193 protein-coding genes and 3 pseudogenes (2 of these 196 cut by a window edge) are annotated in these 230,686 nt (G+C 48.2%); 99 read left to right on the top strand and 97 right to left on the bottom strand.

The features are described from left to right. Positions 1-942, bottom strand: the 5' portion of a protein-coding gene (locus EXT46_RS06935) for a sugar MFS transporter (RefSeq protein WP_022944806.1). 300 nt of this gene lie to the left of the window's left edge; only the first 942 of its 1,242 coding nucleotides appear in the window; the start codon lies at positions 940-942; the stop codon falls past the left edge of the window. A 153-nt stretch (positions 943-1,095) separates the two neighbouring features. On the opposite strand from EXT46_RS06935, the gene EXT46_RS06930 reads away from it, so the two are divergent. The 10 genes from EXT46_RS06930 (at position 1,096) to EXT46_RS06885 (ending at position 12,390) form a co-directional block, all read left to right on the top strand. Next, positions 1,096-2,430 carry a GH1 family beta-glucosidase gene (locus EXT46_RS06930; protein ID WP_130146211.1) on the top strand — a complete coding sequence of 445 codons (1,335 nt, stop codon included), beginning with the start codon at positions 1,096-1,098 and terminating at the stop codon, positions 2,428-2,430. Between the two features lie 51 nt (positions 2,431-2,481). Next, on the top strand, positions 2,482-3,486 hold the full coding sequence (locus tag EXT46_RS06925) for a LacI family DNA-binding transcriptional regulator (RefSeq protein ID WP_022944808.1): 1,005 nt from the start codon (positions 2,482-2,484) through the stop codon (positions 3,484-3,486). After that, the gene (locus EXT46_RS06920) at positions 3,483-5,048 is read left to right on the top strand and encodes a sugar porter family MFS transporter (protein ID WP_130146209.1); all 1,566 of its coding nucleotides are present in this window, start codon (positions 3,483-3,485) and stop codon (positions 5,046-5,048) included. The genes EXT46_RS06925 and EXT46_RS06920 overlap by 4 nt, the downstream gene beginning before the upstream one ends. A gap of 184 nt (positions 5,049-5,232) precedes the next feature. Next, a complete protein-coding gene (katG, locus tag EXT46_RS06915; protein WP_130146207.1) occupies positions 5,233-7,443 on the top strand; it encodes a catalase/peroxidase HPI in 2,211 nt (736 codons plus the stop codon). 183 nt (positions 7,444-7,626) lie between these two features. Continuing rightward, the gene (locus tag EXT46_RS06910; RefSeq protein WP_130146205.1) at positions 7,627-8,010 is read left to right on the top strand and encodes a hypothetical protein; all 384 of its coding nucleotides are present in this window, start codon (positions 7,627-7,629) and stop codon (positions 8,008-8,010) included. A 349-nt stretch (positions 8,011-8,359) separates the two neighbouring features. Continuing rightward, the gene (locus EXT46_RS06905; protein ID WP_130146203.1) at positions 8,360-8,626 is read left to right on the top strand and encodes a hypothetical protein; all 267 of its coding nucleotides are present in this window, start codon (positions 8,360-8,362) and stop codon (positions 8,624-8,626) included. Between the two features lie 434 nt (positions 8,627-9,060). Continuing rightward, the gene (locus EXT46_RS06900) at positions 9,061-9,549 is read left to right on the top strand and encodes a hypothetical protein (RefSeq protein ID WP_130146201.1); all 489 of its coding nucleotides are present in this window, start codon (positions 9,061-9,063) and stop codon (positions 9,547-9,549) included. 405 nt (positions 9,550-9,954) lie between these two features. Further along, a complete protein-coding gene (locus tag EXT46_RS06895; protein ID WP_130146199.1) occupies positions 9,955-10,914 on the top strand; it encodes a hypothetical protein in 960 nt (319 codons plus the stop codon). 314 nt (positions 10,915-11,228) lie between these two features. Further along, entirely contained in the window at positions 11,229-11,528 is a 300-nt protein-coding gene (locus EXT46_RS06890) for a hypothetical protein (protein WP_130146197.1), read from the top strand. Between the two features lie 289 nt (positions 11,529-11,817). Continuing rightward, complete coding sequence (locus tag EXT46_RS06885; protein ID WP_130146195.1) at positions 11,818-12,390, top strand: hypothetical protein; 573 nt, start codon at positions 11,818-11,820, stop codon at positions 12,388-12,390. 483 nt (positions 12,391-12,873) lie between these two features. On the opposite strand, the gene EXT46_RS18855 is transcribed toward EXT46_RS06885, so the two are convergent. Then, entirely contained in the window at positions 12,874-13,464 is a 591-nt protein-coding gene (locus EXT46_RS18855) for a hypothetical protein (RefSeq protein ID WP_165381074.1), read from the bottom strand. Between the two features lie 412 nt (positions 13,465-13,876). Between EXT46_RS18855 and EXT46_RS06875 the strand changes: the two genes are divergently transcribed. The 3 genes from EXT46_RS06875 to EXT46_RS06865 all read left to right on the top strand — a co-directional run bounded on the left by EXT46_RS06875 (position 13,877) and on the right by EXT46_RS06865 (position 15,098). Further along, the gene (locus EXT46_RS06875) at positions 13,877-14,167 is read left to right on the top strand and encodes a hypothetical protein (protein ID WP_130146193.1); all 291 of its coding nucleotides are present in this window, start codon (positions 13,877-13,879) and stop codon (positions 14,165-14,167) included. Positions 14,168-14,412: 245 nt separating this feature from the next. Continuing rightward, positions 14,413-14,721, top strand: a complete 309-nt coding sequence (locus tag EXT46_RS06870; RefSeq protein ID WP_130146191.1) for a hypothetical protein — start codon at positions 14,413-14,415, stop codon at positions 14,719-14,721. After that, the gene (locus EXT46_RS06865) at positions 14,721-15,098 is read left to right on the top strand and encodes a hypothetical protein (protein WP_053909517.1); all 378 of its coding nucleotides are present in this window, start codon (positions 14,721-14,723) and stop codon (positions 15,096-15,098) included. Before EXT46_RS06870 ends, EXT46_RS06865 begins: the two co-directional genes overlap by 1 nt. A 401-nt stretch (positions 15,099-15,499) precedes the next feature. Here the strand turns inward: EXT46_RS06865 and EXT46_RS06855 are convergent, their stop codons facing one another. Continuing rightward, positions 15,500-15,985: a hypothetical protein gene (locus tag EXT46_RS06855; RefSeq protein WP_130146189.1), complete on the bottom strand. Its 486-nt coding sequence runs from the start codon at positions 15,983-15,985 to the stop codon at positions 15,500-15,502. A 473-nt stretch (positions 15,986-16,458) separates the two neighbouring features. Between EXT46_RS06855 and EXT46_RS06850 the strand changes: the two genes are divergently transcribed. After that, a complete protein-coding gene (locus EXT46_RS06850) occupies positions 16,459-16,701 on the top strand; it encodes a DUF2306 domain-containing protein (protein WP_130146187.1) in 243 nt (80 codons plus the stop codon). Positions 16,702-16,976: 275 nt separating this feature from the next. Then, positions 16,977-17,231, top strand: coding sequence for a hypothetical protein (locus EXT46_RS06845; RefSeq protein WP_052698265.1), 255 nt, complete (start codon positions 16,977-16,979; stop codon positions 17,229-17,231). A 144-nt stretch (positions 17,232-17,375) separates the two neighbouring features. Here EXT46_RS06845 and EXT46_RS06840 read toward each other — a convergent pair whose 3' ends face one another. Both EXT46_RS06840 and EXT46_RS06835 read right to left on the bottom strand, forming a co-directional pair. Continuing rightward, positions 17,376-18,248, bottom strand: a complete 873-nt coding sequence (locus EXT46_RS06840) for a LysR family transcriptional regulator (protein WP_130146185.1) — start codon at positions 18,246-18,248, stop codon at positions 17,376-17,378. A 200-nt stretch (positions 18,249-18,448) separates the two neighbouring features. Beyond that, positions 18,449-19,921 (bottom strand): dipeptidase, encoded by a 1,473-nt coding sequence (locus tag EXT46_RS06835; RefSeq protein ID WP_240701108.1) that lies wholly within the window; start codon positions 19,919-19,921, stop codon positions 18,449-18,451. Positions 19,922-20,137: 216 nt separating this feature from the next. On the opposite strand from EXT46_RS06835, the gene EXT46_RS06830 reads away from it, so the two are divergent. Beyond that, a complete protein-coding gene (locus EXT46_RS06830; protein ID WP_130146181.1) occupies positions 20,138-20,839 on the top strand; it encodes a FadR/GntR family transcriptional regulator in 702 nt (233 codons plus the stop codon). Between the two features lie 3 nt (positions 20,840-20,842). Here the strand turns inward: EXT46_RS06830 and EXT46_RS06825 are convergent. The 6 genes and pseudogenes from EXT46_RS06825 to EXT46_RS06800 all read right to left on the bottom strand — a co-directional run bounded on the left by EXT46_RS06825 (position 20,843) and on the right by EXT46_RS06800 (position 27,361). Then, positions 20,843-22,062, bottom strand: a pseudogene (locus EXT46_RS06825) (MFS transporter). A gap of 201 nt (positions 22,063-22,263) precedes the next feature. Continuing rightward, complete coding sequence (locus EXT46_RS06820) at positions 22,264-23,121, bottom strand: D-amino acid aminotransferase (protein ID WP_130146179.1); 858 nt, start codon at positions 23,119-23,121, stop codon at positions 22,264-22,266. Beyond that, complete coding sequence (locus EXT46_RS06815) at positions 23,118-23,990, bottom strand: glutamate cyclase domain-containing protein (protein WP_053909524.1); 873 nt, start codon at positions 23,988-23,990, stop codon at positions 23,118-23,120. Before EXT46_RS06815 ends, EXT46_RS06820 begins: the two co-directional genes overlap by 4 nt. Beyond that, the gene (locus EXT46_RS06810) at positions 23,978-24,706 is read right to left on the bottom strand and encodes a 5-oxoprolinase subunit PxpA (protein ID WP_130146177.1); all 729 of its coding nucleotides are present in this window, start codon (positions 24,704-24,706) and stop codon (positions 23,978-23,980) included. Before EXT46_RS06810 ends, EXT46_RS06815 begins: the two co-directional genes overlap by 13 nt. A gap of 8 nt (positions 24,707-24,714) precedes the next feature. Further along, on the bottom strand, positions 24,715-25,509 hold the full coding sequence (locus EXT46_RS06805) for a putative hydro-lyase (protein WP_130146175.1): 795 nt from the start codon (positions 25,507-25,509) through the stop codon (positions 24,715-24,717). A 31-nt stretch (positions 25,510-25,540) separates the two neighbouring features. Continuing rightward, the gene (locus EXT46_RS06800; protein ID WP_130146173.1) at positions 25,541-27,361 is read right to left on the bottom strand and encodes a glycoside hydrolase family 3 protein; all 1,821 of its coding nucleotides are present in this window, start codon (positions 27,359-27,361) and stop codon (positions 25,541-25,543) included. A gap of 429 nt (positions 27,362-27,790) precedes the next feature. Between EXT46_RS06800 and EXT46_RS06795 the strand changes: the two genes are divergently transcribed. Further along, positions 27,791-28,174, top strand: a complete 384-nt coding sequence (locus tag EXT46_RS06795; RefSeq protein ID WP_130146171.1) for a hypothetical protein — start codon at positions 27,791-27,793, stop codon at positions 28,172-28,174. Between the two features lie 217 nt (positions 28,175-28,391). After that, positions 28,392-31,238 (top strand): FAD-binding and (Fe-S)-binding domain-containing protein, encoded by a 2,847-nt coding sequence (locus EXT46_RS06790; protein ID WP_240701094.1) that lies wholly within the window; start codon positions 28,392-28,394, stop codon positions 31,236-31,238. Here EXT46_RS06790 and EXT46_RS06785 read toward each other — a convergent pair. The 3 genes from EXT46_RS06785 to EXT46_RS06775 all read right to left on the bottom strand — a co-directional run bounded on the left by EXT46_RS06785 (position 31,235) and on the right by EXT46_RS06775 (position 33,555). Next, positions 31,235-31,573, bottom strand: a complete 339-nt coding sequence (locus EXT46_RS06785; RefSeq protein ID WP_130146169.1) for a DUF1232 domain-containing protein — start codon at positions 31,571-31,573, stop codon at positions 31,235-31,237. The genes EXT46_RS06790 and EXT46_RS06785 overlap by 4 nt on opposite strands. Positions 31,574-31,649: 76 nt before the next feature. Further along, positions 31,650-32,660 carry an AraC family transcriptional regulator gene (locus EXT46_RS06780; protein ID WP_165381073.1) on the bottom strand — a complete coding sequence of 337 codons (1,011 nt, stop codon included), beginning with the start codon at positions 32,658-32,660 and terminating at the stop codon, positions 31,650-31,652. Beyond that, the gene (locus tag EXT46_RS06775; RefSeq protein ID WP_130146165.1) at positions 32,629-33,555 is read right to left on the bottom strand and encodes a diguanylate cyclase; all 927 of its coding nucleotides are present in this window, start codon (positions 33,553-33,555) and stop codon (positions 32,629-32,631) included. Before EXT46_RS06775 ends, EXT46_RS06780 begins: the two co-directional genes overlap by 32 nt. A 285-nt stretch (positions 33,556-33,840) precedes the next feature. Here EXT46_RS06775 and EXT46_RS06770 point away from each other — a divergent pair, with 285 nt between their 5' ends. From EXT46_RS06770 to EXT46_RS06745, 6 genes are all read left to right on the top strand, one after another. Beyond that, a complete protein-coding gene (locus EXT46_RS06770) occupies positions 33,841-36,135 on the top strand; it encodes a TonB-dependent receptor (protein WP_130146163.1) in 2,295 nt (764 codons plus the stop codon). A 44-nt stretch (positions 36,136-36,179) separates the two neighbouring features. After that, positions 36,180-37,175, top strand: coding sequence for a metallophosphoesterase (locus tag EXT46_RS06765; protein ID WP_130146160.1), 996 nt, complete (start codon positions 36,180-36,182; stop codon positions 37,173-37,175). Further along, positions 37,165-39,102: a phytase gene (locus tag EXT46_RS06760; RefSeq protein WP_130146158.1), complete on the top strand. Its 1,938-nt coding sequence runs from the start codon at positions 37,165-37,167 to the stop codon at positions 39,100-39,102. Before EXT46_RS06765 ends, EXT46_RS06760 begins: the two co-directional genes overlap by 11 nt. A 127-nt stretch (positions 39,103-39,229) precedes the next feature. After that, positions 39,230-40,240 carry a hypothetical protein gene (locus tag EXT46_RS06755; RefSeq protein ID WP_130146156.1) on the top strand — a complete coding sequence of 337 codons (1,011 nt, stop codon included), beginning with the start codon at positions 39,230-39,232 and terminating at the stop codon, positions 40,238-40,240. 86 nt (positions 40,241-40,326) lie between these two features. Next, positions 40,327-40,995, top strand: coding sequence for a M15 family metallopeptidase (locus EXT46_RS06750; protein ID WP_130146154.1), 669 nt, complete (start codon positions 40,327-40,329; stop codon positions 40,993-40,995). A 41-nt stretch (positions 40,996-41,036) separates the two neighbouring features. Next, complete coding sequence (locus tag EXT46_RS06745) at positions 41,037-41,660, top strand: hypothetical protein (protein WP_130146152.1); 624 nt, start codon at positions 41,037-41,039, stop codon at positions 41,658-41,660. Positions 41,661-41,773: 113 nt separating this feature from the next. Here EXT46_RS06745 and EXT46_RS06740 read toward each other — a convergent pair whose 3' ends face one another. After that, positions 41,774-44,989 carry a S41 family peptidase gene (locus tag EXT46_RS06740; protein ID WP_130146150.1) on the bottom strand — a complete coding sequence of 1,072 codons (3,216 nt, stop codon included), beginning with the start codon at positions 44,987-44,989 and terminating at the stop codon, positions 41,774-41,776. A 346-nt stretch (positions 44,990-45,335) separates the two neighbouring features. Between EXT46_RS06740 and EXT46_RS06735 the strand changes: the two genes are divergently transcribed. The 4 genes from EXT46_RS06735 (at position 45,336) to EXT46_RS06725 (ending at position 48,079) form a co-directional block, all read left to right on the top strand. Next, complete coding sequence (locus tag EXT46_RS06735) at positions 45,336-45,548, top strand: cold-shock protein (protein WP_022946139.1); 213 nt, start codon at positions 45,336-45,338, stop codon at positions 45,546-45,548. A gap of 252 nt (positions 45,549-45,800) precedes the next feature. Beyond that, on the top strand, positions 45,801-46,868 hold the full coding sequence (locus EXT46_RS19095) for a sulfatase-like hydrolase/transferase (protein ID WP_276319717.1): 1,068 nt from the start codon (positions 45,801-45,803) through the stop codon (positions 46,866-46,868). Next, on the top strand, positions 46,865-47,665 hold the full coding sequence (locus EXT46_RS19090) for an LTA synthase family protein (protein ID WP_276319716.1): 801 nt from the start codon (positions 46,865-46,867) through the stop codon (positions 47,663-47,665). The genes EXT46_RS19095 and EXT46_RS19090 overlap by 4 nt, the downstream gene beginning before the upstream one ends. 39 nt (positions 47,666-47,704) lie before the next feature. Then, positions 47,705-48,079, top strand: a complete 375-nt coding sequence (locus EXT46_RS06725) for a diacylglycerol kinase (protein WP_130146148.1) — start codon at positions 47,705-47,707, stop codon at positions 48,077-48,079. On the opposite strand, the gene EXT46_RS06720 is transcribed toward EXT46_RS06725, so the two are convergent. The 3 genes from EXT46_RS06720 to EXT46_RS06710 form a co-directional block, all read right to left on the bottom strand. After that, entirely contained in the window at positions 48,069-48,665 is a 597-nt protein-coding gene (locus tag EXT46_RS06720) for an ACP phosphodiesterase (RefSeq protein ID WP_130146146.1), read from the bottom strand. The two genes, EXT46_RS06725 and EXT46_RS06720, sit on opposite strands and share 11 nt — an antisense overlap. A 241-nt stretch (positions 48,666-48,906) precedes the next feature. Then, positions 48,907-49,446, bottom strand: a complete 540-nt coding sequence (locus EXT46_RS06715; RefSeq protein ID WP_045980117.1) for a hypothetical protein — start codon at positions 49,444-49,446, stop codon at positions 48,907-48,909. A gap of 312 nt (positions 49,447-49,758) precedes the next feature. Beyond that, a complete protein-coding gene (locus EXT46_RS06710; RefSeq protein WP_130146144.1) occupies positions 49,759-50,661 on the bottom strand; it encodes a LysR family transcriptional regulator in 903 nt (300 codons plus the stop codon). A 10-nt stretch (positions 50,662-50,671) separates the two neighbouring features. Between EXT46_RS06710 and EXT46_RS06705 the strand changes: the two genes are divergently transcribed. Together EXT46_RS06705 and EXT46_RS06700 are read left to right on the top strand one after the other, a co-directional pair. Further along, complete coding sequence (locus tag EXT46_RS06705) at positions 50,672-51,238, top strand: DUF2938 family protein (RefSeq protein WP_130146142.1); 567 nt, start codon at positions 50,672-50,674, stop codon at positions 51,236-51,238. A 9-nt stretch (positions 51,239-51,247) separates the two neighbouring features. Further along, positions 51,248-51,889 carry a thiopurine S-methyltransferase gene (locus EXT46_RS06700; protein WP_130146140.1) on the top strand — a complete coding sequence of 214 codons (642 nt, stop codon included), beginning with the start codon at positions 51,248-51,250 and terminating at the stop codon, positions 51,887-51,889. A gap of 148 nt (positions 51,890-52,037) precedes the next feature. Here EXT46_RS06700 and EXT46_RS18850 read toward each other — a convergent pair whose 3' ends face one another. From EXT46_RS18850 to EXT46_RS06685, 4 genes are all read right to left on the bottom strand, one after another. Further along, the gene (locus tag EXT46_RS18850) at positions 52,038-52,205 is read right to left on the bottom strand and encodes a hypothetical protein (protein WP_157576217.1); all 168 of its coding nucleotides are present in this window, start codon (positions 52,203-52,205) and stop codon (positions 52,038-52,040) included. A 356-nt stretch (positions 52,206-52,561) separates the two neighbouring features. Then, a complete protein-coding gene (locus EXT46_RS06695) occupies positions 52,562-53,413 on the bottom strand; it encodes a universal stress protein (protein ID WP_130146138.1) in 852 nt (283 codons plus the stop codon). 9 nt (positions 53,414-53,422) lie between these two features. Further along, positions 53,423-54,913 (bottom strand): SulP family inorganic anion transporter, encoded by a 1,491-nt coding sequence (locus tag EXT46_RS06690; RefSeq protein ID WP_130146136.1) that lies wholly within the window; start codon positions 54,911-54,913, stop codon positions 53,423-53,425. A gap of 337 nt (positions 54,914-55,250) precedes the next feature. After that, a complete protein-coding gene (locus EXT46_RS06685; protein ID WP_130146134.1) occupies positions 55,251-55,667 on the bottom strand; it encodes a hypothetical protein in 417 nt (138 codons plus the stop codon). A gap of 77 nt (positions 55,668-55,744) precedes the next feature. On the opposite strand from EXT46_RS06685, the gene EXT46_RS06680 reads away from it, so the two are divergent. The 13 genes and pseudogenes from EXT46_RS06680 to EXT46_RS06625 all read left to right on the top strand — a co-directional run bounded on the left by EXT46_RS06680 (position 55,745) and on the right by EXT46_RS06625 (position 70,589). After that, a complete protein-coding gene (locus EXT46_RS06680) occupies positions 55,745-59,764 on the top strand; it encodes a rhombosortase-dependent M36 family metallopeptidase (RefSeq protein WP_130146132.1) in 4,020 nt (1,339 codons plus the stop codon). A gap of 322 nt (positions 59,765-60,086) precedes the next feature. Next, a complete protein-coding gene (locus EXT46_RS06675) occupies positions 60,087-61,427 on the top strand; it encodes a trypsin-like serine protease (protein ID WP_130146130.1) in 1,341 nt (446 codons plus the stop codon). Positions 61,428-61,543: 116 nt separating this feature from the next. Then, positions 61,544-62,233 carry a thermostable hemolysin gene (locus EXT46_RS06670; RefSeq protein ID WP_130146128.1) on the top strand — a complete coding sequence of 230 codons (690 nt, stop codon included), beginning with the start codon at positions 61,544-61,546 and terminating at the stop codon, positions 62,231-62,233. Continuing rightward, a pseudogene (locus EXT46_RS18995) lies at positions 62,230-63,195 on the top strand (AMP-binding protein); the annotation flags it as partial. The gene EXT46_RS06670 and the pseudogene EXT46_RS18995, both read left to right, overlap by 4 nt. A 465-nt stretch (positions 63,196-63,660) precedes the next feature. Beyond that, positions 63,661-64,350, top strand: a complete 690-nt coding sequence (locus EXT46_RS18990; RefSeq protein WP_239408479.1) for an iron-containing redox enzyme family protein — start codon at positions 63,661-63,663, stop codon at positions 64,348-64,350. After that, positions 64,347-65,132 carry an SDR family oxidoreductase gene (locus EXT46_RS06660; RefSeq protein WP_130146124.1) on the top strand — a complete coding sequence of 262 codons (786 nt, stop codon included), beginning with the start codon at positions 64,347-64,349 and terminating at the stop codon, positions 65,130-65,132. The genes EXT46_RS18990 and EXT46_RS06660 overlap by 4 nt, the downstream gene beginning before the upstream one ends. A 3-nt stretch (positions 65,133-65,135) precedes the next feature. After that, positions 65,136-65,783 (top strand): tetratricopeptide repeat protein, encoded by a 648-nt coding sequence (locus EXT46_RS06655; RefSeq protein WP_022944782.1) that lies wholly within the window; start codon positions 65,136-65,138, stop codon positions 65,781-65,783. Positions 65,784-65,798: 15 nt separating this feature from the next. Further along, complete coding sequence (locus EXT46_RS06650; RefSeq protein WP_130146122.1) at positions 65,799-66,464, top strand: response regulator; 666 nt, start codon at positions 65,799-65,801, stop codon at positions 66,462-66,464. A gap of 8 nt (positions 66,465-66,472) precedes the next feature. Continuing rightward, positions 66,473-67,762, top strand: coding sequence for an ATP-binding protein (locus tag EXT46_RS06645; RefSeq protein WP_130146120.1), 1,290 nt, complete (start codon positions 66,473-66,475; stop codon positions 67,760-67,762). Continuing rightward, positions 67,750-68,085: a cupredoxin domain-containing protein gene (locus EXT46_RS06640; protein ID WP_130146118.1), complete on the top strand. Its 336-nt coding sequence runs from the start codon at positions 67,750-67,752 to the stop codon at positions 68,083-68,085. Before EXT46_RS06645 ends, EXT46_RS06640 begins: the two co-directional genes overlap by 13 nt. Further along, entirely contained in the window at positions 68,082-68,810 is a 729-nt protein-coding gene (locus EXT46_RS06635) for a hypothetical protein (protein WP_130146116.1), read from the top strand. Before EXT46_RS06640 ends, EXT46_RS06635 begins: the two co-directional genes overlap by 4 nt. Further along, positions 68,797-69,486: a hypothetical protein gene (locus EXT46_RS06630; protein WP_130146114.1), complete on the top strand. Its 690-nt coding sequence runs from the start codon at positions 68,797-68,799 to the stop codon at positions 69,484-69,486. The genes EXT46_RS06635 and EXT46_RS06630 overlap by 14 nt, the downstream gene beginning before the upstream one ends. Positions 69,487-69,584: 98 nt before the next feature. Beyond that, positions 69,585-70,589 (top strand): NAD(P)-dependent alcohol dehydrogenase, encoded by a 1,005-nt coding sequence (locus EXT46_RS06625; protein WP_130146112.1) that lies wholly within the window; start codon positions 69,585-69,587, stop codon positions 70,587-70,589. Here EXT46_RS06625 and EXT46_RS06620 read toward each other — a convergent pair. The 3 genes from EXT46_RS06620 to udk all read right to left on the bottom strand — a co-directional run bounded on the left by EXT46_RS06620 (position 70,578) and on the right by udk (position 73,400). Beyond that, positions 70,578-71,330 carry a transporter substrate-binding domain-containing protein gene (locus tag EXT46_RS06620; RefSeq protein ID WP_130146109.1) on the bottom strand — a complete coding sequence of 251 codons (753 nt, stop codon included), beginning with the start codon at positions 71,328-71,330 and terminating at the stop codon, positions 70,578-70,580. The two genes, EXT46_RS06625 and EXT46_RS06620, sit on opposite strands and share 12 nt — an antisense overlap. 202 nt (positions 71,331-71,532) lie before the next feature. Beyond that, positions 71,533-72,756, bottom strand: a complete 1,224-nt coding sequence (locus EXT46_RS06615; RefSeq protein ID WP_022944790.1) for a NupC/NupG family nucleoside CNT transporter — start codon at positions 72,754-72,756, stop codon at positions 71,533-71,535. Between the two features lie 14 nt (positions 72,757-72,770). Further along, positions 72,771-73,400 carry a uridine kinase gene (gene udk, locus EXT46_RS06610; RefSeq protein WP_022944791.1) on the bottom strand — a complete coding sequence of 210 codons (630 nt, stop codon included), beginning with the start codon at positions 73,398-73,400 and terminating at the stop codon, positions 72,771-72,773. Between the two features lie 301 nt (positions 73,401-73,701). Here udk and EXT46_RS06605 point away from each other — a divergent pair, with 301 nt between their 5' ends. Both EXT46_RS06605 and deoD read left to right on the top strand, forming a co-directional pair. Then, complete coding sequence (locus EXT46_RS06605) at positions 73,702-74,913, top strand: phosphopentomutase (protein WP_130146107.1); 1,212 nt, start codon at positions 73,702-73,704, stop codon at positions 74,911-74,913. A 24-nt stretch (positions 74,914-74,937) separates the two neighbouring features. Beyond that, positions 74,938-75,639: a purine-nucleoside phosphorylase gene (gene deoD / locus EXT46_RS06600; protein ID WP_022944793.1), complete on the top strand. Its 702-nt coding sequence runs from the start codon at positions 74,938-74,940 to the stop codon at positions 75,637-75,639. Between the two features lie 483 nt (positions 75,640-76,122). On the opposite strand, the pseudogene EXT46_RS18985 reads toward deoD, so the two are convergent. The 4 genes and pseudogenes from EXT46_RS18985 to EXT46_RS06580 all read right to left on the bottom strand — a co-directional run. Next, positions 76,123-76,251, bottom strand: a pseudogene (locus EXT46_RS18985) (IS30 family transposase); the annotation flags it as partial. 424 nt (positions 76,252-76,675) lie between these two features. Then, positions 76,676-77,200, bottom strand: coding sequence for a hypothetical protein (locus EXT46_RS06590; RefSeq protein ID WP_130146105.1), 525 nt, complete (start codon positions 77,198-77,200; stop codon positions 76,676-76,678). A gap of 306 nt (positions 77,201-77,506) precedes the next feature. Next, positions 77,507-77,674 (bottom strand): hypothetical protein, encoded by a 168-nt coding sequence (locus EXT46_RS18845; RefSeq protein WP_165381072.1) that lies wholly within the window; start codon positions 77,672-77,674, stop codon positions 77,507-77,509. A 2-nt stretch (positions 77,675-77,676) separates the two neighbouring features. Further along, the gene (locus tag EXT46_RS06580; protein WP_130146101.1) at positions 77,677-77,898 is read right to left on the bottom strand and encodes a hypothetical protein; all 222 of its coding nucleotides are present in this window, start codon (positions 77,896-77,898) and stop codon (positions 77,677-77,679) included. 229 nt (positions 77,899-78,127) lie between these two features. Between EXT46_RS06580 and EXT46_RS06575 the strand changes: the two genes are divergently transcribed. Both EXT46_RS06575 and EXT46_RS06570 read left to right on the top strand, forming a co-directional pair. Further along, the gene (locus tag EXT46_RS06575) at positions 78,128-78,694 is read left to right on the top strand and encodes an N-acetylmuramidase (protein ID WP_240701093.1); all 567 of its coding nucleotides are present in this window, start codon (positions 78,128-78,130) and stop codon (positions 78,692-78,694) included. A 185-nt stretch (positions 78,695-78,879) separates the two neighbouring features. After that, complete coding sequence (locus EXT46_RS06570; protein WP_130146099.1) at positions 78,880-79,602, top strand: transposase; 723 nt, start codon at positions 78,880-78,882, stop codon at positions 79,600-79,602. Positions 79,603-79,741: 139 nt separating this feature from the next. Here the strand turns inward: EXT46_RS06570 and EXT46_RS06565 are convergent, their stop codons facing one another. Beyond that, positions 79,742-80,311, bottom strand: a complete 570-nt coding sequence (locus tag EXT46_RS06565) for an NAD(P)H-dependent oxidoreductase (RefSeq protein ID WP_130146097.1) — start codon at positions 80,309-80,311, stop codon at positions 79,742-79,744. Between the two features lie 63 nt (positions 80,312-80,374). After that, entirely contained in the window at positions 80,375-80,734 is a 360-nt protein-coding gene (locus EXT46_RS06560; protein ID WP_130146095.1) for a MerR family transcriptional regulator, read from the bottom strand. Between the two features lie 211 nt (positions 80,735-80,945). On the opposite strand from EXT46_RS06560, the gene EXT46_RS06555 reads away from it, so the two are divergent. Further along, positions 80,946-82,202, top strand: coding sequence for a diguanylate cyclase (locus tag EXT46_RS06555; RefSeq protein ID WP_205988227.1), 1,257 nt, complete (start codon positions 80,946-80,948; stop codon positions 82,200-82,202). 112 nt (positions 82,203-82,314) lie between these two features. On the opposite strand, the gene EXT46_RS06550 is transcribed toward EXT46_RS06555, so the two are convergent. The 3 genes from EXT46_RS06550 to EXT46_RS06540 all read right to left on the bottom strand — a co-directional run bounded on the left by EXT46_RS06550 (position 82,315) and on the right by EXT46_RS06540 (position 84,687). Beyond that, positions 82,315-83,034, bottom strand: coding sequence for a spondin domain-containing protein (locus EXT46_RS06550; RefSeq protein WP_130146091.1), 720 nt, complete (start codon positions 83,032-83,034; stop codon positions 82,315-82,317). A gap of 9 nt (positions 83,035-83,043) precedes the next feature. Continuing rightward, positions 83,044-83,748, bottom strand: coding sequence for a spondin domain-containing protein (locus EXT46_RS06545; protein ID WP_130146089.1), 705 nt, complete (start codon positions 83,746-83,748; stop codon positions 83,044-83,046). Positions 83,749-84,009: 261 nt separating this feature from the next. Further along, positions 84,010-84,687 carry a tellurite resistance TerB family protein gene (locus EXT46_RS06540; protein ID WP_130146087.1) on the bottom strand — a complete coding sequence of 226 codons (678 nt, stop codon included), beginning with the start codon at positions 84,685-84,687 and terminating at the stop codon, positions 84,010-84,012. 265 nt (positions 84,688-84,952) lie between these two features. Between EXT46_RS06540 and EXT46_RS06535 the strand changes: the two genes are divergently transcribed. Next, entirely contained in the window at positions 84,953-85,342 is a 390-nt protein-coding gene (locus tag EXT46_RS06535) for a biopolymer transporter ExbD (RefSeq protein WP_022944665.1), read from the top strand. A 52-nt stretch (positions 85,343-85,394) separates the two neighbouring features. Here EXT46_RS06535 and EXT46_RS06530 read toward each other — a convergent pair whose 3' ends face one another. Beyond that, the gene (locus tag EXT46_RS06530) at positions 85,395-86,093 is read right to left on the bottom strand and encodes a transporter substrate-binding domain-containing protein (RefSeq protein ID WP_165381071.1); all 699 of its coding nucleotides are present in this window, start codon (positions 86,091-86,093) and stop codon (positions 85,395-85,397) included. A 298-nt stretch (positions 86,094-86,391) separates the two neighbouring features. Between EXT46_RS06530 and EXT46_RS06525 the strand changes: the two genes are divergently transcribed. Beyond that, entirely contained in the window at positions 86,392-87,258 is an 867-nt protein-coding gene (locus tag EXT46_RS06525) for a tetratricopeptide repeat protein (protein ID WP_045980239.1), read from the top strand. A gap of 33 nt (positions 87,259-87,291) precedes the next feature. On the opposite strand, the gene EXT46_RS06520 is transcribed toward EXT46_RS06525, so the two are convergent. The 4 genes from EXT46_RS06520 to EXT46_RS06505 form a co-directional block, all read right to left on the bottom strand. Continuing rightward, the gene (locus tag EXT46_RS06520) at positions 87,292-87,615 is read right to left on the bottom strand and encodes a hypothetical protein (RefSeq protein WP_045980153.1); all 324 of its coding nucleotides are present in this window, start codon (positions 87,613-87,615) and stop codon (positions 87,292-87,294) included. A gap of 34 nt (positions 87,616-87,649) precedes the next feature. Then, the gene (locus tag EXT46_RS06515; protein ID WP_045980154.1) at positions 87,650-88,165 is read right to left on the bottom strand and encodes a nuclear transport factor 2 family protein; all 516 of its coding nucleotides are present in this window, start codon (positions 88,163-88,165) and stop codon (positions 87,650-87,652) included. Between the two features lie 14 nt (positions 88,166-88,179). Further along, complete coding sequence (locus EXT46_RS06510; protein ID WP_130146083.1) at positions 88,180-88,920, bottom strand: ferredoxin--NADP reductase; 741 nt, start codon at positions 88,918-88,920, stop codon at positions 88,180-88,182. Positions 88,921-89,104: 184 nt separating this feature from the next. Further along, entirely contained in the window at positions 89,105-89,971 is an 867-nt protein-coding gene (locus tag EXT46_RS06505) for an AraC family transcriptional regulator (RefSeq protein WP_130146081.1), read from the bottom strand. A gap of 267 nt (positions 89,972-90,238) precedes the next feature. Between EXT46_RS06505 and EXT46_RS06500 the strand changes: the two genes are divergently transcribed. From EXT46_RS06500 to EXT46_RS06475, 6 genes are all read left to right on the top strand, one after another. Then, positions 90,239-92,890, top strand: a complete 2,652-nt coding sequence (locus EXT46_RS06500) for a TonB-dependent receptor (protein WP_130146079.1) — start codon at positions 90,239-90,241, stop codon at positions 92,888-92,890. Positions 92,891-92,929: 39 nt separating this feature from the next. Next, complete coding sequence (locus EXT46_RS06495; protein ID WP_130146077.1) at positions 92,930-94,387, top strand: tryptophan halogenase family protein; 1,458 nt, start codon at positions 92,930-92,932, stop codon at positions 94,385-94,387. A 196-nt stretch (positions 94,388-94,583) separates the two neighbouring features. Then, a complete protein-coding gene (locus EXT46_RS06490) occupies positions 94,584-95,852 on the top strand; it encodes an MFS transporter (protein ID WP_130146075.1) in 1,269 nt (422 codons plus the stop codon). Further along, positions 95,849-96,715, top strand: a complete 867-nt coding sequence (locus EXT46_RS06485) for an ROK family protein (protein WP_130146073.1) — start codon at positions 95,849-95,851, stop codon at positions 96,713-96,715. The genes EXT46_RS06490 and EXT46_RS06485 overlap by 4 nt, the downstream gene beginning before the upstream one ends. Next, positions 96,708-99,257 (top strand): family 20 glycosylhydrolase, encoded by a 2,550-nt coding sequence (locus tag EXT46_RS06480; RefSeq protein ID WP_346428460.1) that lies wholly within the window; start codon positions 96,708-96,710, stop codon positions 99,255-99,257. The genes EXT46_RS06485 and EXT46_RS06480 overlap by 8 nt, the downstream gene beginning before the upstream one ends. Positions 99,258-99,386: 129 nt before the next feature. After that, positions 99,387-100,877 carry an OmpA family protein gene (locus tag EXT46_RS06475; RefSeq protein WP_165381070.1) on the top strand — a complete coding sequence of 497 codons (1,491 nt, stop codon included), beginning with the start codon at positions 99,387-99,389 and terminating at the stop codon, positions 100,875-100,877. 145 nt (positions 100,878-101,022) lie between these two features. Here the strand turns inward: EXT46_RS06475 and EXT46_RS06470 are convergent, their stop codons facing one another. Genes EXT46_RS06470 through EXT46_RS06450 form a run of 5 tightly spaced genes read right to left on the bottom strand, consistent with a single transcriptional unit; the run spans position 101,023 to position 104,269 of the window. Continuing rightward, on the bottom strand, positions 101,023-101,415 hold the full coding sequence (locus EXT46_RS06470) for a hypothetical protein (RefSeq protein WP_130146067.1): 393 nt from the start codon (positions 101,413-101,415) through the stop codon (positions 101,023-101,025). A gap of 59 nt (positions 101,416-101,474) precedes the next feature. After that, positions 101,475-101,867 carry a hypothetical protein gene (locus tag EXT46_RS06465; protein ID WP_130146065.1) on the bottom strand — a complete coding sequence of 131 codons (393 nt, stop codon included), beginning with the start codon at positions 101,865-101,867 and terminating at the stop codon, positions 101,475-101,477. A gap of 57 nt (positions 101,868-101,924) precedes the next feature. Beyond that, on the bottom strand, positions 101,925-102,317 hold the full coding sequence (locus tag EXT46_RS06460; RefSeq protein WP_130146063.1) for a hypothetical protein: 393 nt from the start codon (positions 102,315-102,317) through the stop codon (positions 101,925-101,927). A 28-nt stretch (positions 102,318-102,345) separates the two neighbouring features. Beyond that, positions 102,346-102,822: a hypothetical protein gene (locus EXT46_RS06455; RefSeq protein WP_130146061.1), complete on the bottom strand. Its 477-nt coding sequence runs from the start codon at positions 102,820-102,822 to the stop codon at positions 102,346-102,348. 4 nt (positions 102,823-102,826) lie between these two features. Further along, the gene (locus EXT46_RS06450) at positions 102,827-104,269 is read right to left on the bottom strand and encodes a hypothetical protein (protein ID WP_130146059.1); all 1,443 of its coding nucleotides are present in this window, start codon (positions 104,267-104,269) and stop codon (positions 102,827-102,829) included. Positions 104,270-104,701: 432 nt separating this feature from the next. Between EXT46_RS06450 and EXT46_RS06445 the strand changes: the two genes are divergently transcribed. The 6 genes from EXT46_RS06445 (at position 104,702) to cyoE (ending at position 110,226) form a co-directional block, all read left to right on the top strand. Further along, the gene (locus EXT46_RS06445; RefSeq protein ID WP_130146057.1) at positions 104,702-105,100 is read left to right on the top strand and encodes a hypothetical protein; all 399 of its coding nucleotides are present in this window, start codon (positions 104,702-104,704) and stop codon (positions 105,098-105,100) included. Between the two features lie 388 nt (positions 105,101-105,488). Then, complete coding sequence (gene cyoA / locus EXT46_RS06440) at positions 105,489-106,355, top strand: ubiquinol oxidase subunit II (RefSeq protein ID WP_130146530.1); 867 nt, start codon at positions 105,489-105,491, stop codon at positions 106,353-106,355. A gap of 2 nt (positions 106,356-106,357) precedes the next feature. Beyond that, positions 106,358-108,346 carry a cytochrome o ubiquinol oxidase subunit I gene (gene cyoB / locus EXT46_RS06435; RefSeq protein ID WP_130146055.1) on the top strand — a complete coding sequence of 663 codons (1,989 nt, stop codon included), beginning with the start codon at positions 106,358-106,360 and terminating at the stop codon, positions 108,344-108,346. Beyond that, positions 108,343-108,972 carry a cytochrome o ubiquinol oxidase subunit III gene (gene cyoC / locus EXT46_RS06430; protein ID WP_130146053.1) on the top strand — a complete coding sequence of 210 codons (630 nt, stop codon included), beginning with the start codon at positions 108,343-108,345 and terminating at the stop codon, positions 108,970-108,972. The genes cyoB and cyoC overlap by 4 nt, the downstream gene beginning before the upstream one ends. After that, positions 108,969-109,325: a cytochrome o ubiquinol oxidase subunit IV gene (gene cyoD / locus EXT46_RS06425; RefSeq protein WP_130146051.1), complete on the top strand. Its 357-nt coding sequence runs from the start codon at positions 108,969-108,971 to the stop codon at positions 109,323-109,325. The genes cyoC and cyoD overlap by 4 nt, the downstream gene beginning before the upstream one ends. 16 nt (positions 109,326-109,341) lie before the next feature. Beyond that, positions 109,342-110,226: a heme o synthase gene (gene cyoE, locus EXT46_RS06420; RefSeq protein WP_130146049.1), complete on the top strand. Its 885-nt coding sequence runs from the start codon at positions 109,342-109,344 to the stop codon at positions 110,224-110,226. Positions 110,227-110,282: 56 nt separating this feature from the next. On the opposite strand, the gene EXT46_RS06415 is transcribed toward cyoE, so the two are convergent. Then, positions 110,283-111,191: a histone deacetylase gene (locus EXT46_RS06415; protein WP_130146047.1), complete on the bottom strand. Its 909-nt coding sequence runs from the start codon at positions 111,189-111,191 to the stop codon at positions 110,283-110,285. A 129-nt stretch (positions 111,192-111,320) separates the two neighbouring features. On the opposite strand from EXT46_RS06415, the gene EXT46_RS06410 reads away from it, so the two are divergent. Further along, complete coding sequence (locus tag EXT46_RS06410; RefSeq protein WP_130146045.1) at positions 111,321-113,582, top strand: TonB-dependent receptor; 2,262 nt, start codon at positions 111,321-111,323, stop codon at positions 113,580-113,582. Between the two features lie 50 nt (positions 113,583-113,632). On the opposite strand, the gene EXT46_RS06405 is transcribed toward EXT46_RS06410, so the two are convergent. Then, the gene (locus EXT46_RS06405; protein WP_130146043.1) at positions 113,633-113,992 is read right to left on the bottom strand and encodes a MerC domain-containing protein; all 360 of its coding nucleotides are present in this window, start codon (positions 113,990-113,992) and stop codon (positions 113,633-113,635) included. A gap of 149 nt (positions 113,993-114,141) precedes the next feature. On the opposite strand from EXT46_RS06405, the gene EXT46_RS06400 reads away from it, so the two are divergent. After that, entirely contained in the window at positions 114,142-115,170 is a 1,029-nt protein-coding gene (locus EXT46_RS06400) for an NADP-dependent oxidoreductase (RefSeq protein WP_130146041.1), read from the top strand. Between the two features lie 40 nt (positions 115,171-115,210). On the opposite strand, the gene EXT46_RS06395 is transcribed toward EXT46_RS06400, so the two are convergent. The 7 genes from EXT46_RS06395 to EXT46_RS06365 all read right to left on the bottom strand — a co-directional run bounded on the left by EXT46_RS06395 (position 115,211) and on the right by EXT46_RS06365 (position 122,878). Then, entirely contained in the window at positions 115,211-117,115 is a 1,905-nt protein-coding gene (locus tag EXT46_RS06395) for a hypothetical protein (RefSeq protein WP_130146039.1), read from the bottom strand. 26 nt (positions 117,116-117,141) lie between these two features. After that, entirely contained in the window at positions 117,142-117,984 is an 843-nt protein-coding gene (locus EXT46_RS06390) for a hypothetical protein (RefSeq protein WP_130146037.1), read from the bottom strand. Beyond that, positions 117,977-118,657 carry an iron-containing redox enzyme family protein gene (locus tag EXT46_RS06385; protein WP_053909584.1) on the bottom strand — a complete coding sequence of 227 codons (681 nt, stop codon included), beginning with the start codon at positions 118,655-118,657 and terminating at the stop codon, positions 117,977-117,979. The genes EXT46_RS06390 and EXT46_RS06385 overlap by 8 nt, the downstream gene beginning before the upstream one ends. Positions 118,658-118,659: 2 nt before the next feature. Then, positions 118,660-119,760 (bottom strand): beta-ketoacyl-ACP synthase III, encoded by a 1,101-nt coding sequence (locus EXT46_RS06380; protein ID WP_130146035.1) that lies wholly within the window; start codon positions 119,758-119,760, stop codon positions 118,660-118,662. Between the two features lies 1 nt (position 119,761). Then, on the bottom strand, positions 119,762-120,319 hold the full coding sequence (locus EXT46_RS06375) for a hypothetical protein (protein ID WP_022946431.1): 558 nt from the start codon (positions 120,317-120,319) through the stop codon (positions 119,762-119,764). Between the two features lie 69 nt (positions 120,320-120,388). Next, positions 120,389-120,847 (bottom strand): dihydroneopterin triphosphate diphosphatase, encoded by a 459-nt coding sequence (gene nudB / locus EXT46_RS06370; RefSeq protein WP_130146033.1) that lies wholly within the window; start codon positions 120,845-120,847, stop codon positions 120,389-120,391. An 81-nt stretch (positions 120,848-120,928) separates the two neighbouring features. Next, positions 120,929-122,878, bottom strand: a complete 1,950-nt coding sequence (locus EXT46_RS06365) for a sensor domain-containing diguanylate cyclase (RefSeq protein ID WP_130146031.1) — start codon at positions 122,876-122,878, stop codon at positions 120,929-120,931. A gap of 249 nt (positions 122,879-123,127) precedes the next feature. On the opposite strand from EXT46_RS06365, the gene EXT46_RS06360 reads away from it, so the two are divergent. Both EXT46_RS06360 and EXT46_RS06355 read left to right on the top strand, forming a co-directional pair. Continuing rightward, entirely contained in the window at positions 123,128-123,490 is a 363-nt protein-coding gene (locus EXT46_RS06360) for a hypothetical protein (RefSeq protein WP_130146029.1), read from the top strand. 107 nt (positions 123,491-123,597) lie between these two features. Next, positions 123,598-125,334 (top strand): methyltransferase domain-containing protein, encoded by a 1,737-nt coding sequence (locus tag EXT46_RS06355; RefSeq protein WP_130146027.1) that lies wholly within the window; start codon positions 123,598-123,600, stop codon positions 125,332-125,334. A gap of 47 nt (positions 125,335-125,381) precedes the next feature. Here EXT46_RS06355 and dgt read toward each other — a convergent pair whose 3' ends face one another. The 4 genes from dgt to EXT46_RS06335 form a co-directional block, all read right to left on the bottom strand. Beyond that, positions 125,382-126,845 (bottom strand): dGTPase, encoded by a 1,464-nt coding sequence (dgt, locus tag EXT46_RS06350; RefSeq protein ID WP_130146025.1) that lies wholly within the window; start codon positions 126,843-126,845, stop codon positions 125,382-125,384. A gap of 100 nt (positions 126,846-126,945) precedes the next feature. Beyond that, positions 126,946-127,458 (bottom strand): GAF domain-containing protein, encoded by a 513-nt coding sequence (locus EXT46_RS06345; RefSeq protein WP_022946437.1) that lies wholly within the window; start codon positions 127,456-127,458, stop codon positions 126,946-126,948. Between the two features lie 195 nt (positions 127,459-127,653). Further along, entirely contained in the window at positions 127,654-129,792 is a 2,139-nt protein-coding gene (locus EXT46_RS18935) for a nuclease-related domain-containing protein (RefSeq protein WP_130146023.1), read from the bottom strand. Between the two features lie 128 nt (positions 129,793-129,920). Next, positions 129,921-130,316 (bottom strand): hypothetical protein, encoded by a 396-nt coding sequence (locus EXT46_RS06335; RefSeq protein WP_026111298.1) that lies wholly within the window; start codon positions 130,314-130,316, stop codon positions 129,921-129,923. Between the two features lie 198 nt (positions 130,317-130,514). Between EXT46_RS06335 and EXT46_RS06330 the strand changes: the two genes are divergently transcribed. Further along, on the top strand, positions 130,515-132,059 hold the full coding sequence (locus EXT46_RS06330) for a sensor domain-containing diguanylate cyclase (RefSeq protein WP_130146021.1): 1,545 nt from the start codon (positions 130,515-130,517) through the stop codon (positions 132,057-132,059). A gap of 2 nt (positions 132,060-132,061) precedes the next feature. Here EXT46_RS06330 and EXT46_RS06325 read toward each other — a convergent pair whose 3' ends face one another. Further along, on the bottom strand, positions 132,062-132,262 hold the full coding sequence (locus EXT46_RS06325) for a hypothetical protein (protein ID WP_130146019.1): 201 nt from the start codon (positions 132,260-132,262) through the stop codon (positions 132,062-132,064). 296 nt (positions 132,263-132,558) lie between these two features. Here EXT46_RS06325 and EXT46_RS06320 point away from each other — a divergent pair, with 296 nt between their 5' ends. Further along, complete coding sequence (locus EXT46_RS06320; RefSeq protein WP_130146017.1) at positions 132,559-134,721, top strand: EAL domain-containing protein; 2,163 nt, start codon at positions 132,559-132,561, stop codon at positions 134,719-134,721. A 125-nt stretch (positions 134,722-134,846) separates the two neighbouring features. Beyond that, positions 134,847-136,781, top strand: a complete 1,935-nt coding sequence (locus EXT46_RS06315) for a methyl-accepting chemotaxis protein (protein ID WP_130146015.1) — start codon at positions 134,847-134,849, stop codon at positions 136,779-136,781. Here the strand turns inward: EXT46_RS06315 and glsB are convergent. Continuing rightward, the gene (gene glsB, locus EXT46_RS06310) at positions 136,778-137,698 is read right to left on the bottom strand and encodes a glutaminase B (RefSeq protein WP_130146013.1); all 921 of its coding nucleotides are present in this window, start codon (positions 137,696-137,698) and stop codon (positions 136,778-136,780) included. The genes EXT46_RS06315 and glsB overlap by 4 nt on opposite strands. A gap of 191 nt (positions 137,699-137,889) precedes the next feature. On the opposite strand from glsB, the gene EXT46_RS06305 reads away from it, so the two are divergent. Then, positions 137,890-138,714 (top strand): endo alpha-1,4 polygalactosaminidase, encoded by an 825-nt coding sequence (locus EXT46_RS06305; RefSeq protein WP_130146011.1) that lies wholly within the window; start codon positions 137,890-137,892, stop codon positions 138,712-138,714. Between the two features lie 12 nt (positions 138,715-138,726). Here EXT46_RS06305 and pelG read toward each other — a convergent pair whose 3' ends face one another. Genes pelG through EXT46_RS06270 form a run of 7 tightly spaced genes read right to left on the bottom strand, consistent with a single transcriptional unit; the run spans position 138,727 to position 150,532 of the window. After that, positions 138,727-140,094 (bottom strand): exopolysaccharide Pel transporter PelG, encoded by a 1,368-nt coding sequence (gene pelG, locus EXT46_RS06300; protein ID WP_045980605.1) that lies wholly within the window; start codon positions 140,092-140,094, stop codon positions 138,727-138,729. After that, on the bottom strand, positions 140,082-141,587 hold the full coding sequence (gene pelF / locus EXT46_RS06295) for a GT4 family glycosyltransferase PelF (protein ID WP_130146009.1): 1,506 nt from the start codon (positions 141,585-141,587) through the stop codon (positions 140,082-140,084). The genes pelG and pelF overlap by 13 nt, the downstream gene beginning before the upstream one ends. Continuing rightward, entirely contained in the window at positions 141,574-142,554 is a 981-nt protein-coding gene (locus EXT46_RS06290) for a hypothetical protein (RefSeq protein ID WP_130146007.1), read from the bottom strand. Before EXT46_RS06290 ends, pelF begins: the two co-directional genes overlap by 14 nt. Then, on the bottom strand, positions 142,517-143,884 hold the full coding sequence (locus EXT46_RS06285) for a PelD GGDEF domain-containing protein (protein WP_022946961.1): 1,368 nt from the start codon (positions 143,882-143,884) through the stop codon (positions 142,517-142,519). Before EXT46_RS06285 ends, EXT46_RS06290 begins: the two co-directional genes overlap by 38 nt. A gap of 7 nt (positions 143,885-143,891) precedes the next feature. Beyond that, a complete protein-coding gene (locus EXT46_RS06280) occupies positions 143,892-144,404 on the bottom strand; it encodes a hypothetical protein (protein WP_130146005.1) in 513 nt (170 codons plus the stop codon). Positions 144,405-144,416: 12 nt separating this feature from the next. Next, the gene (locus EXT46_RS06275; RefSeq protein WP_130146003.1) at positions 144,417-147,911 is read right to left on the bottom strand and encodes a tetratricopeptide repeat protein; all 3,495 of its coding nucleotides are present in this window, start codon (positions 147,909-147,911) and stop codon (positions 144,417-144,419) included. A 2-nt stretch (positions 147,912-147,913) separates the two neighbouring features. Continuing rightward, on the bottom strand, positions 147,914-150,532 hold the full coding sequence (locus EXT46_RS06270) for an endo alpha-1,4 polygalactosaminidase (protein WP_165381069.1): 2,619 nt from the start codon (positions 150,530-150,532) through the stop codon (positions 147,914-147,916). 569 nt (positions 150,533-151,101) lie between these two features. Between EXT46_RS06270 and EXT46_RS06265 the strand changes: the two genes are divergently transcribed. The 5 genes from EXT46_RS06265 to EXT46_RS06245 all read left to right on the top strand — a co-directional run bounded on the left by EXT46_RS06265 (position 151,102) and on the right by EXT46_RS06245 (position 161,672). After that, positions 151,102-152,661: a PAS domain-containing methyl-accepting chemotaxis protein gene (locus tag EXT46_RS06265; RefSeq protein ID WP_022946957.1), complete on the top strand. Its 1,560-nt coding sequence runs from the start codon at positions 151,102-151,104 to the stop codon at positions 152,659-152,661. A gap of 569 nt (positions 152,662-153,230) precedes the next feature. Further along, positions 153,231-156,404, top strand: a complete 3,174-nt coding sequence (locus EXT46_RS06260) for a glycosyl hydrolase family 18 protein (RefSeq protein WP_130145999.1) — start codon at positions 153,231-153,233, stop codon at positions 156,402-156,404. An 82-nt stretch (positions 156,405-156,486) separates the two neighbouring features. Beyond that, positions 156,487-158,085 (top strand): lytic polysaccharide monooxygenase, encoded by a 1,599-nt coding sequence (locus tag EXT46_RS06255; protein WP_130145997.1) that lies wholly within the window; start codon positions 156,487-156,489, stop codon positions 158,083-158,085. Between the two features lie 111 nt (positions 158,086-158,196). Continuing rightward, entirely contained in the window at positions 158,197-160,812 is a 2,616-nt protein-coding gene (locus tag EXT46_RS06250) for a glycosyl hydrolase family 18 protein (RefSeq protein WP_130145995.1), read from the top strand. Between the two features lie 101 nt (positions 160,813-160,913). Continuing rightward, positions 160,914-161,672: a transporter substrate-binding domain-containing protein gene (locus tag EXT46_RS06245; protein ID WP_165381068.1), complete on the top strand. Its 759-nt coding sequence runs from the start codon at positions 160,914-160,916 to the stop codon at positions 161,670-161,672. Positions 161,673-161,682: 10 nt separating this feature from the next. On the opposite strand, the gene EXT46_RS06240 is transcribed toward EXT46_RS06245, so the two are convergent. Then, complete coding sequence (locus EXT46_RS06240) at positions 161,683-162,984, bottom strand: NAD(P)/FAD-dependent oxidoreductase (protein ID WP_045980615.1); 1,302 nt, start codon at positions 162,982-162,984, stop codon at positions 161,683-161,685. Positions 162,985-163,197: 213 nt separating this feature from the next. Here EXT46_RS06240 and EXT46_RS06235 point away from each other — a divergent pair, with 213 nt between their 5' ends. Then, entirely contained in the window at positions 163,198-164,400 is a 1,203-nt protein-coding gene (locus tag EXT46_RS06235) for an anhydro-N-acetylmuramic acid kinase (protein WP_130145991.1), read from the top strand. Here EXT46_RS06235 and EXT46_RS06230 read toward each other — a convergent pair. Continuing rightward, entirely contained in the window at positions 164,383-164,880 is a 498-nt protein-coding gene (locus EXT46_RS06230; protein ID WP_130145989.1) for a hypothetical protein, read from the bottom strand. The genes EXT46_RS06235 and EXT46_RS06230 overlap by 18 nt on opposite strands. Before the next feature lie 295 nt (positions 164,881-165,175). On the opposite strand from EXT46_RS06230, the gene EXT46_RS06225 reads away from it, so the two are divergent. The 7 genes from EXT46_RS06225 (at position 165,176) to EXT46_RS06200 (ending at position 171,784) form a co-directional block, all read left to right on the top strand. After that, a complete protein-coding gene (locus EXT46_RS06225) occupies positions 165,176-166,036 on the top strand; it encodes a hypothetical protein (RefSeq protein ID WP_130145987.1) in 861 nt (286 codons plus the stop codon). A gap of 144 nt (positions 166,037-166,180) precedes the next feature. After that, complete coding sequence (locus EXT46_RS06220) at positions 166,181-168,133, top strand: hypothetical protein (RefSeq protein WP_130145984.1); 1,953 nt, start codon at positions 166,181-166,183, stop codon at positions 168,131-168,133. A gap of 30 nt (positions 168,134-168,163) precedes the next feature. Beyond that, positions 168,164-168,325 carry a hypothetical protein gene (locus EXT46_RS18835; RefSeq protein WP_165381067.1) on the top strand — a complete coding sequence of 54 codons (162 nt, stop codon included), beginning with the start codon at positions 168,164-168,166 and terminating at the stop codon, positions 168,323-168,325. 718 nt (positions 168,326-169,043) lie between these two features. Further along, positions 169,044-170,426 carry a hypothetical protein gene (locus EXT46_RS06215; protein WP_130145982.1) on the top strand — a complete coding sequence of 461 codons (1,383 nt, stop codon included), beginning with the start codon at positions 169,044-169,046 and terminating at the stop codon, positions 170,424-170,426. Between the two features lie 59 nt (positions 170,427-170,485). Then, complete coding sequence (locus EXT46_RS06210; protein WP_130145980.1) at positions 170,486-170,941, top strand: hypothetical protein; 456 nt, start codon at positions 170,486-170,488, stop codon at positions 170,939-170,941. Positions 170,942-171,041: 100 nt separating this feature from the next. Continuing rightward, positions 171,042-171,329: a hypothetical protein gene (locus tag EXT46_RS06205; protein ID WP_130145978.1), complete on the top strand. Its 288-nt coding sequence runs from the start codon at positions 171,042-171,044 to the stop codon at positions 171,327-171,329. After that, the gene (locus tag EXT46_RS06200) at positions 171,329-171,784 is read left to right on the top strand and encodes a hypothetical protein (protein ID WP_130145976.1); all 456 of its coding nucleotides are present in this window, start codon (positions 171,329-171,331) and stop codon (positions 171,782-171,784) included. Before EXT46_RS06205 ends, EXT46_RS06200 begins: the two co-directional genes overlap by 1 nt. A 155-nt stretch (positions 171,785-171,939) precedes the next feature. Here the strand turns inward: EXT46_RS06200 and EXT46_RS06195 are convergent, their stop codons facing one another. Further along, on the bottom strand, positions 171,940-172,302 hold the full coding sequence (locus EXT46_RS06195) for a hypothetical protein (RefSeq protein ID WP_130145974.1): 363 nt from the start codon (positions 172,300-172,302) through the stop codon (positions 171,940-171,942). Positions 172,303-172,491: 189 nt separating this feature from the next. Next, positions 172,492-173,568 (bottom strand): TonB family protein, encoded by a 1,077-nt coding sequence (locus EXT46_RS06190; protein ID WP_130145972.1) that lies wholly within the window; start codon positions 173,566-173,568, stop codon positions 172,492-172,494. A 239-nt stretch (positions 173,569-173,807) separates the two neighbouring features. Here EXT46_RS06190 and EXT46_RS06185 point away from each other — a divergent pair, with 239 nt between their 5' ends. Beyond that, entirely contained in the window at positions 173,808-175,190 is a 1,383-nt protein-coding gene (locus EXT46_RS06185) for an NAD-dependent succinate-semialdehyde dehydrogenase (protein WP_130145970.1), read from the top strand. Positions 175,191-175,206: 16 nt separating this feature from the next. Here EXT46_RS06185 and EXT46_RS06180 read toward each other — a convergent pair whose 3' ends face one another. Continuing rightward, positions 175,207-176,253 (bottom strand): HDOD domain-containing protein, encoded by a 1,047-nt coding sequence (locus EXT46_RS06180; protein WP_130145968.1) that lies wholly within the window; start codon positions 176,251-176,253, stop codon positions 175,207-175,209. Between the two features lie 20 nt (positions 176,254-176,273). Next, positions 176,274-176,789 (bottom strand): hypothetical protein, encoded by a 516-nt coding sequence (locus tag EXT46_RS06175; protein ID WP_130145966.1) that lies wholly within the window; start codon positions 176,787-176,789, stop codon positions 176,274-176,276. A gap of 268 nt (positions 176,790-177,057) precedes the next feature. Here EXT46_RS06175 and EXT46_RS06170 point away from each other — a divergent pair, with 268 nt between their 5' ends. Beyond that, positions 177,058-178,860, top strand: coding sequence for a pre-peptidase C-terminal domain-containing protein (locus tag EXT46_RS06170; RefSeq protein WP_130145964.1), 1,803 nt, complete (start codon positions 177,058-177,060; stop codon positions 178,858-178,860). An 18-nt stretch (positions 178,861-178,878) separates the two neighbouring features. Here the strand turns inward: EXT46_RS06170 and EXT46_RS06165 are convergent, their stop codons facing one another. Beyond that, positions 178,879-179,631 (bottom strand): transporter substrate-binding domain-containing protein, encoded by a 753-nt coding sequence (locus EXT46_RS06165; protein ID WP_130145962.1) that lies wholly within the window; start codon positions 179,629-179,631, stop codon positions 178,879-178,881. A 127-nt stretch (positions 179,632-179,758) separates the two neighbouring features. Between EXT46_RS06165 and EXT46_RS06160 the strand changes: the two genes are divergently transcribed. Next, positions 179,759-180,142 carry a hypothetical protein gene (locus tag EXT46_RS06160; protein WP_130145960.1) on the top strand — a complete coding sequence of 128 codons (384 nt, stop codon included), beginning with the start codon at positions 179,759-179,761 and terminating at the stop codon, positions 180,140-180,142. A 62-nt stretch (positions 180,143-180,204) separates the two neighbouring features. On the opposite strand, the gene EXT46_RS06155 is transcribed toward EXT46_RS06160, so the two are convergent. The 4 genes from EXT46_RS06155 to soxR form a co-directional block, all read right to left on the bottom strand. Further along, positions 180,205-181,287 (bottom strand): rhomboid family intramembrane serine protease, encoded by a 1,083-nt coding sequence (locus tag EXT46_RS06155; protein WP_130145958.1) that lies wholly within the window; start codon positions 181,285-181,287, stop codon positions 180,205-180,207. After that, positions 181,280-181,888, bottom strand: a complete 609-nt coding sequence (locus EXT46_RS06150; RefSeq protein WP_165381066.1) for a hypothetical protein — start codon at positions 181,886-181,888, stop codon at positions 181,280-181,282. Before EXT46_RS06150 ends, EXT46_RS06155 begins: the two co-directional genes overlap by 8 nt. An 82-nt stretch (positions 181,889-181,970) precedes the next feature. After that, positions 181,971-183,167: an Nramp family divalent metal transporter gene (locus EXT46_RS06145; RefSeq protein ID WP_053909627.1), complete on the bottom strand. Its 1,197-nt coding sequence runs from the start codon at positions 183,165-183,167 to the stop codon at positions 181,971-181,973. Between the two features lie 210 nt (positions 183,168-183,377). Then, positions 183,378-183,833, bottom strand: coding sequence for a redox-sensitive transcriptional activator SoxR (gene soxR, locus EXT46_RS06140; protein ID WP_130145956.1), 456 nt, complete (start codon positions 183,831-183,833; stop codon positions 183,378-183,380). A 70-nt stretch (positions 183,834-183,903) separates the two neighbouring features. Here soxR and EXT46_RS06135 point away from each other — a divergent pair, with 70 nt between their 5' ends. Together EXT46_RS06135 and EXT46_RS06130 are read left to right on the top strand one after the other, a co-directional pair. After that, positions 183,904-184,446, top strand: a complete 543-nt coding sequence (locus EXT46_RS06135; protein ID WP_022945042.1) for an NAD(P)H-dependent oxidoreductase — start codon at positions 183,904-183,906, stop codon at positions 184,444-184,446. Between the two features lie 287 nt (positions 184,447-184,733). Then, positions 184,734-185,426 carry a response regulator transcription factor gene (locus EXT46_RS06130; RefSeq protein WP_130145954.1) on the top strand — a complete coding sequence of 231 codons (693 nt, stop codon included), beginning with the start codon at positions 184,734-184,736 and terminating at the stop codon, positions 185,424-185,426. Positions 185,427-185,517: 91 nt separating this feature from the next. On the opposite strand, the gene EXT46_RS06125 is transcribed toward EXT46_RS06130, so the two are convergent. From EXT46_RS06125 to EXT46_RS06110, 4 genes are read right to left on the bottom strand one after another with little or no spacing between them, the layout of a single operon-like run. After that, entirely contained in the window at positions 185,518-186,294 is a 777-nt protein-coding gene (locus EXT46_RS06125; protein ID WP_022945044.1) for a CsgG/HfaB family protein, read from the bottom strand. Next, complete coding sequence (locus tag EXT46_RS06120) at positions 186,294-186,716, bottom strand: curli assembly protein CsgF (RefSeq protein ID WP_022945045.1); 423 nt, start codon at positions 186,714-186,716, stop codon at positions 186,294-186,296. The genes EXT46_RS06125 and EXT46_RS06120 overlap by 1 nt, the downstream gene beginning before the upstream one ends. Further along, positions 186,710-187,096, bottom strand: a complete 387-nt coding sequence (locus EXT46_RS06115; protein WP_045978886.1) for a CsgE family curli-type amyloid fiber assembly protein — start codon at positions 187,094-187,096, stop codon at positions 186,710-186,712. Before EXT46_RS06115 ends, EXT46_RS06120 begins: the two co-directional genes overlap by 7 nt. Before the next feature lie 39 nt (positions 187,097-187,135). Beyond that, entirely contained in the window at positions 187,136-188,644 is a 1,509-nt protein-coding gene (locus tag EXT46_RS06110) for a curlin (RefSeq protein WP_130145952.1), read from the bottom strand. An 823-nt stretch (positions 188,645-189,467) separates the two neighbouring features. Here EXT46_RS06110 and EXT46_RS06105 point away from each other — a divergent pair. From EXT46_RS06105 to EXT46_RS06090, 4 genes are all read left to right on the top strand, one after another. After that, complete coding sequence (locus EXT46_RS06105; protein WP_130145950.1) at positions 189,468-191,972, top strand: S8 family serine peptidase; 2,505 nt, start codon at positions 189,468-189,470, stop codon at positions 191,970-191,972. A gap of 342 nt (positions 191,973-192,314) precedes the next feature. Continuing rightward, on the top strand, positions 192,315-195,491 hold the full coding sequence (locus tag EXT46_RS06100) for a TonB-dependent receptor (RefSeq protein WP_130145948.1): 3,177 nt from the start codon (positions 192,315-192,317) through the stop codon (positions 195,489-195,491). Between the two features lie 88 nt (positions 195,492-195,579). After that, complete coding sequence (locus tag EXT46_RS06095) at positions 195,580-197,484, top strand: prolyl oligopeptidase family serine peptidase (protein WP_130145946.1); 1,905 nt, start codon at positions 195,580-195,582, stop codon at positions 197,482-197,484. Positions 197,485-197,819: 335 nt separating this feature from the next. Then, a complete protein-coding gene (locus EXT46_RS06090; protein WP_130145944.1) occupies positions 197,820-200,702 on the top strand; it encodes a TonB-dependent receptor in 2,883 nt (960 codons plus the stop codon). Between the two features lie 41 nt (positions 200,703-200,743). On the opposite strand, the gene EXT46_RS06085 is transcribed toward EXT46_RS06090, so the two are convergent. From EXT46_RS06085 to EXT46_RS06055, 7 genes are all read right to left on the bottom strand, one after another. Continuing rightward, positions 200,744-201,487, bottom strand: coding sequence for a (2Fe-2S)-binding protein (locus tag EXT46_RS06085; protein ID WP_165381065.1), 744 nt, complete (start codon positions 201,485-201,487; stop codon positions 200,744-200,746). Beyond that, a complete protein-coding gene (locus tag EXT46_RS06080; protein ID WP_130145940.1) occupies positions 201,435-203,831 on the bottom strand; it encodes a GNAT family N-acetyltransferase in 2,397 nt (798 codons plus the stop codon). The genes EXT46_RS06085 and EXT46_RS06080 overlap by 53 nt, the downstream gene beginning before the upstream one ends. A gap of 31 nt (positions 203,832-203,862) precedes the next feature. Next, positions 203,863-204,951 carry a heparan-alpha-glucosaminide N-acetyltransferase domain-containing protein gene (locus EXT46_RS06075; RefSeq protein ID WP_165381064.1) on the bottom strand — a complete coding sequence of 363 codons (1,089 nt, stop codon included), beginning with the start codon at positions 204,949-204,951 and terminating at the stop codon, positions 203,863-203,865. A 13-nt stretch (positions 204,952-204,964) separates the two neighbouring features. Then, on the bottom strand, positions 204,965-206,170 hold the full coding sequence (locus tag EXT46_RS06070; protein WP_130145936.1) for an MFS transporter: 1,206 nt from the start codon (positions 206,168-206,170) through the stop codon (positions 204,965-204,967). After that, entirely contained in the window at positions 206,167-207,459 is a 1,293-nt protein-coding gene (locus EXT46_RS06065; protein WP_130145934.1) for a SidA/IucD/PvdA family monooxygenase, read from the bottom strand. The genes EXT46_RS06070 and EXT46_RS06065 overlap by 4 nt, the downstream gene beginning before the upstream one ends. Continuing rightward, on the bottom strand, positions 207,452-208,999 hold the full coding sequence (locus EXT46_RS06060; RefSeq protein ID WP_205988221.1) for an aspartate aminotransferase family protein: 1,548 nt from the start codon (positions 208,997-208,999) through the stop codon (positions 207,452-207,454). The genes EXT46_RS06065 and EXT46_RS06060 overlap by 8 nt, the downstream gene beginning before the upstream one ends. A 321-nt stretch (positions 209,000-209,320) precedes the next feature. Further along, a complete protein-coding gene (locus tag EXT46_RS06055; RefSeq protein WP_022945058.1) occupies positions 209,321-209,608 on the bottom strand; it encodes a hypothetical protein in 288 nt (95 codons plus the stop codon). Positions 209,609-209,864: 256 nt separating this feature from the next. Between EXT46_RS06055 and EXT46_RS06050 the strand changes: the two genes are divergently transcribed. Next, positions 209,865-210,590, top strand: a complete 726-nt coding sequence (locus tag EXT46_RS06050; protein ID WP_130145932.1) for a hypothetical protein — start codon at positions 209,865-209,867, stop codon at positions 210,588-210,590. Next, positions 210,580-211,047 (top strand): hypothetical protein, encoded by a 468-nt coding sequence (locus EXT46_RS06045; RefSeq protein ID WP_130145930.1) that lies wholly within the window; start codon positions 210,580-210,582, stop codon positions 211,045-211,047. Before EXT46_RS06050 ends, EXT46_RS06045 begins: the two co-directional genes overlap by 11 nt. Here the strand turns inward: EXT46_RS06045 and EXT46_RS18830 are convergent. From EXT46_RS18830 to EXT46_RS06035, 3 genes are all read right to left on the bottom strand, one after another. After that, complete coding sequence (locus EXT46_RS18830; RefSeq protein WP_165381063.1) at positions 211,035-211,211, bottom strand: hypothetical protein; 177 nt, start codon at positions 211,209-211,211, stop codon at positions 211,035-211,037. The two genes, EXT46_RS06045 and EXT46_RS18830, sit on opposite strands and share 13 nt — an antisense overlap. A 122-nt stretch (positions 211,212-211,333) precedes the next feature. After that, entirely contained in the window at positions 211,334-212,395 is a 1,062-nt protein-coding gene (locus EXT46_RS06040; RefSeq protein WP_240701092.1) for a hypothetical protein, read from the bottom strand. A gap of 38 nt (positions 212,396-212,433) precedes the next feature. Beyond that, entirely contained in the window at positions 212,434-213,237 is an 804-nt protein-coding gene (locus tag EXT46_RS06035; RefSeq protein ID WP_130145928.1) for a PhzF family phenazine biosynthesis protein, read from the bottom strand. Positions 213,238-213,527: 290 nt separating this feature from the next. Here EXT46_RS06035 and EXT46_RS06030 point away from each other — a divergent pair, with 290 nt between their 5' ends. Next, a complete protein-coding gene (locus EXT46_RS06030) occupies positions 213,528-213,737 on the top strand; it encodes a hypothetical protein (RefSeq protein ID WP_130145926.1) in 210 nt (69 codons plus the stop codon). Positions 213,738-213,850: 113 nt separating this feature from the next. Then, a complete protein-coding gene (locus tag EXT46_RS06025) occupies positions 213,851-214,273 on the top strand; it encodes a GNAT family N-acetyltransferase (protein ID WP_130145924.1) in 423 nt (140 codons plus the stop codon). A gap of 82 nt (positions 214,274-214,355) precedes the next feature. Here EXT46_RS06025 and EXT46_RS06020 read toward each other — a convergent pair whose 3' ends face one another. The 3 genes from EXT46_RS06020 to EXT46_RS06010 form a co-directional block, all read right to left on the bottom strand. Then, on the bottom strand, positions 214,356-214,781 hold the full coding sequence (locus tag EXT46_RS06020) for a hemerythrin domain-containing protein (RefSeq protein WP_130145922.1): 426 nt from the start codon (positions 214,779-214,781) through the stop codon (positions 214,356-214,358). Between the two features lie 240 nt (positions 214,782-215,021). Further along, complete coding sequence (locus tag EXT46_RS06015) at positions 215,022-217,085, bottom strand: S9 family peptidase (protein ID WP_130145920.1); 2,064 nt, start codon at positions 217,083-217,085, stop codon at positions 215,022-215,024. 275 nt (positions 217,086-217,360) lie between these two features. Next, positions 217,361-220,072, bottom strand: a complete 2,712-nt coding sequence (locus EXT46_RS06010) for a TonB-dependent receptor (protein ID WP_165381062.1) — start codon at positions 220,070-220,072, stop codon at positions 217,361-217,363. A gap of 128 nt (positions 220,073-220,200) precedes the next feature. Here EXT46_RS06010 and EXT46_RS06005 point away from each other — a divergent pair, with 128 nt between their 5' ends. Continuing rightward, the gene (locus EXT46_RS06005; protein ID WP_130145916.1) at positions 220,201-222,222 is read left to right on the top strand and encodes a transcriptional regulator; all 2,022 of its coding nucleotides are present in this window, start codon (positions 220,201-220,203) and stop codon (positions 222,220-222,222) included. Here the strand turns inward: EXT46_RS06005 and EXT46_RS06000 are convergent. Together EXT46_RS06000 and EXT46_RS05995 are read right to left on the bottom strand one after the other, a co-directional pair. Next, positions 222,219-223,547, bottom strand: a complete 1,329-nt coding sequence (locus EXT46_RS06000) for a TonB family protein (RefSeq protein ID WP_130145914.1) — start codon at positions 223,545-223,547, stop codon at positions 222,219-222,221. The two genes, EXT46_RS06005 and EXT46_RS06000, sit on opposite strands and share 4 nt — an antisense overlap. Before the next feature lie 269 nt (positions 223,548-223,816). Continuing rightward, on the bottom strand, positions 223,817-226,372 hold the full coding sequence (locus EXT46_RS05995; protein WP_130145912.1) for a TonB-dependent receptor: 2,556 nt from the start codon (positions 226,370-226,372) through the stop codon (positions 223,817-223,819). A 428-nt stretch (positions 226,373-226,800) separates the two neighbouring features. Here EXT46_RS05995 and EXT46_RS05990 point away from each other — a divergent pair, with 428 nt between their 5' ends. Then, on the top strand, positions 226,801-228,804 hold the full coding sequence (locus EXT46_RS05990) for an ATP-binding protein (RefSeq protein ID WP_130145910.1): 2,004 nt from the start codon (positions 226,801-226,803) through the stop codon (positions 228,802-228,804). Here EXT46_RS05990 and EXT46_RS05985 read toward each other — a convergent pair. Beyond that, positions 228,801-229,748: a LysR family transcriptional regulator gene (locus EXT46_RS05985; RefSeq protein WP_022943685.1), complete on the bottom strand. Its 948-nt coding sequence runs from the start codon at positions 229,746-229,748 to the stop codon at positions 228,801-228,803. The two genes, EXT46_RS05990 and EXT46_RS05985, sit on opposite strands and share 4 nt — an antisense overlap. Before the next feature lie 130 nt (positions 229,749-229,878). On the opposite strand from EXT46_RS05985, the gene EXT46_RS05980 reads away from it, so the two are divergent. Beyond that, a protein-coding gene (locus EXT46_RS05980; RefSeq protein ID WP_130145908.1) for an efflux RND transporter periplasmic adaptor subunit crosses the window boundary here: on the top strand, positions 229,879-230,686 show its 5' portion. Its footprint extends 377 nt past the window's final position; 808 of the gene's 1,185 nt are visible here — the first part of the coding sequence; its start codon is at positions 229,879-229,881; its stop codon lies off the right edge, out of view.

Below are 230,686 nucleotides of genomic sequence, written 5' to 3'. Positions count from 1 at the left end.
TGATATGAGCACCAAGGCAAAAGCACTGACGGCGTTAAAAGCAAGAACTGTGCGACCGGAGATTTTTTGCATCACTAAGGCGCCGATGAAGCGTCCTACCATGGCACCGCCCCAATAATAGGCAATGTATTTCGCCGCTTGTGCTTCATGCATATTGGCGATGTTTTCCTGGTTAAAAAAGTTCACTAAGGTACTGCCAATGGCCACTTCAGCGCCGACATAAACAAAGATGCCAAGTGCGCCTAAGGTCAGGTTACGATGACGCCATGCTGACCCGGATACGGCATCGACCCCCACTGTTTGGCCGCTTAGCTTGGGCAGCGTCAATTTGGCAAAAATACCTGCTAGTAACAGCAGTGCGCCGGCGAGCATAAGATAAGGGACCTGCGTTGCTGAAGCGTCTCCTTTTATGACTTCAGCGCCTTCTGTAAAGATAAGGATTGAGCCAAAAAACGGCGCCACTGTGGTGCCCAATGAGTTGAACGCTTGGGTCATGGTCAGTCTTGCCGGCGCAGTCTCTTGCGGCCCTAACGCGCTGACATAGGGGTTGGCCGCCACCTGTAACACCGTGACACCAGCAGCCAATACGAACAGCGCAATTAAAAATAGGGCATAAACGCCACTGCTTGCTGCCGGGTAAAACAACAAACAGCCAACGCAGGCAACAGCCAGGCCTAAGACAATGCCTTTTTGATAGCCGATGCGCCCCACTAAGTTCCCGGCGGGAAGCGAGACGATAAAATAGGCGCTAAAAAAGCAAAACTGCACCAGCATCGCTTGGGTGTAATTAAGCTCGAATGCCCCTTTGAGGTAAGGGATCAAAATATCGTTGAGGCAGGTAATGAACCCCCACATAAAAAACAGTGAGGTCAGTGCAACCAGCGCAAAACGGTAATTGCCGCCGCTGCTCGATGGCTGCGCCTGCGCAGATTCTTGCTGCATGGATAGGGCCACGGTGTTCTCCTATTGATCTTTTTAAGGAAAGCGCTTACATTTAGTTATGAAAGCGCTTACATTTTTATTTGATAATTACAGAAAGCGCGCATGAATTCAAATAAAAACCCAAAAGGGTTGCAAACGGACTGAGTAACACAGATGCCTAAATTGACCTTGCCTACCGAATCCAAGATGTTGCAACGCGACTTTATTTACGGCGTCGCGACGTCCTCGTTTCAAATAGAGGGGGCAAGAGCAGCGCGCTTACCTTGTATTTGGGATACCTTTTGTCGTCAGCCGGGTGCCATCGTTGACGGCAGTCATGGCGATGTCGCCTGTGAACATATCGCCCGTTGGCAACAAGATGTCGAGCTCATAGCCAATCTTGGCGTCGATGCGTATCGGCTCTCAATTGCTTGGGGCAGAGTAATGGATGAGCACGGGCAGCCCAACCAAGAGGGGATCCGTTTTTATCAGAATTTAGTGGCGGCACTCACGGCGCACGGCATCAAAGTCTTTGTCACCTTATACCACTGGGATCTGCCACAGTATTTAGAGGACCAAGGTGGGTGGCTCAACCGGCAAACGGCTTATGCCTTTGCTGAGTATGCCGATGTTATTTCTCAAGCGCTCGGTGAGCAGGTTTATTCTTACGCAACGTTAAATGAACCGTTTTGCTCTGCGTATCTTGGTTACGAGGTAGGCATTCATGCGCCCGGCAAAAAGGGTCAGCGCTGGGGTCGCCAAGCGGCGCACCACCTGCTGCTTGCTCATGGCTTAGCCATGCAGGTACTTAGACGCACGGTCCCAAGCAGTGAGTGCGGTATTGTGCTGAACTTTTCTACTGCCTACGGCGCAAGTAGCAGCGCTGCCGATACACATGCGGCGCAATTGGCTGACCAATATCATAATTTATGGTACTTACAACCGCTGCTTGAAGGCCGTTACCCTGACGTGCTGGCACTCTTGCCTGAAGATGTGCGCCCTGAAATTGGCGCCGATGACATGGCTATTATCAGCGCTAAAAACGATTTTATTGGTATCAACTATTACACTCGTGCGGTGTTTGCCAGTGATGGCAAAGGTTGGTTCGCTCAGTGTGAACCCACGAAAACGCCATTAACCGCCATGGGCTGGGAAGTGGTTCCAGAGGCATTTGAGAAATTACTGGTAGATTTACACCAACGTTTTTCATTGCCGCCACTGTATATTACCGAAAATGGTGCCGCCTTCGATGACCAGATAGTTGATGGCGCCATTTATGATAAGCCACGTATCGATTACTTTAATAGCCACCTTAACGCGGTGCACAATGCCATTGAACAAGGTGTCAATATTCGTGGTTACTTTGCATGGTCGTTAATGGACAACTTTGAATGGGCGCTTGGTTACAGTAAACGCTTCGGTATTGTTCATGTGGATTATCACACGCAGCAACGCACCTTGAAAGACAGTGCGCTGGCATATAAAGGCTTGCTTGAGAATAGACTCTAAGCGCGCTTTATATTAGCTTTAGGCCTCAAAGGACAATCTAAAAGAATAAACATGGCAACCATTTACGAAGTTTCAAAAGCAGCGGGCGTGTCTTTGGCCACCGTCTCCAGAGTGATGAACGGCAATGTCCGGGTCAGTGAACGCACCCGGGATAAAGTGCTTAAAGCCATGACCGAATTGGGCTACAAACCCAACGCCATTGCCCAGTCGCTGGCTTCTAATTGCAGCAACAGCGTTGGCTTATTGGTGTCAGCGCTGCATGGTTCGTTCTTCGGCGATATGATGAGTACGGTTGAGAATGTGTTGCGAAAAGCAGGCAAGCATGTGGTGATCACCGCCGGCCACAGTGATGAAGAAAAAGAAAAACAGGCCATTGAATTTTTACTCGACCGTCGCTGTGACGCCCTCATTTTACATGCCGAAGCGGTCAGTGATGAGTATTTGCTCGAGCTTGCTAAAGGTGATGCACAAATTATTCTTATTAACCGCAAAATTGATGCTATTAGCGAGCGTTGCTTTTACACCGACAATGAACTGGGCGGTTACCTGGCTACCAAAGCGGCATTGGATGCCGGACATAAGGATATTGCTTATATTAGCGGGCCATTATTCAAAGGCGACGCTAAAGAGCGCTTGGCGGGGCATCAGCGTGCTTTGGCTGAGGCCAATATTGCATTTAACGATGCGCTATTAGTTGAGGGCGGCTATCACGAAGCGGAGGGCGCACAAGGGCTGGAACAGCTCTACAGAGCAAAGCATAAATTCAGTGCATTGATTTGCGCCAATGATGAGATGGCCTCTGGGGCGATGACCGCAGCCCGTGAGCTTGGTATCGCGATCCCCGAGCAACTGTCGATTATTGGTTTCGATAACGTGTTGTTTGCCCGTTACTTGTATCCAAAATTAACCACTATAGACAACCCCATTCGGCTGATGGGTGAGGCGGCCGCGCACTGGGTCTTGGCACATGTGTACCAGCAGCGGGGGGTCGCCGAGCCTCGTAATCTGTTTGCGCCTTCTTTGGTTGCCCGCGACTCATTGGTGAGTGCACCATGATCAAAACCCTGCCTCCGGCGTTATTTTATACGCTTGTTGTTTCTTTGGGAGGCTTTATCTTCGGCTTCGACGCGTCGGTGATCTCCGGTGCGGTTGGCTTTATTGTTGACGATTTCCACTTAAGTAGTTGGGAGCAAGGGTTCGTTGTGAGCTCGCCAACGCTTGGCGGGCTATTAGCCACTTGCTTTGCCGGTGCCATTAGTGATGCCATCGGTCGGCGCAAAACCTTGATTGTAATTGCCGCATTGTATTTAGTGTCGGCGCTGGCTTCGGCCTTTGCACAAAGTTATTGGATGCTGATTGCGGCGCGCTTTATTGGCGGCATGGCATTTTGCTCATTGATGGTTGCGCCCATGTATATTGCTGAAATTAGCCTGCCCGAGCATCGCGGTAAGCTGGTGTCGATCAATCAATTGAATATCGTGTTGGGCTTTTCGGTTTCTTATTTTACCAATTACTATTTACTGAACTTAGCTCAATCCGAGGTTGGCTGGGCGCAAAGCCTGGCTATTAATGAGCATTTGTGGCGCTGGATGCTCGGGCTGGAAATCGCCCCAGCACTGTGCTGGTTGCTGTTGTTGTTTTTTATTCCCCGTAGCCCACGGTGGCTACTGATGCGTCAACAGCATGAAGAAGCGCAAAGCGTTGCCGCTCGCCTGTTCAGTGGGCAACGTATTGATGAGCAACTACGCAGTATGCGAGCCTCATTGCAGCATAAAGTAGCGCCGCTATCGCAACGTATTCGTTTGTTAGCCGGGCGGCGTGTGCGTTTTGTGTTATTGATTGGCCTGCTGGTGGCTGTGGCTCAGCAGATCACCGGCATCAATGTTATTTTCTTTTATGCCCCCACTATTTTTGAGCAAAGTGGCGTCGGCACCAATGCGGCCTTTGCCCAAGCACTCTGGATAGGCTTAGTGAATGTTGTGTTTACGGTGGTTGCCATGCTGTGCATCGACCGTTTTGGCCGACGTCCTCTACTGCTCTTGGGGTTGGGCGGCATTATCGTCAGCATGGCCTTGTGTAGTTGGGGTTTCAAACAAGCCAGCTACCATATTGACGATACCAAGCTGCGTGCACTACAACAGCAACTACCGGCCACTGTGGTCAGTCAGTTAAGTCCTATGCGGGCTCATATTTACAGCGATGATGTTACCTTTAAAGCGGCATTGACTCAGCATTTAGGCGTCCAAGATGCGCGCAAACATGAAAGTGTGATCCTCAGTGAAGCGATCACCATGAATGCCACCTTGGTACTGTTGGGGATCACCCTCTTTGTGGCGTCATTTGCGTTATCTCTTGGGCCGGTGATGTGGGTGATGTTTGCGGAGATTTTCCCGAATACTGTGCGGGCGATTGCCATATCTGCGGTCACTGTAGTGAATAACGCAGTGAGTTTTGCGGTGCAGCTTGTGTTCCCCTGGGAGCTTAGCCAATTCGGGGCAGCGGCGACTTTTGCCATTTACGGTATTTTTGCATTGATTGCATTAGCGCTGGTATGGCGTTATCTACCAGAGACCAAGGGCAAGTCGTTAGAGCAGTTAGAGCTGAGCTTGCGCAGCTAAGTGTACGACGCCACCACCTACACCCGCGTGGTAAAATTCAAAGCCGCGTTAGTGTAGAGCAATTTGGAACAAAACCCTTATCAAAATTATCGATTAATCTAATCTGTTTTTCTCGCTCCAATAGATTGGAAAACTGGTCTATATTTACCCTCGATTAACAACCCTCCCATTAGGAGCGAAGATTATGCGCAACAAAGCAATTCCTTTGGCGACTGCCATTGCCATGGCAGTGTCATCAGTCGTATCTATGCAGGCTTATGCCAGCGAGCCGAAATCAAACCAGTTTTGGTGGCCTGAGCAGCTTGATTTAAGCCCCCTTCGAGCTCATGGCGTGGAGTCACACCCTTATGGTGAAGAATTTGACTACGCTAAGGGCTTTGAAAGCCTCGACCTTGATGCCGTTAAAGCCGACATTCGTGCGGTACTAACAGACTCGCAAGATTGGTGGCCAGCAGATTATGGTCACTATGGACCTTTTTTCATTCGTATGGCCTGGCACGCAGCTGGAACCTATCGTGTATTTGATGGTCGCGGTGGCGCAGGTGGCGGGCAGCAGCGCTTTGACCCACTTAACAGCTGGCCAGATAACGCCAACTTGGATAAAGCGCGTCGCTTATTGTGGCCGATTAAACAAAAATACGGTCGCAATATCTCTTGGGCTGATTTAATGGCCCTGACCGGAAATGTTGCCCTAGAAGATATGGGCTTTAAAACCTTTGGTTATGCCGGTGGTCGTGAAGATGACTGGGAGCCAGATATGGTTTACTGGGGCCCAGAGGGCAAAATGCTGACCGACGAGCGCCGTGACAAAAAAGGTAAGCTCAAAGGCCCACTTGCTGCTGTTGAAATGGGGCTGATTTATGTCAACCCTGAAGGTCCGCATGGCAAACCCGATCCCTTGCTCGCAGCGCGCGATATTCGCATGTCCTTTGGTCGTATGGCGATGAACGATGAGGAAATTGTGGCGCTTATTGCCGGTGGTCACACCTTTGGTAAAGCTCACGGTGCGAAAAAACCTGATTGCGTGGGCGCAGAGCCAGCAGCGGCTGAGTTAGAAGACCAAGGTTTTGGTTGGAAAAACAAATGTGGCAAAGGTAACGCTGAAGACACTATCACCAGTGGCCTTGAGGGTGCGTGGACAGTGACCCCGACGCAGTGGAGCATGAACTACCTCGATAACTTATTTAATTTCGAGTGGAAGCAAACCAAGAGCCCGGCCGGTGCCACACAGTGGATCCCGACCAATGAGTCGGCGAAGAACTTAGTGCCAGATGCCCATGTTAAAGGTAAACGCCATGCGCCGATTATGTTTACTACCGACATCGCGCTGAAAAAAGACCCTGAGTTTCGCAAAATTGCTGAGCGTTTTCGCGCCAATCCAGATCAATACGAGCTGGCATTCGCAAAAGCTTGGTTTAAGCTAAATCACCGTGACTTAGGTCCGCGTGCTCGTTACCTGGGCGACGAAGTTCCTGAGGAAATCTTAATCTGGCAAGATTATATTCCAGAGGTTGACCATGAGCTGGTCACTGAGCAAGACATCAGTACACTCAAAGAACAGATCCTAGATTCAGGATTGACCGTGCCAGAGCTTGTTCGAGTGGCATGGGCATCAGCGTCTAGCTTCCGTGGCAGCGATATGCGCGGCGGAGCTAATGGTGCACGCCTACGTTTAGCGCCGCAGAAAGATTGGCCGGTGAACAACCCTGAAGAAGTGGCTAAAGTATTAAAGGTACTGGGCGACATTCAGCAAGACTTTAATCGCCAAGGCGGCGACAAACAGGTTTCATTAGCGGACCTTATCGTCTTAGGGGGCGCTGCGGCCATTGAAAAAGCAGCCAAAGACGCGGGCCATGACATTACGGTGCCGTTTAAACCAGGACGTATGGATGCTTCGCCAGAGTACACTGACGTTGAGTCGTTTGCGGTACTTGAGCCAACCGCTGATGCGTTCCGTAACTACTACGACAGTGGTTGGAAATCGCCTACCGGCATGCTCGTTGAGCGCGCTAATCTGTTGAACTTGAGTGTGCCGGAAATGACGGCGCTACTGGGCGGTATGCGTACCTTGGATGCCAACTATAAAGGCATGGATCATGGCGTGTTTACTGACCAACCTGGCACATTAAGCAATGACTTTTTCGTCAACTTGCTGGATATGTCAACGAAATGGAGCAAGTCAGATAAACAGCAAGGTATCTACCAAGGCCACGACCGCCAAAGCGGCGAGTTAAAGTGGACGGCGACACCGGTTGATTTGATCTTCGGCTCTAACTCAGAGCTACGTGCCATCGCTGAAGTGTATGCGTCTAAAGATGCCGAGAAAAAGTTTGTTGAAGACTTTGTGGCCGCTTGGACCAAGGTGATGACAGCGGATCGCTTTGACCTAAAATAAAATTGTGATGTTACCCACCAAGGCCACTGTTGAGTGGCCTTTTTTATGTTTCCCTATATTATGTCGGAAGCACACCAGCGAACTAAGTGTTGAGTACGGTGCAGCAAGAAAAGAAAGAAGATTATTTTTCGAATATTCAAGGTGTTTTTGAACAGCAACCAAGGAGATGGAGTTTTGAACAGTTTGGCGAATAAATATCTTTTTACGCTGACTTTATTGTTCAGCCAAGTGAGTTGTGCTGCGAACTCAACGGAGACGGTACAAAATTGCGTACAGCAAACTCTAGGTTTTGAGGTTGTTAGAACTGATCCAACCAATCATCGTTTTTTTGTTGTGTCTAATACCCAATTTACAGTCGAGTCATTGTCGAACTTAGCCCTAGATCAGTGCTTCGATGAAATGAGTTGGCAAGACGATTGGAGCATTAGTGTGTTTTCCAGTGCTAAATACGCAGGCTACAAAGACGAAAAAGACATCATTCCTTTGCATGCAGATAACAAGTGGATAAACGCATACTTGGCAGAAATAGACAGTAGCGGTGTTACCCTAACCCCTGTAAAGCCTTAACGTTCCCTATTAACGAGCTGCTTGCTCCAATGAGTGTAGTAGCCCATATCTGATCTTACAATTCGGTGGTTAAGTTTGGACCTCACCTGGTTGGCAGTTATGAGCGAAAGGCGGTCGTACAAATATTTTGAATAAGGTTCTTTTCGACATAATGCGCTTACATATTTATGAATACGACCCAATCGCTCCTTTTTATCGGATCACTACTTTAAGCAACCAGCTACATTATCCACGCTGGTAAGCCCCAAAAGAATTTGCTATCAATGGTTAAAGGGCAAACACGAGCAGCATTGTGATATAATAAAAGTGCGCGATGTGGTCTCTTAAACATGTTAAATGGACCTTGAGTATGATTGAAGTCGTAATTGTAATTTTCGTTGGTTTTATCTTAATAAAAGCGGTTCGTCATTCGCGAAAAGTTAATAAATTTTTCTCTCAACTTGATAAACAAAAAAAAGATGAATTGGTTGAGTTGATCAATTCTAATCCAAAAAGGTATTTTCTGTCAGGTGGTTCATTTACAAAATTGCCGCAGCCATTGGTAATCATCGGAAATATTCTGGCAATTTGTGTAATTTTGTTTTTTGTGGTCTTATTTATAGCAGCACTTTTATAGCGTTTTGGATTTAGACTCATATTAGAAGCTATTCAATAGTGAATAATAGAAAATAGAATTCAGTTGGCTGGTTTTACCCTATTTACATGTAAGCCAATCATTATCAGCCCTTCTAGGGCGCTGTATGAGAGGAGGGAGTCTTTGTACAACAAGGAAGGCTTGATACGTGTAGTTGTTGAAGTCCACGTGAAAATGCGCGCCCCTCTACTTTGCACAAATGGCCCTTGGCCCTCCCTAATCTGTTGAAAAGTTGCTGAGGATGTACTTTGACCTGGTTGCACGAACTTGGAGACATCCCGCTGAGAGGATTAGTGGCTGTTGTTTCTGGTCTAACTGGCCTACCTCTTTCAATGAATCAGGTACAACACTTGAAAAGCTGTAAGTGGTTTAAGCCCTTTTAAAAAAATTGTTTCTACGTTCTGTAAGGAATAAATATGAACGTTCAAGAAAGTTCAATTGAGCAAGTTGTTGATAACATTGTTAAAGCGATGGAGTCATCGCAATGTAAAATGATATCGGCCGCGATCATAGTCGGCAATGTTTGTAGTGGGTCTCAACACCTTTTATCTCTCAAGGATAAGGAAGTTGTACTTCAAAAAATCAACGACTCCATTGACAAATTTGGCTCAACCTTAAGTGTTGTAATCCAGACAAATTACTTTGTTTGGGCTGTCGATGAGGCAATTAGAACAGAGATATTTAAGAACGATGAGCTCTCAGTTAAGGGTATGATGCCAATCATTGCTGACGGTGGACTTGGCTGGTACATGCAGGAAAAGTCCTCCGATGACAAGGCTGATCTATCTGGCTTTTTTGCTTTTATAAAAAGCATTTTCCTCGAGTGCTCAAAAGGAAACCCTGAAAACCATGAGAGTTATGATGACATTATAGAGGTTCTTGATGGTATCATTGCCGTGATTTAAAGAGCTTAATAAGCGCCAGCAGCCAGTTCGGAGTTGTGGACTAAACTCATTGGCGTTCAATTTTAGCCGTTGTGGCGGGCATTGCGATCATCAGTAAATGGTACAAATCGGTTATCCCTTGGCAGATTTGATTCAACTTAAAAAAAATCAGATCTGGCAGATCAATTTAAGACCTATTAATATGACGCAGCTCGTCTTGCCAGCACCGCACCTAATCAAGAACGCAATCATTAGCGGTTAGCTACTGCAAAAAGTTATTCCTTCTTTGTTACAGCTGCTAACACCTCACAGCGCCACTCGCGCCGCAAAGCTAGCCTCATAGTAATGACACAGTAGCATCATGGCGACAGTAAGAGAGCACATGCCATGGTGGCTACCTCACCCTAACCAAAAGGAGTGTTTATTATGAGTACGATTAATCTTGCCGCCTATTGCAGTGGTGATTTTGGCCCAGGGATCACCAACGAATGCATTGGCGACGCGCAGCAAAGTGGTTTTACCACGCTTATTCTCTGGGCCATGCATATTGGCCGCGCGGGTGATTTAAATAACAGTAACTGCCAAGCCGTGCCCGGCCAATCCTGGGGGGAGTTGGTCTTCAATGATGGCAATATCCGCATCACCGATGGCGACACCTTTAACCCCAATAACGACGCTGACATAGCCGCTTGGCCTAGTAAGTTGGCGCAGCTAAAACAACATGGCTCTAAGGTAGAAAAAATCTTTATTTCTATCGGTGGTTGGGGAGTATGCGATTTTCAAGCTATTGAGTATATGTTGGAAAATGGCATGCGCGAGCAAATTAAAGCCAACTTTAAAACATTGCGAGAGGCCTTTACGGTCGATGGCGAGTGCCTAATTGATGGCGTTGATTTCGATAATGAAGAGATGGTGAAAGCAAACACCATTACTGAGTTTGCCGAAATCCTGTTTGATCTAGGTTATCAGGTTACCTTTTGTCCTTATCAACAACCCTCGTTGTGGCAGGGGTATATGCAAACCTTGTGGGATAAGGGCTACCGCGTTAGTTGGTGGAATCTACAATGTTATTCCGGTGGCCGCAGTAATCTCGAGCGCTTACAACCTTGGCTAGATGCGCTTTCGGCCGTTGTTGGTGAAGGGCAGGGCGGCGCTTATCTGGTCGCAGGTTTGGCGGTAAAAGGGGCCAGTGACTCCAACCCAGAGCTGTGTCCTGGCGCGTTCTGCCAATCCTTCGCGGCAGTGATTGAGCAGGGTCTTGCCGGTGGCTTTATATGGAAGTATGACGCTGTACTCAGCAATAAAAGCGCCTGTGATGGTGCCATTCCCACAGCTGCCAGTTATAGCAAAGCCATTACGCAAGGCCTGAGTAATGACTGCCCGTAGCTATGCGTAGTGACCCAGAAGATTAAAGTTTATATTGGCACACTGGCTGGCCTGAAGGTCAGCTGGGTGCCAATTCGGTCGTTCAACCACCTCATTTCTGGACAAGAACATGTAAGGTCGAAAATATAATACCTTCTGTGCAACAAGTAGATGGTGTGACGATAGTCGCTTGTTAGCTGCTAACAGTAGTATTTTGACCTTTGCTTGCCAAACGTCTAGTTTTCACACTCTAAGATATTAAGAGACAACATGCGATTACCCTCAACCTAGCCAACCTTCTGATCCATCACCTCTTAAGCTTGCTATTTATAATTATGGATTTAAAGCAAAACCTTATTATGACGGTCATTAAAATCCGACGGCTCAGAACGGTTAAAGAAAGGCTAAATCAAGATTATAATCACCTTCAACGTGAAAAAGGAAATATAGAGTTTGCAGCGGTTGATCAAAGTTATTTACAGCAGTACAGAAGTGATAATGAAAAATTAGATGTAGAACAGTTATTACAAGAGCCTCATCGCCCTATGGCTAAATTTTTTCTCAACCAACTATTGCTCATGAGGCTCACAATATTATCGCTGGTAAAGGGTGCTATCTTCAGACAAGTATGTTAGCAGTCAGATTAAATATGCTCTTAGCCGGCTTAGGTATTGCTGACTCTTTTAGCGGAACGTATTAATTAATTTTGAAGTAATGAAAATATCGATTGGGTTTCTCAAAATGCCTCTGCTCATAGAAAATTTCATTGGAAAATCATGAAGCATGGAACAGTAATAATTTTGGTGCAGAAAAGGGATATAGTAAAGCACAATTTATAACAAATCTTCGCGACATTAAACAAGCATATTAAGGTAGGAACGATACCTAGCTCTATTTTTCAACTAAGCAGTTATGGGAGGGACTATGAAATCCTATCGATTAGATTTACCTAAGGAAAGCAAGACAGCGTTGATTTTTGATTCATATATACTAGCCAAACAAATGGCTCAAAAATCTAAGCTCAGTGTCAATGAATTGTTAATTAAGTTGCAAAGGCTACCTTATGAAAACCAATCTTTTTCTTCCTTATGGGATGGCAATAATTTGAGTTTCATATTCAATCCTGAATCAAACGATGATTTTGATTTAAATATTGTAGGCACGTATATATTACTTAAAATGTCGGCGTACTCTGTTTTAAAAAACTTAATGGTTGACTTCGGCGAGTTTATAAAAGTTAATACAGATCGAGGTGAAATGATGCTATTCAATCTACTCACTTTCGCTAAGGAAGATTTAAGCCTGACAGAAAGAGCTTACTTGGATGGCTTTGAAGATGGTTTAAAATCTCTTGTATTTGATAAAAGTGATACAAGAAATAAAAACCTTTACAAATCAAAGCTTGAAGGTGGAAATTTTGTGTATTGCAATGAATTGTTTTTTAATGCAGTGGAAAATAACAACCTTACAGGGGTGACTTTTATAAGGGTGCATTAAGCACATTGCCAGAAAGTTGATTGCGCTCAATAACCCCTATGTAAAACGACAATGGGGGCAAATCTATTACAATTCTAACTGTCCGGTTATTGCCCATTTGAGTCATTGTGACCTTTCTCTTGAATTATTGACACTAATTCAGGGGAAAGGCCAGTTTTTCTACAACAATATTTCTCGTTTTTGTCCTTTATCTATTGATAACAAATTCTTGTAGGGCTTACCACTGTGGATAATGCGATAGGTTACTAATACAGTGACCCAACAAAAAAGAGCGATAGGATAGTTTTCCTGACCACTGGAGAAACTAAACGATCATGGATGTATACACCATGATTTCGGTGGAGGGATGACTGACTGCTTTTCGCTCGTTTGAGACTTATGCACTTTTAACTTCGCTCGTTTACTTCTCAAAAATGCCAGTAGCGGACGTTGACAGCTAACACCTTGCACGATGCAGGACCTGAGACCATTACTCCATTAATGCTATATGACTTTAATCTCATTAAATGATATTCCTTTTATGCCATGCTCTTTTACAATGGTGTATAGGCTATTTATCGAATTTGTTGTGAAATACCTAAGCCCTGCTCCACGTACTCTAAATAGTTCAGGGTTTTCAATAGCGTTTTTTGTCAATGCCATTTTTTTGAACCTTCTTATTCTACTGGGCTTTCCATTTTTGATATTACGAACGCTATGCTCTTCGTTAAGAGCTTCTTCAAAGCCTAATACATTAAATGCAAACCACTGTTCACCCTGTAAATTGCACTTTAGTAACTCAACATTTTTACCAAAACCACTTAAGAATAAATGTGAGAATTCAGGTGAAATAACAAAAGTTGAAGTTCCCAAGCTGGCTATATCAGGTTTTGCTAAATTTTGATTGGCAATACTAGGTTCTGTCAACCATTCAACGCCCAAAGTTCTCCAGTTAACTTCCATACTAGTGCCATCAAACAATAACAACTGACCCTCGGACAATTGAATTGTTTGCTCGAACCCGGTTTCGTTGAGTAATAGAAACTCATCAGGAACAGCGCTGACACTGTATATTTTGTTAAACTTTTCTGACATTACAAATTAGCCTGGATTAATGGTGTAGTAATAGTAAGTATACTATCGGATAGCGACTCGCCTTTTTCTTTAGGTGTTTACATAATACCCCCTCGCTATAGATTTTTTACTGTACTTTGGTTGTTTAAATATGAGACATAAAGACAGTAATTACCTGTGTAAACTTTCGAAAGACATAAAAAATGAAGGGATATTGCTTAGTTCAAGGTTTTTACCTCTAGTTAAGCGGCTTTAATTTTTAATAATAAGATAATAAATAGTGCTTAACTAGTAGCTAGCTCGAATTAAGTAAAAAATTAACTTAAGTCCATTTAAGAACGGTTGATAGTAAATGTTGTAAAGACTGCCTGGCTCATCCGTTAATAATGTGAAAATGCGACTTCCTTTCACTTTAAATAATGTAGCGCAAGCAATGTCTATTGCAGGGCTGTTTGTGATCCATGCGTTTCATTCACGGCCAACGTTGTTTCAAGCTCATCTCGCTTTTAGTCCGGCGCTGTGGTGGTCAACGAGAGCCACGGCTCAGCGAGCCGAACAATATGTGATTTCTGGAATAACCACCCCGAGCTTTTTATACCTCAACATCGGCAATGAGGCGGGGGAAATGAAAAGTGTGTATAGCGGCTTTACCAACACCATTGCTCGCAATCGCTCTGTTGATTTAATTTTGCAATTAGAAGAGTTTACAGACACCCCCCCATGATCTAACCATGACGGCGGGTTTGTATAATGCGCTCACCGGGCTCAATCAATACCAACAAGGGCAGAAAGTACACTAGTGCTTGCTCATCGCTGCTCTCCCGTGCGGTGGGGGCTCGCTCACTGAGCTGATGTCGAGGTAAACATTAAGCTGTGGCATAATACCCCACCTTATTTTATCCAAGGGCGCTGTGGTTGTTTTTTGTTGTTAAGTACCTTGCTTTTCTATCGGGCTGTTTAAGCTGCTTTATGTTACATAGCTATTGGGCTGTGCCGCTCGTTCCCGCTGCCGCTGCAACTGGGTTAATAGGCTCCGTTATTCCCTTTCCAAAACGCTTTGCAGGCCACCCTAATGCCGCTGTGTATGCTGGGAGCTTTGCGGGTATGTGTTCAGCTGAGCTCATTTCGGGTTACTGGCAACTAGCCGTTATCGCCTTTATTGGCACAACGTTGTACGCGTTGACGATGAATCTTTTTACTGGCTTCGGCGGTAAACTTGGAAGCGTGGCCTTTGTCAGTGTGGCGCTATTTATGTTGGTGCAAGGAGGGATAGGTTAATGGTGCTCACTATTGTTATTGCGGTGACTGCTGCGTTTGCCACCTATTTTCTTTCCAAGCTGCGTTACTTCAACGCGCTACGTGCCTCTAGTTTGTTGTCTCTTATTGCGTATGCGCTGTTTTCATTGATGAGCAACCATGCAGAGCTGTATTCAGTGGTTTTCTTTGGCGGCACCTTCGTGGGTATGAGTACCCCGGCGCGCTTTGGCTACTACACCTTAACCAGTGCGGCCGTGTTGTTTGCATTGCTATTTCATTACTTGGTGCCGCATTTACACGGTTATGGCGGCGCCCTCGGGGTCAGCGCGTTTCTCAGTGTGTGCTTATGTCAGCTGGCTATTGTGCTCGGCGCACCGCGCAGCCGTAAAAGTGGGTAGGCTACACGCTATGGTTTGCGTGAAGTTGTCCGCGAGTATTATTAGGGTCTGTTGATCTTTCAAGTTCGTTTTTGCAGCAGTTTGATTGGGTTTTATACAAGGCAGAGGCTGCATGGCATAGTTATTCTATGTGAGCCAGCCGATAACACAGTAGAAAAGCCAATCAAGCGCTGCCGAACGGTTTTTTTGAGCGCACTTTTCTCATTGTTGCTCGATATTCGCTTAGATTACTAGGCCACACATCGAGCGCCGCGATAAAAGCACGCTCAAACAGAACAAAAATAGAACAGCAAAGATCAACAGACCCTAGTATTTAGAGCGGGGCTGATAATATAAAAAGCGCCCAGATGGACGCTTTTGGGGGTTCCTTTGAGCAGGAACAACACACTATGAGAAGGGTCTTACGGTGCTACATGGCCTTGCAATTGCTTGAGGCTTGATTGCGCCGTTTTTAGATTTGCACGGGTAATGGTATTGCGCTTTGTTTTATATGCGGCGCTGAAATCGTCCAGCGCGGCCTGGTATTCGTTTTTCAAAGAGTGGGCGATGCCACGGTTGCCATAGGCGTAAGCAGTAAGCTCGCGACGCTTATTGGCATTTACATCTATCTCACTGATCAGTTCAATCGCGAGGCTACACATTGAAAGCGCTTCGTCTGCCTTACCTACTTGGATGTGCGCAGCACACTGGTTCACCGACCTCTCGAATGCAGCTTGCTGATCTAACTCATTGACATTACCTAAGTTAATTACCTGGTCGTATTGCCCTGCAAGTACTGCTTTTGATGTGTCATTGTCATCGATGACTGCTAATTTGTAGTCAGCGGCGTAACTGCTAGTTAAAAATGTGGCTGTCGTAATGGCTAGAGCTAATTTGAGCGTTTTCACGGTGCTATCCTCGGGTTGTGTGTTTGCTTCGGTATTAACTGTAGGTTTAAAGCTTTTACTCTACAAACGATATAAATCGCACCGTTAAATGAAAAAAATTTATCTATAGATGAATCCGCGAGTTCATTGTGCAGCTGGAGTTCTATGCGAAGCTAATAATATAAATACAATCAACTAATTAGCCCCTGACTAGGTTATCGCCGTTGTCTAGATGGTCGCGTCTGGACTTTATTGCCTGCTAAAAATGTTGAAAATAGCAATTATCAGCATGGTGGTTTTTACCTAAATTAAGGACTATGCTTTGACCCTAGCTTGACGCGGTATCTGTTAAGCGCTGACTTTTTGCAATTGAGGCAGATACAACCGTGAAAACTTTAAGCTGGTGGACGTTGTTACTTTGTTCATTAGGTGTAGCTGGTTATGCGTTATACGCTTACAGCTTTTAGCCTCTCGGCTCGTTGGTGCACCCTGATATGCAAGTGGTGTTTAACCAACATCAACTGGCTATTTATGTGCATGTGTTTGGCTCGCTAACGGCTTTAGCGCTGGGACCGTGGCAATTTTTGTCTACTCTGCGTTCGCGTTACCCGCAGCTGCACCGTTGGTTTGGCCGTGTTTATCTACTAGTCGGTGTGCTGCTAGGTGGGCTCGCTGGCTTGGCATTGGCACAAACTGCGTTTGGTGGTTTAGTGTCTATCGTTGGGTTTACTGGTTAAGCTGGGTCCCCAATCTTCTCATAGCGGATTGGCTATTCAATCGCCATCCTGCGCCCAGATAAAATCAAAAATTCTCAACCCTAATTGACCTATCCAAGGCATCAATCTCATCTTGTGTACAGCACAGACACACTTACAAAGTTTGTAACAACTCTGTCGTTGGAAGCATCACTCAGGTTTGGTAAAAGTAATAATATCAGGACAAAGCGAAAGGTTGTTGCTTTTAATGTAAGAGCGGCTTTGAGATAACAACAATAATAAGGAAGATGTAAACGATGAGTTATGCGCTATCAATGCCAGGATTTCAATCAAAATACAAAGCAGAGGATGCCTCGCAAGCCGGATTTTTATCTGGGCTGTGGCATGGTTTATTAATGCCTGTGTTTTTCATTGTCAGTTTATTTAAAGATGGTGTCAGCATCTACGAAACGAATAACAATGGCAACATGTATCACTTCGGCTACCTGTTGGGCGTGTGGGCCTTTGCTGGAAATACCATCAATATCACCATAGGCCATGCTGTTGTTTAATCTTATCAAGATAAATTGAAGTTTTAGGCGAGCTTGCTGACACAATATGCACCCGTTTTTTTAAGCGATGGCTTAACAGTGTTAGCTGCTCACTTATTGATATAACACGCCACTTTGGTTGTCGATACCAGAGGACTTATCGCGTTACTGTTTATAGGTATTGATCACCCACTGGGTAAAATCAGCCAGGGATGAGTCAGGTTCAGCCACTTCATGTTCAACTAAATAGTATTTATCCTTGGTCCATAAGGGCTTGTTGACCAATGGCCATAGTAATCCTTCATTAAACCAAGTGCGGCTAATCGGCATGGGGATTAACGCCACCCCCATTCCTTGCTGCGCTGCGCGGGCGACCCCAAACATACTATCAAGTTGAATGATCTGCTTGGGCGCGAAATCCCCTGCATAATGGTATTCAGCCCATTGATGCCAAGACCAAGGTCGCGACTGATGGACGATTAGTGGCAGCTCACTTAATGCCTGCTCGCTATTATGTTGCCACTGCTCGTAGGTAGTGCGGTTACAAGCGGGAATATATTCCAACGCAAATAATTCAGTGGCAATGCCACTGACCGGAGTGTCATGCGAGAGAACAATTGATAAATCGGTGCTGCGCACTTTTTGTGTGCGGGTGCGCAAAGTGTCGACCTCTAAATTGACATCGGGATGCTGTGAAGTCCATTCACTGAGCACTGGCATCAATAGCTCGCTGGCGAAAAACTCTGGCAAGGCAATGCTAATGGTGACGTTATTATCTTTGTGACTAAAGGTGCGAATGGTCTGCTCAAGATCAGTGATAATAGGCTCTATGGCATCGAAGAAGTTTTTACCTTCGTTGGTCAGTATTATTGCCCGGGTACGGCGCTGAAAAAGTGCGAAGCCAAGCTGCTGCTCGAGTTGTTTAATTTGGTGACTGACAGCCGAAGGGGTGAGGTAGAGTTGCTCAGCCGCTTGTTTGAAGCTCAAGCAGCGAGCTGCGAAACAGAATGCGCGAAGTCCTCTAATGGGTGTCTGCATAAGTATTTTTTTGAGTAAAATAGAGAAGAAGCAATTTATAAACCAACTATACACTTGTGTTTAAACTAGGGTATAGCGCACGCAGCCTTTGCTATTGCTTAATTAAAATGTGCTTGCTGCACTAACTCGGTGCAGCGCGAATCGTTATTGTGCACCTGGCATTCAAGCAGCCGTCATCCATAACGGCTGCCATTGAAGCACTACATATTACCTAAGGTCACCATCATGGCGGTGTACATTTTGAGGTTGAGACGTAGCTGCTCAGGGGTCATAAACTCATGCTCGGAGTGACCGGTATAGGCTTTGCCAGGCATGGAAGGGCCGAAGGACACGGCGTTATTAAACAGCTTGGCATTGGTGCCTCCGCCAATGGAGACAAATTCCGCCTGCTCATCGCCAGTGTAGTGCTTGAAAATATTTAGCAGGGCGTCGGCGTGCGGGGCATCATCTAATAGCATAGGGGTGCCAATTTCTATATCAACCGCTGCGAGCTCAACTTGATGGCGACGCTGCCATCTGTTCAAGGCGTTGTTAATTTCTGTACGCAGCTGCGACTCTGGCTTGCCCTCTGGCCGACGTAAGTTCACCGAGAGGGTGAGCGTGTCGTTTTGGCGCTCAATTAAGGTCGGTGCTACCGTCATTGGGCCCATAAAGTCATGGCTATAGGCAATGTCACCAAAGTGCTTACCATAGAGATCTAAGCCAATAAGCTCATTAATAAATAGTAAGGCTTGGCCATCGGCATTGGTTGCCAGCTCCAGACCATTAAACACCGCACCTAAGTGGGCAATGGCATTGACTCCAGACTCGGGCTCCGACGAATGCGCTGAAGTGCCTTTGACGCGCACTAACACTTCATTATCGCCCAGCTCTTCAATTTGAACCTCAACGTCACTGAGCTTTGCCGCGTTGGCACGCAGCGTAGCTATCGCTTCGGCACTGGCATTGTGCACGCGCACGCTGGCATCTTCAGGAATTTGGCTTACAAACGCGCCTCCTGTTAACTCACTGACATACATCTGTGAGCCCTGATAAGTACCGCTAAAAGTGGGGGCCACTAGGCTCCAGCCTTTTTCGGCTACCACCACAGGGTAACTGGCATCGATGGTCACCGCATATTTAGGTTGCTGATAGCTTTGCATAAAGGTGCGTAGCGGTTGCCAGTCGGACTCCTCGGCCAAATAAATCATCAGTTCAATGCGATTATCTAATTGTATGCCCTGGTCTTTAATGGCTTTCATGGCATACAACGCGGTGGCGATTGCGCCTTTGTCGTCCTCGGTACCTCGGGCGATTAGTTTGCCCGGCTCGCTCGTGCTATCAAGCACAAACGGGCTTTTGGCCCACTTTGTTGCATCGGCTGGTTGCACATCGCCATGGGTCACTATAGTCACCTTGTCCTGCTGCTCACCCATGCCAATAAGCACGGTGTAGCCTAAATCTTGGTAATCCAAGCCGAGCTGTGCAGCCTTCATTTTCAATAGGTGTTTGAAGCCAATAAACTCAGGGTTATCAGGTGTTTTATATGCACTTGTATTAACCGTAGCGAACGACACCATATTCGCGAGAGTGTGAATTTGTGCGTCTTGGTATTCATCGACAGCGTACTGTGCCAGTGCGTCGTGGTAAGTGGGGGTGGCGTGACTTAAACTCGCGTGGCTTAGCAGTGCCAATGCGGCAGCGAAAAGTGATGACTTCAAAGCAGATCCCGTTAAGATAAGGTTTTGAAGTATATGGTAACCTTTAGTGAAAATATGAACCAGTAATATACTGAGTTGAAGTTAAAAAACAAAAGGCGCAAAAGCAAGTACACTTAAACACTTAACACCTGTATCGTGGGTATATCTCACACACTCTTATTTAACTAGTTATAAGTAACATTTCAATTTATGGCACCACTAAGAAAGACCAGTTTGTCCATGCAATTAGCCGATGAACTGGGAAAAGCAATAATATCTGGACACTACAATAGCGCCCACGCTTTGCCTACTGAAGCTAAATTATGTGAGCAATACAATATTAGTCGTACAGCCGTACGTGAAGCAGTAAAAATGCTGGCGGCAAAAGGAATAATCTCTTCTCGTCCACGCCAAGGAATACGCATAGAAGACGCTGATAACTGGAATCTTTACGACCCGCAGGTTCTTACTTGGATGCTAGACAGCAACCCTTCGTTATCGATACTCAAGGAGTTCTTGGAAATGAGGCTCGCTATTGAGCCACAAGCTGCAGCTTTAGCGGCTCAGCGTGCTGATAGTGAGTCTATCGCTAAAATAGAACACGCTTGGAAAAACATGGCAGCCTCTGTGGATTGCGACAGTAACTTTCATCGCTACGATATAGATTTTCACCTAGAGTTACTTAACGCAAGTGGCAACCGCTTTCTTCGTCAGCTCAGAGACTTTACCAGTACCGCACTTAATGTCAGTGTTCGTTACACTACACCGATTAAGGGCGACACGCATATGGTTGTTGAGGCGCACAAAAACCTCTTCCTTGCCGTTGCAAATGGCGAAGTCGACAAGGCAAGGGCTTTATCGGTGAGTATGATTGAAGAGGCGATTGCATTAATTGAACAAGTTAACAGGTAACGTTTACAGGCGTCGAGTCGCATATTGTTGGTAATCTACAGGTGCCGCAGCTTTACGTCGCAGTAACACTACGCTCAGCGCCCACATCACCAAGCCACCGGCAAACAAACTTGCACTGATATAGCCTGTTTCGTTCATCTGTAGACCATAAGTAAGGGCCATGCCCCCAGCCCACGGACCGATTGCATTGGCAGTATTAAAGGCACATTGCACCAGCGCCCCAATCATGGCATGGCCTTGCGGCGAGACCTGCATAAGCAGCGACTGGATCACGGTGCCTAAACCAACACTAAAGCCAATAAAGAAGATCACCCCACACAGCAGATAAATATTTGTGGCTACATTAACATACAGCAACGCAAACAAGGTCGCGCCAAGCAGCGCTGCACCTGTGGTGATAAGCGCAGAGTGGTCGGCGGCTTTACCCAGTACATAATTGCCTAAGGTACAGCCTATACCGAACATCACCATGGCGATGGAAATGGTGACGGCAGCGCTTTGCGTAACCTGTAAAATGGTGTCGGCGATATAGGTATAAATACAAAAGACGCCACCAAAACCTATGATAATAATTCCGAGAATAGACCAAACAAGTGGATTCTTAAGCACCTCTAACTGATCGCCTAAATGAGTGTGCTCTTTGTTGGCTTGGTTTGGCACCAGCCATAACACCAGCACAAAAGCGATTAAGGCCAGTAGGGCCACCAGTGCTAAACAATAGCGCCATGAGAGTGATTGGCCTATTAAGGTAACGAGCGGCACACCGACAATAGTGGCGATGGTCAGCCCGATAAATACCTTAGCCATAAAGCTTGCGCGGCGATGAGCGGGGGCCAGCTGAGCCGCCAGCAACAGCGCAGTACCAAAATATGCGCCATGAGGGAGGCCGCTTAACAAACGAAATAGCACGAGCTGCTCCAGCGTTTGGGCCATTGCGCTGAGGCCATTGGCAACAAACATAATGGCAACGAATATGGCCAGCGCGTTTCGCTTATTCATGTTTGCGCACACGAGCATAAACACCGGTGCACCAATCACGACGCCGATGGCATAGGCGCTAATGGCATAGCCACTTTGCCGGGGGTTACCGCAAAGGTCTCACTGATCAAAGGTAACATGGGCATCATCGAAAATTCGGTCAGACCTAAAATAAAGGTCCCCAAGGCTAACACGAGTAAAATAACGCCAATAGGTTGGCGGCCCTGACTATCAAGGTGGTGCATAAGAACCCTTTTGTAGTAATTGGTTGTGATTATCGGCGCCAATGGAGACAGAAAAACAGGAGAGAGATTGAGTCTGAGACTGTACGACGCCTATTTGTATGATAATTTAAAGTGGCACCCTCAAGCAAGGATTGAGCTTAGGTTTGTACCCTGAATTCGAATGCAGCGCCAGCCTCACACCGACGCTATAAGGGGTCGTTGTTAGTAGTCGAATTTATGTTGGCTAAACAGGCTTTGTACCTGCTGCCATACCGGGCCGGGTTGGCCGCTGCCAATGACTTGATCGGCGACTTTAACCACCGGCCCGACTTCTTTGGTTGCCGAGGTGATCCATACTTCATCGGCGTTAAGTAATTCCGCTTTGCTGATCACGCGTTGTTGCACGGCAAAGTCGCTGTACTCGGCTAAAATGGTGAGGATCAGCCAGCGGGTGATCCCAGGCAGAATCTGGTGATCTAACGGCGGGGTGCTGATCACGCCATCTTTGACGATAAACACATTGCTGGAGCTTGCTTCGGTAATCTGCTCATCACTATTGAATAAGATGGTTTCTTTGTTACCTGCCGCCGCGCCGCTTTGATAATGCATCACATTGCCAAGCAGGGCGGTGGACTTAATATTACAGCGTTGCCAACGTTTATCTTGCTCGAGGGAAACATGGTAGCTGGTGGCTAACTCCGGATCGCAAACCGGCTCGCCGGGCAGCTCAAAACAAAAGGCGAAAACCGTGGGCGTGATACCTTGCGGGTAGGCGTGGTTGCGTTTGCTATCGGCCCCACGGCTAACATGCAGATAGATACCTTGGTTTGGGCCCGGGTTCTTGGCAATCAAGGTGTCACAGATTTGCCGCCATTGCTGCGCCGTGTAGTCAAGCTCGATATCAATGGCCGCTAACCCCGATTGCATGCGTTGGATATGGGCATCAAAACCGAGCATCTTACCGTGGTAGGCGGGCACCACCTCATAAATGCCGTCACCAAATAAAAAACCGCGATCCATCGGTGAGATTTTAGCCTGCTCTGGTGGCATGTAATCGCCATTTAAATACACAAGGCTCATGGGGTTTCCTCATTCTCTTGGGGCAAAAAGCCCGTTAACTGTCGTAATTGGTTGATGATGCCTTGGCCATGGCTGGCATCGAGACTGTCTTCGGTCAGCTCATTGCGTAAAGTGACGCCATCGACACTGCCGAGCTCGCTGCAGTAGCGCAATAACGCCGGGCTATCAATATCACCTAACAGGTCTTGCTGCTGCCACAACCCCAGAAAAGCAATTAAGCCATATGCGCCCCAGTTCGATACGTCGGCCACAACCAACTCATCACAACTGGTGACACTGGGGGTAATTGCGAGTTGTTCAAGGGCTTCGCTTACCTTACCCATGCCAATTTCATTGCCGCCATCGCCAATGGCCAAGGTTGGACACGGGGCCAATGTCATATAGGGGTCAAAGCTGGCGCAGCCGGAGCTAATATCTTCACCGCGCATATTGGTGTAGCGTCCTTGCGCGTTGAGCCCAGGACGCTCGATGGCGAGCACACAGCTGACGCGGTGATGGTGGTAGTAGGCCTGGGCTTGTTGATGAGCGCCTACGACATCATTTAAAGGCAGCGGCATACAGTTATAATCCTCGGCGATCTTCCTGTATAGCGGATCTGCGCAGATTAATTTAACTTCTTTGCCGAGTGTGGTTAGCGCCTGATATAGCGCCATTGCGCCGACCGGGCCATCGGTTTCAAAAGTCCCCGCTACGGGGAAGCCTGTAGCAATTAAAATTTGCTCTTGGGCCGCAAATAACTGCTTTGCGGCGCGATAGACATAGCCGGGTTGCAGCGCCTTTTGTACCTGCGCCATGCCGCGTAAATTCTGCGCCACCAGGCAGTCTTCAATGTCTCGACTGAGCTGTAGTTGCGGTGTTAGCGGGCACACAGCGCACGGATCTCTTTGATGGCATTGACGGCTTCGAGATTGTCGCCATGAACACACAAGGTATCGGCATTGAGCGCGAGGCTTTGGCCACTGTCGGTGATAACTTTGGCCTCGGCCACCAATAATTGAACTTGCTCAAGCATAGCTTGCTTATCCAACACACTGCCTGATTGTGAGCGTGGGGTAAGGGTGCCTTGATCGGTGTAGCGGCGGTCGGCAAAGGCTTCAAATAATAATGACAGGCCGTGCTGCTGCGCCATTAATTCATGTTGTTGGCGCTGCCCGGTGGCCAGTAACATCAGCTGCAACTCGCTCGGATAGTCGGCGATGGCCTGCATCACGGTGGCGAGAATAGCGTTATCACGCATCATGTCGTTGTATAAGGCGCCATGCGGCTTCACATAGCGCAGCGTTAACCCTTGCACCCTGGCCATGCCCTCTAAAGCGGCGATTTGATAATGTAAATCGCTACATAGTTCGTCGGCACTGAGCGCCATGGAGCGTCGTCCAAAGCCTTGGCGGTCAGGGTAGCTGGGGTGTGCGCCAATACTTACCTGATGGTGTTTGGCCAGTGCTAAGGTGCGGGCCATTACCTGAGGATCGCCGCCATGAAAGCCGCAGGCGATATTGGCTAAATCAATATGGGGCATGGCTAAGGCATCCTCACCCATACGCCAGTTGCCAAAGCTTTCACCTAAGTCGCAATTCAATAGCATAAACACTCCTAAAAGCTCGATAGTGCGGTGTTTTTAATATCTAAAATCAGCATATGCCCGGGGCTATGGGTGATGCAAAAATCCGGGCGAGCAGTGGCAATGGCCACCTGCGGCGTCACCCCACATGGCCAGAAAACCGGCACCTCGCCTGGCTTTATACTCACCGCATCACCAAAGTTGGGCCGCTTAATATCGTTAATGCCAATGGCCTGAGGATCGCCAAAATGCACCGGTGCGCCATGCACACTAGGAAAGCGGCTGCATATTTGAATGGCGCGAATGGCATCTTTAGGGGTCATGGGCCGCATACTCACCACCATATTGCCGCCAAACACGCCGCTGCGGTGACAGGCTTGATTAGTCACATACATGGGAACATTGCAGTTTTCGGTGATATTACGCACTTCAATGCCATCGGCCAATAACGCCTCTTCAAAAGAAAATGAGCAGCCGATCAGAAAGGTCACTAAGTCCTTGCGCCACAGCGAGGTAATTTCGGTTTGCTCACTGACCTTTTGTCCTAGCTCATACACCCGATATTTGGGAATGTCGGTGCGAATGTCCAGATCCTGCGCTAAACGCGGTAGCTCGGTGGCGCCGGCTTCAGTGTGACCGAGTAACGGACAGGCCCGTGGGTTATTTTGACAAAAGCCCAAAAAATCATAGGCATATTTTTTAGGTAAGATCACCACATTTGCTTGCACATAACCGGGGGCAAACCCTGAGGTATGCCCTGAATAATGACCATCGCGTATCAACCGGCGGATGTCCGCAGGTGTTTTTAAAGAGGCGTTTGCGTCCATAACAGTATCTTATATCGTGTTTATCCCCACCCTAGCGCAGAACCTTGGTCGGCGCTATAGTAACCGGCAGTTCTCCAGGGGCCTGCCGCAGTCCTAAGAGTACCTTGGCCAATGCAGTAAAGGCTGGGCCTTGTACGGTTTCGCCATCATCAACATCAATATTATACGCATAGGTTGCCAACACGGCCTGCGCGTAGGCGCCAAATTGAGTAATGTCATAAGGGGCTCGCAAGCTGACAAATATCACCGGGGTGTCGCTTTGCTGCGCGTGTTGTAATAACGATTCCAGCGCATCGGGTTGCTGCTGACGATTCAGCGCAAACTGCGCTAAGGCTGAAACATCGTCCATGCCGCCTATTTCGACGGCACTTTGTGGTGGGCTGGCATTCGCCGCGATAACTACATCGGCGTCATTGATATCCAGGTATGCTTGCTCAGGGTCGTGGCCTTGCAAACTAATGCAGTGAAACACTCTGTGCTGTTCGCTGAGGTGATCCAGAGCTTGCTGCAACGCCATACACTTGCGGGTATCGGGCATAATGAGCGCCACTTTGCGCGCTTGTTTAATTAAGGTGGTAGCCCGCTGTCCAGCTTTGATATCGGTGATAGCGGCGCTGGCCAGCTCGGCTTCAATGGCCCGATGACTGGCGTTGCCTAAGGTCATCGCCGCTAGCTCGGTTTGTAGCAGGTGATTGTCAAAGTGCGCTGGCAACAATTGATAGTCGGCTTTCAAAGCCATAACCCGCTGCGCTGATTGCGCAAATTCGCCGCGCTCTAACTCGCCGCGCTCAATGGCATGGGCTACGGCATCAATGAGCTTATTAAGCTCGGCAATATCTTGTTCATTGCGAATAGCAATGGGCATAAGCGCAATATCGACACCGGCCTTGAAGGTGTTAATGAGTGCGTCTTCGGGGGTAAAAAAATCACTGATACCTGCCATATCTAACGCATCGGTGATGGTGACACCCTGATAACCCAGCTCCTCACGCAGCAGTGAGGTCATAATGGCCCGCGACATGGTGGCCGGTTTAACCATTGTTTGCCCCTGTTTACTGACAAAGGTGCTGCTGTCGAGCGCCGGGTATTGAATGTGTGCGGTCATAATCATGCCCGGGGCATGGCCGGCCTCAATCACCGCCCTAAACGGGGCAATATCTTGGGCCATGACCTGCTCTTTGCTATGCATGACCTTGGGCAAACCGGTGTGGCTATCGACATTGGTATCGCCATGACCCGGAAAGTGCTTTAACGCGGCAATGACCTGTTGGCGTTGATAGGCGTCAACCTGAGCGCCGCCAAGCTCAGCGACTCGGGCCGGGTCTTCACCAAAGGAGCGCACATTGATCACCGGGTTGTTAGGATTCATATTGACATCTAAGGTGGGCGCGTAATTAACGTTAAAACCAACTGCCCGAAGCTCTTTAGCAATCACTTTGGCACTGGCGCTGGCATATTCACTGCCATGCTTTGCATAGGTTGCACCGATGGACATATTGCCCGTCATCGCCGTACCAAGATGACGGGGAATACGAGCAACGCGCCCCCCTTCTTGGTCCACACTAATAAACAAAGGGGCCGCTAATGAGGAGGCCAGCGCCGCTTGTTGTAAGTCGCGGTTCAGCGCGACAATTTGCTCGGTGTTGTCGATGTTCTCGGCAAATAAGATCACGCCACCAATGTGGTGCGTGCTAATGGCATCGGCAAGAGCTTGTGGCAGCTTGGTCATCGGGGTGCGACAGCGGTCACTGGCAGTGCTATCACCGCAATAATAGCGAAAGTCTAACATTAGCTTTTGGCCAATTTGCTGCTTTAAGGTGAGCTGGGTAGCGGCAAAACTTGGGGCACTCATAACGGCATATCCTACTATGGCAAGGCTTAGTGCCTTGGCTATCTGGCGAAAAAACACGGCTCGCTCCGAGACTGATTTTTGGAATAAACTATTCACGATTCTATAGTGTGCAGTGGTAAAAAAACAACCACTTTAGACGGACTGACCTTAACATGTACTGATCTCAGTTGCTTAGACGCAAAACTATCTACCTTAAGGGATTTAATAATATTTTATTCCAAGCTATGCTAAGGCACATCGCCCGCTATTAGTGACCGTCATTATGTCAGAGTACCGCGCCGCCTTGGAAGCCTTCATTGGGGCTGCCCGTGAAACTTTAATGGGGTATTATGACATTAGCAAAAGGCCACAAAGTGCATATCAAAGAGTCACAGACTCGGTCGCTGTTGAAATGGATATCAAACGACTAATATGGAGCTCTCAAATTACATGGGTAATATAAATATTTTTTTTAAATGTTCATTACTTGCTGCGGTTATTATTTTTGTTAATGGTTGTTCTAATGTTTACTGGGGTAGTATAAAAAACAACACGAGTGAAGTAATTCATGTAAAGCTTACTTTTTCTAATGAATATGGTACTCAGATCTTAGAGCTACAACCTATTAAATCGCAAGAAAATGAGCTTTGGCACTATGAGCAGTCATCATTAGTAATGACCAAAATAGACAAAGACTTATCTCAAGTTGAGGCGACAAATAGTAACGGATGTACAATTACCTTAAATCGTGATGCCATAGATAAAAAAGTTGAGAATCATGAACTAGAAGTTGTTATTGAGCCACAAGATTTTATTGATTCGTGCGGTAAATAATACACTCCCAGTTAAATTAGGCTAAATTTACCAGCACAGAATTGGTTCGATTCCCCGCTATTGCTTTTAATTGGCTAGCCACACCAAATACTTGGTCACAATAGTTAGCGACAGGGCACTGGTTGCTTAGGTGTAAAACTATCTACCTTAAGGGATTTAATAATATTTTATTCCAAGCTATGCTAAGGCACATCGCCCGCTATTAGTGACCGTCATTATGTCAGAGTACCGCGCCGCCATGGAAGCCTTCATTGAGGCTGCCCGTGAAACCTTACCCTACGAGCAGGTGATCACTGATTATGCTTTGCGTTATGCCCTGGGTACCGACGCCAGTTTTTATCGCCTCACCCCCGAGTGTGTGGTGCGTGTACACCACCGCGCGCAGGTGCAACAGTTAATTACCCTAGCCCAGCGCTTTGAGGTTGCGTTAACCTTTCGTGCTGCTGGCACCAGCCTCTCCGGGCAGGCGATTAGCGACAGTGTATTGGTGGTGCTCAGTGACCAATGGCAGGATTATGAAATCGGTAGCAACGGCGATTGGATAACGCTATCACCAGCGCTTATCGGTGCCAAGGTCAACCTGCTGCTGGCACCATTTGGGCGTAAAATAGGCCCTGATCCGGCTTCGATCAACAGCTGCAAGGTGGGCGGTATTGCCGCAAATAATGCCTCAGGCATGTGCTGTGGTGTTAAGCATAATAGCTACCACACGCTTAAAGACATGCACATTATATTGGCCGACGGCACTGAGCTAAATACCGCAGATGCACACTCTTGTGAGCAATTTCGCCGCAGTCACGGCGAGTTCGTACAGGCACTCGAGCACCTCGGCGAGCAAGTGCGGGCAAACCAGGCGCTGCGCACCCGCATTGAACATAAATACCGACTGAAAAACACCACAGGGTATGGCCTGAATGCGCTTGTCGATTACCAAGATGGCATCGATATTATCAAGCATTTGCTGATCGGCTCCGAAGGCACCCTTGGATTCATTGCCAATATTACCTACCACACCGTGCCTCATAGTGCGCATAAACACACTGGGCTGTTTACCTTTGCGACAATAGACAGTGCCTGCGATTTTATCGAGCAGCTTAGTTGCTACCCCGTAGAGGCGGTGGAAATGCTCGATAAACGCGCGCTGATGTCGGTGCGCGAACAGGCCATTATGCCCAACGAGGTTGTTGATTTTCCGGCGCAGGCCACCGCGCTGTTGATTGAAATTGCCGGCGCTGACGAGTCTGAATTACAGACCACCAGCGCCGCTGTCAGTGCCTTACTCGAGCGTTATCAAAGCGATATTATTCATCAATATGCTCTTAGCAGTGATAGCGAGCGGGCACAGGCGCTGTGGAACGTGCGTAAGGGCACCTTCCCAGCGGTGGGGGCGGTGCGGGAGATAGGCACCACAGTGATTATTGAAGATGTCGCCTTTGCGCTCAGCGATTTGGCACGCGGCATTAAGGCGTTGCATGCCTTGTTTGCCAAGCACGATTACCAAGAAGCCATTATTTTCGGTCATGCTTTGGCAGGTAACCTTCATTTTGTATTTACCCAGCGCTTTGATAACGATGAGCAGGTGGCGCGTTATGAGCAATTTATGGCCGAGGTGGCGCAGTTGGTGGCCGTTGAACTCAATGGTTCACTGAAAGCCGAGCATGGGACGGGACGAAACATGGCCCCCTTTGTGGCCCTAGAGTGGGGAGATGATGGCTATGGAGTCATGAAACAGATCAAACAGCTGTTTGATCCCAATGGGATTTTTAACCCTGGAGTGATCATCAACAGCGACCCGCGTGCACACCTGCAGCATGTTAAAGATCTGCCTGCGACCGATGACACTATTGATAGCTGTATCGAGTGCGGCTTTTGCGAACCTGTTTGTCCATCGCAAGGTTACACATTAACGCCGCGCCAACGTATTAGTTTGAGTCGTCATCAACAAGAGCTTCAGGCGCAATTAGCCAGTAGCACCAGCCCAAACCCTCGTTTACGGCAGCGTTTAGGGGCCGTTCAAAGCCGCTTTCAGCACTTAGTCGATAGCAGCTGCGCCGCGACCGGATTATGTGCAACGCGCTGCCCTGTTGGCATAGACACCGGTGCCTATGTGAAATCGTTACGCCAACAAGGGTTTGCGCAGTCGCGTTTGGCTAATCGCATTGCCCAATACAGTGCGCAGCATTTTCAGGGCAGTACGCAGCTTGCCCGTTTTGGCCTCAGTAGCATGAAAAAACTGGCCCATGTGGTGGGCGAAACGCAGCTGCAAAACAGCACCCAGTGGTTGCATCAGCGTTTTGGCACCCCTCTCTATTTCAGCGCCTGGCCGCAAGGGCAGGGGCAGCCAACCCCTACATCGAGCCAAAATAAGTCGGGGGAACGTAAGGTGGTGTACATTCCGAGTTGTGCAAATCGGGTTTTTGCTAATGATGGCGAGCACAGTGTGCAACATACACTGCAACAATTATGTGCCAAAGCAGGCTTTACGGTTATTGTGCCCAAACAACTAGGACAATTGTGTTGTGGTATGGCGTTTCACAGTCGAGGCGCGGTGCACCAAGCCCAGTATAAGCAGCAACAGCTTCAGCAGGTTATGGCCGAGCTCAGTGACAACGGGCGTTGGCCAGTGGTCATGGATGCCAGCCCCTGTGCCTTGCACAGCGCCAGTGACGGCGACATCGCGCCGCTTGATAGTATTACCTTTGCGCAGCAGTACCTGCTGCCACATCTGCACATTACCCCCAGTGCCGAGCCTATCTGGTTACATGTCACCTGTAGCTCGCAACACCTCGACGGAGGCAAGGCCATGTTGGCGCTGGCAAATGCATTAAGTGAGAAAGTCAGTACTACCGATATTAAGTGTTGTGGTTTTGCCGGGGATAAAGGGTTCACGCATCCTGAGCTCAACAGCCATGCTTTGCGTCACCTCACAGACTCGCAGCCCCCTGGCTGCAAAAGCGGTTACAGCAACAGTCGCACCTGTGAAATTGGTCTTAAAGCACACAGTGGTGTGGTGTTTACGTCGCTTTTGCTGCGCTTAAATGAGCAAGCGCAGGCACGCAGTTAACGCTTACCCTTGGGGACATAGACCATGGCCTGTGCTTTGCGTTTGGCTAGGCTTTTTACTCGGGCATCAATGCATGATGAAAACGTCATGATCGCTGCGCCCATAAAGGTGCCGTCGTCGGCGTAACCAAAACTTGTGGCCAAGTCATGGATTAAATCATAGGGAAAAAGCAGATACGCTAATGCGGCGATTAACGCTAATTTATACGTAGCGGTGCATTTTGGTGAATGCCATGCGAAATACAGGGTTAGCAGCTTTGCGAGCAAGGCGCGAATGCCGATGAGTAGCCAGCGTGGATAGGCACTTCGGTGATTTAAATTGGGTTTGCTGTGCATAAGTCACTCCTGTTGTTACTGACAGCATAATACCTGGGCGCAATAAAAGTATTACACGGCGTTACCCTATGCCTTTTTACAGGCTCATTGACTCTTTTAATTCGCTCGGAGTGAGGCCGGTCCAGCGCTTAAACGCGCGACGAAAGTTCGGGGTGTCGTAAAAGGCTAAGCGGTTGGCCACATAATCGTTGCCTTTATCACGAATGCTAAGTAAATAAACCGCTCTAAGCGTTTGCTGCTGTTGCTGTAATTGGGAAAAGCGCCAGCCATGCTCTTTGAGTTTGCGCTTAAAAGTGGCAGGGCTCATGGCCATATGTTGCGCGAGTACGGCTAAGCTAAGGTGCGGTTGGCGCGATAACAACTGGCACAGCGCATCGATGAAATACGGCGGCGACTCACACCGAGGTTGGCTTTGCAGACGTTGCCAGCGCAACATACTGGCATTGTCGTTAGTGCATCTGAGCATACTGGCAGCAAAGGACCATTTATACACGGGCTGGGCAAAGCGTAAACGCGTGCCGAGGTTGTGCTCAAACTCATACATATGGCGTGGGCGCTTGCAGGCAAAATCAAAGTGACAGTGTGCATAGCCTTGGCTTAGGCGCTTTAACAGCGCATAGAAAGCGCTGCTATAGGCCTGCATAAGTAATCCGGTTGCTTTGCTCTCTGGGGCCAGCGTTGGCGTAATAAACACATGCACTTGGCGCTGATAAAGGTGATAACGAACATGGACCAGTGGTGCAATGTGTTGGTAGAGGCGTTGCAGCATACGTAGGCTATCGCCAACAGTAGGCGCGCTTAGCAAGGCTTGCCCAACAGTGCCCAGTTCATTAAGTAGTTGCTGCCCTAATAAAAATCCCGCATCGGGGTGAGGAAATTGGCCTTGGTATTGTGCCAGTAAGCGCATTAGCTGATGATGACTAAAACGGCTGTGCGGGTCGAGTAAATCGTCACTAAAAATCCCCGTGCCTCGCAGTAGCTTGTGCAAATCAGCGCCACGAGCCAGAGCCAGCTCGGCGATGGCACTGATCAGCCCCTCACTGCTAATGACTTTTTTATCTTGAAGCGCAAAGCGTGGCATCGCCATGACCTGGTCGGTGTTTTTGTTGTTGTAATTGCTTTTGCAGCTGCCCCAATAGCTGCGGCAACGGCTCATCTTTTGCGGTTTCAATAACGGCGCTGTAGGTGTTTATGTAGTGGGCTTGCCCTTGGGGGTCAAGGCGAAAGGCGCAGTGGCGAATGGCGCTTTGTAACTGCGCGATAAGCTGCTGTGCTTGGTGATTCGCGGTGGCGGGCAAAAGCAGAATGAAGCTGTCACTGGCATAACGACTGAGCACATCGCCCATACGAATATTCATCACCATTAAATCGCTGAGCTCACGCAGTAATCGATCGCCGGTGGCAAGGCCGAAGCGGGCGTTGACGGCGGCAAAGTTCTCTACATCAATCATGGCAATACAGCATTTAGTCTCGCTCTCGCGGCTACTATCGAAGACTTTTTGCACATACTGAATACGATATAATCCGGTGACCGGGCACACTTTTTGGTGGTCGCGCATGTGTGCCTCACGGCGAGCCAGTTGGCGGTTTAGCACAAACTGCTCTTGATGCCACCAATACAGCCCGGCGCTGGTGAATAACATGCCTATGGGGGCAGGCAGAGACTCAATCCAACTTAACCAATAGCGACTGGGCTGGTGTAACCACTCATCAAGCAAGTCTAATGATGCAGAAAACATAAATAGCCCCAGCCCTAGCACCAACAAGGTTGTGACCTTCCCCGGTGGCCTAGACACCAGCAGCGCGACAATCCAGCTTAATGTCATGAGCACAATGCCGCCTTCGCCAAGGATATCGAGCCAGGCAATATCACCACTGTATTTGAGCTCCCCCAACTGATAGCTGAGTAGCGCGGCAAGTACCAACCAAGCGATGCTTATATGAGCCAGTAAGGGATGAGTGCGAAATGGGTTAAAGCGCATGAAAGACCTTGAGTTAATTAGTGTGTGGTTATGCTAGCGGGCCAACTTCACTATGGGCAGGGTCATATTGGCTCAATGATATGACAGCATCATGATCACGCCATGCGATAACACCGAGCAAGAGCCCGTTCTTTGCTCTGCGAGTAGGGTTTTTACAGCTCAAAAGCCGCCATAACGCGGCATATTTAGCTCGTATGGGCAGCGCGATAGCAGCGACTGTCACAGTGCTGTCATCTGCTGTTTTTAGCTTAGCGCCATACCAAGGACACGCAGGAGAAAATAGCAATGACAAGCTTTAAACTAAAAGCGCTGGTGGCGGCATTAGCGCTTACCAATATCAGCGCCTATGGCGCTCAAGAAAACGCCAACAAACCGGTGAAAGTATCTGAGGAACTGGTGGTGTACGGCGACATCGGTTATCGCAACCGCTCGCAGCAACTAGCACCCACTTTGGAATATGACCAAGATTACTTTCAGCGCTTTGAACCACTGACCGCTGGCGATGCCCTTAAACGGGTGCCGAGTGTGACTTTTTTATCTGATGTGTTGGAATCCGATGGCGCGCGTATGCGCGGTTTGAGTCCTGCCTATACTAAGGTGCTGATCAATGGCGAAGAAGTTCCTGGTGCTGGCGCCGACCGCTCATTCTTTGTTGATCGCATTCCCGCTGAGCTCATCGAACGAGTAGAGATCATCCGCTCGCCCAGTGCTAACCGCTCCGCTGATGCCATTGCCGGCACGCTGAATATCGTTTTGCGTGATGGCTATAGCCTAGACGGTGGCTACTTGCGCGCCGGCGGCCTGCGCTACGATGATGGTGAATTTAAAGAAAGCCTAGGCGGTGTCTATGGCACTGAACTTGGCGGCGGGCGCTTGTTGCTGGGAGCCAATTTACAAGGGCGCTACAACCCCAAGAAAAAGACCAGTTTTCGCTACGGTGATAGCCCGGAAAACAACCCCGACTACCGTGAACAAACTTTCGATAATCGCGAACATCAAGACGATACCCGTGATGGCGATGACACCTCACTGAACGCCAATTATGAATACACCTTCAACGATGGCGCCTATTTCGACATCAGCGGTATTTGGGTCGACACCGAGCGCAGCGAGGATGAGCGTTCATATGAGTATAACCACCCCAGTACGGCCAGTGGTGATGCGGCCAACGGCGGTAGTTTACTGACCGATAATGCCAATATTGCCGATATTGAGCAGACCAATTACAGCCTTAGCTCCAGCTATAACCAGCCACTTTTTGGCGGTAACAGTAAATTTAAGGTGGCTGTGGCGCGCTTTGAAGAGTCGGTATTTGAACAAGAGGTTGAACTCGATACCGCTGAATTGCCCATGGTATTGGAGCAGGAACAAGAGCGCAGCGACATTGATGATAAAGAGTGGACGCTACAATGGCAGCACAGTCAGCCCTACAGCGATAGCAAACAATGGCAAATCGGCGCGTTTTGGCAGCAAAAAGAGCGGGACACCGATATTTTCGCCTCTGAAAGTGAATTAGAAACCATGCAAGGCAGCTGGGATCAATTCGCGCAGTCGCCGCTGTCGCTGGCCACTTTTGATGCGCCTTTTGAGGCCGTTAGTGGCGGTGTGAACACAGTGCAAGAGCAGCGTTTTGATGTCTTTGCGTTGCTTAAACACGAGAGTCAGGAGTTTGCTTGGGAGCTGGGTGTACGTTGGGAGAGCACCGATTCGCAGGTGGATAACCATGTTGATGCGGTGCGCACCGACAACGATTACGACTTTATTTTGCCCTCCGCTCATATACGCGTGCAAGTGGCAGAAAACGGCCGCATCAACGCGTCGGTAGCGCGCAGCTTACGTCGTCCGGACTTTGACTATATTACCCCCGCGCTGCGTGAGGAGGAGTTGGCCGACAACGACTTATTGGGCAACCCGGCACTTGAGCCGGAGTCAGCGTGGGGCGTCGACCTAGGTTATGAGTATCGTCTCGGTCAGACCGGAGTGATGGGCGTGAATCTGTTTTATCGTGATGTCAGCGATTTAATTGAAATCGCCAATACCGGTATGCAAGGGGCCGAGGGCGAGGGCACCTTTGTGCTGCAACCCCGTAATACCGGCGATGGCACGGTGTATGGCGTCGAGCTCGATTTATCGACACCCCTAGGCGCATTGGGGCTACCCAATACCGGGGTGTTTGTGAATTACTCCTGGCTTGATAGCGAAGTCGAGGACTTTTTCGGTGAGCGTAAATTTAACGACCAATCAGATTACGTCTATAACCTCGGTTTTATTCATGACTTTCCTCAGCTAGGCGCGTCTTTCGGGGCTACCTATCGCAAGCAAGGTGATGCCCTTGGGCGTTTTGTCGGTGAAGAGGTAAGCACGCACTATGGCGCCGATCTTGAGCTGTTTATAGAAAAACGTTGGCAAAAGCTGACGCTACGGATGGTGGGCTCCAACTTACTGGATGCGAGTAAAGAGGAAGTATTCAACAAGTTCGATACCCTGGAGCAGCAAATCGAGCGGGACTTTGATGAATACGAATTGGAGTCGGAGCAGGCAGGGCCTGTGGTGCAATTGATGTTGCGCTACGCCTTTTAATTTTAGGCGTGGTGCGTTATGCACCACGCTAATGAGGAAAGAACATGATTAAGCAGTTAATAACTCTCATTGCCTTGCTCGTGGCGCCGCCATTATTGGCCCAGAGCGCGCCCATTTATAGTGATGCGCTCTATCAACAGCAGCGCATTGAAGGGTTGGCACCCTTGGCAGATAGCATCAACTTTGCCGTTATTGGTGATTGGGGCCACAACGGACACTTTTACCAGCGCCCCGTTGCCCACCAGTTAGAGATTGCCTTGTACCAACTAGATGGCGACTTTGTGATCTCCACCGGCGATAACTTTTATCCCGATGGCGTTGCCAGTACCCAGGATCCATTGTGGCAAAGTGCCTTTGAGCGGATATATCACGGCCCTCATAGTTTTGTGCCGTGGCACAGTGTGTTGGGCAACCATGACTACTTAGGCAATGCCCAAGCGCAAATTGATTACAGCAACGTCAGTGGCCGTTGGCAGATGCCGGCACGTTACTATAGCCGGCGCTTCACGTTGGCCAGCGGTGAGCCTGTGCTGGTGTTGTTTTTGGATACCAATACCCTAGTCAGTGACTATCGCACCCGCGCTAAGTATCGCGCCACCCAAGGGCAGCACCCAGGGCCGCAGCTCGCATGGCTAAAGCGGCAATTGGCGGGCAGTAACGCGGAATGGACCCTCGTTGTGGGCCATCACCCCATTTACACCAGTGGCAAACGCTATGGTCGCGATAACGGCTTGGTTGAGACGTTAGCACCGCTGCTGCAGCGCTATGGCGTTGATGCCTATATAGCTGGCCATGAACATGACTTACAACATAACCAAATTAAACACAGTGACCTGGCGCATTATGTTTCTGGCGGCGGCAGCGAGGCGCGCAGCGTCGAGCAACGAGAATTTACGCGCTACGCCGAAGCTACCCCAGGCTCTTTAACGTTTTCAATTAATGCCGATGCACTGCAGATGACGGCGGTTAATCACCGAGGCGAAGTGCGTTACCAACATAAACAACTGCGCCGTAATAAGGAGCAAAAACATGACCATTAAAAATAATAAGCTCGTTAATGTCAGTATGGCGGCAGCGCTAATGGCGCTAACCCTGTTTACTAAACATAGTTACAGCGAAAGCTTGGCGGTGACGGAGCTCGGTGAGCAACATAATATGCAGGGCTCACAGGCTCAGTGGTTGCACACCGGGCACTGGCTACTCGCCAGTGAAAGCCAAGGCTTATTGCTGCTCGAGCAACATCAACAACAAATCACCCCGTTGCTCGCTGGTAATTATGAAGGCCTGTCTTTACGCCAGCTAAGCCCACAGCGCTATGTGCTAACCAGTATTGATAATAGTGCCGATGCGGTGGTGGTATGGCAGTTAGATTATGATGGCGCTCAATGGCAGATTGATGAGCTGTCACGGCTAACACCGCCGCAAGCGCAGCCGGAAGCGGCCTGTTTATACCATGATGCGCAAACGCGCACGGTATCGGTATTTGTTGCCGATGTGCGCGGGCTTATTGCGCAAACGCTAGTGTATGATCTAGAGGCTGCGCAGCCGATGCAGCTGCCGATTCGCACTTTTGCTGGAGTCAGTGAAACGTCTGGCTGTGCCGTCAGCGACCAGGCTCAGCAGCTCTTTATCGGTGAGGCAGAGCTGGGTGTGTGGAAGATAAACGCCAACAGCGAATCGCGGGCCGATAAAACACCTGTCGCCTTGGTCTCACCCTTTGGGCAACTGGCACCGGAAATTGCGGCGCTCAGCAGCGACTCCGAAGGCTATATCTACTTTACCAGCAGTCAGCGTCAGCAGGTGTATCGCTACGACCCACTGCGTGAAGCACTGCAAAGTTGGCACCTTGAGGGTCCCGAGTTAGGCCTTGAGGCCATTGCTGTGGGCGTAAGCAGCCAAGGGCAACAACAAGCCGTATTGTTTGCCGATAAGCTCGATAGCTATATCAGCACCCAGCTACCCAGTGCTAAACAGGCGCCTGCGAGGCATGCAAAAAGATTGCAACAGGTGAGCGCAAGCGCTGAAACTACGCCGGTAGCCGCCTTTGGCGATGCGGCGGACGACCCCGCTATTTGGGTCCATCCGAGTAATGCGCAACACTCGCTGATTTTGGGCACAGATAAACGTCGTGGCTTAATGGTCTATGGGCTTGATGGTCAGTTACGGCAACAGTTCGCTGTAGGGCGGGTGAATAATGTCGATGTGCGCCAGCATCAAGGTATCAATAACGCCACCCACACGTTAATTGCAGCAAGTAACCGCAGCAACAATAGCATTAGTTTGTTTACCGTGAGCAGAAATGGGCAGGTACAGCAGCTCAGTGATATTGCCACTAACCTAACAGAAATTTATGGTCTGTGTATGTACAGCGCGCAAAGTGGTCATTATGTGTTTGTGAATGACAAAAATGGCACCTATCAACAGTACCGTATTAGCGTGCAAGACACCGAGGTTCACGGTCAACGTGTACGCCAGTTCTCATTACCAAGCCAACCCGAAGGCTGCAGCGCTGACGACCAATCCGGGCAACTATTTATGGGCGAGGAAGATGCGGGTATTTGGTTTATCGGCGCGGAGCCTGATGCTGGCACCAGGGCACAGCGTATACAGCAGCTAGATAGTCACCTTGTTGCCGATGTTGAGGGCATGGAGATTTATCATCGCGACGATGGCACACGATTGCTAGTGGTGTCCAGTCAAGGTGATAACAGCTATGTGCTTTATCGCATAGAGGGCACGCGTTCAGAGCCGACGCTAACGCGATTAGTGAAGTTTGCGGTAACGGCTAATATTGAAAAAGGCATAGATGGTGTATCGGAAACAGACGGACTAACGGTCACCGCCCATGCCTTACCAGGTTACCCTCAAGGCGTGCTGGTTGTTCAAGATGGTTATAACCGTATGCCGCAACAACCACAAAACTTTAAAATTATTGATTGGCGGCAGATAGATAAATTACTGCCTTAAGTAGCGCGCGATGTCTGGCTATGAGCCGGGGCATCGCGCAGCCAACGTGCGAATTGAATTATTGTCATAACTGAAATGGTAAAATCTTTCTATACTTTGACGGTGACGACAATAACAGAGTGCGTTTATGGCCGTAGTTCCCAGCTTAATAGTGTTAGCTGCAACGTTAACCTCCATGCAATTGAATGACGTGCTGGTGCGGGCCGAAAGCCATGCGCGTGAGCGCCCGCAGCAAACATTGGCTCTATATCAACAATATAACGATAGCTTCGGCTCTGTGCCGACGTCGGTGCGCTTTCGCTGGTATTTCGCGGCTGCTCAAGCGGCCATATTCAGTAATAACTTTAACCAGGCGCGCGATCTTATCGACAGTCTTTTAGCCCTTGGTGATAGCAAAACGCAGCAGCTGAGTCGTAGCTATAATTTATTGGGTATTTGGCTTAAGAAAAACCACCTATTAACCGATGCAGAGCATGCCTACCAATGTGCATTTACAACCGAATCACGACCTATTTATCGCGCTATCTATCTTAATAATATGTTGATTGTTGCCCGTCATCGGCAATCTTATCAGTTGGCGCAAAGTTATTACGACCGCGCAGCAGCCATTTTACAAGCCCATCCTAATGATGCTTTGAGCGCCAGCCTTGCCAATAATATGGGTATGTTAAGGTTAAGTTTGGGTGATATTAAAGGAGCTGTGGGGGATTTTCGTAAAGCCACTTTTTTAAAAGAGCAACATAATCTCGCGTTAAGTCAATTGAATGCAGCGATGAACTTGACCCTAGCGCTGTTGTTAAACGAGCAGAGCGAGCGCGGAGCACGATTACTTGCCGATATAGATGCGTTAGTTGCACAGTCTGCTGACCCTGACCGCCATACCTTGGCTGCATACCTGCACGCAATGCTCGATAAGCAACAACACCAACCAGTGCGCCACACTGAGCAGCAACTAAGAGTACGCTATACACACATAAAAGATGACAGCCTAGCCCAGTTAGTGCGCTACAGCGCCGACTATTTAAACTTGAGCTTACCCGCGCGAACTGTTCACCAAGGCGAAAGCGCCAGTGCGTCCATGCAGGCGGCACTGACGCGCTGTCAAAGCGCTAACCTCAACGAACATGTGCATCGCTGAGTCCCGCGTGAGCGGTGGTTTTCCTTTGCGATGGAATAGGGTATTGTTTCTTTTATCGCTTTGGGCAACAACAGGAATGAAAGGTTATGAAAGGGTGTGTCATCGGTGCCGCTGTGTTTGCCTGCGCTACTATCAACCCTGTGGCAGCAAAGCCGAGTGAATTTGTCGCCATTGCTGATATCGCGCCAAGTATTCAAAAAGATATCCGTTATTTTGGTCGGGATAACTTTGTTGGTACGACTATCGATGGTTACTTGGCACCTAAATGTCTGCTCCATCAACGTGCCGCTAAAGCGCTAGCCAAGGTACAAAAAAAGGCACTGCAACAGGGCATGACCCTGAAAGTGTTTGATTGTTATCGACCACAGCGCGCCGTTGATCATTTTGTCCGCTGGGTGAGCGATATCAGCGCACAAGATACCAAAGCACATTATTATCCGAATCTGGATAAGGGCGTGTTACTTGGTGATTACATTGCCGCAAAGTCGGGCCATAGCCGAGGCGCAACCGTTGATTTAACCTTAGTCGACATGGCTTCCGGTGAGGAGCTGGATATGGGCTCGGCGTTTGATATGTTTGACCCGATATCAAATACTGATGATCCGCGTATCAGTGCGCAACAGCGCAACAATCGCTATCTACTACGTGACCTCATGACTGCACAGGGCTTTGCCCCCTACGCGATGGAATGGTGGCACTTTTCCTTAAAACCCCAACCCTATCCAGATACCTATTTTGACTTTGTGGTGCGCTGATGTAAGTTGGTATGTTAAAACAACAATAAACAGGGAAGAACATGAAAAATATAGTGTTTATAGTTATTGGTCTGTTGCTGGGCTTTGGGGCGGCCAGCTTGTTCTTTGCCGGCAGTACGGACGATAGCAGTGAGAATACCACCAGCAGTTCAATAACCGCAGCACAAATAAAGACTAAGCCAGCCGAAATTTCATCATTAGGTGCTAACACCCAAGCATCCCAGCCAGCGTTAAGCCACGAATCCAGCCGGACTAAGGCGTTAGAGGAAACCGCCGTGAGCCAATCAAAAGATTTGCTCAAGGTGGCCGAAAGAGCCAACATTGATAACTTGACCGAGTTGCTCAGCACGATTAAATACAACAACAGCAAAGGAGCGCAAGCCTATGACCTCGAACACGAGATTGCCAATAAATTCACTGAGCTTGAACTTGAGGGCGTAGAGGTATCTGAGCAGCATCTGGCCTGTGATGATACTCACTGTATGGTGATGTTCTCCGCTGCAAGTCGTGAGCAGACAACTAAAGGGTTATATACCCTCTCAGAAAATGAAAATTTAGGTCGCTATATTAACGGTGGACTGCTTCGCACCGTAGAAGAAAAGGGGCGTTTTTACGGCGTAATTGCAGGGCCAAGTATCAGTGCAGTTAACAAGAAGGAGCATTAGTTGCAGCGATAAAACCACAGGGCTGTCTTTGCCATCAAAGCTAACAACTCGCCATGGGGATGATGCGCTAAGGCCGGTTATCTGACCCTAGCGCAATCATTGGTTAAGGTGAATTAAAACTCACTGGGCGCCGGCGGCACACTCAGTGGTTTTTTCGGATTCGCTTTCAGCTCCTTTAACAGCTCTTCAACCGCACGCTCAATCGATGGGTCTTGGCCTTTGTAAATAAGCTCTGGGCGATCAATCACCTTAATATCAGGGCTGACTCCCTCATTTTCGATAATCCAATTACCGTCGTTATCTAAAATACGGAAGGTCGCGGCAATCACTTGGCCGCCATCCACTAGGCTGGGATTACCTGAAATGCCAATGAGGCCGCCCCAGGTGCGGGTACCGATCAGTTTACCTAACCCTGCTTGACGGAAGTAATAGGGGAGGGCGTCACCGCCGGAGCTGGAATAGCCGTTGATCAGCATGGCTTTTGGTCCATCGTGCGCAAACTGCGGCGTTTTTGTCGGCTCGACGCCACGGCGCTTCCAATAGTTCAGGGGCTTGCGAGCCAACCAGGTGATCATATGCTCGGGAATAAACCCACCGCCATTATAACGATCATCAATGATCATGGCGTCTTTGGTGGTTTGCGGCATGTAATTTTTAAACATGGCGCGGTTACCTTCATAATGGGTATTCGGCAAATGCACATAACCAATACGCCCGTCAGAGAGCTTATCAACATAAGCGGCGCGGGTGTTGACCCAATGCAAATAACGTAGCCCTTGCTCGCTGGCTACCGGCTCGACACTGACTTGCCATGCCCCCTTGCTACTGGGTTTGTCGTTAAGCACCAGCTCAACTTGCTCACCCTGAGTGTTCTCCAACAGCTCATAAAAGTTCGCTACTGTTTTTACCGAGCGACCATTAACGGCGATGATAAAATCGCCTTTGCTGGCTTTCACACCGGTGGTACCAAGCGGAGAGCGGAAGTTTTCGTGCCAGTTCTCACCTTCGAAAATGTGCTCAATTTGCACATAGCCAGAGCGGTGGCTGGCTAGTTTGGCACCCAGTAGACCATGGTTTTTACGCTCGGCTTTGGGCATATCGCCGGATTGCACATAAATATGGCCGGCGTTAATTTCCCCGGCGATTTCACTGAGAACATAATCTAAATCAGCGCGGTGGGCCACGGCATTGGCCATGCCTTGGTACTTCTTAACAATGGCATCCCAGTCCTGACCGTGGTGATTTTCATCGTAAAACCAATCGCGCAGGGTGCGCCAGCCTTCCACATACATTTGTTGCCACTCAAGCTGAGGGTCGATTTTCAGCGTCATATTGGTTAAATCCAATTTTGTGGCGCTTAAATCTTGCTCTGGTTTAGGCGCAATAATGCTGTAGTCATCGCCAGCGCGCACCAACAGGTGTTCGCCATTTGCCGATACCGTATAGCTGCTAACGCCCTTGGCCACGGTTTTCAGCTCGCTATCGTGCTCGGTGCCAAGAAGTTGCAAGGCGCCGTTAGCCATCACCAACACGCCACTGTCAACGCCATGCAGTGAGCGATAATCGCCCGAGGGCGCGTTTAGCGCGGTCACGCGTTGCATAAAGCCCGTGCTTTGCAGTTGGTTGCCATTGTCGGCATCGCTTTGCGCATCGTCGTCACTCACTATGGTGGTTTCGTCACTTTGCAATGCAACCAACGGCGTTATATCAGTGTTCACCGCCGCAGCGTAGATGCGCGTGGCGCGGTTAAACATGTAATCGAACTCGTAGCTGCTGAAGGCTAAATTAAAGTCGCGCTCAGAGGTGAAATACAGGTAGTGGCCATCCGGTGAGAAAGTGGGGCTGTGCTCATTGGTCATCTCGTCGGTTAGGCGAGTTACGTCTTGCTCGTCGGTATTGTAGTGCCATAACGAGCCGTAGCGGTTTTCATTGTTCTTAACATAGACAATGTCTTCGCTATTAGGTGACCAAGTGTACTGACGAATGCCTTCTTCATCATAGATACTGGTATCAATTTTATGCTGCTTGCCTGATTGCGCATCCAGCCACCATAACGTGTGGTTTTTATCGGCAAAAAGCAGCTTAGAGCTGTCGGGCGACCAGATGGGGGTAAAGCGCCAAATGGTGCCATTACTGGTCAGTTGCTTAACGGCGTTATTATCCGCGCGGTCCTGCAAATAAATCTCATATTCACCGGATTCGTCGCTCATGTAGGCAATATAGCGGCCGTTGGGTGACCAACTGGCGTCTATTTCTCGGCCTTTAGGGGTGTAGGAAAGGTTACGAGTTGGGCCTTTTTGAGCGGGGACGCTAAATAGCTCGCCTCGGGCGGTAAACAAGGCCCGTTTGCCATCATGAGACAGCGACATAGAGTCGATAAAGTCGCTCACATTTTTGCTGAAAGGCATGGCATATTGGCGCACGCCAGCCACATTAATGGTGAGTTTATTGCTTTGCTCGGTTGTGGGGTCGAAGCGATACAAATAACCCCCATTTTCGTACACCACTGCGTTGGGGCCAGCTGATGGCCACAGCACATCGAAGTCCTCATGGGTGGTGAGCTTTTTAGGGGCTTCGCCTTCGCGGTATTGATACAGGTTTAAGGTGTAGTCGCGATCGGAGACAAAATAGATATTATCGCCCACCCAAGTTGGCTGCTGATCGGTGGCGCGATCCGTGGTCAGTTGCTTGGAGCTGTTTTGTTCTAAATCATACACCCATACATCTTGGGCACGACCGCCGCGCGAGCGTTTCCAGGTACGAAATTCACGATCAATCGGGGTGTATACATATTTGCTGCCATCAGGGCTTAGCATGCCACCCCCGGTTTCAGGAATAGCCAGAGGCTGCTCTAAGCCACCATCGGCAGGCACCATGTATGGGCGGCCCATGCGTTTACCCCAAGGAGTGCGGTTAGCACGAAATACCACATGTTTACCATCGGGTGTCCAATCAAGCACCCGGTAATCGAAACCGCCACGCGGTGGCATAGGGCCAACATCGTTGTAATAGGTAAGCTGTTTAAGGCCAGAACCATCACGGTTAATGACGTAGATTTGCCGGCTGCCATTGTATTCGGCGGCAAAGGCGATCCGTTGGCCATCAGGGGAGAATTTAGGGAAAGTTTCAAAGCCGACATGATCGGTCAGGCGCTGGCTGGCACCGGTTTCGGTGTTTGCTACATACACATCACCAGCGTAAATGAAGGTGACGTGTTCGTTATGAATATCAGGAAAGCGCAATAAGCGTGTGTCTTCAGTTTCATAGGCTGACACCCACGGGGCCAGCGTTGCGGCCATGGCGAGTGCCAAGGTGGTTATTTTTCTCATCTTTGGTAACCCTTTTTTTAGAAGCTGTTACATCATAACAAGGGTACTTACAATTGCGACAGCGCTGCGATAAAAGGCTGTTACAAAATATGTCAGGTACTGAGCTTGGCGCAGATAAATGAAATAAAATTAGGTAAACCCTAGTGCCTGTGTTAAGGTGCCCCTGTCTGATGAGTTCTACCCAGATTCGATATTTGCTTTTGTCCTTCAGTTCTTCGTGAGTCCTATCCAGTTAGTGTTCCACCCGAATTTAAGCACCAAGCCGTTCGTGTTAGCTAGTACTTAGTTTGGCATTACCGCGTCTGTTAACAGCGCACATTTATATTTAAAAGATTTTGGAGACACTATGTCTAATACAACTGGTACAGTTAAATGGTTCGACGAGAGCAAAGGTTTCGGTTTCATCACTCCTACTGATGGCGGCAAAGACGTATTCGTACATTTCCGCGCTATCGTTTCTGATGACGGCTACCGCACTTTGCAAGAAGGCCAAGAAGTTCAGTTCACTGTTGAACAAGGCGCTAAAGGCCCACAAGCTACACAAGTTACTGCTGTTTAATTACGGCGTTAATCTGTGATGCAATTGAGCGCATACGCTCACTTGCAATAAGAAATACCCGAGCTTGAGCTTGGGTATTTTTTTGTCTACCGCGTTCGCATTTCTACTGTTTTCTCATCCCATAAGCTTCACTTAAGTTTCACATTTTATGTTAGCCGCACGAATTCTCTTTAATGCGATGACATGCTCAAATTATACATACGGCAATTTGCCCCCTTTATTTTATTCGTAACTACTTTAGCAGTAATTTTTGTGGCTACTCGACTCGGTTTAATGCTCTGGCAACATGAGCGCTTGGAAGTAGGTCAGTGGGGGTTGGTATTACTAGGTGGTGTGCGTATTGACCTGAGCAGTATTGCTTATATAGCTCTGCCACTATTAATCATCAATGTGGTGTACTTGATGGCCCCACGCAAATTGAAATACGTTTTATTTATTTTATTAAAGGCTTATGCGGCACTTACTATTGCGACAATTGTGTTGGTCGAAGCCGCAACACCAGCATTTATCTTGCAGTATGACGTTCGACCAAATCGATTATTCATAGAATATGTGCAATACCCCAAAGAGGTTCTATCCATGCTTGCGAATGGGCACTTTCTCGCGGCAGCAATCTCACTCATTCTGGCCTTGATTTTCGCCATTGCTACAATCCGTTATATACCACGTCCTTATTGCCAACATCAGTCTCGTCGCTTCAGCGTATTCGCAGTCTTAGTCACGGTAGTTACGCTGGCGGTTTTAGCTCGAGGTACGTTTGCACATCGTCCTTTAAACCCTGCACTAGTTTATTTCTCTCAAGACGCTTTAGTGAATTCACTCATTTTGAACTCGTCATACAGTGTGGTTTTTGCAGCCAAAAATATGGCCTCGGAACGCAGCGCGCAGACCTTGTACGGGGCGATGGCTGAAGAGCAGGTTGTTCAGATAATGAAGTCATCCACTTTTCGTTCCTCAATGGGCGATGAGCATATCCCTACACTCACGGTTAATGCTCCTTATCACCAAGGTCAAAGTAAAAACGTGGTTATTATTTTAGAGGAAAGCCTGGGAGCGCGGTTTGTTGGCGCCTTGGGTGGTAAAGGATTAACCCCACAACTAGATAATTTATACGCTCAAGGATGGGGATTTCATAGCCTTTATGCAACGGGCACGCGCTCGGTGCGAGGCATTGAGGCGGTTATTAGTGGCTTTTTACCATCGCCTTCACGTTCAGTGGTGAAGCTATCAAAGTCCCAGAAGCAATTCTTTACCATTGCTCAGCTGCTTGCTAGGCACGGTTATATGACACAGTTCATTAGAGCCATTTCGATAATATGAAAAGCTTCTTTCTAGGGAATGGGTTTCAGGATATTGTCGATATGAATGATATTGCCGAGCCTCAGTTTACGTCCTCTTGGGGGGTCAGTGACGAAGATTTATTTATTCAAGCAGATAAAGAACTCTCTTATTTAGCGCAGCAGCAACGACCTTTTTTTAGTCTTATTTTTACTTCTAGTAATCATGACCCCTTTGATATTCCAGAGAATAAAGTCGTCCTCGATGCGGTCGGTACCAATGAACATGTTAAGCGAGATTTGGCGATAAAATATGCCGATATGGCGCTTGGTCAATTCATTGAGCGTGCAAAACACAGTGAATATTGGCAGGATACTGTGTTTCTTATCGTTGCAGATCATGATGTTAGGGTGTATGGGCGTGAGCCAGTGCCAATTAAATCCTTTCATATTCCCGGCGTTATTCTCAATTCTCCTTTTGACGGCATTCAAGATGATCGGCTTGTCAGTCAAATAGACTTGCCAGTGACTTTACTATCCTTAGCAGGTATTGAAGCAGCAACGCCTATGACTGGGTTTGATCGTACAAAGCATTATCCAGTGGAAAGAGCGCTGATGCAGTATTACGACAACTTTGCATACTTAGAGAATGATAAAGCGGTGGTATTAATGCCTGGTCAAAGGGCTAGTTATTGGTCTTATAACAAAGCATCAAAAACGCAAACATCGTTATCAACGGGCAATAAGTTGGTCACTTTGAAAAATAAAGCGTTGGCCCATGCCTTATATATCACGATGGCGTATCAAAAGCGCTTATATCAACTGCCACAACCTAAGTAATGAATTACCACACCATGATAAAACGAGAGAAGGTTGACTATGCGCTTTGACAACACCAAAAAGCCAAAAGGGTTCAAGCGAATTGTCTTCGCATTGCGACACTCGTTAAGAGCTCTTTCTTGGTTAATAAAAAACGAATCAGCATTTAAGCAAGAGGTGACATTACTACTCGTATCGTTAGTCGCGCTTGATGTGTTACAAGCCGGTATATATCAATGGATAGCTGTGATTGGGGCTACACTTTTTGTGATGTTTGCTGAAATATTAAATACCGCAATTGAAGTGATCGTCGATAGAGTAGGGTTAGATATTCATCCTTTATCTGGACGGGCAAAAGATTTAGGGTCGGCCGCTGTTCTCGTGGCATTAATCATCTATGCGCTCGTTTGGGTAGCTGTCATTACTACGTTTTAGAGCTGGCTTCGACGCTATGACGTTTGACGTGAGCGAGCAACAGCGGGAAAAAGTGTAAAAACACCGCCTCAAACTGCTCAATATGTTGCTCAATATCGTTAATGCTGCCAGCAAACTCATTGTTAAAGCGGATACGTTTGGCAATGTTATCCAGCGCCAAAGCCACCCCGTCTAAGTGGGCATAGGTGCTAAACCAGTCTTGGTCGCTCATACGCGCAACCACCTGTTGCATGGTTTGGGGCATATGCGACTGACGCCTTAGTAGCAGCGTGTAAGCGTGATTGCGAAAGTTAGCAAACTCCGTGCTACTGAAGCGCGACCAATGGCGAATAAGAAAGTGGTCGAACAACACATCTAATGCCACTCCGGCAAAGCGGCGGCGCTGAGGTGAGAACAACTGCTTGGCTTGCCTGACCTGCTCATTGTTATCGGTGAACTTATCCACTAATAAATGATTTTGTAATCCCAAATACACAGGCCGAGGTAATTGCTCAGTGCTAACACCACGGCGAAAGTCACCAAGCAGATTACCAAAGTGGGAATCCGCTGTGTTTTGGGCCAAAAATAAATGCGCGAGGTAATTCATGACGGCTAAGTGTTCACAGGTTACATGCATTCAGTGTAAAGCATGAGCAAGGCTTAGGTGAAGTAACTAGTGCCTACTTAGGCGAGGGTTAAAAGGCAATGAAGCGTATAGTGAAACAGCTGAATTTGCGCCGCGAGGTTCAGAAATAGCGTTTTAATAGACCTTAAATTGTTACCTTTAGTTGGTAAGAGGGCTCCCTTGAGCAATTATTGTAATCTCATCTTTACTTACATCCGTGTACTTACTGGCCATCAGCCTCGTCTCCTTTTTTATTAAACATTAATTTGATAAATACGCTCGAATTGCTATTTGTTCCAATGCCGAAATAGGTCTCAGGCTTGCTGTTGGGAACAAATGTAATGAAATGCTTGTACGGTGTGTCAATCGCACCAAGCTCATAATAAAAATTGCCAATATCCCTTTTTACAATGCCTGAGCTTTCAACTGTGGCAAGAAACTCGCGGCGCAGCTCTATATAGTCGTTTGTAATACTTGGCTCGGGTGATTGAGTTGCACTGTAAAGCTGATTGAAGGTCAGGCGCTCGCCGTCAACAGTCATCTCATCATCAAGCATCTCTTTGTTTGTATATGAGCTGATTTCAATATTGATGCCCTCACCGGTAAGGCGATAAGCATTGCCGGATGTTTTACACTCCAAAGGCATCAGAGGTTTGGCAATTTCATAAATAAGCTTATCTTTACCGATAAAGTCACACTTTTGCGCAGCCAGAGAAGCGCTACATGGAAAGATAAATGGTAAGACAAAAAGTATCTTCTTCATCAATTTCCCTATTAACGAGTGATTTTCCTATAAGTATGGCAATCTATGTTCAGGGAATAAACACTAAGCGCAATTTTTGCAAGGAAATGCTCACTGGAGCCTTAAATTGCGAGGTAACTAATTGTAGCTAAGTGTTAGTGGGCTATGTACATTAAGGGTAAAGCATGAGCTAGATATGGCGAACAACTTTTGAATGCATGAACTCATAGACAAAAACATGCAGTAATCTTCAAACTCACCTCCGTTTATTCACACTTTATACTCTGTACGAGTGAAACGAGCGTGACTGGATGCCTGCGTTGCAGCCAACGATCAGCCATTGTCGGATGGTAAATGCGTGGCAATAAACTCATTTAATTGCTGTTTTAATAGCTGGGCACGGCGGCTGAGTAATCGGCCACTGGGCCATAGTGCATAAATTGTGCGCGGCTCAGAGCGCCAATTTGGGGCGATGCATTTAAGTTCGTTACGCTGTAGCTCATTGATAATTTCAAAGCGGGGCAGCAGCGCTGCGCCTTGGCCATCACAAGCCAAATACTTTACAAAGCTGGTATCGTTAAATTGATGCATAAAACGGGGCACAAACTTATGGCGGCGTTTCGAGGGTAAGTGCGTTAATTGCCAGCTTTTACGCAGCGTAGTGCCAATTAAAGGCAATGTACGCAGCTGCTCTAAGGTGTTTACCTCCTCACTGTTTTGTCGTTGCATAAATTCAGGGCTGGCGACCAATAAGGTGTCACTTTCACCTAAGCGTTGTTGCATAAACGCGCTATCGTGTTGGGGGCCAATGCGTATTGCCATATCCGCTTGGGTGTTGACCATATCCTGCTTATCATTGCTGAGCTCCAACTGTAGAGCAATTTGTGGGTAGGTGCGGGTAAAATGCAGCCAAAACGGCTTTAAAAAACCGTGACTGAAGTTCATCGGCGCCAATACCTTTAGTTGCCCTGTTAGCGAGGCGTTGGCCTCGTTAAGACGGTGCTCAGTGTGCTCAAATTGCGCCACCAAATCGACATAGGCATGGTAGTAAACCTCGCCTTGTTGTGTCAGTTGGCAATGACGGGCACTGCGGTTTAGTAGTTTGCAATTAAGGTGCTGCTCTAAGCGTTGTAAACGCCGAGTGACGGTGGCTGGCGGCAGCGATAAAAGCTGAGCGGCGGCGCCTAATCCGCCTTGTTGGGCAATATGAATAAATACACGAATATCATCAAGCATGATTTCATAAATGGAATTTAAAGTTGTTTATTTCAGTGTATTGGTTATTAATGAAATTGAATATGCTATTGCCAATATCTTTTGGGAGTCGCATATGAATACAGACATGTTGTTATCGGCGCTTATTGTCGGAGTGATCGCCACCGCGTTACTTGATACCTGGGCGTGGCTATTAAAATCGACCCTGCAAGTGCCTTCATTGCGCTTGTGTGTGCTCGGGCGCTGGCTACTGCAAATGCCCGAGCAGGGCATGGTGCAATGCCATGTTGCACAACAACCAGGGCATCGTGGTGAATGTGCACTGGGTTGGAGCGTGCATTACGCTATTGGAATACTCTTTGCCTTAGGGTATTTTCTTATGTTGCAGTGGCTGCAGCGCCCACCCAGTCTAATGATTGCTATCGCCTACGCCTTAGCCACGGTGGTATTTGCATTTTTTGTAATGCAGCCGGGCATGGGCGCAGGCTTAGCCGCGCGCCACAGCCCCAAGCCCTGGCTGGCACGGGGTAAAAGCATGCTGAGCCATGGTATTTTTGGTGTCGGCCTACACATTGGCAGTCTAATTGTGAGTAATTGAGAGTGTATTATGAATCCTGAATATTGGTTACAACGTTGGCAGCAAGGGGATATTGGCTTTGATCAACAAGAGCCTAATAGCAACCTAGTGGCGTTTTTCCCCACCCTGGCACTGACTCCAGGCGCGCGTGTGTTTGTGCCATTGTGTGGTAAAAGTATTGATGTGCAGTGGCTGTTGCAACAAGGGCTCGCTGTGGTTGCGGTGGAGCTCAGTGAAGACGCCGTGCAGGCGTTGTTTCAAGCGCTTCAGCTCACCCCAGATATCTCTCAGCAGGGTGAACACCGGTGTTATCAGACGGGCAACCTCTGCGTGTATGTGGGTGATGTGTTTGCGCTTGAACGGGCACAATTAGAGGGAGTGACGGCTATCTATGATCGCGGCGCACTGGTTGCTTTAGATGCGCCCCTGCGCATGCGTTACAGCGCCAAATTAAAAGAGCTGTGCCCTCAGGCGCAGCAGCTTGTGGTCACTGTGGAGTACCCTCAACCCGAGCCGCAAAGCACACCGCAATCGGTTCCAGCAGATGAATTACAGCAACTCTATGGTGACCATTATCGCCTTGATTGTCTTAACCGAGCAGCCATGCCCGAGGGCATAAAAGGGTTTACCCCGGCGTTTAATAGTACCTGGCATCTCAGCATTGCAGGCTAGGCAGGGCGCGCCTGTATTTGCGGTAAGTGGTAGCCATACTCCTTAAATAACAGCTTTCAGTCGCCATGGCGCAGGCCATGAAAGGGGCTATAGTCACTATACTCGTTACACTTTTGAGGCGCGGCGCTTAGGTGCACCGCACACTTGATCACTGGCTTGTGAGCCAATGCATAAAACCTTGCATATCGGCTTTGTTGGCAAACTCAATGTAGCTTTTTCCTTGATGGTGGCGAATCGCCATCGCATGTTTGTTCACGGAAATAGCATGGATAGGTAGCGCAATATCAATACGCTGATTTTGATATAAATAGGACATAATAAAACTCTTTTTATTTGGGCGCCTTGGGCGCAATAAATAAGCCTTATTATCGTCTGGAAATGGCCGCGTTGTTCACACGGAGCAGGCTCTGACTTTTACTTGCAACAGATAAAGGCATTGAGCTTATAAATCTCTGGTCAGACTTTTAAGGCTTGTATTGTGGCGATGGAACTGACTGGATCAAGGAAAGGCATCACGATGACACTGTGGTGTCGGGTTTGCTTGGTGAGATAATGCAAACAAGCGGCCACTATAAGGCAGTTGATTGTGCAAAGCAAGTAAATAATCACTTACTTTGCAAATATTGAAGACAAAGCCCGCGTAGCAAAAAGCCTAGCGGGTTTGAGGTGTGTTTAACGTAACACTACCAGCGGGATATCTAAGGTTTCCAGCATCCGTAGGGTATTGCTACCAACAAAAAGTTGCCGCAGTTTCGAGTGCGCGAAGGCACCCATAACCATCAACTCGATATCATTGGCTTGTTTATAGGCCATCAGCGAGTCGTAAATAGGGCCTTCAAGCAGCTCAGCTTTGACATCAAACCCTTGCTCTTGCAAACGCTGCGTGGCTAGCTTCAGCTTTGGTGCTAAGTCACGTTCTTTATTTTTTACCGCCACTAAGTGGCAGGGGATGCCATGTAAAAGGCCCCCGTCGATAACCTTTTGCAGTGCCTTGTCGGCGGTGGCGCGGCCATCATAGGCAATCATAAATGACTTCGGTGCTGAGAACTGTTTCGGCACCAATAGCACCGGCGCGCTGGCCTGGCGCAGCAAGGTCTCAATGTGTGAGCCCAATGCTTTGAAGTTATCTTCGTGGTTTTCACCACAGCGGCCAATAACGATTAACCGTGACATGTCACTGAGGTCAATAATGGCCTCGACCACATCGCCATGGCGTTGACGCGTTTCTACTTGCTCAACGTTAGCCTGTTTGGCTTGTGTGGCTAGGTCTTCGAGTAGCTGCTGCCCCAACTCCAACGCCATTTTGCCGCGCTTTTCATCGAGCTCTGTCATCTCATTGAGTAACGATGAGCGAGCTCCGAGACCGATAGCGCCGCTAAGGTCGTCCGCGCCGTGTTGCTGTTGGCGCTCAATGGTGTGTAAAAAACACAGCGGGTGTTGCAGTTTATTTGCTGACCAGATAGCGGCGTCAGTGACCGCTTGGGTGGTTGCTGAGCCATCCACGCAGGTAATTATTTTCTTCATAGTATGCTCCTAATGTCCGCCCATGAGCTTATCCACTTCTTTGGGGTCGTTGTGAACGCCAAATTTGTCTACTACGGTTTCGGTGGCTTCGTTCATTCCGATAACACTGACCTCTGCGCCTTCACGGCGATATTTTATGACTACCTTATCTAACGCAGCCACGGCTGTCACATCCCAAAAGTGAGCATGAGTTAAATCAATAATCACTTTGGGGGCCGCTTCTTTAAAGTCAAAAGCAGCAATAAATTGCTCTGCCGAGGCAAAAAAGACTTGGCCTTTGACGGTGTAGGTTACGCTGTGCTGCTGTTCATTATGACTTGTTGTAACCGCCATAAAGCGACCAATGCGATTGGCGAAAAATAGCGTGGCGAGTAACACCCCAACGAGCACACCCAAGGCGAGGTTATGGGTGGCAACGACCACGATAACGGTGCTGATCATCACCACATTAGTCGATAATGGGTGGGTGCGTAAGTCGCGGATAGACGACCACGAGAAAGTACCAATCGACACCATTATCATCACTGCCACCAACGCCGCCATGGGGATTTGTTTTAGCCATTGATCGAGAAACACCACCATGATCAATAAAAAGCTGCCAGCAACAAAAGTAGAAAGTCGACCACGACCGCCGGATTTAACATTAATAATAGATTGCCCAATCATGGCACACCCGGCCATACCGCCGAACAAGCCAGCACCAATATTGGCTATACCTTGGCCTTTACATTCGCGGTTACGATCGCTTGGGGTGTCGGTCAAATCGTCGACGATAGTGGCGGTCATCATCGATTCCAGTAAGCCCACTACGGCAAGACCGACAGAGTAGGGAAAGATAATACTAAGGGTCTCAAGGTTCAAAGGCACATCCGGCCACAAAAATACCGGGAGGGTGTCTGGCAGCTCACCCATATCACCGACAGTGCGAATATCTAGGCCCAGAACCATGGCAACAATGGTCATCGATACGATGCATACCAGTGGCGAGGGGATCACTTTGCCGACCACAGGGACATAGGGGAATAAATAGATAATAGCTAAGCCCGCAGCGGTCATTGCATACACATGCCAGGTGACATTAGTGAGCTCCGGCAGTTGTGCCATAAATATCAATATCGCCAAGGCGTTGACGAAGCCGGTGACCACCGAACGAGAAACGAACCGCATTAGCTCACCGAGGCGCAGCATTCCGGCAATGATTTGCAGCACCCCAGTGAGTAAGGTCGCGGCCAGTAAGTACTCTAAGCCGTGCTCTTTAACGAGTGTGACCATCAGCAGCGCCATGGCACCGGTGGCTGCCGAAATCATCCCCGGACGACCACCAACAAAGGCGATTACCACGGCGATACAAAAAGAGGCGTATAACCCCACCTTAGGGTCGACCCCGGCGATAATGGAAAAAGCAATGGCTTCGGGCACCAGTGCAAGCGCCACCACGATTCCAGCGAGCACATCGCCGCGAATATTAGAAAACCAGTCTTGTTTTACGTGTTCAAACATAAAGATAACCTAACGCGTTACTAGTTGGCGCCCTCGGGTAAGCTAAAAACGCTGAAAAGATAAGCGTCACAGCCTCGATAACATGGCACGAACTATTTTTTGCCCCAATGGGCAATGATTGTGTTATTGAGTGTGTTCGCATACTGCGCGCACAATAAAGGTTGCGGCACTAAGTGTAGTGCACAAAAGGAAGGAAAAAGCCTAGGGCGGCGTAAATGTCACAATAACGCTCCAAATACTTCATTATTTTTTTAGGCTACACGGTTAGCGTATGAAAAACAATCGCCTAGCGATGATGTGCGGACAGTTTTTAGCTGTAATAAGTAGCAATAAATGACTATTTGATAGCCGCTTGGCTTGGTTTTGAATAATCCACTAATAGCTCAACAACGTCGATGGCTTCGTTTTGTTGCAGTTGCATCATCTCAGCGGCTAAATCAATTTTATTTATGGGGGTCAAGCGATAGTTATTCCCAGAGAGGCTGTTTATTTTATATCGAGCGCGCAGCATGTCAGCGGGTAAAGCTTGGCTGGTCACAACAATATCGCCCACTACCGTGCCATATTCACCTGTCGATACGTTGAATACCTTGTTTCCAGCTTGCAAGCGAGGTGTTTGCCAGCGAATCTTATCGCCGTTGTTGTTTAGCGTGTAAACAGCAGGCGTGCTTTTTTGTGCAGTGGCAGAAGTCGGCGTCTGAGGCATGCAACTGGTTAGCAATAGCGCGCTGAGTAGGAGATAAATTGATCGCATTATTACTCCGAATGTGTATTAGTAATATGGTCTACCTTTAAGGTAGCTCCGATATAACCGCGAACGCAAGGTGACTTATGGCTCAATCTCAACAATGCAGTAACTCTTTTAAATTAACGCGAACGGCTTCAAGCGTTGCAGTTACCGCTGCATTGAGCGCTGCTTTATTTGGTATGCCGCTAACGCTGCATAGCGCGCCACAACAGGCTGGCCAAGACCATTACCAAGCGGTGGCCAAGGCCGCAGCGCCGCTGGCCGTGGCGCAACGAAAGCTAGCACAGCAACCAACGGCCAGTGGCCATCAATCTCATTTTGATAACACCCTAAAGCGCGCTACCTTCGTGTGGGGTCAAGCTAAGGCGGCACCTGCCACTTCCCAAGTCACAGATTTAAAAACCCGTGCACACACTCATATGCAACGGCTCAGCGGCATCAGTGCGCTCAAATCATCTCAGGTGGATGTGCGCCTCAATGACTGGCATGACATAGGTACTGGCGCTATCGTGGCGCGTTATCAGCAATTTGTGCAAGGTATTGAAGTATTTAATCGCCGCTACAGCGTTATGCTCAACCGTCAAGGTAGCCTCGTTGCTGGCGCCGGATATTTTGCTGATGTACCGCAAAGCGCGCAGAACTTTACCGCCCTTGGCGCATTTTCGTCTGAGCAGGAGGCAGCGCTTAGGGCTATTGCCGAGCTCAGTGATGTGCCGGTACAACTCGATGCACGCCGTATTCGCCAAGGCTATAACCATTTTGAAGTACGCAGTGCCAGCGACCAGCAACAATTTGACAATGTGCGTGTGAAGGCGGTGTTTTATCCACTTGCCGATGAGTTGAAAGCAGCCCATTACGTTGAAGTGGAACGCAAACGCAGCGACTCACTGGAGAGTGACTACTTTGCTTATGTGATTGCCAGCGACACCGGTAAAGTGCTGTTTAAAAACAATTTGCACAGTCATGCCACTGAGTATAACTACCGAGTTTACGCTGATGTGCAAAGCGGCTACCCCTTAGAGGGGCCGCATGGTGATGTGATCCCCGCCGATGGACCGAACCAAACCGACGAAACCACTATTCTAGCTGCACCGCTTGTTACTCTTGCCTACTACTCGGCGATTTCAACCCAAGACCCATGGCTTGGCGAGAGTGCCACCCGCACCGAGGGTAACAACGTTTTTGCTTATGCAGATATCAATGCTCCCCAAGGTTTTACCTCCGGCGATGTGAGTGCCGAGACGACTTCGGCGTTCACCTTTGACTATCCTATTGATCCCGAATTAGCACCGACTGCTGAAGGCAACGTAAAAGCGGCGGTGGTGAACCTCTTTTACATGAATAACTTTTTGCATGACTTTTTTTACGACTACGGCTTTGATGAGACGGCTGGCGTCGCTCAGCAAAATAATTATGGTCGAGGCGGCGCTGCTGGTGACCCGATAGAGGCGCAGGCGCAAGATTACAGTGGTTTGAATAACGCCAATATGGCCACCCCTGCAGATGGCGCCAGCCCAAGAATGCAAATGTATTTGTATAACTCAAAAGACGCCCAAGTTGGCCAGGATTTTGGTGTTATCGGGCCGACAGGAATAGGCACTTTGAGCTCATCGCAGCGCTCGGCCTTTGGCCCTTTAGAATTTGATATCACTGGCGAGCTTGCGCGCTTTAACGATGGCAACGATGTTGATTCAGGCAGTGTGTTTGATGGATGCGAGGCCGCTGCCGACCCCAGCACCTTGGCGAATAAAATCGCTATTATCGAGCGTGGCAGTTGTAACTTCACGGTGAAGGTTAAAAACGCACAAGATGCTGGTGCATTAGGCGCTATTGTCACTAACAATGTCGATGATGGCACCCCAGCCCCCATGGGCGGTGAGGACGCCACCGTCACCATTGGCAATATGGGCCTTAGCTTCGATGACGGCCAACAGTTGTATAATGCCATGCTGTTGGGCTCGGTCACGGTGCGAATGTTTAATACCAACCCGCTCAAAGATGGCACCTTTGATAACGGTATAATCGCTCATGAATGGGGTCATTACATCAGCAACCGGTTGATTGGCAACGGCTCAGGGCTGGGTAACTTCCAAGGTCGTGCTATGGGTGAGGGCTGGGCAGATTTTCATTCACTCCTGTTTATTGCTAAAGCCAGTGATGCGCAAATTGCCGGTAATAGCGAATTTACCAAGCCTTATGCTACCGGCACCTTTGTAGAGGATTTTTACTTCGGTATTCGTCGTGTTCCTTATACGCCGAATCAAGATATCAACCCACTGAACTTTAGGCATATCACTGAAGGTGCAGGTGGTGACGTTGGTTTACCACCTACCAGTGTCGCCTCACCTCATGCGCCGGGTGAGCTATGGGCGTCTGTGCTGTGGGATAGCTACGTGGCGTTGATTAATGAACATGGCTTTAGCGAGGCCCAACAACGCATGGCGCGCTATCTCGTTGCCGGGTATAAAATGACCCCGGTCTCTCCGCTTTACACCGAAGCACGAGATGCTTTATTAGCGGCCATTGCCGCAGAGGACGTCGACGACTATCGCCTCGCACTGAATGCCTTTGCCAACCGTGGGATGGGGCTGGGTGCGCAATCGCCTGAGCGTTTCAGTACTACTTTAGATGGCGTGGTCGAGTCCTATGAAACACAAGCGTCAGCATTTAGTGCCGAGCAAATAACGCTCGACCCCGAAGGAGTGAGCTTCTGTAGCGCCGATGGTTATCTCGATATCGGTGAAACCGGTACGCTGACGGTGCAAATTAGTAATACCGGAAGTGAAACGCTTAATAACATTCCTGTGCAATTTAGCGTGCTATCGCAGCAAGATGTAACCCTAGGCAATGGCGGTGAGAGTGAAGTGGTGACCATTGAGCCCTTTGCCAGCGCTCAAAGCACGCCCATCAATGTGAGCTTAAATGATGCTGATATTGCCTCGCCTTTGCAGCTTCAGGTTAGCTTCCCCGACGATGGTCAGAGTGTGCAACGTCCCGAACCTATCACCCAGACGTTTACAGTAAATATTGCCTTTGCGGATGCGCCTCTCACCGATGCCAGTCAAAGTGACGACATGGAATTAGCGGCATTGAGTAAAGAGAACTTAGCGCTTTCTTTGCTCAAAGACACGGTGGGTTCTGAGCAAACATTAAGCTTTGATAATTCAGATATCATCGACACCTTTGAACAAGGAGGTGTGCAACTGGGCGAGCAGAGCTTATTTTTACGCAACAATAGCTTCGAGTCCGATGTGGCTCTGACTACGCGAGCGTTTACGGTTGCTGAAGAGCAAGACTTTAGCGTCTCTTTTTGGCACTTCTATGCCCTAGAAGAGTTTTGGGATGGCGCGGTCGTTGAAGTGAACATCAATGATCAAGGTTGGCAAGATGTCACCGAGGCGGGAGGGCAGTTCGCTGTCGGCTATAATGGACAACTCAACCAGAACCCGGCTCAGTCGCTGCAACAGCGTCCTGTGTTTACTGGGCGCAATAGCACCGACAGCGTGTTTGGCAATATGGAAACCATTGATTTTGGCCAGCAACTGGCAGGTGAGCAAGTGCAATTGCGTTTTCGTATCAGCTCCGATGGCAGCGTGCAAGATACCGGTTGGTGGATAGACAATGTCAGTATTGCGGGGATCAGCTCTGAGGTGTTTTATCAGGTTGTACCCGGCGACGTGGAAGGGTGTGATAATCGCCCTCCTGTTATTGCGCAGATACCAGCGCAAAGTGTTGATGAGGGAGAGCAGGTCAGTATCAGCGCTGATGCGCAAGATGCTGACGGTGATACCTTGAGCTATCAATGGCAACAAACTGCTGGGCCTGACGTGACTCTCAGCGCAGCTAACACGGCCACAGTCAGTTTTAATGCACCACAAGTCAGTGCGCAGCAAACCTTGGAATTTACCGTGACGGTGAGCGATGGCGAGCTGATTGCTCAGCAAGATGCGCAGGTGAGTGTCAATAATATCGCCGAGCCAGCTCCTGAACCCGAGCCTCAGCCCACGCCCTCAGACAGTGATGAAGGTGGCAGTGGCTCCATGGGTGGTTGGGCATTATTGCTGCTCGCTATGCTAGGGCTACGGCGACGGCGACAAAAATAAGGGCGCGATTAGCACTTATAAGGCCACCTCAGGGTGGCTTTTTTTGCTTATTCGCATAGAACTTCAGCCTATTTTCCCAACTCAGGGGACTGGTCTAAGCTGCGCTAAGTGTAAATTTTTAGATACGCACGCGTGTAGTAAAGGCTTGTTAGGCAAATAAAAGAATGACGAAAAGTTTTGATATAACGTAATAATCATATGAAATTTAAATGCAGCGTGAACAACAGGAGTGATACGCTTGAATAATATTCAATAACAAAAAATTTACATTGTTGTTTTCGTACCTATATTGATACTTCGAACTAACAAGGAGACCAAGGTAATGAAAACAACAACCCTCAACCCCGTTCAACGAGCTCTGGCCTGCGCTGGGGTGACCGTAGTTATGCTTACTAGTGCAGCAGTGCATGCTCAACAATACCTCGATGGGCCGGGACAAGTGAGCCCTCTTATTGTCGGCGGCAATCCTGCTAACACCGCAGATTGGCCCTTTTTCACTCAGTTATTATCACGTTATGGTAGCTCTCCCTTTTGCGGCGCGAGCTACATCGGAGATGGCTATGTATTAACGGCAGCGCACTGTGTTGATGGCAGCTCAGCTTCCTCGTTGAATGTAAAAGTAGCGGGGTTTAGCAGCGGCGGCAGTGATGGTGATCGTATTGGCGTGTCGCAAGTATACGTACATCCGAACTTCGCCTCAGTGTCAACGGGATACGATGTGGCGCTATTAAAGCTGGCACGTCTTCCAAATCAAGGCCAGGCGGTAACCATGGCACAGGGGTCGATAGGTCAGTACGCTAATAACGGTGACTTACTCACTGTTGCAGGTTTAGGACGCTTAAGTGAAGGTGGCTCGTCACCGAGTACCTTATATGAAGTAGATGTACCGTTGGTGTCCGATAGTGTGTGTCGCCAATCTGGGGGATCTTATAACAATGTCGGCGCAACCCAGTTTTGTGCTGGTTATTCGCAAGGACAAAAAGATGCCTGTCAGGGCGACAGCGGTGGCCCTATTGTGATTAATTCCGGTGGGCAAAGGGTGCAGCTTGGTATCGTAAGTTGGGGGATCGGGTGCGCCAGACCAAACAACTACGGGGTGTACGCTGATGTCGCTGACTTACGCAGTTGGATTGATGGGATAACCGGTGGCTCAGGCACACCGTCAGTGTCTTTATCGTATACAGAAAACGAATCCTTGGGTAATTTTACCTTGGGAGAGACACAACAGCACACTTTCACCATTACCAACACCGGCAGCAGCGCCGTCACTTTCAACACCGTGAGCCTATCAAGCGCTGGTGTGGCATCAACTGTTGTCAAAGCGCTAGATAGCTGCAGCGCTGCAGCATTGCCAGCGAATCAAAGTTGTAGCGTTGGTGTTGAGTTTGGTGCATCAGCTGCCGGGAGTTTGGGTGTAACGCTTGATTTCAGTGTCGAGCAGAGTCCACGCCAATATAGCGCGGCAATTTCGGCTAACGCAGTGGATGGCGGCAGCGTCTGTAAAGGTAATTGGGACGCTAATACCATTTACTATCGTCGCGATCAGGTCACGTACAATGGCTATCGCTATCAGGCACGCTGGTGGACACAAGGAGATGTCCCCTCAGAATCAGGTCCCTGGGGTGTGTGGCGCCGAATCGGCTCTGATCCCGCCTGCCAATAATACGCCCACCAAAAAGGCCATAATCATGGCCTTTTTATATTTTTAAGCACCCTTAAGGTTTACTTAAGATTGGCTCACTAACTTGATTCCATAGCATAAGTAAAACGAGATAGGTTATGGAGTCGATAGCGTTAAACCACCAACAGCGACATGCGCCAGAGTCGCTGAACACGTCAAAAAGACCTCCGTCCACCGGGTATTTTACGGCCACGTTAGAGCACCATCATTATAAGGTGTTATGTACGCGGATCCGTCAAGGCTTTGCCAAGCACTATGATGCGGATATCAACCAATTTATGCCGTTATTGGTGTGTTTGGTGACTACCAAAGAGCGCTATTGTTGTTTCGGCCTACGCAGTGCCAATGAGCCCTTGTTTATAGAGAACTATCTGCCTCGGCCTTTGTCGTCATATCTTAAACAGTGGCAGATAGCGCCGCAGCAATGTGTAGAAATGGGTAACTTAGTGTCGACACACAGCGAGACTACATTATCTCACTTTGTGATCCTTGCTAAGGCGTTGAAACAAGCACATAAAAAAAGCCTACTTTTTTGCGCCACGGCCCACATACGCGCTTTACTATCGCGGATCGGGGCACCGTTTGAGGTCGTGTGCGACGCTCAACCCGAGTGTTTAAGCGATCAGGGGCGATGTTGGGGAAGTTATTACTTTAACCGCCCTCAAGTATGTCGCGTCGATATAGATTCTGTGTGTAAGCACATAGATAACACGCCTAAGTTACAAACACTGGCCAACAGCCTAAGTGAGGAAGTGAACACCCTAGCTTGGCAGGGGAAAATGCTATGAACCACAAGTTATGGCCGTTGCCATCGGGCAGCCACATTAGTGACGAGCATACCACCTTGACAGCTAAACAGCTCGAACTCGCGGTATACCAGCTAGCACAACAGCTAAGCATAATGTCGGCGCGATGTATCGCATTAGAGCTAGATAATGGCGTACCGTGGATGGTATTGGATTTGGCCATGCAGCAAGCAGACGTTGTTGCGTTGCCGCTCCCTGCGTTTTTTACCCCACAACAGCGCCAGCATGCCCTAGATACTGCTCAGCCAGATTATGTGCTCAGCGATTCTTGTCATCAAGGTCAATCACTGTGGGTGGCAGGCACTGAATTGCGACTGACAAAGCTTGAGTATAAGCAGCAAGCTCAGGCCTTTCCTAAAAACACCCAGAAGATCACTTTTACATCGGGCTCTACGGGCAACCCAAAAGGGGTGTGTTTGAGCAACAAACAGCTCATTCAAGTTGCCAATTCGCTCGTACAACGCACGACCCTGACTCGAGCGAAACATTTGTGTTTACTTCCCCTCGCGGTATTGCTTGAAAATGTGGCTGGTATGTATGCACCCTTGTTGACGGGAGGGCAAGTGCATGCGCCAAGTTTAAGAACACTTGGATTCGATGGTATCGAGCTTGTACAACCACAGCGGCTGTTGACCTATATCAGCACCTTTGCACCGCACTCGTTGATCCTTGTTCCAGAATTGCTTAAGGGGTTAGTGCAAGGGGCTGAGAATGGCTGGCACGTGCCTACGTCATTGCAGTTTATCGCTGTGGGTGGGGCCAAAGTCAGTGCCAAACTCATCGCACGCGCAAGGCAATTGGGTCTGCCTGTTTATCAGGGGTATGGCCTTTCTGAGGCCGGCTCGGTGGTGAGCCTTGCAACTGAGGGCTGCAATAACTTACACAGTGTCGGCCGACCACTAGAGCATGTTGAATATCATATTGAAGATGGCGAGTTATGTCTTGTTGCACCTCATTTTTTGGGGTATCTCGGCGAGCCACACTCTACCCAGCAGCACTATCGAACTGGCGATCTCGTGCGCGTGGAAAAGGGTGAGTTATTTATTGTCGGTCGAAAAAGTAACCGCCTTATTTTAGCGAATGGCCGCAATGTTTCCCCTGAGTGGCCGGAGGCTGAACTGTTAAACCAAACTGCAGTTACTCAGGCCGTGGTATTTGGCGAGGCTCAAGCCCACCTTGTGGCGTTGTTGTGGGCGCCTGAAAATGTATCCGACCAGCAATTAAACAGCGCACTAGCGCGTGTCAATAAAGCACTGCCAAGTTATGCGCAAATCATGCGTTACCACCGCCTCGCAACTCCTTTATCTGTGGACGCTGGGCACCTAAGTGCTAACCATCGGCCAAAACGCGCCGCTATCGCGCACGCATTCAGCGATATTTTAAATGATTTATACCAGGAGCAACCCAAAATGACCTTCTTCGAACAGCTAGTGGCTAAAACCGAGGCGCAACGTCAATATTTATTGTCAGCGCCGATTATTAGTGAAGCATTGGCCGGTAAGGTGAGCTTAGATCAGTACGTCGCCTTTTTAACCCAAGCTTATCATCACGTAAAGCACACTGTGCCGTTACTTATGGCCTGTGGTGCACGCGTCCCTGAACACAAGGAGTGGCTACGAGACGCGCTTGCCGAATACATTGAGGAAGAGTTGGGGCACCAAGAATGGATACTCAATGATATTGCTGCTTGCGGCTTTGATAAAGAGCAAGCCCGGGCCAGTAAGCCAGCTATGGCGACAGAGCTGATGGTGAGTTATGCCTACGACACCATAGCGCGAAACAATCCGCTTGGATTTTTTGGCATGGTGCATGTACTGGAAGGAACCTCGATAGCACTTGCAGATTCTGCTGCAAGCGAAATAAAGACGTCATTGGCGCTGCCTCAAAAGGCGTTTACTTATCTCACCTCCCATGGCGCCTTAGACCAAGAACATGTGAAGTTTTTTCAGGGGCTTATGAATCGTATTACTGATACAGATGATCAACATGCGATCATCCATGCGGCGCAGCGCTTTTACCACCTTTATGGGAATATCTTTCACTCTTTGAGCGCCGAGCACGGTCTCGCCAAAATCCGTGACCAGCAGGTGAGCGCATGAGCCAAGCTATCGCCGTACTCAGCGGAGCCACTGGCGGCATCGGCCAAGCCATCGCCAAACGCTTAGCGCAACGTCACTATCGTTTGGTGCTGCTTGGGCGCCAGCAACAGCTGCTTGATTCTTTAATAAGCGAGTTGCCAAGTCCTCAATGTGGTCACCATATCGGGCTCAGTGTCGATTTGGCAATGACCAATGATATTAACCATGTTATTGATTTACTTAGTGGGATTGGTCGTTGTGACTTGCTCATTAACAATGCCGGTGTCAACAGTATGCAGCCCCTACAGACGCTCTCGACTACACAAATCGATAATATGTTGAGCGTCAATATTCGTGCGCCAATGCTGCTGAGTCAAGGGTTATTGGCGGCTTTGAGCCAAGCTCGGGGCACCATTATTAATGTTGGTTCGTCATTCGGCGCCATCGGTTACCCCCTGCAAAGCCATTACTGTGCGAGCAAATTTGCATTACGTGGTTTTAGCGAAGCATTAGCTAGAGAGCTCAGCGACAGCGCGATTACCGTCAAATACTTCGCCCCACGAGCAACACACACGGCGATCAACAGCGACAAAGTGGTGGCGCTTAACACGGCACTCGGTAACGCAATGGATACGCCTGATTATGTGGCCGATGAATTTATACGCTTACTCGACTCTACAGAGCGCCAACGCAGTGTTGGCAAGAAAGAATCATTCTTCGCCAAGGTAAATGCACTATGGCCAACCTTGGTTGATAACGCGCTAGCCAAGCAACTTCCTGTTATTAAAAAGCTAATGAGGTGAGCTATGAAAACATCATTTTTATCTTTGATCTTCACTGTGGCACTGTGCCACTCCCCAGCCTACGCAGATGAACCACCTATCAGTGTCGCTGAGCTGATGAGCCAGTGGGCACACGTTAATTATGAGCTACAAGATGATGACCAAGAGCAGGCTTTTGAAGCGCTGATGGGGACTGCCAAAGATTACACCCACAAGTTTCCACAAGATGCAGAGGGTCATATCTGGGCAGGTATTATTTATTCCAGTTTTGCTGGTGCGAAAGGGGGGCTAGGTGCCCTGGGTTTGGCAAAGCAAGCGAAGCAAGAGTTGGAGTACGCTATCCGTTTAGATGGCAGTGCTTTACAAGGCTCTGCTTACACTAGCCTGGGGACCTTGTATGCGCAAGTACCGGGTTGGCCTATCGGCTTCGGTGACGATGATAAAGCCAAAGAACTGCTACAGAAGTCGCTGCAAATCAACCCTGAAGGCATTGACGTTAATTACTTTTATGCTCAGTTCCTCTATGATGAAAGAGAATATAAAGAAGCCAAAACCTATCTGCTTAAGGCCCAAGCCGCACCACCTCGCTTGGCTCGCCCGCTTGCAGATAAGTATCGGCAGCAGGAAATTAGCACTTTATTAGCTAAAGTTGAGCGTAAATTACGCCGTTAATAGGAGAGAGTTGGGTTGCGGCTGTTGTTAGTTGAAGACGATGCGCTCTTGAATCAAGGGCTGACGCGAACATTAGGCAATGAGGGCTACGCGATGGAGTCGGTATCAGACCTAGCGTCAGCTCGCGCATATATCGCCAGCGACGATATTGACATGGTGATTTTAGATTTAGGCTTGCCCGACGGTGATGGACTCACCTTGATGAGCCAGATAAAAGGGCGCAAAAAGCCGCTGCCGGTGTTGATCTTAACGGCACGAGACAGCTTAGATGATAAGATTAAAGGCCTTGATTTAGGTGCTGATGATTACCTTGTGAAACCCTTTGAAGTGGATGAGCTGCTTGCTCGACTGCGGGTGTTGTCGCGGCGTATCAGTGGCGTCACCTCTAGTTTACTGCATTGTGCTGCACTGCGTCTTGATTTAGCTGCGCATCAAGCCTGGGTTCACGAGCAGCCGCTGTCCTTACCGCGTAAGGAGTATATGTTGCTGAAAGCATTGATGGAAAACCAAGGCCGAGTGTTATCAAAGGAGCAGCTAGAGCAAAAGTTATATCAATGGGGCGAAGAACTCGGCTCAAATGCCATTGAGGTCCATATTCACCATTTGCGTAAAAAGCTGCCAGCTAACATGATCAAAACATTGCGGGGCATTGGCTACGTCCTCGCACGTGAGCCTCAATAAGCGCAGCGATGATGAGTATTCGTGCGAAACTTTTGTTGTTATTGATATCAGTGATGGTTTTGACCTTATTTTTGGCTCTGGTTGAGGGCTACCAACGCAGTTTAGCCCGCGCCGAGACGTTATTTGATTCACATTTGCATACCCAGGCCGAGGTTCTTTTTCACAGTGGCGAGATAGCACCACAGAGTTTACCTAATGTCATTTGGCAACGTTGGCATCAGGGCGATATTGTCGCTGGCTCGACAACTTGGATGACGCAGCCTGAGCAATCAGGCATGAGTACCCTCAATGCACAAGGACAACGCCTGCGAGTGGCAACGTATTGTCAAAACCAACAATGTGTTGCCGTTGCTGAGCCCATCGCTGAGCGTTTTGCGCTCAGTGAGCAGCTGATCATGGCCATGGTGGTGCCTATGTTGTGGGGTATGGCCCTGCTGGCGCTGTTAATTAGTATCGTAGTGAAACGTGCATTGCGGCCTTTATCGCAGTTGTCACAGGAATTGAAAGGGCGGGCCGCTCACGATTTCACCTTGTTGCAGATGCAACCCAATGAGTCGGAAATTAAGCCGGTTGTGCAAACTCTTAATGAGCTTTTGCATCGCACCGAGCAAGCGTATTTGCGAGAACGTTATTTTGCCAGTGATGCCGCACATGAACTGCGCACACCGCTAAGCGCAATGAAAATTAACTTACATAACTTACAGCAGCGCTATGATGACGATGATGCGCAGGCGCTCGTGGAGAGTGTAGAGCGGCTAAACCATTTAGTTGAACAAATGCTCGCGCTGGGGCGCACCTCTTCACACCAGTGGCAGGATAAGCTCGGGCCGCAATCCTTGGCACAGTTATGCCAAGTCTGTATTGCCGAGTTGTATCCGCAAATTGAAAAGAAACAGTTGGATATCAGCTTAAATGGAGAGTGCCGTGACATTCAGGGTGAAACCTTTACCCTTTCAGTGATGATAAAAAACATTATTAGTAACGCCGTGAAGTACACACCTGAAGGGGGTAAAGTGGTGATAGAGCTGCAAGACCTCGGCGCTGAGGTGATACTGAGTGTCAGCGATTCAGGCCCAGGCATTGCTACTGATCTTCGAGAGCGTATTTTTGACCGCTTTTTCCGTGTCGGTGGGGATAGTCACCCAAGCCATATACCAGGAGCAGGGTTAGGGTTGGCTATCGTGCAGCATGTTGTCGGATTATATCAAGGTAAGCTGGCATTGATGAGCAGTCCCTGGGGCGGTCTGCAGGTACAGGTCACTTTGGCTAGGCAGCGAGATACCTTATGCAGCGACTGATTTGGATTGTGTTGCTATTGAGCTTACCCGCTAAGGCCGAGCTCAAAGAGTTTCATCTAACCCTAAAAAACCATTTATTTTATCCCTCACGCCTGGAAATTCCGGCGGGGGAGAAAGTACGGTTATTGGTCAGCAATCACGATGCTACCCCGGAGGAATTTGACAGCTTTGATTTAAATCGTGAAAAAGTGCTCTTCCCCGGACGTGTGAACGTTATTTTCATTGGCCCACTAGCGCCAGGCGAATATGTCTTTTTTGGTGAATTCTCACCGGATACAGCTAGGGGAGTCGTTATCGTCAAAGCGCCTCAGGAGGGACAATGATCAATAGTGTCATCGTGACCATTAACCAGCTGTTGCCGCTTGCTATTATCGGCGTTTTTGCAATTTACTTTGTCGATAAAAAAATTCAAGGCAAACAGTGGGGGGCGCTTGCTTTTTTCGTCACTGTGCCCGCCGCAGCTTATATCGCTGCACTTGAGCAATTGAGTCAAGGGTTTAACTATTTAGGCTTTGAATATTCACAAATATTGTTGATTGTGTTGTTGACCCTAAGTGCTGGCGGGCTGGCTTTTTTTCGTAACTTCATTGCAATGCTGGCGCTGTTTGCTTGCGCTACCTGTTTGTATTTAAGCCACTATGTACCTTGGTTAATGCAGCTGCAACTCAATACCAGTGTGTTGCTGGGGGTTGGCTTAGGGGTGGGCATTGTACTCAGTATGGCGGTGTTGCTCGTGTTTTTACTAGCCTGGTTAGCACAATGGCTAAATGGTTGGCTCTGTGTTGCGCTTTTTGCCTTGCATGTCAGTGGCCAGTTTATTACTTCGCTAGATATCGCCGCTGGCGCTGGGCTTATCACCTTGCCACAACCACTGTTTGATGGTCGTCAGTGGCTTGATGAGCATAGTCCAATAGGGCGACTTTTAAAGATTTTAATCGGGTACGAGGCGATGCCATCTATATTGTCTGTGTGTGTTTATCTTGGCGCTGGAGCTCTCTTGCTACTTGCCGCCTATTGGCAACGAAGGAGAAGTCATGCGTTACCTTAGTGGCTTATTGCTGTTCCTCAGCTTGCCCTGTTGGGCTGATGGTATGGTGGTTGATAAGGTGTATCATCCTTATGTTTTACCCTATGAAAAGGAACTCGAATGGCGTTTAGTGTCGCATCAAAGTGACGCTGGAAATGTGCTGGCGCAGCGCATTGGCGGCGGCGGCGCTATTAGCGAGACTCTCAGTGTGGAGCTTTATGCGGTGGGTGAGCGCGATGACAATGGTGATTTTGGTCTTGCTGCTTATGAAACTGAATTGCGCTGGCAAGTTGTGGAGCAAGGTCGTTATTGGGCTGATTTTGGAGCCCTGTTTGAAGTAGAAAAAAGCCATCGTCAAAATGCCTATGAATTTACCACCGGGCTATTATTTGAAAAAGAATTTGGATCGACCAGCTTAACGCTTAATGCATTTGCGGTTTATGAGTGGGGCGCGGATATAGATAGTGAATGGGAAAGTGAGTTTCGAGGTCAATATCGCTATCGCTGGCGTGCTGCATTTCAACCTGCAATAGAGCTATATAGCGGTGAAGATTTTATTGGCATCGGCCCTGGATTTATCGGTTTGCACCGTTTTGCAGGGCAGCGACAGCTAAAGTGGGAGGCAGGCTTTATTACCGAAGTAGGTCATGGCGGCAAAGACCACAGCGTTCGTTTAGCGCTAGAGTTTGAGTTTTAAATGTGCGACCCGATTATGATTTTGCATTAAGTTGATCGACATGCCATTGTTATCAGTACATTTTCACTCAGTACTGAGTTATTAAACGGGAGCAAAAAATGACAATTAACGCCTATGCTGCGATGGAAGCAGGTAAAGCGCTTGAGCCGTACCAATATGATCCGGGTGAGTTGGCCGCCGATGAAGTTGAAATCGCCGTCGATCACTGTGGTATTTGCCATTCTGATTTATCGATGATCGATAACGAGTGGGGGATGAGTGAATATCCGCTGGTGGGCGGACACGAAGTGATAGGACGCATTGAGAAAGTCGGCCGCGACGTCAATAACCTTGAAGTTGGACAAACGGTAGGCCTAGGTTGGCACAGCGGCTATTGCGGTCATTGCCCGAGCTGTGATGATGGCGACCAAAACCTGTGTGCCAGTGCGCAAGGGACTATTATTGCTCACCACGGTGGCTTTGCCGATAAAGTGCGCGCGCAAAGTAAAAGTGTGATCCCACTGCCTAAGGGGCTTGATGCCAAGGCGGCAGGCCCGTTGTTCTGTGGCGGTATCACTGTTTTCAACCCCTTGGTACAGTTCGATATCAAACCTACCGATAAGGTCGCGGTCATTGGTATTGGTGGTTTGGGCCACTTGGCGCTGCAGTTTTTGAACGCCTGGGGCTGCGAAGTCACCGCTTTTAGTTCCAGTGATAGCAAAGCTAAAGAAGCCAAAGAGTTGGGTGCGCATCACATTATTAACTCGCGTTCGGAGCAGGCCCTAGAAGAGGCCGCAGGGCAGTTCGACTTTATTATTTCCACCGTCAATGTGAAGCTTGACTGGAATGCGTACATCAATACCTTGAAACCCAAAGGCCGTTTGAATTTTGTTGGCGCTACGCTTGAGCCGTTAGACTTAAGCGTGTTTGGTTTGTTAATGGGCCAGCGCAGTGTATCTGCTTCCCCAGTGGGCAGCCCAGGAACCATTGCTAAAATGCTCGATTTTGCTGCGCAGCATAACATTGCTCCACAAATCGAAACCTTTAAGTTTGATGATATCAATGCCGCCCTTGACCATGTTCGCGAAGGCAAGGCGCGTTATCGCGTAGTGCTAACGCGTTAATACATCCTGATACGGATTATATAATTTTTGTTGATACCAAGCCGCTTTTTCGATAGCTGAGAAAGCGGCTTTTATATTGGCCACCAATTGTGGGTCGCTATCGACATGAGCGGCGAGATAGCCATATACACTTAATTGCTCGATATCTCTGACAAAGCGAAGCTCCTTGGCGGGGACATTAAACTGTTTGGCCATAGCACCCAGGTAATTGGGACCATCAATTACTAAATCGACTTTGCCCGAAAGCAGCAGTCGATAGGAATGTTTAATATCAGCGGTTTGTACGGTGCTAAACTGACGATCGGCAAAGAACTTGGCGCTGATATCGCCGCGCTGCACAGCGATACGATAAGGACGAGCGTCGTTCACTTGGCGTAAGTTAATCTCAGAACGTGAAGCCAAGGTAACAAAACCCAAGCGGAAATACGCCACTTTGCCTAACCATTGGAATTTATCGAGTCTGTCGGGGGTTTTGGCAACACTGTAAAGTAAGGTGTTAGGCTTTTTTTGCGCCAAGTGAAAAGCGCGTGCCCAAGGGTACATATTGATAGTGGCATCAACATTGGCTTTAGAGAGCACATGGCGGACTATATCGGTGCTGCTACCGCCAATTTGACCGTTGATCACTAATTGGTTGGGCGGGCTCAGCTCTGTGACCACTTCAATAGGCTGTGCAGCAATGCTCGTGGTCGATAGTAAAATCGTTACCCACAGTGTAAATCGAGCTAAAAACAAAGCCATAAAGCGATAAACCAAAGACACAACACTTGTTTTTAGAATAGATAAGTTCACAGTGAATTGCGATGATTTTTTGCCCTAAACGATAAAAGGGCCTTGCGGCCCTTTGGTGAAGTATCGTTCAAGTTAGCTATTGCCTTAACCCCTTAAAACAATAACCTAGGCCGAGGAGGCCCTGTTTTGCAACTGTGGCTTCTCTTTGTTTCTAAGCAATAGAGAGGAAAAACCCAGCAATTGCGGCGCTCATGAGGTTGGCCATAGATCCTGCCAACACTGCTCTGAGCCCTAGGCGTGCGATATCCTTTCGCCGGCTTGGCGCCATACCGCCAATCCCACCTAGTAAAATGGCTATCGAAGACAAGTTAGCAAAACCACACAGCGCAAAAGTAACAATGGCTTGAGTGTGTTCACTTAACTGGTCGCGATAATTTATAAAGTCTAAATAAGCTACAAACTCATTGACGACTAATTTCTGGCCGATAAAACTACCGGCAATAATGGCTTCGTCCCACGGTACACCTAATAACCAGGCCACCGGTGCGAAAACATACCCGAGAATTTCTTGTAGCGTGAGCTGTGGGTAATCAAACCAACCACCAAACCAACCCAATACGCCATTAAGCAATGCAATCAGGGCCACAAATGCAAGCAACATAGCGCCTACATTCAAAGCAAGCTGCATCCCGCTTGATGCACCTGATGCGGCCGCATCGATAACATTCACAGGCTGCTCGTGGTCACCGTCCAACTCGGCTAAATCTTCTTTCGGGGTTTCTGTCTCTGGCACAATCATTTTTGCCATAAGGAAACCACCTGGCGCCGCCATAAAGCTTGCAGCAATCAAATACTGTAAATCGACGCCAATTTTTACGTATCCGGCCATCACTGAGCCTGCTACCGTCGCCAATCCACCGACCATCACCGCAAACAACTCCGACTTAGTCATAGAGGCAATAAACGGCTTGACGATAAGCGGCGCTTCGGTTTGACCAACAAAGATGTTTGCCGTTGCCGAGAGCGACTCTGGGCGCGAGGTTTTTAATAACCGTTGCAGTGCCCCACCGAGAATTTTAATGACCCAGTCCATCACCCCGAGGTAGTACAATACCGCCACCAAGGAGGAGAAAAAGACAATGACCGGCAACACTTGAAAGGCAAACAAAAAGCCCAGTGTTTTTTCCGAGGCCAACGGCCCAAACAAAAACGTAATGCCGTCGGTGGCGTAGCTAATCACTTGCGCGACCGCCGCCGACATTTTAGCGAGTATGTTTTTGCCAAATTCAAAAAATAATACAAAGCCACCGATGATGACTTGTAATAAAAAGGCAATACCAACCGTACGCAGGTTTATTGCTTTACGGTTCGTTGAAGCGCCGAAAGCGATGGCGAGTAGGGCTAGCATACCCACCAAGCTCATTAATGTTGTCATGCCCGATGTTCCCGTTATTCTTGTAGTAGGTGTTTGATTTTACTTTTTATTATATCGATTGCTACACGGTTCTTACCGCCTCGGGTCACCACTAAATCGGCGCTGTGCTTCGAGGGCTCAATAAACTGGTAAAACATCGGTCGCACTGTTCGTTTGTATTGTTCAACCACCGATTGCAAACTACGGTCACGTTGTTCAATATCGCGCTGCATTCGGCGCATCAAGCAAATATCCAGTGGCGTATCGATAAACACCTTAATGTTAAATTCGTCGCGAAGTGCTGGGTCACTTAATAACAATATACCTTCGACAATGAGTATTTTTGCTGGCAACACTCGACGCGTTTCGGCGCTGCGAGTGTGTTCGCTATAATCATAAATTGGCACATCAACTGACTCTCCCGCACGCAGATTGCGTAGGTGAGTCACCATTAACTCATGCTCAAACGCATCGGGATGGTCATAATTGGTTTTAATACGATGCGCCATCGGTAAATGGGACTGATCACGGTAGTAGGCATCTTCCTCTATAATGGCGATGGCCCCCGGCTCTAGTTCATTTACCAACTCGTTATATATTGTTTGGCTAAAAAGCGACTTCCCTGATGCAGACGCACCAGCGATCGCGATAATCGTTTGTGTCACAGACAAGCACCCAGACTGATGTAAGATAAAGGATTACTTTAGCAAATTTGCTGCTATTAATCTCTGAAGATGTCGTCCTTTACTGCTGTCTAGCGCCTTAGTGACGCAAATCCTCACGTTATTCCGACAAATGTAGCTATTATTAAGTGGTCAAAATAAGGACTTATGTCCGCTGAATGTGAACAGCCATCGTCAGTTGCGGCTGCATTCATAGCAACACACAGAGCACGGACTTTTGTCCTGTGTCGCCTAGTAACAAGTCGTTAAAGTGGCTCCATAAAACCACAAAAGTGAGGTGAGTATGGCACGCGCAATTATCCTGATGGCTGATAGTTTAGGTATTGGTGCAGCTCCAGATGCTGATAAATTCGGTGATGTTGGCGCCAACACACTCGCTCATCTTTTGCAGGCATATGAGCAAGACAAGGGCCAGCCATTAGCATTGGCAAACTTGTCACGTTTAGGGTTAATCGATGCATGTGAGGCTGCATCGGGGGCGAGCATTACCGTTAATGAACGCCAACAACCTCAAGCAGCTTGGGGCTATGCGAAAGAACTTTCCAGTGGTAAAGATACGCCCTCAGGGCATTGGGAAATGGCCGGTGTGCCCGTGTTGTTTGATTGGGGCTACTTCCCCGTTGAGCAACCGTGTTTCCCGCAAGCATTTATTGATGAGCTGATTGAGCGTACAGGTATTCCTGGCATCTTAGGCAATTGCCATGCATCGGGGACCACTATTATCGCCGAGTTAGGTGAAGAGCATGTGCGCAGCGGTAAACCGATTTGTTACACCTCCAGTGACAGCGTGTTTCAGGTGGCCGCCCATGAGCAAAGTTTTGGCCTAGATAAACTCTATGAAGTATGTGAAGTTGCACGGACATTACTTGATGAGCATAACATTGGCCGCGTTATTGCCCGCCCCTTTGTGGGGGAGAGCAGCAACGACTTTGAGCGCACTGGCAACCGCCGTGATTACTCGGTGTTGCCGCCGGCGCCTACGGTGCTTGATAAACTCGCGCAAGCCGGTGGTGAGGTGATCAGTATTGGTAAGATTGCTGATATTTATGCGCACCAAGGCATCACCCAAAAACACAAAGCGCCGGGTCTTGAAAACTTGCTCGAGAAAACCGCGCAAGTAATGGCTGAAGCGCCGGATAACAGTCTGATTTTCACCAATTTGGTGGATTTTGACGAAAAATATGGTCATCGTCGCAACGCTATCGGTTATGCCGAAGCTTTGAAAACCTTTGATGACTTTTTGCCGCGTATTTTCGCGCAAATGAATGACGACGATTTGTTGTTAATCACTGCGGATCACGGCTGTGATCCCACAGCAGCTGGCAGCGATCATACCCGTGAGTATGTGCCAGTCATTGCCTATCGGCCGGGGATGACTCCGGTGGCGCTGGGCGAGCGTGAAACCTTTGCCGATATGGGGCAAACCTTAGCGCAGTGGTTTAACTTACCTGAGCTAGACTATGGTACAGGGTTTAAAGCGGCGCTAGAGCGCTAAGAACGAATAGCAAGAGGATAGAATATGAGCACGCCACACATCAGCGCAGCCCCAGGTGACTTTGCCGAAACGGTACTTATGCCAGGCGATCCACTTCGTGCGCAATACATCGCTGAGCACTTTTTGGATGATGCTAAACAAGTCACCAGTGTACGTAACATGTTTGGCTTTACTGGCACCTATAAAGGTAAGCCTGTGAGCATCATGGGCTCGGGAATGGGTATTCCCTCTATGTCTATCTATGCGCGTGAGCTGATTGTTAGCTTTGGCGTTAAAAACATTATTCGCATCGGCACCTGTGGTGGCATTGCCCAAGACACCAAAATTCGTGATGTTATCTTTGCCCAAGGCGCCAGTACCGATTCCAACGTGAATCGCGCCCGCATCAGTGGTTACGACTACGCCGCGATTGCCGATTTTGGCTTGCTAGAAAATGGTGTGCGTGCAGCTCGCGACTTAGGCATTGATGCCAAAGTAGGAAATGTATTCACCACCGATACCTTTTATCAGGCCGATGGCAGCTTTTATGAGCAGCTCAACAAACTGGGTGTGTTAGCGGTGGATATGGAAACCGCTGGTTTATACGGTGTAGCTGCTGAATATGGTGCCAAAGCTATGGCGTTGTTTACTGTGAGCGATCATGTGATCACCGGCGAAGCAACCCCAGCGGAAGAGCGCCAAAGCACGTTTAACGAAATGGTTAAAATCGCGCTTGAATCAATTTAAATAAATTTAGTTAACGCAAAGAAGCGTCTTTGCGGCGCACCATGCCATCTGCCCATGGCCAGTGCGCACAGAGTTCCTTGGTAATACGTAAATACGTTAACCCAAAGCCCCCACCTTTTAGGTGGGGCTTTTTTATGTCTGAAACAAATGACTACTTAGGCTTGTTTTTTAGTGTTACACAGGGCAAATTGCGTTACTGACCACAATGGGAAGGCACAGATTACGCTAACACCGGAAATTGGTGTTAGTAACAAAAAAATAGCCGCGAGTGCATTTGCTCGAGTAATAGCTGGCGGAGGAAATGCAACTGTAGATTGTTTGGATGGCACCGGATTGTCAGATTCAGTATCAGCCGGAAGAGAAGCTGTGTCAGATCTGGTCGGAACTAATTCAGATTATGAATGCTTTGAACTTAATACTTATCTTTTTAGTTGTTTTCCTGATTATGCGCGAATTCAACTCCGAAGTGCACCACTCGCTAAACTAGGCCGCATTGCGTAATTCATTGAACACAACGATAGGCTGCTTAAAGCCGAGACACTTTCTCGGTCTGGCGCTTAATGCTCGCTCGATATCCGTAATCTGCTTCTCGCTTACCGTGCGTAAATCGGATCAAGGGGTCGGATCAAGGGGTCAGAGTTGTTGAACTAAATTGCAAGCTTCCTTTAATGATGAGCAACTAGGCAACATTGCTGGCTTTTTCAAAGATGAAGATTATGGAGGTGCCTACGGCTATATTCTTGGAGAAACTCAGGGACTAGATGGTGTTGACGCTGAAGTTACCAAGTATTGGTTTGAGAAGGCGATTGAAATAAACCTCAACCAAGATACGCGATCGTCAAGGGGTCAGAGTTGTTGAAATTAAAGAATACATATTTCAGAAGTTGCAATGCCAGTGCAACACTTGAGCTTTGCGCTGGTTACCTAACTCAAAGATAACGTACAATTTAAATAGGAACTTTCAACAGGTTAAGAATGCCACTTACACAGATATTTTTACACTCTCGTTGATTTCTGAGGAACTTGTTTAGGGTTATTACTTTGGTATCATTTTTAAAGCATCGTCGCATAAACCTTGAGCCATATTTCGTAGGTACGAACTATTTTCAACCGCATGAGATGCTGCATTGCCCAAAGACTGTCTATCTAACCGCGATTTAGCCGCATAAGTCGGTTTTATTCGTTTATGCACATCAAACCACCACTTGTTGCTGTGCTTTTTAATAATTTTCTTTTTGATGCGATTAAATCTTATCTTACTGTCTTCTCCTTCAAGATTTACCAAAAAGCTTGCCCATACCATTTTGCAATGGGCGCTAAGAGGCTTAAAGTTACGAGACATAAGTTCAGCACGAGCATCTGGGTGAAGTAATAATGAACCATTTGATAGGTTCTTCTCTATCCACTTTGGTTCAGCAAGGCCATAAATTTTATTTTTATCATTCTTACTTAAACCTTGAGTAATCTCCGCCCATTCTTCTAGATCATACGTATTTATTAGCCTTTCTATTAAAAGTGGGTGTTCCCTAGATAGTTTCTCGACTGTATCGCGATATTTCATACTCTACTCCTTACATACGATAACTAACTTATATATTACCCATATCAAAAGCCACCTCTTGGGTGGCTCTACAAACTAATTGATTAGCTGTATATTCGGCCTCGATGACCTACATCTAAGATCCAGACAATCAGCTCACCGTCTTCTATTTCGAATACTATACGGTAGGTTCCTACTCTTGTTCGATAAGTATTAGCGTAGCCCTGAAGCTTTTTGGTATCTGTACCTCTAGGTGTTAGCCTCAAATAGTCCAGCTTTGTATCTATTCTACGACGAACTTCATTAGGTAATTTCCTGTATGCTTTTTCAGCCTTTTTGCTGAACTTTACTTCGTACGCCATCTTTGCGATCCTCCTTGATCAAGCCTTCACCTTTTTTCCACACAGCCATTTCTTCTCCTTGCTGTGCGCGCTCTCGTTTTTGACGCAAGATATCATGGATATATCTTGTGTCTTCATCCATTCCTTTTTGCATAACTACTCCTTGGTTCGATGAAATTCTTCAGCGGTTTCTCGGTCTATTCGATCTTCTTCTTCTTCAACTTTTTCAAGAAAAAAGCTGTAAGCTTTCTCTGAAATAACGACTCCCAACACATCGCCCTCTCCTGAATTGATAAAAATATCTTCATCAACTGGGTCCGGGTTTTCCAACATGTCTCGTAATTGAGTGCCTACAGAGTCAACACATACTTCCCTCATAAGTTCTCCTTAATTTAGTAGGGGTTATTGGGGTGTTTAAAGTGGTTACGAAATAATTACCTCTTCAGCCAACAGATTAACTCGTTCTACTAATAACGTTCAATAATAAAACGCGGTAGTTTGATAGAGAATTTTGTGTGGAACTTGGGTTATTAACCCAGTTTAAAATCCATCCCCTCAGTAGAGAGGCACTCTAGAGCAAACCTTAACAGATTTGCTGGAGTGCCTTTTGCAACATTCCTACTTTAAACAGCCCCCCGAAGTAAAAGATGCATTAGCGCCATACTCATATGCTTTCTCTTTGTGCATGCTTGAAATCCTGCATCTTGAAGGCGGTCTGCGTGACGATGGCGGCATTAACGATATAGCATCAGACAGAGGTGGACTCACTAAATTTGGTATCAGCCAGCGGGCCTTCCCCAATACGGATATTGCAAACTTAACACTAGAGCAAGCAATACGGCTCTATCATCTACATTATTGGCGACCTATCCACGGCGATGAACTTGCGCCAGGCATTAATCTAATGATGCTTGATGCGGCTGTTCAGCACGGTGTTGTCTCCGCCGCCGAAATGCTGCAGCGAAAGCTAGGCCCCCAGGCTGATGGCATCATTGGCCCCAACACCTTACGAGAGCTTCTAACTCTACCTAGCTCTACCGTCATTGCCCGTTTGAGCGTTGGCCGTGGCCGAAAGTATGCACGCATCTGCGTCAATGACCCATCACAAAAACCAAACCTAGAGGGCTGGTATAACCGCCTTGAGCATGTCCAGAGCGCTCATTCTCGGGGGTGAGTCATGGCTGATAACTGGGCTTGGTCTTATGATCGTGGTCGGTGGTCGCATTCAGCGACTGGAACAAGAGGTAAAGGCGCGCATGAGCAGCCACCCTTTTAACCCGAGCAAGGGGTCAGAGTTGTTGAAATTGCTGAGTTGCGCTAAGTTTTTAGTGCAATTGGCTATTTCAAGGAGGAAATGCCATGGCGCGTCGGCCGAGATTAAACTTACCCCATATTCCGCAACATGTTGTTCAGCGTGGAAATAACCGTCAGGTCACCTTCTTTTCGGAACAGGATTACACCGTATATCTGAACAAGGTGAAAGATTACAGTCGTCGCTTTGACGTCTCTGTTCACGCTTTTGTGTTGATGACTAATCACGTTCATTTATTGATGACACCTACTACAGCAACGGGCGTCAGCCAATTGATGCAATCGTTGGGACGCTACTATGTCCGCTACGTGAACAATACTTATAAGCGGACAGGAACACTTTGGGAAGGTCGTTTTAAGTCGTCATTGGTTGATAGCGACCGATATTTGCTTTTGGTCAGTCGGTATATTGAACTGAACCCGGTGCGAGCGAACATGGTTGTTCATCCGTCTGAATACCCCTGGTCCAGTTATCGCCATAATGCTTTGGACAAGCAAATAGAACTGATTACGGAGCATCCTGTCTATCAGGCTCTAGGTAAAGACAAATCAGCTAGAAAGCAGGCGTACCAAGCCTTGTTTAAATCGCAGATGCCAGATTATTCCGTCGCGCAGATCCGAGATGCCCTGCAAAGAACCTGGGTACTGGGGGATGAGCGTTTTAAGAAACAGATTGAGCAGCAGTTGGGGCATACCATTGAGTTACAAACGCATGGCGGAGACAGGAAGTCGGCATCATTTAACGCTCGGGATAAAAATCTACAACTCTGACCCTTTGAAATCACTTTGAAACAAAATCAACAACTCTGACCCTTTGAAACCACGGGATAAAAATCAACAACTCTGACCCTTTGAAACAAAGGCGTAAACCTGACCCTAGCACTGGAGAAGCTGCTCGAGTCAGTACAAGCTATTTCGCTGCTCGGCCTAATTGCTTTATTTCATTTACCCAAGCAGACTTCTCGGATTCAGAGGCCGCAACTACCGAGCCAAATAAACTCACTGCGCTGGGCTGAAACCCACTGAACTGTAAAGTGAAAATATCGAGTTGTGCAATAACCGATGCGGCTTGGTCTTGTAGGCTCTGCGGCGGTGCATCCATGGTTAAGACCATGCGAGAGGTTTTGTCGGTGAGCAAAGGCACGGGTGTATAGCCTTGGTACTTAAATGCGAACCCGGGCAGGAAACTTCTATCAAACAGGCCTTTAAATTTTGCCGGAAGGCTGCCCCACCAAATAGGTGAAACGATCACAACGTGATCTGCCCAAGCAACTTGTTGCTGAAATACCTGTAAATCAGGTTCTAAAGGTTGTTCATCATCATAGCCACAATCCAAGCTAGGATTGAACTGCAATGCCGACAGGTTAACTCTTTGGGTATTATTTTGCTCCCTCGCTTCACATTCATAGGTATCTGCTAAGTGTTGGCAAAAGCTTGAGCGTTTTGGGTTAGCGTTAATGATTAGGATATTTTTTGTCATCGGGCGTACTTCCGTAAGGTGAAAACTCGATGACTATCTTAAGCTCTGCCCCTAGGGGCAGAGTCAAGCGTGCTGAATATGGGGGCATGAATCGAGGGTGGATAAACAGCGCTCTACAGCGTTTATACGCTTTAAAATATCGGATTGCTGAGTGAGTAATTTGTTTTTAATTTCAGCTAAAAACCCGTGCACCTGTGACCAATCAAGCGTGCCGTTGTTGTAGATAAGCGCATCTTTTAATTCTGCCAAAGTCGCGCCTAAGGCTTTTGCCTCCACAATCAATAACAACACTTCTACATGGGACTTGTTATACACCCTGTAGCGCCCTTGCCTTGGTGGTGCGGTTATTAACCCTCGGGCTTCATACAAACGGATGGCTTTAACGGATAACCCCGTCCTTTTGGCAACTTCACCTATATACATGATGGTCCTTGTTTTCTTTTATACTTTATAGAAGTTAGGTTTGCGGTTCTAGGCAAACCTAAGCATGCAGGGCAGGTATCTTTTTAAGCCCTCTGTACGTCTTTTCTAAATAACAATATTTTTGCTTTAGATTCAAATGCAAAGATTGCTTTTAGCGCCAGTAGGGCTAACAATTGAGTTATCGATTGAGCACCAGTTGGAGCGCCGCATAGTGCTACGAAAAATCCTTATCGTAGAAGACACCCCTACTATCGCCCGGGTGCAAAAGCACATTTGTTTGCAAGCGGGCTATGAGGTTGATATCGCTGACTCTAAAGCGAAAGCCGAGGCGCTGATAGCAAAAAACAATTACTTTTGCGCTATTGTCGATTTTATACTGCCCGATGCGCCGCAGGGGGAGGCTATACCTTGTAGTACAAAGGCGAAAATTCCTACCATAGTGATGACCGGCAGCTTAGAGAGCAAAACCCGAGAAATTGTAGACCGCCATCCCATCATTGATTACATCACCAAAGAAAACAAGCAGGCCTATCAGTATCTAAAGCGTCAGCTCGAGCGCTTACCGCGCAATGAGAAGATAAAGATATTGGTGGTGGATGACTCAGCGACATCCCGAAACTATGTAAGTGGCCTGCTCAAGCGCCATAAATACCAGGTGTTAGAAGCGCGAGACGGCTTAGAAGCTTTGGCCATGCTGGAGCGATATAACGATATTTCCGTAATCGTAACTGACAGTGAAATGCCGAAAATGCGAGGTGAGGAGCTGTGCATCGAGATCCGTCGCATTTACACTGAAGAGGATATTGCCATTATCGGTATTTCTGGGGTGGAGTCGGCACATTTATCGGCGCGATTTTTAAAAAATGGTGCCAACGACTACCTGCGTAAACCTTTTAACCCGGAAGAGTTTTACTGTCGGGTAAGACAAAACGTTGAAATGCTCGAGCAAATTCGTACTATCCGTCGCCAGGCAAACTCGGATTACTTAACCGAGCTGCCGAATCGGCGTTATTTTTTTAGCCAAGTGAACAAATCTCTAAAGGCGGCTGCGCAGCAACAGCAACCAAGTATGATTGCCATGTTAGATGTTGATCATTTTAAAGCGGTGAACGATCGCTACGGCCATGATGGTGGCGATGAGGTGCTCAAGGCATTGAGTAAGGCATTATGTGAGCATTTTGATTATGAGCAAGTCGCACGTATGGGCGGTGAGGAATTTGCGGTGTATTTTGCCGCTGAAGAGCCACAGCACTGCTTGCAAAAACTGGAGGCTTTTCGCCACTTTGTGCACACTCAAGGTGCGGCATTAACCCCGCAGAGCATTGCATTTACTGTCTCTATCGGGGCTGCCTACGGCATCAGCGATAATATTGAAGCGTTGATAAAAGCCGCCGACGTGCAGCTTTATCATGCTAAAGACTCTGGCAGAAATACAATTGCCTATGCCCCGCTTAACACTGACTCGTAAGCATCAAGGTCACATAGCAGGTTTTCAGTGCCGTTGCAGTTTGGCGTAAAAAGCTGTGAGTTCACACCCAGCGGTTGTGCTCGTGGGTGTGACGCCTAGATATGAATGTGATTCACTCGGTGCGCGTGATCACCACTTTGATCACCGGGTTGTCAAAGCGATGTTGAGCGCCCAAAGCCGATTGCGCTAAGCCGTCATCGGCACTCACCACGCCAGGGTGCAAAGCCACAAAGTTAGTATCGTCTCTTATTGCGTTGAATCCTTCACCCATACCAGCAGGGCCTGGGATAAACTGCGCAAGTTCAGAGTTGGCCTCGGTGCCAGCATCATACCCATGACCATAGAGCGAGATGCTTTGCCCAGCAGCCAGCGGCGTTAAATCCACGGCGTTAACACCGGTAAACGCATCATTGGTATTGACCAACATGGTTGCCAAGGTCAACTTACTATCAGCAACATCCTCTACTGACAGGGTAAATTCATCGGTATGACCAGGGCTGATAGGCGCTTCTCCACCATAGTGTGCAATCACCTCTGTCTTTGCTAGCAGCGCCGAGTTATCGCCCCCTTCAGCAAGTGCTTCGAGAGCACCTGAAGCCGGCTCACCAATACGCCAAAATTGACCTTGTTGATGCAGTACGCCAGCGATAGGGCTCAATGGTTGTGCTTGCGTTAAGTTGGTCAGTGTCACCTGATAACGATATTGCACCGGCTCTGGCGTGTCCACGGCTGCTTCCGTGGGTTTTGTGTTATCAGAGCCGCAGGCACTTAAACCAAGCACCACAAGCGCACTTAAACCCAGTGCTCGAGGGAAATGTGTTTGCAAACGCATGCTCACCCCCTACTGCACAGTAATTGTTAGTTTAGCGACAGGGTTCAACCATCGCTGGACGCTGTTATTGATGTCGCTTTTTCCCGCTGATGCACTGTCATCGCCAAGGTTACCGGCGTGAATGTGCACCAGCGTATTGCTCAGTTCGTTGGTAACGCCGCTGCCCCCGCTGCCAATGAGTTCCTCTAAAGGCGGTGGAACTGGCATACCAGGCACACCTGGGGCGCCGCCGCCGCGTATTTCATCGTTGGCTTCAGTGCCGGCATCATAGGCGTTAAGGTATACATGGTAAGTTCCGGGTTCGCTCGGTACAGGCCAATTGCTAAGGCCAACGAAACCATCGTTGGTGGGTAGCATCATCGCCACCAGCGATAAATAGGTATTACTTTCACCGGTGGTGAGGGTGCCTTCGCCGCTGTGTCCAGGCGCAAGCAAGCCTTGCGCGGGGTTGGCAAGCACATCACCGCCAGCGACTTCTACTTGGTTAACAAGACCGTCGATGGCGCCGCCTTCGGCCATGGCTTGTAATTCACTGGAGGCGGCAGTGGCAACGCGAAACAATTCACTGTTGCTATCGTGGGCAGCCACCAGCAGTGGCGTGAAATACATACCCTGGGTTAGGTTTTGCACTCGCACATCAAGTCCAGCAGCGCCCGCAGTGTGGCAAAGTGTGAGTGCAAGAGCGCTCAGGGTCATTTTTGGCAACGATTTCATCTCGAATCCTCTGTTATTCATATGCCGATCACAGCGCGTTTTGCACTGGCAAAGGCAACCTAGTTATGGGAAGTTCGTGAATGCGAATCGGCCGTTTCATCACTCAGCTAAGACAGACCTTGTAGTTCTCAGTTAACTTTCAAATAACATCAATCTTTTTTATTTGTTGGCTCAAATGCCGTGAAAAACGAGGGGGGAGTGTGACCTGATAAGTAAGCAGAGAGTGACGCCGCGTGCGTCACTCTAGCGTGCATTCAACTGTTATTCACTGGCTAGGCGCGCTTGCTGAGTCAGTTGTTGATGCACATTGTTGACTAATTCCTGTGGGATACAGAGCTTATTTGCTAACGCATCAAGATATTGCCCAGAGATGGGTTGACTCAGGTCTATGGCGCTGGCACTGGCGGCATAGACTTCGATGCCTGTTTGCACATTTGGTACAGCATTAACCAGCTCCGACAAGCTCATGGGCTGGCGTAGCTCATCAAATAACATGGCTTTTTCATGGGTTTGCAAGTCCATGTTTTCTACTTGCGCAAAAATGCGTTGTCGCTCTTGCTCGTCTATATGACCATCGGCGTAGGCGGCTGCAATCATCGCGCGCATCAGCAGCAGTTGACCGCCTTCGTTGTCATCTTCCACAACGTGTTCAAAGCTTTGTTGTTGCATAGGAGTCGAGTGATAATTAAAGTTGCCTGAGCGTGGATGTGCTGTACTTGGTTCAGCAGCTGAACTTTTTTGTGCATACTGCTGGTATGCCTTCCAAGCAAGGCCACCAATGGCGGCAAGGGCACCATACTTCACCACTTTCTTAGATGTCTTTTTGCCACTTTTGCCGGTGGCTAAGCCACTTAGACCGCCGCCAGCGACACCGCCTAGGAAGCCGCTTAGTGCGCCTGATTTATTTAAACTCCCTACGAGTTTTTGTAAGTCTTTCATTGCCCTTTCCTTATATCCATATTTACTTGGCTACTGTGAGCATAAGCCATGGCTACGTAAATAAAAATAATCAGCTTGTTACAAAACAATACAAAAGTGCGTGAGACAAACGCAGCCAGAGGTATACACCGCACTATTTCTATTTTTGCATCGCTAAAAGCACAAAAAGATCATAAAAATAAAATGTTTATACGCTTTTAATGTAACAAAGCGTTTTCATTCGTAGTCTAGGGTGAATAAAGAGTCTAATAAAAAGGAACAAGCTATGAATAGAAAAAGACCGACCAACACCGAAGCGCAAGCTGATATGACCCCAATGCTTGATGTGGTTTTTATCCTGCTTATTTTCTTTGTGGTGACAACCTCATTCGTTCGCGAGCACAGTTTGAGCGTTACTCGCCCCGAGTCTAATTCAGCGGTGTCAGCAGAAAATAAAACCTTGATGATTCAAGTCACTCACAGTAACCATGTGGTGATGGCGGGAAGGAATATCGAGACCTCACAAATCGCCAGCAACATCGCTCGCATATCTGCCACAGAGCCATTCTCTTCGGTTGCCATTCGCGCGCATGAGCAAAGCCGTCATCAGCAAGTTGTGACGGTTATGAATGCTGTACGAGAAATGGGGCAGTGGCCTATCGCGTTAGTTGATTAACGGCCTGTATTGAACGCCAGTGTCATTAGCCAATATGACACTGGCGCTTTTCTCAAGGTTGGTGGAAGTTTGTTGCGCTCAACGTAGTGAACGAAGCCATTAATCGCTGCTTGATTTGTGGGTCTGATTGCTTATTAATTGCCAAGCATGCAGGGAGGTCGCGGCTGAAATTCTCCGGCAGGGCTGCGGTAATATTGTCTGTATCGTGCACTGAGGTGTTAATTAATAACACATAATCTAACCGGCCATTACGGAGGTTTTGCGTTAATACATCGATATCCGTCGTCACCATCAGGTTTTTGCCTTCGATAAACCCTTGATTGAGTAATAAAGAATGTGCAACCGAGCCACGACTTGCGCCCACTAAGCTCGATTTTGCGTCAGCCAGAGAGCTTGGGGCCAGGTCATGACGGTTTTTGAGTTTATATAGATAAACCTCCATAGGAGGAACCAAAGGGCATAACCAATCAAAACGCTCACTGCGAGCGGGGGTTTTTAATATGGTAAAAATAAGGGTATTGGCAGAGGATTCTGCTTGTTTGTAGGCGCGCTTCCATGGCAACACCTCAATGCTGTAATCAAGGCCGGCATGATGCATAAGTTGTTGTACGCGCTCGGTGGCATCTCCTCGCACCTGGCCCTGCTTATCTACATAGCTTAACGGCGGCAACTGCTCGGTGACCAAAAAAACCTTATTCTGGGCTATGCTCAAACAGCTCACAAGGGGTAATAATAACAGCCAATACTTCACATCAATCTACTCAATCCTTCGTCCCAAATAAGCCTAGGAGATAAACTAAGTTTTAGCAAAATCAATTAAGTATGGGTTCAGGGACATCTTGCTAAGTTACAATCTCACTCCTGTTAATGTTCCTTTGAACCTTTATTGTTGTTAAGCAGGTTAGCCAGTTACTTTTGTAGCTGGCTTTTTTTTGCCTGAAACACAGCAAACTGGCATCATAGGGGCTGAGAGAATTATAAAAAAGGAAATAGGCATGTCTAAGTTAGTTTGCTTTATATTCAGCGGCTTACTTTTTGTTTTTGGCACTATGGCCAGCAGTTATGCCAATACCCCCGAGTCGGCGCTGCCGGCGCAACAGGCGAAAGGGCTAACACCGAACCAAGAGCAACAAACACAGCAGGTGGTTAAGGATTTAAATGAGCCCATGTATCGCCCATTGATTGAGCGTTACATCCTCGATGAGCTCAAGGCGGTGCGCCAAGACCAACAGGCTTTGCGTGCCGAATACACCGAAAAGATTGCTCATGCACAGTTAGAAACCGCTGATCGCGCCATTGTCTACACCACAGACACCATTAACAATGTGTTTTTTATTATCACCGCGACGGCGTCAATTTTGGTGTTAGTTGGGTGGAACTCACTACGCGACGTAAAAAATAAGGTTGAAGACATTGTTAACTCTCGCGTCAGTGCCATTACCGACGAATATGAAGCGCGCCTAAAAGATTTAGAAGAGCAGCTTCGAGGTCGCTCAGAGGAAATCCTCAACAACCAGAAGAAGATCACCATCACCAACGAAATTCATTCATTGTGGATGCGTGCTAATTTAGAGAGCGACTTTGCTACCAAGGTTGAGATTTACGACGAGATCCTTAATCGTAAGCCTGAAGATGTTGAAGCTATCGCCTACAAGGCGGATGCCTTACTCGAGCTTGGGGATACCCAAGAGGCAATTAGTTTGTGTAATCAGGCACTAGAAATTGACTCAGATTATGGCTATGCCTACTGGCAGCGAGCTTGTGCATACGCACTCACACACGAGCACAGCGATGCCTTGGCGGATATTCGCATGGCCTTAGACTACTCGCCTAATCTGCGCAATGAGCTGTTGCACGAAAGCGCGTTTGCCAGCTTACATGATAACGATAGCTTTAATGAAATCGTTAATGGCTAAAGGAATTTGGGGGTTGTAGCCGCTGCTACGCCCCTAGCTGGGACGTAAAAATTGGTCGATGGCTTCGGCGAGTTGTTCGTCTAGATGTTCTTCAAAATCACTGCGTTGGCTGCCAAAGTGAGCAAGAAATTGCTCGGCCTGTTGCAGTGATAAGCGCTTATTACGCAGCGTGTAGCTGACTTCATCTTTGCTTTTATCGTAACGCGGCACAAAACGGTAAGTGGCAAATTCGGGAGCGCTGATATGCTGTTGTGCGTAGGCACAAAACCCCTCTATGTGATCTTTGCCATCCGGCCCCAAACATCCCGGTTCAACACGGTATAATAACTGTATCTGTGGTGGGGTGTTTGCTGCCATGGCTTTCCTCAATTACTTGCGTACACCTAGCAGTTTAGCTGGTAGTTTTAAAAAACAACACTTTTTGTACTTTGGCGTCTTTCACTTGATAACTGGTGACCACCTCAGAGCGTTTATCAATAACTTCAGGGTCTGTACTGCACGACTCTGAAAGCTCTTGGTCAATAACAAAGCTACCATGAACAATACGTTTGATAGGGGCGGTATTTACACACTGTAATTTTTTAAACATCAAGCCATAGCGGGCTATGAGTTGCTCCTTGCCAGTGAACATCAACTCGTTGGGAAACATATAAAACGCCACATCCTCAGCGAAGTAGCTAATGAAGGTGTCGATGTCTTTGTTGTTATAAGCATCCACTAAGGCATCCACGACTGCAACCGCTTGTTGTTGTTCTTTACTGAGCTTTTTAACCGCTTTCTTTTCGGCTTTTTTGATGGCTTGCTCAAGCGCTTGTTGCTGCGCTGGGTCTTTCTCAAGCGGCGTTTGTTCGCCGTAGGCATTGCTAATCAAGTTTAGGCATAGCAATGACACAATTAGGTATTTCATTTGTTGGTCCTTTTTTACCAATACTGCTCTACGGTGATCTGCCCTGGCGTGCGCCGTCGGTTGCGTGTATAGCCTAGTTCTTGAAGGCAGGCACTGGTGTCTTTTACCATCTCAGGGTTACCGCAGATCATAAACTGTGCCACATTTGGGCTGGCACTGAGCTGAACATGGTCAAAAAGTTTGCCACTTTTTATTAACCCGGGAATACGCTCACTCAACATGCCATCGACATTTTCGCGGGTGACCACGGGCACATAGTGTAGTTGTGGATACTGCTGTTGCAGCTGTTTAACCAATGCTTGATAGCTTAAATCTTGCTGCTCTCTTACGCAGTGTACCAACACCACGTGAGTAAATTTTTGCCATACATGGGGTTGTTGCAGTATTGATAAAAACGGGCCAATCGCGGTGCCGGTACTAAGCATGTACACTTGCTCGCTGCTAGGCACTTCATCAAGTGTGAAAAAGCCCGTGCTCTGCTCGGCGATGCGTACCTCATCACCGGGTTGTAAGTTGGCCAGCGCCTCAGATAGGGCACCATCGTCAACCTTAATTAAGTAAAACTCGAGGTCATCACTGCTAGGAGGATTAACAAATGAATAGGCCCGGGCCACACGCTCACCGTCTATCTCTAACGCAAGCTTAGTGTATTGCCCCGCAGTGAAAGGAGCGATGTCGGCGTGGACCACCAGCGAGAATAGTTTGTCATTCCACCACTTCACTTGGGTCACTTTTGCGCTCAGCCAATTAGCCATTTCGCCTCCAGTAATGTCTTTTTACTCAATAAGTTAACTGTGGCAACTGTGAGCTATAAAGTCAATGAGTTTTAATTTTTGGTACAGTTGCTAGAAAGCGCTAACAGTATCAGTATAGCGCTGTGCGGCTGCTCTGGCGTGGTTGCTGCGTAAAGCTCTAGCGCCGGGGAGAAGGTTCCGATGTTTAGATCAGTGCGCGCTGCTGAAGCCGCGCGCGAAACTGGCTCGGGGTGCAGTTCTTTATTGTTTGAAAGCGTCGATTAAAATTAGAAATGTTATTGAATCCACATTGATCGGAGATCACCGTAATCGGCGAAGAGGTATTAATGAGTAGCTTACACGCCTTGGCGATGCGTAGCTGATTAATAAACTCGGTCACGGTGCGCTCGGTGCGTTTCTTAAAAAAGCGATGGAAGTGGTTGGTGCTCATGTGAGCATGCTCGGCAAGCATATCTGCGCTGAGCTTTTCCGTGTAGTTGTCATAAATAAAGGAAATCACCCGGTCAAACTTGTCTTTGGCTGGGTCTTGGCGGTAATCAAAACGAAATCCGGCGCTGGAAAGGTAATCATACTGGGATTGTGCCATGCGCGTTAGCATATCCATTAACAGTACATAGCGCTGTAACGGGCTGGCTTGCTCCATGTTCTCGAACAAGGCTTGGCATTGCTTTGCTAATTGTTGCGAGAAACGCAGGCCTCGGCGAGCACCACTGAGTAACTCCTCAAGTTGTTGCAGCTCAGGGTGTTGAGCCACCATGCTTTCTAACCACGGTGCTGGTATTTGTGCCACATGGACAATTTGCTCAGATAAGTCAGTGTTGATTTTCGATTGCCAAGTATGGGGCAGTTCAGGGCCAAGCAACACCAAGTCGCAGTCACCATAGGGGGCAATATAGTCGCCGATATGGCACACGCCACGGCTATTGAGGGTTAAGCATATTTCGTACTCGGGGTGATAGTGCCAATTAAATGGGATTTCGGGCAAGCGATACAAGCAATAACGCCAAGAGCAGTTTGGTGAGGGGATCACCTTTTCACACATTGCACGCACGCGCTAACCTCCACTGTTATTGTCCTTGTTAATTGTTTTGCTATTTCAGCAACTCCCCAGCGCTTGTGTGCGCCTATTCTCTCACACTTCAATACTAACCTATCATTCGTTTACCGCTATAGTGCTTTGGTTTTACGCTTTTTTGACAGCTTAACCGCAACACTGCGAGAAAAGTATGATCAGTGCATAGAATCGTACCGCTTAAAAAACGCTCATGCCTTTACTCTGAATAGGCCAAAAATAGTAAGGAAGAAGATGAGCATAACAATGAAAACAACACCTAAACGCCGCTTTAAAATCAACCGAGTGGCTGCACTCGTGACCACAAGTTTACTCGCTAGCATGGCTATTACTCCCAGCGTCTATGCACAACAGCAGTTAGCGCAAGATGACCAGCAAATGGAAACCATTGAAGTGAGGGGTATTCGCCGCTCGTTGGAAGCTTCCATGAATACTAAGCGCTTTGCCAATGCGGTGGTTGATGCCATTACCTCTGAAGACATTGGTAAATTCCCTGACAAAAACATTGGTGATGCCTTACAGCGTATTTCTGGGGTTACCGTGGACCGCCAATACGGTGAAGTGAGCGGGGTGACCATTCGCGGTACAGCGCCTGAGCAATCAAGAGTGCTGTTAAATGGCCAATCAGTGGCCAGCACCTCATGGTACGACTTAGGCCCTGCAACGCGTACATTTAATATGGAATTACTCTCTGCTGAGCAAGTATCGGCGGTGGAAGTGTACAAAACACCCAAAGCTTCCATCGAGGAAGGGGCCTTAGGCGGCACCGTGGACTTGACCACGCGCCAGCCGTTAGACTTAGACACCAACACACTGATGGTATCCGCTGAGCTCGCGCGTGGGTCTCTGTACGATGAAACCGACGCGGGTGGCGCATTTTTAGCGAGCTGGAAAGATGAGCAAGAGCGCTTTGGTGTTCTCGCTTCTTACTCCATCGAGCAACTGACCTCCGGGCGCCATGTGCTGGAGTCTATCGGAAGTTACTATGAATACTTTGCAGCTAACCCAGGCACAGGGCAAGAATCGACAGTGGGCGCGTGGGCGATAGGCTCGCAGGCTTTTCGAGCTGAGCGCGAGCGCACCAGTGCGCAACTAACCGCGCAATTTGCGCCTACCGATAATACCGAGTTTGTGCTTGATTATTTCCGCTTCGAGCTGGATAACCCTCATGTAAACCACAACTTTTTGACCGTCGGCGGGCGCGGCAGCGGCTCTGAAAACGTGCAAAATAATGCCCTTGGCGGTACTGAGCAAGCGACCATTACGCCTGCCTACGCCTCGATTATTTATAATCCGGTGGTGCGCAATGCCGTTAATATGAAAGCCGATGTACTGAACTTATCGGCTAAGTATATCGGTGATACTTATGAAGTAAGTGCCGTGCTGGGTCAGTCTACCTCCGATGGCGGCACGCAGTTTGGCGCCTCCAGTTGGTGGATACCGGCGACTGACGAGGGCGATAAAATCGGCGACCCGGCATTTGCAAATGGTCAAAATAGCACCGATGGCGGTTTTACCTATGATGCGACCGGCCCCTATCAAGTATGGCTGAGCTCACTCGATGCCACCGATGCCAGTCAGTTTAAACATGCCCAAGAGGCCAACTTTCAAACTACCGTACAAGAGCATGATATCCGCTACGCTCAAGCAGATATCAAATGGTTGCTCAGCGGCGATTTGTTTACCAGTATTGAAGCAGGGGTGAAGGTCAATAGCAGTGAATTCTCACGCGTAGCGATTCATCGTAACCCGGCCGATGTGGTTGGCTTTGTTCCCAATGGCAATTTAAGCAATTGGAGTGATGGCGTGTTTACTGATCTTCACTCGCAAAGTAGCGGCCATATTCTTGATTCCTATGCCAAGCTTGATGAAGACCAGTGGTGGGATTTTATCAGTGGCAAATATGAAGCGGGAGAGCTGATTGAAACACCGGCTTTGGGCGATACCTTCGGCGTGGATGAAGATATGCTGGCGCTTTACGTGCAAAGTGATTTCAGCGGCGAATACTTCCGAGGAAACGTGGGCTTGCGCTATGTGGACACTGAACAAACCTCGTCTGGCTATGCCGATGGCCAAGCCTTTAAAGAAACGGTGGATTACGATAATTGGTTGCCAAGCATCAACATCGCCTTTGATGTCAGCAACGACGTTATTATGCGCGCCGCCGCATCCAGTGTGATGTCACGGGTGAATTACAGCGACCTTAAGCCCGGCTTAGCCATTCAAGAAAACTTTGGCTCTGCCAACGGCGGCAACCCCTATCTAAAACCTTATGAGGCCGACCAAGCTTACCTCGGGGTTGAATACTATTTTACCGAGGCATCGCTGTTTTCAGCAGCCGCTTTTGTGAAACAAATTGACAACGTTGTCTTTCTCACTGAAGAGGCCGAGTTTGTCGATGGTTGTGGCGCTCAACCGTCAGAATATGATAGCTGCCGAGTCACCCGACCTCGCAGTAATGGCGATGGTGATGTCACCGGCTTAGAGTTGCAATTGCAGCATACCTTTGCCAATGGTTTTGGCTTTGTCAGTAACTACACCTACGTTGATGGTGAAACAACCCGCCCCGATGGCGCCACAGAAATGGTTCCTGGGGTGTCGGAAAACTCATTTAATGGCTCGCTGTTCTACGAGAACGACCACATCAGTGCGCGTATCGCCTACAACTGGCGCAGTGAGTGGATAGGTGTGGGCGCCGCACAAGCGGTGCGCAATGATGACTATCAACAATGGGATGCATCCGTTGTTTGGCACGCCATGGAAAACCTTGATATCAGCTTAGAGGGGGTGAACCTTACCAATGAGGTCATTCAATCTTACGATACCAACTATGACTTAACGCAAAACACCATTGAGTTTGGCTCTCGCTACTACCTCAGTGCCAGCTATAAGTTCTAACTACCAAGGGCCCAGCCTCAGCGCTGGGCAAACAGGGCGATGAATAACATTAATACCATCACGATAGTGGGTGGAGGCACGGCCGGGTGGATGTGCGCCGCCTATCTGAGTAAGCACCACCGAGATAAAACGGTGCGGATGATAGAGTCTGCACACATTGGTCGTATTGGTGTTGGCGAGGGCTCCACGCCACATCTGCAACAGTTTATGGCCGACTTAGGGGTGACAGAAAGCAGTTGGATGCGTGCCTGCGACGCCACCTATAAGGCAGGGATCCGCTTTAGTCACTGGAATGGCGATGACAGTGAGTATTTTCACCCTTTCTTTAGTGAGTTAGATGAAAAAACGGCGGAGGTGTTTTTTGTTAACGCCAATGCCAGGCGTCGCGGTGCTGCTGTGCCCGCCCATCCTGATGGGTACTTTTTAGCGGCGCAGTTGGCGGCGCAAAATCGTGCTCCCAAAGCGCTCAGTGCATTAGCGCGGCCGCTGCACTATGGCTATCATTTTGATGCGCAAAAGCTGGCAGATTGGCTGCGCGCCTATGCCTGCGCTCGTGGTGTTGAGCACATCAGCGGAACAGTCTCGCAAGTACAAGGTCGCCAGCGTATTGAGCATGTCACCTTGGCGGATGGGCGCACACTACAGGGGGACTTTTACATTGATGCCAGTGGTTTTCAATCATTGCTGGTGGAAAAGGCGCTGCAAGAGCCCTTTATTAGTTTTAACGATGAGTTACTCAACGACCGCGCCGTGGCTTTTGCCACTGAGGCGCTGCCTAACCCGCCGGTGTACACCCATGCTCAAGCGATGCCGAGTGGTTGGCGCTGGCACATTCCACTGCAAAGCCGCTGTGGCAATGGCTATGTCTACAGCAGTCAATATCTAAGTGCGGAGCAGGCTGAACTGCAATTGCGCCAAGCCTTAGGTGAGTATCACAGCAGCGCTAAACATCTGCACATGCGAGTGGGGATGATGCGCCGCGCACTGGTCAGTAATGTCATGGCCGTTGGCCTAGCGCAGAGCTTTATCGAGCCTCTGGAGGCCACCGCGCTGATGATCACGGGCCACAGCATCACGCTACTGAGTCAATTTATTGAAGGCCTGGTCAGTGCGCAGCAGCTTAATGATGAATTACACACCTTAGTGCTCGGCGTGAAAGATTATATTCTCGGCCATTACGCCACCAGCCGTCGTGTCGATACACCCTATTGGTTAGCCAGTGCGGGAATAGCCGCACAAAGCCCGCGAATTGCGCCACTGTTACAGCGTTGGTGCAGCGGTGGAGATATCGACCAGTGGTTGCATCAGCATCGTCATCAGCAGGCTTATAACCGAGCCAGCTGGTATTGCCTGTTAGCGGGAATGGATTATCGCGACACGCACCTCACTCAGCCTTTTGAGTGCGCTCCGGCGCAAATCGACAGCGCCGCCAAGGCCTATGTAAAAACACTATGCGAGACTCATTTTGGCGTCCATGAGCAGGTTTTAAGGCTGTGAGAATAGTATTGGTAAGGCACTGAATTGTGCCGCCAGTAGTGGCAAAAGGCTGCGATACTGGCAGTGCATAAAAAGAGAATTAATAACCCGTTTGGGGTGATGGTCGTGGTTCCCCTTGAGCATTGTGTTTGTTTGCCCACAGGCCGGCTCGTATAAACCATCACCCCTTTTATTTTAAGGCACAGAGGGAAGAACAATGAAAACTAATATCCCTGTGGTCGTATTAGTACTCGCGACCTTTTTTATGATTTCGTTTATTACCAATATCCTCGGGCCGATATTTCCGGCGCTTATTGAGAGCTTTGATATTGGCTTAACGCTAGCGGGGTTTTTCCCGTTCGCATTTTTTATCGCCTACGGAGTCATGTCTATTCCGGCGGGGTTGTTAGTGCAATCTTGGGGCGAGAAAAACGTGATGTTGTTGGCGTTTTTGCTCGCTGCATTAGGCGCTGTGGCGTTTGTGCTTATGCCGGTATTTGCGGTTGCAATGACAGCGCTGTTCTTGCTCGGCTCAGCTATGGCACTACTGCAAGTGGCGGTTAACCCGTTATTGCGCGAAAGCGGCGGTAGCCAGCATTTTGCGCTGTTGTCAGTGTTGGCGCAGCTGATGTTTGGTGGCGCAGCAACGTTGTCCCCTTTGGTGTATTCACAATTACTTGAGCAAACGCAAACTGGGCAAGGTGTTGGAGCCATGATAGCGCCGAGTATTCCCGCGAATATGGGGTGGTTGAGTATGTATTGGCTGTTTGCGGCATTAAGTGTGGCCATGCTGGTATGGATAGCGCTAACGCCCATTAAAAGAGCCCAGCGCAACGCCGGTGAGCGGCTCAGCGCCAAGCAAAGCCTGCAATACTTTAAAAACCCAACGGCCATTAAGTTCTTCTTTGCAATCGCCGCTTATGTTGCCCTAGAGCAAGGCATTGCCAATTCTATGTCGGTGTTTTTACAGCAACAACATGGCTTAGAACCCAACACTGAGGGCGCAGCGGTGGTAAGTCATTTTTGGTTGAGTTTAACCCTGGGTTGTTTACTCGGATTAGTGCTACTTAAGTGTGTGGATGCGCAAAAGTTATTGATGTTCTTTAGCGTGGGTGCCGCGCTCTGCTTAGTTGTAGCGCTGTTTGGCAGCCAATCGCTGGCGGTGCTGGCATTTCCTGCCTGTGGGTTTTTCTTGTCCATCATGTGGTCGGTGATTTTCTCTCTGGCGCTCAACTCTTTTAAAGCCGGGCATGGCGCTGTGGCCGGGATCCTCTGCACTGGCATTATTGGCGGCGCCGTGGCCTCGCCAATCATTGGCGCAATCAGCCAAGGTATAGGGAGCTTACAAATCGCCATTCTAGTGCTGTTTATACCGCTGACTTATATCTTTAGCGTGGGTATTTGGGCGCGTCCACTGGTGCGCAATCACACCCTTAATCTGTTTAAAAAATCCGTTTCCAACGAAGAGTTAAAGAGTCCTTCATGAAAAATGTTGTATGCATCGACTTGGGAGGCACCAAAGCACTGGCAGCGCGTGTTGATGGCGTGAATCTCAGCGCCCCGATTCGTCGCGCGGTGCCCTACCAAGGGGAGAAAGAACAAATCAATGCATTTGTCCTAGAGTTAGTGCGCAGTACCATCGATGAGCACAGCCAAGGCATTGCCATTGGCGTTCCGAGCATGGTGGAAATGCAATCAGGTCGGGTGCTGGAAACCGTGAATATTCCCAGTTGGCACAACGTTGCTTTACAGCAATTGTTACAGACCCACTTTGAGTTACCGGTGGTGGTGCACAATGATGCCAACTGTTTTGCCATGGGCGAGTATTGTTATGGCGGCCATCAAGTGCAAAACCTCGTGGGCGTGTGCTTAGGCACCGGCCTTGGGGCGGGCATTGTCATCGATGGCACCTTGTATAGCGGCAAACATGCGGCGGCCGGCGAGTTTGGTAGCTTTCCCTATCGAGATGGCATCATTGAGCACTATACCAGCGGGCAATTCTTTAAGCGCCAAGGTTTAGAGGGGGGCGCGCAGGCACTGTTAGCGCAACAAGGCGATGCCCATGCCAAGGCGTTGTTTGCTGATTTAGGTACGCACATAGGTTATGCCTTGGCGCAGGTGATGCTGGCTTTTGACCCAGACAAAGTCGTGCTTGGCGGCTCCGTGGCACGCTCTTACTCACTGTTTGCTGAAACCATGGGGTACGCGCTCAGTAAGCAGGCTCACCCCATTTTAGTTGAAGCGTTGCAAATAAGCCCCGGGCAGTTGGAATATGCGCCGCTGCTGGGGGCATATGCGTTATTCGAACGTCACACCCATTTGCCACACAAGGAGGTTTATTGTGCGTAAGCTAATTTTATTGTTGCTTGTTTTCGCAGCCCACGCGCAAGCGATCACGGCGTCGCAGCTTGAGCGCTTGGCGCAGCAACTACAAGTGCATTACACCTTGATTGATGCCAACCCTGATAGTTGTCCTGAGCAAAAAGAGGCGTGTTACCTCAGTGAACTGACACTGTCGTTAGCCAACGCCGAGGATTTAGAGCCACTGAGCGATTGGGCCATCTATTTTAGCCAGCTGATGCCTATCTACGCGGTGCAGGGGGAGCAGCTTGCTATTGAGCATGTTAATGGTGATCTACACCGCATCCGTGCCACTTCGCAGTTTACCGGCTTTGGTGAGGCGGGCGTAAGCGTGCGTTTTTACACTGAACAATCGCAAATCACCCGCTCGGAGTTTATGCCCAACTACCTGATAAGCGATATTGATCACCGCCTTGAGCCACAGCTGATCGCCAGCACGCAAAGCGCTGTTGATGACACTACAGGCTTAGAGCGCCAACCCTATTTACAGGCTTTCACCGGTATCAAGCAATTACGAGTGAGTGATGATGATAAAACCCCTTGGATGGGGGCTGAATATTTATATCAGCATCAAGTACGTCCAAAGCCCCGTGATACAGTATTGGGCTTGGTGCCACAGCCACAGCACATTGCGCGTACGGCGCCGGGGCGGCTGTCGCTAAGCCAAGGTTTTACACTGCAATTAAAGGGAATAGAGCGAGGCCCCATCGAGGCGGCGTTAAAACGATTAGCAACCCTCGGCGTTCATGAGCGCCAAGCTGCGATGAGAATTGAAATTCATGTCAGCGAGCAAGCAGGCGCGCCGCCAGAGTCTTATAAACTCAATGTCCATGACGATGGCATTGTTATTCAAGCGCCCAGTGCCACCGGGGCCTTTTACGGGCTGCAAAGTGTGGCGGGGTTATTGAATAGTGACGATTTAAGCCTGGAGCGGGTCGCTATAGAAGATGCGCCGCATTATGGCTTTCGTGGTTTACACATTGATGTAGCACGTAATTTTCGAACTAAAGCGTTTATTCTTAATACCATTGAGCAAATGGCTGCGTATAAGCTTAACAAGCTGCATTTGCACTTGGCTGACGATGAAGGTTGGCGCCTTGCCATTGATGGTTTACCGGAGCTGACCGAGGTGGCGGCAACACGTTGTTTAGATTTAACAGAGCAGCGCTGCTTGTTGCCCCAGTTGGGCGCCGGCCACCTTAGTGACAGTGGGATAAATGGTTTTTATAGCGCGCAAGATTATATTGATATTTTGCGTTATGCCCAAGCCCATCATATTGAAGTGGTGCCTTCGCTGGATATGCCCGGGCACTCACGTGCCGCTATTAAAGCGATGGAGGCTCGTTATCAGCGTTTGCTGGCGCAAGGTGATAAACAGCGCGCCCGTCAGTACCGTTTAGTGGAGCCACAAGACGGTACGCAATACCGCTCTATTCAGCATTATAACGACAACACCTTAAATATTTGTTTGCCGTCAACCTATCGCTTTATCGATAAGGTACTGCTGGAAGTACAGCGTTTGCACCAGCGTGCGGGAGTGGCGTTGCACACTTATCATATTGGTGCCGATGAAACGGCCGGAGCTTGGTTGGCGTCACCGGCATGCCAACAGCTCAAAGAGAAGGTCGCGGACTTTAGCTCATTCAATGGTTATTTTATTGAAAAGATTAGCCAATCTTTGGCTAATAAAGGCATTAAAGTGGGTGGTTGGAGTGACGGCATGGGCGATGTGCGCTTAGCAAATATGCCAGCTCACGTGCAAAGTAACGCCTGGGCGACTTTGAGTGACAATGGCCATGAGGTTGCCCATCAGCATGCCAATCAAGGATGGGATGTGGTGATCTCCAGCCCAGATGTCACCTATTTTGATTTTCCATATCAATCGCACCCGCAAGAGCGTGGAAATCACTGGGCCAGTCGGGCTGTTGATACGCGCAAGGTGTTTGAGTTTATGCCTGATAATCTGCCCGCACATGCAGAGATATGGCGCAGTGTTAAAAATCAGCCGTACCACGCCGATGACAGTGAATCGTCTTTACAACCCGGTGTGCAGTTTGCCGGTGTGCAAGGACACCTTTGGTCGGAGATGCTGCGCACAGACCGCCAAGCCGAGTACATGCTGTATCCGCGCTTATTGGCGTTAGCAGAGCGTGCTTGGCACAAACCGCAGTGGGCACTGCCTTATGTGGCCGGTCGCAGTTACAGTGCCGACACCGAGTTTTTCGATGCGCAACGCCAACAGCAACGAGAGCAGGATTGGCAGCGTTTTGCTTATTTAGTTGGCGAACGGGAAATAGCTAAATTAGAAAAGTATGGGCGTTTTTATCGCATTCCCACAGTGGCGGCAAGCACCACTAAACAAGGTTATATCGATGCCTTTACTTTACTTCCCGGGTTCGCCATTGAAGTACAAACGTCGGATGGCCAGTGGCAACCGTTTAAAGGCAACAAGCACTATGGCCCGGTGCGGGCGATACGAGCACGATCGCCATTAACCGAGCGCCGAGGGAGGGCGTTGAGTTTGCAGTAAACCAAGATTTCACACCAGTAAGGCAGAGCAGGGCGGTGCCGCCGCCTTTTTGCTTTCGCTACTGAAACTAGTTGATTTAAATACGGTAATAAGTATTAATAAGGCTAGTTATATTTAAGGATGAAAATAATGGTTCGCTTGCTCTTTACCTTCGTTTTACTGTTACTTACCACTTCTAGTCTTGCGCAAAGTAATCTATTCGTCGACAAATACAAAAGCGGCCGCACCAAGGCCGACGCCCATTACAGCTATATGCCTGTATTAGTGCTAGGCAAAGGTGATCAACGTATAGAGTTAGCGGGGGAGTATCGCGCTTACATGCAGGAGATTGAGCCTAGCGCCAAGCTCGGCTTTTCACATCTACTTGCTGATGTTAAAGCCAAGCTGGAGGCCAAGGGTTTTAGCACACAGGTTTATTGCGTTCAGGAGTGTGATAAACGCACTTACGCCCGGCTAATTGATGATACCTTTCGCGATACAGTGTTGTATCGCTTAGGTTATTACAATGTGCAGGAAAACCGATTTGGCTATCTGTCAGCGATGAAAACAGTGAATGAGCAGCCACGTGCAGTTATGCTGTTTGCTAAACAAGAACGCAGCGGAGGACTTTCTTTAGGCTATGAACAAATTGCATCGTTGCCTATGCCAGATGCGGGTCTTAGCGTGCAACAAGACTTTGAGATTGATGCGTTAGATTTTAGTCAGCTAAAAGCCAAGGAAAAAGATGCAAAAGGCAGTGCTGATCACCCATTAATAGAGCGCTTCCCTGGCAGTTATATCAAAAGCAGCGGCGTGAGTGATTATGAACCCTACCCGTTAATTGTCGGTCAGTATAAAAAATCAATTCCGGTGCGCACCGTCGGCGGTAAAGTGACCACGCTAAATTACCGTATTGATAAAACGGTTGGACCTTATGCAGTCCATAAAAACTACATGAATGCACTGACCCAAGCTGGGTTCACCATTATTTATGAGTGCCAAGCACGTAGTTGTGGCAACTATATCTTGCGTGATAATTACCGCGATACCATTTTTGCTAAGCGTCATGATTCTGATATCTATAACATGACTGAAAAAAGCAACTTTTACTTGTTCACAGCTGAGAAAGACACACCTCATGGCAAGCTATACACATCGATGTACAGCCTACAACGTAGGGCCGAGGAGAATGTAGAGTTGGTGGTTGATATTATTGAAGAAAAAGGAGTTAGCCACGTAGCTTTAAATATCGACAGTGATAATCTTTTAAAAGAAATACAAAACACAGGCAGTGTTTCTTTGTATGGTATTGAGTTTGATTTTAATAAACACACCATTAAACCTAGCTCAAAAGCGCAATTGGATGAAATTGCAAAGTTCTTAACACAAAGGACTGATGTTTCTTTGTATGTGGTTGGTCACACCGATAACAAAGGTGCATTTGACTACAACCAAGACTTAGCGAGTCGACGCGCTCAAGAAGTGGTGAACACCCTAGTTCGTGATTACCAAATAACCCAACAGCGATTGCAAGCGGTGGGTGTCGGGCCGGTCGCTCCGTTGGCTGCAAACGATAATGACGATAATATGCAGCGCAACCGTCGCGTTGAATTGGTACTTAAAGCACCCATGTTCCTATAACCGAGCAGTTAGCCCTGCATCAGGTTGCAGGGCGCTATGGTTGATTATAAGTTGTTCTGCGGCCTTGTTTTACAAAAGCACTGGTCAGTTATACAAAAAGTGCTGGGCCAGAACCAAAGACTCAATAATATTGGCAGAGCGTAAATTAATCGAAATGAGGGCGCAGCTGTTCACGCATTTCCATCATATTGCCAGGGTGGATTTCCCAGCGGTTTTTATCTTCGAACTCAAAATCGATTTTAAAGCGCTCTGTTTCACCATCCATTTGAAACAGTAGTTTTATAAAACGCCAGTCGCATTGTTCATAAATTTCCTCACGAAATTCGAGCAAGGTATCTTCTAGCAACAGCATATCGTCTTCAATCCTGGCTGTAGCGAGCTCTACTTTATCGTTATTGTATAGGAAACCAGAATTAGCGATGTGTCCTTCGTTAAATTCAAAAACAAACGAAAACGCTGTCCATGGGTTTTGCTGTACTTTCTTGCAGCGTAGAAATAGCTCGGCAATGTATTGGAGTCGTTCCATTGGTATATTCATACGGTGTCCTCTTGTAGGCGTTTAATGCATAGAATCGACAACCAACGCCAAAATAGCGATTAATCGAAATGAGGGCGCAGCTCTTCTCGCATCTCCATCATATTACCTGGGTGGATTTCCCAGCGGCTTTTATCTTCAAACTCAAAATCGATTTTAAAGCGCCCTGTTTCGCTTTCCATTTGAAACAGCAGTTTTATAAAACGCCAGTCGCATTGCTCATAAACTTCCTCACGAAATTCGAGCAAAGTGTCGTCTAACAACAAAGGATCGTCTTCTATTTCGGCAGAGGCAGGGCGTACTGCCTCTGCGTTGTATATGAAACCAGAGTTGGCCATATGGCCCTCATTAAACTCGAAAACAAACGTAAACGCTGTCCATAGGTTTTCTGCTACGTCCTCACAACGCAGGAAGAGATCGGCAATATATTGGAGTCGTTCTGCTGGTATATTCATTTTGTCCTTTTGTAGTCGTTTGATGCATAAAATCGACAACCAACGCCAGAATAGCGATTAATCGAACTGAGGGCGCAACTGCTCACGCATTTCCATCATATTACCTGGGTGGATTTCCCAGCGGCTTTTATCTTCAAACTCAAAATCGATTTTAAAGCGCCCGGTTTCACTTTCCATTTGAAACAACATTTTGATAAAACGCCAGTCGCATTGTTTATAAATTTCTTCACGGAATTCACGGAGTGTATCGCTGAGCAATAGCATATCTTCTTCAATCCTTGCTGTAGCCGGACGAATAGCATCTCCGTTGTATAGAAAACCGGAGTTGGCCATATGGCCATCGTTAAACTCAAAGACAAAAGCAAGTTCTGTCCATGGGTTCTCTTTTACCTTTTTACAGAGTAAAAATAGATCAGCGATATACTGGAGTCTCTCTGCTGGTATATTCAAATATCTAAAGCCCTATTCATTGTGATGCTTAAGCGCATTCTTTAAAAGCTTGCAGAACACCTTCGTTTAAAAGCTCATCATCGGTTAACCAGAAGTCTTGAAAGTCCTCCTCATATTTTCGGCTGGGTCGGCTAAAGTTAGTGACCCTAAAGCCTTTTCTATGTGGCGCGCCAACATTCATTTCTCTGTAAATACTTATCTTTTCGCCATTTACAAAGATATCCGTTCGGTTTACTCCAGCAGGAAGACCTCCTTCAGAGGCGCTGCGCCAAAACTTCTCTTCTATTGTTTTCGCAATTTGGGAAAGAGCAGATTTTGGAAATTCTGTTTGGTCAACGTAAAAATCAGGGATGTCCGGCTTACCGAACTTTGGAGGAGAGAGGCTTATGAGCACATTTATGTCTTCGTTCGATATAATAAACAAATGCTCTTTAGAGTCTGGCGAGTATTTCTTAAATTTGATACTCATTTTTTTTGGTAAGTCAAAGGGGTTTAATAATTTCATAGTGTTACACTCTAGGAGCTTTGATAAGCTTCACTGCGTCTCCAAGTTGGTTGACTTTCAAGGGATCTCTTTCAAATGTAAAAGATTCAACTACACCATAGTCGCTGTTTACTTTCTTTCCCCAGTTCGATGACTTATCGACTTTGGTTAATCCATTCCCACTAAATAAGTGATTGGCGCCAAACTGGTTCATAATTCTAAATCTAGCCAATTTTTGGTTTTGGGCTTTTGCATTTGTAGCTATCAAAAACTGTTTGAAATGTTTTTCATTATGAACGTTTCCTCCGTTACTTTGATATTGCTCTAAAGCTTTTTTAAAGTCCTGCGCACCTTCGTCGCTGAGCACCTTATCGATTATTCCGTGGGGGATTTTCCGCTTTTTCAAGTCGTCTTTTAGCTCGCGTTTACTAAAGTCTTTCATTTTCTCGAACGTAGGGATAAAAGTTTCCCGTTCTGCTTTTGGTGGCATTGAATGTGAGTCGATGATGGCTAAAGTAAACTCTTGATCTGGGGATATCTCCTTATGATCAATACCGAATAAGGCGGCCAGTAGCGTTGGGTCTGTATCCGCATTTTCCATTTGATCGAAAGTAGTCGCCCAATATGGAGCTCTTTTTGAATCTGGTCTGGGGAAGCCAAGACTGGAGTTTTCCGCTTTACTTACATCACCGAAGATTAGCCTCACAAAGAAACGGTCGTTTAGTTCACCTTTTTCGGCTAATTCCGTAAGTTCACTCTGTGAATATTTAGGTTGATATTCGCCGGTCTCTTCTAGACGTTTACGCGCATCCGCCAAGCGCTGAACACACTCTTCCATGCTTTGCGGTGGGGCCTTTTTCGGTGCTGGCGCTTTTTTAGCGCTTGCTTCACTTGCTTGCGGTTCGCTTGCTTTGCTGGTATCCGCTTTTTTGCCTGCGCCGGTGACCACTGGCGCTGAGCTTGTGGAGCTGGGTGCGGGTGCCTTTTTCTCTGGGCTTGCCAAATCGGCGCCGCTGCTGCGTTTTGGTGCGCTTGAGCCAGCGGCATCGCTACTGCGTGTTTTATCTGATTTTTGCAGCTGTTGTTTTACTACATTAGGGTGCTCGGCAATATCCCACAATTCGAACATCACTAAGCGTTCATCCACCAAAGCTTCGGCCACCTCGTTAAGCTGTGAAGTAACTGGCTTATAACCTGAGCCGAAGCTGGTGATATGTAAATAGTCGAACAAGGTGCTAATAATAAACTGACTATTGCGCCATGGGTCGAGATCATGCAAAAACTGCTCGGCAAATACACGCCCGGACCGAAATGCATAGATGGGATGGGGGAGCATAGGATCATCGGGGATATGTTCAGGGCGACACACCAAATGAGGATGACCAAAACTGCAATACACAATGTAGCCGCGAGCGAATGCTGCAGGCGTTACTGGGTTGTAATCCTTGACGAGACTAGAGCTTTCCATAGCACACATAAATTGTTTTTAACTGGCGACAATATTACCCGATGTGCTGCCCAAAAAAAAGCACAATAAAAAGAAAGCGCCCAGTCAGGGCGCTTATTCTACGCTATGGTGAAGGGGGGCCAATTCCTATGCACACCCCCTGTTTGAATCCAGTTAGAGAGGAACAAAAGGTGGTTGCAATTGCAAACCCTTCGCACGCTTTTACGGAACTTTATAAATAGAGCGATCACTTTTATTTTAAAAAAATAACAATCGCGTCTATCTCGCGTCTATCTCGCGTCTAGAGAACTAACACCATACTTTAATGCGCGGACTTAGGTGATTTGTTAGTTGCAACCTAGCATGCCTTTGTTATACTCGGCACGAACTTTCAGTAAGTAGTGAAAGTTCCTAACCAATATTTCGTAATTAAACCCGAAGTGGATGTACACAGTGCTTTCAGCTAACACGAACAATTCAACCTTGCTAACGCAACCGCTGGTGTTGGGCGCGTGCTTTGGTCGTGGTGTTGTGCTTGCTTGTGTGCTCTTTGCGCTTAATACGGCGTTGTTGCTCAGCGGCTCCCTTGGAGATGCCATCGACCTTGAAGCGCTAATGGGCGAAGGTTTAAGCCAAGAGCCTTGGTCAGTGGCGGCGATGCAGTTTTTTGCCCAGCCGGTGCTTAGCGCCCAGTTGTTAATTGGTTTATGTTGGTTATTGTTTCACTTTTTTGCGCCTAAGCGCGCAGCCATTTCGCTGCGTAAAGCGGCGTTTGCCTTTGTCGCTCCCACCCGTTGCCAGAATCCTCAAGGCGCGCATGGGTGCCGCGCTCCTCCATCAGTTGCCGGTTGATTGTTTTAGTTGCTATCCCCTAGGAAATGCGTGTCCTCGGTAGCGATCTCAGTGCGTCTGCTTAATTTTTGTCACTGACCACAGTCAACCCACCGCAGTGTTATTCGCGGTGCCTCGGGCAGCAATGCTAATTTATCTCTGCACACTCTACATTAGTGAAGGTCAAGCTATACGCTGACTCAGTCGCCCATGTTGCGGCTGCAGAGAACCTTTGGCAAAGCAGCATTTTTGCATCTTGAAAATGCTCCCTTAACCGCGAATTTCGCCCTTTAAGCGCTGTATTTATGCGCTTGAAGTAGCTCAGGCCACTTTGTGGCGAGGTTTAACCTTTAGGTTGTAGGGTAGTGTTTTGTTAACTCGAAAACTCTTTTCATTCGCTTTCGCTCTTATGGTGTTGGCGCTCAGTGGCTGTAGTGACGGAGTGCTGGACCCCAAGGGGCAAATTGGCATTGATGAGAAAAATCTCATTATTATTGCCACCGTTCTGATGTTGGTTGTGGTGATCCCGGTGATCATCATGACTTTGTATTTTGCCTGGAAATATCGCGATGGTCGCGACCATGAGATCTATGCCCCGAAATGGGCGCACTCGAGCAAAATAGAAGCGGCGGTGTGGACCATTCCCATCGTTATCATCATTGTGCTTGGGGTGATCACTTGGCGCTCCACACAAGCACTTGACCCATACAAGCCGCTGGCTGGGAAAGGGGAACATTTAACCGTGCAGGTGGTGTCGCTAAATTGGAAGTGGCTATTTATCTACCCCGAGCAGGGTATTGCCACGGTCAATGAGCTGGTGTTTCCAGCCAATGTGCCGGTGGAATATAAAATCACCTCGCAAAGTACCATGAACTCCTTTTTTATTCCCCAGCTGGGGAGCCAAATTTACTCCATGGCGGGCATGGAAACCCAGCTACACCTGATTGCCAACGAGCCTGGTACATTCAAAGGCTTTTCAGCTAACTACAGTGGCGCCGGGTTTAGCGGTATGAAGTTTAATGCCATTGCCACCCCCACACAGGCCGACTTTGATACCTGGGTTGCCAATGTCAAAGCCAAAGGGACTAAGTTAGACCAACACAGCTACGAGACGTTAACCCAACCCAGTGAATATCATCCGGTGAGCTATTACAGCGAGGTGGAGCAGGGGCTGTTTCACAGCATTGTGATGAAGTACATGCAAGGTCACGGTGAAATGAATTACTACGCCAAGCCCGAGCATGCGGCGCATAACCAACATCGCGTCGAGGAGTGAAAATGAATCTATTTGGAAAACTATCAATTGAGGCCATTCCATACCACGAGCCCATTATTATGGTGACTTTGGCGGTTGTGGCTGTACTGGGGCTGCTGCTTGCAGCGGCGATGACAAAATATCAAAAATGGGGCGTGCTATGGCGAGATTGGATCACCTCCATTGACCATAAACGATTGGGCATGATGTACATAACCCTTGCCCTAATCATGTTATTCCGTGGTTTTGCTGACGCTATTATGATGCGTACTCAGCTGGCCATGGCGACCGGAGGGGCAGCCGGGTACTTGCCCCCTGAGCACTACGACCAAATCTTTACCGCACACGGCGTGATCATGATTATCTTTATGGCGATGCCGTTTATGATTGGGTTGATGAACATTGTGGTGCCACTGCAAATCGGTGCCCGCGATGTGGCCTTCCCATTTTTAAACAACCTGAGCTTTTGGCTTACGGCGGGCGGCGCAATACTGATTAATTTATCCCTAGGGCTTGGCGAATTTGCGAAGACTGGGTGGGTCGCCTATCCGCCGCTATCAGAGTTATCCTTTAGCCCCGGTGTAGGAGTCGATTATTATATTTGGGCATTGCAGATATCAGGCTTGGGTACTTTGCTAACGGCGGTAAACTTCTTGGTGACGGTATTTAAAATGCGTGCGCCGGGCATGAGTTTGATGAAAATGCCTATTTTTACTTGGGCATGCACCTGGGCGAATATTCTTATTGCCGCATCGTTCCCCATCTTAACAGCGGTTCTGGCCATGCTTACTCTAGATAGATACATGGATTTCCACTTCTTCACCAATGAAGCAGGTGGTAATGCCATGATGTATATCAACTTATTTTGGGCATGGGGTCACCCTGAGGTTTATATTCTGATTTTGCCAGCGTTTGGCATTTTTTCTGAAGTGATCTCGACTTTCACTGGCAAGCGTTTGTTTGGCTACAAGTCCATGGTTTATGCCAGTGGTGCAATTTCCATTTTGGGCTTTATCGTCTGGCTGCATCACTTTTTCACTATGGGCTCCAGTGCCAACGTAAATGCCTTCTTCGGGGTGATGACCATGGTCATTGCGGTGCCTACTGGGGTGAAGCTGTTTAACTGGCTATTTACCATGTACCGGGGGCGTCTGCGCATCACCGTGCCGGTGCTGTGGACCATTGGCTTTATGATCACCTTTACCGTGGGCGGTATGACCGGCGTGTTGCTGGCCATTCCTGGCGCAGACTACGTGCTTCATAACAGCCTGTTTCTGATTGCGCACTTTCACAACACCATTATTGGTGGCGCGGTGTTCGGCTACCTTGCCGGCTTTGCCTATTGGTTCCCTAAAGCCATGGGCTACAAGCTGGATGAGCGTTGGGGTAAAGCGTCATTCTGGTGTTGGCTGGTGGGCTTCTTTGTAGCCTTTATGCCGCTGTATGTACTGGGCTTTTTAGGTATGACGCGACGCCTAAACCACACCAACAACCCAGATTGGAACATCTGGCTGTACATTGCCTTTGTCGGTGCTGTGATCATTATGTTTGGCATCCTATTTCAGGTGATCCAACTGGTGGTGAGTTATAAAAACCGTGCGCAATTGCAAGATACCACCGGCGATCCTTGGAATGGCCATACCTTAGAGTGGTCTACGGCATCACCGCCCCAGTACTACAACTTCGCAAACACCCCGGTGGTACGTGATATTGACGCTTGGACCGACACCAAAGAGCAGGGGCAGGCTTATCAGCAAGGGCAACACTATGCGCCCATCCACATGCCGAAAAACACCTCAGCTGGCGTGCTTATGAGCGCTGCGCTTACGGCATTTTGCTTTGCCATGATTTGGCATATTTGGTGGCTTGCCATTGCCGGTCTTGGCGCCGCCATCACCGTGTTTATTAAGCGTTGTTACAGCAATGACGTTGACTACTATGTGCCGGTGGCCGAAATTGAAGCCATCGAGTCAGCCCATATCCACCATGCAACTGCGGAGGGTCGCTCATGAGTGCCACTACATCAACCGCTATTCACACCTTGAATGAGGCGCATCACCACGATTGTGCGCACCACGATACATCAAGCAATACCGTGTTTGGTTTTTGGTTATACCTGATGACCGATTGCCTGTTATTCGCGTCATTCTTTGCCACCTACGCGGTGCTGTACATGAACACCGCTGGCGGGGTTTCCGGCAAAGATATCTTTGAGCTTGACTTTGTTGCCCTAGAAACGGCGGCCTTGTTGCTCAGCAGTATTACCTTTGGTTTTGCCATGATAACCGCTAAGGCGCAAAAACAGGCGGCTACATTGAGCTGGTTGGCGGTTACTTTTGCCCTAGGGGCGGTGTTCATCGCTATGGAAGTGTATGAATTTCATCACTTAATTGCTGCTGGCAATGGTCCGCAACAAAGTGCGTTTTTAACCTCGTTTTTCTCCTTGGTAGGGCTGCATGGCTTACATGTGAGTGCGGGGTTAATTTGGATGAGCGTGATGATGATTGAAGTGCTGCGTCGTGGGCTTAAGGGGCAAACGGTGACACGATTGAGCTGTTTAAGCTTATTTTGGCACTTTTTGGATATTGTTTGGATTTGTGTATTTACCGTGGTGTATCTAATGGGGGTGATGTCATGAGTCACAGTGAAACTCACGTGATGGATAAACTCGAGGCAGTCGCAGAGCAAGGCTCGGTTAATCACGCTAAGGATTATGTCATTGGTTTTATACTCTCGGTTGTGCTCACCGGCGCACCGTTTTGGGCGGTGAGCAGTGGGGTGCTATCCACAACCAGTACCTTGGCCACTGTGGTGGTGGCAGCCATAGTGCAAATTTGCGTGCATTTAAAATACTTTTTGCACCTTAACTTTGTTACTGAAGAAGGCAAAGCGAATAGTATCTCCTTTATTTTTAGTGCTCTTATCATCGTTATGGTGGTTGGCTTATCGGTGTGGATCATTTATGAGTCCAACGCCATGATGATGTACTAACGTCGAGGTCGAGCTTATGTTTCGTCGTTATTTTTCGGTGACTAAACCAGGGATCATCTTCGGCAATCTTATCTCTGTGGCGGGAGGCTTCTTGCTGGCCGCACGCGGCGAGATAGACTGGCCACTTATGTTGGCTACGCTCACGGGGCTCTCGTTGGTGGTGGCCTCGGGATGCGTTGTGAACAATGTTATTGACCGTGACATTGATGCCAAAATGGCGCGCACCCAAGGCCGCGTCACCGTCACCGGCGAAATATCGGCGTCGGCGGCATTGCTCCACGCCCTGGTATTGGCGGTATGTGGTTTTGGCGCATTAATCTGCTACACCAATACCTTGGCGGTGTGCTTTGCTGCCTTTGGCTACATCATCTATGTGGGCGTATACAGCTTGTATATGAAACGTCACTCCGTGTATGGCACCCTGGTTGGCAGCCTCTCTGGGGCGGTGCCTCCGGTGGTGGGGTATGGCGCCGTCAGTGGCCAATTTGATGCTGGGGCAGCCATTTTGTTGCTGATGTTTTGCCTATGGCAGATGCCGCATTCCTATGCCATTGCGATTTTCCGTTATCAGGATTACCGCGACGCCAATATTCCGGTGCTCCCGGTGGCAAAGGGCTTAGCCCGGGCGCAGCGGCATATTGTTTTCTACATTGCTTTGTATGCCTTGGTGGTCATGCTATTGCCGCTCGGTGGCTACACCGGGCTCGCCTTTATGGCGGTGGCATGCACGACTAGTTTTTGGTGGTTGCTGATGGCCCTACGTGGCTATCGCCGCGATATTGATATGCATGGCTGGGCACGCCAAGTGTTTGCCTTTTCCATTGTTAATATCACTGTGTTGAGCATCACCATGGCTGTGGACTATCACGCTGCCAATCCACAGTTGCTGGTGCTTAATTAGCATCTTTTAGCAGCATTTTCCCAAAGTTAACCAAAGGCCCGTAAGGGCCTTTTTTCTTATAGTTGTGCCGCCTGCTCAACCACAATGGCATGGCGTGCTGCTAGGCGTTCATGGTCTTTATCGTAGCCGCCGCCAATTACCGTAGCAACTGGGGTATTGTGCTGTGCACAGCGTTTGAGCACTAAGCGATCACGTTGTGCGATCCCCTGCCAGCTGACATCCAGCTTACCTAGGCCGTCTTGCTGCCAGATATCAACGCCCGCGTCATACAAGACTAAGTCGGGGTTTAGGCTATTGAGCAAGTGCACTAGGGTGTCATCGACCACGCCGAGGTATTCGTCATCGCTTATGTGATTGGCAAGACCAATGTCTAAATCACTGGCAGATTTGCGAAATGGGAAGTTCTTCTCACAATGAATGGAGCAGGTAAAAGCATAGGGCTGATGTTGCAGCAGCGCAGCGGTGCCATCACCTTGGTGTACATCAAGGTCAAAAACCAACACATTGGTCACTTCGCCACTATTAATCAGCGTTTGCGCCGTGAACGCTAAATCATTAACCATGCAATAGCCAGATCCAAAGTCATAATGAGCATGGTGAGTGCCCCCTGCCAAATGGCAAGCCACTCCATGAGTAAGGGCAAGACGAGCTGTTTTCAGTGTCCCCAAAGGCGCGGTGAAGGTACGCGCCATTAAGTTGTGTGACCAAGGTAGGCCAATACGGCGCATCGCTTTGGCATCTAAGCGGTTATGCCATAGGTCATGCACATAGTTATCGCAGTGAATTAAGCTGAGATCATCCGGGGTCCCGAGCGGCGGTTGCTGAAGATTATCACCGACCAAGCCTAGGCCTTTTACATGATGGTACAGGCGCGCAAACTTACTCATCACAAAGCGATGATTGGGGTCAAAGCTAAACGAGTAATTGGGGTGATAAACCAATGGTAAATGCGGATTCAAGGCCATACAGCAAACAGACTTAGCGATAACGAGAAGTTAAGCGTAACGAAAGAACCTAGAGTTTGTCTAATTTCCTTGAAAAGGAACTATCATTGTGGTGATATGTTATGTTGTATCATAACTTTGTAGTAAATCATGAATCTTTCACTTTCTCTTATCTCCTTAGCGTTAGCCAGCAGCCACAATGTTAGTGGTGCCATTGAGCACATCGAAGTTAGCGGGCAGCATCAACTTCCTTCTGCAAGCAGCGAATTGATTGGCGCAAATATTGAACTCAATGGTGCCCAATTAAACGAGTTAAAAGCGCCTACACTCGGCGACACTCTTGATACACTGCCAGGTGTGAGCGCAAGCCACTTTGGCCCCTCTGCTAGTCGTCCACAACTCAGGGGGTTCGGCGCTCAACGTGTGGTCTTAGCGACCAATGCGATGGCTGTGCGTGATATGTCTTCTATCAGTGCGGATCAACTCGTGCCAATAGAACCTTTCTTTGCCGATAACATCCGTCTGATTAAAGGCGCCACTGCGGTGATCCCTTTTGGCGGTGAGGCGATGGCAGGTGTTGTCGATGTTGATGACAGCCGTATTCCTAAACAACTAAGTGCTTGGCAAGCGCAAGAAAAAGTCGAATTGCAAAGTGGCTACAATAGTGCCAGCTCATTGCTAGCGCAAACTCAAGGGCAGCAACAAGGCTTCGCCTTTAATGCCAATATTCTTATGCGTCAACGAGGTGATTACAAAGTGCCAGACAGCGCCAAGGCACCGGTGTGTGCAAGCTGGTCAGAGTTAGTGACCGATGTGCGCCTAGCCGACCACTGTCAGGTTAAATTAGCGTCGCCGCAGTGGCAGTTTAACGGTGAAAAATGGGTTGATATTACCCCCCTTGATGAGCAGATAATTAGTCACTATGGCCTCAATGACCAAGGGAAAGTTAGCAACTCTAGTAGCTATCAAACCTCTGGCTCAATTGGCGGAAGCCAGCTATTTTCAGAGCACCAAGAGCTCGGGTTTGCATACAGCTTTGGTAAAGCTAACCGAGGGATTCCTGGGTTTATGCATCTAGGGTCTGCGATGGCCCCAAAAGTAGGTCAAGCAGCGGATATCCGCATTTACTCTTCTTATCATCGTGTTGATGGCCGCTACAGTCAACACTTCAATACCCAAAGCTACCTAGACTACCTTGAAATTAATGGCTTTTATTCTCAACAAAGAGATGACGAGACGTTAGCTGGCACCTCCGTTAACCTGTTCGAAGTAGATGCTTTGCAGCTCAACCCACGAGTTGGCTTTACATGGCACGATCAAGCGCCGGCCTCAATAGGGTTACAGATAGAGCGCAGTGAACACCGAGGCGAGGGGAGCGATAACTATTTGCCTGAGATCGAGGGCAAACGAGAGGCGCTGTATTTACTTCAAAACCTGCACTTGCAAGCATTGCAACTTCAGTTTGGCGCAAGGTATGACCATATTCAATATAAGCCGAATCTTGAAGGGAGTTATGTGCCCGGGCGTGGCCAAGGAGCAAACGTGCAGGAACGTGAGTTTCACTTGCAAAACTACAGTGTAAGCATGAATTATCATCCCGTGCCTATGTGGTCCCTACATGCTAGCTACACTGATGCGCAGCGTGCACCTGCAATTAATGAGCTCTACGCAAGTAACCCCCATTTGGCTTTATTAATTGAAGAGCAAGGTAATACGCATTTAAATGTCGAACAAAACCGAGCGTTAGAATGGGGGACGCGCGTTACTTTGGGTGACCTACAATTGGCGGCGACATGGTTTGATAATGAATACACCGACTTCACTTATCTAGGAAATACTGGCGTAAACAGAGGGGGTGTGTATGTTCAAGAGTGGCGTCAGGCTGATACCGATAATCAAGGCTATGAAATTACTTTAGATTATTCATATACCTTTAAAGACTGGGGCGTAATAACGCTATCTGCTTTCACAGACAGTGTAAAAAATACGCCTCGCTATCAGTTTGATGGCAGCTACGATCCTTTTGAACTAGACAACTTCCTAAACCCAGATAAAGCACAAGAAGCTGAATATTGGCGGCGCACTATGGAAGGAGACAGCATACCTAAAACTCCAGCGAATAGAACGGGCCTAAAGCTAGGTTGGCAGTATGATGGCTTGCGATTCACTGTAAATTACACACATCATGACAAACAACAAAATGTCGGTAAGCATGAAAGGCCTTCATCAAGCTATGCCTTGTTAGGTTTCGATGCCAGTGTCGTGCAACCTTGGTTAGGAGATAGCGGGGAATTATTTGTCAATATCGATAACATCACTGATGAAGATGCCCGAGCGCACCAAAGTTACTTACGCTTTATTGCTCCATTGCCAGGTCGCAGCATAGCCCTTGGATTGCGAGCGCGCTTCTAACTCATCGCCGGGGGGCGTTTAAGCCCCTCGTACATACTGTCAGATAAGCACTATACACACAGTGGCTTGGCTTTTTTTAATAACCAAAAATTGCATAGATGCGCAGCCATCAGCAATAAACTGCCGACAACGGAGAAAAGCACCTCTAAGCTTGGCACAAATAGCGCGGTGCCAAGCAGCGACAAGCCAATCAACGCGAGCAGTAACGGCAGTGGTTGATGATGTTGACGCAACCCCTGAGGAAGAGCCCACAGCGCTAAGGCTGCAATGACGAGGAATAGTCCTTGATGAATGCGCTCTGAGAACAAAAACTGCCCTAAAATAGATGTCGATATCAAAAAGCCTGCGGGCAATACAATGCAATGGACTAGGCAAAAAGCACTGAAAAAAATAGCTAATTTATCTTTCATAGATCCTCCCTTAAATTTCAAATGTTATATTATAACATTTTGTGCTGTATTGATATCTTCGCATCTTCAAAATAAATCGACGCTCAGCTATTGAAATTCATCGGCGTGTCCCAATTTAAATTTGAACGGCTATTCAAAAAGGAGTGACTATGTCATTATCAAACCGCCAGATCGTATTGAACTCTCGCCCTGAAGGTGAGCCCGTCGCAGATAACTTCCGCCTGCAAGAGGTGGACGCCCCGAAAGCGAAGCAAGGGGAAATGCTGCTGCGCACGATTTATTTATCGCTTGACCCTTACATGCGCGGGCGCATGAGCGACGCCGAGTCTTATGCCGATCCTGTGGCTATTGATGAGGTGATGGTCGGTGGTACGGTCTCCCAGGTTGTTGAATCTCACATTGAAGGATTTAAAGCAGGGGACTGGGTACTATCGATGAATGGCTGGCAAGATTACGCCATCAGCAATGGTGAAGGCGTTATTAACCTAGGCTCCCAGCCACAAAACCCATCTTATGCTTTAGGTGTTTTGGGCATGCCAGGGTTTACTGCCTATATGGGGCTACTTGATATTGGTAAGCCACAAGCGGGAGAAACCGTCGTGGTTGCTGCGGCCAGTGGCGCGGTAGGTGCTAATGTCGGGCAAATCGCCAAGCTAAAAGGGGCAAAGGTCATTGGTATCGCCGGTGGCGCGCAAAAATGCAGTTATGTTAAAGATGAACTCGGCTTTGATGCCTGCATCGACCACAAGGCCGATGACTTTGCTGAGCAATTAGCCAAGGTTTGCGACAGTGGTATTGATGTGTATTACGAAAATGTCGGTGGCAAAGTGTTTGACGCCGTATTGCCGTTATTAAATACCGGTGCGCGTATTCCGGTGTGTGGCCTTGTTTCCCAATACAATGCCACCGAATTACCTCCGGGGCCTGATCGCTTATCATTGCTGATGGGGAAAATCCTTACTAAACGTATGACCATGAAAGGATTTATTATTTTTGATGATTACGCTCATCGCTATGAAGAGTTTGCCACCGACATGCAAAAATGGGTGCAAGAGGGAAAAATTAAGTATAAGGAGCACCTAATTGAAGGGTTAGAAAGTGCACCTGAAGGCCTCAATGACGTCCTAGCAGGGCGTAACTTTGGCAAAATGGTGGTTAAAATAAACAACCCTGAATAACGGAAAAGCGAGCCGAGGCGCTTGCCTCGGCGTTAAAACGCTAATGCTTTTTTAGTTGTCGAAGTGAAGTTACAGCGGTGTTGGAAACTGAGTCATATTCACTATTCGCCCAGCCACCATAGTATGATGAATAATTAAAAATGATACTCTCACCCTCTGTTGTCAGAGGTGCAAAACTTTGTATAAGAGTTAATTCATTATTGTTTAAGGCATTTTGTACGATGCCAAAACATGTAGTAAAGTCAGTCGCTTGAGGACAATTATCATACTTTATAAAAACGACGCGATTGTCGTAAACTCCCCAAAAGTGTGTTGTCTCTTCACTCAATTCAACTTCATCGAGAGGGCCATCGGCACGTAAATTGAAACCCAATGTGCCATTGTCGTGAAAAACTGAGTAATAGATATCGTCATTTTCATTTACCCAATCTAGGTGCTCATATAAACCGGCAAAGCTTTGCACTGAAAGCGGTTGCTGCTCTTCGGCCTTCTTAAACAAACTCATAGGTCTTTTTGTTGTATATACATGGCTTATATCTGGCGACACAAAAATATCGTCATCTTTGTGTTGGAAGAAACCTACCTTATATTCACTATCTGGGTTACCTACTAGCAAGTGGTCTGCTTTTATCTCGTAAGGAAACTTTAGTTCCAACGACCCTTCAGTGTGTGGAACAGTTAAAGGAAAGGTCAGCTCGCTGGCAGAATCAAAGGTAACCTCAACCACTCCTTTAAATTGTGTTTCACTGGCAAGATCATCGTGAACTGACGCTAATCGACCAATATATTTTTGTCCGAATTCTAAAGAGGGTGGAGCTACTTTGTGCAGGTGATAGGTGGCGCTTAAAGAAGCATAGTCAGCTAATAAAGGGGCTAAGCCAATAAAGTCATCTACTTCGTACCCATTTAATGAAGATAATACTTCGCCACTGTGCAGTGCATCATACACGACAAAGTTATCATCAACGTAAAGTGGCTCGATGTAATCGATGTTGCGACCTATCGTCACTTCTTCCCAACGAGGCGCACTGGCGTTTTCAAAGTCTTTAGAAAAACTAATCTCGGTTTCATTCACAGTGAAGTGCTCACCATCGAGTTTTCCAACTAGGCTAGCGTAATAAAAAGAGCGATCAGGTAACGAAACTTTCGCTTCTAAACGAGTTTCAGCGTTAGCGGTGAACTGCCCTAAAAATGTGAGTCTAGGGTCTATTGCTGTTGTAAAGTAGGCATCTTCGATTGTAGGAGCAGAGCGTTTGGCCATATTAAAAGTGTAGTTTTGCTCTAGTCCCTCTACATGGATACGCAGTTGCGAGTCAGACTCAGCGACGGCGCGCAGCGTTGCAGCTTGTTGCTCACGCTCGCAGTATGGGCCACACAAAGCGGGGTCAACAGCTAAGTTCACAGCGGTCGCACTATTGTTTAACTCATAGTCAAACTGCTTCATGGTGTCATCAATAATGAGCGCGCCGGCATCATAGCCATTAAATACGATATTAAAGTCATTAGCGCTGTTTGACCAAGCACCACGCAGTTCAGCGCGACTCAGACTGATATCATCACGCCACTGCTCGGGGTTGTCATCTACTTCAACGGTTAAAGAATAGGCTTGGCTAAGCTCACCGTCGGAAACGTTCAGTGCTAATTCGTGACTGCCAATATCAAAAAAATCCGGTGCCAACGTTAACGTGGCGGTATTCTCGCTAAGGTCCACAGTGACCCATTGTGGTTTGTCTTCAATGGTCAAGGTGAGCGCATCACTTTCATTGTCGCTCATCTCTAGCGTGACCGTGGTGCTTTGCAAAGCTTTAACCGTGTTATTGGCAACACCACTGAGCGATGGGGCTGTGTTTTGTGGCTGTGAAGGAGTATTTTCTGAATCAGAAGAGCTGCCACCGCAGCCAAAAAGAGACAGTGCAATAGCACTACAAAGAAGCGAATGTTTCATGTTTATTATGTAAATCCTTGTTGATATTAGCAAGATGAGTCGCGCAGCTGTTCCAAGCGTGCGTACATATACTCGGTAAAAAAGCCATGCATTAAAAATCGCTGGCTGAGGTTCCACGGCCCAACTAAATACAGTGGGTATTTGTTGTAAGCCATTTCGGTGAGATTTGGTTCGCCAATCATTTGGCCAATGCGAATGGCCATAGATTGGTCAAGGTTAAAGCCATTAATGGCGTCGCGGTATTCGTCGCGTTTGAGTAGCAAACAAAACAGGCACATAAACAGTGCATGGGCACTTTCAAAGTCTAAAAACTGGCTCCAGCGCTTTTCCACCTGAAAATCATCCATATTAACCATTTGCCAATGGCGCCAATCAAGCTCAGTTTTAGGCTTTGATAGCGGTTGCCAATGGCCGAGCTGAGCAAAGGCTTTAAACAAGCACTGATCATGTTCAACAAAACTGGCATGGCGCATATCATCAATGGTTTTTGGATACAGCGGCACTGGCTCAACATCGGCTTTATCACTATTGGCGATAATAAAATTCAAGATGTTAGACTCGGTGGCGTAGTGGCGCAAAATCAACAAATTAGCCTCCACACTTACAAAGTGGCGACAAAACCAGCAAATCAGCTTTTGTAGTAGTCCATGGGCACTAAATTGGGGCAGCGGTAAGCGTTTAAATAACCACACCAAATGCAGCAATATAGCGAAAAGCCCTTGAAAAAGCGGGCGCACTAACCAGCGCAGCGGGTTGTTTAAGTCTTTAAGCCATAAATCCACAGCCGCTTGCTCAATGGGGATGGAATTATCAACGGCCAGCGCTTGCAGCAGCGCTGAGTCGTTTTTATTGGCGCTATTATTAGCCATCGACTTCCTCCAATTGCAGGGCGTAAAGGCGGGCGACAACCTTGGCGGTGCGTAAAATAGCTTGCACTTGAGACTCGTTTTGACACACCCGGTCGATTAATTGATAAAGCTTTTCTAAGTGGGCATCGTCGTTTTCGCCGTGGTAGCGCATAAAGCGAGTGTACTCACCCTCTAACGCGACACATTGCTCTATTTGCTTTGCCCAATCGCTGGCCATCTTGTGACCTAGGCCTTCAATAATCCACATCGCGCCTATCATATCCACCGGGTTGGGCTGCGAGCCGCGATACATTAAAAACGCATGCAAGGCTTCGCTGCCGGCGTTGCGAGGGGCGCTGAGAATATCGTCAAGTTGGCCGCCGGTGGCAAGGTAATCTTGCTCTAACACCTCATAATCGCGGTGCTCTTCTTGGGCATGGCCAATGACCACGGCACGCACATCGGCATAGTCTCTATCAAAGCTTGAAGCGGTGCGGGTGATCCAACGGGCTCCCTCAACCACCTGCTGGCGCAGATTAAGGAGTAATTTTTGGTAGTCGTGCACAGTAAACTGACCACGCTGTAGGCGCGCAATAATGTCGACACGCCCAAGTTGGCGCTCAAAGTCGAACCAAATGCGCATTAGCCCTTGCAGGCACTGTTGGCCGTGCTCACTTAATACATAGTGTTCCATGTTTACTCCTGTACCACGGTTAATTTCATGTAGGCGTTATTAAAGCGGCCGCTTTCCGGCACCATACAGATAATGGTATCGCCTACGCTATACTGCTGAGTGCGGCGAAATTCATCGAGCATAATAAAAATAGAGGCGCAGCCGGTGTTGCCGCGTTCATACAAGTTGGTGTACCACTTATGCTCGGGAATATGGCAGCCAGCGCGCTTAAGCATGTCGAAGATGGGCTGGCGAAAATAGTCGGATGAGTAGTGACACAGCAAATGGTCTATCTCGTCAACCTGGACACGGCCTTGGTCTAATAACCGTAAAAAGCCATCCACGCCCAGTTTGACGATGTTATCGAGTAAGCGCACATCTTGGCGTAATAAAATAGCCCCTGCGGCCTCGGCATCGCGGTAGCTCGGGTAATCCTGCCATGGCTTAGTGCTTTTATCCGCCGTACCCACCGACATACACACAGGATAGGCATCGGCGTGCGAAAAGCTGCGGATCCACTCTATTTTAAAACAGGTGCCACGGGGTTGGCGCTCGAGCATGAGGGCGCCCGCGCCATCGGAGAGCATCCAGCGTAAAAACTCGGCGTTAAAATCTAGCTGCGCGTCTGCCGCCTCATAACGACTGGCTTTGAACAGCCGCGAGGTGAGCTCACTGGCGACCACCATGGCCGATTCGTGCTCGCCAGCCAACAGTTGTAAATAGGCATTCTTTAATGCCATTAAGCTGCTCGAGCAAATGCCGTGGCTGGTGTGGATTTCTACATCACTGAGTGCCAGTTCGGCTTGCACCATAGAGGCAAACCCGGGCAACACCAAATCACCTTGGCTGGTGGCAGCGCACAATAAGCCAAGTTGATGTTTATCAAGATAGCTTTGCGCAAGGCAGTCGGCACCGGCTTTAGCGGCCATTTCGGCGTTAGAAATCGTGGTGTTGTGATCGCTATCAATGGCGTAATGGCGTGTTTTAATACCATTAGATTGTAAAATGCGCTTTTTTAGGCGGCTTGCTTTGCCGTGCACATAGCCCAGAAGCGGCTCAATTTGCTCATTATTAATGGCCGGGCCCGGCAAGTGATAACCCGTGCTGGTGATATAAACGCTCACGTTAAAGTCCTTTCAAACTGCTGCGCAAGCAGCGAATATTTTCTTCTAAATAAGGGAACACACACAGCACCGCCATAAAGGTTAAGTAAGCGGGTAAGAACCAAGAGCCACCATGAGGGTATTCCATTGGGGTAAGCTGCATTTGGCCTTGCCAATTGAGGGTGACTAAATCGACCACCACCGGCCAATTAACCACAGCGATGAGCGCCAACATATAAAGCGGCAAGGTCGCCAGGTAACTGTGTGCATGCATCTCCCATATACTGATGTGGCGCTTACCGGTCGCGTACGAGACATCCCAATGGGCCACCACCTCGTGCAGCAGCCAAGCGGCAAAACATATCAGCAGCACCAAGACATTTACGCGATATAGCAAACACATCAGGATAGGGATACCCACTTGGATGCCCATGACCGAGTGCATTAATGACTCTTTTAACCCAGAGGTGTGTTCGATATCGGTTGCGCGGTGACAACACCAGTCAATGAAGCCGGCAATGCCCCACAGCGGCAAAAAAACGAAGAGTAAGAGGTTGATCAGTATCTGTGCAGTATCCATAGCGTTCACACTTCCATGTTAGGAAGCAAAGATTACCACAGCAGATAAAGGCGGAACAAATATTCGTGTTTAACGGCTGTTATGGGCAAGCTTTAACGCGAGTGTACGGATTTCTTGCGCGTTACTGGCAGACCAGGCTTTGTCGCAGGCTTGATTGGCATCAAGCCACAGGTAACTAAGGTGCTCGTCGGCGGCCAGTTGGATTGGATAACGTTTGGGCAAGCACAATGAGAATACATACTCGGTATTCACCGTTGCCCCCGGTTGATAGCGATAGCGCCATTGTTCGCGGATAGCGTACCGGTGGCAGCGCTGTTCATCCACCAGCCTGAGTTGCTGCTGGCTAATATCAATGCCGGTTTCTTCGAACACTTCGCGAGCTGCGGTAGCACAGGGGAGCTCACCCTCATCAATACCGCCGGTAACCGATTGCCAAAAGTCAGGGTCGTCAGCGCGCTGTAGTAACAGGAATTCGCCCTCGAGGGTGTAGATAACCACGAGTACAGAGTAAGGTTGGCGTAGGCTCATATTCGTTGATAACTGCAATTAAAAGCACAGGGTGCATTAAGATTTAAGTATTGTCCATGGTGCTGATACGTAGGCCAACGCCTAGTCGCTCACAACGCAATTACGACCCTGATGCTTGCCCTGATACAAACAATTGTCTGCTTGCTTTAAAAGTGCCCCGGGGTGAGCGGTGGTTTGCTCAGTAGAAGCAACACCTATCGTGGTGGTCACCGAAATGCTGTGTTCGTGCGCTTGAATGTGGCAATGCTCCACCTGGCGGCGTACTTTTTCTGCCACATGGCGTGCTTGTGCCAAGGATGTATTGGGTAAGATAACACTGAATTCTTCACCGCCAATGCGAGCAAAAATATCGTACTTACGTAAAATGGCGCTGATCTGCATGGTGGCTTCTTTGAGCACAATGTCACCGGCATGGTGGCCATATTGGTCATTAATCTGTTTGAATAAATCAAAGTCGATGATCATCAGCGATACATGGGTACCATCTCGCTCTGCGCGAGCTAGTTGCTGCTGCAATTGTTCATTGAAATGACGGCGATTATACAGTCCGGTGAGTGGGTCAGTTGTTGACTCGCGCAGTAAGGTGAGCTCCAAGCTTTTACGATCGGTAATATCAATCACCATGCCAGACCATAACACTGTGCCATCGAGCTGGCGCTTGGGAATAGCATGAGCGAATAACCATTTTTCTTCATTGTCTTCAAGCTCCACTTTAAATTCGCACTCCCAGTCATCTAGGCTTTGCGCGGAATTTAAAATAGAACGCACCACCCGCTGCCGATCGTCGTGGGCAATTTTGGTAAGCAACGAGGCGGGGTCCTGTTGCACTGCTTCGGGTGCGACTTCAAAGATGCGCGTGCATCCCTCGCTTATGTAAGGGAAGTGCCAAGAGCGCTCAGCCGTTAGCGCAAATTGATAAATCATTCCCGGAAGCACTTGTGCAAACGCATCCAGTCGATTGGAGAGGCTGACATTTTCGCTTTTATCGGTGAGCGAGCCCACTAAATAATCTTGGCCATTATTCGTCGTGGTTTGCATGCGTTGGCTGTAGTTGGTAAGCCAAATATAATGGCCGTCTTTGTGGCGAAACCGAAAGTCGGATTTAAACACCCCTTGTGCCCCTTCTTTGCGCCAGTGGCGGGTTTGTGTGTCCTGTGCATCTAAATCCTCAGGGTGAATATGTTCGCGCCACCAGTGCGGGCTTTGTACGAACTTTATGCGGTTATAGCCGGTAATATGGCTTATCTGCGAAGAAATAAAACTAAAACAACAAGGCTCATCAAAGGGGGCTTTATAAATAGCGGCAGGGACACTGTCGATAATGGTTTTAAGCTCGTTTCTTACTTGCGTGAGCTGCTCCAAGTCATGCACGCGTTGGGTAATATCGATATGGGTGCCAGAGATCCACTCGGGCTTGTCATCTGCGGTGCGGGTCACCACTTTGCCGCAATCTCGAACCCAAACCCAATGACCCTGCTTGTGCTTCATGCGCACATCACATTGATAAACGGGGTCTTCACCGCTGAAATGGCGGTCAAAGGCAGCATCCGATGCGTGTAAGTCCTCAGGGTGGGCGTAGAGCAGCCAGGTATCAATTGAAATGGGTGAGAGTTCATCCAACGTATAGCCAATAATATTGGCCCAGCGCTCATTTAACACAACCTCGCCAGTTTGAATATTCCACTCCCACGTACCGGCTTGAGTGCCCTCGATTAAGGCCTCCAAACGCTCAGCATTGGAGCGCTGTCGGTAACCCTCAAAATGTTCGCTTAATGAGACCACCAAACTACTCTGATTACCCTGACACCACTGCGCTGTAGCAATAAAAGTACGTTGTTCAAGTTCAACTTGCAGGGTAATGTAAGGAGCTTGCTTGCAAAACGTAGTGAACACACACAAATCTTGTTTGTTAAAAAATGAAAAATCATCAAAATGCAGACCTACATAGCGCTCAAGCTGCGCAGGGTGCGCAGCGCTGCAAACTCCTTGCGAGTCGAAAATAAGCAGTGATGTGTGCGACTGTGTCTGCAAAGCGCCTCCTTCCCTAGCCAAATCAATGACCTATTTTAGGTACCGATACTTTAGAGTGTATTTATTTTGATAGCTCATACAAAAGTATAGGCTAATTATTAAAAGCTATTTATTTTTAGTGCGTTACTAGAATAAAAAATGAGAAAACCGCAATATTTTTGCCCTCAATACGTTTAGCTTGGGTTCATTGGCGCACATTTACAGTAAAGTTATTGCGAAATGGTCAACAGACCAATTAAGGAGGTTGCTATGCGACTGACAGCTTTATGCTTAACTACGTTACTGGCCGGCGCTCTTCCTATGAGTGAGGCAATGGCTAAGCCTGAACACTTCACGCCCCCAGGCCATGCGAAGAAAATGCACCACGGCAAAAAACATAAGCACAAACACAAAGAGCGCTATGAGCGCCATCATCACTGTGATCATTACAGCCATAGATACAACGATGACTACTGGCGTATAGGCCGACATATTGATTATGACGTATACCGTCACGGCAAGGTCCTGAGGCGCGACCGCCATGGCCACGTAATTGTGGATATGCACGGCGATGTGTTTCGGCTATTAGAGAACAGCCTAGAAATAGTCGAGATTATCAGCCGGAGACATTAACTTTTAAAAACGCCTCAGTGAGGCGTTTTTTATGTGCAAAGCACCTCATTACTTTTTGTTCGTTGTATGATAGTTTTTAACTAACTTTATAAATAACAAAGCTTTTTGTGAGTAGCGACTTTTACAACATCCATGCCGAGCGCTTAGCAGAACAGTATCTAAGTACTGACTTTGAGCAGGTACATGAGCAGTGTATGCCATATATTGTACCGGTGCTGAACAAGGCTCGCGCTCGGGTCCTTGATATTGGTGCTGGGGCAGGTCGTGACGCGCGCTATTTTGCTGAACAAGGTAACCAAACTCAAGTCTATGCTGTGGAGCCAGCGGAACTGTTAGCTCAGCTCGGTGAACAGCATACGCAAGGCTTACCTGTAACTTGGCTAGAGGATTCCTTACCAGCACTTCACGCCGTGACAAGATTAGAAGTTAGTTTCGATCTTATTTTACTCAGCGCCGTTTGGATGCACATTCCGGAGTCTCAGCGCGAGCGCTCGTTGCGTAAACTGACCAACTTACTTAAACCAGGTGGACAAATTGTTATTTCCCTGCGTTATGGTCAAGGTGAGTATGAGCGTAACGAGCGAGCTATGTATCAAGTTTGCGCTGACTCGCTTAAAGCGATGGCTCGCAATTTGGGCCTTAGTTGCACTCTATGTACTGAACGTGAGGGCGATAAGCTAAAACGTGAACAAGTAAGCTGGCAAACGCTGGTTTTTCGTTTACCAGATGATGGTTCCGGTGCATTTCCGCTGATCCGCCATGTGGCGTTAAATGATGGTAAGTCAGCGACACATAAGCTCGCCTTGATGCGAGTGCTACTGCGTATTGCTGATGGTCATCCCGGTGCTGTAATACGGCGCGAGGATAATCGCGTGATATTACCAGCTGGCTTAGTCGCTCTTTATTGGTGCCATCAATATAAAACCTTAATTGATCACTATGGCCTTTATCAAACGCCCAATAAAAGCCCTAATATGGGTTTTATGAAGGAAAATGGTTGGCACAAATTAGGCCACCTCACCGCCTCAGATCTGAAAGTCGGGAATGGCTTTAAAGGAGAAGAGGCTAAATCTGTGTGTCGCACGTTGTCGCATGCGGTGAGTAACATTCGTGATATGCCTTGTCGTTACATTACTTTCCCTAATACGCAGCAATGCGTGTTTGAACTCAGCAGTTCGGTAGTGCGAGCTACTGAGTTACTATTTCTTGATTTTCAAACGTTATGCAAATGGGGCGAGTTCTCTTTGCCTGAGCACACCTGGACAGCGCTTAATCGCTATGCCTGCTGGATTGAGCCTGTTTTAGTCAATGAATGGGCTAAAACCATGCAATCCTATCAGGGCAACGATCAGTACCAGTGCCCCACTAAGCGTCATATTTTTATGGAAGCATTGAGTTGGTTAGAGCCGAAAAGAACGACAACCGAGGTACGCCAGCGCTTTGACCAACTGCGCCATGCAGGTGAGAGCTTATCTTGTGTCTGGACAACCCGTAAGCTGCAACGTGAGTATGACATTGATCATTGCATGCCCTTTGCGCGATGGCCCAATAATGACCTGTGGAATTTGCTTCCCGCATCAGCTCAAGCCAACAACGAAAAGCGCGACCGCTTGCCAAGTGTACAGCGCCTAGAAGCACAAGAAGGTTTAATAAAGCACTGGTGGCGTAGTGCTTGGCTTGATACTGGCAATGCAGCGAATCGACAAAAGCAACGGTTTTTTGCAGAGGCCAATTTGGCTCTGCCGAATTTAGATATTAATAATACCTCAGTCGATGATCTTTTCGACGCCTTAGTGTTGCAGCGTGATCGTTTACGGGAAATGCAACAGCTTCAAGAATGGTGATGTCTTACCTTTAGACTGTATAGAGCTCACGGCTTTATCACCATTACTTAATCCACCACCTTTAAGGTACGGTACTCGTCGTAGGCGAATTGGTCGGTCATGCCGCTGATGTGGTCTTGAATCAATCGACAGCGGTGGTAAAACTCGTACAGGTGAAAGTGTTCGGCGTTTTTATCCAGTTTGGCAACGGCTTTTTCATAAACGTTGAGGTATTTTCCGGAGAGTTTCTTCACCATGCGTGTGGCAATTAAAAAGTCTTTGTGGTGACTCAGCACTTGGGTGAATTGCTCATACTCTAAATCGAGTAGCACTTGGTATTCATCGAGCAAACCGGAGATGATTTTATAGCCTTGTAGCTCGAGCTTTTCAACTTCGGGATGACAAAATACGCGTTCACGAGCGACTGTTTTCAAAGCATCGGTAATGGCTTGGTGGTGGCTGCCATCTTCGATTAATGAGGCGTTGAGGGTGCCGGCGTACACCTGCTCTATGTTGTCTTTAAAGCGCGTAGCCGCATGCTCAACCAACGGGTGTAAGAGTTTTACACGCAGATATATGAAAAAGGTGTTGTTGTAGTTGAACTCGGCCTCATCTGCTTTTTGTCGGGCAAACTCGCAGGCTTTGGCCACCAGGTCGCTGTAACTTTGTTCTGCGGTATTCAGTGCCCCCAGTCTTTGCCGATAAGCGTCATCTAAGTAGCGCACCAATTTTTCCACCGAGAGTATGCCTTTTTCTACCGCGTCTTCCATATCGGCTAAGCAATAGGCAATGTCGTCGGCGGCCTCCATAATGTAGCTGGCGGGGTGACGACAGCCATTATCCATTTCTAAGGCATCACTCAATTGAGCGATGAACGCAGCCTCGCTGTGGTAAAAGCCGACTTTTTTCATAAGGTAGCTTTTATCTTCAGGCCGCGCGTCTTTCGCCATAGTGCCGGGGCGAGTGTATTTAAGAATGGCCGCTATTTGGCTGTAACTTAAGTTCAGCGCTAACAGCGAGTGAACTGCGCGGATCGCTTGAGCGTTGCCTTCGAAGCTTTGTAAATCAAGCAGTAGCTCGTGTTTTAGCGAGTGTGTTTGCGCAAGCGTCGGCAACGGGCCAAAGCGTTGCTGCAGGTAGCGGCTAAACCAGTGGTTGATGGCGGCCTCACCAAAATGGCCAAAGGCCGGGTTACCTATATCGTGCATCAAACACGCCATTTCCACCAAGGTCTCAAAGGGCCGCTCCATGTCGGTGAGGCCATAGTGTGCTCGCTCTTGTGCATTGAGCTTAGAAAACAGTTTTTGCACAATAAAACGGCCGTTTTGCTGTACCTCAAGGGAGTGGGTGAGGCGTGAGCGCACGGCAGCATTGCGCTCTAATGGAAATACCTGAGTCTTTTGCTGCAATCGGCGTATGCCGGAGGAGTTGATGATGCGGCCGCGATCGCTCTCTAAGCTGGTATGCAAAGTTTTCAGCGGGTTCACTTGGCGTGCGGTGTTTATTTTTGTAGTAAAATCGATGTGCGCCATCATCACTCCTAGATAATTGACCAGCGTCTAAATTAGCAGCTTTGGTTCACAAATCAATGTGTTATTTCGGTGTGAGTGATAGCACTTATCAGTAAATAACCTAGCCCACGGCACGTTGGTAGGTGGGCAAATCGAAGAACAGCGAGCTCATATTGGCAATACGCTTCAATGCTGCTTTTTCTTGGTCCTGCCATTGCGGCACTTGCGTGCGGCTTTCACAGCAAAGCACCCCTCTTGGCTCGAAGTTATCGTGCAGCACGTAATCAAGCAAAGAGTAAAAGCCACATGGCTCAAAGTAGCCTGCGACCATGTGTTTGGTAAACGGGTGGTGACGCACATCTTCAATGGCAAGGAAATCATGGCTGAATAGCGCAGAAAAATAAGCCTGGGCTGTATCTTGGCCAATAACCCCGCCGTCAGAATAGGCGCCGGTGTGTTTATCAAATTTAGCGATGCACACAATACTTGAGGTGTTCTCATTGGCCACCCACAGGCTTACGACATCGGCTTGGGGAACATGCTCTGCTGCAGTGTGAACTATCTTTTGCAGCTTTTCTATGTGGCTTAAACCTGGGTTAGTTAAAGCCAAGTTAAGTTGAAATAAATCAACCATTTGCCACTCTCCTCACAACAAAAACGTTGTGACTATGCCCAATCTTGCTCCGCACGCTAGATACGTAACTGGAACTTTACTGCGCCAGTGTGAGCCACTGACAATTATTTAGTATAGGCACCACACGGCGTTGTAGCCTGACTATTTTTGCACATTCGCTCGATGCCACGCACACCAGTAAATAATACGCAGGCACTAACGTTTTGGTTTCTCGTCATCGAGCGGGCCGGCGCCAATATCTACTTTTTCTTCGCTTGGCTTAAAGTCAGGGTCTAGCGAAAGATTAGCAAAAGGGTTCGACTTTTTGTCTTTGTCTTTGTTCTCGTCTTCGTCTTCAGCACTGGTTTTTTCTGGCTCCGAGTCATCAGAGCGAGCTTCTTCACTTTGCTGGTCTTGCTCTGGAGAAAGCGCAGATTCTAACTCCGCAAGCGCGTCATCAAGGCTTTGACTGTTACCATCGTCAATATCTAGCGCCAACTCTTCATCGCTTGATGATGTTTGCCCTTGTGTGGCTGTGCTTTGGGGCTCAATAATTGGTGGCTCAGGCTCAGGCTCAGGCTCAGGCTCAGGCTCAGGCTCAGGCTCAGGCTCAGGCTCAGGCTCAGGCTCAGGGGTCTCTAACAAGGGTTGTGACGGATCAAAGTCGTCAAATGGGTCATCCCCTTGGCTCTGCGGCGAGCTTGATGCAGGCGACTCTATGGCAGAAGTAGATGATGCTTGCTCATCGGAACTTGGGTCGGACTCGCCACCTGCACGTTTATTGGCGGCCTCTAAAAACGCCATAAACTCCTCATCACTCATATTCGACCAGTCTTTGCTACTGCTGTCACTGCTGGGCAGAGGAGTTTGCTCTTGTTGCTCCGTTGCAGGTGTCGGTTTGGGAGTCGGCGCGGGTGCTGAGTCCTTAATAGCGTGCGCTGTATCGTCCGAGTTGGGTGCGTCGTCTTTGCGTTTGAACGGGTGAATTTCCGCGCTCTTGCTTGCTCCTTGCGGATCGCTGGAGCGAGGCTCTGCGGCAGGTTTGGGCATCGGCGCAACGTTCTCTGCGGGCACCTCTGGGCGAGGTGTCTCTTCTTGTGCAGCGCTTGGTTGAGGCGTAGGCTCAGTGCGCGGCTCCGACTTTGGTGGCTGCACGGGCGTCTCGATTAACGGCTTGGTTGAAGACGCGCCCAGCGCGGCGTTGCTTCCTTGCGCAAGCAATTGCTTCACCTTATCGACTAAGTTAGAACATTGTTGGGCGTCAAAGCTTTCAACACTGTAGCTAAGAATGTAGTCAACCAAGTCTTCACGCTGCATCACCAGCGCAGGCAAATCAGATTTGAATAAAGCGTTGTTACTAAACAGGACCAGCAAGTTAATCTGTTGCTCTTGTATGTCCAGTACTTTGGCTAGCGCACCAGCCTGGGCCTTGAGCTCGGTGATGGGGTTATCAAACTTGATTTCTTCATCGCCGTTTCGGGCGGTCCACTCTTGAGCGTGCTCGCCGCCAAAAATGTCGCCTTCTTGGTTTGGTCGCGCCACGATAAACACGCCGTACGGGCTAATGTATAACTGCTCGATGGCTGAGGGCTTGGCTTTTGGACCCACCAGTACAGGAACCGAAGAAAAGCGTTTATAAACTTGTGGGTCGAGCGTGTCAGGCTGTTTACCGGTGACCTTTTGCCACATCTTTTTGTAATTAACCTGTTTTTTAGGCAGCTTCGGCACAGGAATAGCTTTGATAGCCGCTGTCTTTTTCGGCTTCACCGCTTTACCCTGGCTGCTGCGGTTGCTGCGAATAAAAATCAGTAACGTAATTAGCATGGCAATAAGCACCAAGGCTATTAATGCAGGGAAAATCAAGCCAACGAAAGGTGAACTGGGCTCTGAGGATTGGCTTTGTACAGGGGCCGGAGCCACCTTTTTCGCTGTCACCGGAGCTGTTTTTGGCGCCGTAGTTTGCGTTTTTTCTGCCTTCGCTTGTTTTGCAGCCTCTTCGGCGGCACGCTGCTCGACAATAGTGAGCTGCGGTTCAGAGGTGGTTACTGTTGGTTCGGCCTCAGGTCTTTGCTCTTTTAGTACCTTTTTAGGTTTGCTGGCTACTTCCTGAGGCTGAGATTGGTCATTTTCTGGCTTTGAGGTCGCTTTCGCTTGCGGTGTGCGCTTTTCTATATTCTTACAATTGGCATCGTAATCTCGTTTGGCACTGCGATAACTTGGGTGCGTGCGAGAATGATCAAACTGCGCCATTTGCTGCTTCAAAAGAATACACATGGCACTGTTATACTCGCGGGCACTGCTTTGAGTGCTCGCAAGGCTCAAGGTTAGGAATAAGACGAAATACGCGAATCTCATTTTATAAACATGGGTAAACAAGGTGTTATCTACACGTAGTCTAAAGCTTGTGGCCACATTTAGCTATAGCCAAAAAGCGCGATTCGCAATCATACTGAATAGTTGATGAATTTTTCGCCTTTTTTAGGTCAGTGAATAGGGGATTCCAACCAATGCTGAATGATGGTTGGATTGTTTTGATACTTCTCTGGGTGCTGAATGATGGACTCCAATAGCGCCAGCTCTTTGGCATAATGCGTTTCTACATCGGGCACTTTTGATAACAGGCAAAATAGATAATCCGCAAACCCAGGCTTTGCCGGGCGCTGCTCTGTGGCCATTCCTTTGTGCATAAGTTGCCTGTAAACATCCTCTCGCCAACGCTGCGCCATGGTTTGCGGCGATAAAAAAGCGCTGCCAAGCATGGGTTGTAATTGTGCCAAAACCTGTTCTTTGCTTTTGTCTGCATGCAGGCAAAGCCATAAGGTAAACAGTTCCAGCTCAGTGAGTTCGGCTAAATCTAAATGTGCGCTTGGTTGATTCATAGTTACAGCCGTGTCAGCAATAGCATTGTTGTTCGACAACCGTAGTTAAACGATTGCACCTAGGGTGATACATAGTTCTCTACCGAGCAGTACGGGGCATCGCAGTAGGAAGATCATTTGATGTAGCACAAGCTTGATGATTAGTGCTATTGTTATACTCATAAAGTAGTAGGTAGTGCTTGTAGTTGGGCTGTGTATATGAAGTTTTCCCGTTTTGGTGTGATTGACTTACGCCAAGTTATTCTCGGGTTTGCAGTGTTGTGCGTGATGGTTACCCTGGGTAATCAGTTCATTATTAACTATCGAGTACACAGCCAGCAAATGGTGGCCCATACCCTGGCATCCAATCAGGCTTATGCCAGTAAGCTCTCTGATATTACCGAACAATTCCTCAACTCTTTACAAATGCAGTTGCGCTATAGCGCTGCGCAATTAGCCGATAACAACACCCCAAAGTCACAGCAGCAAGAAACGCTGCGCTTATTAGAGCAAACCGCGTCTTTTAATTCCGTGGTGGTGGTGAACGAGCAAGGCGTGATCACCAGCACTGCGCCGTTAACCTTAGGTGTTAAAGGTGTGAGATTACAAAGCGACAGTGCCAAACAATCTTTGCGCGCACAAGCACCCACTATTCCTCAACCGTTTGTATCGCCGGCTAGTAATTTAATTGTGAGCCCCTCACACCCCATTTTTAGCGCCGATGAGCAATATCAAGGCTATATTGCTGGCACCATTTATTTGCATGGCGACAATATTCTCTCGCGGCTACTTGGGCAGCACTTTCACAACGATAAAGCCAATATTATAGTGCTCAGTGAAAATGGCAGTGTTATTTATCATTCTCAACGCCAGCGCGTGGGCGCTAAAATAACACCCGCTTCGCCGTTGTGGCCTGCGTTTGCCAACGCGCAAATGCAAAGTGGCAGCGAAGGTGTTGGCGGTATGTTAGTGGGCTATGCACCTGTGCGCACAGCGAATTGGGTGGTGCTAGTGGGGACTGAGCGCAATCAAGTCGTTGAGAGTGTCGGCAACACCATAATGAATGTGCTTGCCAAAGCTGCACCGGTGACCGTGATCACCTTGTTGGTGATTTGGTATTTGGCGAATTTAATCAGTGCTCCGCTGCGACAGCTAGCGCAACGCGTGGCCGATTCAAGTAAAGAATATGGTGATGTGCCAACGTGGTTTTTTGAAGCGAAAACACTACGCAACGCACTGAGAACTTACAGTAATGAACAGCACCAGCGTATTAACGACCTGAATAAAGCAAGCTTAACCGATCCGCTTACCGGCATTGGCAACCGCCGTTATATGGAAGTGTTTATTCAATCTATGGTTGCTGATGAACAAGCCTTTACGGTGATCACCTTGGATATTGACCACTTTAAGCGTGTCAATGATAACTATGGCCACGATGTGGGTGATGACGTTATACAAGGGTTAGGGCAGCTATTGCAGAGCAGTTGTCGAGAATACGATGGCGTGTGTCGCAGTGGCGGCGAAGAGTTCCTACTTATTCTCCCTGGCATAGGTAAAGACATTGCGTTAGAGCTGGCAGAGCGCTTGCGAGTGACTATCCAGGCTCATGATTTTACACCAGTACCGCAAGTGACGGTGTCTCTAGGCGTGAGTTTATGGCAGCCTGGTTGCTCGGTGGATGCGGTACTCAAAGCCGCTGATAATGCGCTGTATCGGGCGAAACAACGAGGCCGCAACCGCTGTGAAGTGGAGTTGCTGGGTTAGGGTTATTTGCGTGGCTGCTGTTTATCCCAAAGCGACAATAGGCGCTGCGCAATGCCCCATACTAACAGCAAAATCATCAGCAGTGTGATCACCAGTAGTAGCGCCGAATCATTAATAAATAACCAGCTTAGGCTCAGCACAATGCAGCAAAACACACAAATGCTCAGTAAAGTATTTTTGCGTTTATTCGCCAGTTTAGTCATGCACACCTACCGTTTTAGAAACTGCCGATAGTATATCAACTTCTGGGCGCTGATCATCCTTCACTTTGTAACTTAGCAACGTAATTCAAGATGCGATGAGCAAAATTTCACCACCGGCTAGCTGGCGCGCCGATCACAGCTGTTAAACTGTTGGAAAGTAACAATTAAACTCTTGTAATTTATTGATTTGAATCATACATTTGCCAGCTAACCAATAACCAGAATTTCCCTCAAAGCCTGTTCCTGATACTGTGCTAAGCTTCTTATGAAATGGTATACAAAATTACAAGAATCATATGACATCGTCTTTTAACGCGCTTTACCAATGTAGCTGCAGCGAGCAAGCCTATGAGCTGGCACTGAGTATGATTGATGAAGCTTTTGGCGCAGCCCATTGCTTTGTTGGTAAGTTATGCGCCAACGCGACAGAAGTACAGACTGTGGCCTACCATCAAGACGGTGCCGTACGCGCAAATTTCCAATACCCTTTGGCTGGTTCTCCATGCGCCGATGCATTACAAAGCGTCGATGTGTGCGCTTTTGGCGATGATGTGGCTGATTTATTCCCCGACGATACCATGCTTGCGGAGCTGGGGATTGCAGCTTACATCGGCGTGACGCTGCGCGATGTATCGCGCCAGCCCATTGGTATTTTGGTGGCGCTATTTGAACAACAGCGAGCGTTTGACCAAGTCGATGAGCAGTGGTTCAAGGACTTGGCGTTTATCGTTGCTGCTCAAGCCCGTCATGATGCTGACTTGGCACGAAAGGACGAGCTGTTATCCGAGCTGTCACTGCGTAACATCGTGTTTGAGCAAAGCAAAGAAGCCATCATGATCACCGATAGCAATAATCGCATCCTACGGGTGAACCCCGCCTTTGAGTTATACACCGGCTATCGCGAGAATGAACTTAAAGGGCGTTCACCCGCAGTGCTTTCCTCAGGCCAGCATAGCCCAGAGTTTTACAATCAGATGTGGCGTCAGCTCGAGCAGATGGGCCATTGGCGAGGTGAGATTAATAATCGTCGTAAAAGTGGTGAAATTTACCCAGAAGAGCTGTCGATCACCGTTAACCGCGACGCAAACGGGCAAATCACCCATTATATTGGCTTGTTTCGTGATATTAGCGAATGGAAAGAAAGTGAGCGCCAACTACGGTTTTACGCCAGTCAAGAACCCTTAACTGGGCTTTTAAATCGTCGCAGTTTCTTAGAGAAAGTGGAGCAACATATTTCGTTGTTTCGCGCTCGGGAGCAGCACGCGTCAGTACTGTTTTTAAACCTCGATCGCTTTAAAGATATCAACGACTTATATGGCCCAGAAATTGGCGATAAGGTACTGATTGCGGTGGCGCTGCGGCTGCAAAATTGTGTGCGTAACCATGATGTGATCAGCCGCTATGGCGGTGACGAATTCACTATTTTGATTGCCGATGCCAAACCTGGGCACGCGCATCGCTGCGCCGAGAAAGTGCTGGAGCGAATTCACCAGCCCATACGTTTGGGGGATTTAAGCATTGAACTAAGTTGCAGTATTGGCATTGCCCACATGCACGGTGATACCGATAGCGCCACGGTGCTCGTTCGCAACGCCAATCATGCCATGTTGAGTGTTAAACGCGCTCAGTCTCACAGTATTGCCGTACACAGCCAAGAGATTGAAGCCATTTATCTGCGTAAACTTAAACTGCGCGACAAACTCCATAAGCTACTGCGCTTTGACGGCCTAGATGTGGCTTACCAACCGGTTATCGATAACCAAAGCGGGCGTATTGTAAAGTTTGAAGCCCTAGCACGCTGGCGCGATGAAGAACTTGGGGTGATCCGTCCCGATGAGTTTATTGCCATCGCTGAGGAGTTCGGCCTTGTGGCGATTTTGGGCCAGTTTGTGCTGCGCAAAGCGCTGGCCGATTTGGCATGGATCCATAGTCAAGGCTACAACGACATCAGCATGGCAGTGAATCGTTCAGCCTCAGAATTTAACCATGTATTGCATCCCGTTGATACGGTGCTCGATACCTTGGCTGACTATAATTTAAAGCCCAGCTGTTTGACCATTGAGGTGACCGAATCGGTGGCCATTCATGCCCGAAAGCAAGCCGAAGGGGTGCTTAATGAATTACGCAGCAAAGGAGTTATGGTGGCCTTGGATGATTTTTGTACCGGGTATTCATCATTAAGCCACCTCATCGACCTACATGCTGATTATATCAAAATCGATAAGAGCTTTACCCAGCAAATGCTCAGCGAACACAAGCACCAAGTGGTGATTGCCAGCGTTATTCGTATCGCTTCAGAACTCGATATGGAAGTGATTGCCGAAGGCGTGGAAACACAGCAGCAACAGCAGCAATTGCGTGAGTATGGTTGTCACTTTAGCCAAGGTTATTATTACTCCCCTGCAGTTCCTTTAAAAGAGGCGATGGTGCTGTTAGCCAAGCATAATGGGAATGAATAGCGACCCAATTAATTTTCCAATATAGGTTCAAAAAGTGTTTAAAATTAATCGATTAGCAGCGTTTTAATCGCAATTTAACAATCTTGTGCCATAGTGAATAAGACCGATGTTTTAGGAGCTACACCATGCAGAACCTCACCCTCAAAACCATTTTCATTGGTTTTGTGTTTGTCGCCCTGTTTGTGGTTACGTTAGTCACCGCACTCATTAATACTGGGCAGTTTTCCAGCCTTTATTATCGGCAAACTGAAACGCAGTTATTACCAGATACTGTTGGGCGAGTAGCGAATGAAATTAGAGCCGAGCTAATGTATCCCATTACGGTTTCAAAAACGCTGTCGCAAAACGCGATGTTGCATCAATGGGTGCGCGATGGCGAGCAAGGGAGTGCTCAGCATGGACTGGTGCTTGATTACTTTCGCGACTTACAGCAAAAATCCGGTGCCACATCGGTATTTTGGGTAAGCCGAGAAAGCCTGAATTATTACACCGAGGGCGGGCTGTTTAAGCAGGTATCGCGCAGTGAATCACGGGATAGCTGGTTCTTTGATTTCATTTCCAGCAGTGCGCAGCAGCAGTTGGCGCTGGATGCCAGTGAACAAGGTGGGCAACTGACTTTATACGTTAATACCTTAGTGAGTATTGATGGCCAGCGCGCAGGGGTTGCGGGACTGGGTTATGATGTGTCGAAAATTGCCAATATGGTGACCTCTCGTAAAGTCGGCGAGCAAGGGTATCTGTTTTTGGTCGATGACACCCAGCGCATTATTGCTCATGAAAACAGCCGCTTTATTGGCAAAACGGTGGCCGATGTTAACCAGTTAGCACCAATGAGCTCGGCTCTTACTAGCAATGGCGGCGGTTTTGTACTCAATGAAACTGAGCTCGATGGCGAAGCTGTCTATGGTGCGGTGATGCCCATTGAAGGCACCGAGTTGAAGCTGGTCGCGGTGTTGCCAGAGCATGAGATCTCCGGTGCGATTAACTCGGTTATTTGGACTTCGGTGCTTGCCAGTGTGGTACTTGCAGCGGTGTTCTTGGTGCTAACCATGTATTTTGCCAACTGGCTAAGCAGCCGCATTCGCACCGTGGGTGATGACCTCCTTGCCATGTCTGGGCAAGGAGGTGATTTAAGTACCCGCCTTGATGATAGCGTTGATAATGAGTTGGGGCATCTGGCCAAGGGCTTTAACGCCATTATTACCAAAGTCGCAGAGCTGGTGGATGAAATCAGTGTCACCGAACAAGCGATGCGCGAGGGCATTGCTGAGCTGGCTGATTTTTCCGATAAAACCTTCAGCGCCACAGAAAGCCAGCGCTCACAGACGGATCAGGTCGCGACAGCGATCACTGAAATGGGGCAAACGATTACCGAGGTATCCGATATTGCCCACCGTACCGCCAGTGATACAGAAGAAGCGGTGCGTGAAACGACCACCACCAACGACAATATGACGCTCACCGCGCAAACCATGCAAGAACTCAACGATATTCTCAATAATGTGGATAGCAGCGTGGGTGAGTTTGCTAATCAGGCGGCAGAAATTAACTCGGTGGTGGAAGTGATCAATGCCATTTCCGAACAAACGAATTTATTAGCCCTGAACGCCGCTATCGAAGCTGCTCGCGCCGGTGAGCAAGGGCGTGGTTTTGCTGTGGTTGCAGATGAGGTGCGTTCACTGGCGCAGCGTACGCAAAAGTCTACCTCGGAGATCCGCGATCAAGTGGCGCGCTTGCAAAGCACTTCGACGCAATCACAAGAGGCCATCGCACGAGGCACAGAAAGTAGCCGCCAAGTCACTGAACACACGCAAACGGCGGTGGCGTCGCTGCGCGCGATTCAGCAAAAGTTTGAGGAAATCAGTCAGGGCAATCATCAGGTTGCCGCCGCCACCGAAGAGCAGGGCACCGTGGTTGAGCACATCAACCAGTCGGCCCATGAAATATCAGACAGTGCTGGCAGTATTCACTCTTATGCCGAGCAGCAGCAAAGCGCAACGCAAAGCTTATTAGCGCGGGCGCAGCATCTGCGTGACTTAGTGAGTCAATTTAAGGTTTAGAACAGGTGCAGCGAAAGTCTGTCGGCGAATTGCTCCAGCGCATAAAGACCCGCGCTGGAGTTGCCAAAGGCATTGAGTTTGGGTGACCAAACCGAGACCGCAAACTGCCCTGGAACAACGGCAACAATGGCGCCGCCTACTCCGGATTTACCGGGCATGCCGACGCGATAGGCAAAATCGCCAGCGGCGTCATAAAGACCACTGGTAAAGAGCAGCGAGTTCAATTGCGAGTTTTGTTTGCTGGTCAGAATGCGCTCGCCTGAGGCGATGTCGACACCACGATTAGCGAGATAGCCAAAGGTGCGCGCCAATTCTTGGCAGTTCATTTCGATGGCGCAAAAGCCAAAATAAACCTTGAGCACTTCTTCCACATCATTTTCAAAATTGCCAAACGAGGTCATTAGATGCGCCATGGCAGCGTTACGATGGCGGTGTTGAAACTCTGAGCGGGATACTGTTTGGTTGATACACACCCGAGGATTAACGCTGAGCCAACGCACCGTTTCTAACATATGATGAGTGGGCGCGCTTAAGCGGGAGTAAAGTGCATCGCAGGTAACAATCGCGCCGGCGTTAATAAACGGGTTGCGCGGAATGCCTTGTTCAAATTCAAGCTGGGTAAGCGAGTTAAACGCAGTGCCTGAAGGCTCTTTGCCCACGCGGTGCCACAACGAGTTGCCATAGCGTTGCAATGCTAAAGTGAGAGTGAGTACTTTGGAGACCGATTGAATGGTAAAAGGCACTTCCACATCGCCGGTACTGAAGGTTTGCCCATCCACGGTATGCACCGCCATTGCAAACTGCTCACTGTCGACCTCAGCCAAAGCCGGAATATAACTGGCCACCGCGCCCTCGAACTGCGACAATCGTGAACGTACATCGGCGTTAATGTCGTCAATAACCTGTTGAATATTCATCCGCTTCTTTCACTTGACTAAAACCCAATGATACGGAATATAACACCTATACGAAAGCGCAGCATCGCCCCAAATGATGGCCGCTTTTAGATAACCAAGTGCTTTGGCCTCGGGGTATGGGCTCATGAGGCACACAATTAATAAACAATACCAGCGCAAGGGACTGCTAAGCAGAGAAAAGAGAGTCATCAATGATAAGACGGTTAAGTAGTGCATTGCTGCTAAGTATGAGTATGTTGGTGGGCTGCGGTGGGTCAAACTCCGACTCACAAGCGCCTGAAGGGCCGCCGCCGTATCCACCGCAAGGTAGTACATGGCAATGGCAATTATTGGGGGCGCTCAATAGCGAGTACGATGTATTCGCTTACGACATTGATTTGTTTAATACCGCTGCCGAGACCATTGCCAGCCTCCAACAGCAAGGGCGCTTCGTCATCTGTTATTTTTCAGCCGGAAGTTATGAATCTTACCGTGAGGATGCCGGCGAGTTTTTAGACTCCGAGCTTGGCAATACCTTGGCGAACTTTGCTAACGAGCGTTGGTTGGACACGCGCAGTAGCAATGTCCGCGCTATCATGCGCGCGCGCATGGATTTGGCCGCTGCCAAAGGGTGTGATGCGGTGGAGCCGGATAATGTTGATGGTCACATTAATAACACCGGCTTTGCACTCACTCGTGAGAACAGCATTAATTACAGCCAGTTTATCGCTGAATATGCGCGCTCGGTTGGCTTGTATGTGGGTCTTAAAAACAATGTTGGCCTGGCGCAAACCTTGGAGCCTTACTTTGATTTTGCGGTTAATGAATCGTGCTTTCGCTTTAATGAGTGTGCACGCCTAGCCCCTTTTGTTGATGCTAAAAAGGCGGTTTTTCATGTGGAATATTTGTCGGTGGTCGAGGTCGGCAGCGGTGAGCTACAACGAGTCTGTGCACAAACTGAGCCGCTAGGCTTTTCCACCTTGGTGCTGCCCACGGCATTGAATGACGCGTATCGCTTTAGCTGTCGCGAGCAATGAGCCCTTTACTTGTTAGCGTTGCAGCATAAAGGTCTCATATTCGAGGCGGTTAAACTGACGATTTAGCATCACTAACCCCAAGACGGTGCTGATCAGCATGGCTAAAGCAAAACCATAGCCATAGACCTCAGGCCCAAGCTGAATGGAGAGCTCGGTGAGCATCAAGTTAGCGAGGGTCATCACCGTCACTAGGGCCGTGGCCTGATAACGTTTATCTAAATAAAACATAACGTTGAGTATGGCCATTAGAATAACTTGCAAAGACACGCCGACTAAATCGACATACAGCAAGTGTAGATACGCGAGGTCTATTTTCAGCAGTGTGAGAATTTCTTCACTCCACAACAGCAGCAATGCGAGGGTGATCCCTTGCACTTTAAAAATTTGATATAAGCTGTCTTTGCAGTGCAATACCATTTGGTCTTTAAGTAAGTACACCGACTCCAAGGTGCCGCCTTCGCGCACCGTTTGGTAAAACCGCTCGTTTGATGCGGCAAAGTCGGTTTCCATGTGCAGCATAAACACCGCCATGCCAGGAATAATGGCGAGGTACGCGATAAAGATTGGCAAATCATAGATATATGAGGCGCGGAACATATCGATAACGGCAAAAGACACCTCGGGGTGTAGCCAAAATACGAATTTATCTACCCACACTCCCAAGTTATAAAGCAACCCACATAATGCGAGCGAGTAAAAAGCTTGCTTGCGGTTTAAAAACTGAAAGGCGATAAGCGAACCGGCGCTGTAATTGCGTAAAATGAAAAAGAGTAAAACAAAGGTGATCAGCCCCTGACACGCGGCAAAGATCATCAATAGCCCCAAAATACCGTAAGGTGGCAGTAACCAAGAAGCCAACACCATCAGCGTATAGCCAATCGCTAAGGTAGCAACAATCCGATAATACTGCTTCATACCGCTTAGGAATACGATGATTAACCACAGGTTGCACAGCACCACAAAGCCGCATAACAACGCCATTTTTACTGCTGCATCTAACGATGTATTGGCGAGCACGGCAATACCAATGGCTGTGCCAAGCACCGAAACAAGTAACATGCAGCCCAATAAATTTGGCGTTACCTTGTGATCTTTGCCTTCAAATAGCCGGTCGGAGATAAACCGTGTTAGTAGCAGTTGGAACATACCACTGAGGATCAGTGAGCCAGCCATCATGTATGTGACTAGCACTAGGTACTGTATAATCAGAGTGTTGGGGAACACTCGACCGATGCTTATCATACCTATGATCATCAGCGCTAAAATGGATAGCACCCAGGGCCCTGAGCCCACAACTGCCGCCAAGCCGTATGCTTCGAGGTAAGAGAGCAGGGTGTTTTTCTTTAATATTCGGCGTAGCTCAAAGCCTATTCCTGCCATGTTAAATGCTCCTCATACAGCGTTTGGTAGCGCTCATACATCGTATGTTCTTGATAATATGCTTGCACTCGGCGGTAGCCGTTATCACCCATTTGTCGCCAGCGCTGGTCATCTTCCAATAGCGCCAGCAAGGCCTCACTCGCTTGGTTGGGGTCGGCTATATTTGTTACATAGCCACAGCGTCCAAGTTGTTGGTCGTGTTCGTTCATACCTTCAAGAATTTCGCGGCATGAGCCAACTTCTGAAGCCACACAGGGGATACCCGCGGCCATGGCCTCAAGCAGTACCAGAGGTTGCGCCTCACTGATGGAGGTGAGCATACACACGCCAAGTTTGGGAAGAATTTCGGCAACATTTTGCATGCCCAAGAACAGCACATTGTCTTGCAGCCCCAAGCTATTAACCAGCAGTTCGCACTCGCGAACATAGCTTGGATCTTCCTCGGTGGGACCAATGATCCACCCTTGCAGTTCTGGTTCGCTATTAAGGGCCACACGAATAGCACGAATAAACGTTTTAATATCTTTAATGGGCACCACGCGCCCAATTAACCCCGCAACTTTAGGCGCCTGTTGCGGTCGCTTGGCGTAGGCCTCACTGAAGCGCTCCATACTGATACCGTTGACAATCACCCCGGTTTTATCTGCCGGTGCGCCGTCTTTTATTTGCCGCTGTCTATTGCCTTCATACAAAGCGATGATGCTATCTGCTTGGTCGTAGGCGGTACGCCCTAATTGCTCAAAAAAATCTATCCAGGTTTGCCGTGTTTGCTCCATTTTTTTATGGATACTGGTGTCCAGCGCACTGTGGCGGTCTTTGATCCAGCTTGCTTGAGTGAGATCGATTTTGCGCTCTTTGGTATAAATGCCGTGTTCGGTTAATAAATAAGGCACCTGCTGTTTTTGTTTTGCCAAGGCGCCGAGAAACCCCGCATAACCGGTCGAAATACTGTGAAATAGCCGCGCAGGGGGCAGGTTTTCAGCCACTTTGACTAAGGTGAATAGGGGGCTGTAAATGTTGCGAAAGGTCCAAAAGTAATCCACAAACGATTGGTTTTGCGCGTGTTGGAAATACAAATCAACAATCACATCCCAAGAGCGCTCGCTGTATAAAAAGTCATCATAACTTAGACCATGTTTTTTACCCAAGTTAGCCAACAAACCTTGTAAATGCTCACCATCTAAGGTTTGCTCCGGGTTTTTAAAGCGTGAGATGACATTTTGCCAAAGGCTGAAGGCGGATTTTTTCCCGCGTCGAGCGCGCGGTGCCAGCAAGCCGTCTTTATCCATCAAGTAATGGGTCTCCATGCCGACCACATTGTCAGGCAAGGTGTAATGTTGCTGTTGATAAAAAGAGCGGCTTCCGCCTATAAATACAAGGTAAAAGTTAAGGTGGCTAAGGCCACTGATCAGCTGATGCACCCAGCTTGATACACCGCCGCGCACATAAGGGTACGTGCCCTCTAACAATAAACACACATCAATACGCTTCACGGCGCCAAAACTCCCTTAATTCATTTAGCGCGTCACCGGGTTCAGTGGGCAGGTGACTGACTAATAAAGCGGCATGATCGTAATCGCCCTGAGCAAAAGCGGCCTCGGCTAAATAGGGCGCCACTTGTTTTAATAACAGGCCACGATGACGCGCTTTTTCTAGATACTGCGTGGCTAAATCATATTCTTGTAATTCCAGCAGCACCCGGCCGAGTTGTAACTCACTGCGCGGTGAAGGGGTGAGGGCTTCGGCTTGCAGTAGGTAACTTTTCGCTTGCTCTAAGTAGTGATTGCGCAGCGGCCCTTCAGCGATGCCAAGGTAGCATAGCTCCCAATACAGCTCAGCAATTTGAAAGTGCAATGAGGCTTGTGCGCCTTCTCTTAGTTTGTTTTTCAATGCGTCAATGTTGCGGTTGATACCAAATTCTATTTTTTCGATGGCGGCGTAGGCAAGTAAACGCACGTCATCGACCTTATCAGTCAGCGCTAACTTAAGCAGTGGCACCGCCACGCGCTCTGGTAAAAAGCGACAGGCATTGACCGCAATCAGGCGACGCTCATCGGAGGGATTAAACAACAAAATATCTTTCAGTGCGGCGGCACCAAATTGGCTTTGTTCTAATTGCTCTGGGTGCAGAGGTAATTCCAAGCTTTCGGAGCGCTCCCATAGTGCTGGCTGCTTTTTCTTCGGGAAATACAAGGCGACGATAAAAATCGTCGCCAACCCCAGCATACCGACCATGGGCATACTAAACGCAATGACAAAAATAAAGGTAATAGCACCGATAACGGGTTGTTTATAACGTCGTGGCAGCGCCAGCCAACACACTAAGGTGAAGGTTCCCGCAGCGGCGCCGTGGCTGGCAGCATAACTTAACCAGCCGAGCAGGCTAAGGTCTTGCTCGCCGAGTAGGTAAAGGCTTGCCGACTCAAAGAGAATCGTTTGAAGAATCAGCCAAATCTTCATCGAACGCTCCTAAGTCTTCGAGCAAGGTATTTACTTGCTGGTATTGCTCAAATACCAACAGCGGACCAAATACGTCTAAATCGCCTTCGGCAATGGGGGCATTATTGGCGAGGATGCTGCGGATCCGCTGCACAAATTGCTCTGCTTCCATCACTGTGGTCATCGGTAACAGCACGCACAATGCTTGGCGGCCATCTTCACGCTCGCAAGACCAGTAAATATCGGCACCACGGCGAAAATCGGTAACATGTTCTAAATCGAGGTGTTGCGCTTCACTGTTGTCGTAAAACACCACCATGGCGCTATCTGCACCGTAATGGCGCTTATACCACAGTTGGTTTTCCAAATACTGGCGGAACAACTGGCGTTGTTCGGGTTTGAGAATGGGTGCGAACAACTGGTGCGACATAAAGTTGGCAATATAACCGGCCAGTAAAGCAATCAGGGCAATATTACTTTGCGTGAGGGACACAAACTTGACCTTCTCTGCAAGCACCACCCCTTGCAGCTCGCCGCTGACATCAACGAGGGGGATCACCAACTGATAATTGAGATTATACTCATCGCTGTCGATAAAGTTCGCCGGAGAGAGTACAGCCTTAGAGGTGTACACATCTTGTAGCATTAAATCATCAGCGATAAGGGCATGCTCACTGCCAATGGTGGCCAGTGCGCCGGGCACCAGCTTGCCGTCACGTATTTCGTACAAACCTGCTTGATACATGGTAATCACATCAGCAAATACTTGTAGGCTCTTTTGGGCCAGGTTGGCAAGACGGTTTTCCGCATGGCCGGAGGCCGCTTGTTGGAGTAGTTGAATGCCAGTGCGTAGGCTCATTTGTTTGCCAGCCGCGCGCTGCTCAAGCTGGTCGTGGGATATCTTCAATAAATGGTAATTTTGCGTAAAGCTTTTTAGCTTTTGTTCCATATAGCGGTGGTTTAGCTCAAAGCGCTGATTGATATCATGCCAGTGATCGCGAAATTCGCCCACCAACATGGTCACCACTGCTGTGCCCACAGACACAGATAGGCTAATCGATACTTCGGTGGCGATAAAATTATCGACCACACCGACACTCACAAGTAACAGCACGAAGCTCATCATTCCGCGACCAAACCCGTAGCGCAGGGCGATGACAAGGGGTCCCAACATCGGCCAATAGAAGTAATCAGTGGCGTGTTCATGAGCGAGGCTGGCTTGATACACCCAGATGCTCAGGGCAATAAAGGTGATAAAAACCAGTTCAAACCAGGCGATAGGCTGGTGGTCACTGCCAAAAAGCAGGCGCCTGATAACGGCATTAAGGCCACGACGTTTACTGTGAGGCATAGCGCGACTAATCCCAGTCTAGTTCATCAATCAGGGTATCGATGGCCTCAAGTGCGACCTGCGAGAGCGACTCTCGGCCCCATCCTGTTTTTGATGTGGAACCACGCCAAAGCTCATTGCCACTGCTGTCTGCAAGGGTCAGTGTCAGCCCCACAGCCGGCTCACCATCCAAGCCATACTTGTATTGCCACTCTTGTACTGAACCAGATACCACATAGCCCGGCTGTTGTTCACTCAGCCACCGCTGCGCCTCTTGATTACGCTGGGCAGGCTCAAGGCTCGCCTGTAAATCACCCACTTGTTGCTTGGGGTAGAGTGTTACCTTCAACCCTTGCTCAGCTAGTGCAGATGCCAGCAGTTGCTCAGCCTGAGCCTGCGCCATAGGCATATTTGACTGATTGGCCAAGGGCATAATATAAACCTGTTGATTGGCGCTGAGCGTCGGGCTTTCACCGGCATAGTGCGTTGCACAACCACTGAGTATGAAGGCCAAAGCCAATGCCATTATTGTTTTCATCATTTTATCCTCACATCAAAAGTCGATAAAGTATCCCACGTTGAGTGTTAAGCTCTCACGGCCATTTTGGTCGGCACTTTGCCACACACCCTTTATGAAAAATTCATCATTGCCAAATGCTTGCACACCCAGCCCTACGTTAGCCGAATAATCGACGCGTTGCTCAATAAAGTTATAACCCACGGCAGTATCAAGCCAATAGCGCATACCTGGGGTGTTTCGTCCAGGCTGTGAGACTTCACCACGCAGCAACGATTGGCCCAACGCTAAACGTCGGTATTTAGGGGTTAGAAAATCCACAGCTCTAACTAGCTCTGGGCGCTGCAAGTGTGCTGTTAATCGCTGTAATGGCCGCTCGTCCAAGGTATTCTCCTGGTGGTCATATTGCGCATACACCTGCCAACTTGGAGTAAAGTTGAATTGCTCACTCAGACGCACGCTGCTTTGCCATTGTTGACCGATAGGCTCACCAAAGTCGGAATGAAACAGCGCCCGCGAAATATTTATATTTACTTGCTCGTAGCGCGTTGGCTGCCAACTCAGTTGATAGGCGAGCCTATCCTCATTGCCGAACATGTAGAGATTTTCACTTTGCTGCGAGGGCATGCTGTGACGCACACTCAAGGTGTGGCTTAGACGTCTATCTGATTGCCACGTTGCGCTTGCGTGCTGACCAAATACCGTGTTGGTATCGCGCTCGCTAATGGCAATGCCAAAGTGCAGGCCTTGCCAACGCGGTCGAGCGCGTATCCGCCAATCTAGATTCACACTCTGGTCTTGGTAATGATCGATTAGGGTTGAGGCGGGGTCGCCACTATCATATTGATAAGAGAGCGCCATATGACCATCGCCTAAAGGACGATAATAGCTAAGCTGCTCTGTGCTTAGCTGCCACGTATCAAGCAGGCTGTGTTCAAAACGCACACCATGAGCATGGCGGTCGTGTTGGGCAGCTAAAAAGCGTTGCAATGGTGCTAAATCTTGTTTGGCGACACCACTATTGAGGGCTTGTTGGCCCAATTGCCATGCGGCAAAATTATCACCTAATTGCGAGAGTGCTGTGGCCCGCTCAGTGGCGGTCAGTGCTGTTGATTGGTAAGCCAAAGTACGCGCTTGCGAGTGGTTGTTCTGTGCCAGCGCTAAAGACAATAAAATGCTGTCATTGAACTGCTCGGAAGCGATGACTTGATGGGCTTGTAACAAGGCTATCTTTTGCAAGGCTCCAAGCGTTGGGTCGCTAAACAAGGCATTGATATCAGCGCCACCGTTGCCTTGGTGCAGATGCCAATTGAGCTGTGCGCTGGCATAGGCGGGCGATACTAAAGTGCGTAGCAATGATACGTAGCTAATTTCGCCATCCTGGAGGGCGCGAAGCTCAGCACTTAATTGTGTGAGCACTTGCACGCGCAAGCGTTGAGCCTGCGCTAAAGCACCTTGATTTTGCAACTGCGATGCCCAGGCTAATTTATCAGCGGCGGTGCTTAACTTGGCGTTATCTAACTTGCGATACCAGCTATCAGCATGAGTATATTCGCCCAGTTGCTGCGCCGCATAAGCTAACGCTTGATACATGGACGCAGTTTGCTGGTTGTGTGGTGCTAAATACCAGTACAGCTCACGCAGCCAAGGGGTGTCTTGACTGTCTATCGCCAGCCACAATGCACTTTGTTGCACGTTCGGGTTATGCGGGTACTGGGTGAGTAATGTACTTAGCAGCTCTTTGGCGCGAGTATGGTGTTTTTTATACATGGCTAAACGCACGCGCAATAGCTGCACGGATAAGCGTTTGTCGCCACTGTGATCGGCTGTTAACGCGTCGCTGGCACGTTTTATCAGTGCTGCATTTTGCTCGCTGAGGCCGTATTCTAGGAGATGATTGAGCACCACAATGCTTTTTGTTTGCGCATAATAAAGCCACAAGGTATCCAAGCTTTGTTGGTCTAGCTTATTGTGGGTGGCAATCAGTAAGTAGGGGTCCAAACTGGTATCGCCTCGATGCACACGAGCACGCTGAAAGCGCTGTTGCAATGGCCTGTTTGCGATATAGGTCGCCAGCTCTTGTAAGTTGGTAAGCTGCTCTACATCTAAGGCTTCTTCATCGCTGTATCGATAAAGTAGCATCAGCGCCTTATATACGTCGCCAATCGCGACAAAGCTTTGCGCAAAGTAATTCAAGTTGATGTAATCGTATGTCGGCTCAAGCGGCAAAGTTGCCCACAAGGCCGTGGCTTGCTTTGGTGCGCCGACAAAATTATAAAAACGCGCGAGTTGGAACCAATAAAACTCTCGTTCTGGAAAGCGCTGATGCAGCGTTTGCAAATGCGTGAGGGTCGTTTGTGCGCCTAAGGCTTTGTCACTGAAGTCGACCCATTGTTTTAGGGTGCTATCATCAAGCTCGTCTTTGAGTGCTAGCTGATAGTAAAAGTCGCTCAAAGCAAATAGGTCACTCTCTGCTAAAGCTTCACTGACACCTTGCCACAGAAGGGCTTTGTCAGGTTGCGTGGCAATAATTTGCTTTGCAAGTACCAGCGCACTGGCGGTATCGCCCAGCCAAAGATAGTAATCATGAAGTTGGCGCTTATCTGCCAAAGTAGGTGCAACACTCAAAACTTTAGCAAGCCACACTGCGGCTTGTTCAATATCACCCACCTCAGCAAAGCGTTCACTGGCTTGGCGCCAATCAGCGGGATCAGTACTTTGTTTGGCCTTACTCGCACTTAATTGGGCTGCTAACGTTGGCTTGTTGGCGGCCCGTAAAAAATTAATACTCAACTGCAAACAGGTGTTGTCACACTGATGCTGATGGCGGCGAATAAGCGCCTCACCTTGTTGCCAGTGTTGTTGGGCGCTATATAACCCAAGTAACTGCTCAAAGTGCGCATCTGAGGGTTGTTGCTCGTACAAGGCTTGGCTGTGAAAAATAGCCCGCTCTTTAAGCCCCGCCTGCAACGCTAAAGACAATAAAGCCTGATGTTCACCTTGTTGCTGACTTAACAACTGATAAGCAAGGCGAGGCTCGCCTATTTGCAAGGCATAGCTGGCAAAGTGTTGACGTTGTGATGAGTTGAGCTCTGGCACTAGGGCGTTTAAATAATCGATTAATTGTCTGCGCGCCGTTGGGTCTTGGCGCTGTATCAGTCGCAGTAGGCTGTCGGCGTAGAGCGTTTGCGCTTGTGTAAGTAACGCGGAGTCGGCAAATTTAGTCAGCGGTGTTAGCTGGGCCAAGCTTTGATGATATTGATCGAGCTTGAAGTGTTGCTTTGCGAGGGTTAAATCCAGTTTTAAACTCGGTACTTGGTTGCTTTTAAGTACGTTCAAGAAGGCGATGGCCACAGTGGGGTCTTGCGCGTCTTCAAGCATATCAATCAGCAGAGCGCGATTGGGTTGCAGTATCCACAACAGCGCCAACGTTACCGTTGCAAGGGTGATCAGCGCACGACGACTCATCAACACGATACGCTTGTCGCCGCGAGGGTCGCCCTTGGTGTGAATACGCGCTGGCGGGTTCATCGTTATTGACCCTGCCCCGGGCAATGGAGCTCAACATGGTAGCGTCCACGCTGAGTGCTGCGAATTGTCCATTGATTAGCTGCTTTATCAAGCGTAAGCGCGGGATCGCTGAGCTTGATTACTTGGCATGAAGCGACATTATCTAACGTTAGTTGCAAATCACGATGAGCCAGCACCGTAAAGCGTAACTTCGCTCCTTGCCACTGCCAGTGTTCAATCACCGCGTTGGCTTTAGCTAAATAGGCACGGTTAGAAAACGCTGCCGCATCGCCTTGGCTAAGCGATAAAGTTGAGCGTGGCTGTACTAAGGTAATGTAGTTACCATCCGGGCCTGGGGTGAACCCTGCGATGCCTTCACTGTCACCATCTGGCAGTTGATTGCTGGCGACACGCAACGATTTCACGCCGGTACTGGTAATATGCCAATTATCATCATCAATGGCGCGAGCCACCCCAGTTTCATAAAGCGTGCGCGCACGGTGGGCGTATTCGCTTAAGTACAGTGGTGTTAATTCGCGCTTCTCTACCCAACCATAGAGGTGATCTAATGCGCCTAAAGAAGCAGGATAAACCCCGGAATACATATGGTAATAAATGCTCACAGGCTTTAAGCGTCGTGGCGCACCGAGTAATTCAAAGGTTTCGCTGGCACGGGCAAAGCCTCGGTAGTTTTCAGTCCACAGCTCTGTGTAGAGGTTTTCGTTCATCACCGCAGCGTAGACTTGAATGCCGTCTTTATACCAGTTTAGGTGTGGGTATACTTGGGCAATAGAGTAGTTGTCGTTGAGTACATAGGTGTTGCCGCCATTGACGTTGTATAAATCGAGTTGCCTGGTTTTAGAAATGACATCAGCGGTTGGGTCAGCCATGCCAGACCACAAGAACACCTCTACTTGCTTATGTTTAGGGGCTAGATGCTCGTTGATATAACGCACACTGCCAAACACTTCACGGTCATAATCAAGGGTGTAATTGGGGACCGGTAAGGAATCGCCGTAGAGCTTTTCTTTCGCATCAATACGGTCGTCCCAAAAGAAAGGGTGGCTATAGGTGTGCGAAGCTATTTCAACGTTATCAAGTGCGAAGGTTTGCCGCGCTATTTCCTCTAGTTCATTGGCAATGTCAGGGTATAAGCCATGAGGAGCAACTTCCGCTTCAACCACTGAAACCGTATGGGGGAGGGGCGATTTTTTCAGCACATTATTGAGTATTGATGCGCCAGCATAGGGGCGTCCAGGAAGCCAAGCGACTGAGGGGAAACCATCGCCATCGATGTGCGCGGTAACGATGCGCAGCCCGGATTCTGTGGTGACATCGGGCACCGGAATAGCAGCAAGAGAAAACAGTGGCATTAGGTGCGCAAATGGCTCTAGTGGCCAACGGTTGCGATCGCCTATTAACTCTTGGACCGTCAGAGGTTCAAGAAACAGCCCACCCCAGGGCATACGCGCTACGCCCACGCCCGTATTGCCTTGGCTATCATTAATGCTCACTAACGCCGGTGTGCGTGAATCAGTTAACTGATATCGAGGAAATTGTTTGGGCGCAGCATGGGGCATGGGGTAGGTGAGCTTGGCTCCGCTACTTTCAAGCGCGCCGATGTAACTGCCGTTTTCACGTATCCCTAAACGCGCTAGCAAGGCTTCATCATCGGGAAGCTCACCGATAATGACTGTTGGCCGCTGAGAAATACTGCGCAGTAGCAGCTGTTGTGCATCTAAATGCTGATAACTGGCTTGGGGGAGCCAAAACGCGACGCCGGCGAACCGATTCAAGTCAAGTTGTGCAAGGCGACCATCACGAATATCAACGCATTGGGGAACATAGCCTTGATACTCGATTAAGGTGGCTAAATACTTATGACACGCAGATTGTTTTTTTAGCACTACGCTCGAGTCATAGACCCCCAGTACTCGCCGACGAACAGGGTAGTGCAAAGAAACCCCAAACTGCTGCAATAAGCCGTCGCTGACATAGGGGGTGAAGCCTAAAGCAGCGATTTCTTTTGCTGCCGCGACTCTGGCTTCTACACCCGCTGGCAGGTAATCAATCACAATGGCCTCAATGCCCAAGCCCTCAATGTGCTCAAGCTTGGTGCGAAGCCACTGGATATCGCTATCGCTTTGGCGAGTATAGTCATTCTTGGTTATATCGAAGCCGTACATCAGTGATTCGGCGACCACCGCTTGCGGCGGCTGGGCCAGCTTGTCGACCAATTCAAAGCCGCGATTGAGCATCACCGGCAGTGATGTGGCGATATTATCGATGAGCGAGACAAGCGCCTGTTGTTGCGAGGCATGTTGTTCGCGAGGCAGTGCAAGTTGATAACTATCTAAGGTATCGAGAAATACACCGCTGAATCCTTGGCGCTGATAGCGCTCAGTTTGCTGTTGCAGATGTTGACGCCACACAAGCGATGCCGCATCCATAATTTCGGCTTGCCAGGCGCTGTTACGGCCCATGCTTGCGGCGTCTAAAAGCCGGGTATCTGCGCCTAGGTATTCCCCCACACTGAGATATGCATACACTTGCGTATTGGCATTTTTTAATTGCTGTAACTGGCGTTTTGACAGCTGCTCCGGTGACACCACAACCCGCTGATAGCTTATAAGCTCGCGCACGGAGTCAACTTCGCCGTAATAAAAAGCGATTGACTGTTCGTAGTGGGTGGATGCAACTGCTCTTGTAGGCTGTGCTATTAAACCCGAGACAACCAGAGCAACAACCACAGTGAAAACAAATTTACATTTAGTCAATAGTAATACTGCCAATTAACTTAAACCAAGTGACGATGTGCGGCTGGGTAAGCCCTTTAATAGCTTGCTACAGAATGTTGCTGTTAAAACTAATTCTTTAGGGTGAGTTTGCCGATATTATGTCACATTCCTGGGCAATGCGTCTACGCAATAATTTACCTAGGGTGAACAAAGGTAAACAACTTACCGATAAGATGTATTGTTTATGCAAAACTGATCGACAACGGCTCTGTACCCAGCGAATTCTTTGCAATTTCGTGCAGAGCTTAACTAGACTGAACTAAGTAAATTACAGCAGCTTACAACACCATCACTGTTAGTATGGCAGCTGCTATTTTTTTGCCAAGCAAATGCTATCTATGAAGTATAAGTTTTTGTTAATATAGAGTTTTATACGTGCAGCATGGCACGGGCGTCGTAACAGGGAATCATTAATGAGAAATAACCAACCCATCACCGCTAGTGAAAAGCGTTTTCCTCCCGAGCAAAAGCTCATTTCCGTCACTGATTTAAACGGCACTATCCTTGATTGTAACCAAGCGTTTGTCGATATCAGTGGCTTTAGCCGCGACGAACTGGTTGGCCAACCTCACAATATCGTCCGCCATCCTGATATGCCACCTGCGGCGTTTAAAACAATGTGGGGTTATCTAAAGCAAGGTAAAGCGTGGATGGGGCTAGTAAAAAACCGCTGTAAGAATGGTGACTACTACTGGGTTGATGCCCATGTCTCGCCGATTACCGAACAAGGTAAAGTGGTAGGGTATGAATCGGTACGCACCAGCCCACGACGTGAGGATGTTGCCCGCGCAGAGGCACTTTACGCGCGCATCAGAGACAACAAAAGCACGTTCACGCTGCCTAACAATACTGAATTTTATGCCTTGGGCCTTGCCCTCGCAGTCGCTTTTATTATCTTCCTAAGTGGCAATACTGTCGCCGCCGAGGCGGTGGCCCTAGTGAGTGTATTAGTGTTTGCCGGATTTAATACCTTTTCCCGGGTGCGTTTGAAAAAACGCTTAGACACACTCATAGGCGATCGCTTCTGCGACCCACTTGCGGTGCAAAGCTACTGCGATCATGGTGGCCCTTTGGGGCGTTTAAGCGTAGCGGTGAAATCAGACAGGGCGCATTTAAATACCATCTTAACGCGTATCGACAATGCCGCGAACCGTGTTGCTGCAGATGCCAGCAGCAGCTATTCCATGTCGGTCGATGCGAGGGAGAAAATAGACGCTCAGCATCAGCAAACCGAGCAAGTAGCCACGGCAATGAACGAAATGACGGCCACCATTGGCGAAGTATCACAAAATGTACAGCTGACCTCTGAGCAAGCCAGCGAGGCCAATGATTTGGCCTCAGAAGGTGCCGCAGTGGCAGATAAGACTCGTCAATCTATTGAAACCTTAGGGCACACGGTGCAACAAATCGGTGACTCGGTACAAGGGGTCTCAGAGCAGTCAGCCTTGATTGCGCAAGCGGCGCAAATGATTGAACAAATTGCTGAGCAAACCAACCTATTGGCACTCAATGCGGCGATTGAAGCGGCGCGTGCTGGTGAGCAAGGCCGAGGCTTTGCGGTGGTAGCTGATGAGGTAAGGCAACTTGCACAACGCACACAGAAATCGACCGGGGAGATCCAAGGGATCATTAGCGAGCTCAATAGCCGCAGTGAGCAGGCGGTCACTATTGCTGAGCAAGGGCGTAAAGAGTCGCAACAAGGCCTTGATGAAGTGCAACTAAGCACCGAAAAACTCAGTGGTATTGCTCAGGCGGTGGCCAACATTAATGACATGGCGAATCAAATGGCTGCGGCTGTTGAAGAGCAGGCTCATGTGGCTGAGGATATTAACCAGCAAGTGGTCAGTATTGCCGGCCTGGCTGATGATAGCCAGCAAAGCTCGGATCAAGCGCAACAAGCTATTACTCGCTTAACAACTGTATCAGATGAGCTCTGTGAGCTGGTGGTGCGTTTCTCTCGCTCACATGATTAATACCTAAACTGTCAGCGCGCTAGCGTGCTGACTAGGCCTATCACCGCCTGAGTAACGCTTATGGCGGTGAACCTGCTAGCACACGTGTCACTCTTAACTCCCCCGTCAACCCTTTGCCCAGTGCTTGTGAACGGCAAGTAAAAACCACCAACGTGTGCAGAAGCATTAACGTTGACGTTCATGTCATATTTCTAAATAGCATAACTCTTTGCATTTTCTATCATCAAAGCTATTAAAAAACTGTTTTGGTTATAAACTAGACGAAATAAATATGTACCCAATATAACTCTAATTGTTTACCAAAGGTTAATCTTTTGTTCATTTTGTGATTGCTAGACTCCACGCGGCTTTGAGGTACAAACTTACAAAAAACTGAATGAATAAAGTGGCATGCTTACCCCAGTTTTTAGCAATTTATTCGAATAAACAAACGGTTCTTCTAGAACTAAAACGTCTAAAAAGTGGTCGACTATTGCTTGAAGAGCCGGATAGGTGTGATAAGTTTTAAAAGCATTGTAAATATATTGTTATAAAAATAACACAACAAACCTTACGTCGTGGAGAACAAAATGAGTAAACAAAGTATGCGCGAAAGCGGCTTTAAACGCAGCGCCCTGGCGATGTGTTTTGCCAGCTTAGGTATGAGCAGCGCCAGTGCTTTTGCTGTTGATTGCAGCAATTTAGCCCAGTGGCAAAGTGGTGACGCTTACGTTGGCGGAAGCCAAGTCCAGGCCCAAAACAGTGCCTATGAGGCGAACTGGTGGACGCAAACGAATCCTGTGGAGAATTCTGGACAATGGCAAGACTGGACTCTTTTGGGTGCTTGTGACAGCGCTGTCAACCAGGCGCCAGAGGTCACCTCGTTGAGCCCCGCTGCAGGCAGTCAATTTGCTGAAAATGACAGCGTTATCATCGAGGCGTCAGCCAGTGATAGTGATGGTCAAGTTAGCCAGGTAGAATTCTTCGTTAATAATCAATCTATCGCGGTTGATGCCACCGCGCCCTTTAGCACTACGTGGCAAGCTGTAGCCGGCGACGCGACCATAAGCGCTGTGGCTACAGACGATCAGGGCGCGCTATCTACAGCTCTTGCTAATGCTGTTAGCGTAAGCGGCGGCACCCCCGTGAATGAAGCGCCAAGCGCAAGCATTCAAATTGCTAATCTGCCCACGCAAGTGATGGTGGGAGATAGCTTGAACTTTACCCTCAGCGGCACAGACAGCGATGGCCAAGTCACCGCGCTGACATTCAGTGAGAATGGCACCCAAGTGCTGAGTTCAGCAAACGCCAGTGAAGCTTACACTTGGCAGGCTCCAGCAACGGGGCAATTTGAATTCGTACTCAATGTGACTGACGATCAAGGGGCCACGGGGACGGCCACTCAAGTGATCAACGTGGTAGATGTGTCTGAGCCAGGAACTGGCGTTGACGCTTGTCGCCCAGCAGGTTTATACCAAACGCCGGGAGTGAACACGCCATATTGTACTATTTATGATCAAGACGGCCGTGAGCTAATGGGCCCAGATCACCCTCGTCGTATCATCGGTTACTTTACCAGTTGGCGTAACGGCGCCAATGAGCAACCTAGTTATTTAGTTGACGATATTCCATGGGATAAAATTACCCATATTAACTATGCCTTCGCACACGTTGATGCCAACAATAAGTTGTCCATTGGTAACCCCAGTGCCCCAGGCAATCCAGCAACGAACATGGAATGGCCAGGTGAACCAGGCGCCGAAATGGACCCAAGCCTGCCGTACAAAGGTCACTTCAACCTACTTAACAAGTACAAGAAACAATACCCAGACGTGAAGACGCTGATCTCTGTTGGTGGCTGGGCTGAAACTGGCGGTTATTTTGACGAAAATGGCAATCGCGTCAATAGCGGTGGCTTCTACACCATGACCACCAATGCTGATGGCTCAATTAATCACGCAGGTATTGCCGCGTTCGCACAAAGTGCGGTTGAATTTATTCGTACCTACGATTTCGATGGTGTGGATATTGACTACGAATACCCATCGTCAATGAAGGACTCTGGTCACCCAGATGACTTTGCTATCTCCAACCCTTTGCGCGCTAGTCTCAATGCATCTTACAAAGAATTGATGAAGGTGCTACGTGAAGAGCTTGATAAAGCGGGTGAACAAGATGGTCAGCACTATATGCTCACGATTGCTTCACCGTCATCGGGTTACCTACTGCGGGGTATGGAGACCTTTCAGGTCACTAAATACTTAGACTACGTCAACATCATGTCTTACGACTTGCACGGCGCGTGGAACTCTCATGTCGGGCACAATGCGGCATTGTACGACACCGGTGAAGACTCGGAGTTGGCGCAATGGAATGTATACAGCACCAAGGAGTTCGAAGGCATTGGCTATTTGAACACCGATTGGGCGGTACGCTATTTCCGTGGCGCGCTAGCGGCAGGACGTATCAATATTGGTATTCCTTATTACACCCGTGGTTTTAAAGACGTACAAGGTGGCACCAATGGATTGTGGGGCCAGGCGGCGCTGCCGAACCAAAGCGAGTGTCCAGCAGGCACGGGCGTTGGCGAGCAAAACAAATGCGGTAACGGTGCCATTGGCATTGATAACCTTTGGCACGATAAAGATGCCAATGGCGAAGAAATGCCAGCAGGCTCTAACCCTCTTTGGCATGCCAAGAACTTAGAAAACGGCATTTACCCAAGCTATGGCGCAACTTACGGTTTAACGCCACAAACCGATCCAGATGATCAGCTGATTGGCACCTACACGCGTCATTATGACAACGTGGCCGTTGCGCCATGGTTATGGAATGCCGATAAGAATGTGTTCTTGTCTATGGAAGACGAGGAATCAATGGCCACTAAAGTGCAATACGTTATCGACCAAGGCATTGGTGGCATTATGTTCTGGGAATTGGCGGGTGACTACGATTATGACCAGGCCAAGGGCGAATACTTCATGGGCTCAACGCTCACTACCCTTGCTTATAATCAGTTTAATCAAAGCGGCGTGCCGTACAGCATTGACCAAGGCAATACTAATTTTGTAGTGCCAACAGAAGCGGTTGATGTGAGCTTTGAAGCCAAGGACTTTCCAGTCGGTGATGACAACTACCCGATTGCTCCAACCTTTGCTTTCACTAACAACTCAAACATTGATTTAAGTGGTGCCAAGATTTCTTTCGATGTGCCAGTGGCGACCTCCGCCATTTTCAAGTCTAACTGGAACGCACAAGAGAAATTGGGCATGGCGGTCGACGTCAATGGCTCGAATGCAGCAGGTAACAATATCGGTGGTTTTGAGAATGAGTTCCACCGTTTCTCAATCACGTTGACCAACGAATGGGGCGGACAAGAGAAAGCCTTTGCTCCAGGTGACACGGTGAATGCGCAGGTAATGTATTACATGCCTATTACCGGTCCTGCAAACTTTACCATCGAGAAAAATGGCAAAACCTATGCCTTTAAATCGCAATACCCGCACCTTCCTGATGCTCAGCCTGGAACAGGCGGCGGCGACACTGGCGGTGGCAATGGCAGCGGCGATGGTACCTGTGAAGGCACCGCGATTGCCGATATCCCCGTTTATCCTAACTGGCCACAAAGTGACTACGCCGGCAACCCTAGCCATGCTGCGGGTGGCGACTTAATGGTCAACGGTAATGCTGTCTATAAGGCGAAGTGGTGGACTTCTGCTGAGCCGGGTAGCAGCGCTGATTGGGATCAGGTCTGTAGCCTGTAACTCGCCATCTTAGACTTGAGGCGGCCCCATGCCCTCCCTGTAAGGGCTGCCTCGGGTCTCTTTTGTCAACGAGGACATTGATATGAGAACACCACAAGCGAAATTATTATCACTGGCTGTGTCATCGCTAGCCGTTGGTGCTGCGCTCAGCGCCAGCCAAGCTTATGCCCATGGTTACATGGATAGCCCGAAGGCTCGCCAAGCTATTTGTCAGGCTCAGGGCGGTTATTGGTGGCCAGAAGATGGTTCCAACATTCCTAACTTGGCGTGTCGCGCAGCCTATTTGGAATCAGGGCACTTTCAGTTTATTCAAGAACATGAATTTGCCGTTAACACCGCTGATTACTACAACCAAGCAGCGGTTGAGGCCAGCGTTCCCGATGGCACCTTGTGCGCCGCTGGAGACACCAACAAGCGCGGTATGAATTTACCTTCAGCGCATTGGCAACGCAGTGACGTGACCCCCAATGCTAATGGCGAGATTAAGGTGCGCTTTCGTGCGACCACTCCACATAACCCCAGCTTTTGGAAGTTTTACCTAAGCAAACCCGGGTTTGATGGCGCCACGCAAACACTTGCCTGGAGCGATCTAGAGCTGGTGCAAGAAGTGGGCAATATCGACTTTATCAAGGACGCAGAGGGCCATCGCTACTATGAAATGAATGTCGCTATTCCCGCTGAGCGCCAAGGTGATGCCATCTTGTACACACGCTGGCAGCGTGATGACGCAGCTGGAGAGGGGTTTTACAACTGTAGTGACATCACCATAGTGCGTGATGGCGGGCCTAGTGATCCCAGCCAGTGGCAAAGCATTGGTTACTACTTGCAACAAGGTCAAACGCCGGCGGTGGGTGATTCTATTTGGGTGCGGCTATTTGACGAGAGTGGTCAAGAGCTAGTTAACCAAATGTTTGCCGTCAGCGCCGATAACCAAGCAAGCTGGCAGCAAGACCTCGCGGCTATGCTTAATCTCGACTACAGCCAATATATGCAAATTGGTTTGCAAGACCAGCAAGGTCAAGTGGTCTACCAAAGCGGCGACCCGCTGGTAAATCAGGTATACACCACCAATGCCAACTACAGCTATAGCTTAAGTGTGCAACAGGCACCAGGCAATAGTGCGCCCACTGTGGTTAAGCCTGATGATATTACCTTGGCTGAAGGACAATCCAGTGTCGTTCATGTGCATGCTTTTGACGATGAGCAAAGTACTCTGAACTATAGCTGGGATGTGCCAGCACCACTGACTATGAGCAGTGAGGGTGCCAACCTAACGATCACCGCTGCCAATGTCGATACCGATACCCCGTACACCATTACAGTCACTGTCTCAGATGGTGAACTCAGTACCAGCCAAAGCTTTGTCGTCACCGTTACCGATACCAGCACTAACCCTGCTCCAAGTTACCCTGCGTGGCAGGCCAGTGCTACTTATGTAGCGGGCGACAAGGTGAGCTACAACGCCAGCGACTATGAGGCGAAGTGGTGGAATCAAGGTGAACAACCCGATCAATCCTCGGCATGGCAAACGCTGAGCAAAGATGCTGGCAGCGCACAATGGGATAGTCAGCGCGCTTATGAAAGTGGCGCGACGGTGCTCTATCAAGGGCAACAATACCAAGCCAAGTGGTGGACTCAAGGGGATACCCCGGGTCAGGCCTCCGTTTGGCAAGCACTTTAAGCAGTAAACAATGGCGATGATGGACACACGGAGGCGCCTAAATCGCCGCTAGTCGGGCAAGTACCTATGCGTCGTGCTTAGCCTTTAATAAGACAACAAGAAGAGAAAGATATGAAATTAACTCAATTAACCGCAGCCATTACGCTGGCTATGGCATCGGGTGTCGCCGTTGCCGCGCCTTCGACACCGAGCTTAAACTGGGAGCCGCAAGAGTACTCCTTTGTTGAAGTAGATTTAGAAGGCACTGGTGGCTATAAATCCTTGGTACGTCGCCAAGACCAAGTCAACATCAACATCGAGTGGAATGCCTGGAGTGGTGATGGCGGTGACAACTATAAAGTCTATTTTGATGACCAAGTTGTGAACTCTGGTGCACTGCCTGCGGGCACTAAAAGTGGCGTGATCACTTTCCCGTATGATAAGGCTGGCCGTCATACCTTGTATGTTGAATTGTGTGAAGGCACCGTGTGCGCGCGCAGTGATGGCAAGCCCATCGTCATTGCCGATACCGACGGCGCGCATCTAGCACCGTTACCGATGGATTATGATCCTAACAACAAAGACTATGGCTTAAAGCAAGGCATGGTTACGGGGGCCTACTTTGTTGAGTGGGGCATTTATGGTCGTGACTATGATGTCACTAACATGCCAGCACAAAACCTTAGCCACATTTTATACGGCTTTATTCCGATTTGTGGCCCGAATGACTCACTGACTGGCGGGCCAAAGCGTGCGCTTGATACCGCTTGTCAGGGTTCACAAGACTTTGAAGTAGTTATTCACGATCCGTGGGCGGCAGTGCAAAAAGCCCTACCGGGTGTCAGTGCAGACGACCCTATTCGTGGTACTTATGCACAGTTAATGGCGCTGAAGCAGCGTTATCCAGATCTGAAAATCGTGCCTTCAGTGGGGGGGTGGACACTCTCTGATCCGTTCTACTATTTCACCGATAAAGCCAACCGCGATACCTTCGTGGCGTCGATGAAAGAGTTCCTTAAAACGTGGAAGTTTTATGACGGTGTTGATATTGATTGGGAATTCCCAGGGGGCGATGGTGCTAACCCGAACCTTGGCGACCCAACCACCGATGGCGCTACTTACATTGCGTTGATGCGTGAGTTACGCGTCATGCTCGATGAGCTGGAAGCGGAAACAGGCCGCCAGTATGAGCTGACGTCAGCCATCGGTGCGGGTTACGATAAGATTGAAGATGTTGACTATGCTACCGCAGCGCAGTACATGGATTACATCTTCGCCATGACCTATGACTTCTATGGTGCTTGGAGCAATGTGACCGGACACCAAACAGCCGTTTATTGTGGCGAACACTTCCGCCCGGGTCAATGTGACGGCTCCGGCACCGATGAAAATGGCCAGCCTTATAAAGGCCCGGCTTACACCATGGATAACGCCATTCAGCTGTTGCTAGCGCAAAACGTGCCATCGCAAAAAATAGTGGCGGGTGTGGCTATGTACGGTCGTGGTTGGGAAGGTGTGTATCCTGAAAACGCGAGTACCGCAGGCAACCCGATGACCGCATCTGGTAATGGACCGCTTAAAGGCACCACAGCACAAGGTGTATGGGAAGATGGAGTCATTGATTATAAAGGCGTAAAAGCCAATATGCTCGGTGCTAACTTCCAAGGTATTAACGGTTTTGAAGCGGGTTATGATGCGCAAGCACAAGCGGCTTATGTGTGGAACCGCAGCAGCGGTAAGCTGATCACTTTAGACACCCCACAAACAGTAATGGCCAAGGGTCAATACGTGCAACAACATAACCTCGGTGGTTTGTTCGCATGGGAAATTGATGCCGATAATGGCGATATTCTTAATGCTATGCATGAAGGTTTAGGTGATGTACCGCCGGCCAACCAACGCCCTGTGCTCAGTGTAGACAGCAGTGTCACGGTGCAAAGCGGTGGCTCGGTGTCAGTTACTGCCTCGGCCACTGATGGTGATAATGACCCGCTCAGCTTTAGCTGGCAGGCGGATAGCGCGCTAAGCGTGAGCGGTGCAAACTCAGCGACTTTAGTGATCAATGCGCCGCAAGTAAGCCAAGACACTCAGTACAGTGCGACGGTTTCGGTTTCTGATGGCAAAGACACGGTCAGTAAAGTGGTGAGTGTTAATGTTGTAGCGGATGGCAGCGGCAGCAACACGGCACCTGTGGTTGATGCTATCGCTGATGCCAGTATCGAAGAGGGCGCAAGCCTAGCCGTTAACGTGGTTGCCAGCGATGCTGACAATGACGCTTTGACTTACAGCTGGGACGTACCAGCTGGGTTGACGCTCTCTGGTAGCGGTGCCAGTGCGACGCTGAGTGCGGACCCTGTGGATGCGGATACAAGTTATACCGTCACGGTTACTGTCAGTGATGGTCAAGCCAGCAGCAGCCAGAGCTTTGTCGTTACGGTGACCGATTCAGGCGCCACCACACCGGGTGACACTTGGGATGCACAAGCTGTGTATACCGGTGGTGATACGGTGATCTATGGCGGTGTTGAGTATCGTGCTAAATGGTGGACTCAAGGCGACCAACCTGACTTGGGTGGTCCTTGGGAGCCAGTATCAGCACCCACAGACGGTAACGGCGACCTAGTTTGGAGTGCATCGGCTATCTACAACACCGGTGATGTTGTGTCTTATAACGGCGCACGTTTTGAAGCTAAATGGTGGACAAAAGGTGAAGAACCTGGCGTTGCCGCTGTGTGGAACCAGCTATAAATAAGATTCCTACTTGAGAGACCAAGGGCAACGAAAGTTGCCCTTTTTCATGTTCGCCACCATACTCATGGATACTTAAGGTTGTTTCCACAGAGATGTGCGTGGGCAAATTTCTGCTTATTATTTTACTTTTCTCTAGCACCGCGTTTGGCCAGTGCACAAACCCTATTCGAGTTGGCGTAAACAGCGAGTGGCCGCCTTATATTTCGATTGAGAATGACCATATCGGCGGCTTAGACATGGCCATTATTACTTTATTACTAGAGAGTATGGGCCGTTGTTTTAACTACGTGCGTTTGCCCAGTGCCGGACGGTCTATGAATGAACTGCGCGCTGGGAGAATTGACTTGCTCAGTGGGGTGAGTTTCGCCGCTTATCGCCAAGATATCGGCCAATTTAGCGCACCTTATCGGCAAGAAATTGTGCGTTTGGTTGTCAGCGAGCGAGTGCAAGCATCTGCTTTAGCCGATTTACAGGCGATGCTGCAAAGTGGCCTAACGCTGGTGTACACCCCAGGCGCTTATTATGGTGAAGAAGTGGAAACGCTGGTGCAACAAAGCCGTTATCAACAGCAGATTCAAACCGTGAGTGAGCCGGTGAAGCGTTACTTAATGCTCAAAGCGGGCCGTGCTGATGTCACCATAGAAGACGAGCAGGTCGCCAGGCATTTATTGAGCGAGTATGGCGGCGCGCAACTGATGCTGCACCCCAAGGTAGTCTCGGCACAACCTATTCATTTTCTTATTAGCCATCAGCTAAGTAACACAGGCTTTATGCGCGAGCTCAATCTAGCCATTGAAGCGCAGCAACAGGCTATCACGGCGTTATTGCAAAACCAGCTGGGTGCTGCGCATCCCTAAACTTGATGCCTCAGTGCAGTTTCATCTTTGGACGTACCACCCGCGTTATTTTTTCACTTATCCATAAGGCCATCATTTTTAATGTGCCATGCACGGCTTGTTGATGCATGCGATACAAGCTCATGTACATCCATCTCGCCAGTTTACCTTCGATAAACACATTGCTATTTAAATTACCCATGAGGTTCCCGACCGCGCTAAAGCGCGCTAAATTGACCAGCGAACCATGGTCTTTATAGTGAAATGGACGCAGCGCCTGGCCTTTATATTGACGTTTAATATTAGCAAGTACATTACTGGCCATTTGGTGCGCAGACTGTGCTCGCGGCGGCACAAAACTGCCATCTGGCTGCTCAAAAGCACAGCTATCGCCAATCACAAAAAGTGTGTCATCGCCGCGCACTTGTAAGTATTGATTAACCAAAATTTGGTTGTTTTTATTAAGCTCAAACGTATTTAAGTCGCGTAAGAAGTCGGGCGCTTTTACACCGGCGGCCCATACCTTTATATCGCAATCCAAACGTTCATCGCCGACATCAATACCGTGTTCGTCGATGCCTTTTACCATTTGTCCAAGGTGCAATTGTACGCCAATTTTTTGCAGCTCTTTGCTGGCTTTGATTGCGATTTTATCTGGCAGAGCCGGTAAGATGCGTGGGCTTGCTTCCAGTAAATGAATTTTTAAACGCTCTTTGGAGACTTTGTTAAGGCCATAGGCTTTGAGCAAATTGGTAACATGGTAAAGCTCGGCGGAGAGCTCCACACCGGTCGCGCCAGCGCCGATAATCGCCACATTAAGCGCACTTTTATCGCTTTCGCCTTGCTGCAAACGGGTAAAACTGTCTAATAAGGTATGCTGAAAGTGCTCCGCTCCTTTGACCGAGTCTAAAAAGAAGCAATGCTCTTGCGCCCCAGGGGTATTAAAATCGTTACTGACACTGCCAATGGCAATTACTAGCTTGTCGTAGCTGAGAGTACGCTCGGGAAGAATAGCGTTACCGCGTTCGTCGCGAAGCGGGGCTAAGGTAATGTGTTTACTGTCGCGGTCTAGGCCGCAGAAGGTGCCAAGTTGGAATTGAAAATGATGCTTAGCGGCATGGGCCGAGTACACCACGCCATCTAAACTGGCGTCAAGAGAGCCCGTCGCGACTTCGTGCAGCAGCGGCTTCCATATATGGGTGCGATTTCTATCAATGAGTACAATTTCAGCGCGGCCTTTTTTGCCTAGAGACTTTCCTAGACCGGTTGCCAGCTCGAGTCCGCCAGCACCACCGCCAATAACAATTATACGCTCCACAGAGTCTTGGTTCATGGTTTATTCCTCAAAAATTGCATACCCAAATGCACGCCCAGTACCGCTTAAATGCACTTGGGTATCATTAACCCAGGGGCTAACTGCTTGTTTTTGAGGATTTCCGACTCCTAGCTTACGCCTATCGCGCGGCAATGTCATCCGCAGCGTAAAGATTGAATGATGATAATAAACAGGCTATTTTGTTGTCATAAATTATTCCATGGAGCCCTTATGCATCCTCATATTCATGCCCTATATGAGCTCAGTGCCAAGCCGCAGCGCACGATTATCGGCCTGATGAGCGGCACATCAATGGATGGGTTGGATGTGGCAATGTGCCGGGTCAGCGGTACGGGTCGTGATACCCGTATTGAGGTTGAGCACTTCACCACCTGTGCCTACCCGAAGGAGTATTCGCAACGACTGCGTCAAGTGTTCGCCAAGCGCGATATCGATTTACAACATCTCACCTTATTAAATGCGTGGGTGGGGCGCTTGCATGGCCAGTTGGTCAAGCAATGTTTAGCACAGTGGCAGGTCAATGCGGATGAGGTCGATGCCATTGCCAGTCACGGGCAAACCGTGTACCACTGCCCTAAAGCTCAGCATGGATTGGATGATTACCCTAATGCCACCTTACAAATTGGCGATGGCTGCCATGTTGCCTGCACCAGCGGTATTTTGACTATCAGTGATTTTCGCCAAAAGCATATCGCCGCAGGCGGTGAAGGTGCGCCTCTGGCCGCGTATGGCGATTACCTCTATTTTGCTAGCGCCCACGAGCACCGGGTGTTGTTAAACTTAGGGGGCATTGCCAATATAACCTTGCTGCCCAAGGCCGGGGAGCTGAGCGATACGCTATGTGCTGATCTTGGCCCTAGCAATACCATGCTCGATGCCTATGTGCAGCGCTATTTTGCACCACGACAATTCGACGAAAATAGCACCCTGGCGCAGCAGGGGCAGGTGCATGAGCCTCTTTTGGCTAAGCTCTCGCAGCATCCCTTTTTGCACGCCGCCATGCCCAAAACCACGGGGCCGGAAGTGTTTAATCTTGCCTATTTAGCACAGTGCCAAGCTGCACTCGGGGAAACGTACCTGGCTCATGAAGATGTGCTGGCAACCTTATGTGAGTTTGCGGCTTATCAAGTAGGAACGCAGTTAGCACGGTTGGCGAAATTCCACGGCCCGCTGCATGTCTATGCCAGTGGCGGCGGTGTGCACAACCCTTTGCTAATGGCGCGCATTGCCTATTTCAGCGGTGAGCAGGTGCAGCTAGATTCACTGACGCAGCTGGGCATGAACCCTGACGCCAAAGAGGCGGTGTTGTTTGCCTTACTCGCCAATGAAACCCTTGCCGGTCAGCCAGCGAAAGCAGCGGACACAGAGGGAATGCCGCAAATCTCTATGGGTAAATTAAGCTTTCCCGACTGACGCCGTACTGCGCCACAGGCGTTGACAATACTGGCCGAGGCGTTGGCGCAGGCCGGTGCAATTCATCATTTGTGGCGAGCTTAACTGCGCTTGCGGATGAATATGCACGGTGTATTGCGCGCTTTCTTTTACGGTGTTGTGCAGGCCATGTAGCGTAAGTTGCAATTGTGCATGTTCATACTCACACTCACCCTTCATCGTGCTATGCGCGCAGAGGGTCAAAGCCACCATACCGCTGTCGATATCTTTGTAATGCAATGGCTGATGTGCCAAAAGTTGGGCATCACGTTGCTGTGCAAAGGTGATACTGGCCTGCAGCGCATCGCCTTGCTGCGCACTGCTGGGCAACCGACACAGCAATTGTACAGGCACACCTGCACCGCCCAGAGTGGTTGGCCGGGCAGCCAAAGTTTCAAAGTCTGATAATAATCCTTCGCTTCGCAATGCGAACACAGCGAGAGGGGAGCGATACTGCGCCATATCCTGCTTAATATTGATAATTTGCGCACAATTATGCCGCAGTTAAATGACAGTTTTATGACTTAACGGAAAGTGATGGCGATTTTTTCTACACCGCTTGATAAGAGCTGGCTCTTTGTTTTTATTGCTCTTTGCGATATGTTTATCGCGTATTAACATGCAAAGGGAAGACAGCTAAGTGAGCTGTCACTCAATGGAATGAACTCTTCTCAGCCAGCAATATGTGCTCGGTCAATGACTTACGCTCGATCCATTGTTATTTCCGCAAAAATATAATTAAAAAACAAGGAAGATTATGAGTTGGTACCCAGACGATAAAATATGGCTAAAAGCACGCAAAGCACAGTGGAAAGAAGTGAAAGAGTCGCTAAAGGAAATGCGTTTTTATACTCCACAGGACGTTAAATTAATAAAAGAGTATTTCCTGTACGGCCCGGATAAGGAGCCACTGAGAACGGTGAATAATTACGGTGAAGTGCGTTGTAAAGTGCTTCACGTTGGTATGATAACCGTTTGGCTTCATCCCTCTTTTGAGCGCTCGTATATTGTTGAGGAACTTGATAAATATGAAGCGGGTACACGAAACTCAAATGACAGAGTTAAAGACTACTACAACGGCGGAGAGCGCTTGTTACAGCTTTGTGATCTAGATTATGCAACTCATAAAAGTGCGACAGATGAGGGGGAAACTAGCTTTTTTCAGGGTAAAGAGCAGTTACTGGCCGAATTATTATTACCTGCTTCGGTAGAGGAGGAGTCTTGGTATAAGTCTTGTGTAAAACATGAAGATTTGGAGAGGCTTAGTGAGGCATGCAGTGAAAAATTTGCTCTAGCTATTAATAGGCTGACGTTATTTTTCGATAAATATATGGCTGCTCCAAACCCAAACTATATTTATAGGTATCGCCTTTCTTATTGTATTAGTGCGCTAAAATATATAAAGCATTCAGAATTTAAGTCAAAACTGATGAAGAGGAATTTAGTGAGCCTGTTTACTTATCTTGATAAGTTCACTGATTGTCCGGACAAATATCCGAAATGTGTTGTGGAAACAGCGCAAGAGTTTACCCGTTTATTCAATGAAGCAGACTTGCCTGATCCAGTGCATGCTTTACTCGCCCCTTATATTAAAGCCGCCAAGGAGGGTACAGCCTAATGGAAAATGTCGTAGTGGTTGTCGCAACCTTCGCCAATGAAGCGGACTTACCGGAGTTTGTGTAAATCTTATTTATTGAAAAAGGTTGAAGAAGAAATGCTATTTGAGGTGATTTCCTTTGAGAATTTGGTACGGGAGCTATAAATGAAACTTTTTTTCAGCGATAGTCTAGGCTACTTGCACTCCGAAGGCGGAAAAGTAAAAGCTAGTCTTCTTGAAATAATATTATTTAAAAAAATAGATGGCAAGTGGGTTTTAGATAATTCATATAAAGGAACAAAATTCAAACAGTGTGTTGGAATAAATGGTGATAATGTCCCGGTTTATAAGCTCGAATCTGGCACTTTCTTATACGATCAAGTAAAGCCTGAAAGTTGGTTGGGAAAAGAGCTTTCAAATATAGATCCAAGCTACTTAATAGCGTTCGAGGATGATTTTATTTTACATTACAACCAGGATGAGTCCCATGGAGGTATTGTTTCTAACTGTAAAGAAGGCTCTTACGTCTTCACTGAAAAAACAAAAGGGGTAAGATTTAGGGGTGGTTTTATATATATTCAGGGGGAAAGGAAAAAAAGTTGTTTTCAAAAAAGAGATAAGAAGTTTGATTTGATTTGGGACTATAAGCTTCCTAGATATGAACCTTGGGCCCTTCCCCCATTACTTTTTGATGATTCAGTATTATTTATTTCACCTAGTGACGAAAAAGAAGAAAGAAAGACGAAAATTAGAGTGCTTATGCAGGTTGATGGTGCAGAAAAGTGGACTAAAGAGTACGACTTTAAGGCTAAAGAGTGTTTTATATATAAAGAAGCCTTAGTAGTTTCGTCCCTTGATGGTGTTTACTTTTTATCCCCTATCAACGGTGATGTGCTAGATGTTGTCGACGTTAGTAACTATAAGCAAAGGGAAAGAGGCTTAGTATTAGAGAGTGCATCGACCTATATTGATGGTGATAGCCTATTTTATTCTAGTTACCTTATAGGTAGTTTGTTTATATATAACCTTAGTGATTTAACGTTAAAAAAAGAGATCTCTTTACCTCAGGGTATTCATATCAAGCGTTTTATGGGTAAAGATGAAGCTAGTGGTTTGTATTACTTCTATGCCAGTCAGCCAAGAAAAGAAGTAGGTAATACCTTTTTGCTTGAACTTGATCCAAATAATTTGGATGCGCCAATAGAGTTTGAACCCACTCCTGATATTTCCTCACGCTTTGTTGCGGCTGAAGGCACGCCGGAGCAATGTGAGCTACATATAGATATCACCACAGAATCGCTTGATGATGCTATTCGTTTTGGTGAAATTACGGTACGTAAGCTGGCCATGCAGCACAGCCTGAGCTTATTACGCAGCGGCCCTTGTTTAGCTGAGCAAGGTTTAAAACCGGATGAGCGTTTTAATGGCACTATTCGCTTAGTGTTGCACGATGTGCAAGGTGATACAGCTAAAATTGATGAGTATCTCGCCACACTCAAACAGCGCGTGGATGAATGGGCGGCAGGCTTTGATACCTTAGTTGGCTGGTTTAAAAACCCCGATACGGGAGGCTATATTCGCACTCAGGTATTCCCTCGACGTGCGGGGCAGCCCGAGCAAGTGCGTATTCTTCCAAAAGGAAACCCCTTTGCAGAGCATGAGCTTGATGACTTTGTTTCCGATTTAGAAAGTGACACGCTGAAACTGGATAACAAACATTACGTTGCACGTCTGACCGAGCTAACAGAGGCGATAACTAGCGAGCAAAGTAGTCCTCAAGACATGGCAACGGCCAGCTATTTTCAGGGAGCACTGGCTTACATGAACAATGATGAGCAAGCCGCGTTGGAACACTATTTCACAGCCGCTCAGCAAGGGTGCTTTACAGGGGTACTAAGTTACATGGACTTAGGGGGCATTCCACAGCCAGGGCAACCGCTATTCACCTTGGTAGCTGCTTACAACCTAATAGGTCAGGACGCGTGGAGCGCACAAGAGGACATAGATGCGCGTATAAAGCGCTTAACGGATAGCGAACGACACGAGCTGGATAACGCTGCACAAGCGATTGTTGATGACTGGCAACGTAATGACGTTAAGAGTTTTAACTTGGTATAACACGTGAGGCGCTCTCATCGGATAGTATGTTTGAGAAAACAACTACCTAATATGGGGGGGGAGGCTAAAAACCAACTAATCCCAAGCACATCAAGAGGTGGTTTATCGATGAAAGAGGGTAAAGACGGCGAGCCAGAAAGTGTAGGTCAGTTGTTAGATGAGCTGGGTGATTTAATAATAATGCTTTGTTAACAGGGTGGTTTGGCGATAAAGTAGTGGTTTACTCAATGGTTTAATGTTGATTCTAATTAAAATATGCAAGAGCGGTGAGGTGGCTTTTATTTCAAAGTGAGGTGATTTATATATTTAAAAGTGAAGTTTTTATTCATGATATTTTTAAAAGATCATAAGGGGTGAATGGTTGAAAGTTTATTATAGTGATCAGCTTTATTTTAACTCTCTAGGTAGTCCGGGTTTTAATCTGTCCTTGTTGGAGAACTCGTATTTCTCTCTAGTTAAAGGGAGGTGGGTGATTGAAAGTTACTCTTGTGACGAGGCTTTTAATAATTCGGAGGTTGAAGAGAAAGCTAAAAATCTTGTTGAAAAAGCTAATTTAAACGCGAAAGAGAATTTAGAGGCCATTCTAAGTAGAGTTGAACCGTCCAAGATAATTTGCGTCCATGATGAATTTGTTATTTATCATGGCGCGAGTTGCGGGAGGAATGAGGAGTTAATTTCCGAGTCCTCTGGCAGTAGATTTTTATATGAGGGGCAATTTCTAGGTGTTTATCCATTTAATGAGTATTTATACTTTCAAGGCGTCAGAGGTAACAGTAGCTTTCAAAAGCGAAACTTGAGGCTTGAGCCTGTTTGGGAATATAAACTTGACAGGCGTGAGTATATATCTTTGGATTTTTTGTTTTTTGAAGATAGTGTTGTTTTTATTTTGCCAGGTGAATTTGATGGTGGGATGCGCACAAAAGTTATATCAATAAATGATAGTTGTGGTAGCGAAAATTGGGTTGATTTCTACACTTTTAAGGTTCAGAACTATATTCTTTATAAAGGGCTTTTGTTGATAGCCGCTTTAGAGGGTTTTTATGTTTTAGATATCAACAAAAATGAGATTTTGTATGGCTTTGAGTTTGGTTATGAAGGGGGTGGGGTGAATGCTCTAGACTCACATAATGCCAATATATATCATGATGAGCGTAGGATATATGTTTGTCATTCACCGCTAGGCAAGTTGTATGTATTCGATTTGTATGATTATTCAATAGTTAAAGAGGTTTCTTTGCCTCAGGGGATTCATATTGATAGCTTCATGGGTATAGGTAAAACCAGTGGTTTGTATTACTTTTACGCCAGTCAGCCAAGAAAAGAAGTAGGTAATACCTTTTTGCTTGAACTTGACCCAAATAACTTGGATGCGCCAATAGAGTTTGAACCCACTCCTGATATTTCCTCGCGCTTTGTTGCGACCGAAGACACGCCGGAGCAATGTGAACTACATATAGATATCACCACAGAATCGCTTGATGATGCCATTCGTTTTGGAGAAATTACGGTACGTAAGCTGGCCATGCAACACAGCCTGAGCTTATTACGCAGCGGCCCCTGTTTAGTTGAGCAAGGTCTAAAACCGGATGAGCGTTTTAATGGCACTATTCGCTTAGTACTGCACGATGTGCAAGGTGATATAGCTCAAATTGACGAGTATCTCGCCACACTCAAACAGCGCGTGGATGAATGGGCGGCAGGCTTTGATACCTTAGTTGGCTGGTTTAAAAACCCCGACACGGGAGGCTATATTCGCACTCAGGTATTCCCTCGACGTGCCGGGCAGCCCGAGCAAGTGCGTATTCTTCCAGAAGGAAACCCCTTTGCAAAATATGAGCTTGATGACTTTGTTTCTGATTTAGAAAGTAGCACGTTGAAATTGGACAACAAACATTACGTAGCACGGCTAACTGAGCTAACAGAGACGATAACTAGCGAGCAAAGTAGCCCCCAAGACATGGCAACGGCCAGCTATTTTCAGGGAACACTGGCTTATATTAACAATGATGAGCAAGCCGCGTTGGAACACTATTTCACAGCCGCTCAGCAAGGGTGCTTTACTGGGGTACTAAGTTATATGGACTTAGGGGGCACTCCACAGCCAGGGCAACCGTTATTCACTTTAGTAGCTGCTTACAACCTAATAGGTCAGGACGCGTGGAGCGCACAAGAGGACATTGATGCGAGTATAAAGCGCTTAACGGATAGCGAACGACACGAGTTGGATAACGCTGCGCAAGCGATTGTTGATGACTGGCAACGTAATGACGTTAAGAGTTTTAACTTGGTATAAGGCTATAAGAAATAGCCTTAGCATTAACTAAAAAAAGACAATAAAAAACAAGGAAGACAATGAGTTGGTACCCAGACGATAAAACATGGCTAAAAGCACGTAAAGCACAGTGGAAAGAAGTGAAAGAGTCGCTTAAAGAAATGTATGTATATGAGCCAAAAGACGTTAAATTAATAAAAGAATACTTTCTTTATGGCCCGGATAAAGAACCTATGAGAACGGTGAATAACGATGGGGGGATTAAACGAAAAATATCCTATATGGGCATGGTTGCTATATGGCTATACCCATCATTCAATAAAGAGTCTATTATTGAAGAATTACATAAATTTAGGTCAACCGTCCAATATCAAGATGGTTCCATTATGCAATATGACACTGGGGCTAACCGTGTATTAGAGTTTTGTGAGGATGACTTTGAAGCTCATAAAAGCGCCACAGACGACAGGGACACTAGCTTTTTTCAGGGCAAAGAGCAATTATTGGCCGAGTTATTATTACCTGCTTCGGTATAAAAATAGCTTAAAAGATGGAGATGATGATAGGATTAACGAAAAGTGTGAGAGAAAAATCAGGAAGGTAATTAATGTGCTTTCATTATATCTTAGCAGGCATATGGAAAACCCGAATCCAAACTATATTTATCGCTATCGCCTCTCTTACTGTATTAGTGCACTCAAAAACTTTAAAGGAAGTGAATTTAGGGCGAAAATATTAAAAGAAAACCTAGTAACCTTTTTTACTGCTCTCGAAAAAATTACTGCTTCCCCAGACGATTACCCGCAGTGCTTTGTGGAAACGGCGCAAGAGTTTACTCGTTTATTCAATGAAGCAGACTTGCCTGATTCAGTACATACTTTACTCGCCCCCTATATTAAAGCCGCCAAGGAGGGTACAGCCTAATGGAAAATGTCGTAGTGGTAGTTGCAAGCTTCGCTAATGAAGCGGACCTAGCACGGTTTTGTTTTTATATCGACTTTGAAACACGCCCTGATTTTGAGGACGAGGTGCCAGAACACGAGCAGCCATTATTTGCATTGTGTGAAGAGTTATCAATGCCGTACGAAAAAATATCTCAGGGTCTGCAAATTCAGTATGATTTTTTAAACATGCCTGAACCTAATGAGCAGCTAGTAGCCATGGGCGCTCTTGCCACAGCGCTGAATGCTAAAGCGTTTGCGTGCACCTGGCGAGATGAATATGACGTCGGTGCCGGGATATTAAAGGCAGGAGCATACGAGCCTGTAGCCGGTGAGCCAACCGATAATCAGGACAAAAACATTGCCAAGCGCTTAAAAAGACAAAGTCTGGATGAGGTGGCTGCTTACCTAATAGAGCAACAGCTAAAAACCAGCTAATCCCAAGCACATCATTATAAACGCAGTGGGTGTCGACTGGCTGCGTTTTTGTTGTGTGAGCCATAAAAAAAAGCCGAACGAGTCGGCTTTTGCACATTCACGAAGTGTCCATTCAATGAACGAGGTACCTGCAACCGCGTGGCGGTTGCTGTTAACTATCGGCCGTCTTCAAATGACGCCGTAGCTGAAACTTTGCTCCACGAGCCATTACTGTAAAGAATGGTTGCTTCGGCTTTATATGGGCGGAAAGCACGAATTTCAAAAGAGCACGACGTGCCCGAGGTGCCGCACGATGAGGCCGCATTAGACCAAATAACACTGTCGATTTGTGAGCCGTTCCCTACCACGCGAAAAACGGCGGTGCTTGATGTCGCACCATAAACCAGTGCGAAACAACGGTTAGGTGTAAATTGATCGTATGCCTGAGTATCGACATAACATTCCATGCTGTCGGCGCTTGCTTGGGCGCTAAATAGTCCACCAATCAGTAGAGCGGCTGATGCAATAAGTGTTTTCATTGTTCTCTCCATTTGAATCATTCCACGGGCTCTACAACTGCTTATACTCCTGTAAGCCATCGATATTGCCTTTGATTAAGACAGTGGAATTACCCTATAAGAGAAAAAACAAAAAATAAACACTAAATTAACATTTGTTTCTAAAATAAGTAAAAAGTAGGAGGCCCTGATGTTCCAAGGGCCGAGTGATTAGCCTATTTTGAAATCAAGCTGGACCGAGGTTTTTGCTTTAACAGCTTGATTATTTTCAAACTTTGGTGCGTATCGCCACTGCTTAACAGCATTAACAGCCGCTCTTTCAAACGCCGCACTGCCGTCGGAGTCCAGTACGCTGACATCTTCAACGAAGCCGCTCTCGTTCACGGTGAACTCCATTTGTACCCAGCCTTCTCGGCGTTGGCGCACGGCGATAGCGGGGTAGCGCGGAGGAGTGCGATACAATGGGGTTTGCTCTTGATTCTTCGCCCACGGACGCATCTTTGCGATGGCAACACAATGCTTAGTGGCTTGCTCGGATTCACCTTCTTGCTCATACAGCGCGACGAGCTGCGAGTGAGCTTGCAGCTCAGCAGGGTGGTCAAAACTAAAGTTATCATCAAAAATATTGACCACTTTGTTAAAACGTTCAATGGCTGTATGTCGACGCCCTCGGGCTTTGTCTACCGCACCTAACAGCATGGTGACATTAATCATTTCGACCGTGTCATCGGCGATATGCGCTTGATAGTATGCTTCGGCTTCATTGAGGTAGACTACTGCCGCACGGCCTTTATCAAAGTCCAAGCGGCGAAAATAAATTTCGGCACCGTCTACTTTTAAATCGGCGACCAATTTAGCTTTTTGTTGCTGCTTTGCAATATCTATTGCACGTTCGATGGCCTTCTCAACGGTGTGTGCCTTATCCGCGCTTTTGGCAATGCCCATTAACGGGTCGATAAGGCTTAGTGGGTCTGGGTTAGGCTGCTGCTCTAAAATCGTCAACGCCTGTTTATAAAGGGTCGCGCGTCGCTGCGCATTCGTGGGTGAAGGAGCCATCGCGTTGGCGTAGTTAATGGCTAACTTAGCAACAGCTGGCGATGTTTCACCAAAGGTGCTCAGGCCTACCTCATAGGCGGTTTGTGCATGCTGCTGCACATTCTCGCCAGTGTGCAGTGCTTGCTCAAAGGCGTCATAGGCGGCATCGAAATCAGGTGTCGGTGCGGCGGCACTTATCCAAGGTGAGCCTAGTAAAGCCAATAGGCCGATATTGAGAGACTTTTTTAACATCTTACACTCCTTTGTTTTGCGGCTATTTTATCTGACCCTATTTTTAGTGCAACAAAAGATAGGCTCAGCATTGCTCAAGCGCGCTTTTGAAAAATCTTCACTGAGTGTGTGTAGTGCTTGCTGGTACAGAGCCATTTATTTTCACTGTTTAATCTTAATTTATTGATTTTTAAAGGTTTAAATAGTTGGTGCTGTTTTTGCTCCCATAAGCTCGACGATTAAATTTAAAGGAGAAGGTTATGGCAAAGACGGTAACAACCGTAAATCCAAGTAATGGTAATCCATTAGCTGAGTACACCTTATTATCACAGTTTCAAGCAGAGCAGGCAGTCGATGCTGCCCATGACGCGTTTGGCCAATGGCGCAAAACGTCTTTTTCAGAGCGCGCTGAGAAACTGAACAAACTCGCCGACCTGATCGAACAAAATGAGAGCGCTTTGGTGACCTTAATGACCGAGGAAATGGGTAAAGTCACCGACCAAGGTAAACAAGAAGTGGCGTTGTGCGCGCAAATTTGCCGCTACACCGCCAAGCATGGCGCCAAAGAATTAGAAGATGAACACCGTTTCTTTGAAGATGGGCACGCCTTGGTGACCTATCAGCCCATAGGTGTGATTTTAGGGATCCAGCCTTGGAATTTCCCACTGTATCAAGTGATCCGTTATAGCGTCTCTAATATTATGGCGGGCAATACCACGGTGTTGAAGCATGCCAGCAATGTGTTTGGTATGTCGAAAAAAATTGAAGCGCTGTTTCTTGAAGCTGGGTTCCCTGAGGGCTGTTATCAATCACTGCTTATCGATGGCGCTACCGCCAGTAAACTTATTGCGCACGATAAGGTACGCGGTGTGACCTTCACGGGCAGTGATGAAACCGGTAAGAAAGTGGCGGAGCAGGCCGCGTCGGTATCGAAAAAGTCGGTACTAGAGCTTGGCAGTAACGACGCATTTGTGGTGCTCAGCGATGCTGATATTGCGCATGCGGTGTCATGTTGTATTCAAGGCCGTGTGGTCAATAACGGTGAAACTTGTGTTGCCGCCAAACGCTTTATTATCGCTGATGCGGTGTACGATGAATTTCGCGATGCTTTTGTTAAAGCGGCCAAAGAGCTGAAAATGGGCGACCCAAAAGAGTCCAGCACCGATCTTGGGCCGATGGCGCGAGATGACTTGCGCGACCAATTGCACCAGCAAGTGCAGCAATCCATTGAAGCCGGTGCAAAGTGTATTCTCGGTGGTGATGTGCCCCAAGGTGAAGGGTTCTTCTACCCGATCACCGTATTGGAAGACGTTAAATCGGGCATGCCCGCCTACGATGATGAGTTATTTGGCCCGGTGGCGTCGTTCATTCGTGCCAATGACGATGAACATGCCATGCAACTGGCCAACGACTCGCGTTATGGCTTAGGTGGCGGTATTTTCAGTGAGGACACAGAAAAAGCCGTGGCATTGGCAAAAACCGAGTTCGATACCGGTATGGTCAACATTAACGGCTATTCGTTAGCACAGCCTAACCTGCCTTTTGGCGGCGTTAAAGACAGCGGTTATGGTCGCGAGCACGGTGGCTTTGGCATGCGTGAATTCGTTAATGTTAAATCGATAATGATAGCGCAGCCCAACTAAGTGTTTGTTGCCCAGTTCAAACACCCGATAAATGGGTGTCGACTCGCTGTTTAAGTACAGGGTGGGTGAGGTGGCCGCTGAGCTGCCTCGCCTGCTGCTGGTTTTGTAAGCAACACAGTTTACTGGCTATGTCCGCTTGCTCACACAATTGCGCTAAAGGCGAGAGTTGAGCCCGACTGCGCTCCAACCTAATGCGGTGCAACCTACTGTGGTGCAACCCTTTTACAATCAGTTGCGGTAACTGCCAATAATTTGCCAAGGTTAAGGTTAAATCGTGACTGTATTCTCTAATTAGGCGCTTAAAGGCTGCGCTGCTAGGAGTGACGTCGGGGTCAACAACATTAAAGGCCTCTATCATAAGCTCAAAAATAATCATGGTGCCGAGGTTGTAAAGCAGTGCGGTAAAATATGCGGCGCCAGGGTCGGTTTCGCTATCGGCAGCTGCTAACTTGGCAAAGTCAGCCGTTTGCAACGCGTGCTGCCATATTTTTTCGCCAAACTGGCGGTAATAAATACTCGGGCGCGGCGTAAAGCGCTTAATATAAGATTGCACCACGCCCTCAAGCAGGCCATTGGCCCCCATACTCATAAAAGCGGCTTTAAGCTCGGTGATTTCTTGTTCGCGGCGGCGGTAACGAGGGCTGTTCGCTAGCTTGATAAGATCCGCTGCCATCGCAGGCTCCCGCTCTACCACAGCGAGTAATCGCTGCACGTCGAAATTAGGGTTATCCAGCTCTTTGAGCACCTGACTGATGGAGGCCGGCATAACGGGTAGATGTGACAGCAACTGCTCAGGCTCATGCATTAACAGGCTCAGTTGATGGTAAATGAAGTGACTGAGGCTGTCGCTCTGCTGCATTGGTCGAGCATCACAGCCAAATAAGTAATCGAGATAGGCGCCCTCTAAGTCGTTTTCGTAAGACATTGCTTGGTCGTCGACAGGGGCTTTATCGGCGAACGGTAAGGGCTCATTTTCCGGGGTTTTATCAAAAAACGCATAATTAGCGTCAACCTCAGCGGGCACAAACGATGGCAACAAAGCTCTTAGCAGCTTACGAAACATGAATACCTCTTTGTGAAAATCTACTTAAAAACGACCGCTTTATCTGAGCGAGTGTAGGTGCGGATTTGCGGTGATGTCCATTGCTCGTTTTGTAAGTATTGTGTACTGACTACTATTTTGCCATCCACGAATTGGCTCGTGGATTTTACTTGGGTGATCCCTTGAGCACTGCCGGTTACTTCCTCATATGCGGTGAAGCTGCCGTCATCGCCCACTTCAAGCCAGCCTTGAGTGTAAAAAGAGGCGGTAGTGAAATAATAAAACACCAGTTTTTGTTTACTTTGGTCCCAAAATATCAGTGATTCGCCACCATAATCGCCGTCATTGATGCTGTGTAAGGTGCGAATAGCAGTGCCATTGAGGGCACGCTGCCATTGGCTTACATCTGTGACCTGCTCTTGAGCGGGAGCGGGTTGAAACTGTGCCTGCCAAGTGCCTAAGTAGGGTTCGAAAACACTCAGTTGAGGTGACAATGAGCTCTTCGCAAGCGCGAGAGTCGGTAATAGCAGCAGGAGCGCTGCTAACAAAGGTTTCATAGTAATTCCTTAATGGTGGAGTATGGCTTTAGGTAAGCTTGAGACACAGCCTCGATAAGCTCAAGAAAAAAGAACAAAGAGATCATTTTTGCTAATTATTAACCTTGGGTTAATAGTTGGTTCTTTTTGTTTGTTGCTTTTGATTCTTTAATATCTCATATTTACAAGCGTTTACAAATTTTTGGTGGTTTAAATGTAAAATAATTGAAAACAGATTGGTGTTGTTTTATTTTGCTGTTCCTCATAAAAGAAACAACCAGGATATCCCATGTTTAAACCCACTTTTATCGCCAGCGCACTGCTTAGCAGTACCGCTGTATTTGCTCAAGGTCCACTGTTTGAAGTGTCATCGCAGCAAATGGCAAACAGCGTTAACGCTGCACAAGCAAATATGTCACAGCTCAGTGGCGCGCAGTTCCAATTAACCAGCAATACTGCCTCCTTGTCTTTGCCTGTTGATGGTGCGCAGGTACACTTTACTCGCAAAAACGCTAGCCTTAGCGCCAGCGGTAACCTTATTTGGCAAGGTGAAAATGACAATGGTGACTCGGTCACATTAGTGCAAACTGCAAAAGGCATCTCTGGTACGGTTAAAACCAACGGTGACGTGCTAAAGCTTAAGCCTGTTGGCGCCCATGGTCATCAGCTGCGTACACTCAAGCCTGAGCAAATGCCACCAGAGCACCAACCAGGACACGTTATGCCAGAAGGCCCACTCGCAAAGCAGGTTAGCGTCAATAATAGCCCTAGCATTTTCGCGCAGCCGCAGGCTGTTGCCGATACGCAAATCGACCTACTGGTGGTTTACACTGCCAAGGCCGCTCAGCTCTCTGGCGACATTGATGCCTTGATAGACCTTGCAATCAATGAGACCAATCAGGGTTATCAAAATTCAGGTGTGAATGCCACCGTCAGTCTTGCCCACAAAGCACAGGTCAACTACACCGAAGCGAGTAGCTCAGGCACCGATTTAAACCGTTTGGCCGGGACCAATGATGGCTACATGGATGAGGTGCATGGTTTGCGTGACCAGTATGGTGCCGATGTGGTGGTATTAGTGAATGATGTTAACGGCTATTGTGGTCAAGCTGATGCCATTGGTGCCAGCGCCAGCAGTGCTTTTGCCATGGTTGATTATGATTGTGCTACCGGCTATTACTCTTTCGGTCATGAAATTGGCCACCTTCAAGCGGCGCGTCACAACCCTGAAAACGACCCCACTAATTCGCCTTATGCCTACGGTCACGGCTACCAAGACCCAAGCTCGCAATGGCGTACGGTGATGGCGTATAACTGCAACAGTGGTTGTACTCGTATCAATTATTGGTCAAACCCAAACAAGAGCTACAATGGCACGGCGATGGGCACAACCACGCGCAGCGACAACACACGTGTTTTGAATATTACCAGTCCAACAATTGCTAATTTCCGCAGTGGCGGCACGCCACCACCGCCTCCAAATGAGCTTGAAAGTGGTCAGCCTATTAGCATCAGCGGTGCTAATGGCAGTGAAACGCTATACACCTTTGAAGTACCAGCCGGTGCCAGCAATATCAGCATTACCAGCTCAGGTGGCTCAGGTGACTTAGACTTGTATGTAAAATACGGCGCAACGGCATCGCAGAGTAACTATGATTGCCGCCCTTATGAAAACGGGAATAACGAGAGCTGTACAGATACGCGCGCAGGCACTTACTCAATTATGGTGCATGGTTACAACGCCTATAGTGGCGCAACCTTAGTGGCAAGCTATGAGCAAAGTGGCAGCGATTTACCGGTTGAGATCACTGAGTCAAACCTCTCGGGTAGCCAAGGTCAGTGGCAATACTTTACTGTTGATGTGCCTGCGGGCGCGAGCACGGTTGATGTAAGCACCTCCGGTGGCAGCGGTGATGTCGATTTGTATGTTCGTCAAGGCGCGCAGCCAACGACCTCTAGCTATGATTGTCGCCCGTATCGTTCAGGCAATAACGAGTCGTGTTCAGAGGCCGCAGCAGCTGGCACTTGGCATGTAGGCCTTCGTGCTTACAGCAATTACTCCGGTGCAACCTTGAATATTTCTGTGCAATAACAGGCTAATAAAACCAGCCTAAAGTTGCTGATAGCGGCGTTCAATCTCTTTTTTAACGCTCTCAGGAATAGATGACAAAAGGTGTTGCAAGCGCAACGCCTTTTTTTCGTTATTAGGATGGTAGCCGATGTATTGAGGCTCAATATGCAGGTTGTGTAAAAGCGCAACGGGCAAATCGAAATCATGAATAATTTTCGCGGCCCAGGTTCTATCCACCACAATGGCATCGACGCGACTATCGCTCAGCGTCGAGAAAAATGATTTAGCTTGCGCGTCTGTTGATTCGTAGTAAGAGCGAGTAACAATATCAGCATTGAGTGCTTCTAGTGCGTTATAGACTTCATCAGGGTAAGGGAACTCCTCAGCAATGAGAATAATGGGGGAGCGCTGCACAGCCTGCTCGTAAAAACTCTCTTGGCGATTGATGGCCACCGCTAACGTCAGCTCCCAGTTCACGAACGACTGGTCGAGCATTGCCAAGCCATCGGTTTCATCCACGTGCAAGGTGAAATCAAGCTTACCTTGGCTAACGGCTTCAACACAGCGTTTGTAGGGCAGCTCAGTAAAGATGACGTCAGTGCCTGAGTGTGACAGTGCATAGCGAATTAAATCGACTTCAATGCCTTTTGCTTGCATCGATTCGTCGACATAGCTGTAGGGCCACCACCTTTCAAAGCAAATTCGCAGTGGTGCCTGTGAGCCCCAGCTTGATGATGACCATAACTGCATCATGAGCAGTACAATGGCGCTTACAGCATATAATGTGTGCATAGCTTTAAGCGTAAACCACCGCCGCCAAGGTGCAAAAAATAAAAGGGTACACTTTCTTACAGTTTGCGTTAATGTTTAACGTTAAAGTGATAGAACGAGCATACGAAGGCATGAAAGGATACGCAGCATGCTTAAATTATTTATCGCGCTGGCCGCGCTGAGTATTTTAAATGGTTGTACGGTGGTGGGCATTTTAGTCGATGGCTATGCGCAGCCAAATATGCAGCAGCGCGCAGAAAAGCACTATACTGCCAGCACCCAAGGCGACCCGGGTAAATCCAGTTACACGCCAATAGATAATGATGGTTTTAGCTTCGCTAAACTTGGTTTGGCGATTGACTCGGCGGTCCTCGGTGCATTGCAAAAGCCAACGCCGAGCAAAAGCAATAAAGAGTGTAAGAAACTGTCTGACACTATTACTGAGTGTGATTTAGTTGCGCCCATGCAATCAAGTGCGCCTAGCGAACCGCAAAGCGAATTAGAGGCCATCGAGCGCCGCCATCATGAATAAGGGGTAGGTGATGGTGAGCAGCATGGCATATATGCACGCTACTCACCCGATGAAACCCGGTATTAGCGTTTAAGCTGGGCGGCTGGCTTATTTAGTAGTGCAATCATAGGCCTGTCGCTCATTACTTTGGTTTTAAGCGCATAGCCAATGAGTAGACCGACGATAAAACCGCCGATATGAGCGCCATAATCAACGCCATCGGGCAGGCTAAATAACCCGAATAAGTTAATACCCAGCCAAATAATGAAGAACCACATGGCGGAGAGCTTCTTCTGGTAAATAATGAACATAAAGGTCAAGCTGGCGTAGCGGAACCACATTAAATACATGCCAAATAAACCAGCAATGGCACCACTGGCACCGACACTGGGGATTGCACCATTACTTGAGAGCATGAGGCTGGCAACGGAGGCGAGCACCCCGCAAAGCAGGTAGTAGCCTAAGAAGCGCCAGTGGCCAAGTGCATCTTCGAGGTTATCGCCAATGATGTATAAAAAGTACATATTGCCTACCAGGTGCATAATAGAGCCGTGTAAAAACACACAGGTGAGCAAGGTCCAAGGCTCTTCCCCGGCGAGCACATCCACCGGGCGCATGGCAAAATATTCAAGTACAAACTCAAAATGGCTGGGAACAAAAAAGTAAGCGGCAAATATCAACACGTTCAACGCCACCAAAGCGCGAGTTACCCACGGGGTACGATGTGGTTTGATGTTGTACTCTACTGGCATTTGCGTTAGAAATTGAAATAAGTAGGTTTTCCATGACACCTTCTGGTTGAGCTCGCCAAGTGCCGCTTTTAGCTGTGGACTATTTTCGACACTTTCTAACTGCTCTTTTTCGATCCAGCTGCCATCGCAATGACGGCATACATCGATTTCGCTGTGGTAGTGCTCTAATAAGTGGTAGCGCTCCATTAATGTTGAGCAATCGGGGCAGTCACGCTCAGATATACCTACATGTTCACCAAAATTGTGTTCATATTTCTCACCCACAGGACCGTCGTTGACCTCGTTCAACATGCGATTGACTTCATTTTTTTCAAACCAAAGGCCACCACATTCTAAACACACATCAATTTCTTCACCTTGATACTCGGTCACTTCTAGGTATTCATCAACACAATGGGGACAGCGTTTATTCATGCTCTAACTCCTTGAGACTGCCAATTTGCACGTCGTTATCAGCTAATTCTTGTTTCAGTGCCTGGGCACTGCGCTTTAAATAGGGGAGCGTATTTTGCTCTAGGTCGGTTGCAAGTTTGCCTAGCTTTTCACTGGCGTGACGCGCTGACACCTTGCGCTTTAGCGCGCGTTCAATATAAAACTCACTTTGACTATAAAAACGCCGCGCAGCGGAGAGAATGGCACTTGGGGTTTCCAAAGTCGTGGGTGAGTATTGCATGGTGTGCCACACATATTTATCTAAAGTGGGTTTATTGAACTCAAGCTCAGATGTAGGCGGGCTCTTAGCCAGTAGCTCGGCATACGCTTGAATTTTTTGTTGGTTGTCGAGCAACTCATCGTACAGAGACGTACGCAGATAGTAGTTATCTTCCATTTTAGAGTAGGTATCGAATTTAATTGCCTGCTCTAAACCGCTTTGTGCGGCGAGGTAGACACCAAAAATGGTGGATAGCACCAAAAATACTTGGTTGAGCCAAAAACCGGTACTGCGTAGCTCTTTGTTGTCGACTTGTTGCAGCACTTTGGGGATTTTTTTGTCCTGTGATGGGGATGTTGCCATAACCGACTCCTTGGTAAAATGAGCCGAGATGGTAGGGGAAAGTGAGCACAGAGGCAAGCGCCTTGCGCTCACTTAATAGGCATTATATGAGCGTAAGCAGTTTGTATCCGCTCAACGTAATGATCAGTATCAGCAGCGGCATCGCCAGCACATTAATCAGCAGTGAGTTTTTAAATCTGCCCATGACCTTATTTTGATTCATTAGCCACAGCAGGTAAATGCAGATAATGGGTAATAACAGTGCATTGGTGGCTTGCGCGAAAATAATTACCGCCACTGGGTCTAAACCAAGACTGGCCACAACAGCACCAAACACTAATATCACCAACGCCACTTGCTTGAAGCGAGGGCTGTTGGTATCTCCTTGTAACCCGAGCATGCCACACACCGCGTAGGCACCCGCCAGAGGCGCCGTTATGGCGCTGGTTAACCCAGCGGCGAACAGTCCGAGTGCAAAAAAGTAATGAGCGCTGTCACCCAGTAAAGGCGTTAATTGCGAGGCCAGGTTGGCGGCACTGAGCTGACTATTGCCCTGACCAAAAAAGGCCACGCTCGCGGTGGACACGATAGCTAAGGTGATCAATCCCCCAAGACCAATTGATAAACCGGTATCCCAGTTGCTACTGCGAATGGCCTGTTGTTTATCTTGCTCACCTTGGCTGGCCCGTGCGACCACCCCAGAGTGAAGAAATAAGTTATACGGTACGATGGTGGTGCCAATTAACGCCAATACGGTGGTCAGTGATCCTTCAGGGAAGCTAGGCTTAAAACCTGCAAACATGGCACTGAGATCGGGGCTGGCGATGACCAGAGTCGCTAAAAAAACTAAACTCATCAGCAACACTAAAAAGATCAGTGCGCCCTCTATCAGCTTATATTTGCCGCTGTATAACAGTGCGGCGCTGATAATAGCAATCAAGGGTGTCCACAGCTGCGCTGAAGCGGAGGGAAATAACCCTTGTAAACCGAGACTGGCACCGCTGAGGTTACCTGCCTCATAGGCGGCACTGCCAATGCCAATGGCACTGATCACCAAAAATGCGGCAAGCCAACGAAACACAGGGGTTTCAATATGCGCGCGCAGTGCTTGGGCTAAATCTAGGCCGGTGACCACACCTAAACGCGCGGCCAGTGATTGCAATAAAATGGTTGCCAGCACTGAGAATACCAAGGCCCATAGCAAAGCAAAGCCAAAGTTTGCACCGGCTACGCTGGCGGTGGTAATGGTGCCTGGGCCAATAAAGGCGGCGGCAACCAGTAGTCCAGGTCCTAACTTCATATATTACCTGTCGAGGTTAAAAAAAGGCGCGTACGCTACCAGTTCATATCCAAATTTGAAAGAGTAAGACGTTACTCTATGCAATAAACAAGTGAATTTATACATTTAACCACAGAAATTTAACATCTGTGGCGGCCCAAAGTGACTCCCCTCATAGCTCACTGAGTGATTGTCTGCGTTCGATAATAAACAACCTGTGTCTTGTTGGCGCTAGTCTCCCAGCTCAGGGTGATCTAATAACACGGCTCCACCATCGACATTGGCGAGCTTATCTTCAGGGTTATAAATAGGGCAGCGTTGCATTGACAGGCAGCCGCATCCAATACAGCCATCAACATAGGCGCGTACTCGTTGCATGTAGGCAATTTTTTCATCGAGTTGGTGCTGCCATTGGCGTGACATGTTGGCCCAGTCTTCTTTATTCGGGGTGCGTTTTTCGGGCAGGGTACTGAGTGTTTCTTTTACCTCCTCTAGGGTGATCCCCATTTTTTGTGCGGCCTTGATAACCGCAATGCGCCTTAGTACATCTCGCTTGTAGCGGCGTTGATTTCCTTGGTTTCGCCAACTGCGAATAAGTCCTTTTTTCTCGTAAAAATGCAGCGCCGATACGGCGACCCCAGCACGTTTGGCGACAGTACCAACAGATAAATTTGCTTCCAATGTCATTTTGTTGTTGACCTAAACTTAACTTGAGCTTTTAGCCTTAGGTTAAACATACAAATGCAGGAAAGCAATTATGAACCAACATGTTATTATTTTTTCAAGTGCTAGAAGCCAAGGTAACACCCGCCAAGCTGCCGACACTCTCGCCCGACACCTAGATGCGCAATTCATTGATTTAGACGCCTATCAGATTAACCCATATCGGTATGATATTCGCGAACAAAGCGATGATTTCCGCGCGTTAATCACGCGATTACTGGAGTTTGACCATTGGGTATTTGCATCGCCCGTCTATTGGTATAACACCACACCGCAGATGAAGGCGTTTTTTGATAGACTCACGGAATACATGGATCAGCCCCAATTGCGTAGCCAGTTACGACAACTGCGCACTAAGCAAGCATCCTTGCTCTCCACTAGTTATACCGAGCGGGCGCCGCAAGCGTTTGTGGACCCTTTCATCCATACTGCCACCTACCTAGGGATGCAATTTGTCACTCACTATCATGCTGGCGCTGCAGACCCTGAATCTGTAGCCGTGCAATACCCTAAAAGACAAATGTGGTGGCGCAAGTTGTATGCCTTGTTGAACACTCAAGCAGGCCTTATTAGATAAATTGGTGATTATTTTGCAATAATTCGTTCAAGCGCAAAATTAGCTGAATGTAAAATGAATGTCTGCGAGTGGTTACTATCTCTAGACGCCATTAAATTTATTAGTTCACAGAGTGCATTTTTGCACTCTTATGATGCAATAAAGGCGTTGTTAGAGGTTTAGCTCTATTGTTGTTATGTAAACAAGATGTTTATTTTGTGCGTGGTTAGTCTTGATAGTAAAGCTTAAATAGGTACACTCAATGCTCCCCCTCCCCCTAGTGTTTGGATGCTTCAGAGGAAGAAGTAATGAATTACAAGCAGTTATTTGTCTTAACAAAAGATAATGCAAATACTCAAAGCGACGATTTCTTGTTGTTACTCAAAGTATTGGAAACGCTCGCAACAACCGTTAAGGTCGATTCCCGCCTGCCAGAGGTGGGTGAGCGCGAACACATTGCACTATTTTTAGTGGATGCTGCGTATTGTGATTGCCAAGAAATGCTCAGCGAGGAGATCATTCAGTTGGCGCGCCAGCACAGTGTTGCGGTGTTTAATGCTCAGCGCCACGCGCTGAACGAACGCACAGCGCTGCTGGCGAATCTTAAAGGCGCGCTTTATAACGATGACAGTCCTGAGCATATGTTTAAAGGCGTGCGCCGCGTCCTCGGCGGCGAGCTATGGTTTTGCCGCAAGGCCATCTCCAATGCCTTTGGCGATCTAATTCAACAGCTTCCCGCCACCGATGCGCTATCGGCGCAACGCCACAGCGACATCGACTTAAGTGTGCTAACCGCACGGGAAAAGTCGGTGATTTCATTGTTGGCTAAGGGGGCTAAAAATGATGATATCGCCTGCGCTCTGAACATCAGTAATCACACAGTGAAAACGCATATATACAGTGCTTTTCGTAAGACCAACTCGCGTAATCGTATTGAATTGGCCAATTGGGCACAGCGCTATATTCCGGTGGCATCTCGCGTCATGGAACAGCGTCAATAACCTGCTCAGCGTGCTATTGAGCGCGAGGTTACCATTGAGCAAAAATAAAGGCGCCAAACGAGGCGCCTTTATTGTGTCAGTGCCGAGGTGATCAACTGGTTCGCGCCGACCATACCCCTTTGTTAATGCCGTCTTTTATGAGTAACGTCAGTGCTTTTTCAATCGCTTGCGTGACACAAATATGCATGGGTTCGTTATCACTGAAGCCTGCTTCGGCTTCCAACAAGCGCTTGTAACTCACATAGCGGAAAAAGCCAGCACGCATCTCTTGTGAGAGTACTTTTTTGCTGGTAGCAACCGACAGCAATACCTGCCCGGTGCGCACATCGACCGCACGCATATAAATAGAGATAACATCCTCACGGTACAGCTCTGAGGCGCCAATGCCAAAATATTCTGCACCTAAGCCTCCGGTTTTTACGTTACTGTCGTAACTGATGATCCCGCCCTCAAGAATGATTTTGGCGGTGGTTAATGGCGGCAGCTCTGGGGCATTGTCGCCCTTATCACTCATCGCCGCTCGCACGATTTTTCGCTCTGTAAGCAAATTTTGTAATCCTTCACGCTCCACGGGCACAAACCAGTCGGTTTCATGCAGCGCTTGCATCAGAATAGAGTTCGCACCTTGGGTTACGGCGGTAGAAAACGAGCTGACGTTTTCTTGCGGCTTATATTGCCCCGTTTGGTCGCGAAATGAATAAACTGAGACGGGAATTGCGCCTCTGGGATTAGGTAGCGCTTTTAGTTCGGCAAAGGTTTCTGTGAGCGCCAATTGCTCAGCAATTTGCTCATCTGGGGGCACAGTCGAGGTGATAGCCGAACAGCCGCTAAGCAAAGCCAATAGTAAAAATGCACATATACGTTTCATTAGCCAAACCTCGGTACTTCGATTACGGTGACAGTGCCATCCAGGGTATTGGTTATTTGCACGGTGATACTATCAGGGGTGCTGGTGATAATCTGGATTTGATAGTCGCCACTCATAAAGATGGAGTCTTGGTTAAAAATACTGTCTTCAACATCGTCACCGAAGGCGATATCGGTAATTTCACGAACCATGCGGTTGAGGTAAGTACGCTCCAACGATTCTTGAAACTTTTCACCATAGGTTTTTTCACTGATAGGGGCCCGGTGCTTATTTTGGGCTTGTGCTTTAGAGAGCAACATATTGGCATTTAACGGGTTTCCGCCAAATGATGGGTTAATAGGTTTGTATACAAGCTCAGTGGCCATCAGTGGCAGTGACGCACAAAGCAAAAGTGCATAAATTATTGTTTTCATTTTTACCATCCACTTGCTGCTAGATCAGGGGAGTGTTGTTTAAATCTGGCGCGCGCCATGGCGTCCATAATCGCGAACATCGCGCTTTCGACGCGCTCTTTGAGTGGCCCACCACGTCGGCCCATAAAAGTGACGTATACCAATTCATTATTCATGAGTACTTCAAGGCGGGTGCCAGCACGAGGGAGCACCGTTTCTTTGATCACCACGTTGGTGCCGCTGGTATCAGGTAGATCGCGCCATAACTGTGAGAAATTAAAGTAAAATTGGTGGCCAAAGCGGCTAATACTGCGATCGAGTACGAGGCCGTCAATTTCCACTTCTTGTGCTTTGCTTGACGTGTGAGTCAGGGCAAGGAGCACAATCAGGGTGCTGAGAAAATACTTCATCATCGGCTGAAAGGGAGGGTTATCCCTCCCATTAGAGCTTTACTGTTGTACAACAGTTGCAGAGTTATAGTCACCGACTTGAGTGACAGCAACGGTGTTACCAGTGCCCATAACCGAGCCTTCAACCAAGTTACCCTCACCAAGTTGACTGATAGACACAGTATTACCTTCACCTGCGACTGCGAACGCACCTTGTCCCATGCCGGCAACCATGTTCATGCCGCCTTCTTGGGCGATATCAATGCTGTGGCCACTGCCTTCTACCATGAGGTCGATAGCATTGAGCTCACCACTTTGTACCAAGTCGACTTGGTTGCTTGAGCTTTCCATCACTGAGCCCATGGTCAATACAGCTTCATTGCCCATGCCACTTTGAGTAATAGCGATATCATTATCGTTGCTGGCAATGCTTGGATCTGGGTAAGATGATTCAATAACAGCGGTGTTCATGTCACCAGATTGGGCAACTGCTACGTCGTTGTCATTACCGTTGAAGTTAACAACATGCGTGGCGTTGTCGTTGCCGATTTGCATGGCATCAAACTCATTGTTGTTACCTAGCACGCCAAGATATACTTCGTTGCCACTGCCATTTTGGGTTGCGCTGAAATCGTTCTCATCGCCTAATACCTCAGCTGATGCTGCGTTATTATCACCCATTTGCATAACGTTTAGCTCGTTTCCATCACCAGAGAATAGAGCCGACTCAAAAGTATTCGCGCTGCCTTCTTGATCAATTGACAGAGCATTTTCATTGCCCTCGATAGAGACGATATCAGTGCTGTTATTCGCGCCTTCCTGCTCAACAGCGAGTTCGTTCTCATCTCCGAAAATATCGCCAATGCTGATGACGTTGGTATCGCCTAGCTGTTCACTGGCAAATTCGTTCATGCTGCCATTAATAGAAGTGACGGATAGTTGGTTCCAAAAACCATCCTGCTCTACGCTCAGTTCGTTGGCGTCACCTTGAACCGACGTAAATTGCGCTTCGTTCCATAATCCAGCTTGCTGTGCATTAACCACGTTGGCATTGCCCTGCATATCCAGGTTGTAGAACCAGTGCCCGCCGTCGCCCTGAACAACATTAATTTGGTTTGCATCGCCGCCAATCACGTTGATGGCCTCATTGTTGATGCCTAAGAAACCAGTGCCGTTTTGCTCAACCGCGATTTGGTTGTCACTGCCAGTCACTTCGCTTAATGCGCCATTCGCTTCGCCATCTTGGTTGTAAGATTGCTGGTTGTTGTCGCCTTGTGTGGTCACCAACACCACATTGCCGTTACCTATTTGCATGGCATCTGTTTGGTTACCATCACCTACCGTGGTGATCTCAGTAAGGTTGGCGTCGCCTTGTTGCAAAGAGCTGGCGCTGTTACCTAAACCCTGTACAGACGTTTGTGAAATTGTGAGCTCATTACCAACGGCGGCTGCACGCTCTACGTTAGCAAGTGCAGATGTTGACCCAGGTTTGTCTTCGCTTTGTGCGTAAGCACCTGTTGATAGGGCCATCGCGATGGCGCAGGTTAAAATAGATTTAGAAAGCTTCACGCTTATCTCCTTGTTGTTTGTTATTACTGCGACGACGTTACAAATGAAAAGGCTCATCTCAGGGTTGCCGACCTGAGCTGGGTTAATCAAAAAAGCGTGTGAACGAGCGCAGCGTTGTTGTCCTAAAAGGTGTTGGCAGTAGTAAAAGCCAACGGTCACTGGTGCGTATGGCGTCATTCCTTTGCCTTAGCGGTAAATAAGTAGCCGGGCGCTGGAATACGGAGAAGCCTAAGAGTTCGGTAAGCGTTGGGAGAGAAATAAAACTCGTCACTAAGTTGCAATTACGCGCATGCATGGGAAAAACTTGCTTCCAATGCTTTGTTGAGTAATTGCAACGAGCCATATTCCCTCCTGGGTCACTGATAGTTGCATGCACAGTGCATGGATTGGTGCTGCAAGGTATCAATATTAGTAATACTCATTTTCCTACCGAGGTATTCACTCTAAGTTCACTTTGAAAGCAGATAAATTAGCAATTTTTATGGTTGGTTATTTGTTTATTAAAATCAGTGTTTTGTGTTTGTTTTTGTAGATTTTAATGGTGGAGATTAGCGGCTGCTACCAAAAAAGCATGAGAAAAAATGAGTTGAAATTGCTCGAAGTGGGATCAAAAAAAAGCATGAGAGCCTCAACCTTTATGGATTAAATTTAACAAAAAAGAGTGGTTTTTAACTTTCTATTCATTTTTGTTTTGCGTGTTCCTAAAACAGTCGCTACAACAAAGAGGTTGCCACACATTGACTGCGTATGTGCTCTTTTGGAGAAGAGATACTTACTTCTGTGTACCTTCGGGCCACACAGACAACTTCTATGGAATAGATCTATGAAAACCAAACTATCTGCGCTGACTTTAGCGCTCGTTCCGGTACTTTCATTAAGCGCTCACGCGGGCGTTCACATTAAAGATACAGCTGCCACTGACAATGACGACAGCATCCTTGTGGTATTCAAACAAGGCACTTCTGCCGCAGTGCGTGCTCAAGCACGGTCTTTAGTCAAAGCAAAAATCAGCGATTTGAATGCTGATGAAGTTGATGATCGCTACAAGCATGTGCTTGGTGGTCGTCTTGCCAATTTTAAACTCGATGGCGTCAGCGCCAAACAAGCCTTGGCGGCTCTTAATAAGCACCCTGGTGTGGAATATGCCGAGCCAGATTACCAAGTAAAAGCATTAGGCGTGCCTGATGACAGCCGTTTTGACGAGTTATGGGGCCTTCATAACCTTGGGCAAACAGGTGGTACAGAGGATGCAGATATTGATGCTGTTGAAGCATGGGATATTACCACCGGCTCCGCAGATGTAATTGTCGGTGTTATCGATACTGGTGTTGATTACTCACACCCCGATCTTGCTATGAACATGTGGGTGAACCCAGGTGAAGTTGCTGGTGACGGTGTGGATAACGATGGCAACGGCTATATCGATGATGTTCACGGTATTAATGCCATCACTGGTGATGGCGACCCTATGGATGACCAAGGTCATGGCTCGCACGTCTCTGGCACCATCGGCGCATCCGGTAATAATGCTGAGGGCGTTGTCGGTGTAAATCACGAAGTATCCATCGCTGGTTGTAAGTTCCTCAGTGCTACAGGCTCGGGTTCAACATCGGATGCGATTGAGTGTATCGATTATTTCGTGGCCCTGAAAAATGACGGTCACAACATTCGTGTTACCAACAACAGTTGGGGTGGCGGCGGCTTTAGCCAAGCGCTTGCGGATGCCATTACGGCGAGCGAGAATGCCGACATTCTTTTCGTTGCCGCCGCAGGTAATGACGCGGTTGATAACGATGTTAACCCTCACTACCCATCGAGCTATGAGCATGAATCAGTGCTTTCTATTGCCAGTACAACGCACACCGATGCGATGTCAGGGTTCTCACAATGGGGCTTAACAAGTGTTGATATGGGTGCTCCAGGCAGCGCTATCCTCTCTACTGTGCCGGGGGGCGGTTATGCGTCCTACTCTGGCACCTCAATGGCCACGCCTCATGTTGCAGGCGCTGCAGCGTTAGTGCTGTCGGTGAATCCGAGCTTGAGTGCAGTAGAAGTGAAGCAATTGCTAATGAGCAGTGGCGATGCGAATGCTGACTTAGATGGAATGACCGTTGCGGGTACACGTTTAAATGTGAACCAGGCGGTGGTTGATGCTGACCCTGAGCCAGGCTTTAGAATGACGGCTGCGCCCCGTAACCAAGAGATTGTTGCCGGTGACACTGCGACTTATGAGCTGAGCTTTAGTTCGGTGGCCGAGTGGCAAGGAACAATCGACCTTGCGCTCGTTGCAGGCATTGATGGCGCGAGCTTGTCGAGCAATACTGCACAGCCAGGTGATGTGGTAACGCTGAGCGTGCCAACAACAGCGCAAACCCAATGGGGTGAGTATAGCTTTACCATTGATGCAACCTCGGGTGATTTAGCACAGCAAAAGTCAGTTGAGCTATACGTATTACCTCAGGGGTTAACTGAGTTTAGCTATGAAAACACCACAACTGTGGACATTCCTGATAATGACGCAACAGGTATTACGTCAGTGATCACTGTTGCAGATGACGTCACGGTGTTTGATACCAATACCTTGGTAGATATCAGCCACACTTGGATTGGCGATTTGATTGTCACGCTTACTTCGCCATCCGGCACGGTAGCTACGCTCCATAATCGCAGTGGCGGTAGTGCGGATGACATTAACGAAACCTTCAACTCAGAGGCCTTTAATGGTGAAGTGGCCACCGGTGATTGGACGCTAACGGTGTCTGATAATGTAGGTGCTGACACGGGGACATTAAACGCTTGGACCCTTAACCTTACAGGCATTGGCGAAGTAACGGCGCAGCCGCCGCAGGCAGGTTTTAGCTATGACGTTAATGACCTAAGCGTGCAGTTTACAGATGCTAGTTCTGATGTGAACGGCGATATTGTTAGCTGGATGTGGGACTTTGGTGACGGTGCCAGCAGCTCTGATGCTAGCCCTATGTATACCTACGCGGATTATGGCACGTACAGTGTAAGCCTGACTGTGACCGACAGTGAAGGTAACAGTGATACCTTAACTCAAGAAGTCACTTTAAGCGCAGATGATGTGCAACTCGAAGTGGTACGTGCTAATAAAACACGCTTAGGCTTTATGCGCGTTGAACTGGCATGGCAGGGAAGCAGCGCTGAGCAAGTGGATGTGTACCGTAATGGCGAGTTTTTAGAAAGCACTGCCAATACCGGTGGCTATCGTGACTTTGAACGCCGCGCAGACCAAACTTCTTACACCTATCAAATTTGCCAAGAGGGCGATATTTGTTCGAATGAAGTGACAGTGACTTTCGAGTAGATAAGAATAAACTCTGCTGTTAAATGAATATGACCGCGCTAATTTTAGTGCGGTCATATTATTTTTACCCCTAAACCTCCTATTTCAGTAGGTGTTTTTCGTCCATTTCCTACCAAGATAAATACCGCAAAGTTATACAAGTACTGGATACGTGTTAGATGAATTTTTGTACCATTAAGCTAACAACCCAACAAAAGTAACTAAATGTTTACAAGGTTGCTGTGTTTTTTAGTACTTTTTATCGATTTTTGTTGTTAATTTACCGTCAATTGTGTACATAATTGTGACCAATGTAAGTAGATGTTACATTGAATTAAAATAATAATGTCAGGGGTAATAACAATGTTTAAAAAAACGGTACTATCAAAAGCCGTGCAATACTCTCTTATGCTAGGGTCTGCAGCATTTGTTTCTGGGGCTTATGCAGCTGAGGAACAGGATGAAACGGTCATTGAAGAAGAAGCACCAGAGCGCATCGAGGTGACTGGTTCACGTATTCGCCGAGCAGAATTTTCTAACGCCTCGCCAATTCAGGTTATCAGTGGTGATTTTTCTCGTGAAATGGGTCTTTTCGATGCTGGCGAAATGCTTCAAGGTACGAACCAAGCATCGGGCTCGCAAATTGACAATACCTTTGGTGGCTATGTTTTAGATAATGGTCCGGGCGCAGCAACAATCGGCTTCCGAGGTCTAGGTGCTGAACGTACTCTTGTACTTATTAATGGTCGACGCATGGCACCTGCAGGGGTCGGTGGTGCACCAACTTCACCTGACTTAAACCTTGTGCCAGGGGTTATGATCCAACGCGTAGAAAACCTGTTTGATGGTGCTTCAACCGTTTATGGTTCCGACGCTGTTGCGGGTGTTGCCAACATCATTCTCCGTAAAGATGTAGAAGGCTTTGAGGTGCAAGGCTCATATAAACAACCTGATGGTGATGGTGGTGAAGAATCATCGTTATCAGCAATGTGGGGTAAAACCTTTGATAATGGCTTTGTAACTATTGGTGCAGAGTACACCGACCGCCAAGCTCAGTCATATGCTGGAAACCCTTTTACAAAAGGCTGTGAAGAGCGTATCTGGGAAACAGAAGAGGGTGACATCATTACTCGTTACAGCGGTGATGGCCCACTTGCCCGTGGCGACGATACTTGTGATATCTTTCCTTTAACAAACCGTGTGTCAGTCCCGTTTTGGGGTAGCCTATACTACACAGGCGGTAGCTCTAACGTCGGTGTTCCAAACTTTAGCGAAACAACGGATCCGACAGGGGGTCAGCTAGGCCCAGATTTCGGTGTACCTGGATGGGTCTTCGGTGACTCAGATGGTGATGGTGTCAATGACGTATGGTTCCCTGATGGCAACGGTGACGGTTATCGTGACGTAGATTTCCAAGACCCGCTATACGCGTTACAACAGTCAGACTATTATCGCAGTGGTGATTACCGCAGTCGTAACAAACGTTATTCCGTTATGCTCAACGGTGAATACTCTTTTGATGACGACAATGGCACCTTGTTCTACTACGAAGGTATTTATGCTAAGCGTGAATCGCCTATTTTTAACCCTGGTGCCCAGCTGTTTGAAGACGTGCCAGCTTCAAACCCGTATAACCCATGTGGTGTAAATGGTACCGATTGTCGCGCAGGAATTGGCTTTCCGTACGGTCCACAAGATGTGTTACCGATTATCAATATTCGCGGTGACCGTGATCGCTTCGATGTCGAGGTTGAGCAATATCGTGCAGTCGCGGGCTTTACCGCTGACCTACCGGCTCTAGAGGCGATCGGTTTAGAAAATTGGTACTATGATGCGTATGTATCTTACAGCGCCTCGAAGGGTACTGATAGCCGTCAAGGTATTTCAGAAGCACGACTTTTTAAGTCACTTAACGAAGCGGTGCTTAACGATGACGGTACAGTAACCTGTGGCGCAGACTGTGTTCCGGTTAACCTATTTAGCGAAAATATTTATCAGCCAGGCGGTGGTACGTTAACGGACGCCGAAGCGAACTACTTGTTTGTTGACCGCACCATTGAGACAAAAGTTAACCAATTGGTGGTGAATGGCTTTATTGGCGGTGACCTGTTTGATATCGCTTGGAATGGTGAGCCTGTCAGTGCGGTGTTTGGTGCTGAGTTCCGTCGCGACGAGATCGAGTCAAATCCAAATGATGTGGCTGCAAAAGGTTTGCTTTGGGGTTATTTCTCTGACCAAGGGGCTGACGGATCTCGAAACCTCAAAGAGGTTTTCACCGAGATGGAATTCCCACTTATTCGTGGCGAGCAATGGGCTGAAGAGTTGACCTTTACAGCGTCAGGTCGTATCTCAGAAGAAAGCTTCTATGATGCAGAAAGCACCTACAGCTTAAAGGCTGTATATCGTCCAGTTGATTGGTTCACGCTTCGTGCAACCAAAGGTACTTCGTACCGTGCTCCTAACTTACGTGAGCGCTTCTTAAACGGTACTTCAGGCTATAACACCGTAATTGACCCTTGTGTGGTTCCGGATGATGCTCGAATCGAAGATCCGTTGAATGACGATGTGCCAGCTACCTACAATCCAGCGGAAGATAACCGTACACAAAGCGTATTGGATGCGTGTGCTGCTTCTGGTGTAGATCCGACTGCACTTGGTCTGGGCCAAAACGGTGAGGAAGAGTTCACTAACTCGACTAGCATTGAGATTGTTACTGGTGGTACACAAGACCTGACGCCAGAGACATCAATCGCAAAAACTTATGGTTTCGTATTCGAACAACCATTTAGTGATGACTTTGACCTAACAGTGTCATTAACGCGCTTTGATATTGAAGTAACCAACTCGATTGCTGAGCCAAGTGCACCTTACAGTATCGATCAGTGTTACTCAGCCGATGGTAACGATGCATTCTGTAGCCGAATTACTCGTGACGAAAATCAACAAATCGGCCTAGTTGATGCTAGCTTCATTAACATCGGTTTGATTACGTCAAAGGGTTACGACTACAACATCTACTATAAACAGGATTTCGTTGTATTTGAGGAGAACTTAGGCGTCACCGTCGATTTGCAAGCAACGAAGATGACTGAGTCGCTGTATGATGTTCTTGGAACCGTTGATGACAACTTAGGCGAGCCTGAATATCCTGAATGGCGTGGTACTGCTCGTTTGAAACTTGAGTACAACGACCTCGCATTTAACTGGGAAACGCGTTATATCAGTGAAGGCACTGAAGATGCGGATGACCTTGGCGATTTCGAAGAAGGTACCGATGGTTGTACTGGCCTGACTAATAATGCCGGTGAGCCGTTGAAGTGTCGCCCACTAGGTTACACTGATGATTACTATGTCCATAACATTAGTTTCCGTTATGAATTTGATAGCTTCAGTATCAATGCCGGTGTTCGAAATGTATTTAATGAAGAGCCACCAAAAGTAGACCCTGATGGTTCATTCTCAAGCTCTAACATCCCTCTAGGTGTTGGATATGATACAGATGGTCGTACACCATTTATTAACTTCCAAGCACAGTTTTAAGCTAAAGAAGTAAATTTGGTAAAAAGGCTTCTGCTTGCAGGAGCCTTTTTTTTGGACAATTAGGTTCAATTATTATGAGGACATAAAAATGTTAAAAACCTCAATTTTTAGTTTAGCAATGCTAATGATGGTCGCTCCAGGGGCTAATGCTGAGCCCCAATCTGAGCAGCCTTCAGTCTCTACCATCGAATCTTTCTCTATACTACCTGCGATTCGCAGTGTACAAACTTCTCCTGACGGTAAGCACCTTGCTGTGTTAAAAGCAACCAGCAAGAATGGTGATTACGTTCTTGAAGTTAGAAAAACAGCTGATATGGCCGCAGAACCTGTACGTTTAGGTGCAGACAAAATGCGTATATCCAGTGTCTCTTGGTTAAATAACGAAAAAATTGGTGTGATGTTTCGCCAGTTACTAGAAGACAGTGGCAGTAAGTATTGGGTGACTCAATTTGCGATTACTAATGCAAATGGTAAAGGGGAGTGGCTTATTCCCTTTCGTGAAAGCCGTCAGGGATTCTCAATCATTGATTTATTGCACGATGATAACAAACATATCTTGGTCGAAGGTGACGTCAATGACAACTACATCCCTGATGTTGTAAAGCTTGATATTTATAGTGGTCGAACCAAAACTTTGGTGCGCGGCAGCGACAAGGTAAACGGTAGCTTTATTGCCGACAAAGATGGTGACGTTCGTGTTGGTCAAGGCTTTAATCGTGCTGATCAGGCTATTGATGTATTTGCGCGAAAAAAGGGCGATGACGAATGGATTAAAATTCATAGTGTCAGCGGTGAAAAGCGTGAAACTTTTGATATCGCCGGTGTGTCTGCTGAGCAACCCAACAAATTATACGTTATTGCAAACCAAGGCGAGAATACCACCGGGGTATACCTATATGACATTGTTGAGAAGACGTATTCCGAGCGCTTGTTTGGTCTGAAGTCAGTCGATGTGGATGCAGTATTGCAGGACAAAGAAGACAACCTAATTGGCTTTTCCTACACGGCAAAGCATCCAGAGTTTTACTTTACCAACCCCGAGTATCAAGCTGTCCAAGATGGCGTGAAACAGTTGTATCCTGACAAATTTGTTCGCGTAGTCAGTCGCTCTGAAGACGATAATACCTTAGTGGTGATGACCCAGTCGGACGATGACCCAGGTACTTACTATGTCATTTTGAACAAAAAAGACATCATCAAACTGGGCGAGAAAATGCCCTTTATTGATAAAAATAAACTGGGAGAGACCAAATATATTAGCTATAAAGCCCGTGATGGTCGTAAGATCCGCGCCTATTTAACCATTCCTCAGGGTAAAGGACCATTCCCAGCTGTCGTGTTACCTCATGGTGGGCCTTGGGTGCGCGATACGGTCATATTTGATGACTGGGCACAACTACTTGCCTCTCATGGCTATGTGGTGATACAGCCCAACTATCGAGGCTCGACAGGCTATGGTTTAGAGCATTGGAAGGCGGGCGACAAGAACTGGGGTTTGAAGATGCAAGACGACCTTGATGATGCTGCCCTGTATCTTGTTGATAAAGGACTTGCAACCAAGGATAAGCTGGCCATGTTTGGTTGGAGTTACGGTGGTTATGCCGCATTTGCTGCTTCAATGCGTGATAAAAATATCTATCAATGCACTGTCGCTGGGGCTGGCGTGAGTGACTTAAATCGCATTAATGCCACGCTAAACGATAATCCTTTGTTGAGTAAACTGCAAAAACCTACCATCGCTGGTGTTTCTCCTGTGGAGCAGGTGGAAAAAGTCAATGTGCCTATTTTGGTCATTCATGGTGATATTGATGGGCGTGTGCCTATTGAGCATAGTGACGCGTTTGTAAATGAGCTAAAGCAACATAACAAAAACTTTAAGTATGTGGTGTTAGAGGATGCGGACCATTTCTCTGACACGTTGTTTTTTGATCATAAAATAACTTTTTACTCCGAATTAGTTAACTGGTTAGATAATCGCTGCGGCCTAAAGTAGCCTGCACAGGGGCGGCGGTTTTGAACCGCCGTCCTTCACCCCCCTTGCACCTGCTCGTTGATACAGTCCACCCTTCCCACTAGTTATGATTATAATTGTGTTTAAATATTGTTTTTATGTTTAATAAGTTGTTGCTGTTATACTTAAATTTACATTTATTCTATTTTTTTGTTTTATTTTCACCCTTATTGTTCTGTGTAACTCATTGTAGTTAAACAGTTATTTTGTCTTAAAAAAGGTTACATTTTTATTTTAATATGTTACACATTCATAATGTACCTACTTGGTAGTGCATATATAAATAAAAAAGTTTTCAGTTCAATCAGGGATTAATTATGATAAAAACAAGTAAATTAGCGGTTGCAGTTCACTCTGCAATCCTTTTCGGCGGTGTTGTTGGTGCACAGACAGCGCTGGCAGCCGAGCAACAGAATGGACAACAAGAAGTAGAGCGTATTCAGGTAACAGGTTCAAAAATCAAACGTATTGGTGCCACGGCGCCAACGCCTGTGGTTGTCATTGGTCGCACTGAACTTGAAGATGCGGGTGTCAGCAACGTGAATGACTTCCTAGCAGAGCTACCTTCAGCCTCTGTTGGTCTCAGCCCAGAGAACTCAAACAACTTCATTTATGCTAACGGCCTAAATACCACCGACCTGCGTGGCCTAGGTTCAGACAGAACCTTAGTATTGGTAAATGGTCGACGCTTCCTACCGGGTCAGGCGGGTGGAAACTCAGTGGATCTAAACAATATCGCCACATCTTTTATTGAGCGTATTGAAATTTCGACAGGCGGTGCCTCAGCTGTTTATGGTGCAGACGCAGTGGCAGGTGTTGTTAACATTATCACTCGTAAGTCGTTCGATGGCATCGAAATTGACTTGGCCACAACTGAGCCTTTAGAGGGCGGTGGTAGCCAGAAATTCGGTTCATTAACCTTTGGTCGTGAGTTTGATGGTGGCGGTTTCATCTTTAACTATGATTACACCGATCAAGAGCAGATGGCCCGATTAGACAAAGATTGGTATGTCGATGCGGTAGGTTCGACGCCTAACCCGAACGACACGTCGGGCGACGATGGCATTCCGGCCCGTATTCCTATCTATGATCAAGAGCACTATGGATTGTATGACGAATCTAGTGAATTTTTCTTAGGTGGGCAACAATGGACATTTGATGAGAACTTAAACTTACGTCCTTTTGACAATGGTGATGGTCCATTACCAGGCAGTGGTCTTCCTGGCGCAGGAACTAACTGGTACTACACAGGCCCATTCGGTGATGGTATCCAATATGGCGTTGATGAGTTCTTCCGCACGCCGCTAGAGCGTCATACGTTTAATTTGGCAGGCCACCAAGAAATTGTTGATGGTCATGACCTTAGCTTTGACGTGACTTACTCTGAGAGTGAAGCATTTGGTCAGGGAACACCTATATTCTTACGTGGTGACGAGTTGGTGGTTCGCCGTGATAACGCTTTTATCAAAGATGACCTAGCTTCGCTTATGGATGAAAATGGCGTAGAGCAGATTAATATGCGTCGTTTGAGTGATGATTTTGGTCCTCGTAAGTATTCACAAGACCGTTCTACGTTCCGTGTATCGGTTGGTTTAGATGGCTATATCAATGATAATTGGACTTACTCCACTTACTTCCAGCACGGTGAAATGACTCAAGATACATCGTGGTACGGTGAAGTATTTACTGAGAATCTATTTAACGCGCTTGATGCCGTAGAGTACGAAGGGCAAGTTGTTTGTGCTGATCGTGATGAAGAAGGCGAGGTGATCGGTGCACTACAAGGGTGCGCGCCCATTAACTTCTTGGGTAAACCGCAACATTCAGCTGAAGCGTTAGAGTATATTTCAACTGTTGCCAAAGCCGAACGAGGCCATGAGCAGTCAAGCTTTGGTGCAACCGTTACCGGTGACTTGATGGAGTTGCCAGCGGGTTATGTGTCATCTGCATTCACCTACGAATGGCGTCGTGAGAGTGCCTATGAAACACCTGGAACGGGTATTCGCAAAGGCCTTATATTCGGTAACTCAGGATTGCCTTATGAAGGCTCATTAACTGTTGATGAGTATGCGGCAGAGTTCTTAGTGCCGCTTGTTTATGACCGATACCTAATGCAGGAAGTGAACTTGGAAGCTGCCTATCGTTATATGGATTACAGCTCCACTGGCACTGATTATGCCTATAAACTAGGGTTCACTTGGCAAGTAAATGATGACATCCGTGTGCGTTTTGCTAAAGCTCGCTCGGTGCGTGCACCTAACATTGGTGAACTATATAGCTCGTCAGGGACGCAATATGCGCAAGAACGTGCAGAGCCGTGTGCGGCTGATGCCATCGCGAAAGAAGACCAGTATAAAGAGCAAGTTACTCGTAACTGCGCGGCTGCAGGTATTCCTGAGGGCTGGGTCCCGTCTGACGACTGGCGTAACGGCGGTTCCCTAGAAGGTAAACTTGGTGGCAACCCGAATCTGGACAACGAAGTATCAAACGATATCACCGTTGGTTTTGTTTATACGCCATCCTTCCTTGAGGGCTTTGACATCACTGTTGATTACTGGGACTTTGAAATTGAAAACGCCATAGCGTTTTTCGGTTACGAAGACTCAATCCGCAACTGTTATCGCTCAGAAAGCCTAAACAACCCGTTCTGCGATGCCTTCACTCGTGACCCAGACACCTATGAAGTTGTTGATTTCTACGAGACGTCCCTTAACGCGTCAGTAGAAAAGCTAAGCGGTGTCGATATCGAGTCGGTCTATGACTTTGATACCCGCATTGGCGGCTTTAAAATGAAGCTTATCGCAACGTATCTGAACAACTATGAGCTCAACCCGACAGGCAACGCTGAAGATAACCGTACTCGTACAGGTGAGCAGCACAAACCTCGCTGGGAAGCACGCTTCACGACCGAGTATCAAGTTGGCGATTTGCGTACTGTATTTGCGGCGAACTACACTCATGCAACGGTTGAAGAGCGCCCTGCATGGAGTATCGAGGATAATAACTACAACGACATTCCATCATACACAACCTTCGATATTAACTTCGATTACACTGTGAATGACCATGTCGATGTACGTTTAGGTGTGCAAAACCTGGCTGACCGCACACCACCACGTAATCCATTCGCCTTCACTGATGGTGAGTACTATGACGTTATTGGACGACGCGTTACCGCTGGTGTGAACGTCAGTTTCTAATATTATTCTACCCTGCTAAAGCCCCTATCTAGGGGCTTTTTTTATGCGCTTTGCTGTGCTTTGCACTTGATGGGGCAATTCTGACAAGCCTCTTGTGCCTTGAGTTGATAGTGCAGGCAACACGTCATACGTGAGCTGTGGTATTGACCTTGTGCATAGTGAATCGTTTGCCGAAAGCGCGGATATAAAAGCTGTTGCCAACCTTGATGCGCTTGGTGCAGATGCGCTTCATTGCTGTACCTGGCAGCATGTAGGAGTGCCGAAGTTAACGTGTCACTTAACAGTCGTTGGGCTAACCCTGGACTTAACCCCGCATACCTTGCGATGTGCTGCTGCCAACCTTGGCTTAGTGTTAGCAGCTGAGCATGGCACTGCTTTCTTAATACCTGTTTATCTATGCACTCATCAACATATTGATAAGTCACTGCGCTGAGACCATAAATACTGCCACTGGCGTGCAGCTGCTGTTGCATCACGTCTAATTGGGGTACGCAATGCAACCCTTCGACACAGGCAACACTCAGGTAAAGCGGTTGCCAGCTAAGCTGCAAAAAGCTATTAACGCTGATATACGCTGAGCTCAGCTTCTCGGCGCGGGCGTTTAGCCGGGTCAACAACGCCTGCCATGGTTGCCGCTCAAGGTGGTTATTCGCAAACCAGATGTCACCCGGGCGCGGCTCGGCAAACGCCAACAGCGAGCACTGTTGGCGTAATTGCTGCTCAATAGCTTTGTTATGCACGTTCGCTGACATCGGCATAATCGGCAAGCGGATTGCGCAAGTCACCGGCATATTGCATGCTGCTGGCGGGGTCGGCGATATCCACCATCTGTTGGTTATTGCGCAGTTGTAAGCGGTTTAAGCAAGACAATGGGAACGAGGGCGCAAACAAATCATGTTTGGCAAACTTGTCTTGCAGCTCGGGGTGAGCCTGTTGGTATGCATGAATGCTCTTTGCCACGCAGCACCAAAATGTTGTTTCGCTCACCAGCTTGGCATCGACCATAATCGCCGCCAAATAACGGAAGAAGCAGTCAAACACATCGGTAAGAATAGACAGAACCGCCACCTCTTCAGGTACCTCAATCTTGATCCGACTGATTTCGTCGGCGATGGCCATGTCACTATTCAATAGTGCAATCTCTTCACCGATATCCTTAATGAACACCCCAACTGGGATATGATCTTTAAAGCGTAAAATGAGGTTTTCGCCGTGGGGCATAAACACCAAATCGTATTGATAAAAGCAGTGCAGCAGGGGCGTCATATAGGCCTGCAGGTAATGCGCTAACCAGCGCTGTGGCGAGAGCCCAGACGCTGCAATCTTGGCGCCGATAAAGCTCTGACCTTGGGTGTCAATATGCAGTAAGCTGGCCATGGTCGCTAAGCTTTCATCGTCATCCATATAATGGCGTGGATTTTCTCGCCACAGTGCCGCCATCATTTTTTTATAGGGGTTATCACCGAGCGCCGGGTGGGTGTAATACTGCTCGTCAAAGCCCAGAGTTGCCACCTCTCGAAGCGGTATAAAGCCACATTGGCGCAGGTAATCATCACCGGCAACTAAATCAAATAACCATTGGTTGATGGCAGGGGTTACTTTCATATACGCGCTGGAAAGACCGCGCATAAAGCCCATATTGAGAATCGATAAGGCTGTTTTTACATAGCATTTATGCGGTTTTGTGATGTTATACAGGGTGCGAATGGATTGCTGTGGTAAGTATTTATCTTGGCTGTAGCCCAAGCATACTATTTGTTTTTGCGCTACGTGGTAGCTGTAAACATGCACCAGCTTATTGAACCACTGCCATGGGTGCATGGGGAATAAATAATAGTCGTCAGGGTTTAGCCCTTGCTCGCCTAGCTGAGCATCGAAGCGTTGTCGCTCGGCGATATCGAGCTCCTGTGTAATTAAGACCTCATAACTATAATCGGCGGTGTTCTTAAAGGTAGTGTGGTGTTTATGACACGCAAGCCAAACAATATTAAATGCGTTGGCCGCCTCAGGCGTGTACTGGTGAAAGTCCTGAGCATTAAAGCCGATGCGGCCATTGTTGGCGATAAAGCTGGGGTGGCCTTGAGTCATCTGCGTTTCAATCACCTGAAAATCAGCCTGTGCTAGTTGGGCACTGCTGAAGCTGTTATTGCGATACTTAAATGCGAAGCCACTGAGGGTGCTGGCAAGCTCCTCCAAATAGGTGCCCAGCATGGTTTGGGCAATGCCTAATTTATCATTGCACTCTAACACAAAGGCGATGGCGTCTAGGGCTTGGTGTTGCCCAAGGTGCACTTTGGTAATGCTGTGCGGGTCAACCTGCAAATGGTTGAGCGCCATGGCGTGGGCTTGGAAGTGATAACTGTGTCCGCCTAGGGTGCTGAGCAAATAGCCCTCGGCATCTTGGTCGTAGGTAAAGATCCGCTCATGGTAAAATTCGCTCAGCATTTTCGCGATCAGCAAACGATTGGCGTATTGCCATGACTCATCATCCAAATGTTGGCCACTCAGGCTCGGTGTTATGCGCTGTTTTTCTGGGCTTTGCCTTGAGCTATCAAAGCGTTCAGGCAACTGCTTGAGATAATTAAAATGCGCGCGCGTTAAAGTGCCTAGCAGTGCCGTTTTATCACCTAGCTGGATCACCTTGTGATGGCTGAACCCCGCTTTTAAATTAAGGGTATGAATTTTGTGGTTACCGGCATCCGGCTCAACCACCACGCGCTCGCAATCAAGCTCATTAAACATAAAGTGTAAGACCGACGTCATCACCCCCAGACTAAAGCCGTGCACGGGCAAGTGCGCCGGTGCCAAAAGCAAATGCATGCCCAAGTCACCGCTTTGTAGATTTAAGTGCTGCTCAAGGTTTAGTAACTGCGGTTGATATACCTCGATAAGCGCGCTGGGTTTATCGTTGATCTCGACAATAAAAGCTTGCTGCGCTGGGTCGTTATTGAGTGCTTGATAGAAGTCATTAATTTCTTCGGCAGATTGCTGCGTTGCGCCCCAAAAATGGGCTTGCGGATGATGCAGCCATTGCACCAACAGGGGTAAGTCGTGGTCAAGGTCCAGAGCACGAAAGGTAAGCGTGCCTAACAGTGGATGAGAGTGCGTGTATACAGTATTTTTCGTCATAATTCGTTCTCAATCTGGTTGGTAAAGTAGCTCAGTCAATAACTTTATGAGTGTGGGGCTGCGTGGTGGCAGGCTGCCTCTGACGTACAAATAAAAGACGATGAATCGCGAAAGTGAGCAGTAACATCACCGGCATCATCGCGGCGCATTGCCAAGGCGATAGGGTTTTAAAGCCAACCCACGCCATGCCCCAGCACACCAGTACCCATTGCGTAATGTACAAGCTGGTTACATGACGAGAGCAGTAGGTCAACACCGTCATAACCCGTTGTTGCACAGGCCCGTTTTGGCTCAAGTGCAACAGCTTGTCGATAGCCGCGAGTGCGACTAAATTCAGTCCGCTTAAATACAAGGCACCACCGGGGCCAAGATGGAAAAAGTCATTAAAATGAGTGTCTTTATCCCATAGGCACAGCGCGCCGCCGACGATTAGCAACGGCAGACCAAGATGTAGGGCGCTGCGCGCAAGAGGGCGGCCTTGGCGTAGCCGCGCTGATAGTGCAAGACCAAAAAGCACACACGCCAGCCATGGAAATACCGGGAAGTAGACGTTAAACTGCGCGCCGACAAAAAGATCACTCAGGTAATCCAGCCCAGTCATACCGCTTTGCCAGCCGCGTATCAGCGGCGTCACCAAAGCAACGAGCAAGGCTAAGGCAATATAAAGCCATGGGCTGCGCTTTGGGTGCACCACAAGGCTTAACAACAGTAGCGAGAGCCCAGCCATTTGCAGAATGTCGCCGGTGCCCAGCAAGTACAGGTAGTGCGGGAGTTGTAACGACGATTGCCAGCCATACGCATTGATAAAGCTCTCAGGTAATACCCCAAGGGCGATAGGGAGCACAAACTTCAGTGCATTCATACCATAGCCCAGCGCGAGTATAGTTACGCCCCGTTTTGCCAAGGCTCGCGGACTATGATGCCGAGAAAGCAATAAGGAAATCCCCATAGCAATAAGGAACGCAGCGGTGCCTTTGCCAAGTAAATGGATAATCTCCCCTAGTAACGATTGCCCCTGGGTATAACTGGAACCGTACATCCACAGCGTATGTACGCAGACCATGATGAGTACACTAAACCCGCGAACAAAGTCGACGGCAGTTAGACGGTGAGTATTCATGATTGTTTCCTTATTAATGGCTGGGTGTGCTGGTTTGCGAAACGCGATTAAATTGCTGTGTTTCGGGGCGCATATAGAGTCCATAAAACACCATCAGCGTGAGCACAAAGCCGGCACTGGCAACGAAAAAGGGCAGTGTGTAATTGCCGTCACTCACAAGCGAACCGACGAGAAACGAGGCGCTGATCAGCCCTATGTTTTGCATAAAGTGCACCTTGGCAAAGTCGCTGCCATAAAAGCGAGGCTCGCTCAGGGCAAAAAGCACCACTTCAAGGCGTACCGTGACCACAAATAAGCCGATACCGAGTAGCACTCGGCCAAAGATCATCACCGGCCATGCCTGTGCGCCATGCAGTAGTAACCCGATGCTGGCAAGCAGCATAGCCCGGGCGATGTCTTTGCCATGGTGCGCTTGTGAGCGCGGGCGACGATGATTACGGTACAGGCATACCAGCGCCACCCAAGCCGGGATGGCGAAAATAAAGCCGGCGAGGATATCGTTATTGAACCCGCTTAGTTGCTGCCAAAAGAGAGTGAAAAACGGACGCGCTAAAAAAGCACTGAAGTAGACTCCCATGGATACCAGCCCAAGGACGAGCACAAACCGGGGGATGCGTGCCCGCTCAGTGGTACTTTCACCAAGCGCTCGTTGATGCCAAGTGACCGCTAAAACACGAATTAAGTACAGGCACAGCAGCACTTGTACAGCATCGCCAGCCGCCATAATGAGATACAGCGCCCGAGGGTCAAAGCTGTGTAAGACCAGACCACCCAGTAACGCCCCGCCAATGCCACCGAAATGCATCAACACACTGAACAGGCCGACGATGCCTAGGTGCTTTTCCTTCTCTTCAAGGCTGAGAACAAAGGGGTAGATAAGTAAATAGCTGGCCTTAAACACCAACATCGTTTGCGAAAGTAGCCAGAATGCGAGGAGATCGGTGGCAAAATAACACGCCACTCCTAATCCTCCGGCAATGATCTGGGTCACCACCCACAAGTGCAGTTCATGAACGCGACGTGCCACCTTAGCCCAGAGCGGGAAGGCGCACATCACGGTGATACAGCAAGTGGCAAGGTAGCTGCCTACGTGCAAGCTGGAGCTGACGTTGAACTCAGTGGCAAAAAACTGCGGATAAAACGGCAAAATCATGGTGTCGCACACCACAGAGATCACCGTAAGCAGTATAAGCGTCGATTTCAGCGCTTGTTGCTTCATACTGGACTCTTTTGTGGTTGCTGAACACTGGTTGGGACGCCAAACTCTTGAAAAGCGATACGCTGTTCAATCTTGTAGGGCTCACGCTTGAGAATGCCGCGAAGGATGCAGCTGTTACGATAACAGGCCATCCCTAAATCTGGGGTGACAAAACCATGGGTATGGAGCTCGGCATTTTGTACGAATACGCGTTGGCGTTTATCGATACTGTAGTTGCGATTAACGGCGAAACGACCATCGTCGCGCCAACAGAGCTCATCCATTAGGCCGCTGAGAAAATCGGGTAACTGATAATTAAAGCCGGTGGCCATGACCGTTTGCTCGCTGTGCAAGGTGAAGCTACGTTGCTGCTCTAAATGTTTGAATTGCAGGCTCTCTCCTTGGTGTTTAAGGAGTTCGCTGTTAGTAAATAACCGCGCCCGCTGAATACCTTGAACATCAAGCTCATAAAGCTTGTCGTAAATTTGGTTTATCAGCTCACTGTTTATGCCCTTATAGAGGTTACGCTGATTGGCAAGCAGTTGCTCTTTAGTGGCGTCTTCTAATTGGTAAAAGTAATCGACGTACTCAGGAGAGGTCATCTCCAAGGTTAATTTAGTGTACTCTAAGGGGAAAAAGCGCGGAGCGCGGGTGACCCATTGCAGGTCGTAGTTTTGGTGTTTTATATCACATAATAAGTCATAGAATATTTCTGCGGCACTTTGCCCTGAGCCCACCACGGTAATACTCTTACTTTGGTTGAGGGTATCGCGACGATACAGATACTCAGTGGCATGGCAGACATTGGTAGCATCGGGCTGCACTGCGGGTGGATAGTACGGCGAAGGACCCGTGCCAAGCACGAGATGGCGACAAAAAAAGCGCTTTTCACCCTCTGGCGTATCAACGGTTAACTGGTAGCAATCTTGGCTATTATCAAATTCGACACGGCGAACGCAGTGGCCAAAGCGTACACTGGGTAATTCACTCGCTGCCCACTGGCAATACTGGTTGTATTGTTCACGCAGTAAGAAAAAGCTTTCCCGAATATAGAATTGGTATAATTTCCCCTGCTGCTTGGCATAATTTAGAAAGCTAAAGCGGCTGGTGGGGTCCGCCAAAGTCACCAGGTCCGACATAAAAGGAGTTTGCAAGGTGACACCGTCAAGCATCAACCCTGGGTGCCAATCAAAGCACTGGCGCTGCTCAAGAAACAAGGCATCCAATTGCTCAATCGGGTCGCTTAAGCAGGCGAGGCTGAGGTTAAAAGGGCCGAGGCCAATAGCGATGAAGTCATACACCTTATTCATAGTTTGTCTCCTTTTCGAATAAGCGCGCTTTGAGGGTGTAGGCGCATGCTTTAATTTCGGCGGCAATGGTCTTAATGTCCTCAATGGCGGTGTTGGGGTTGAGTAGGGTGAATTTGAGGTAATTTATATCCCTAAATTTGGTGCGCGCGATGGCACATTCACCCTGTTTGAATAACTCGTCTTTAATCTGATAATTCAGTGTGTTGAGCTGCTCGTCATCGAGTTGAGGGTCAATAAAACGGAACACCAGCGTGCTTAATTCTGGCTCGTGAACAAGTTCAAATTCCCGATCTTGTTTTAACGTCACAAAGCTACTGCGCGCCAAAGCCATCACGCTTGAAAACACGCGACCAACCTGTTCACTGCCCATAATCCGTAGCGTCAACCACAGCTTCAGGGCGTCAAAACGGCGAGTGGTTTGCAGGCTTTTATCCACTAAATTAGGCGCTGCTTGTGGGCAATCACTAAACGGGTTTAAGTAATCAGCGTGATGGGTTAAATGTTGGAATTGCTGTTTATCGGCGACGATAAAGGCGCTGCTGCTCACCGGTTGCAAGAAAGATTTATGGTAATCTAGGGTGACCGAGTCGGCATGCTCAATGCCGCTAAGTAGATGGGTGTAATCATCGGTGGCGAGCAGGCCACAGCCATAAGCGGCATCGACATGCATCCATACCTGCTGCTTTTGACAGCGCTCAGCGATGCTCGCTAATGGGTCGATTGAGCCAAAATCGGTGGTCCCTGCCGTGGCGATGACGGCGATGGGAATGTCACCTTGTGCTCGGGCTTGGCACATGGCCGCATCGAGCGCGGCTAAGTCCATTTTAAAGTGCTTATCAACACTCACTGGTACCACTGCGTTATACCCAAGTCCCAATAGGGCTGCCGATTTTTGAATGCTAAAGTGGCTTACTTCTGAGCAGAAAATACGGTAGCGTTTGGCTTGTGCTGGCAGGCCATGGTCACGGATGACGTGACCATGCAGGCGTTTAGCCGCATCGTCCCGCGCCAGTAATAATGCCATTAGGTTGGACTGACTGCCGCCGCTGGTGAAAATGCCATCAGCGTGGCTATCAAAGCCTATTCTTTGCACGCTCCAGTCAATTAGCTTTTGCTCTATTAAGGTACCGCCAGCGCTTTGGTCCCAGGTATCTAACGAAGAATTAATGGCACTGAGCAATTGCTCGGCTATCACCGCAGGGTAGGCGACCGGGCAATTCAAATGTGCCACGTACTTGGGGTGGTGAAAATAGACGGCATGATCTAAGTACAGTGCTTTTATTTCATCCAGTGCTTTATCCACGCTATGCAATGGCTGGCTTAAATCTATATTGGCAACCAATTGGCTAAGCTGCTGGTGGTTAACACCTGAATGAACCTTTTTAGCACGGCGTATGGCTTGATGGATTAACGACATGGTCTGCATAGAAGCCATCTCGTAATGCAGCAGGTTATTCTCGTTAAAAATATAGGGGTGACTTGGATCACTATGACTATTGCTAGCTGATTGGCTATCAACCACAGGGGCTAATTGATTCACGACGCAACTCCGTTTAAGGTACAAAGATTAGAAACGGGATCGTAATGATAATGGTTATCACTGGCAATAATAAAAAGGGATTAATTTAACTTACATTTTTGTTACATGTCTATTATTCATACTCGAATAATGCATCCGCTCTAAAGTAAATCCGGCTATTCAAAGGGTGACTACCTGCTAGGTGCAAGCGAGTAAGGGCTCAAACGAGACGCCTTGTTCGGGAGAAAGTGATAAAAATTCACGTTGTGTCAGTGTGATCAGCGAGGTAACTGGGAGTAAAGGAGATAGCAGCACACAGGGCACTGCTACTATTTTTAGAACTTACTGGTGAGGACCTTGTTCGGGCTTGGACTCTGAGCCCGATAACACATAACCTGCCACGGTACCGAGTAATGCCGCTAAGGTTTCACTACCGAAGTCGGTGAGCACGGCAAGGATCAGCAGCGACGGTAAAAACACCATCACTCCCAGTGCTTTTATAGAGTTAGGACCAAAATCGGCATTGAGTACATGCAGGCGATAAAATGTCAGCGCTATGCCTGAAAGCATGGTAATCACCGCACCGACGATGGCGAGAAAGTGTATCCATGTTAAATCGGCCATTTCCATAGGGCGATATCCTTATTAATTCATGACTGAGTGTTTACATAATGTTAATTGTAAACGAAAACAAAGGGGTATAACAGCTGAATCGCTCTTTTCGCTGCCACTCACGTGCTGGTGATTGCGCTTATGCTCACTGTTCACTGATTAGGTGGATTGCTAGCTATGTTTTAAAAAGGCAACCCAACCGCAGTGATATCAAGCAGGCCTTTTTATGATAAAAATGCTTCAATCAAAGGTGCAGAGCGTTTAAAGTAATACAGTGAGTAAACAAGGAAGTAATAAACAAATGCAGTATAGCCAACTATCCAAAGGTGCGCGTCATCATATTAAAGCGGATCTCTTACCTGAGCGTGTCGCGCTGCAAACAAAAACGCACCATGTAATTGTGACCTTTCGTTTTTTGTTGCTGTTTTTCTCAATATCAGCGGCCGTGGTCGCGGTTTTTGATGATTCACCGTTTTATGCGGTGGTTGCACCTATTTTATTGATCCCTTGCCTTTTTTGTTGGCTTAAGAGCCATTATTTGGTGCTGGATGCAGCGAAGGGTCAAGCATATATAGAGTCACGTTTCGCGGGCAGAGCAGGCACTCCCATGCCTATGGGTCATTTGGAAAACGTTAAAATTGTGGTGCAACCCATCCCCAGCAGGGTTACGCACTATCAGTTTGCGTTATGTGGGCAAAGATATACGCTAGGGACCCTTGCTGACACCCAAGCGGCGGCCCGCTTTCTTGCGCAGCACTTCGGCTGCCAACTGAGCGTGAAAGAGAGTGTTACGGCTACGGAGCAAACGATTTCTTTCGGCACTGACAAAAGTGAAGAGCAAGCGGAAACCGTGCAAAACCAGACTACTGATACACCCCCTCGCGTTGGCCGAGAACTGTATTTTTGGGATAAAACTGCGCTCGCTAAGTTTATTTTCGGGCCATTTTTCTTTTTGCTAGTGGTCGGCCTTATTGCCAAGGAGTTACATCGTGTCTTTTAAGCAAATTTCTAATGAATTAGCGGTGCTAAATAAAGGCAGTAAAATCTTCGTTGCTCGGTTTATCGGTGTATTTATTACCCTCATTGGCGCGGCGAATTTGTTCTCAGTGGCCCGTGGTGATATGCCACTGTTTGTATGGGCATCGGTTACTACACTTGGCCTTATCGGGTTGTTTGGCAGTTATGCGGTGTGGGTTGATAAGCGTAAACAGGCCGTGACTATACGCGCGAAGATGCTGTTTCCAATAAAAACGAAACATATTAAATTTGGTGATATCGAGGCGGTTGTTGTGGATGAACGGATGCTAGACCGTCATGATGCGCGGCTTTTTTTACAACTAACTAATGGCGATCGTTTCAACCTCGCTCCTAAAGGGTTTAAAAAACGTTTGGAGCGCGACGGTGAAGACCTCGCGAAGTTTATTGATATCCCCCTGCACGTCACCTACAAGCAGTAATCGCTTAGCACTGGCACTGTGACTGCCATCGCCTCACCGGCTCCCATGGTACGATACCCGTGCGCTCCTGCGAAAATGGTCAGTAAATGCGCCAGTGCGCCAAGAAAGCTTAACAGCGCAGCAATGACAAAAGCGCGTTTACCTATATCCTGGTAAGTGCTCATACACTAAAAACTCCTCATTAAGTAGGCCCTAAAGCGCTGAGCCAAAGCAATAACCATCAATAATCCAATATTGCGGTAATAAACCGTGCTGACTAAAACCTAACGTTTTCAATTCCTCCCTGCTAGGGCGGAGATATCCCGGGTGACTGACACGCCCTGACGCGAAAGCGGTAGCCATAGGGCATACTATCATCCGGCGCAATTTCGACGATTTCGTAGTCGTTAAGCTCCACCGCTTTGACGCTGTTCGCTTTTTCGCAGCGGGAGAAGCTATCGGCTTCGTAGCTGTATGCGAACATGGCAATAAGGCGCTTGCTACGCTCAAAATAGCCCTTAGTGTGTAAAAACTGCTGGATGTTTTTTGCTGCCTCGGTGTCTCCCTCAACCTGCACTTCGGCGCTGTTGCCGGGTTGTTTTGCGCCCGAGTGTTGGGTGGGCAAATCTTGTTGGATTTTCTCGCTCAGTTGCTGCACCGCTTGCTCTTGACGAGCAGGCGAATCATCGACTAAGGCTTTACCCTCGCTAAAGCTGGCGGTGATATCATCGAGCACCGCCTCAGCAGGTTTGTCATCAACGAAGGAAATGATATTCACAATCACCACACTGGCGAGAAAGAACCGCACCAACGCGGTCATTAGTGGCGAATAGCTCTGGCTGATAAATTTAATGCGCTGCGAGCCAAAGGGTTTAATAAGCAGCAGTGCGACAATATAAAATGGTAGAAAAAGCTGTAACAACAACAAGGTACATAAGGTGATCCCCAGCGCCCAAGGGGGCAGGTACAATAATGTGGCAAAGTTATGGGTGTAGTTGAAGTGGCTGGCCGACACTCCGGTAACTTCATTGACAATGCCACTGGCACTGGCGAGCACAAAGTTTGCGATGGTGGCATAGAACACTAAAATCAGTGCTTTACCTGCCAGTGAGTGCCACAGCTGGTTAAATTTAGGCCAGAACTCTACCACTAAAGCAATAATAGTGATGACAGTGGCCAGCCAGCCTGATTGCAGTACCACTAAGCAGAGAATGGCAAGCAGGTAGAGCTTTTGGGCGCTGCCAAGGTTAAACCAAATCGTCTGGCAACGTTTAAACAGGCGCATTTTATGCGGCTGCCACTGGCTCTGTTGCCGCTGTATATGTTTATTTGCGCGCCAGCGCGCGACTTTGATACGTCTTAACACCATAGGGTATTATTTACCAAATAAGCGATTGTTGGCCACCGTCAGCTTGCAGCCGTGGCTATATGCAGGGTGCTTTGCGCGTAAAGCACAGCGTAGCCACTGACCAAAACATGCTCTGCATCTAATGAGCAAAATAACTCACCGCCACGGATGGATTTTTGCTTTGCGTGAAACTTGGTTTTACCTAGTTGCTCTGCCCAATAGGGAGTGAGTCCAGCATGGATAGAGCCGGTCACAGGGTCTTCATCACCGCCGTTAGCGGGCCAAAAATAGCGGCTGACAAAGTCGCAATCTCTGCCTTTGGCGCTCACCACCACATCTCGTGGTGCCAAGGTTTTTAACTGCTCACTGTTACTTTGCAATGAGATCACGTCGTGTTCATCGTCATATATCGCAAAATAGGCCTGCGCGTTGGCCAACACCTGCTTCGGAGGGCGTGATAAACCTGCCAACAACGCCGCAGGAGTCTCTACTGCTTTAGGAGCAAGGTTGGGAAAGCGCATCTCAATACAACCATCATGGTGGCGCCACACCGTTAAATCACCGACCTGCTGAGTGGTAAAGCGTATGGTCTGATGACACTGAAAGTATTCAAATAGCACGAAAGCCGAGGCTAACGTTGCATGACCGCAAAAGTCAATTTCCATCAGCGGTGAAAACCAGCGTATGGCATAGCCACCACTTGGGTGAGCAATGATAAATGCGGTTTCCGAGAGGTTATTTTCACTGGCAATGTGTTGCATGAGCGCATCGGGTAACGGTGAATCAAGCACCACCACCGCCGCAGAGTTCCCGCCAAACTGTTCACGAGTGAAGGCGTCAATAATGTACATGCAAAGCTGCATAGGCTAAATCACCTAGTTAAAATTGCTGCGTTTAGAGTAATCAGTATATTCAGTGAAGGCAAGCTTAGTTAGCAGCGCCCAAAGCGGTAAAACTGTGTGAAACACACCCGATGCGAAAACCATAAAGTAGCAATCTGGATCTTATTCATCGCTACCGCGTTTAAGTTATTAAAGCTAGAACCGGTTGGCTAAATTTGCTATCAATGGCATGAAGGTGGGGCATTTTAGGATGAAGCAACCTAACCTGAGCGCTCGGTATTGAGTTTCTAGTCGGTTTAAAGGATTTTGACGTGTATTTTTTAGTATTTCTGGGGTTGGTCGTGCTCGCGATTACTTATTGGGACTATCGCAAGGAGGAAACTGACACCGTATTGCTCCTCGATTGGTGGGTGTGGTTTGACGTATCCAAAGCTCGCTTTCCAGTGTTGTATTGGCTCATCATCACGCTGCAAAGCGCTGGTGGACTTGCCTTGGTATTGTACGGTTTGATAAACAGCTAAAGTGTATACAAAGCCGGTGTCCAAATAAGTGCTCGGTGCACATAGGCGATAGTCGCTATTATCAAAAACTGTCTATGCACCGCTTAAAATCTCGCTGAAATAAGGAAGACATCATGGAAGTTAAATTTCTTGAAAAGGATGCTGATTATAAAGCGGTGTTGGAAGTGTTATTACAGCTTCGCCCGCAGTATTCTCTCGATGCTTTATCTGCGCAAATTGACAAGCAACAATTACATCATTACCAGCTTGTGTATGTGACATCCTCACAAGGAGTGCTTGCGGTGGCAGGGTTCAGTGTTGGTGAAAAACTGGCTTGGGGTAAACATATCTATATTGAGGATTTGGTGACTAATGCGAAGTATCGCTCGCGTGGTGTAGGTCAATTTCTACTGGATTGGTTTAAAACTTATGCGCGGGCTAATAATTGTGAGCAAATTCACTTAGACTCAGGCGTTCAACGCTTTGCTGCACATCGATTCTATTTGCGTGAGGGTTTTAACATCGCCAGCCATCATTTCTCAATGGTGGATGTATAGCAAGGGTAAGTGGGCTTATCGCCTAGCTTGGATAGGGCTGCACCTAGTTTTCTAGATGCAGCGGCGTCATCACTGTTACGGCTTAGTGCATATTCGCGTCGTATTTTTGCGCCAAATCGTGTTTTTGTTTATCACTTAAGGCACGCCCAGCTAATTGAAACACCTCTTGTTCTTCTTCATCCAGGTGATGGTGCACTTTGTGGTGTAACTTCTTCGCCGTTGCCAGCCAAGCAGGTGAACTCATATCTGTGCTTTCAAGCTCTTCGATCAATTCGTCAATATCATGATGTTCGGCAATGCTGTGACGCGCTTTTTCTTGAGTTAGGTCTTTAAAAATAAGTGGGTCATAGAAGTAACGCTCTTCAAATTTTGCATGCTCTTGCAGCTCATGTTTGAGTTTTTCCAACAGGGCATGGCGTGTTTTAGTGTCTCCACTGGTCTCGATCAATTTATCAATGAGCTCACGTTGGGTGTCATGGTCATGACGTAGTGCTTCAAATATGGTCATAGTGTCTCCTTTTTACTTTGCTACCAACTACAGAGAGCAAGTCAAATGCCACATTTCAAGTCCATGATTAGTAAATATTTTTTATTTTAAAGAAGTGAGGCAATGTAGCTTTTACAAGTAAAAATGGAAAATTCACCACACCAAGCAGCCATTGAGGCACGCGGGCGGAAGTCATACAACAGAACGTTAATTGTTAAGATGAAAAAGCCTGCGTGATGCAGGCTTCTCAAGGAGTACAGCTTAGTCCGCTTTGTTGGCGTCTTTCACTGCTTTTAATTTACTGGCGTGGTCAATTTTGTAATCAGGCATGTCTTTGTTGCCTTCCATCAGGTAATTATCCATCCAGCGCATTAAGCGCAGACTGTAATCATACTGGGCAGCGACACGGCGGTTACCATGACCTTCACCTGGGTAGTACACTAAACGAACGTCTTTCCCTTGCACCTTCATGTAGCGATATAGCTCCATTGATTGCGCTGGGTGTACACGGGGATCGTCTTTACCATGCATAATCAATAGCGGTGTTTTAGACTGACCCGCCCAGTAAATTGGGCTACGTTCCAAGTACCACTGCCATTTTTCCCATGGGTAAGAGCGTGCGTGTACTAAGTACATTTCGTTGGAAATGTCGGTAGTACCGAACTTAGAAAGCTGGTTGGTCACGCCAACAAACATCACACTGGCTGCGAAATGCTCGGTTAATTTAGTGGCGCCCCAGGCTGATGCATAACCACCGTAAGAGCCGCCGGTAATACCAACACGGTCGCTATCGACTAAGCCCATTTTTACCAAGTATTGCTTCATATCGACAAGATCGTCGAACTCTTTGCCAGCGTAGTCATTTTGGCCCAGCTTAGAGTATGCAACGCCTTTACCGGTAGAACCGCGATAGTTCGGATAAAAGACCGCATACCCGCGCGCCGCGCCCATTTGTCCCGGATCAGAATAACTGGTTACCCAGCCGTTCTTATCGTGACTTTCTGGACCGCCATGCACGGCCATAATCAGTGGGTAACGCTGACCTTCTTGATAATCCAATGGATATACCAAGACGCCGCCAATCTCTACACCATCGCGCGCTTCAAAGCTAAGCGCTTGCTGTTTGGCAAAGCGTTTATCGTTGAGCCATGGGTTTGAGTCGCTTAAGCGCGTTGCCTCATCACCACGGATCATAAATACTTCGTTCGGGTGCTTGGCGGTGTTAGCGCGCAGCGCGATAGTTTTATCCGAGTCAGACACGCTCAAACGACTGGCAATAAATTCGCCTTGCTCAATTAGGGTGTCATAGTCCTCATCGCCTACCTCAATTTGCCCAACAAAGGTCTCTGGGCTTACAGCGGCAATAAAGTTAAGGGTGTTTTCGGTGTTGGCCCATTCAATATCGGCAATGTGGCCCATAAAGTCAGGTAACCACTCTTTAATCTCGCCACTTTGCGTATCGGCTAGATATAAACGGCCGGTGGCAGGGTCGTGTTTATCTTCGGCGCCTAAGATAGCTACATAACGGCCATCATGAGAAAGTTCGGCATCGCCTAATTTCCCTTCTGTTTTAAACGACAGCGTAACGGCCTTGCTTTGGACATCAAACAAGTGCCACTGCGACTTCATGTATTTATCATCAATCAATGCCGTCGGCTGAGTTTTGACTAATAATTTGCTGCCATCGTCAGCATAGTTCATGTCGCTAACATAGCCATCAATGTTAATTGCTTCAGGGTCGAGCGGTTTGTCAGCTTTGGCCAGATCAATTAAGTGCAGTTGCTTGTTTTTCAGCCCTTGCTCATACACCTCGGCCATAAAGCCTAATTTTTTTAGCTCTTTTTCAGACTTATCTTTGCTTGGCATGGCTAGGATTGCGACTTGCTTGCCTGTTGGGCTAAGTTCGTAGCTGGAGATTGGGCGGCCTTTGAGGGCAAACACTTGTTGCGCTTGACCACCGTCTACCGGAATATGGTACAAGGCGGTGTGCTTGTCTTCGCCTAACTTGGCGAGGAAATAGATGTCTTGACCGTCTGCTGACCAGCTAATGCTTTTAATATTTACCTTGCCGGTAATAAAAGGGCGTTCTACGCCTTCGTCATCAACCACATAGAGTTCACTGTAGTTGTAGCCATTTTTATCAACGTACAGCTCGCGTGGTAAAGAGCGCGTAAAGGCAACCTGCTCGCCATCTGGACTGATAGCGGTTTGGATCACACTTTTAATTTTCGGAATATCTTCAACGGTAATGGTATCACTGGCCTGGGCCGATAGGCTGGTGCCCATGGCTGTTGCCAGCGCTAACGCTGTTGTCAGTAGTTTCATGTTAGTCCTTCACTTGTTATTAGCTTTGGCTATTGTACAAAAGCAACAAGTGAAAGCCAGTGTTTGCGCTCAAGGTCACACTGGCTGCGATAAAAGGGCCCCATGCTGGAGCCCCTAAGGTTGGGATTGGGTTTACTATCTATGCAATGGCTAAAAACATTAGCGAGTACGATTGCGCACTCTCTTTATTAGCTATCTCTAAGACGCACTAAACGGCTAATAATTCCGTGTTTTACATACTATTACCCAAGTTGACAGAAAGTTACATTTTGCCTTTAAAATGTGTAGCGCAGGCCCGTGTAGAAACGCCGACCATTTTCGTAAATGCCAGTGGGCGCCAAGTGACTACGCTCATACAGGTAGGTGATTTCATTATTGAGATTGATCACATCTAGGTTCAGTTGTAATTGCTCGGTTAGATTGACGCGGACGCTGGCGTCAAGTTGGCCATAGTTATCCATGAAGGTTTCGCCTACGCCGGTGGCATAGCGGGTCCGGTAGTTGTAAGCCAAGCGAACATCAAACAATGGCTGTTGATAATAAACAGAAAAATTCACCGAATGCTTTGACGTCCCGGGGATGGCATTGAGTGTCCCCGCAGAGTGAGCTTCACGAGAGCCTTGTACATAAGTGTAATTGGCCAGCACCCCAAAGCCGTACCAAAACTCATGCTGTAATGCGAGTTCTGCACCGGTTATGGTGCCGCCCGCGCCATTGGTGGGCCTATCTATGGTCATCAAAATGCCCTCATGCTCCTCCTGTCGGCGCTCGAATTCAATAAACGAAGCAATGTCCTTCATAAACACGGTGCCAGAGAGCAAACCTATATCATTAAAATACCACTCTAAGGCGGCATCAAATTGGTTGGCGCGATAAGGGTCAAGTTGTGGATTGCCGCCTTGGCCTTGCGCTTGGGTGACGTTGTAGTTGGTTGAGGGCATAAGGTGATGATACTGCGGACGAGACATCACTCGCGCCGCACCAAGGCGTAGCAGTAAGTTGTCACTTAAGTGGCTACTGAGGTTTAAGCTAGGTAAAAAATCCCAGTAGCGGCGTCGGCTTTGTTGCCATTGCCCGAGTTGCACAGTACTGGCGTTTGCCACTGAATGGGTTCCGCCCGAATGGGTTCGGCCTGACTGGGTTCCGCCCGAGTGGGCTGGGCCGGCATAGGCTTCGGCTTGCTGCTCGGTGGCCACCAAGCGCACCCCCAGGTTCCCTTGCCAGGTGTCAGCCCCTACCTGAAGCTGGGTATAACCGGCCAATGAACGCTCGTTAATTTCAAAGCGGCTGGGTCGCTCTTCGTACTGCTGAAAGTCAATACTACGATATTGCTTTGCCAGCGCTTGGGTATCGGCATAGGCGTAACGTTTCAAAGTATCGCTGCTGCCAATATGGCGTATATATTGCTCAGGGAAGGGCGCTGAAAATTGACTTAGACGCCAGCCTAAATCTCCGGCTAAACCAGTGTAGTCGCCGCCAATAGAGCGCCGACGAGTGAAGCTTCGTTGGTGGTCGCGGGCTTTGATACCCAGCTCTATTTTATTAATAACGCTATGATCCACCGCGCGGGTGATGTCAATTTGGGTATACCACTGCTCGTCTTCGGCATCCTGAGCGTCATTGCGAATGTCACTGAGTAACCACTGCTGTGCATCGGTGGCCGCTACCTCATATTCAGCGATGATGTTTTGTCGCTGGCGAGTATCGACACGAAATGCGGTATTTGCCGAAAACTGTGTGGTGTGGTCTTCTCGTGTGCCGCCGCTGCCTCGACTCATGCCGAGTTGGTATTGAGCTTGCCATAACCCTCGCTGCCAGGTGGCTGTGAGGGTATTGCTGGTGGTGGCGATGGCCGAATCTCTCCATATAGCTTCCATCGCAGTGTTAAACGGTTGCGAGCTGGGGTTATCTGCAGGCACTTGGGTATATGCGCCGTAGGCGAGCACATTATCGATAACATGATAATCACTGAGATGGCCACCGCGAGCATACACATTACTGGGTTGCCAAAGAAAATTCTGATTGGTGTTGTCAGCATCCAAATGCGAGTACAAGGAGGTCAAGGCAAATCGCCAACGCGGATTGGGTACGTACTGCGCGGCAATCATCAAGGTATTTAGCTCCCGCTGTTGCTGAAATACCGCTGAGCCACCGCCCCCGGGTGACCAAAGCTGGATGCTTTGAGCCGGGTTTTGCTCTTCAAGCAAGGGGTATAAGCGTGTGCCTTGCTGGCTGAAATGGCGGTCATCCCAGCCCCAAGATTCCAGTCCATCGCGACGCACACTGCGCTGATTATGGGTATAACTCACGATGACCCCCAAGGTATGAGCGGAATTTTGCCATTCACTATGGAGCGTAAATTGAGGGTCGAAGGCGCGGCTAAGATCGTTATATTGCAGCTGCGCGGCGAGCACGGTCCTTGGCGCATAGTTATCAAGGGGAGAAGGGGTGGTGATATTAATGGCTCCCCCTAAAGAGCCTTCATCATGCTTAGCTTGTGGGGTTTTTAATACACTCACCGAGTGGACAATTTCGCTTGGTAACAGGGTAAAGTTGAAGCCGCGACTAGGTAAGCTGGAGATCCACCAATCGCTACTTGCTAGATATTGGCCGTTTAAATAAGTGCGGTTTTGTTCAGCGGTGGTGCCGCGCACACCGATACGCTCACCTTCTCCTTGCGCTCTAAACAAGGAAATGCCGGTTAATCGTTGCAGGGCCTCGGCGACATTTTTATCTGGAAACTGGCCGATGTCTTCTGCATTGATCACTTCACTGACACCATTGTGATGTCGTTTTTCACGGAGTGATTTGACAGCGCTGTCACGAAAACCCCGAATTTCAATGGTTTCTAAGCCTTTGATGCTCACCTTAGTGCGCGAAGGCTGGGTTTGTTGCTCGGCATATGCCAAAAAAGGGACGCTTAAGATGAAATAAAATGTTAATCTAGCGAAAGATAAATAACGACGACTGGGTGTTAGGGCACGCATCTTCAACCTCACCATGCTCAGTAAAATCAAGCTAAGCGACTAATAAAAGCGCAAAGTTGAGGTATCATATCGTGCTTGGCAATCATTAACCACTTTTTAACCTTGCGAACATTTTGAATAACCCGGCTGTGGCAAATCAATCATGTTATATCGGCGATATCCTTGTCGACTTTGCCGCCATGCGCGTGCGTCGCCAGGGTCGTTGGTATCCTTTGGAGGCAAAGCAATGTGCGCTGTTGCGGGTACTTGCCGAGCGTCCGGGCGAGGCCGTGAGTCGCGAGCATATCCTCAATGCGGTATGGGGCGATGTGGTGGTGAGCGATAACTCGTTGAGCCAATTGGTCACCCAGCTGCGCAAAAAGTTAGCCGATGATAAGGGGCAACCTCAATTTATTAGAACCGTCCCGCGCATTGGCTATCAACTTATTGCTGAGGTTACGCCTGTAACTATTCAGCGTTCTGCGTTTAATAAGCGGTTGCCCTGGCTCGGGATGGCAGCACTGACACTGGCCCTTGTTATCCTGATGTGGGTGTGGCCGAAAGGCTCTTCAGTGCAGCACTTTAGTGAACAATACCGGGCTTCCTCAGCTCCCGGGGGCGAGACCCATTTAACGCTTTCACATCATGGCCGCTATTTAGCCTATTCGCAACGTGCTGAAAACCGCCGACATTTTGATTTAATGATTTATGACACTCATAGCCATGCCCACCACAGCATTCGCACTTCAGGGTATAGTGAACAGGCGTTGGCCTTTTCCAAAGACGGTCACTGGTTGCTGTATGAGCGCCTTGATGCATTTGGCTGTGACTTACGTCTTTTGCCGACATCGCAGCCCATTGAGCTTTGGCGTCTAGCAAAAGACATCAGTTTAGGGCACTGTCAGCAGCGCGTGGGCGGCAGCCCGGTGTTTTGGCCCAGTGCCGACACGGTGTGGCTATTTGAATGGCATCAAGGAGAGATTGCTCTGGTGACGTATCGCTTGCAATTGCAGGCCCGAGCGTACTTAACCCAGCGCCAAGTTATTGCTCAGCTGCCTAGCACAGTGGCGGCGTTAAGCCAGGATAATCAGTTGGCGTATGTGGTCAGCGAGCGAAATCAGTTCCAGGTTTGGGTGCGGCATATCGATAGCGGCTCACAACAACAGTTGTTTACCTCCACTCACCCCATTCAAAGTCTTACCTGGTCTGAAAATGGGCTTTGGGTGGGTGCGCAAAAGCTGCATCTGGTTACTCTTGATGGTGGGAAGCAAAGCTTTGGCGACACCGCTGCGTTAGGTCAGGATTTGAGTGTAAGTCATAGCGAAGCGGGCACGCGAGTGGTGCATAATGAGGGGAGTTTTGGAGTCAACCTTTTTGCCGCCACGTGGCGCTCACCAGGGACGCTTCATTCAGCCCAGTTAAGTTCATCAACACGCCTCGATGTGCGCCCCACTTTGTCAGCCAATGGCGAGCAGCTGGCTTACGCCTCATATGCCAAAGCAGGCGATCCTAGGAACCTGCCCGTTGAAATTTGGCAAAAGCGCCAGCAGCAAAGCTCACCCAGCTTATTAGCTTCATTCCCTGCTAATACCCGCATTAAATCTATGCGTTACTCCCACGATGGCGACTACTTATTGATACACAATGTTGATAATAGCCTGTATTTACTGCATGTGTTCTCGCGCACGCTGGTGCAGATAGTGGATCCCCAATATGGCCTGAAGATGGCGCAGTTTAGCGCCAATGATAAGCACATCCAGTATCATATCCGCGATGATGAAAACGTGCCATGGAAGGTATGGCAATATGATTTAGACTCTCGGGTGGCGTCCCCTAGCAGCGATAAGCTAGCGCCGCAAAATGAGCCTTTAGCAGTGTGGCAAGCACGTATTAGCGCCTTTATCCCCAGCGATGTGATTGCTGATTCAATGCGTATCTATCGACCGGCGATATTCAATGGGGGCATTTATTATGTGATTCGCCAAGGGCATCAGCTGAGTTTGTATCGTTACACACACAATCCAAGGCAGAATACCTATATTGGCGAGCTTGGTTTTTATGGTTACGGCGCCGATGTATCGTTGTCCTTGGCGACATCCAGCGATGGCTCGCGTTTAGTGTACAACCAAATTACTGACTTTGAGTACGATATCGTCATCAATACCCTTTAATCTTGATAGGCAGTCTCAGACCAGCCTCGTGACTGTGCTTGTTGTCGGGCTTGCGACATAAGCGGCTGATAGGGTCGGCCGCGATGCTTATTAAATAGGGCCTGTGCCCACAATAAGTCAGGGTGGGTGTTGTCCTGTTGTTGTGCTTGATTCAGCCAAAAAGTTATGTCTTGCTCAGCGTTTTTTGGCTCCTCAAGTAGTAGCTGCACCAAGTCAATCTGAGCGCGTAAATGACCTTGCTTGGCGCTGCGTTTGAGCCACATTTGGCGCTCGGAGTTGGTGGTGTGTAAGCTCAAGGTCCATTGCGCAGCGCTCAGTTGATTGTGGGCGGCCACACGGAGCCAATTTAGGCCAATCTGGCGAGTGCGTGGATCACTGTTGTTGAGCAATTTTTTTGCTAAGCGGTACTGCGCTTTAGCGTTGTTATTTTGCGCGCTGGCGCGCAATAAGGTGATTTTGGCATCGTTATCTGGCCAGTGCGCTTTAAGTAATTGACTGACATTGTACTGCTCAGAGCTGAGCCAAGTGGCAATGCGGTACTGAATGTCGCTTTGTCCTTGCTCTGCCGCTTCGACAAGCGCACTGATCTCTTCTGCATAAAGGCGTTGTTGGCGAGTGAAACTTTGTCGATAGCGCTCACCTTTATGAGTATTGAAGTGATACAGCAAGGAACGCCCGCGACGGGCATTTTGGCTTTCGGGCGGGACATAACGCCAGCGCTTTAGCGCTGCGAGAACGCTTTCTTCAAACACATGGGGTGGGTAGGCATCAATAACCACGGTATTTTTTACCGCGCCACTGGCGTCAATATCGAACTCGGCCCAAACCCAGCCCTCTATGCCTTTTTCAATCGCATGGCTGGGGTAGTTAGGTTGTACTTGATAGGTCGTACTGAGCATAGAGGTATTGCCAAGGTCACTGCTTTCGAACCCCAAGCGACGATTATACTCCCTAAAATCGAATTGATGCGCCAACTGCGTGAAGATCTCGCTGTGCTTGGGGTTATGCTCTAATTGTTGCGCAATGAGGCGGGCATGGTTGTCGGCTGCAGATAAGCCATAATCACCGGCTAAAACAAAGTAACTAAAAGCTTTATTGAGGTTTTGCTCACGGCCTTGGCCGTGTAAATTCATCACCGCCAAATTATAGAGTGCATCGACATTCCCCAGCGTCGCTAGGGTTTTGAATTGCTGATACGCCTCAGTGTATTGTTGCGCTTGGTAGGCTTTGGTGGCACTAGCAAGATCGCCACGTACCGGCAGCGCATAACTGAGCGATACCAACAATATAACAAAGGTAGTTGAGACGAGGTTAGTACGGCGCAATATAAGTAAAGCCTTTTAATATCAGCAACAAAGCGCTTCTTCTGGCGATTTAAAACGACTCAATTGTACAAACTAAGTGAAAAAAAAGCTAACAGCATATAATCATTGGCACCTTGCCAAAGAGCTATTAGCTTCCCCATTAGGGGATAAAGGCCCGTTGCCTGTGGTCGTGGAGACGGCCTCCTTGGCGGGCCTGTGCTAGCCGCGCTTGGCTGCTAACACCCTCAATACCAACGATAAGTGGCAGAGTTGATATTGAGGGGAAGGGGCTAAAAGTTAAAGCGTACGCCGGCGGTAAATCGTCGGCCATCGGCATAGACCGAGGTCAGGGCTTGTTTTACATCCTCCTCCTGATAGCTGAACGTATGCTCATCGGTGAGGTTAATGGCTTCTAACACCACCGCGACGTTATTATTAATGTTGTAGGTCAGGTTGGCATCAATTTGACCATAATCATCGATGTACCCGGGCCAATCTCGGCCGGTGTCGTAACCGGTGCGATAGTTATAGGAAATACGGCCACTAAAGCGCGCACTCTCGTAGTAGGCGCTGAGATTGATAGTGTGCTTTGAGTTACCAGGAATGGTGACATCCTCACCCTCATCATTTTTCGCCTCACCGTCGACATAGGTGTAGTTGGCACCGATGCCAAAGCCTTGATATAACTCTTGCTGGTAGCCAAGTTCTAAGCCTTGAATGCGCCCAGCACGGCCATTAACGGGGCGGCTAATTAATATCTCTACTCCTTCATGTACCTCTAAGTTGGGTGTGCTATCAATAAAGGATTGAATGTCTTTATAAAAGAACACGCCAGATAGTAGCCCTGCTTCATTGAAGTACCACTCTAAGCCAGTATCAAACTGATCAGCGCGATAAGGGTCGAGATCAGGATTCCCTCCGGTCCCGGTTTGGGTTTCCTTGTTATAGGAGGTAGCCGAGCTCAAGTCTGCGTAATCTGGGCGCGACATCACTCGCGCTGCACTAAAGCGCATTAACAAGTCGTCATTCAGGTCGATAGCCAAGTTGATACTTGGGAGAATATCGAAATAGTCTTTATCTTGTTGTGTCCACACCTGTGCGCCTTCGGCACCTGCGTAGGCTCCCGAGTCTTGCTGTGTTTGCACTAAGCGTACTCCCAAGTTGCCGCGCATACCTTCGACATCAATCGTGGCTTTGACATAGCCTGCGGTTATTTTCTCGCTTATCTCAAAAGTACTGGCTTTTAGGACACGGTATTGCCAGTCTAGGGCATCGCCCTCGCGACGGACTTTGTCAGAGTCAGTAATGGCATAATTAGTGAGCGTGCCGTGACTGCCTAACCCGTCAAGATAGTCACTGGGCATGGTGTTGGCATAGTCGCCAAGGTTCCAACCCAGATCGGTACGCGCATCGGTGGTGTGTTTAGTATTAAAGCGCGTATGGTCGCGATACTTTACACCTAGTTTAATAGCGCTAAATACCGCTACATCAATAGGGCGTTCAAAATCGAATTGAATGTAGCTTTCGTCATCTTTGGCATCGTTGCTGTCATAGCGTAAAAAACCTAAGTCCCAATTACGACCATCCGCTGGGTCGGCGCCATATTCAGTGCGTACATCCTCAACCTGACTGGTATCGAAACTATGCTGATAGTTACCCTCCCAGCCGACACTACGATCGGCTTGGCTACCGCCGCTGCCTTCGGTATAACCAAGGTGTACACTGCTTTTCCAAAGTACACCTTGGTGCACCACTTTTAAGTCATAAGAAAGGGTATCTATTTGCGAGTTACGCACCTTAGTTTCATCCAAGATATTATTGCCATCAGGAGATAGCCCCAAGGTTCCGGCGACTAGCATATCGCCAACAACGGGGTGGTCGATGACCTCAGCATCAAGGTAGTTAGAGCCACCGTATCCGGGTAACCAAAGGAAATTTTGGTTGGTGTTGTCGGCATCTAAGGTAAAATCCAAAGCGTTGAAACTGATGTCGAGCTCATCGGTGGGGCGATATTGCAATGCCAGTGTGTAACCCGTGCGTACGCGTTCCTGGGTGAACATCGCTGAGCCGCCGCCTCCTGGGCTGTAGACATTGCTATAGGTATCGCCCGCTGCGGTGGTAATGTTTCTGTCTATCCAACTCCAAGCTTCGATACCATCGCGTCGAAGGTTGCGCTCCTGGCGAATTAACGACAATAGCGCACCGAAATTCTCTTGCTCATTTTTATAGTTGTACATTACCGATAGCTGCGGATCGGTCTCACCGGATACCTCGCTGTATTGCGCTAATGCCGAGCCGGCAATCTTGTGGGCGGGCAAGTCCAATGGTTTACGTGTTTTCACGATCACGGTGCCGCCAATAGAGCCTTCATCTAGGTCGGCTTCTGGCGATTTATACACTTCCAGCCCAGAAACAATCTCTGAGGGCAGCATGGTGTAATTAAAGCCGCGACTGGGTGCTGAGTTAGTCCACCAATCGGCGGAGCCCACCGCTTGGCCGTTGAGCAACGTCCGGTTTTGGCTTTCTGGTGTACCGCGAATACTGACGCGCTCGCCCTCACCATAACTGCGAGTGATGGATACGCCAGTAATACGCTGCAGCGACTCGGCAACATTTTGGTCCGGAAATTTGCCAATATCTTCGGCGGTAACGGCATCGACGACCGCATTGGCATAGCGTTTGGTATTCATCGAACGCACTACGCTGGAGCGAATACCACGCACTTGAATCACTTCCATATCGCTGCTGGTGGCCTGCGGCTGTTGCGCTTGCACCGGTGTGCTAAACGACCCCGCAATGTAAGCAAGGCCTATGGCCCAAGCGACCGGTGTGAGTTGATGACTCATAAACTTTCCCCTTGGTGTTGTTGTGCTCCCTTGTGCTTGGCCTGTGGCGGCACAATGCCCGAAGGAGCGCATTTAGTTATTATTTGACTGCTACAAACACGACAAATGACAGCGTTATCATTTATCTGTCATCAACCTAGGTCGAGTACGCATTTTGAGTCTTGAATCACTATGAAAAGTTATGAATTACTGGGTTTTATTTTTTATCTCTATGATTATTAATTATTTTTATTTGAAGCTTATCTTGGGATAGGGTAAATAAATTAAGTTTACTTATTCGTGTTTTGAGCGTCTTTTTATGCCTAGCTGCGAACAAAGGCTGAATTTTTACACTAAGGTAGATAATTCGGTTGTTATTGGTGATACTAGAGTGAGTACCCAGCGGGGATACTCCGCTATTTTTTCGCTTAATGCTGCTAAGGATTTGCGTGAGCACACTGGCTCGACTACATCAGATCACCTCAGATCAACAGCTCAGCTTCTTTGAAAAAGTGCATCGTTTAATGCGCTTTGGCCTTGATGAATTTGCACTGGATATCGCCATTGTCAGCCGCATTGATGGTAAAGACTATATTGTTGAGCATGTTATTACCCCTGATGATTCATTAGCTGTAGGAACACATTTTAACCTCGGTGAAACCTACTGCACGCATACACTGCATGCCAAGTCCGCCTTGGCATTCGAGTATGCAGGAAACAGCGATATTGCGACTCACCCTTGCTATATTAACTTTCAGCTAGAAAGTTACATTGGTGCACCTATTGAGGTGGCGGGTCGAGTCTATGGCACCATCAACTTTTCCTCGCCAAATATTCACCCACAAGCGTTCACTCGTGAGCAGCTCGATTACGTGACTTTACTCGGGCAATGGATAGGCATTGAGATAGCCAGGTACCAAGACATTCAAGCACTTAGACTGCAACATCAGTCCCTTAAAGCCATGAGTGAGCTGGCGCTAATCGGTGCCTGGGAGGTCGACTTAGTGCGCGATAGTTTGTATTGGTCAAAACAAACCAAAGCCATTCATGGTGTCGCAGATGATTTTCAACCGACCTTAAATGAAGCGCTATCATTCTACGTGCCAACTGAGCGGGACAAGATTGAACAGCATATCAATCATGCCATTGCTGAGCACCAACCTTGGAGCTGTGAAGTCGCATTGACTGCCCGAGATGGTCAACAAAAATGGGTGGCTATAAAGGGCAAACCAGAGTGTGAACAGGGTCAATGCGTGCGTATAAATGGTGCAATTCAAGATATCACAGATATTGTCAACACACGCCAGGCCCTCGCGCAGCAACGTGAGCAGGCCGAGCACCTATTAAGTACCCGCAGTGCTTTTTTAGCAAAAATCAGTCATGAACTGCGAACCCCCATCAATGGCATTAACGGCATGTTGCTAGCGATGCAAGGAGAGGAAGATTTACAGGTAATCTCACAGCGCGTTGAGCTTGCTCTCAGTGGTGCTGATACTTTAGTGCGCTTGGTCAATGATGTACTTGATTATTCGAAGATAGATGCAGGGCAGATGCACTTAGAGCATCAAGACCTGAATGTCGGGTTATTACTTAACGATGTGATCTCTGTCTATCAACCTTTGTGCGCGCAAAAAGGCATTACCCTGAATCATCAATTCGATGTCAGTAACGAGGCTTGGGTAAAAGCCGATGGCATGAGAATCAAACAAATCCTCACCAACTTGCTGAGTAATGCCCTTAAGTTTACCCATCAAGGCAGCATTACCTTGAGTGCCCAACTTGCTGAAAGTAAGACAGGTTACACCTTGCAGGCCCAGGTTGTAGATACCGGTGTAGGCATGAATGAACAAGTACAAAAGGCATTATTTACGCCTTTCACCCAAGGTGGTTCGCATATAGCCCGTGAATTTGGCGGCACCGGTCTGGGTTTGTCGATTGTCTATGAGCTGTGCCGGTTAATGGGTGGCCATGTTGAGGTTGAGAGTGAGCCTGACCAGGGCAGTCAGTTCGCCTTTACCATCAAGCTTGCGAAGGGCGAGCCGATTGCCACGCAGCTGCGAAGTTTGCCTGATACCCAAGGGATCAACCCTGATTTACGCATCTTAGTGGTTGATGATAATCAGATGAACCGCGTAGTGATGAAAGCGCTGTTAGGTAAACTGGGATTAGATGCCGATTTTGCCGAGGATGGCGAGCAAGCGGTGGATCTGGTGGGTAACACGCAGGGTGGTTATGACGTGGTTTTTATGGACTGTGTGATGCCGGTGCTAGATGGCTTTGGCGCTACGGCACAAATACGCGGCAACGCAGATATAAAGCAGCCTCATATTATCGCGCTCACAGCCAATATTTCTGAGCTCGATAAAAAGCGTTGTTTGGAGGCGGGAATGGACAGCTTTATCGGTAAACCCGTTGGCTTTACGCAAATTACCGATGCATTACACGGGCGTTAACGGCCCTGATACAAGTTATCTAAGCCGGGAATATTACGCTCCCAACGTGGCACCCCTTCACCAATGTAATGGCGCACAGCATCAAGGAAAAGCCGTGTTCGCACCGGTAAATCACGGTGTGGGTACAAGGCGTACATGGCACTGTAATCGGGTAGAGTAATATGGGGCAGCAACGGCACTAATTTACCGCTCTTAATCTCGTCGTTAATTAAAAAAGCAGGCGCTAACACGTAGGCCGTATGCGAGAGCACTTTATCCAGCAACACCTCGCCATCATTGGCGCTGTAGACCGCATTGATCCCTTGTTCACACTGCTCACCCTGATCATTGATGTAGCTAATAGTATCGACGCGCTTGTGCGCGCTATGATAAGTGGCCGCAGGCAGTTTACCCAACTCCTCCATACTTTGCGGCTCGCCATAGGCATTGACAAACTGCGGAGTGGCCAGCAACAGCACGCGGTTACGAGCCAGCTTTCGTGCAATCAAAGATGAATCGCGGGGCTCACCTACACGAAAGGCCAAATCAAAGCCTTCAGAAACCATGTCAACCAAGCGATCGTCCAAACGCATATCAATGCTCACCTGCGGAAAGCGCTTTTGAAAATCATTGATCACCGGCTGTATGTAGCGTCGGCCCAAAATAGTGGAGGTGGTGATACGCAGTAAACCGCGTGGCTCTTGGTGGTAGTTTTCCGCCAATTGCACGGTGTCATTGAGCAGCAAGCGCAGTTCTTTGGCTTTTTTCACCATTTCTGCACCCGCCGCCGTAAGCGAAAATGAACGAGTGGTTCTATTGAGCAATCGTACACCGAGCTCATCTTCGAGCTTACTAATTTGCTTTGAGATCACCGAGCGATCGATATTGCGCATCTCTGCGGCTTTAGAAAAAGAGCCTTGCTCAACCACTTCGAGCAGCATAATTAAACGGCTTGTGGTATCCATAGTGCGGCCTGCATGACAATGCGATGATTTATTGGTGCCATTCTGGCATTAATGTTTTTATAAAACCACTATTTTTATCATCAATCGCTTTCCTTAGGATCGACAGTACTTTCGAACAAGGAGATAAACTATGCGATTGGCGCAAACAACAGCGGTACTATTAAGTGCTGCATTGATACTAGCAGGCTGCTCGGAGCAAGCCAGCCAGCAAGCAACCCCTCAGGGGCCAATGATGACCATCGATGTGGCCAGCGTGCAAATGCAACCCGCGCAGCGTTGGCACAGTTTCACTACGCGGTTGGAGGCGCCGAGCAAAGTGGCGCTGAAAAGCCGGGTATCTGGGCAAATTACGCAAACCTTTTTTAGTGAGGGTGAGCAGGTACAGAAAGGTCAGCCGTTATTTCAAATTGACCCCCGTCCTTTTGCCGCCCAAGTGGACCGTTTAAAAGCGCAATTGATCAGCAACTCAGCAGCATTGGCACAGGCCGAGCGTGAGGCGCAGCGGGCGCAGCGTCTACTGGCCAAAAATGCCATGTCCACGGAACAAGCAGGGCAACGCGATGCTATTTTAAAGCAGCGCCAAGCCGAGCGCAGTGCCCTTAAAGCTGAGCTGCAAGCCGCCGAACTCGATTTAGAGTTTGCGACCATACGCTCGCCGATTAATGGCGTTATCTCCCGCGCCGAAATTACAGCCGGCAATCACATCACCGCAGGCCAAGATGTGTTAACGCGTATTGTCTCTAACGACCGTGTTTACGCTTACTTTAATGTTGACGAGCGCACCTGGTATCAAGATTTTGCCGGTATTAATGCGCAATCTCAGGCGCGCGTTATTCTACAAAACTTGCGTAAAAGCGCAGAGGGCGAGGCTATCACCGGGCGCATTGATTTTATCGACAATGAAATTAATGCCAGAACCGGAACCTTGCGCGTACGTG

Source organism: Pseudoalteromonas sp. CO325X, from assembly GCF_004208955.1.
Taxonomy (GTDB): domain Bacteria; phylum Pseudomonadota; class Gammaproteobacteria; order Enterobacterales; family Alteromonadaceae; genus Pseudoalteromonas; species Pseudoalteromonas ruthenica.
This window is presented reverse-complemented; position numbering and strand designations above follow the sequence as displayed.

What these genes read in the sequence shown, in the direction of transcription:
- EXT46_RS06930 (WP_130146211.1), top strand. Translation starts at nt 1,096, where the DNA reads ATGCCTAAATTGACCTTGCCTACCGAATCCAAGATGTTGCAACGCGAC.
- EXT46_RS06925 (WP_022944808.1), top strand. Translation starts at nt 2,482, where the DNA reads ATGGCAACCATTTACGAAGTTTCAAAAGCAGCGGGCGTGTCTTTGGCC.
- EXT46_RS06920 (WP_130146209.1), top strand. Translation starts at nt 3,483, where the DNA reads ATGATCAAAACCCTGCCTCCGGCGTTATTTTATACGCTTGTTGTTTCT.
- katG (WP_130146207.1), top strand. Translation starts at nt 5,233, where the DNA reads ATGCGCAACAAAGCAATTCCTTTGGCGACTGCCATTGCCATGGCAGTG.
- EXT46_RS06905 (WP_130146203.1), top strand. Translation starts at nt 8,360, where the DNA reads ATGATTGAAGTCGTAATTGTAATTTTCGTTGGTTTTATCTTAATAAAA.
- EXT46_RS06900 (WP_130146201.1), top strand. Translation starts at nt 9,061, where the DNA reads ATGAACGTTCAAGAAAGTTCAATTGAGCAAGTTGTTGATAACATTGTT.
- EXT46_RS06895 (WP_130146199.1), top strand. Translation starts at nt 9,955, where the DNA reads ATGAGTACGATTAATCTTGCCGCCTATTGCAGTGGTGATTTTGGCCCA.
- EXT46_RS06890 (WP_130146197.1), top strand. Translation starts at nt 11,229, where the DNA reads ATGGATTTAAAGCAAAACCTTATTATGACGGTCATTAAAATCCGACGG.
- EXT46_RS06885 (WP_130146195.1), top strand. Translation starts at nt 11,818, where the DNA reads ATGAAATCCTATCGATTAGATTTACCTAAGGAAAGCAAGACAGCGTTG.
- EXT46_RS18855 (WP_165381074.1), bottom strand. Translation starts at nt 13,464, where the DNA reads ATGTCAGAAAAGTTTAACAAAATATACAGTGTCAGCGCTGTTCCTGAT.
- EXT46_RS06875 (WP_130146193.1), top strand. Translation starts at nt 13,877, where the DNA reads ATGTCTATTGCAGGGCTGTTTGTGATCCATGCGTTTCATTCACGGCCA.
- EXT46_RS06870 (WP_130146191.1), top strand. Translation starts at nt 14,413, where the DNA reads ATGTTACATAGCTATTGGGCTGTGCCGCTCGTTCCCGCTGCCGCTGCA.
- EXT46_RS06865 (WP_053909517.1), top strand. Translation starts at nt 14,721, where the DNA reads ATGGTGCTCACTATTGTTATTGCGGTGACTGCTGCGTTTGCCACCTAT.
- EXT46_RS06850 (WP_130146187.1), top strand. Translation starts at nt 16,459, where the DNA reads ATGCAAGTGGTGTTTAACCAACATCAACTGGCTATTTATGTGCATGTG.
- EXT46_RS06845 (WP_052698265.1), top strand. Translation starts at nt 16,977, where the DNA reads ATGAGTTATGCGCTATCAATGCCAGGATTTCAATCAAAATACAAAGCA.
- EXT46_RS06840 (WP_130146185.1), bottom strand. Translation starts at nt 18,248, where the DNA reads ATGCAGACACCCATTAGAGGACTTCGCGCATTCTGTTTCGCAGCTCGC.
- EXT46_RS06830 (WP_130146181.1), top strand. Translation starts at nt 20,138, where the DNA reads ATGGCACCACTAAGAAAGACCAGTTTGTCCATGCAATTAGCCGATGAA.
- EXT46_RS06820 (WP_130146179.1), bottom strand. Translation starts at nt 23,121, where the DNA reads ATGAGCCTTGTGTATTTAAATGGCGATTACATGCCACCAGAGCAGGCT.
- EXT46_RS06810 (WP_130146177.1), bottom strand. Translation starts at nt 24,706, where the DNA reads ATGCTATTGAATTGCGACTTAGGTGAAAGCTTTGGCAACTGGCGTATG.
- EXT46_RS06805 (WP_130146175.1), bottom strand. Translation starts at nt 25,509, where the DNA reads ATGGACGCAAACGCCTCTTTAAAAACACCTGCGGACATCCGCCGGTTG.
- EXT46_RS06800 (WP_130146173.1), bottom strand. Translation starts at nt 27,361, where the DNA reads ATGAGTGCCCCAAGTTTTGCCGCTACCCAGCTCACCTTAAAGCAGCAA.
- EXT46_RS06795 (WP_130146171.1), top strand. Translation starts at nt 27,791, where the DNA reads ATGGGTAATATAAATATTTTTTTTAAATGTTCATTACTTGCTGCGGTT.
- EXT46_RS06790 (WP_240701094.1), top strand. Translation starts at nt 28,392, where the DNA reads ATGTCAGAGTACCGCGCCGCCATGGAAGCCTTCATTGAGGCTGCCCGT.
- EXT46_RS06785 (WP_130146169.1), bottom strand. Translation starts at nt 31,573, where the DNA reads ATGCACAGCAAACCCAATTTAAATCACCGAAGTGCCTATCCACGCTGG.
- EXT46_RS06780 (WP_165381073.1), bottom strand. Translation starts at nt 32,660, where the DNA reads ATGGCGATGCCACGCTTTGCGCTTCAAGATAAAAAAGTCATTAGCAGT.
- EXT46_RS06775 (WP_130146165.1), bottom strand. Translation starts at nt 33,555, where the DNA reads ATGCGCTTTAACCCATTTCGCACTCATCCCTTACTGGCTCATATAAGC.
- EXT46_RS06770 (WP_130146163.1), top strand. Translation starts at nt 33,841, where the DNA reads ATGACAAGCTTTAAACTAAAAGCGCTGGTGGCGGCATTAGCGCTTACC.
- EXT46_RS06765 (WP_130146160.1), top strand. Translation starts at nt 36,180, where the DNA reads ATGATTAAGCAGTTAATAACTCTCATTGCCTTGCTCGTGGCGCCGCCA.
- EXT46_RS06760 (WP_130146158.1), top strand. Translation starts at nt 37,165, where the DNA reads ATGACCATTAAAAATAATAAGCTCGTTAATGTCAGTATGGCGGCAGCG.
- EXT46_RS06755 (WP_130146156.1), top strand. Translation starts at nt 39,230, where the DNA reads ATGGCCGTAGTTCCCAGCTTAATAGTGTTAGCTGCAACGTTAACCTCC.
- EXT46_RS06750 (WP_130146154.1), top strand. Translation starts at nt 40,327, where the DNA reads ATGAAAGGGTGTGTCATCGGTGCCGCTGTGTTTGCCTGCGCTACTATC.
- EXT46_RS06745 (WP_130146152.1), top strand. Translation starts at nt 41,037, where the DNA reads ATGAAAAATATAGTGTTTATAGTTATTGGTCTGTTGCTGGGCTTTGGG.
- EXT46_RS06740 (WP_130146150.1), bottom strand. Translation starts at nt 44,989, where the DNA reads ATGAGAAAAATAACCACCTTGGCACTCGCCATGGCCGCAACGCTGGCC.
- EXT46_RS06735 (WP_022946139.1), top strand. Translation starts at nt 45,336, where the DNA reads ATGTCTAATACAACTGGTACAGTTAAATGGTTCGACGAGAGCAAAGGT.
- EXT46_RS19090 (WP_276319716.1), top strand. Translation starts at nt 46,865, where the DNA reads ATGAAAAGCTTCTTTCTAGGGAATGGGTTTCAGGATATTGTCGATATG.
- EXT46_RS06725 (WP_130146148.1), top strand. Translation starts at nt 47,705, where the DNA reads ATGCGCTTTGACAACACCAAAAAGCCAAAAGGGTTCAAGCGAATTGTC.
- EXT46_RS06720 (WP_130146146.1), bottom strand. Translation starts at nt 48,665, where the DNA reads ATGAATTACCTCGCGCATTTATTTTTGGCCCAAAACACAGCGGATTCC.
- EXT46_RS06715 (WP_045980117.1), bottom strand. Translation starts at nt 49,446, where the DNA reads ATGAAGAAGATACTTTTTGTCTTACCATTTATCTTTCCATGTAGCGCT.
- EXT46_RS06710 (WP_130146144.1), bottom strand. Translation starts at nt 50,661, where the DNA reads ATGCTTGATGATATTCGTGTATTTATTCATATTGCCCAACAAGGCGGA.
- EXT46_RS06705 (WP_130146142.1), top strand. Translation starts at nt 50,672, where the DNA reads ATGGAATTTAAAGTTGTTTATTTCAGTGTATTGGTTATTAATGAAATT.
- EXT46_RS06700 (WP_130146140.1), top strand. Translation starts at nt 51,248, where the DNA reads ATGAATCCTGAATATTGGTTACAACGTTGGCAGCAAGGGGATATTGGC.
- EXT46_RS18850 (WP_157576217.1), bottom strand. Translation starts at nt 52,205, where the DNA reads ATGTCCTATTTATATCAAAATCAGCGTATTGATATTGCGCTACCTATC.
- EXT46_RS06695 (WP_130146138.1), bottom strand. Translation starts at nt 53,413, where the DNA reads ATGAAGAAAATAATTACCTGCGTGGATGGCTCAGCAACCACCCAAGCG.
- EXT46_RS06690 (WP_130146136.1), bottom strand. Translation starts at nt 54,913, where the DNA reads ATGTTTGAACACGTAAAACAAGACTGGTTTTCTAATATTCGCGGCGAT.
- EXT46_RS06685 (WP_130146134.1), bottom strand. Translation starts at nt 55,667, where the DNA reads ATGCGATCAATTTATCTCCTACTCAGCGCGCTATTGCTAACCAGTTGC.
- EXT46_RS06680 (WP_130146132.1), top strand. Translation starts at nt 55,745, where the DNA reads ATGGCTCAATCTCAACAATGCAGTAACTCTTTTAAATTAACGCGAACG.
- EXT46_RS06675 (WP_130146130.1), top strand. Translation starts at nt 60,087, where the DNA reads ATGAAAACAACAACCCTCAACCCCGTTCAACGAGCTCTGGCCTGCGCT.
- EXT46_RS06670 (WP_130146128.1), top strand. Translation starts at nt 61,544, where the DNA reads ATGGAGTCGATAGCGTTAAACCACCAACAGCGACATGCGCCAGAGTCG.
- EXT46_RS18990 (WP_239408479.1), top strand. Translation starts at nt 63,661, where the DNA reads ATGACCTTCTTCGAACAGCTAGTGGCTAAAACCGAGGCGCAACGTCAA.
- EXT46_RS06660 (WP_130146124.1), top strand. Translation starts at nt 64,347, where the DNA reads ATGAGCCAAGCTATCGCCGTACTCAGCGGAGCCACTGGCGGCATCGGC.
- EXT46_RS06655 (WP_022944782.1), top strand. Translation starts at nt 65,136, where the DNA reads ATGAAAACATCATTTTTATCTTTGATCTTCACTGTGGCACTGTGCCAC.
- EXT46_RS06645 (WP_130146120.1), top strand. Translation starts at nt 66,473, where the DNA reads ATGATGAGTATTCGTGCGAAACTTTTGTTGTTATTGATATCAGTGATG.
- EXT46_RS06640 (WP_130146118.1), top strand. Translation starts at nt 67,750, where the DNA reads ATGCAGCGACTGATTTGGATTGTGTTGCTATTGAGCTTACCCGCTAAG.
- EXT46_RS06635 (WP_130146116.1), top strand. Translation starts at nt 68,082, where the DNA reads ATGATCAATAGTGTCATCGTGACCATTAACCAGCTGTTGCCGCTTGCT.
- EXT46_RS06630 (WP_130146114.1), top strand. Translation starts at nt 68,797, where the DNA reads ATGCGTTACCTTAGTGGCTTATTGCTGTTCCTCAGCTTGCCCTGTTGG.
- EXT46_RS06625 (WP_130146112.1), top strand. Translation starts at nt 69,585, where the DNA reads ATGACAATTAACGCCTATGCTGCGATGGAAGCAGGTAAAGCGCTTGAG.
- EXT46_RS06620 (WP_130146109.1), bottom strand. Translation starts at nt 71,330, where the DNA reads ATGGCTTTGTTTTTAGCTCGATTTACACTGTGGGTAACGATTTTACTA.
- EXT46_RS06615 (WP_022944790.1), bottom strand. Translation starts at nt 72,756, where the DNA reads ATGACAACATTAATGAGCTTGGTGGGTATGCTAGCCCTACTCGCCATC.
- EXT46_RS06605 (WP_130146107.1), top strand. Translation starts at nt 73,702, where the DNA reads ATGGCACGCGCAATTATCCTGATGGCTGATAGTTTAGGTATTGGTGCA.
- deoD (WP_022944793.1), top strand. Translation starts at nt 74,938, where the DNA reads ATGAGCACGCCACACATCAGCGCAGCCCCAGGTGACTTTGCCGAAACG.
- EXT46_RS06590 (WP_130146105.1), bottom strand. Translation starts at nt 77,200, where the DNA reads ATGAAATATCGCGATACAGTCGAGAAACTATCTAGGGAACACCCACTT.
- EXT46_RS18845 (WP_165381072.1), bottom strand. Translation starts at nt 77,674, where the DNA reads ATGCAAAAAGGAATGGATGAAGACACAAGATATATCCATGATATCTTG.
- EXT46_RS06580 (WP_130146101.1), bottom strand. Translation starts at nt 77,898, where the DNA reads ATGAGGGAAGTATGTGTTGACTCTGTAGGCACTCAATTACGAGACATG.
- EXT46_RS06570 (WP_130146099.1), top strand. Translation starts at nt 78,880, where the DNA reads ATGGCGCGTCGGCCGAGATTAAACTTACCCCATATTCCGCAACATGTT.
- EXT46_RS06565 (WP_130146097.1), bottom strand. Translation starts at nt 80,311, where the DNA reads ATGACAAAAAATATCCTAATCATTAACGCTAACCCAAAACGCTCAAGC.
- EXT46_RS06560 (WP_130146095.1), bottom strand. Translation starts at nt 80,734, where the DNA reads ATGTATATAGGTGAAGTTGCCAAAAGGACGGGGTTATCCGTTAAAGCC.
- EXT46_RS06550 (WP_130146091.1), bottom strand. Translation starts at nt 83,034, where the DNA reads ATGCGTTTGCAAACACATTTCCCTCGAGCACTGGGTTTAAGTGCGCTT.
- EXT46_RS06545 (WP_130146089.1), bottom strand. Translation starts at nt 83,748, where the DNA reads ATGAAATCGTTGCCAAAAATGACCCTGAGCGCTCTTGCACTCACACTT.
- EXT46_RS06540 (WP_130146087.1), bottom strand. Translation starts at nt 84,687, where the DNA reads ATGAAAGACTTACAAAAACTCGTAGGGAGTTTAAATAAATCAGGCGCA.
- EXT46_RS06535 (WP_022944665.1), top strand. Translation starts at nt 84,953, where the DNA reads ATGAATAGAAAAAGACCGACCAACACCGAAGCGCAAGCTGATATGACC.
- EXT46_RS06525 (WP_045980239.1), top strand. Translation starts at nt 86,392, where the DNA reads ATGGCCAGCAGTTATGCCAATACCCCCGAGTCGGCGCTGCCGGCGCAA.
- EXT46_RS06520 (WP_045980153.1), bottom strand. Translation starts at nt 87,615, where the DNA reads ATGGCAGCAAACACCCCACCACAGATACAGTTATTATACCGTGTTGAA.
- EXT46_RS06515 (WP_045980154.1), bottom strand. Translation starts at nt 88,165, where the DNA reads ATGAAATACCTAATTGTGTCATTGCTATGCCTAAACTTGATTAGCAAT.
- EXT46_RS06510 (WP_130146083.1), bottom strand. Translation starts at nt 88,920, where the DNA reads ATGGCTAATTGGCTGAGCGCAAAAGTGACCCAAGTGAAGTGGTGGAAT.
- EXT46_RS06500 (WP_130146079.1), top strand. Translation starts at nt 90,239, where the DNA reads ATGAAAACAACACCTAAACGCCGCTTTAAAATCAACCGAGTGGCTGCA.
- EXT46_RS06495 (WP_130146077.1), top strand. Translation starts at nt 92,930, where the DNA reads ATGAATAACATTAATACCATCACGATAGTGGGTGGAGGCACGGCCGGG.
- EXT46_RS06490 (WP_130146075.1), top strand. Translation starts at nt 94,584, where the DNA reads ATGAAAACTAATATCCCTGTGGTCGTATTAGTACTCGCGACCTTTTTT.
- EXT46_RS06485 (WP_130146073.1), top strand. Translation starts at nt 95,849, where the DNA reads ATGAAAAATGTTGTATGCATCGACTTGGGAGGCACCAAAGCACTGGCA.
- EXT46_RS06475 (WP_165381070.1), top strand. Translation starts at nt 99,387, where the DNA reads ATGGTTCGCTTGCTCTTTACCTTCGTTTTACTGTTACTTACCACTTCT.
- EXT46_RS06470 (WP_130146067.1), bottom strand. Translation starts at nt 101,415, where the DNA reads ATGAATATACCAATGGAACGACTCCAATACATTGCCGAGCTATTTCTA.
- EXT46_RS06465 (WP_130146065.1), bottom strand. Translation starts at nt 101,867, where the DNA reads ATGAATATACCAGCAGAACGACTCCAATATATTGCCGATCTCTTCCTG.
- EXT46_RS06455 (WP_130146061.1), bottom strand. Translation starts at nt 102,822, where the DNA reads ATGAAATTATTAAACCCCTTTGACTTACCAAAAAAAATGAGTATCAAA.
- EXT46_RS06450 (WP_130146059.1), bottom strand. Translation starts at nt 104,269, where the DNA reads ATGGAAAGCTCTAGTCTCGTCAAGGATTACAACCCAGTAACGCCTGCA.
- cyoA (WP_130146530.1), top strand. Translation starts at nt 105,489, where the DNA reads ATGGTGTTGGCGCTCAGTGGCTGTAGTGACGGAGTGCTGGACCCCAAG.
- cyoB (WP_130146055.1), top strand. Translation starts at nt 106,358, where the DNA reads ATGAATCTATTTGGAAAACTATCAATTGAGGCCATTCCATACCACGAG.
- cyoC (WP_130146053.1), top strand. Translation starts at nt 108,343, where the DNA reads ATGAGTGCCACTACATCAACCGCTATTCACACCTTGAATGAGGCGCAT.
- cyoD (WP_130146051.1), top strand. Translation starts at nt 108,969, where the DNA reads ATGAGTCACAGTGAAACTCACGTGATGGATAAACTCGAGGCAGTCGCA.
- cyoE (WP_130146049.1), top strand. Translation starts at nt 109,342, where the DNA reads ATGTTTCGTCGTTATTTTTCGGTGACTAAACCAGGGATCATCTTCGGC.
- EXT46_RS06415 (WP_130146047.1), bottom strand. Translation starts at nt 111,191, where the DNA reads ATGGCCTTGAATCCGCATTTACCATTGGTTTATCACCCCAATTACTCG.
- EXT46_RS06410 (WP_130146045.1), top strand. Translation starts at nt 111,321, where the DNA reads ATGAATCTTTCACTTTCTCTTATCTCCTTAGCGTTAGCCAGCAGCCAC.
- EXT46_RS06405 (WP_130146043.1), bottom strand. Translation starts at nt 113,992, where the DNA reads ATGAAAGATAAATTAGCTATTTTTTTCAGTGCTTTTTGCCTAGTCCAT.
- EXT46_RS06400 (WP_130146041.1), top strand. Translation starts at nt 114,142, where the DNA reads ATGTCATTATCAAACCGCCAGATCGTATTGAACTCTCGCCCTGAAGGT.
- EXT46_RS06395 (WP_130146039.1), bottom strand. Translation starts at nt 117,115, where the DNA reads ATGAAACATTCGCTTCTTTGTAGTGCTATTGCACTGTCTCTTTTTGGC.
- EXT46_RS06390 (WP_130146037.1), bottom strand. Translation starts at nt 117,984, where the DNA reads ATGGCTAATAATAGCGCCAATAAAAACGACTCAGCGCTGCTGCAAGCG.
- EXT46_RS06385 (WP_053909584.1), bottom strand. Translation starts at nt 118,657, where the DNA reads ATGGAACACTATGTATTAAGTGAGCACGGCCAACAGTGCCTGCAAGGG.
- EXT46_RS06375 (WP_022946431.1), bottom strand. Translation starts at nt 120,319, where the DNA reads ATGGATACTGCACAGATACTGATCAACCTCTTACTCTTCGTTTTTTTG.
- nudB (WP_130146033.1), bottom strand. Translation starts at nt 120,847, where the DNA reads ATGAGCCTACGCCAACCTTACTCTGTACTCGTGGTTATCTACACCCTC.
- EXT46_RS06360 (WP_130146029.1), top strand. Translation starts at nt 123,128, where the DNA reads ATGCGACTGACAGCTTTATGCTTAACTACGTTACTGGCCGGCGCTCTT.
- dgt (WP_130146025.1), bottom strand. Translation starts at nt 126,845, where the DNA reads ATGGCGCACATCGATTTTACTACAAAAATAAACACCGCACGCCAAGTG.
- EXT46_RS06345 (WP_022946437.1), bottom strand. Translation starts at nt 127,458, where the DNA reads ATGGTTGATTTATTTCAACTTAACTTGGCTTTAACTAACCCAGGTTTA.
- EXT46_RS18935 (WP_130146023.1), bottom strand. Translation starts at nt 129,792, where the DNA reads ATGAGATTCGCGTATTTCGTCTTATTCCTAACCTTGAGCCTTGCGAGC.
- EXT46_RS06335 (WP_026111298.1), bottom strand. Translation starts at nt 130,316, where the DNA reads ATGAATCAACCAAGCGCACATTTAGATTTAGCCGAACTCACTGAGCTG.
- EXT46_RS06330 (WP_130146021.1), top strand. Translation starts at nt 130,515, where the DNA reads ATGAAGTTTTCCCGTTTTGGTGTGATTGACTTACGCCAAGTTATTCTC.
- EXT46_RS06325 (WP_130146019.1), bottom strand. Translation starts at nt 132,262, where the DNA reads ATGACTAAACTGGCGAATAAACGCAAAAATACTTTACTGAGCATTTGT.
- EXT46_RS06320 (WP_130146017.1), top strand. Translation starts at nt 132,559, where the DNA reads ATGACATCGTCTTTTAACGCGCTTTACCAATGTAGCTGCAGCGAGCAA.
- EXT46_RS06315 (WP_130146015.1), top strand. Translation starts at nt 134,847, where the DNA reads ATGCAGAACCTCACCCTCAAAACCATTTTCATTGGTTTTGTGTTTGTC.
- glsB (WP_130146013.1), bottom strand. Translation starts at nt 137,698, where the DNA reads ATGAATATTCAACAGGTTATTGACGACATTAACGCCGATGTACGTTCA.
- EXT46_RS06305 (WP_130146011.1), top strand. Translation starts at nt 137,890, where the DNA reads ATGATAAGACGGTTAAGTAGTGCATTGCTGCTAAGTATGAGTATGTTG.
- pelG (WP_045980605.1), bottom strand. Translation starts at nt 140,094, where the DNA reads ATGGCAGGAATAGGCTTTGAGCTACGCCGAATATTAAAGAAAAACACC.
- EXT46_RS06290 (WP_130146007.1), bottom strand. Translation starts at nt 142,554, where the DNA reads ATGAAGATTTGGCTGATTCTTCAAACGATTCTCTTTGAGTCGGCAAGC.
- EXT46_RS06285 (WP_022946961.1), bottom strand. Translation starts at nt 143,884, where the DNA reads ATGCCTCACAGTAAACGTCGTGGCCTTAATGCCGTTATCAGGCGCCTG.
- EXT46_RS06280 (WP_130146005.1), bottom strand. Translation starts at nt 144,404, where the DNA reads ATGATGAAAACAATAATGGCATTGGCTTTGGCCTTCATACTCAGTGGT.
- EXT46_RS06275 (WP_130146003.1), bottom strand. Translation starts at nt 147,911, where the DNA reads ATGAACCCGCCAGCGCGTATTCACACCAAGGGCGACCCTCGCGGCGAC.
- EXT46_RS06265 (WP_022946957.1), top strand. Translation starts at nt 151,102, where the DNA reads ATGAGAAATAACCAACCCATCACCGCTAGTGAAAAGCGTTTTCCTCCC.
- EXT46_RS06260 (WP_130145999.1), top strand. Translation starts at nt 153,231, where the DNA reads ATGAGTAAACAAAGTATGCGCGAAAGCGGCTTTAAACGCAGCGCCCTG.
- EXT46_RS06255 (WP_130145997.1), top strand. Translation starts at nt 156,487, where the DNA reads ATGAGAACACCACAAGCGAAATTATTATCACTGGCTGTGTCATCGCTA.
- EXT46_RS06250 (WP_130145995.1), top strand. Translation starts at nt 158,197, where the DNA reads ATGAAATTAACTCAATTAACCGCAGCCATTACGCTGGCTATGGCATCG.
- EXT46_RS06240 (WP_045980615.1), bottom strand. Translation starts at nt 162,984, where the DNA reads ATGAACCAAGACTCTGTGGAGCGTATAATTGTTATTGGCGGTGGTGCT.
- EXT46_RS06235 (WP_130145991.1), top strand. Translation starts at nt 163,198, where the DNA reads ATGCATCCTCATATTCATGCCCTATATGAGCTCAGTGCCAAGCCGCAG.
- EXT46_RS06230 (WP_130145989.1), bottom strand. Translation starts at nt 164,880, where the DNA reads ATGGCGCAGTATCGCTCCCCTCTCGCTGTGTTCGCATTGCGAAGCGAA.
- EXT46_RS06225 (WP_130145987.1), top strand. Translation starts at nt 165,176, where the DNA reads ATGAGTTGGTACCCAGACGATAAAATATGGCTAAAAGCACGCAAAGCA.
- EXT46_RS06220 (WP_130145984.1), top strand. Translation starts at nt 166,181, where the DNA reads ATGAAACTTTTTTTCAGCGATAGTCTAGGCTACTTGCACTCCGAAGGC.
- EXT46_RS06215 (WP_130145982.1), top strand. Translation starts at nt 169,044, where the DNA reads ATGCGCACAAAAGTTATATCAATAAATGATAGTTGTGGTAGCGAAAAT.
- EXT46_RS06210 (WP_130145980.1), top strand. Translation starts at nt 170,486, where the DNA reads ATGAGTTGGTACCCAGACGATAAAACATGGCTAAAAGCACGTAAAGCA.
- EXT46_RS06205 (WP_130145978.1), top strand. Translation starts at nt 171,042, where the DNA reads ATGGAAAACCCGAATCCAAACTATATTTATCGCTATCGCCTCTCTTAC.
- EXT46_RS06200 (WP_130145976.1), top strand. Translation starts at nt 171,329, where the DNA reads ATGGAAAATGTCGTAGTGGTAGTTGCAAGCTTCGCTAATGAAGCGGAC.
- EXT46_RS06195 (WP_130145974.1), bottom strand. Translation starts at nt 172,302, where the DNA reads ATGAAAACACTTATTGCATCAGCCGCTCTACTGATTGGTGGACTATTT.
- EXT46_RS06190 (WP_130145972.1), bottom strand. Translation starts at nt 173,568, where the DNA reads ATGTTAAAAAAGTCTCTCAATATCGGCCTATTGGCTTTACTAGGCTCA.
- EXT46_RS06185 (WP_130145970.1), top strand. Translation starts at nt 173,808, where the DNA reads ATGGCAAAGACGGTAACAACCGTAAATCCAAGTAATGGTAATCCATTA.
- EXT46_RS06180 (WP_130145968.1), bottom strand. Translation starts at nt 176,253, where the DNA reads ATGTTTCGTAAGCTGCTAAGAGCTTTGTTGCCATCGTTTGTGCCCGCT.
- EXT46_RS06175 (WP_130145966.1), bottom strand. Translation starts at nt 176,789, where the DNA reads ATGAAACCTTTGTTAGCAGCGCTCCTGCTGCTATTACCGACTCTCGCG.
- EXT46_RS06170 (WP_130145964.1), top strand. Translation starts at nt 177,058, where the DNA reads ATGTTTAAACCCACTTTTATCGCCAGCGCACTGCTTAGCAGTACCGCT.
- EXT46_RS06165 (WP_130145962.1), bottom strand. Translation starts at nt 179,631, where the DNA reads ATGCACACATTATATGCTGTAAGCGCCATTGTACTGCTCATGATGCAG.
- EXT46_RS06160 (WP_130145960.1), top strand. Translation starts at nt 179,759, where the DNA reads ATGCTTAAATTATTTATCGCGCTGGCCGCGCTGAGTATTTTAAATGGT.
- EXT46_RS06155 (WP_130145958.1), bottom strand. Translation starts at nt 181,287, where the DNA reads ATGAATAAACGCTGTCCCCATTGTGTTGATGAATACCTAGAAGTGACC.
- EXT46_RS06150 (WP_165381066.1), bottom strand. Translation starts at nt 181,888, where the DNA reads ATGGCAACATCCCCATCACAGGACAAAAAAATCCCCAAAGTGCTGCAA.
- EXT46_RS06145 (WP_053909627.1), bottom strand. Translation starts at nt 183,167, where the DNA reads ATGAAGTTAGGACCTGGACTACTGGTTGCCGCCGCCTTTATTGGCCCA.
- soxR (WP_130145956.1), bottom strand. Translation starts at nt 183,833, where the DNA reads ATGACATTGGAAGCAAATTTATCTGTTGGTACTGTCGCCAAACGTGCT.
- EXT46_RS06135 (WP_022945042.1), top strand. Translation starts at nt 183,904, where the DNA reads ATGAACCAACATGTTATTATTTTTTCAAGTGCTAGAAGCCAAGGTAAC.
- EXT46_RS06130 (WP_130145954.1), top strand. Translation starts at nt 184,734, where the DNA reads ATGAATTACAAGCAGTTATTTGTCTTAACAAAAGATAATGCAAATACT.
- EXT46_RS06125 (WP_022945044.1), bottom strand. Translation starts at nt 186,294, where the DNA reads ATGAAACGTATATGTGCATTTTTACTATTGGCTTTGCTTAGCGGCTGT.
- EXT46_RS06120 (WP_022945045.1), bottom strand. Translation starts at nt 186,716, where the DNA reads ATGGTAAAAATGAAAACAATAATTTATGCACTTTTGCTTTGTGCGTCA.
- EXT46_RS06115 (WP_045978886.1), bottom strand. Translation starts at nt 187,096, where the DNA reads ATGAAGTATTTTCTCAGCACCCTGATTGTGCTCCTTGCCCTGACTCAC.
- EXT46_RS06105 (WP_130145950.1), top strand. Translation starts at nt 189,468, where the DNA reads ATGAAAACCAAACTATCTGCGCTGACTTTAGCGCTCGTTCCGGTACTT.
- EXT46_RS06100 (WP_130145948.1), top strand. Translation starts at nt 192,315, where the DNA reads ATGTTTAAAAAAACGGTACTATCAAAAGCCGTGCAATACTCTCTTATG.
- EXT46_RS06095 (WP_130145946.1), top strand. Translation starts at nt 195,580, where the DNA reads ATGTTAAAAACCTCAATTTTTAGTTTAGCAATGCTAATGATGGTCGCT.
- EXT46_RS06090 (WP_130145944.1), top strand. Translation starts at nt 197,820, where the DNA reads ATGATAAAAACAAGTAAATTAGCGGTTGCAGTTCACTCTGCAATCCTT.
- EXT46_RS06080 (WP_130145940.1), bottom strand. Translation starts at nt 203,831, where the DNA reads ATGACGAAAAATACTGTATACACGCACTCTCATCCACTGTTAGGCACG.
- EXT46_RS06075 (WP_165381064.1), bottom strand. Translation starts at nt 204,951, where the DNA reads ATGAATACTCACCGTCTAACTGCCGTCGACTTTGTTCGCGGGTTTAGT.
- EXT46_RS06070 (WP_130145936.1), bottom strand. Translation starts at nt 206,170, where the DNA reads ATGAAGCAACAAGCGCTGAAATCGACGCTTATACTGCTTACGGTGATC.
- EXT46_RS06065 (WP_130145934.1), bottom strand. Translation starts at nt 207,459, where the DNA reads ATGAATAAGGTGTATGACTTCATCGCTATTGGCCTCGGCCCTTTTAAC.
- EXT46_RS06055 (WP_022945058.1), bottom strand. Translation starts at nt 209,608, where the DNA reads ATGGAAATGGCCGATTTAACATGGATACACTTTCTCGCCATCGTCGGT.
- EXT46_RS18830 (WP_165381063.1), bottom strand. Translation starts at nt 211,211, where the DNA reads ATGAGCACTTACCAGGATATAGGTAAACGCGCTTTTGTCATTGCTGCG.
- EXT46_RS06040 (WP_240701092.1), bottom strand. Translation starts at nt 212,395, where the DNA reads ATGGTGTTAAGACGTATCAAAGTCGCGCGCTGGCGCGCAAATAAACAT.
- EXT46_RS06035 (WP_130145928.1), bottom strand. Translation starts at nt 213,237, where the DNA reads ATGCAGCTTTGCATGTACATTATTGACGCCTTCACTCGTGAACAGTTT.
- EXT46_RS06025 (WP_130145924.1), top strand. Translation starts at nt 213,851, where the DNA reads ATGGAAGTTAAATTTCTTGAAAAGGATGCTGATTATAAAGCGGTGTTG.
- EXT46_RS06020 (WP_130145922.1), bottom strand. Translation starts at nt 214,781, where the DNA reads ATGACCATATTTGAAGCACTACGTCATGACCATGACACCCAACGTGAG.
- EXT46_RS06015 (WP_130145920.1), bottom strand. Translation starts at nt 217,085, where the DNA reads ATGAAACTACTGACAACAGCGTTAGCGCTGGCAACAGCCATGGGCACC.
- EXT46_RS06010 (WP_165381062.1), bottom strand. Translation starts at nt 220,072, where the DNA reads ATGCGTGCCCTAACACCCAGTCGTCGTTATTTATCTTTCGCTAGATTA.
- EXT46_RS05995 (WP_130145912.1), bottom strand. Translation starts at nt 226,372, where the DNA reads ATGAGTCATCAACTCACACCGGTCGCTTGGGCCATAGGCCTTGCTTAC.
- EXT46_RS05985 (WP_022943685.1), bottom strand. Translation starts at nt 229,748, where the DNA reads ATGGATACCACAAGCCGTTTAATTATGCTGCTCGAAGTGGTTGAGCAA.